The organism is Prauserella oleivorans (genome assembly GCF_042685745.1).
Taxonomy (GTDB): Bacteria; Actinomycetota; Actinomycetes; order Mycobacteriales; family Pseudonocardiaceae; genus Prauserella_A; species Prauserella_A oleivorans.
In genome coordinates, this window is the sequence record NZ_JBHUNT010000001.1 from 905798 (window position 1) to 1123382 (window position 217585).

A 217585-nucleotide genomic window follows, 5' to 3' on the forward strand; every position below is an offset into this window, starting at 1 on the left:
CGAGCGCTCCGGCACCGGCCCGGCGGACTTCACCGTCTACACCGCCGTGGGCAGCGACCTGTTCTCCTTCGGCCACCGTGACGGCAAGGCCGCCCACGCGCTGTTGCAGCACCCGCTCGGCGTCGCGCTGCTGCCGGACGGCTCGCCGGCGATCGCCGACACCTACAACGGCGCCGTGCGCCGCTACGACCCGGCCGTGGGCGAGGTGAGCACGCTCGCCAAGGACCTCGCCGAGCCGGCGGGACTCGTGGTGACCGACTCCGGGGTCCTGGTTGTCGAGACGGGCGCGCACCGGCTGTCGCCGCTGGACGCGAGCGAGACCGCCCAGGTGGACGGTGACGCGCTGGCCGTGCGCAGGCCGCCGACGCTGCTCGCGCCCGGCGCGGTGGAGTTCTCCGTGGTGTTCGTGCCGCCGCCCGGCGAGAAGCTGGACGACCGGTTCGGGCCTTCCACCCGGCTCGAGATCAGCGCGTCGCCGCCGGGGCTGCTGGCGGAGGGAACGGGCAGTGGCACCGACCTCTCCCGCACGATCCGGATCGCCGAGGGCTACACCGAGGGGGTGCTGCAGATCGTCGCGCAGGCGGCCAGCTGCGACACCGACGCCGAGCATCCGGCCTGCCGCGTCACCAGACAGGACTGGGGAGTGCCGATCCGGGTCGATGCGAGCGGAGAAGGCAGCCTTCGTCTTGTCATGGCGGGAAACCCCGCGACGTAGCATTGGACGCGTGTCTGACCCCAAAGAATCCGTGAGCCCGGACGCGAAGCTCGAAATTCAGATGTTGCACGACCGGGTGCTCGTGCGGGTGCCTGCCGAGGACGGCGAACGTCGCAGCAGTAGCGGCATCGTCATTCCGGCGACGGCGCAGGTGGCTCGCCGCCTGACCTGGGGCAACGTCCTCGGTGTCGGCAACAACGTGCGCAACGTCAAGGTCGGCAACCGGGTGCTGTTCAACCAGGAGGACCCGCTCGAGGTCGAGATCCAGGGGGACGCCTATCTGGTGATGCGGGAGCGCGACATCCACGCCATCGCTAGCGAACGTACGGAGCACGGCACAGGCTTGTACTTGTAGGCGGCGCCGACCGTGGGGAGGGGCTGGTGCACGAGGAACATGACCGGCCGCGGTGGGACGGTGATCCCGGCTCGCCCCCGGACCCCGACTGGCCCGAGGCCGGGCCCCTGTCCCACGAACCGGCGTGGCCGAACGATCCGGCCGCCCACCGCGACGATGTCCCCGCGGCGTTCTCCGCATACCCCGCCCTCCGGTACGGCGACGAGGCGGAGGGCCTCGCCGCCGACCTGCTCGAGCCGCGCGGGCCCACCGCGCCGCCTCCCGGTAGGCGGGTGCGCCGGGGCATCGGCATCGCGTTCATGGTCTTCGGCGGTTCGGCCGCGGTGTTCGTGCTGCTGTACCTGCTCGACCTGCTGATGAGCATCGGGGACGTCCCCCGCGGGGTCACGGTGGCGGGCGTGGAGGTCGGCGGCATGAGCCGGGCGGCGGCGGAGAGCACCTTGCGGCGTGAGCTGCAGCCCCGGCTCACCGATCCGCTGCCGGTGCGCGCCGGCGACGTCAGCGCGCGGCTCGACCCCACCAGCGCCGGGCTCGGTCTGGACTGGGCCGGCACGGTCGAACGGGCCGGCAGCCAGCCGCTGAACCCGCTCACGCGACTCACGTCGTTCTTCGTCACGCGCGAGGTCGGCGTCGCCGCCACGACCGACGACGAGCGGCTGCGTGCCGCGCTCGGCACCCTCGCGACCGAGCGGATCAACCACGGGGTCACCGAGGGCGGCGTGGGCTTCCGGGCGGTGGCGGGCGGCGACGGTGCGGTGCGCCCCTACGCCATCCAGCCACGCCAGGGGCAGTGGCTCACCGACTTCGACGCCGCGATGGCTGCGGTGAAGGCCGGCTGGCTGACCGAGGACGCCGTCACCGTGCCCGTGCACGTCACCCCCGCGCGGACCTCCCCCGCCGGGGTGCGAGAGGCGCTCGATCGCACGCGGCCCCTGGTCTCCGGACCGGTCACGGTGCGGGGTGCCGGCAGCACCGTCGCGCTGACACCGAAGCAGATCGGCGACGCGCTGCGCTACACGCCCATCGGGGACGGCGACCTCCGCATGGACCTCGACCGCGCGTCGCTGGAGCGGATCCTGTCGCCGCGCCTGCGCGGTACCGAGCAGCAGGCGGCCGACGCACGCATCGTCTTCGCGAGCTCCGGCCCGTCGGTCGCGCCGGCCGAACCGGGCCGGGACATCGACTGGCAACGCACGTTCGCCCCGTTCTTCCAGGTCGCCGGTCGGCAGCAGGACCGCGTGCTGCCCGTGGTCTACAACGTCCGCAGTCCCGGGGTGAGCACCCAGGAGCTGGCCTCGCTCGGCATCAAGGAGGTCGTCGGCGAGTTCACCACCGATGGGCTCGAGGGCGCCGTGGCGCAGAACGTCGAGACCATTGCCGCCGCCGTCAACGGTGCCGTCGTGCGGCCCGGCGAGACGTTCAGCCTCGATGCCCGCACCGGGTCGCGGACCGCGTCCCAGGGCTACGTCACCGCGCCACTGCACGAGGACGGCAGCGGACCGCCGGTGATCGGCGGTGGCGTCTCCCAGTTCACGAGCACGCTGTACAACGCCGCCTACCTCGCGGGTCTCGGCGACGCCGGGCACACCCACCACACCCACTACGTCGACCGCTACCCGCCCGCCCGCGACGCGGTGTCGCTGCGGGACGACGGCTCCAGCGTCGACTTGTCGTTCACCAACGACCTCGCCCGCGGTGTCGCCGTGCAGGCGTTCACGGACGGCGACTCGGTGACCGTGCGGATCTGGGGCACCAGGCAGTACCGGGTGGAGAGCTCGACGGGTCCGCGCACCGACATCGAAGCTCCGCCCGTGGACCGGCAGCTGGACGCCTCGTGCACACCGTCGCCGGGCGCGGAGGGCTTCACGGTGTCGGACACGCGGGTGCTCTACGACGTGGGCACCGGCCGCGAGGTGCGCCGGGAGACCCAGGCCGTGCGGTACGAACCGGTGGTGCGGGTGGTGTGCGGGCCACCGCCGACGAGCCCGGAGGAGCCCGAGCCGACACCGCCCGACGACCCCACCGGGACTCCGCCCGAGGAGCCGCCGCGGCCCGGACCGCCGGCGTCGCCGGATTCCCCCGGCCGGCCCGGCACCTCGGAGCCTCCGGAGACCTCTGACGAGCCGGAGACGTCGGACGCGCCGGAGAACTCGCGTACCTACTCGCAGACCCAGCCGCCACCGGAGACGTCCGAGCCTCCCGAGACGACGGAGCCCTCCTCGGAGGTCTCCGAGCCCACGGAGCCTCCGGACACGGACGACGAGTCGGCGGAGGAGCAGGACGTCACCGTCGACCAGGACGGGTAGCGACCGGGTCGTGGGCACGCAAATCGGCCGGCCGCCGAGCAGCACCGATGAACGGTGCGCCGACGGCCGGCCGATCCGAATCAGCTCGGGTGGTCGTCTACGAGGTCAGCACGCCCTGGCTGGACGCGTCGGTCCACGCGCCGACCGGGTTGGCTAGGTACGGAGCTTTCTCCGGTTCCTGCCGTACAAACCGGCGACCAGGGAGACGCCGATGGCGGCGACGACGAGCTGCGTGATGAACTCCAGCCAGTCCCAGCCGTCGGTGTCGGCGTAGCCGAGGCCACGAGCGATCGCGGTGCCGATGAACGCGGCCGCGATGCCGACCAGAATGGTCAGCCAGATCGGGATGCCCTGCTTACCGGGCGCGATGAACCTACCCAGTACACCGAGTACCAGTCCGACCAGAATCGCCGAGATGATTCCCGAGACAGCCATGGTCCTCCACTCCTGTTCCGTGTCAGCGGATGACGCATGGTGTGTACCCAACTCGCGGTATCGTAACCAGTCCACTGAGTACAAAACGGGCACTCCGGCCGCGGCAAGCGCGGCCGAAGTGCCCGTTCGTCGCAGGTCAGCGGTTGATCAGAACGCCGCCTCGTCGATCTCCATCAGGTCGTTGTCGGCGGCCTCGACGATCGCCCTGCGGGCGGTGAGCTCCGGCAGCACGGTCTTGGCGAAGAACGACGCCACGGCCACCTTGCCCTGGTAGAACGCGGTGTCCTTGCCGGCGGCGCCCGCGTCGAGCTTGCCGAGCGCGATCTCGGCCTGCTTGAGCAGCTGCCAGCCGACGAGCAGGTCGCCCGCCGACATCAGCAGCCGCACGGTGTGCTGACCGACCTTGTAGATGTTCTTGACGTCCTCCTGGGAGGAGGTCAGGTAGCCGATCATCGCGCCGAGCATGCCCTGGACGTCGTCCAGCGCCTGCTTGAGCAGCTCGCGCTCCCGCTTCAGCCTGCCGTTGCCGGCCTCCGACTCGATGAACTTGGTGATCTCCCCCGCGATGTAGGTCAGTGCCTTGCCCTTGTCGCGGACGATCTTGCGGAAGAAGAAGTCCATCGACTGGATGGCCGTGGTGCCCTCGTACAGCGAGTCGATCTTCGAGTCGCGGATGTACTGCTCGATGGGGTAGTCCTGCAGGAAGCCCGAGCCACCGAGGGTCTGCAATGACTGGATCAGCTGCTCACTCGCGCGCTCGGAGCCGACGCCCTTGACGATCGGCAGCAGCAGGTCGTTGACGCGCTCGGCGAGGTCGAGCGAGTCCTCATCGCCTTCCTGCGTCCACACCTGGTCCTGGAACGACGCGGTGTAGAGGTACACCGCGCGCAGGCCCTCGGCGTAGGCCTTCTGCAGCATCAGCGACCGGCGCACGTCGGGGTGGTGCGTGATGGTGACGCGCGGCGCCGTCTTGTCGGTCTGGCGGGTGAGGTCGGGGCCCTGCACGCGCTCCTTGGCGAACTCGAGCGCGTTGAGGTAACCGGTGGACAGCGTCGCGATGGCCTTCGTGCCCACCATCATGCGGGCGTACTCGATGACCTGGAACATCTGCGCGATGCCGTTGTGCACCTCGCCGAGCAGCCAGCCCTTGGCGGGCGTGCCGTGCTGGCCGAAGGTGAGCTCGCAGGTGGTCGAGACCTTCAGGCCCATCTTGTGCTCGACGTTGGTCACGAAGACGCCGTTGCGCTCACCGAGCTCACCGGTATTGGTGTCGAAGTGGTACTTCGGCACGAGGAACAGCGACAGGCCCTTGGTGCCGGGCTTGGCCTCGATGCCGGGGCCCTCGGGACGGGCCAGCACCAGGTGCATGATGTTCTCGGTCATGTCCTGGTCGGCCGAGGTGATGAACCGCTTGACGCCCTCCAGGTGCCAGGAGCCGTCCTCCTGCTTGACGGCCTTGGTGCGGCCCGCGCCGACGTCGGAGCCGGCGTCCGGCTCGGTGAGCACCATGGTGGCGCCCCACGCGCGTTCGATCATGATGCGAGCCCAGCGCTTCTGCTCCTCGGTGCCGTTGCGGTCGAGGATCATCGCGAAGTTCGGGCCGGCCATGTACATGAACAGGGCAGGGTTGGCGCCGAGGATCAGCTCGGCCGCGGCCCACTGCACCGTCGGGGGCAGGCCGAAGCCGCCCAGCTCGTTGGTGAGGCCGAGCCGCCACCACTCGCCGTCCCAGAGCTGCTGGTAGCTCTTCTTGAACGACTCCGGCAGCGTGGCGGAGAAGGTCTTCGGGTCGTACACCGGCGGGTTGCGGTCGGCGTCCACGAAGGACTCGGCCAGCGGTCCCACGGCGAGGTTGTTCAGCTCGGACAGCACGCCGCGGGCGGTCTCCTCGTCGGATTCCGCCAGCACGCCCTTGCCGAGACGCTCCTGGACGCCGAGGACCTCGAAGAGGTTGAACTCGAGGTCTCGCACGTTGCTCTTGTAGTGGCCCATGTCGTCGCTCCGTACGGGTTGTTCGGGTTTCCGGCTGGGACCTCCAGGTGGACTGCAACTCCTGCCCTACTCGCCGGTAACATCAGGATATTACCTGTCGGTAACCGACGGCAAGGGTGGTCCCCCGAATTGCGGCCCGCGCGAGCTCGTCCAGGCAGCCGGCTATGCCGCCTGGATCACCGTGTCTGCGGTTCCGGTCACCGTGTCTGCCGTTCCGGTAGCCGTGTCTGCCGTTCCGGTAGCCGTGTCTGCGGTTCCGGTAGCCGTGTCGGCCGTCCAGGGTGACCGGCGGCGTCTCAGACCTGCGTGTTCGGGGCCGGTACCGCGTCCCGCGCGGGTGCGCCGCCGTCCTCGGGCCGGGGAATCAGGATTCCCGCACGGAACGCCTTGGTGACCGCGTGGGTGCGATCGCGTGCCGAGAGCTTGCGCAGGATGCTCTTGACGTGCGTCCGCACCGTCTCGACGGACAGGAACAGCGTCTTGGCGATCGCCGAGTTCTCCAGCCCCTCGGCCACGAGCTGCAACACCTGGTACTCGCGCCGTGAGAGCGGCATCTGCGGCCGGTGGGCGGAGGTCAGCGCCCCACTCGATCCGGCGGGCTGCCGCTTCGGCCGGGCGGTCAGCGCCGCAAGGGACGGGTCGGTGTAGCGGCGCTCGGCGTGGGCGCGGCGGATCGCCTCGGCCAACCTGCGCGGGTCGGCCGCGCGCGGCACCATGGCGTGCGCCCCGGCGGCGGCCGCCGTGGACAGGAACTGTGCCGTCCGATGAGTCTCGCGCACCAGCACCACGATGACCAGCGCCGGATCGCCCTCGCACAGCAGCCTGACCAGGTGACAGTGCGGGTCGAACCCCGAGTCGACGATGACGATGTTCGGCCGGAGCTGCTCGCACAGCTGCAAGGACGCGTGGTGGGTGGCCGCGTGGCCGATCCACTGCAGTCCCGGAGTGCGGCTGACCAGCACGTTCAGCCCCTCCCGGAAGATCGGCACGGGGTCGAGTGCCGCAACCGTCAGAGCCCTTGTCGCCGCGGCTCCGAGACCCGGCGCCTGCCGGGCCTTGTCCATGCTGTGCGCCATTACCACTCCGTCTCCCGCACGCCACCCCAGGCGCGTTCGCTCACCGTGTCTCCACGGCCCCCCGGTGAGGTCTTCCTCGTCCCTTCCCCTGCTGGGACTCGCGAGATCCGACCCCGTGACGCTTTGGACGCCTATTCATTCAATCCATGACGGAGTGTGCACCGAATGTGGCTAGCTCGCTGACCGGACACACAGACGTGCGAACTCGATTGCGAAATCCGCGGGTGTCCAGTGGGCGTTGAGCCCGCTCGGATTGGGCAACACCCACACCGGAACCCCGCTGACCTGGTGATCTTGTTCGCCGACGACGGCCTTGGGCTTGCCGAACGCCGTCCGGTAGGCCGTGATGCCGACCACGGCGAGCCAGCGCGGGCGGTACCGGTCGAGCTTGCGGGCGAGCTCGTCGGCGCCCGCGCGTAGCTCCTCGACGGTCAGTTCGTCGGCCCGCGCTGTGGTCCTCGCCACGAGATTGGTGATGCCCAGGCCGTAGTCGAGGAGCCGGTGCTGCTCGCTCGGGTCCAGTTGCCTGGGGGTGAAGCCGCCCGCGTGCAGGGCGGCCCAGAAGCGGTTGCCCGGCCGGGCGAAGTGGTAGCCGGTCGCGCCGGAATACAGGCCCGGGTTGATGCCGCAGAACAGGACGTGCAGTCCGGGTGCGATGACGTCGTCGATCGTGCGGCCGTGTGCGGCCGCGAGCTGCGCTTTCGTAGGACGGTCCGGCATGGCCGCAGTGTGACCGTTCACGGCGCCGGGTAAGCGTGCTGCATGCCCAGTCGCGTCATCGCCGTCGTCGTGGACAGTGCGCGGCCCGCCGAGCTCGCGGCTTTCTGGCGGGACGCCCTCGGCTACCCGGCCCCGCGCCACTGGCGGGATGCCGATGGCGCCGAGTACGTCCAGCTCGACGGTTCGCCGCCCCTGCTGTTCCAGCCCGTTCCCGAGGCGAAGGCGGGCAAGAATCGCCTGCACCTCGACCTCGCCCCCGGCGAGGGCGGGGATCAGGACACCGAGGTCCGGCGGCTGGTCGGGCTCGGGGCGACAGTGCTGTCCGACGAATCCCGCCACCCGTGGGTGGTGCTGGCCGATCCCGAGGGCAACGAGTTCTGCGTGTTGCCGCCGCCGTGAAGCCGGGGGTGGCGTAACGGGCCGCTGCCTGCGTACGCTATGTGATCCGCCACACACAACGGCATCAAGGGGGATGACGTGGACCTGGCGTTGGTCATCGGCCTTGTCGTGCTGCTCCTCATGGCCGCGACCGCAACGGTCGCGTGGGAAGACCGGCGTGCGGCACGGCGGCACGCCCGGCAACGACAGGCCCGGCTGGCTGCCATGGGCGAGGTTGATCCCCTCGCGCCGGCCAGGTTGCACGCCCGGCTGCAGGAGCGCCCGCCGAACTGAGCAGCGCGAGCGCCAGCGCGGCGACGATCCAGCCGAGCAGCGCGCCCAGGGTGTTGGCCATGAGGTCGTCGACGTCGAAGATGCGGTAGGCGAACGGGGCGGTGCCGAAGTTGGCCGTGACCTGGCAGATCTCGACCAGCAGCGACAGTCCGAACCCGAGCAGCGTCGCCGCCACCACCCCGAGCTTCCACCGGGCCCGGCCGAACAGCCCGAGCGGCACGAACAACAGCACGTTCATGGCGAGCTGCTGGAACGTCTGCGTGAAGAGCGCCTCGCTCGCCGGCTGGTCGTGCTTGGTCAGCTCGATGCCGACATCGGAGACCCACTGGAACGGCACCGGCTGCACCACCTGCTCCAGCGGGGCTGTCCCCGGTCCGGGCAGCGGCAGGAACACCACCGCCAGGGCAAGGCAGGCGTACAGCGTGACCGCGGCCGTGCCGGCGAGCCGCCTCGGCAGCACCCGGCCGAAGCGCGCGTACTGACTGAGCAGCTGAGGGATCACCACGGTCCCCCAGATCACGAGAAAGCCGAGGAGACCGTAGCCGAGTGCTGTCTGCTGTGCCCACGTCATGACAACGACGCTATGGATCACGGCCGCGGCGAACCTCGGTCTAAAAGCCGCTGGTCGGTGCCCTCCTCGGCCATTCGGCCGACGGCCGTCCGGCGGTTCCCGTTTCACCAAGACCGCACGCGCCCTCCTGCGCGACACTGAGCGCATGCCGACATGGGACGACGTGGTCGCCTTCGCCGCCGAACTGCCCGAGGTCGAGGAGTCGACGTCGTATCGCACTCCCGCGCTGAAGGTCGCGGGCAAGGGCTTCGCCCGCCTCCGGACCGAAGCCGAGGGCGGGCTGATGCTGATGTGCGGGCTCGACGAGAAGGAGGCGCTGCTGGCCTCGGGTGATCCGGCCTTCTACACGACACCGCACTACGACGGCTACGGCGCGATCCTCGTCGACCTCGAGCGCGTGGACGAGGACCAACTGCGCGAGCTCATCGAGGACGCGTGGCGGATCAAGGCGCCCGCTCGACTCCGGAAGGTCCGGGGCGGCTGAGAGGCCGGTGGCGGGCGAACCACGTGATGTAGGCGCGCTGCCACGGCGCCTCGACGGCGCGGCGGTGGTAGTTGCGCCGGGTCCAGCGGAGCGCCTCGCCCGGGGACAATCCGCTCAGCGTCGCCAGGCACGCGATGGCCGTGCCCGTGCGCCCGAGACCACCGTGGCAGGCGATCTCCACTGCCTCGCCGTTCCTCGCGCGCTCATGCAGGTCGACGAGCGCGTCCGCGGCCGCGTTCCAGTCGCTCGGCAGCCAGCCGTCGACCCAACGGACCCACTCGTGCGGCCAGGTCAGCGACGCGTCGTGCCTGCGCCGGAGGACGCCGGCGCCGAGATACAGACCGAAGTCCGGCGGGGGTCCACCCGGCCACGGGCGGCGGAGCCCCCGGCCGCGCACCCACACGCCGTCGGGCAAACGGACGGCTCCCTCGAGCACGCGTGCCGTCATGCCTCGATTGTGCTGACGGTCGCGGTACCCGCCACCGGTCACGTCGGCGAAACCTGTTCGCGCTGCGCGTAACGCGTGTACGTGATGCCGCCCGCGAAAGTCCTCGCCTCGAGCAGTGTCAGATTCCGCGGGGCGGTGCCGTCGGGGAACAGCCGGCGGCCCCGGCCCTGCACGACCGGGTAGACGAACAGCCGGTACTCGTCCACCAGTCCGGCATCGATGAGCGCGTGGCAGAGCGTGATGCTGCCGGTGACCACGATGTCGAGGCCCGGGCGCACCTTGAGTGCGCGGACCTCCGCAACCGGATCGCCGGAGAGCACCGTGGTGTTCTGCCAGCCCGGGTCCGACATCGTGGTGGAGACGACGTACTTGCTCACCTGGTCGAGGTAGGCGGTGATGCCGGTGCGGTCGTCGGCCTGTCGGGGCCAGTAGCCGCGAAGGTCCTCGAACGTCCGGCGCCCGACGAGGAACGCGTCCGCCCGGCTGTCCTGCCGGCGCGTCTCGGCGAGCAGTTCCGTGTCGTCGGCTCCGGCTTGTGGCTCGAACCAGTCGTCGAGCATCTCGATGGACCCGTCCACGGTGACGTTCTGGGTGATCGCGAGCGTGCGCACGGTTGCCTCCCTCCGGAGCGACGGCGCCTGCCCTTACCGACCGCCTTCGCGGGCGGAACTCATCGCGTCCGGCGGACGACGGCCAGGGTCTTGTCGTCGTGCCGCTTGGCGCGGGGCAACGCGGCACCGTCGGGGTCTGTGTCGGCTTCCCAGCGTTGGCATCGGTCGAGCACGCCGGCCAGCGCGGCACTGTCGGCACCGGCGAGTTCGGGCCAGTCGTCGAGACCGAGGTGCCGCATGGTGCGGTACGCGCCGTCGGTGGCCAGCACCGCCCACGGGACGGCGCCGGCGTCGCGCGACCAGCCGAGTGCGTGGGCGGCCGCTGCGGGGTCGGCCTCCGCGATCCAGTAGCCGCCGTCGCGGTTGCGCAGCCGGGTCAGCTCGCGGTGCAACTCCCGCAAGAGGCGCCGGTGTTCGGTGTCGTACCCCGTTCCGGCCGCGAGTCGCTCGCGGTAGCGCAGCCACGGCTCGACGCGGAGCCGGTCCATGCGGTCGTCGGTCAGCGATTCGCCCGGCCACACCAGGAGGTTGTCCCCGAGCATGAGCACGTCGACGCGCTCGTCGAGCGCGCGCAGGATGGTGACGGTGCTGGACGGCGACTCGCCCGGGACGAGGCCGAGCTCGGCGGCGGTGGCGGCGATGCCGTCGGCAAGGGTCGCGCGGAGGTCTGCATCGGGCCGCGTGGCGAGCGTGTCGCGGAGGTGGCCGCCGAGCCGGTCGGCGTAGGTGGACGCGGGCACGTCGAGCGGGATGAACGCCGATGACCCGTCCAGCACGACGACGGCGTGCTCGGTGGTGAAGACCCGGTCGTCGCCGGCGTTGCCGGGCGGCAGGCGGGCGGTCGTGATGCGAATCCGCATGGCGGCCAATGGTGCCAGCGGCAACGACACGCCACGACGGATTCAGCCGGCGACCTCGTCGAGGAGTTCCAACAGGGCCGCCGCGATGGTGTCCGGATGCGCGCGGGTGCGAGGTGATGGAGACCGTCGAGGTCCGTGGCGGCGGCCGGGAAGCCGGCCGGCCAGGGGACGCATGGCGACGGCTCCAGGAAGGGGCTGTGCACGAGCACGAGGGTGGCCGCGCACATGGCCGGTGAGGCTACCGCGTCGTGCTTGGCGCGAGCACGACCACCGAGAGCACGAGCAGGCAGAGCAGGCCGAGCATCAGCAGCATGGCTTCGCCGGTGACCGACCACGCGGCCACACCGGCCACGGCGAGCACGGAGGCTCCGCCGATGGCTGACTTCATCTGGACACTCCAGCTGTGTCGGGGGCGATGGGGACCGCCGGGACTATCGACACGACGTGCGCCCGCGTTATCAACTCGTGACCGTTCTTGGGCTTGGTCACAGGTGATTGTTCAGTCTCTGCTGTACTGTTTCGCGCATGCTGACCTGTGAGGCGCGGGAGTCGGCGCTGGCCCGGCTCGGGCGCGCACTGGCCGACCCCACGCGATGCCGGATCCTGGTGGCGCTGTTGGACGGTGTCCGGTACCCGGGCCAACTGGCCGTCAAGCTGGGGCTGTCCCGCTCCAACGTGTCGAACCACCTGGCCTGCCTGCGTGGCTGCGGCCTGGTGGTGGCGGCCTACGAGGGCAGGCAGGTTCGGTACGAGCTCGCGGACGCCCACCTCGCCCGGGCGCTGACCGAGCTGCTCCAGGTGGTGCTCGCCGTCGACACCGCCCAGCCGTGCGTGGACGACGCGCCGGCCACCGCTGCGGAAGCGGCCCGACCATGACCGAGGAGGTGCGGACCGGGTGCGTGGACGCCTGCCGCACCGACGGCGCGCCGACGCTCACCGACACTCGGCGAGCCGTGCTGTCGCGGCGGGTTCGGCTGCTCGTCGGGGCGACGATCACCTACAACGTCATCGAGGCCGTCGTCGCCATCGCGGCCGGGACCGTGGCTTCGTCGACGGCGCTGATCGGCTTCGGCCTCGACTCGGTGATCGAGGTCGCCTCCGCCGCCGCGGTGGCGTGGCAGTTCTCCGGCACGGACCCCGAAGCGCGCGAGCGAACCGCCCTCAAGGTGATCGCGGTGTCGTTCTTCGCGCTGGCGGCCTATGTCACCGTGGAATCGGTACGCGCTCTCCTCGGCGCCGATGCGGCGGAACACTCGACGGTCGGCATCGTCCTCGCCGCCGTGTCGCTGGTGGTCATGCCGTTCCTGTCGTACGCCCAGCGCCGCACCGGCCGCGAACTCGGCTCCACCAGCGCGGTGGCCGACTCGAAACAGACGCTGCTGTGCACGTACCTCTCCGGCGTGCTGCTCGCCGGGCTGCTGCTCAACTCGCTGTTCGGCTGGGCCTGGGCGGACCCGGTCGTCGCGCTGGTGATCGCCGCCGTGGCGGTGAAGGAAGGCCGGGAAGCCTGGCGCGGCGAGCACTGCTGCTGACCGCGGCCACGACTCCGTGCGTGCCGGTCAGGCCTGGATGTCCGGACGGGACGGTGAGCCGAGAGAGGGCAGCTCGGACGAGATCAGCAGCGTGAGCTTGTCGGCGTCGCGGCTGCCGGGCTCGGGGTGGTAGATGACGAGCATCTGCCCGTTCGTTCCCGTGATCGGAAGCTTCTCCCGGAACAGGGTGAGCTCGCCCACCACGGGATGCTCGACCGACATCGTCGCTCCTTCCCGGCGGGCGACGTCCTGGCGTCCCCAAAGCTCGCGAAAGCGGGGGCTCGCGATGGAGAGGCTGCCGACGAGGTCCACGAATCGCTGGTCTTCCACGGCGACTCCGACGGAGCTGCGGAATCCGGCGACGAGGCGCGCGGTGACCTCGTCCCATGCGGGGTACAGGGCCTGTTCGGCGGGATCCAGGAACACGTCGCGCAGCCGGTTGTTACCGACAACGAGCCGGGGAGACAGGGCAGCCGCGGCCGGGTTCGCGGCGAGCACGTCGAAGTAGCGGCCTTCGACGAAGGCCGGAAAGCCGATGGCGTCGACGAGTATGCGGATCCCGGTCGGCACCGTCTCCCGGTGCGGACGCCGCCGGGGGGTGCGTGGCCCCGGCTGGGCGAGGGACAGCAGATACTCGGCACCGTCGTCGTCGAGCCGCAGCACCCTGGCGAGAGACTCGAGGACCTGCCGCGACGCGCTGCGGTCGCGTCCCTGTTCGAGCCGCAGGTAGTAGTCCGCGCTGATGCCGGCGAGCATCGCGACCTCCTCGCGCCTGAGGCCGGGTACGCGGCGGATCCCGATTTGCGGCAAGCCGACCTGCTCCGGGGTGACGAGCTCGCGGCGCGCACGCAGATAGTCGCCCAGCAGGTTGACAGATCCCGACATGCGGTCACCTTACGTCCGGACGGGATCGGGGAGGGTGGCCCTGATATCCCCAGGAACTCGGGGGCTCTGGGTGAACTGCCGCGCCCGGATCAACCTGGATCCACGACCTCACCGTGAGGAACGGGAAAGGAAAAACGGCAGACCATGGCCAGCCAGAACAAGCTCGGCGGCATCTTCGCCACCTCCCAGGGCATCGGCTTCACGCGCATGGGATACGGCGCCACGCAGCTGGCCGGGCCGCGCGTGTGGGGGCCTCCGGCCGATCGCGACGAGGCGGTCCGCGTGCTGCGGGCGGCCGTCGAGGCCGGGGTGAACCACATCGACACGGCGGACTTCTACGGGCCGCATGTCACGAACGAGATCATCCGCGAGGCGCTCGCCCCGTACGACGGCGTCGGAATCGTCACCAAGGTCGGCTCGGTGCGCGACGAGCATGGGGGCTGGCCGCACGCCCGCTCACCGCAGCAGCTGCGTGAGCAGGTCGAGTCGAACCTGAAGACCCTCGACGTCGAGGCCCTCGACGTCGTGAACCTGCGGATCGGTGGAGGGCCGGACGGGCACTCGCCCGTTCCCGGGTCGCTCGCCGAGCCCTTCGGCGCGCTCGCCGAGCTGCGCGAGCAGGGCAAGATCAAGCACCTCGGCCTGTCCGTCGTGGACGCCGACCAGGTCGCCGAGGCGCAGACGATCGCGCCGATCGTGACGGTGCAGAACTGGTACAACGTCGCCCACCGAGGCGACGAGAAGCTCATCGCGTCGCTGAACGGGCAAGGCGTCGCCTACACGGCGTTCTGGCCGCTGGGCGGCTTCAGTCCCCTTCAGTCCGGCACCCTCGACACGGTCGCCGCGCGCCTGGACACGACACCGAAGGCGGTCGCGATCGCCTGGCTGCTGCACCGCTCGCCGAACATCGTCGTCATCCCCGGCACCTCGGAGGTGGCACACCTGCGTGAAAACCTCGCCGCGGCCGAGCTTGAGCTGCCGCAGGATGCCCTCGCGGAGCTGGACGGCATCGCCGCCTAGGGTTTCTCGGGGGCCCCGCGGCTCGCCGAGGTCATCGCACGCCTCGGTGGTCCGAACTTTCCGGGACTCGTCCGGCCCCGCGCGGAGTGTCGACGGTGCCGGTTGAAAAAGCACGCGGCTCCGGCCACCCGCGACCATGCGACGATCCGGTACCTCGGAAGGGCACAGCCAGCCTCGCGGAGGCCGACGATGGGCGAGATGGTCGACGCAGACGGGCTCAGCATGTGGGCCGTGCGTCAGGGTGAGGGACCGGACGTGTTCCTGATCGCCGGACTGAGCGACCCCGCCGAGGCGTGGCAGGCGCAGCTCGACGGGCTGGCCGATCGGTACCGCGTCACGGCGTTCGACAACCGGGGCGCGGGCCGGACGGAGCTGAGCGACGAACCGCTGTCCGTGCCGATGATGGCCGACGACGCCGTGGCGCTGCTGCGGGCGCTCGGCATCTCGTCAGCCCATGTCGCGGGTTTCTCGGGAGGCAGCGTCATCGCGCAGGAACTGGCGCTGCGGCACCCGGATGCGGTTCGCAGCCTGGTGCTCATGAGCACCTTCGCCCGCCCCGACGCCTACTTCCGGTCGATGACCGGCTTCTGGCACTGGATGGTCGACCAGGCTCCGAGCGAGCGCGCGATGCTCGAGGCGTTCTTCCTGTGGGTCTACACGCCGCGCGCCCACGCCGACGGCCTGGTCGACAGGTTCGTCGAGGAAACGCTGGCCTTCCCCCATCCGCAGTCGCCGGAGGCGTTCCATCGCCAGCTCGAGGCGTTCGAGAAGCACGAAACTCTCGACCGGCTGGCCGCGATCACGGTGCCGACCCTTGTGCTTTCCGGAGAAATCGACATCGCCACGCCACCCCGGTTCGGACGTGCCGTCGCCGAGCGGATCCCGCGGGCGCGGTTCGAGATCCTCCCCGGCGAAGCCCACCAGCCGTTCCAGGAAGTCCCGGACGTGTTCAACACCCGCGTCGACGCCTTCTGGCGCGAGGTGGACGGGCGCTGAATCGGTTGCCGAGAGTCTCGGCGCTATCCGCGGTTCCCCGCCGCCGAGCCGGTGGGGCGAGGGAGCAGGCCGGCTGCCGTGGTCTCGATCATCGCCAGCGACGCGGCGGTCGCCGGGTGATCACCGTGACCACGCCGCGTCGCGGCCAGGATGCGGCGGGCGGGAGCTGGTTCGCCGTGGAGCGGCAGCCGGACGACGGGCCAGCCGTCGGGCAACCGGGCGAGCCGCGGCACCAGGATGATGCCGAAGTGGTGGGCCACCAGCGCGGTTCCGGTGTCCCATTCGTCGGCGTAGTGCTCGATGTTCGGGGTGAAGCCGGCGGCCGTACAGGCGTTGCGGACGAGGAGGTGGTAGGTGCTTCCCGGGCGGCCGACGATCCACGGCTCGTCGGCGGCATCGGCAAGGGTGACCTTGCGCAGTTCGGTGAGCCGATGTCCGGCGGGCACCACGAGGTCCAGTGGGTCGTCGAGTAGTGGTTGCTGGTCGAAGCGTTCGTCGGCCGCGGGAGGCGTGTCGGCGGTGTTGATCACCAGCGCGAGATCGGCATCGCCGGCCAGCAGGAGGTCGAAGCAGCGGGCCGGTTCGGCTTCGATCACCCGTACCCGCAGGTTCGGATAGCGGTCGCGGAGTGCCGCGGCCGCCGGCGGCAGCAGGTGCGTCGCGGCGGTGGAGAAGCCGCACAGGGTGAAGGGACCGCTGGGCTCGTCGGTCATCGAGGCGAGTTCGGCGTAGGTACGTTCCGCCTCGGCGAACAGCGCGTCGGCGTGGCGTAGCAGCGTCCGCGCAGCCGCGGTCAGCTGGACACCCCGGCCGTGCTGAGTCACCAGTTCGACGCCGAGCTCGTCGGCCAGCTGCCGTAGCTGGTACGAGACCGCCGACGGCGTGTAGTGCAGTGCCGCCGCGGCCGCCGTGACCGTGCCGTGGTGGGCCACGAGCTGGAGCATCCTGAGCCGCGGGTCGATCATTCGAACATTTTGCACGGTCAGCTCGAAAAACGTTTGATTCACCTCACAAGTCAGCACAGGCAAGCTGTGGGTGTGGTGCTCACAGAACGTTCCGGTGCGGCCGACTACCGAGGGGCATCCGCGTCGAGTACCGGCGATCAGGACCGGGCGCGCACGGGTGTGTACGTGCTGGTCGTGCTCACCGCCGGGGCCTACCTGCCGAGTCCGCTCTATCCCGTCTACCAGGGCGTCTTCGCGATCAGCGACCTGACGATGACGCTGCTCTACGCCACGTTCGCCGTGGTCAGTGCGCCTGCTCTGCTGTTGTTCGGATCCGCGTCCGACGCGGTGGGTCCACGGTCGATGCTGCGGGTCGCCGTCGCGGCCGCCGCGGTCGGGTCGGCCTGCTTCGCGCTGGCGTCCGGGCCGACGTGGCTACTGGCCGGGCGGGCCGCCCAGGGCATCGCGTTGGGCGCGGCGACCGGGGCGGCGGGCGCGCTGATCGGCGAGGGGACCCGCCCGGGCAGCCGAGTCAGCGGGGCGGTGCTGGCCGGTATCGCTTTCGTGGCGGGTACGGCGGCCGGCCCGATCACGGGTGGTGTCCTCGTGCAGTACGCGCCTGCGCCGCGGGTTCTTCCGTACGTCCTGCACCTGGCGCTGTTGTGGGTGTGCTGGCGCCGGGTGTCGGGGCTGGCCCTCGCGGGCCCACGGGGTCTGCGATGGCGGCCGACTCGTCCGAAGATCCCACGCGGCACGGGACTGCTGTTCGGTTCGGCCGCGGCGACCGGGTTTCTTGCCTGGGCGGTGGCCGGCCTGTTCCTGGCGGTGATCCCGACCTTGCTCGACCGCTCGACCCAAACCAATCCGGCGGTCACCGGCTGCATCCTGGGAGCGGTGCTGGTCTGCTCGGTGCTGACCCAGCCGTTCGTGGCAACCATCGGCGCCCGGACCGCGCAGCTCGCTGGACTCGCCGCCCTCCTGGTCAGTCTCGGGGTGCTGGCGCTCACCGCGGGTGGCTCGACGTCGGCGACCCTGGGCGCCGCCGTCGTGGCCGGCGCCGGGCACGGGCTGGCCTACGGTGGTGCCGCGGCTGCCATCGACGCGATCGCACCCCCGGGCAGGCGTGGCGGTGTCACCGGAGCGCTGTACCTGGCCTTCTATCTCGGCTCCGCGTGCCCGGCCGTCGCCGTCGGCTTGGTGACCGTGGCGTACCCGTTGGCCACGGCGACGTCCTGGGTCACCGCCGTGGCAGCCGGGCTCGTGCCGCTGGCCGGTGCGGCGGTGGCGTCCGTCTGTCCCCGCGGTGCCGAGCGACCGGGCAGGCCGTGACGGCTCAGAGGCCGGCGCGGTCGAGCAGGTCGCACAGGAAGTCGGCGCGTGGTTGCAGGTCGGGCAGTTCGAGCGGGCCCGGGCGCCAGGTGACGAGTTCGTCGCCGGCTCGCCAAACAGGCGGAGCTCAACAACGCGGTCGCTACTCGGACGGCCCGCATGGCGGACAAGCTTCACAGCAATGCGAAGTCCTTGCTGACCGCGAACCTCGACTTTAATCAGGCACAGAAACCCATTGCAAATTCCGTACTGCGCGGAGCGGCAAAGGTGGGAAGTAAGTTCCCGATTGTGGGTGGCGTGATCACTGGTATTGGCCTTGGATTGGATATCGCGGGTGGCAAAGATCCGGCGACCGCGGTCACGTCTGGTGTCGGAGGCTTTGTTGCTGGCTCGTTGGCCACTGCCGGCATCGCTGCGGCTGGTGGGCCGGTAGGCTGGGCCGTTGCAGGTGGCGCGCTGGTCTCGGCGGGAGTCGGCTTTGCGATCGAAGAATGGGGCGACGACGTTGCCGGCATGGCAGGTGACGCGGCGGACTGGGCCGGGGACCGTCCTTCTGATGCGGGTAACGCGATCGGCAAAGCCGGCAAGGCTGTCGGCGACTTTCTCGGCGACCTATTTTAGGTGTTCGTATGGATATCGCTAGCCTTCCCCCGAAGCCTGATCCTGACACGGGCGAACCTCGTCCTCCTCGTGCTCCGCTGGAGTCGGAGGGTGCCAAGCCTGGTGGTCGCCGTGAGGCCGGAAAGTCGAGGTTCTCCAGCCTCCGCCTGGTGAGGGCAGGATGCTGGAGTGGTTTTACCCCGACCGAACAGGACGCGTTGTTTCCGGCCTCATCTTGACATTGATTGGCGTGGTTTTCGCAACAGTCAAGGAGGGCGGGTTCGGCTGGGTGGGCTACTGGTGGATGTGGCTGCTTTTGCTGCCGTGGCCGTTCGTGTTCCTGCTGATGGGGCGGACTGGCCGAATGTCGGCTGGTGCGGACTGGCTGGGCATTGGCAAGGACATCTTCATCAAGACGTACGAGCTGACGACGGTCAAGGTGTTCGTCGACGGTGCTGCGCACGTGATCGATATGACCGACAAGTATGGCGGTTCGGTGCGGGTGAAAACCTTCGCGCTGCAGCAGAACCACGAGTTGTGGGACTTGGTCTATAACGGCATTCTGCATTCGGTCCATGCGGGAGGCGCGGAGACCAACAAGCGCGCGAGGGATTACCTCCTGCTCGACTTTCCGCCTCACCTGAGGTCTTGATCGAGCTCCAGCTTCGCCAACCTGTCGCGGCATTCGAAGCGTAGTGATGCGATGTCGTGCCCTTGCCGCGGCAGGTAAGGGCGGCGCAGGCGGTTGAGAAATCCGCGGATCCCGGCAGCGGGCTTCATCACGTCCAGGCGAGCCATGGCGTCGCGTCCAGGTCCACCGACCCCGCGGCGACGTTCTGCTGGAGGTGGGCCAGCGAGGTCGTGCCCGGGATGAGCAGGGTGTTGTCGGCGTGGTGCAGCAGCAGGCAAGGCCCACCTGCGCCGGGGTGGCGCCGACCTCCTGGGCGATCTGCTGGACCACGGGCTCGTGGGTGACCTTCGCCGAGCCGGGAAAGGTGCCGCCGAGCGGAAAGTAGGGGGCCCAGGCGCGTTCTCAGCTTGGGAACCAGCGTGATCGTGTTGGAAACGGCTCTGACCTGCGGGCGAGGACGTACGCGGGTGCTGCTGTTGACCGTGATTGACCGGCCTTAATGGCACGCTGATGGCACGCTCGCCGGTGCGGCTGTGGCGCTGAGCTGTGGGCGGCGATAACGAGGTATGCCACAGGAGGAACGGCCAGAAGAGCGAGCGGCGCGGATGATCGTCTCGGAAGCTTTGGGCGTCCCGGTTAGGTGTCACGATGACAACTCGCTGCCGTCGATGGTGGACGCTCTGGTCTGCTACCCAGACGGGCGCGTGGGGGGATGGAGATACTCGCTGACCACGATCGCCAGTTCAACAAGATGTGGGATGCGCTTGAGAAGGCCGGGCACTCCATAACGATCCAGGGCCTCCAACACGGTTGGAACATCGTGCTCAGCCATCGAGCGGACCTACGTCGCGTGGAGGCGGCTTTGCCGAAGCTCCTCGGAGGCTTGGAGAGGGCCGGGTATACGGATCTTCGGCGGGTGCGCTGGAGAACGGAGCTATTCGAGCTCGCAAGATCACTTGGAGTGTGGATGTCCTACGCGGCCGACCACATTCCGGCGGGAACTGTGTACCTACGCGCGGAGGGGTGGACAGGGTTCGCGGGGTCTGCTGCGCTGGGAGATTGGGCGGTCGGCGTCATGGCGAAGCACCCGAACAAACAGGCCAAGCTTCTTGCGCACCAGGGGCTTCCGAGCGGCACATCTTCATATGGGCGACAATCGGTAGCTCCTATTCGATCCAGCACCGGCTGGAAGGCCGGGAGCCGCCCGCTGACATCGACGAGCCCGCGGGGAGGCTGCCCGAAGGCATCAGCCACCTCTGGATTGCAGGCTCGATGAGCACCCGAGGCGTGGTCGGCCGATCGTGGCTGGTGGCGTACCGCTTGGAGCGTCGCATCTCGAAGGGACCTTGAGGCGAAATAGCGAGGGTGGCGTTAATTCTCCCCCGTCGCCTTCGCCCTTGCCGGTCCTTTGCGCCGTGGTGGCCAGCTCAAGGGTGAGCGCAGCTCATCGCGGAGCGACGCCGTAGGCGCCCTTGATGCGGTCGGCGCGGCGTAAGACGATCGCCGGGCGAGAAGGGGACTTGCGAGGTGAGCCGCGGTTGCCGGGTGCCTTGGCTGGTCGGGTGGCGTGCAGTCGGGTGCGCCGGGGCCGCCGGCCGGAGCGTCAGCGGGAGGCCGGGCGGGCCCGGCGGCGGCGCGCGGGCAACATCTGGGCCTCGAAGGCCGGCACCTCGACGAAGGATCTGATGGCGCGGATGGGCCATGACGACATGCGGGCCGCGCTGATCTACCAGCGGGCCACCAGCGAGGCCGACCGGCGGATTGCGGATCGGCTGTCCGAGCTTGTGGAGAAGCACCGACGGGGAGAGGACGACCCCGACGGCCCGGATGACGATGACGATGACGGCTCGGGCGCGCTGGTTCCGGCGACCTAATGGCACGCTAATGGCACGCCAGCCGAGTTGATCTTGATACGACGAAGGCCCAGGTCTGGAGTGGACGGCTCCTGACCTGGGCCTTCGTGGTGAGAGCGGATGACGGGAATCGAACCCGCGTTCTCAGCTTGGGAAGCTGATGTTCTACCATTGAACTACATCCGCACGGCACCGAAATCATACACGGTGTTGATCCCCCGTTCGCAAAGCCCCTCTCCCGCTTGACGACGCCGCGACAAAGTGACAACACTTGTTGTCTGGGCCGAGGGGCAGCCGAGGGCAGGAGCGTGCGATGGCGGACGAGCAGCGGTTGCCGGACCCCGAGTTGCTGCGCCAGGGCGGGCTTCGGCTCGCCACGCGGCTGTTCGCACCCGGTGACCTGCGGGGTACCGAGCGGCAGGTGCGTCGATTGCGCGAGTTCGCCCAGCAGGAGGATCCGCTCGCCGACGCCGTGGTCGCCATGATGCACCGGATGCCCGCGGGCACGGGTCGGGAGCTGTTCGAGCGCGCCCTGCGGCACGGCATCGACGCCGTCCCCGACGCGCCCCCCCGAGCTCCTCGACTTCTTCCGCTCCGCCGAGGCCACGCCGTACTGGGTCGACCGTGCGCGCATCGACCACGGCGCCCGCGCCATCACCCGCACCGGCCTGCTCGGGCTGTTCCCGCTCGGCGACATGTCGCTGATGGGCGGCTACCTGGCCTCCCGCGCGACGAAGCCACTGGTCGGCACCGGGGCACTCCTGCAACGCATGGCGAGCAGGCGTCTGGTCGAGACGACGAACTGGTGGATCGACGTGACCACCCCCGGTGCGCTGCGCGTCGGGGAGCACGGCTATGCCTCCGCGCTCCGCGTCCGGCTCGTGCACGCACATGTCCGGGCGGCCATGAACCGGCGCGCCGACTGGGACTACGCCGCGTGGGACCGCCCGGTCAACCAAGTGCAGACTGTCGGCACGCTGCTGCTGTTCTCGCTGGTCTACGTGCTGGGCATGCAGCTGCTGGGCGTGCGCTACACCGACGACGAACGCGCCGACATCCATCACCTCTGGCGCTACGTCGGCTGGCTCATGGGCATCAGCGGGGAGCTGCTGCCCGCGACGGAGGAGGACGCGTGGCGGCTGCTCTGGCTGCTCGCGACCACCGAGTTCATCCCCGACGACGACTCCCGCCGACTCGCGACCGCCCTGCTCGAGACGCACGCCGAGGTCGGCCAGGGCCGCGGCGCCGTGGGCAAGGTGCTGTCCCACGTGTCGGTCCGGGTGCACGGTTCGATCAGCAGGCTCGTCCTCGGCAAGACCAACGCCGATTTCCTCGGTCTGCCGAACGACCCGGTCGCGCAGGGCGTCGTGGTCGCCGCCGCGGCTGCGAACTTCGCCGCGGAAACCGTCCGTCAGTGGGTGCCGGGTGCGACGATGTTGCAGGAACGCATCGGCGAGCAGGGACGCCGGCACTACGCCGAGCGGATCGGCAAGCTGTTCCGCGTGGATCGCACCTACGCACGTCACATGCGGACCGAGAGTCAGCCCGCGGCCTGATCCGGCTAGGGTGTTCGGGTGCTACTGAGCGACCGTGACCTCCGCAAAGAGCTCGACTCGGGGCGGCTCCGGGTGGACCCGTTCACCCCGAAGATGCTGCAGCCGTCGAGCATCGACGTGCGTCTCGATCGCTTCTTCCGCGTGTTCGACAACACCAAGTACACCCACATCGACCCGCAGTTGCAGCAGGACGAGCTCACCTCGCTCGTCGAGAAGGACGGCGACGACCCGTTCGTGCTGCACCCCGGCGAGTTCGTGCTCGGCTCGACGTACGAGATCCTGACGCTGCCGGACGACCTCGCGGGCCGCCTCGAGGGCAAGTCGTCGCTCGGCAGGCTGGGCCTGCTCACGCATTCGACGGCCGGGTTCATCGACCCGGGGTTCACCGGGCACATCACGCTCGAGCTCTCCAATGTCGCGAACCTGCCCATCACCCTGTGGCCCGGAATGAAGATCGGCCAGCTGTGCCTGTTCCGGCTCACCAGCGCGGCCGAGTTCCCCTACGGCTCCAGCCAGGCCGGTTCCCGTTACCAGGGGCAGCGCGGTCCCACGCCCAGCCGCGCATACAAGAACTTCGACCGCGTCGACACTCGCCGGTGAATCCCACCCGCATTCCGGCTCACATAACGGTTCAGTAACTCACCCGTTGGTGGTAGCTTGCCCCGCTGTGTCCACCCCGAGTTCGCGCATCCGGTCCGTGCTGGTGCTGCTGAGCGTGCTCGCGGGTGTCGCGGTCGCGGCAGGCAGCCACTTCCTGTGGCTCGAGCCGAGTGGGGGCGACGGCGACACCGCCGTCACGATGCCGGACCAGGAATCCGACAGCTCCTACAACGGCTCCCTGCGACGCGCCGTCCCGGAGTCGACCACGCCGTCGTCGTCCGACGCCGCGCCGCCTCCCGCGGAGCCGACCACCGAGGTCACCGGGCCCGCTACGGGCACGAGCGCGACCACCGAGCCGGGTGCGAGCTCCTCGGTCACACGCGCGCCCTCGGCGGAGCAGCCGAGCCGCCCGCGACCGGTGACGCCGGCTGCGCCTGGCCGGGAGGGTGACCGGCCGGCCGCCGTCTCGAGGCTGCCGAACAGCACCTCGCCGGAGCGGCCCACCACGTCCCCGCGGCCGACGGACACCGGGACGCCCGCGTCGAGCAGCGAGCCGACCACGTCGGCGAGCCCCGGCACCACCACGTCGTCGCCGGAACGGACCGACTCCCCGACCAGTGAGCTGGCCCATGGGGTGAACCGCGAGCGCGCGAGCGCCGGCTGCGCACCGGTGCGCGTCGACAGCAACCTCACCTCGGCGGCGCAGGCCCACAGCGACGACATGGCCACCCACAACCGGCTCTCCCACGAGTCGTCGGACGGCACGTCGTTCGACGAGCGGGTGGAGAGCTACGGCTATCCCGATCCCGCCGCCGAGAACGTGGCGATGGGCCTGTCCTCGGCCGACGCGGTGTTGCAGAACTGGATGACGTCCGAGACGCACCGCGACAACATCCTCGACTGCGACGTCACCGCCATCGGCGTGGGCGTGAACTCCGACGGCTGGTACTGGACGCTCGACTTCGGCTACTGACCGAACGCCCCGTGCCTGCCCTCGCCGGAGGCGAACCGCTGGGCTCCGGCGAGCGCGTCGGCGGCCAGGGACACCTTGCCGTGCCGGAGTTCGTTCGCCATGGCCTCGTCCTCGCCGAGGCCCTCCTGTTCCAGCAGCGACAGCCGGTCATGGCGCAGGCACGTCTGCGGGAAGCGCGCGATCTCCGCGGCCAGTTCCTCGGCCGCCGCGCGTGCCTCACCGGCCGGGACCACGCGGTTCACCAGCCCGATCGACAGCGCCTCGGCCGCGGGCACTCCACGGCCGGTGAGCACCAGGTCCATGGCCCGCGAGGTGCCGATCAGCCTCGGCAGCCGCACGGTGCCGCCGTCGATCAACGGCACTCCCCAGCGGCGGCAGAACACCCCGAGCACCGCGTCCTCCTCGGCGACCCGCAGGTCACACCACAGCGCCAGCTCGAGCCCTCCGGCCACGGCGTAGCCGGACACGGCCGCGATCACCGGCTTGCGCAGCCGCAGCCGGGTCGGGCCCATCGGGCCGTCGCCGTCGTCGGTGACCTGGTTGCTCGTCTCGGTGCCGAGTGCCGTGAGGTCGGCTCCCGCGCAGAACGTGCCTCCCTCGCCCCACAGCACGGCCACGCTCGCCGTGTCGTCGGCGTCGAACTCCCGGAACGCGCCGGCCAGCGCGGCCGCGGTGGGCCCGTCGACGGCGTTGCGCCGATCGGGTCTGCTCAGCACCACCGTGGTGACCGCGCCGGAGCGCTCGACCCGGACCGCGGTCACGGCCACACCCGCGCGAGGACGGCCCGCGTGTCCACCTCGGTGGGCAGGGTCCCGAACGCGATGCCCCAGTCGCCGCCGAGGCGGGACGCGCAGAAAGCGTCGGCCACAGCCTGATCACCGTGCCGCACCAGCAGTGAGCCCTGCAGCACCAGCGCCAGCGACTCCACCAGGCGCCGGGACCGGAATTCGATGTCGGAGAGGTCGGCCAGTTGCTTACGCACCCGGGCGATCGCCTCGTCCAGCCGGGCGTCGGCGCCCGCCGCCAGCTCCACCTCGGCGAAGAACGCCTCCACCGAATCCGGCTGCTTGCCCATGGCCCGCAGCGTGTCGAGGGCGGCGACGTTGCCTGAGCCCTCCCAGATCGACGACAGCGGCGACTCGCGGAACAGCCTCGGCATGCCGGACTCCTCGACGTAGCCGTTGCCGCCGAGACACTCCAGCGCCTCTGCCGCGTGCGCGGGAGCCCGCTTGCACACCCAGTACTTCGTCACCGCGAGGCCGAGCCTGCGGAATGCCGCCTCCTGCTCGTCACCCGCCGCCACGCGGTCGCTCGCCCCTGCCAGCCGCAGCGCGACGGTGGTCGCCGCCTCCGACTCGACGGCCAGGTCGGCGAGCACGTTCGCCATCAGCGGGTGGTCGCGCAGCCGCGTGCCGAACGTCTCGCGGTGGTGAGCGTGGTGGGCGGCTCGCACGACGCCGTACCGCATCCCGGCGGCGCTGCCGATGACGCAGTCGAGCCGCGTGTTGTTGACCATCTCGATGATCGTGCGGACACCCCGGCCCTCCTCGCCGACCAGCCAACCGACGGCGCTGTCGTACTCGATCTCGGCCGAAGCGTTGGACCGGTTGCCGAGCTTGTCCTTGAGCCGCTGCAGGTGGATCCGGTTGCGGGTGCCGTCCGGCAGCACGCGGGGCAGCAGGAAGCACGACAACCCGGCCGGTGCCTGGGCGAGGGTGAGGAAGACGTCCGACATCGGCGCCGACGTGAACCACTTGTGCCCGGTGATGACGTAGGTGCCCTCGGTGGTGGGCCGCGCGGTGGTGGTGTTGGCGCGGACGTCGGAGCCGCCCTGCTTCTCGGTCATCGACATGCCGGCGATCAGGCCGTTCTTGGTCGCCGGAACGCGCAGGCCGTAGTCGTAGACGGGCGCGGCGAGCAGCGGCTCGTACTCGGCTGCCAGCTCCGGGGCGTGCCGGAGCGCGGGTACGGCGGAATAGGTCATGGAGATCGGGCACGTGTGCCCGGCCTCGTTCTGGCTCCACACGTAGAACTTCGCCGCCCTGGCGACGTGCGCGCCGGGCCGGTTGTCCCGCCACGGCGCGGCGTGCAGTCCTCGCGACACGGCGACGTCCATCAGGTCGTGCCAGTGCGGGTGGAACTCCACCTCGTCGATCCGGTGGCCGACCCGGTCGTGGGTGCGGAGTGTGGGCGGGTTCTCGTTGACCAGCCTGCCCCACTCCTGCACCCGCTCGGAGCCCGCGAGCAGGCCGAGCTCGTGGACCTCCGGCTCGGCCCAGGCGGCTCCTTCGCGGCGCAGTCCTTCCAGCAGCGCCGGGTCGTCGGCCACGTCGTGGTCGACGAGCGGGGGAACCTGGTTGACGACGTCATGCGTGGGTGGCATGGGTGGCTCCTAGCGCGCGGAGGGTGAACAGGCACAGTTCGGGCACGGCGTCCGTGCCGCCGGAGGTGAGTGGGCCGGTCAGGACCTCGGCGACCGCGCCGATGATCGCGCCCGCGGTGAGGTCGGCGTCCTGCGGCGGCAGGACCCCGGCGCGGACGCCCTCGGCCACCCAGCGGGCCACGACATCGCGGAACGCCTGCCGGAACACCAGCCGTTGCTCCTCGACCGGGGCGTCCACGGGCTCGGCCAGCAGGGCGTAGGCGAGCCGGGGTGCCTTGAGCGCGCGGTCGGCGAACGTCTGCACCACCGCGACCACGCGCTCGGGCACCTCGCCCGGCTGTTCCGCGGCCTGCTCGACGGCCTCGACCTCGCGCGTCACCACGAGGCCGAAGAGTTCGGCGACGAGTTCGGCCTTACCGGGGAAGTGCTTGTAGACGCTTCCGGTCGCGACTCCGGCCTTGCTCGCCACCGCGGCCATGGAGCAGCCGGCGTAGCCGCTCTCGGCGAGCAGGTCGATGGCGGCTTCGAGGATGGCGGCGCGCTGAGACTCCAGGCGAGCCCTGATCTCGGGGGTGCGCCGGTACACCATGCCAAGAAGTGAAGCACCGATTCAGTGCTTCAGGCAAGGTCGCTCAGAGCCGGTGCAGCCCCTCGAGCACGCGCTGCATGAGCGCGAAGTCGGGCCGGCCGTCGAGCGATGTCCGGGCGGCGTGCACCTGGACCAGGCCCGCGTCGGCGAGGTCGCTGAGCAGTACCCGCGCGACCCCGAGCGGCACCCACAGCAGCGCGGCGACCTCGGCGACCGAGCGCGGCTGCCGGCACAGGCTCCGCACCGCCTGGTACTCCGCGTTGGGCGCCTGGCTGTGCCACGGGCCGTCCGGGTTGGTGGAGATCAGCGTCTCGAGGGCGAGATCGTCCCTGGCCTCGGTGCGACCGCGCGTGATGACGTAGGGCCGGACCCGCAGCCGGTGCTCCTCGAGCGCGTCGTACTCCTCGTCGGGCGTGGCGAGGACGCGTTCGCGGCGTGTGCCCGGACCCGGCGGCTCGGCGGGTTGCGGCTGCGGTTCGGGAGCGGGTTCGGCGGGCGGTTCCGGCGGCTCGACCGCATCGGCCGCCTCGTCGTCGTGCCGCTGCTCCGGCTCGTCGTGCTCCTCGAACTGCTCCAGCAGCTTCGCCGACGGGAAGCGCGCGCCCGAGCGGCCGACCCGCGAGCGGTCCTTCTTCTTTCTCTTGCGGCCGCGGTCGGTGTCCTCGAGCGGCGGCTCGGGCTCGCTGTGTTCCAGCGCCTCGCGTTGCTTCGCTGAGGGAAAGCGCGCGCCGGTGCCGGCCGAGGTCCGGCGGCCTGTCGGTTCCTGTGGTTCCTCGATACCCAATTTCGCGCGCTGTTTCGCCGAGGGAAAGCGCGCACCGGCTCGGCCGACGGCCCGCTCGGCCGCCTGGTCCGCATTCTCGTCCGGGGTGCCCATACCCACGCCTGATCGCCTCGCACTGCCTGGTGCTTGTGACCTCGCGGGCGTCGGTGGCTGCGAGGTTGGACCATGCTACTCGGCATGTCCAGGCGCATTGTGGGCGCTCTACTGTGGACGAATGTTGCCGCCAGGTAAAAACCGTGCGCCGAATGGCGAACGGGAGCGGGCGCCGCGCCGGGAAATCCGGCACGACGCCCGCTGACATGCGGCTACTTGTCCTCGTCCGGCTGTGTGGTGCCGGTGCCGACCTGGTCGGTGGGGATGTCCGCGCGACCGTCGGCCTCCGCCTCGCCACCCGGCTCCGGGGCGCCGACCGGAACCGGCTTCTTCGCCTCGCCACGCTTGACGGCCGACAGCAGCAGCTGCGACACGTCGACGACCTCCACGCTCTCGGCCGCCTTGCCGTCGTTCTGCCGCGCCGTGACGCCGTCGGTGAGCATCACGCGGCAGAACGGGCAGCCGGTCGCGATCTTCGACGGCGCGGTGCCCAGCGCCTCGTCGACGCGGTCGATATTGATGCGCTTGCCGATCTTCTCCTCCATCCACATGCGCGCACCACCGGCGCCGCAGCACATGGACCGGTCGGCGTGTCGCGGCATCTCCCGCAGCTGCGCACCGGACGAGCCGACGAGCTCACGCGGAGCCTCGTACACCTTGTTGTGCCTGCCGAGGTAGCACGGGTCGTGGTAGGTGACGTCCTCGGCGATCGGCGCGACGGGCGTCAGCTTCTTCTCCCGCACGAGGCGGTTGAGCAGCTGCGTGTGGTGCACGACCTCGTAGTGGCCGCCGAGGTCCGGGTACTCGTTGGCGAGCGTGTTGAAGCAGTGCGCGCACGTCACCACGATCTTGCGCTTGGCGGGCTCCACGTCCTCGAATACCGAGTTGAGCACCTCGACGTTCTGCTGCGCGAGCATCTGGAACACGAACTCGTTGCCCGCCCGCCGGGCCGGGTCACCGGTGCAGGTCTCCTCCGGGCCGAGAACCGTGTACTTCACGCCCGCGATGTGCAGCAGCTCGGCCACCGCGCGGGTGGTCTTCTTCGCGCGATCCTCGAACGCGCCCGCGCAGCCGACCCAGAACAGGTACTCGGCGTCGCCGAGGTCCCCGTCGAACACGGGCACCTCGAAGTCGAGGTCCTCGGCCCAGGCCAGGCGGTCCTTGGCGTTCTGGCCCCACGGGTTGCCCTTGTTCTCCAGGTTCTTGAACAGCGTGTTCAGCTCGGTCGGGAAGTTCGACTCGATCATCACCTGGTAACGCCGCATGTCGACGATGTGGTCGACGTGCTCGATGTCCACCGGGCACTGCTCGACACACGCGCCGCAGGTGGTGCACGACCACAACACGTCGGGGTCGATCACGCCGCCGTCATCGCCGACCAGTGGGCGCTCGGCCTCGGCCAGCGCGAGGACGTCGATGCCCTCGTACGGGTTGTCGCCGGTGAGGCCGATCTCCTCGCCGGTCATGTCCTTCTTGCCGCCCGCGAGCAGGTACGGCGCCTTGGCGTAGGCGTGGTCGCGCAGCTGGGTGATGACGAGCTTGGGCGAAAGCGGCTTGCCGGTGTTCCACGCCGGGCACTGCGACTGGCAGCGGCCGCACTCGGTGCAGGTGGAGAAGTCGAGCCAGCCCTTCCAGCTGAAGTCCTCGATCCGGCCGGCGCCGAAGACGTCCTTCTCGGGGTCGGCCTCCTCGAAGTCGAGCGGCTTGCCCTCGCTCATCATCGGCTTGAGCTTGCCGAGCGCGACGGCGCCGTCGGCCTCGCGCTTGAAGTAGATGTTGAAGAACGCGCTGAACCGGTGCCAGGCCACACCCATGGTCAGGTTCCGGCCGACGACCATCAGCCAGATCATGCCGGACAGCAGCTTGATGAGCGCCATGACCGACACGGCGGCGGTGCTGGTCGGGAGAATCTGCGCGAGCGGCTGGGTCACGAAGCTCGACCACAGGGCCGGGTCCTCGATCCCGCTGGAGATCTTGAACGCCTTGACGCCGAGGATGCCGATGCCCTCGATGATCACCACGGCCTCGACGAAGTAGGCCTGCCCGAGGTTCGAGCCGGCGAACCGGGACTGCCGGTCGGCGCGGCGGGGGTGGTTGAGCTGCCGGATGATCGCCAGCGCGACGCCACCGACCACGGTGCCGAGGCCGAGCAGCTCGAGCAGCAGCTGCCAGGGCTCCCAATGCCCGATGATCGGCCATGCGAAGTGCGGCTGGAAGACCTCGCCGTAGGCCTCGAACAGTGCCAGCGAGCCGAGCAGGAAGCCCCACATGACGAGCCAGTGCCATGGCCCGACGTGCCGGAACTTGTTCATCCGCGTGTGCGCGGCGAACTCCGTGATGAGCGTCCGCATCCGCGGGACGAACGGTCCGTTCCGCGTCGCGTCCGGTTGCCCGAGCCGGATGATGCGTACCTGGCGGACAACGCCGGCGACGAACACACCCCAAGCGACAACGCTGACGGCAACGCCGATCACGCCGAGCGTGATCTGCAGTGCACCCATGATCGGGCCTTTCGGTTCGGTCTTCGTGGTGGGTGACGGGAGCGTATCCCTTTCTACTGAGGAGTAATCGATCGCCGACGGACAAGTCCCACCGATGTGGTGGACGCCTCGCTATTAGTGGGACGATAGTTCAGATACTGTCGGTGTCCATGGGTGCGTATCTACTCCTCGCTGGTGCGATCGTCGCAGAGGTCACGGCCACCATTTCGTTGAAGCTGTCCGAGGGTTTCAGCCGGACCGGGCCGTCGATCGTGGTCGTCGCCGGGTACGCGGCGGCGTTCGTCTGCCTCGGTCTGGCGCTGAAGACCATGCCGGTGGCCGTGGCCTACGCCATCTGGGCCGCCGTCGGCGTCGCACTCGTGGCCGTGATCGGTGCGGTGTTCTTCAAGGAGGCGATGAACCCGACCATGGTGCTGGGGCTCGCGCTGGTGATCGGCGGTGTGGTGCTGCTGGAGCTGGGGAGGTCGGTGCAGTGACGCCGCGTGGGGCGCGGCAGCGGGTGGACGGCCGCAAGGCTCGCGGCGAGAAGCGGCGTGCCGAGATCATCGAGGCGACGCTGCGGGTCATCGAACGAGACGGCGTCGCCGGGGTCACCCACCGCACGGTGGCCAAGGAGGCGGGCGTACCGACGACGTCCACGACGTATCACTTCGCGAGCCTCGACGACCTGTTGATCGCCACGCTCATCGAGTGCGCCAGGGACATGGCCACGGAGGTGTACTGGATGATCGACCGGGCCCGCTCACGGGGGAGCCGGGGCGCCGAGGAGGTCGCGAACCTGCTGGCCGAGGCGATCGGTCCGCGCCGGGGTCGCACGATGGCGGAGTACGAGCTGTACCTGCTGGCGGCCCGGCGGCCGGAGCTGCGGCCGGCCGCCCGCCGCTGGCTCGACGTGCTGACGTCGATGGTGCGCCACGACGACGAGGTGGCGTTCCGGGTGTTCCTCGCCGGCATCGACGGCCTGCTGATCCAGGGCCTCATCGACGACGAGCCGCCGACGGCCGAGGAGCTGCGGCCGGTGGTGGACTACCTGCTCAAACCGCGCTGAGGACGGGGCACGCCGCGCCGGGCCGGGGGACGCGCGGCGCGGCGTGCGGTCCGGGGAGCTAGAAGATGCCGAGCAGGCCGCTGGCGAGGCCGAGAACGGTGTTGAGCAGACCGGTGACAATTTCCATGGGGATCTCCTTGATTCGTGGAATTCTTCGCCGACGGTTTTTCCGGTGGAGTCGGTTGCGGGTCAATTCCCGTCGACGGCGTGAATCAAAGCGATCCGTTGTGTCCGTGCTGTTAACGGCGTTTGCGGCCACGTTTCCACGCCGCTCGGTGGAGGGCTGCTTTGAGCATTTCCACTGGTAGAAGCGCCAGCGCGGGGCTCGGCCATGACGTGAATCACGTTCACGTTTATTTCCCGCTAATCACTCGAAAGTGGTAGTAGGCAGGGTGGTGAGCGAGTCGTGCGGGCCGGTCACGGCCCGCACGACTCCCTTTCGGAGTGCTCAGCCCTTGTTCTCGTAAATGGCCGTCAGAACGCCCCTGGCGAGGGTGTGACCGAACATGTTGAACCCGAGGAAGGCCGGGCGGGCGTCCTCGGGGATGTCGAACGACTCCACGTCGAGCGCGTGCACCGCGAAGATGTAGCGGTGCGGGCCGTGTCCGGGCGGCGGCGCGGCGCCGATGTACTGCTTCACGCCGGCGTCGCCCGCGAGCATCTTGGCGCCCTCGGGCAGGTTCGCGCCGCCCGGGTCGCCCGCGCCCGCGGGCAGTTCGGTGACCGAGGCCGGGATGTTGAACACCGCCCAGTGCCAGAAGCCGCTGCCGGTCGGCGCGTCCGGGTCGAAGCAGGTCACCGCGAAGCTCTTGGTCTCCGCGGGGAAGCCCGACCAGGCCAGGTGCGGCGAGCGGTCCTCGCCGCCCGCGCCCATCATGCCGGACAGCTGCGGCTTGGCGAGCGTCTCGCCGTCCGAGACGTCGTTGCTGCGCAGCAGGAAGGCCGGAACCTCCGGAAGCGAGTCGTACGGGTTCTGAGCTCGGGACATGAGTTCTTTCTCCTCCTGAAAGCTCGAGCGGTGGCCCTGCAAAGGCTAGTGACAACCGGCGCGGTTCACCCGCCGCACTCTTCGGGGTGGCCCCAGGGTCGATTCGGGGGTTCACCCCGATGTCTGCGGGTGCCCGCTGCTCTAGCTTGATCGGCACAGGGACGACTACGCAGAAGGGACTCCACGATGGCGCGCACGGGGTTGGCCGTGGGTGGCGTGGCATTGATCCTCGTGGGCGCCGGGATCGCGTTCGGCTGGGTGTGGCCGTCGTCGGCCGAGGCGACCGAGACGGTCACCGAGCGGGTGACCAGGATCGAGCTGGCCACCGACTCGGGCGACGTGCGCATCCGCGTGGACCCCGACGCGCGCGCGACCACCGTGGGGCAGTCCCTGACCTACCGCTGGGGGCGGCACGACAACGCCTATGTCGTCCTCGGATCGACGCTGCGGCTGCACGGCTGCGGCGACTGGTGCTCGGTGGACTATGACGTCGTCGTACCGCCCGGCACGGCAGTGTCGGGTGCCGGCGACTCGGGCGACCTCACCCTCGAGGGCGTGGCGTCGGTGGACGTGCTCACCGGCTCCGGTGACGTCACGGTGCACGACGTGGCGGGGCCGGTGGCGGTCGGCGCCGACTCGGGCAACGTCGAGCTACACCGGTTGTCCGGCACCGTCAGGGTCGAGGGCGATTCGGGCAACATCCAGGGCGAGGAGCTGGCCGCGCCCGTCGAGGCGACCATGTCCTCCGGTGACGTCACGCTCGCGCTGACCGCCCCCCGGAGTGTCACCGCCAGTGTCGAGAGTGGAAACATCGACCTGTCCGTTCCCGAGGGCGCGTACCGCGTGGAAGGGGACACCGAGAGCGGTGAGCGCAACATCGACGTCGTCGTCGACGGGAGCTCACCGAACACATTGGACCTCAACGCCTCGAGCGGTGACATCACCGTCCGGGGCAAGTAGGCCGCCGGCCGGCGACAACGACGACGTGGGGGACGACAGGTTCATGAACACGCTGGGCCGGGGCGCGCTCACCGCGCTGGCGGTGGCCACGCTGCTCTCGACGGGTGCGACGCCGGTGGCGGCCGAGCCCGACCGTCTCCACTGGACACCGTGCGCCACCGAGAACACGGCGAAGACACTCGAATGCGCCACGGTCGCCGTGCCGCTCGACTGGTCCGATATGGATGGACCAACGATCGACATCGCGGTGAACCGCATTCCGGCCAAGGACCCCGAGCGGCGGATCGGGACGCTGTTCGTCAACCCCGGCGGCCCGGGTGGGGTGACGACCGACGTGGTGGCGGCCACCGGCTTCATCACCGCCATGCCCGAGGGCAAGGAGATCGGTGAGCGGTTCGACGTCGTCGGAATGGATCCGCGCGGGGTCGGGAAGTCGAGTCCCGTGCGCTGCGACGCCGACCTGCTTCTCGCCCCGGACATCGCCGCCTTCCCGGCCGACCGCGCGGCCTTCGACGCGCGCGTCCAGTCGAACCGGGCCGCGGGCGAGGCGTGTCTCGAGCGGACCGGGCCCCTGCTCGGTCACGTGGACACGCTCAGGGTCGTGCGCGACATGGATGCCGTGCGCGCGGCGATGGGTGAGGAGCGGATCTCCTTCTACGGCACCTCCTACGGCACCGAGATCGGCGAGCTCTACGCCGCGGAGTTCGGCGAGCACGTGCGCGCGATGGTGCTCGACGCTGCTGTCGACCACGCGCTGCCCAGCGCCGACGCGGCGGTGGACGAGGCGGCTGCCACGGAGGAGGCACTGGACCGCTTCGCCGCGTGGTGTGCGGGTGACCCGGCGTGCGCGGTACGCGGCGAGGACGTGCACGCCCTGGTGAAGCGGCTCGCGGCGCACGGCGTGCCCGCGCCGAGTCTCGGCAGGTCGCTGACCGGCGACGAGGTCACCAAGGCCGTCTACATCCACCTGAACGCGAAGGCGGCCTGGGCCGGGCTCGGCCAGGCGCTGGCCGCCGCCACCGCGCCCGAACCCGACGGCGACGCCTTCGCGCAGCGGCTCCGGTTCGTGTGGCCGGACTATCCGGCGTACCGATCCGTGGGCTGCCAGGACTTCCGGGACGACCCGCGCGGCCCCGCGGAGGTGCGGGCGCAGGCGGAACGGATGCGGCACGTGGCGCCGACGATGTGGCGGTACGCCGAGTTCTGGGACTTCGCGATCGGCTGCGCGGGCTGGCCGGTGCCCGCGCAGAACCCGCCCGGCCACCGCTACGTCGACGGTGTCGAGGCGCTCGTGATCGGCGGGACGCACGACCCGGCGACGCCGCTGCAGTGGGCGTACGGCCTGAGCCGCCGGATGCCCGGCAGCCGGGTGCTCGTCGACGACCGGGACGGGCACAGCGCGCTGCTCAACTCCTCGTGCGGCCGGCAGAAGGCCGTGGACTACCTGCTCACGGCGACCCTGCCGGCCCGGGGAACGACCTGTCCGGCCACCTGAGCAGGCCCGGCGGGAACAACGGACCGGCCTGCATCGTTGGGCTGGTAGGAAGATTGAGCCGAGCTGACTCAAGTCTGAATTGACGGGTCTCGCTCACTCGGATAGAACTTGAGTGAACCCCGCTCAAGGCGGACGCACAGCATTATTCAGGAGGGAAGACACATGGCGCGAGCGGTCGGCATCGACCTTGGAACGACCAACTCGGTCGTCTCGGTGCTCGAGGGCGGTGAGCCGACGGTCATCGCCAACTCCGAGGGTTCCCGGACCACCCCGTCCATCGTGGCCTTCGCCAAGAACGGCGAGGTGCTCACGGGGCAGCCCGCGAAGAACCAGGCTGTCACCAACGTCGACAGGACCATCCGGTCGGTCAAGCGGCACATGGGCACCGACTGGAAGAAGGAGATCGACGGCAAGCACTACACGCCGCAGGAGATCAGCGCGCGTGTGCTCATGAAGCTCAAGCGGGACGCGGAGGCCTACCTCGGTGACGAGGTGACCGACGCGGTCATCACCGTGCCCGCCTACTTCGAGGACGCCCAGCGGCAGGCCACCAAGGAGGCGGGCCAGATCGCGGGGCTCAACGTCCTGCGCATCGTCAACGAGCCCACCGCCGCGGCCCTGGCCTACGGCCTGGACAAGGGCGAGAAGGAGCAGACCATCCTGGTCTTCGACCTCGGTGGCGGCACCTTCGACGTCTCCCTGCTGGAGATCGGCGAGGGCGTGGTCGAGGTCCGCGCCACCAGCGGTGACAACCACCTCGGTGGTGACGACTGGGACCAGCGGATCGTCGACTGGCTGGTGGACAAGTTCAAGGCCAGCCACGGTATCGACCTGACCAAGGACCGGATGGCGCTGCAGCGCATCAAGGAGGCCGCGGAGAAGGCGAAGATCGAGCTGTCCAGCTCGTCCAGCGCCAACATCAACCTCCCCTACATCACGGTCGACGCGGACAAGAACCCGCTCTTCCTCGACGAGACGCTCTCGCGCGCCGAGTTCCAGCGGATCACCAACGACCTGCTGGAGCGCACGCGGCAGCCGTTCAACAACGTCGTCCGGGACGCCGGCATCTCCGTGGCCGACATCGACCACGTGGTGCTGGTCGGCGGCTCCACCCGGATGCCCGCCGTCACCGACCTGGTCAAGGAGCTGACCGGCGGCAAGGAGCCGAACAAGGGCGTGAATCCCGACGAGGTCGTCGCGGTCGGCGCGGCCCTGCAGGCCGGTGTGCTCAAGGGCGAGGTCAAGGACGTCCTGCTGCTCGACGTCACCCCGCTGTCGCTGGGTATCGAGACCAAGGGTGGCGTGTTCACCAAGCTCATCGAGCGCAACACGACCATCCCGACCAAGCGGTCCGAGATCTTCTCCACGGCCGACGACAACCAGCCGTCGGTGCAGATCCAGGTGTTCCAGGGTGAGCGCGAGATCGCGGCGCACAACAAGAAGCTCGGCATGTTCGAGCTGACCGGCATCCCGCCGGCACCGCGCGGCGTGCCGCAGATCGAGGTCACCTTCGACATCGACGCCAACGGCATCGTCCACGTCACGGCGAAGGACCTCGGCACCAACAAGGAGCAGTCGATGACCATCACCGGTGGCTCCGCGCTGCCGCAGGAGGACATCGACCGCATGGTCAAGGACGCCGAGGCGCACGCCGAGGAGGACCGCAAGCGCCGTGAGGAGGCGGAGACCCGCAACCAGGCCGAGACGCTGGTCTACCAGACCGAGAAGTTCGTCAAGGACAACGACGAGAAGCTGCCCGAGGACCTCAAGGGCAAGGTCAAGACCGCGATCGACGAGGCCAACGAGGCGCTGAAGGGCACTGACATCGCCAAGGTCAAGGAGGCCATGGAGAAGCTGAACTCGGCTTCCCAGGAGCTGGCCACCGCCCTGTACGCCAACACGGGCGCGCAGGCGGGCGGCGGTGCCGACGGCGCCGCCGGCGACACCTCCTCGTCCACCAAGGCCGACGACGACGTGGTTGATGCCGAGATCGTCGACGAGGACGACAAGAAGTGACCGAGCGCTACGACGACACCGAAGCACGGGAACAGCGGGAGCCAGTGGTCGTGAGGGATCGTCGCAAGATCGACCCGGAGACCGGCGAGCTGCGCAAGCCCGAGGCTGCCGAGAAGGAGGAGTCGAACGGCGCGCCCACCGAGGCGCCCGCCGGCTCCACCCCGGCGGAGGCCGGTGCTGCCGAGGAGGCGGCGCCGGCCGGCGCCGACCTGGAGAAGCAGCTCGAGGAGCGCACGGCCGACCTGCAGCGCGTCCAGGCGGAGTACGCCAACTACCGCAGGCGGGTCGACCGCGACCGGGAACAGGTGGCCGCGGCGGGCAAGGCGTCGCTGGTGAACGATCTGCTGCCGCTGCTCGACGACCTCGAGCGGGCCGAGCAGCACGGTGACCTCACCGGCGCGTTCAAGGCCGTGGCCGACAAGCTGGTCGGCGCGCTGGAGCGGGCGGGCCTGGAGGCGTTCGGCAAGGACGGCGAGCCGTTCGACCCGAGCGTCCACGAGGCTGTGCAGCACAGCACGTCGCCCGACGTCACCGGGCCGACCGTGTCGGCCGTGCTGCGCCGCGGCTACCGGTTCGGCGACCGGGTGCTGCGCGCGGCGCTGGTGGCGGTCACCGATCACGAACCCGCGGCCGACTCCGCGCCGCAGGAGGAGCCGATCGACCCGCCGGTCGGTGGCGAGCTGCCCGTCGACACCGATGAGCAGAAGAACTGACGACATGCCGAGAGGAGGGGACGCCCGATGAGCGCCAGGGAGTGGATCGGCAAGGACTTCTACCGTGAGTTGGGCGTCTCCTCCGACGCCAGCCAGGACGAGATCAAGAAGGCCTACCGCAAGCTCGCGAGGGAGAACCACCCGGACGCCAACCCGGGCAACACCGAGGCCGAGACGAAGTTCAAGGCGGTCTCGGAGGCGTACGGGGTGCTGTCCGACCCCGAGAAGCGCAAGGAGTACGACGACGCCCGCAGGCTCTTCGGCTCCGGAGGCCCCGGCGGCTTCGGCTTCCCCGGTGGTGGCGGCACGGGTGCCGGTGGCTTCGATCTCGGCGACATCTTCGGCCAGGCAGGCGCGAGCGGTGGCTTCGGCGGTCTCGGCGACATGCTCGGCAATCTGTTCGGCCGCCGTGGTGGCGGCGGCACCACCGCCGCGCGCGGGACGCGCGGCGCCGACGTCGAGACCGACGTCCGGATCGACTTCACCGAAGCCGTGAAGGGCGCGACGTTGCCATTGCGGCTCTCCAGCCCGGCGACGTGCGGCACGTGTGGCGGCAACGGCGCCCGGCCGGGCACCCGGCCGAGGACCTGCCCGACGTGTGCCGGCGCCGGACTGGTCAGCCGGAGCCAGGGTGCGTTCGCGTTCTCCGAGCCGTGCCCCGACTGCCGGGGTCGCGGCCGGATCATCGACGATCCGTGCCCGGAATGCGCGGGCGAGGGCATCAGCAACCGCACGCGCACGCTGACCGTCCGCATCCCGCCGGGTGTGGACGACAACCAGCGCATCCGGCTGGCCGGTCAGGGCGAGCCCGGCCGGGGTGGCGCGTCCGCGGGCGACCTGTACGTCCGCGTGCACGTCAACCCGGATCCCGTGTTCGGCCGGTCGGGCAACGACCTGACCATCACGGTGCCCGTGGAGTTCTCCGAGCTGGCGCTCGGCACCACGCTCACGGTGCCGACGCTGGATTCGAAGGTGTCGGTGAAAGTGCCCGCGGGTACTTCGAGCGGCCGGGTGCTGCGCGTACGCGGCAAGGGGATCGCCAAACGGGATGGCACCCAGGGTGATCTCCTGGTTACCCTGCAGGTGGTCGTCCCGGCCAAGGTCGACGGCAAGGCCAAGGCCGCCTTGGAGAAGTACGCCGAAGCGGTCGCGAAGCACGATCCGCGGCCCGAGATCACCGCGCTGTTGCGCGACAGGGGTGCGTGATGTTCGGTTCAGGTTCCTCGGGATTCCCTTCCGGCCTGCCGCACGGCGCCGACGAGGACACACCCGTCTTCGTCATCTCCGTCGCGGCGCAACTGTCCGGCCTGCACGCGCAGACGTTGCGCTCGTACGACCGGCTGGGGCTCGTGAGCCCCGGCCGGACGCCGGGCGGCGGCAGGCGGTACTCGCTGCGCGACATCGCCCAGCTCCGCGAGGTCCAGCGGCTCTCGCAGGAGGAAGGCGTCAATCTCGCGGGCATCAAGCGCATCATCGAGCTGGAGAACCAGGTCGAGGCGCTGCAGAACCGCATCGCCGAGCTCACCGAGGAGCTCGCCAGCGCGTACGCGGCGGCCGAGCAGGCCGCGGCGGCGGTGCACGCGTCCTACCGCAAGGACCTCGTGCCGTTCCGGCAGCAGAGCGCCCTCGTGGTGTGGCGGCCCAGCCGCCGCCGCTGACCGAGCGTCAGCGCAGGTGCTCGGCGAAGAACGCCAGCACCCGGCGCCATGCGTCCTCGCTCGCCTCGTGGTCGTAGCCGACTCCCGCGAACTTGGCCAGCCTTGTGAACGGGCCCAGCCGTAGCTCGTTGGCGAAGCTGTGCCCGGCGTCGGGGTACTCCTTGACGTCGTGCGGGACGCCGCGTGCGCTCAACTCGCGTTCGAGCTTCGCGGCGGCCCCCTTCAGCGAAGGGTCCTTCCGGCCGTAGCTGGCGACCACCGGACAGGCGCCGTCGAGCACGGACAGATCGTTGGGCAACTGGCCGTAGTAGGGAGCCGAGGCGTCGAACTCCCGGCTCGCCATCGCGAGCGCGAAGCCACCTCCCATGCAGAACCCGACGACACCGACGCGTGCCGTGCAGTCGGCCCGCTCGACGAGCGTGCGACGGGCGGCGTCGATGTCCTCGAACGCCTGGCCCTTGCCAGCCGCGAGCGCGCCGAACACCGAGCGCACGCATCGGAACATTCCGCCCCGCGAGTACAGGTCGGGCACCAGCGTGACGAATCCGGCGGTGGCGAAGCGGTCCGCGATGTTGCGGGCGTCCTGCGTCAGGCCGATGGCGTCGTGCACCACCACGACACCCGGCCACGGCCCGGCGCCCGAGATCTCGGGTACCGGCAGCGAGAGGTAGCCGTCGATGGTCCCGTCGGTGGCCTGGATCGTGGTCTGCATGCGCCCTACTCAACCGCGCGAGTCACCGGCGGTCCAGACCGTTCAGTCGAGCGCGAACGGGTCGTAGCGAATCTGGTCGAGCGACGTCCCGGCCACCAGCATGCGCGAGACGGTCGCGCGGATCATCGCGGGCGAGCCGGACACGAGCACGTCGTGGCCGGGCCACGCGCCCCGCGCGGTGACGGCGTCGGCCAGTGTTCCTTGTTCGAACCCGGACAGCCCCTCGCCGTGCTCCACGACGGGATGCACGGTGAGCCACGGATTGGTGGAGGCCAGCGCGCGTAGTTGCTCCAGGTCGTAGAGGTCGTCGCGGGTGGCGCCGCCGTAGAAGAGCGTGACGTTCGGGTTGTGCCCCCAGCCGCCGAGGTGGTCGAGGATCGCGCGTAACGGAGCCAGGCCCGTTCCGCCCGCGATCATGAGCACGTCCCGCCCGGACTGCCGGTCGACGTCCAGCCTGCCCATCGGCGCGCCGAACCGCCAGACGTCGCCGGGCTGGGTGTGGCTGACGATCGAGCGGGAGACCCAGCCGCCCTCGATCGCCCGCACGTGGAACTCCAGGGAGCCGTCCGGCCGCGGCGCGTTGGCCGGGGAGAGGTAGCGCCAGAGCCTCGGCCGCTGGGGCACCTCGACGCTCAGGTACTGCCCGGCCCGGTACGGGATGTGGTGCTCGGGCTCCACCCGGATCAGCGCGAGATCCCAGCTCAGCCGCCGGTGTTCGGCGACCGTGCCCAGCCACGACGCCGGGTACTCGTCGGCCTCGGCGGCCTCCTGCATCGACCGGGCGACGATCGTGAACGCCTCGGCCCACGCGCGTTCGACCCTCGGTGTCCACGCGTCCCGGAGTTGCCGTTTGACCGCGGCGAGCAGCGCGGTGCCGATGGCCTCGTAGTGATGCGACTGCACGCCGAACTTGCGGTGGTCGCGGCCGAGCTGGACGAGGTAGGGCGCGACGTCGTCCGGGCGGTCCACCGACTGCAGGATGTTGACGATCGCCCGCACCAGCTTGCCACGCTGGATCTCCATGTGGATGGGGAAGAAGTCCCGCGCCTCGGGGGCGAGGGTGAACAGCATGCCGTAGAAGAACTGCGAGATCTCCGGCGTGTACGGCTCGACCTCGTGCCAGGTCTCCCGGATCAGCTGCACCATGGCGGTGACGGCAGGCGGCGCCTCCCGAACAGGGGCGACCTTGGGTATGGGGTTGATCGGGTCGGCTGTCATCCGTCTGCACCAGTGTGGCTGAGGCGGAACGTCAGGTCAGTACGCACAGTGATCGAAGGGGCCTTCCGTCGCTATCCACGAGCGGGTGACGACATCGCGGGCTTCGGTCCGGTGACATCCAGCATCGGCGGCCGTTGCGATGAGCTCATGGACCATCCACCCTTCCGGCGCGTACGCACTGGCACAACCCTAGATTCATGTGCACCTGCACGGTAGTCGCATTGCCGGTGACCGTCGCGCGGTTGCTCCGGACGGGTGGTGATTTTGTCCGCTTCGGGAGTTAACTCACCCGGAAGGCAGATAGTCTGCCCGGTATCGCGCGGCGAGCGTGCCCGATGCAAATAACTCACAGTGACCAGGCGGTAGGCATGAATCCCTCGGACGAGGTCTGCGTCGATCTGCTGCGCCAGATCCGCGACGCGCACCAGCTCCAGCAGGCCTGGACGTTGCAGCACTGGCATGCCGGCCAGGGCCCCAACCCGGCCGCGGCGATGCTCCTGTCCGAGATCCAGCGCAGCGGTGAGGTGCGCCTCTCCGAGCTGGCGAAGCGCCGGATGGTGGACATCTCCGTGGTCAGCAGGCAGGTCGCGCAGCTGGCCGAGGCCGAGCTCATCGAACGCAGGCCGTCGCCGGACGACGGCCGGGCCACGCTGGTGCGGATCTCGGCGAAGGGCGAGGAGCACCTCGACCGGTGGCGCAGGCACCACATCGACTTCGTCCGCAACGCGCTGGCCGATTGGGACGAGGCCGCGCTGCGGGACCTCACCGAGCGACTGGGTGCTGTCGTGGACGACCTGCGTACGGCCGTCGCCGACACCGCCGGGAACGCGGAACGGCCCGCCACCGGACGTCGGTGACGGGCCGTTCGGCTCGGTTCGGGCGCCGCGTCAGGCGCTGACTTCCTTCTCGATCTTCTTCACCTCGCCGGAGCGGATCTTGCCCAGGAAGCCGGCCACCTCCTTCTTCACCACCGGCATGAGCAGGTACAGACCGATGATGTTGAACAGCGCCAGCGAGAACACCACGGCGTCGGCGAAGGACAGCACGCTGCCGAGGGTGAGCACGCAACCCGCGACGATCGTCAGGCAGAAGATGACCTGGTAGATCCGGTCGGAGGTCTTGCGCTTGCCGAACAGGAACTGCCACGACTTCTGGCCGTAGTAGCCCCACGTGATGGTGGTCGACAGCGCGAACAGCGCGACCGCGACCGTGAGGATGTACGGGAACCACGGCAGCACGGTCTCGAACGCTGTCGACGTCACCGTCACACCGTCCGGTTCCTCACCGCCCGCGGCCACCGTGGCCCTGGCCTCGTTCCAGAACGGGGTGTCGGCGATGACGACCGTCAGGGCCGTCATGGTGCAGATGACCACGGTGTCGATGAACGGCTCGAGCAGCGCGACGAAGCCCTCGGTGGCCGGGTTCTTGGTCCGGACCGCGGAGTGGGCGATTGGGGCGGAGCCGAGGCCGGCCTCGTTGGAGAACGCGGAGCGCTGGAAACCGACGATCAGGGCGCCGATGGCACCGCCAGCCACGCCCTCGCCGGTGAACGCGCCGGAGACGATCTCGCCGATCGCCGCGGGCACCGAGTCGATGTTGACGCCGATGACGATGAGGCAGCCGAGGACGTAGATGATCGCCATCGCGGGCACCAGGCGGCTGGTGACCGCGCCGACGGACTTGATCCCGCCGATGATGACCAGGCCGACCAGCACCGCGAGCACGATGCCGAAGATGAGCGCGGCGCCGTCGCTGCCGAGGAAGCCGTCGTCACCGCCGGTGACGTCCTTGACCTGCGCGAATGTCTGGTTGACCTGGAACATGCTGCCGCCCGCGAACGCGAAGAACAGGATGCCGATCGCGGTCAGCACGGCGAGCACCTTGCCGAGCCCGACACCGAAGGCGTTCGGGAACCGTTCGGCGAGGCCCTTGCGCAGGTAGTGCATCGGGCCGCCGGAGACCGTGCCGTCGGCGTGTTCCTCGCGGTACTTCACGCCGAGGGTGCACTCCACGAACTTGGTGCACATGGCGAGCAGGCCGGCGACGATCATCCAGAAAGTCGCGCCTGCGCCACCGATGGTGACGGCGACACCCACACCGGCGATGTTGCCGAGGCCGACGGTTCCGGACAGGGCCGACGCCAGGGCCTGGAAGTGGTTGATCTCCCCGGGCTCGTCCTTGGCGGTGTACTGGCCGCGGACCAGCTCGGTCGCCAGCTTGAACTTCCGGAACTGGATGAAGCCGAAGTACAGCGTGAAGATCGCGGCGGCGAGGACCAGCCAGGCCACGATCCAGGGGAACGTGACGCTCCCGACGGTGATCTCGGCGAACACGAAGTTCGAGAAGGCGTCCGAGATGGGTGTGAAGACCTCGTTGACCCAGTTCTCGATCGAGGCGAGGGTTCCCCCCTCGGCGGCGAGAACGTGCGTGGTGGCGTCGGGCGGCGGGTTTGTGGCCGCCACGGCGGTGCTCAGTACAGACATGGTCTGGTAGTTGACCCGAATGGTGGGCCCTTGACAAGTGGACCCCCGCTTTTGTTACGCGCTGTTACCTTGGCGAGGTCTGCTGTAGTGTTCGACTTGAGCGGAACACACTCAACTTTTCTGACGTTGTGCATAGCGACGGCCTCTGCGAGAGGCTGGTCGGCAGCGACTTCAGACCAGAGGTGAGGGATGGACTCTTTCAACCCGACCACGAAGACCCAGCAGGCGATCTCGTCGGCGGCCCAGGCCGCCACCATGGCGGGAAACCCGGAGATCTCCCCTGCTCACCTGCTCGGTGCCCTCCTGTCCCAGTCGGACGGGATCGCCGCGCCGTTGCTGACCGCGGTCGGAGCCGACCCCGAGCTCATCCACAAGGAGCTCGAACCGATCGTCTCCGGGCTGCCCTCCGCGACCGGGGCCACCGTCTCCACCCCGAACTTCGACGCCCACGCCGTCAAGTCGCTCACCCACGCGCAGAAGCTCGCCACCGAGCTCGGTGACGAGTACGTCTCCGCCGAGCACGTCATGGTGGGCCTGGCGGCCGAGGGTGGTCCGGTGAGCAGCCTGCTCACCCGGCACGGCGCGACGCCGGACGCCCTGCGCGACGCCTTCACCCAGGTGCGCGGGTCCGCGCGGGTCACCACGCCCGACCCCGAGGGCACGTACCAGGCACTGGAGAAATACGGCCTGGACCTCACCGCGGCCGCCCGCGCCGGTGAGCTCGACCCCGTGATCGGCCGGGACACCGAGATCCGCCGCGTCGTGCAGGTGCTCTCGCGGCGCACGAAGAACAACCCCGTGCTGATCGGCGAGCCCGGCGTCGGCAAGACCGCCATCGTCGAGGGCCTCGCCCAGCGCATCGTCGCAGGCGACGTGCCCGAATCGTTGCGCGGCAAGCGCGTGGTGTCGCTCGACCTCGGCTCGATGGTCGCCGGATCGAAGTACCGGGGCGAGTTCGAGGAACGGCTCAAGGCCGTGCTCAAGGAGATCAAGGAGTCCAACGGCCAGGTCGTCACGTTCATCGACGAGCTGCACACCATCGTCGGCGCGGGCGGCACCGGCGAAGGTGGTGCCATGGACGCCGGCAACATGATCAAGCCGATGCTGGCCCGGGGCGAGCTGCGCATGGTCGGCGCGACGACGCTGGACGAGTACCGCAAGCACATCGAGAAGGACGCGGCGCTGGAGCGCCGCTTCCAGCAGGTGTTCGTCGGGGAGCCGTCGGTCGAGGACGCCGTCGGCATTCTGCGCGGCCTCAAGGAGCGCTACGAGGTGCACCACGGTGTGCGCATCACCGACGCCGCGCTCGTCGCCGCCGCGACGCTGTCCGATCGCTACATCACCGCGCGCTACCTACCGGACAAGGCCATCGACCTCGTCGACGAGGCCGCGTCCCGGCTGCGCATGGAGATCGACTCCCGGCCGGTGGAGATCGACGAGGTAGAGCGCGCCGTGCGCCGCATGGAGATCGAGGAGATGGCGCTGTCCAAGGAGGACGACGCCGCCTCGAAGGAACGGCTCGACGCCCTGCGCGGCGAACTGGCCGAGAAACGCGAACAGCTGAACGCCCTGACCGCGCGCTGGCAGAACGAGAAGGGCTCCATCGAGCGGGTTCGCGAGCTGAAGGAGCAGCTGGAGCAGCTCCGCGGTGAGGCCGACCGCGCCGAGCGCGACGCCGACCTCGGCCGGGCCGCCGAGCTGCGCTACGGCCGGATTCCCGCGCTGGAGAAGGAACTCGAGGAGGCTACGCGGGCGACCGAGGAGAAGGCCGCCGACGTCATGCTCAAGGAGGAGGTCGGCGCGGACGACGTGGCCGACGTCGTGAGCGCCTGGACAGGCATCCCGGCGGGCCGCCTGCTCGAGGGCGAGACCGGCAAGCTGCTGCGCATGGAGGAGGAGCTCGGCAAGCGGGTGGTCGGCCAGGACGACGCGGTCCGCGTGGTGTCCGACGCGGTGCGCCGGGCGCGCGCGGGCGTGGCCGACCCCGACCGGCCGACCGGCTCGTTCCTCTTCCTCGGCCCCACCGGTGTCGGCAAGACGGAGCTGGCCAAGGCGCTCGCCGAGTTCCTCTTCGACGACGAGCGCGCCATGCTGCGCATCGACATGAGCGAGTACAGCGAGAAGCACAGCGTGGCCAGGCTGGTCGGCGCGCCACCCGGCTACGTCGGCTACGACCAGGGCGGGCAGCTCACCGAGTCGGTGCGCAGGCGGCCGTACACGGTCGTGCTGCTCGACGAGGTCGAAAAGGCGCACCCGGACGTGTTCGACGTCCTGCTGCAGGTGCTCGACGACGGCAGGCTCACCGACGGCCAGGGCCGCACGGTGGACTTCCGCAACACCATCCTGGTGCTCACGTCGAACCTCGGTTCGCAGGCGATCGCCGACCCCACGCTGTCGGACCAGCAGCGCAGCGACTCGGTGATGGCCGTGGTCCAGCAGCACTTCAAGCCCGAGTTCCTCAACCGGCTCGACGACATCGTCGTGTTCCACGCGCTCGGCACCGAGCAGCTCGGGGCCATCGTGGACATCCAGGTCGGCAGGCTCGCCCAGCGGCTGTCCCAGCGCAGGCTCACGCTCGACGTCTCGCCGGGTGCCCGGGACTGGCTGGCGCTCAACGGCTACGACCCGATCTACGGTGCGCGGCCGCTGCGCAGGCTCGTCCAGTCGGCGATCGGCGACCAGCTCGCGCGCAAGCTCCTGGCGGGCGAGATCCGCGACGGCGACACCGTGCGCGTCGACGTCCCGGAGTTCGAGGCAGGCGACAACCTCGTGGTGAGCCGCGCGGCGTAGTCCAATCGTGAAAACATCCCTCGGCCTGCCGCCACCTTGCGGCAGGCCGAGCGGGCTACCCTGCTCGCGTGGGTATTCCAGCGTGGATCTGGTTCGTCATCGCGGCCATCGCCGCGGTGGCCGGGCTCGCACTGCTGATGGCCGACCGGGCCAAGGAGAATTCGCGCAACCGGGAGCGCGCGCGCTGGGCCGAGCTGCGCGGCTGGCAGTACGTCGAGGAGGACCAGCGGCTGCCCCAGCAGTGGTCCGGCGGCGCCATCGGGTACTTCGGCGCGGAGTCCGCGGTCAACGTGGTCGCGGGCTCGACGTTCACCTCGGACGGCCGGCGCCCGGTGTTCGTGTTCGACATCGAGGCCGACGGGCTGATCCCGGCGGTGATCGTGGCCGTGCGCTGCAACCGCATCCACCCGGTACTGCTCGAGCTGTGGCTGGCGAGCGTGCCGTTCCAGCGGGCCGAGATGCCCGAGCTGCTGGGCCCCGTCGGCCAGCGATACGCCTTCGCCGACGACGTGAACGCCGCGCGGACCGTGATCACCCAGGACATCGTGGACGCCGCCGATGCGCTGGGCGGCGACGTCGGGGTGGCCTGGCTGGAGAACGAGTGGGTGCTGGCCAGCGTGGCCCCGAACGTCGGCCCGTCGCGCCTGGAACGGCTGCTGCGTGACCTCGGCGAGATCGCCGACATCGTCGACCCCTTCGACGAGAACTACGTGCCCGCCCAGGAGCCGCCGCCCGTCTCCGCCGAGGAACGGGCCCGTCAGCAGGGCTTCTGATCAGCAGGGCTTCCGAGCGAGGTCCAGTGTGCCCGCAAGCGGCAGCTCGGTGGTGATGCCGGCCAGTTCGGTGTCGAGCGTGCCCGTGAACCGTCCGCCGTCCTGTGTGGAGAGCTCGCGGTAGGTGGCCGGGCAACCGGTCCGCGACAGCGCCGCCCACGCCGCGACACCCTCGGCGAACGCCACCGGGTCCAGGCCGTCGTCCGGCGGGTCGACCATGCCGTCGGTTCCGTCCGTCGCCGCGAGGAACCCGCGGACGAACGACGCGTAGTCGATGGCGGGCTTCTCCATCTTCCGAGCCGTCCTCGTCTGGGTGAGGTCCGTATGCCGATGGGCCGTGCTCGACGATACTGCTGCCCGAGGTGCGCTCCGAGCACGGGCAGCCTGCCCGCAGACCTTCGCCACGGGGAGCGACGCACTAGGTTGGCGGCATGCCCACCGCATTGATCACGGGAGCCACGGCCGGTATCGGTGCCGCCTTCGCTCGCGCGCTCGCCGCCGAACACTACGACCTGGTGCTCGTCGCCCGCGACGAGCAGCGGTTGCGGGCCCGCGCCGACGAGCTCACCACCGCGCACGGCGTACGGGTGGACGTGCTGCCCGCCGACCTCGGCACGGCAGCCGGGCGGACCACCGTGGAGCAGCGGCTCGCCGCGCAGCCCGTCGACATGCTCGTGAACAACGCGGGGCTGGGCCTGGCCGGAGAGTTCTGGACGGCTTCGCCCGACGAGCTGCAGCACCAGCTGGACGTCAACGTCACCAGTGTCCTGCGGCTGACCCGGGCCGCGCTGCCGGGCATGCTGGACCGTGGCCGCGGCGACGTCGTCAACGTCTCCAGCGTGGCGGCGTTCTTCTCCGGCCGCGGGTCCACCTACACGGCGAGCAAGAGCTGGGTGACGTCGTTCTCCGACGGCCTCGCCTCGGCGCTGCGTTGTTCCGGCGTGCGGGTGCTGGCGTTGTGCCCCGGGTTCACCGAGACGGAGTTCCACGACCGCGCCGGGCTGGAGAAGGCGGGCCCGAAGGCGTTCTGGCTGGACGCCGACCGAGTCGTCCGCGAGGCCCTCGCCGACCTGCGTCGCGGCAAGGTGATCTCGGTGCCGAGCCCGCAGTACAAGGCTGTCGTCGCCATCGGCCGGTTGTTGCCGCGCGGGCTGATCCGGCTCCTCGGCGGGCGGTTCGCGGGGCGCGACCGCACCTGAGGCCGGCGCGTGTCAGACTTGCAGTCCGTGGCGACACCCTCGTTGGATCAAGCGGCGAAAATCGAACTGGCCAGGCTCGTTGCCGAGCTGTGCGTGGTGCACGGCAAGGTGACGCTCGCCTCCGGCAAGGAGGCCGACTACTACGTCGACCTGCGCCGGGCCACCCTCCACCACGCGGCTGCTCCCCTCATCGGCAAGCTCCTGCGGCAGCTCACCTCGGACTGGGACTACGTGGCCGTCGGCGGGCTGGCGCTGGGCGCCGACCCGGTGGCCGCCGCGATGCTGCACTCCGCCGCGGCCGACGGCATGGTGCTCGACGCGTTCGTGGTGCGCAAGAACGTCAAGGAACACGGCATGCAGCGCCGGATCGAGGGCATGGAGGTGGCCGGGCAGCGGGTGCTCGCCGTCGAGGACACCTCCACGACGGGCGGCAGCGTGCTGACCGCCGTCGAGGCCCTGAACGAGGCGGGCGCGACCGTGGTGGGCGTGGCGACCGTCGTGGACCGTGGTACGGGCGCCCGCGAGGCGATCGAGAAGCAGGGCCTGCCGTACCGGTACCTGCTCGATCTCGACGACCTCGGCCTGTCCTGAGCGCTCGCCGCCGAAATCGCCCGGATTTGCCCGTGTGAACCCGGGCGAACCGGGTCTCCGGGTCGATAAGCCCTGGTAACAGTCGTAGTCAACAGATCATTTTGTCGACCTGATCGGCGTCGACGGGGTACTGTTGATATTGACTTTTGGGGGGCTTTTCGACAGGGGGGTTGGTGGGTTCGGTGCTCGGACTGGAACTGCTCACCGCACTGGTCACGGTCGTGCACTTCCTCGCGCTCGCCTACATCGGCCTCGGCGGTTTTCTGGCCTGGATGTGGCCGAAATCGATCTTCGTGCACGTTTTCTTCGCGTTCTGGGGTGTCGCCGTCAACGTGCTGCCGCTGTCGTGCCCGTTGACGGTGGCCGAGGACTTCCTGCGCGAGCAGCGTGGTCTGGGCCCGTTGCCGGGTGGGTTCAACGAGTACTACATCTACGGCACGATCATCCCGGACGCGCTGCTGCCGTTCGTCGCCGTCGTGGCGCTGCTGCTCGTGGCCGTCTCGTACATCGGGGCCGCGTTGCTGTGGCGGCAGCGGCAGCACGGCCACGTCGCCGGGCAGTCGGTGGGCTTCGGCGGGCCCGGGTAGAGAATGGGCGCGTGACCCAGGACGCCGACACCGCCACCGGGCCCACCGAGTGGGGAGCCCGCCCGGAGGTCGGCGTCGGCCCGTGGCAGGGCCCGTGGCCGGACGACCCCCGCTACGACCCCGAACTGCTCGAACACGGCGACCGGCGCAACGTCGTCGACGCCTACCGGTACTGGCGGCGCGAGGCGATCGTCGCCGACATGGACAAGCGCCGGTACCCCTTCCACGTCGCGATCGAGAACTTCCAGCACGACCACAACATCGGCACCGTCGTGCGTACCGCCAACGCGTTCGCGGCGGCGGCCGTTCACATCGTCGGCAAGCGCCGCTGGAATCGGCGGGGCGCGATGGTCACCGACCGCTACCAGCACCTGTACCATCACCCGACCGTCGCCGAGCTGGCCGAGTTCGCCGAGGCACGCGGCCTGGCGATCGTCGCGGTGGACAACACACCCGGCGCGGAGCCGATCGAGACCGTCGAGCTGCCGCGCGAGTGCGTGCTGTTGTTCGGCCAGGAAGGTCCGGGCCTGTCCGCCGAGGCGCAGCAGGCGGCGTCGCGGGTGGTCTCGATCGCGCAGTTCGGCACAACGCGCTCGATCAACGCCGGGGTGGCCGCCGGCATCGTCATGCACACGTGGATCCGCCTGCACGCGGATCTCTCCGCCGCCTGGTGACGCCTCAGGCGCGAGCCACCTCGACCGGGATGCCGTTCAGCACGGCCGTGCCCGACAACGCATCGAGGGCCAGTTCGTCGGCGAGCACGTTGGAGTTCGCGCCCGCATGCCGGACCGCCACGGACGTGCGCACGCCCGGCACATCGTGTCCCCAGCCGTGCGGAATGCTCACCACACCGGGCCGCACCCGGTCGGTGACCTCCACCGGCACCTCGATGGTCCCGGTGCGGGCGGTGACCTTCGCGGTGTCGCCGTCGTGCAGCCCGAGCCGGTCGGCGTCGCCGGGATGGACCTGGATGGTGCACCGGTTGCTGCCGCGCACGAGCGGCTCGAGGTTGTGCATCCACGAGTTGTTCGAACTCAGCTGCCGCCGTCCGATGAGGACGAGGCGGCCGTCGCGATCCGGCGTCAGTTCGGCCGCGAGCCTCGGCACGTCGGCGGTGACGGCCTCGGGAGCGAGTTCGATCTTGCCGCTCGCGGTGGTCAGGACGTCCGGCAGGCGCGGGCGCATGGGCCCGAGGTCGATGCCGTGCGGTGCGGCTTCCAGGTCGGCGAGCGTCAGGTCGTGCGGGCCGGCGCGCAGCATGAGGTCCAGGAGCCGCTCAGGGCCGGTGCGCTCGCCCGCCACGGCAGGGTCGAGCCCGGCTCGGCGGGCGACATCACCCGCGACCAGGTCGTCGAGCGCGGCGATGTCGGCGTTGGGTCCCAGTCCGGTGACGATGCCGGTGAGCCGCAGCAGGGTTTCCCATTCCTGCGGCAGATCGGTGGCCAGGGCGGCGGGCGTCCAGTTGGCGACGCCGCGCACGGCGAGCTGGTAGAGCGAGACGTCGTAGTGCGGCCGCTCCAGCGGCGTCGGTCCGGGCAGGATGACGTCGGCGTGCCGCGTGGTCTCGTTGAGGTAGACGTCCAGCGACAGCATGAAGTCGAGCCGGCCGAGTGCCTGATCGAGCCGGGCGGCGTTGGGCGTGCTCAGGCACGGGTTGCCCGCGACCGTCACGAGCGCCCGCACCTGCCCGCCACCCGGCGTCTCGATCTCGTCGGCGAGCGTGGCCACCGGCACCTCGCCGAACACCTCCGGCAGCCCGCGCACACGGGTACGCCAGCGGCCTGCGCGGAACGGCCTGCGCGGCGCGCCCGCGCTGCTGTTGAGTTGTCCGGCCGCCGCGAGCGGGAACATCGCGCCGCCGGGCGCGTCGAGGTTGCCGGTGAGCACGTTCAGCACGTCGACCAGCCAGCTCGCGAGCGTGCCGAACGACTGCGTGGTGGTGCCGATGCGCCCGTACACGACGGCCCGCTCGGCGGCCGCGAGTTCCCGTGCCAGGTGCCGGATGTCGTTGGCGCCCAGTCCGGTCGCGGGCGCCACGGCGTCCGGGCTGAACGGCTCGGCCAGCGTGCGGACCGCCTCGACACCGGCGACGTGCTCGGCGAGATGGCGCAGCCGCACGAGGTCCTCGGCGAACAGGACGTGCACGAGCGCGAACAGCAGTAGCGCGTCGGTGCCGGGGCGGATGGCGTGGTGCTCGTCGGCGAACTCGGCGGTGCGGGTACGCCGCGGGTCGACGACGACGATCTTGCCGCCGCGCCGCCGGATGCCGCGCAGCCGGGCGCGGACGTCACCCGCCGTCATCAGGCTTCCGTTGGACACCAACGGGTTCGCGCCGAGAATCAGCAGGTGCTCGGTGCGGTCGAGGTCCGGCACGGGAATGGTGAACCCGCCGCCGAACAGGTAGCCGCAGGCGTAGTGCTTCGGCAACTGGTCGACGCTGCCCGCGGTGTAGAAGTTCCTGGTGCCGATCGCCTTGTAGAACGCGCGGCCGTAGAGCGCCACGGGCAGGTTGTGAGCCGACGGGTTGCCCGCGTAGACGGCGACGGCGTCAGCGCCGTGCTCGGCGATGATCCCGGGCAGGCGGGCGTCGATCTCGGCGAAGGCGTCGTCCCACGAGACCTGGGTGAACTCGCCGTCCCGCTTGACGAGTGGTGCCCGCAGCCGGTCGGGATCGTGGTGCAGGGCGCCGAGCGAGGCGCCTTTGGGGCAGACGTAGCCGTGGGACAGCACGTCGTCGGGGTCGCCGCGGACGCCGGTCACGGTGGCGCCTTCGAACGTCACCGTCAGACCACACGTCGCTTCGCACAGAGGACACGTGACATGCGCCGTTGCCATCGGTTCATGGTCCGGCAGCCGCTGCGGAATGTCGAGGTCCCGGCAAGGATGGGGCCATGACGTGGATCGAGCGCGCCGCCGAGGCCGAGCGTGCGGTCCGCACGCGGCACCTGGCTCGGCTGTGGGGTGTTCCCGGCACCGTCCTCGGCCGTAGTGGCTGGCCGCCGACACCGGCCGACCGGCTGCATCGGCGGTGGAACTACTGGTGGCAGGCGCACCTGCTCGACTGCCTCGTCGACGCGCAACTGCGCGCGCCCACCGGCGAGCGGGTGGTGACGATCGAGCGCCTGCTCCGCGCCATCCGGCTGCGCAACCACCGCTGGACCAACGACTTCTACGACGACATGGCGTGGTTGCTGCTGGCGTTGCAGCGGGTCGCCGAGGTGACCGGACTGGACGTTGGCGGGCCGGCCGCGGAGTTGTCGGCCGCGTTGCGGGACGGCTGGACCGTCGAAGCCGGTGGCGGGATCCGTTGGCATGTCCGGGATTCCTACAAGAACGCGCCCACGAACGGTCCCGCGGCGATCGCGTTCGCGCGCGGGGGCGATGCCGAGGCGGCGCGCCGGCTGTTCCGGTGGATGGAGGACCGGCTCGTCGACGACGGCACGGGACTGGTGTGGGACGGCGTCCGCGGCGACACCGGCGAGCTCGTCGACCGGGTTTTCACCTCCTGCCAGGGTGTGTTCCTCGGTGCCTGCCTCGAACTGTCCGAAGTGGAGGCCGCGGAACGCACGGTGCGGGCCGTGGCGTCGCATCTCGCACCTGGAGGCGTATTGCGGGGCGCCGGTGGTGGCGACGGCGGTCTGTTCGCCGGAATCCTGGCGAGGTACCTCGCGCTGGCGGCACGCCGGCTTCCCGCCGGGCCGATCGCGGAAGCCGCGGCACGGTTGGTGTCGGACTCGGCGAGCGCGTGCTGGGACGGTGCCGCGCGGACGCCGTCGGGCCCGCTGTTCAGTCCGGAATGGACGGAACCGGCTCCAGGCGATCCGCGAGGGCACCCCGCGCGGGACCTGTCGGTTCAGATCGGCGGCTGGCTGCTGCTCGAGGCCGTGGCGACGTTGCCCGCGTGAGGCTGGAGACGACAGCCACACGACTCCCGGTGCCGTAGCCGCGGCGGCAGCCGGACGGTTTCCGGCGCGCGGGCCGGGTCCTTGATCCGGGCCAGCAGGAGCCGGACCGCCTCCCGGCCGATGTCGGCGATGGGTTGCGCCATGGTGGTCAGCGGCGGGTCGATGAGGTCGGCCCACTCGGGGTCGTCGTACCCGGCGAGGGCGAGGTCCTCGCCGATGCGCAGGCCGCGGTGCCGGGCCTCGCTCAGCACGCCGGTCATCATCGCGTCGTTGGCGACCAGCACGGCCGTGGGCGGCTCGGGCCGGTCGAGCAGGTTCCGCAGTGCGGCGGCGGCGCCGGCTCGCCCGGAATGCCCGGAGACGACGAGATCCGGGTTCCACGGCAGGCCCGCTCGGCCCAGGCCGAGCCGGTAGCCGAGCACGCGTTCCTCGCTCGTCGCCAGCCCCGGCGTCCCGCTGATGAAGCCGATGCGCCGGTGGCCGAGGGAGGCGAGGTGCTCGGTGAGCGCCGAGGTGGACTGGATGTTCTCGGGCCCCACCTGATCGATGTCGCCGCGGGTGGCGAGGCGGTCGAGGAGCACGGTCGGCAGGTTCAGCGAGAGTAGTTCGTCGACGATCGCGCGGTCGCCGGGCACCGGCGTGAGCAGGATGCCCTCGACCCGGCGTGCTCGCAGGGCGCGTACGACCGACTGCTCGGTGTCCACGGTGTCGTGCGTGTCCGACAGCAGCACCGTGTAACCTGCTGCCGCGGCTTCGCGCTCGATGGCCTGCATCAGCACGGCGAAGTACGGATTGGCGAGCAGCGAGATGGCGACGCCGATCGTCCGCGTTCCTCCGGTGACGAGCGAGCGCGCGATGACGTCGCCGGTGTAGCCCGTCTGCTCGATGGCGGCGAGCACGGCGGCCCGGGTTTCGGGCGCGACGGCCCTGGTGCCGTTCACCACGTGCGAGACCGTGGTGATCGAGACCCCGGCAAGCTCGGCGATGTCGCGCTGGGTGGGTCGGTTCGACCTCTGCGGGGGCATTGTGGTCCTTCGCGAGTCGCAGCTGCCAACAGGAGCGGCAAGCGTTTGCGCAAACGCTTGCGCCGGAGCATAACCCGTGCCTACTTTCACCAAGATCCGTGGGTGTGCCTCGGAAACCGGGAGGATGGACTGCGTGGGCGGCGTGAAGGTGCTCCTGGCGGGCTTGTGCACTGTCGACGTCGTGCAGCGGGTGGTCGAGCTGCCCGCGCCCGGCGAGAAGGTGCAGTCGCGGTCGGTGCAGGTCGCCGCGGGCGGTCCGGCGACGAACGCCGCGGTGACGGTGGCCGCGCTCGGTGGTGAGGCGACGTTGCTGACCGTCGTCGGCGCCCACCCGCTGGCCGAGCTCGCCCGAGCCGACCTCCGGACGTGCGGTGTGCGGCTGCTGGACGCCCTCCCGGACCACCCGCTTCCACCGCCGGTGAGCGCGGTGGCCGTCCGCGAGCGCGACGGCGAACGGACCGTCGTGTCGCACAACGCAGCGGCCGCCCCCGACGTGGACGTGAACCCGGCGGCTTTCCCCGACGCCGACGCCGTCCTGGTCGACGGCCACCACCCGTCGCTCGCGCTGGCCGCGGCCCGGTGGGCACGACAGCGGGGCGTGCCGGTAGTGGTGGACGCCGGCAGCTGGAAACCCGTCTTCGCCGACCTGCTGCCGCTCGCCGACGTCGTGGGCTGCTCCGCGCAGTTCCGGGCGCCCAACGGCCTGCTGAGCGAGGTGCCGACCGTCATCACCACGGCGGGCGCGGATCCGGTTCGCTGGCGTAGCGGCGGCGACTCGGGGGAAGTGCCCGTGCCCGCCGTCACGGCAAGAGACACTTTGGGTGCGGGCGATGTCTGGCACGGCGCGCTGGCGACCCGGCTCGGCGCGCTCGGTGTGGCAGATCTCGTCGCGTTCGCGAACGACGTCGCGGCGGAACGGGTACGTCACAGCGGACCCAGAAGTTGGCTGCGCCCGGTCAGGGCGATGATGGGAGTGAGATGACCACCTTCGACGAACTGCTGGCCAGGGCCGAAGCGCTCGCGGCGAAGGACGGCCGGTCGGTGCTGGGCATCGCCGGCGCGCCCGCCTCCGGCAAGACCACGCTGGCCTGGCGGCTCGCCAAGGAGATCGGGCACCGGGCGACCGTGGTGGGCATGGACGGCTTCCACCTCGCGCAGGTCGAGCTCAACCGGCTCGGCAACGCCGACCGCAAGGGCGCCCCGGACACCTTCGACGGCTACGGCTACGTGCACCTCATCCGCAGGCTCGCCGAGGGCAGGGAAATGGTGTACGCGCCGGAGTTCCGGCGGGAGATCGAGGAGCCGATCGCCGGTGCCGTCGCCGTGCCCCCGGAGGTCCGGCTCGTCATCACCGAGGGCAACTACCTGCTGCTCGACACGGAACCGTGGGCGCAGCTGCGATCGATCATCGACGAGATCTGGTACCTCCAGCCGGACGAGCAGGAGCGGATCGAGCGGCTCGTCACCCGGCACCGGAAGTACGGCAGGTCGCTCGTGGAGGCCCAGCAGCGCGCCTGGGGCTCCGACCAGCGCAACGCCGACCTCATCGCGCCGAGCGCGGCGCGGGCGGACCTGATCGTCGAGAACATGGATCTGCCGCACTTCGCGGTGTAAGCGCCGTTGACTCCACAACCCTGTGGATAACTCAGGGTTGTCCACAGGGTTATGCACAGGCCGGGCTGACCTCGTATTCGGCAACGGCCGCCGAGACGATCATGGCGTTCTGCTGGCCCGACGGACCGGACCCGCGGAAGGCCTCCACGTCCGCCCGCGACTCCCAGCGCTCGAAGATGTCGATCCGGGTGGGATCGACCAGGTCCGCGGTGACGGCGAAGTCCAGGCAACCGGGTGCCCGGCGCGCCTGCTCGACCACGTCGACGCACGTGGCCAGGTACGACTCCCGCTGCTCCGCGGCGACAGTCAGGTGTCCGGCGACGATCAGCATGGCTTCTCCTCGGTTCGGGTGTGGTGCCGGGTGTGGCGGCGTTCGGGCCGGCTCGCGGCGGCCGGGGCCGTGTTCCACCGGCTTCCCGCCGGTACCGACCGGGCCGGGGGTCGAAATTCGTCGGCCGACACGGCGACGTGGACGGCGCACACGGCGACGTGGACGGCAGACACGGTGACGTGGGCGGCGCACACGGTGACGTGGGCGGCAGACACGGTCGCCCGGGTACAGGGCCGGTCACGGCGGCATCCCATTCCAGCCACCCCCCGCATCCGGCGCGGCCTTCCCCGGTGACAATCCACACCTGGTGGAAGGCGGCAGGCATGGCGAGGCTCGCGAGAGTGCACCATCTGGCCCTCACGGTGACCGATGTCGACCGGAGCGTGCCGTGGTACGTCCGGGTGCTCGGGTTCGAGGTGGCGGCCCGCAGCGAGGACGTCGAGTTCGGGTTGCGCCGGGTCGAGCTGCACGCGCCCGGTGACGGCTTCTCCGTGGTGCTCGTGGAGCACGCCTACGCCGAGCGCCCACCTTTCAACGAGCGGCACACCGGCTTGGACCATGTCGCCTTCGCCGTCGCCTCGTGCGCCGAGCTCGGCCGCTGGGAACGCAAGCTCGCCGACCACGGGGTCGGCTACAACGCCGTCGAGCGGCCGCCGGGGCGGACCGTCGTCGTCTTCCGCGATCCCGACGGCATCCAGCTCGAAATCCTGGCCGACACCACGGACCCCGCGTGAACCGCGTCGCCGATGCGCCCTCGCCCGAGCGACCCGGGAGCCGCCGAGCTAGACCGTGGCCGTCTCGCTGTCCTCGACCGGGCGCCGCATCTCCTGCCGGTAGCGGTAGATCCCGTACCCGGTGCCCACCACGAAGAACGCGACGCTGGCCCACACCAGTGCCGTCTTGAGCCACGGCACCGTGTCGAGCAGCCCGGCGCCGTAGTAGCCGACCAGCACGAGCGTCGGCACCCACAGTACGGCCCCCGCGGTGGTCGCCAGCATGAACCGGCGCGAGTCCATCCGAGCGGCGCCCGCGATCAGCGGTGCGAGCGTGCGCACCCACGGAATCCAGCGGGCGGCCACGATGGCCAGGAAACCCTTGCGATTCAGGAATTCGCGTGCACGGTCGAGATTCTGCTGGTTGAGCACCTTGCCGCCGCGTCGGGCGATGAACCGCGTGCCGGTGTGCCTGCCGACGTAATAGCCGACCTGATTTCCGACGACGGCGGTGATGAGCGCGACGACCGACAGGCCCCAGGCGTGCTCGTCCGCGCCGTGCTGGGCGAGCACCACTCCGGCGCCGAACAGCAGCGAGTCACCCGGCAGGAACAGGCCCACGATCAGCGCGCATTCCACGAACACGAAGCTGAGCACGATGACCCAGACCAGCAGCGGGCCCGCCGTCTGCAGCCAGTCGAGCCCGACGCTTGCGGCTTCGGCGTGCACGACATTCACGTCCGGCAGCGTACGTTGCTCCGTGCGGGTGTTCCTAACCCCGAGGGTGTCGGTCCGATTTCGAGAGGGTCTCGCTCCGCGCCGCAATCACATTTCCGGGAGACGTTCTCCCTGCACGGCCTGGATGTCGATCTCCACTTTGACGGTCGTGCCGATCGCGGCGACTCCGGCCCGGACCATTGCGTTGTAGTTGATGGCGAAGTCGTCGCGGCTCAGTTGCGTCTCCGCGTGGAAAGCCGCCCGCACGCCGCCCCACGGGTCCGGCCCGTAGCCGCCGTAGTGCAGATCGAGCTCGACCTCCCGGCGTTGCCCGTGCAGCGTCAGCTCGCCGCGCATGGTCCACCGGTCGGTGCCGCGCTGGGTGAGCCCCGTGCTCACGAAGTCGATCACCGGATAGGTCTCGACATCGAGGAAGTCGGCCGAGCGGAGGTGGTCGTCGCGCATTTTGATGCCGGTGTCGATGGCGGCCGCGTCGATCCGCGCCCGCACCGACGACCGCTCCACCGGCCGCTCGACGTGGAGCTGTCCGGAGAGCTCGGGAAAGCGTGCCTTGATGCTGGCGATTCCGAGGTGGCGGGCGGTCACCACGACCGACGAGTGCACCGGGTCGATCACCCATGGTCCGGTGGGCGGGAGCTCGACGGCACCCTCCTCCGGCGCGAGGGTGATCTCGCCGAGCGACCCGCCGCCGTCGCCACCGATCTGGGCGGTGCGCGCGACCGGCAGGTACCCGGCGGCCGTCACCACGGCGGTGTAGACCCCGGCGGGCAGCGGGCCGGTCATCACGGCGCCGCGGGCGTCCGCGGTCGCGCGGGCGGCCTGCCTGCCGCCGAGGTCGGTCACGGTCAGTACGGCGTGTTCCACCGCCCAGCCCTCGGACGTGCGGACCAGTCCGGACAGTCCCGCCATCAGCGCTCGTTCCCCGTCAGCTCGTCGATCACCTGGTCGTAGCCGAGTCGCACGTCGTGTGCGGCATCTCCGCCCGTCACGCTCACCCGGCTCGTCGCGGGCGGATACCCGCTCGCCACGACGGTGTAGTCGCCTTCGGGGAGGTCGCTCACCACGTACCGTCCGGAGTCGTCGGTGCGCGCCACCGCGACGACGTTGCCGTCGGGGTCGAGCACGGTGATCCGCGCGTCGCGCACCACCCAGCCGTCCTCGGCCCGGGCGGTGCCGGTGAGCTGCGCCGAACCGGCGAGTTCGACGTCGTGCCGCACGACGCCGCTGTCCGGCACGGTCAGGGTCACCGCGGTCGGCCGTAGCCGCTCGCCGCTCGCGACGAGCGTGTAGGTGCCGGCGTTGACGCCCCGGAAGGCGTAGCTGCCGTCGGCCTGGGTGATGCAGGCGCCGGTGACCTCGCCGCGGGAGTCGGCCAGCGTCACCGTCACGTCCGGAAGCGGGCTGCCGCTGCCGGCCGCCCGGACCAGACCGGTCACCTCGCCGGAGCCGGTCAGCGTCACGTTCACGCGCGAGGGCGAACCGTGCTCGCCGACCGTCACGCTCGACGCCTGCGGCTGGTAGCCGGTCGCCGACACGATCAGCACGTACGTGCCGGGGCCGGGCGCGCCGATGGTGTAACCGCCGTCCGAGCCGCCGGTGGCCCGCGAGACCTGCTTGCCGCGCTGGTCGATCAGCGTCAGCGCGGCGCCGCCGACCGCGGAACCGTCCTGCCGGAGGATCGTGCCGGTGATCGCGCGGCCGGAGGTCTCGAGCGGCCGCTGCACCCCGGCCGAGGCCATGATCGGTGCCGTGGCCGGCTGGAGGTCGGCGTGCCCGTTTCGGTCCGGTGCACCCGCCCCGGCGAGCACGGGCTCGCGCTCGGCGTCGAGCGCCTCGTCGGCGTCGGCCAGTGCCGCGGCGCGCGCGGCGTCCTCCTCCGGGGCGGCCGCGTCGGCGTCGTCGAGCAGGGCCTCGCCACCCTCGATCGGGGCGGCCTTGGGAGCGCTGTCGCTCAAGGGGATCTCCTTCATGAACAGCAGGACCAGGAACGCCAGCGCCGCGACGGCCGCGCCGAGGTAGAACACGGCGTTGATCGACTCGGTGAACCCGATGAAGAACGGCCGCGCCTGCTCGAGCGGCAACTGCTGGAGGAACGACGAGTCCTCCATGATGTTGCCCCCCGTGTTCATGGCGGCGGGCGGCATGCCCGCGTCGCGGAAGGCGTTCGCGATGTTGTCGGTGAGGGTGCTGAACAGGATCGACAGGAAGACCGCGACGCCCAGCGTGCCGCCGATCTGCCGGAACAGCGTCGCGGACGCGGTGGAGACGCCCATGTCGCGGCGCGGGCCCGCGTTCTGCACGGCCAGCGTCAGCGTCTGCATACAGCAACCGAGGCCGAGCCCGACCACGAGCATGTAGACCATCGGCTGCCACATCGGCGAGTTCCAGTCGACCTGCGCCCAGAGCACCATGCCGCCTGCGGTGAGCAGGGTGCCCACCACCGGGAAGATCTTGTACCGCCCGGTGCGTGAGGTGAGCTGGCCGGAAGCGACCGACGTGAGCATGCTGCCGACCATCAGCGGCAGCATGAGCAGGCCCGCCTCGGTCGGTGTGTAGCCCTGCACGATCTGCAGGTACTGCGGAATCAGCATGATGGAGCCGAACATCGCGAACCCGACGATCACCCCGCCCGCGATGGCCACGCTGAACGTCGAGTTGCGGAACAGCCGCAGCGGGATCAGTGCCTCGTCCTTCATCAGCAGCTCGACGAGGATGAACAGCACCAGCCCGACGGCCCCGACGCCGTAGCAGACCACGGCCCGCGTGGAGTCCCAGCCCCACTCGTTGCCCTGCTCGGCCACCAGCAGCAACGGCACGAGGCACAGGGCGAGCGCGAGGCCGCCCCACCAGTCGATGCGGTGGTCCTGGCGCTGATGCGGGACGTTGAGCACCTTGCCGACCACGAGCAGCGCCAGCAGGCCCAGCGGCACGTTGATCAGGAACACCCAGCGCCAGCCTTCGAGGCCGGCGAGGGTCTCGAGATCGGCGAAGAAGCCGCCGAGCACCGGGCCGAGCACGGTGGAGGTGGCGAACACGGCGAGGAAGTAGCCCTGGTACCGCGCCCGCTGCCGCGGTGGCACGAGGTCGCCGATGATCGTCAGCGCCAGCGACATCAGCCCGCCCGCGCCGAGTCCCTGGACGGCCCGGAACGCGGCGAGCTGGTACATCGACTGCGCGAACGACGCTGCCGCGGAGCCGATCACGAAGATCGAGATCGCCGCGAGGTAGAAGGGCTTGCGGCCGTAGATGTCGGAGAGCTTGCCGTAGATCGGTGTCGCGATGGTGGCGGTGATCAGGTAGGCCGTGGTGATCCACGCCTGCATGCTCAGGCCGTGCAGGTCGTCGGCGATCGTGCGGATCGCGGTGCCGACCACGGTCTGGTCCAGTGCGGCCAGGAACATGCCGGTCATCAGCCCGGTCAGGATCACCAGGATCTGCCGGTGGGTCAGGCCCGGGCCGGTGTCGTCGGTACTGCCCGCGCTGGGAGCGGACGACTTGTCCACGGCGTGTGTCATCGTTGGTCCCCCTGAGTGGTGCCGTGTGCCGAGAAGTCGGCGAGCTGCGGATCGAAGCGCTCGATGTCGGTGTTGAGGCGCTCCAGAAGGTGGTTGAGCGTGGCGCGGTCCTCCTCCGGCCACTCGGACAGCAACGTCGCCAGCCACTGTGTCCGGCGTTTGCGGTTCTCCTCGAACACCCGCAGGCCCTCCGCCGTGGGGGCGAGCAGGCACGCCCGCCCGTCCTCGGGGTCGGCGGTCCGCTCCACGAGCCCGTGCTGGACCAGCGAGCTGCTCTGCCTGCTGATCGTCGAGACGTCGGAGTGGAGCGCCTCGGCCAGCCGGCTGGTTCGTTGCGGCCCGTCGTGCACGAGGGCGAACAGGATGGCGTAGGCGGCGCGCTCGATGCCGTCCGGACCGGCCTTGGCGACCTGCGACTTCGCCCGTGTCATCACCCGGATGAACCGCACCAGCTGGGTACCGAGCTCGTCGGCCAGGGCGAGGTCGCCCGGTGTGGGAGTAGCCATGGGGCACGTCTTTCGTCGCCATTGTCGGGATTGCCGGTTGCTTGCCACGTGCAACTAGTTGTCTACAGCAAGCATGTCTTCCGTTCTACGCCGGGTGCAACCGAATGGCCGTCCGCTGTGAACGAACGCACCTCGCAATCACCCGGACGTGGAGCCGGAATCGTTCACCGCGACCGCGCGTTGTGACCGCCATGACACACGACGCCCTGCGCAAGCTCCTCGCCACGCGCCCTTTCGGCGTGCTCGCGACCATCAAACGCGACGGCAGGCCGCAGCTGTCCACGGTCAACCACCACTTCGACCCGGACACCGGCCTGATCCGGGTCTCCATCACCGACGGCCGCGCCAAGACCAGGAACCTGCGCCGCGACCCGCGCGCGAGCTACCACGTCTCCAGCGAGGACGGCTGGTCCTACGCCGTGGCCGAGGGGGTCGCCGAACTGTCCGAGGTCGCCCGGGATCCGCACGACGCCGCCGTGGAGGAGCTCATCGACCTCTACCGCGCCATCGCGGGCGAGCATCCCGACTGGGACGACTACCGCAGGGCGATGGTGGCCGACGGCCGTCTCGTCCTGCGGCTGCGCGTGGACCGGATCTACGGCCTCGCCCGATAGCGTGACCCCATGACCGACACCGGCTCCGGACTGCTCGCCACCCTGCGCGCCGAGCTCGGCCCCGAGGCCGTGCTCACCGACACCGACGTCACCGCGGCGTACGCCCGCGACCGGATGCCACTCGCGCCGTCCGGGACGCCGCTGGCTGTCGTGCTGCCGTCCGACGTGGCAGGCGTGCAGGCCGTCGTGCGGGCGTGCGCGGACGCGGGCGTGCCGGTGGTGCCGCGGGGTGCGGGCAGCGGGCTCTGCGGCGGCGCGAACGCCCTCGACGGCTGCGTGGTGCTGGTGACCACCAAGCTCGACCGCATCCTCGAGATCGATCCGGCGAACCGCCTCGCGGTGGTCGAGCCGGGCGTGGTGAACCTCCACCTGCGTGAGGCGGTCGCCAAGCACGGCCTGTTCTATCCGCCCGACCCGGCCAGCTACGACTGGTGCAGCATCGGCGGCAACCTCGCCACCAACGCGGGTGGGCTGTGCTGCGTGAAGTACGGCGTCACCACCGACTCGGTGCTCGGGCTCGAGGTCGTCCTCGCCGACGGCTCGCTGCTGAAGACCGGCCGCCGCACCGTCAAGGGCGTCGCCGGATACGACCTGACCAAGCTCTTCGTCGGCAGCGAGGGCACGCTCGGTGTCATCACGCAGGCCACGCTCGCCCTGCGCCCGCTGCCGCAGGCGCCCGGCACCCTCGTCGCGGCGTTCACCGGCACCGCGGACGCCGGTGCAGCCGTGAGCCGCATCGTCGGCGAGGGCCTGGTGCCGTCGCTGATGGAGATCATGGACGCCGCGACGGTGCGCGCCGTCGAACGCCATCTCGGCACCGACCTCGGCGTCGGCACCGGGCCGGGGGCGTTGCTGCTGTGCCAATCCGACGCGGGTGGCGAGGCGGCGCGCCACGAGCTCGCCGCTATCGGGCAGGTCTGCACCGACGCCGGGGCCGCACTGGTGCACGCCACCGCCGACCTCGCCGAGGGCAACCTGCTCATGGAGGCCAGGCGCGCGGTGCACCCCGCGATCGAGTCCATGGGCGCCCATATGACCGACGACGTGTGCGTACCGCGCACGCGGATCGCCGACCTCATCGACGGCTGCGGGCGCATCGGCGCCGAAGTCGGCCTGCAGGTGGTGGTGAACGGTCACGCGGGCGACGGCAACATGCACCCGACCGTCATCTACGACGCCGCCGCCGAGGGCGAGTTCGAACGTGCCCGGCAGGCGTTCGACGCGATCTGCGAGCTCGGTCTCGCGCTCGGCGGCACGGTCACCGGCGAGCACGGCGTCGGCAAGTTCAAACAGGACTGGCTGGAACGCGAGCTCGGTCCGGTCGGCCTGCGGGTGCACCGGCAGGTCAAGCGGGCGCTCGACCCGCACGGGGTGTTCAACCCCGGGTCGATGTTCTCCCTGGAGTGAGGGGCCGGCGCGGGTTCACAGCAGGGTGAGCAGCCCGACCAGCGAGCCGGACGCCAGGCCGAGCGCGACCGCCAGCAGCAGGATCCACGGCAGCGGAAACGGCCGGGGCTCCGGTTCCCGGCGAGGCCGCGCCGGCTCCGGCTCGTCGGCCCGACCGGCCCCCTGGGCCTCGAGCGCGGCGCGCTCCCGCTCGAGCGAGCCCTCCCCGGCGCCGGAGAGCAGCCCGTACCCGCCCGGTGTCTCGACGACGGGTGGTTCGGGATAGGAGGAGCCGGCCTGAGCAGGTGGAGCGTTGCGTGCCTGTGCCCGCAACGCCTCGGCCAGCAGGCGCTCGGGGTCGTCACTCATCGCCGCTCAGGGTAGCGGCGCGCCACGCCGAGCCGCTCGTGCAGCACCCGGCTCATCGACAGCGCGAGCAGCGCCCCGACCGCGGCCTGGACCACCGGCCGCAGGGCACCCACGCGGTGGCGGACCTCCGCGGCCTCGCCGTTGGTGGGAAGGTCGCCGGGCAGCACGTGGGTGTCGAGCAATCGCCCGAACACCGACGCGATCCGGTCGGTGTGGGTTCGCACCTCGGCCGCCGCGTCGAGCGTCGCGTCCACCGGGACGCCCGCCGCCCGCAGCTCTCGCGTGGTGTGCAGCATGCGGGGGCTGTGCACGACGACATGCTCGCCGTCGCGGGTGCACACGCCGATTCGTTCGAGCCGCTCCAGGGTCGCGCGGTCGGCCTGCTGACCGAGTTGGGCCGACAGGTCCTCTCGGGACAGCCTGCGCGGGGGCTCGTCGCTGAACGGCGCGGTCAGCGCCTCGTCGAGCCCCAGCAGATCCTCCAGGCCGCGCCCGGACTCCCATGCCGCGATGAGCTCGCGGATCTGGGCGAACGTGTAGCCGCGCTTCAGCAGGCCGAGAACCAGGCGCAACCGAGCAAGGTGCGCGTCCGTGTACAGCGCCACCCGGCCCTTGCGCAGCGGCTTCGGCAGGACGTCTCGGTCCTGGTAGACCCGGATGTTTCCGACCGTGGTGCCCGCGATGCGGGCGAGTTCGTCGACGCGGTACTCCGCCACCCAGGCGAGTCTAACGGTCGCCCTCCGTGTTCCATAGCCCGCGGCGCAATACCCGCTTCGGGCGCAGGTCGTCACCGAGAAGAACCAGGTCAGCCTGCAGGCCTCTACTCAGACGACCAGTCCGGTCGGCGATGCCGAGCAGTTCGGCCGGCCGGGACGCCGTCGCCCACACGGCGTCCTCGATGCTCATCCCGGCACCGTGCACGAAGTTGCGGAACGCGGCGTCCATGGTGAGCGTGCTGCCGGCCAGCGCGCCCGAGCCGGGCAAGGTCGCGACCCCGTCGTGGACGTCGACGGCCAGCTTGCCCAGTGTGTAGGCGCCGTCGGCGGCGCCGGTCGCCGACATCGCGTCGGTGACGAGCACCGTCCGCCCCCGGCCGGCGTGCTTGGCCGCCAGCCGCACCATCGTCGGGTGCACGTGGACGAGGTCGCAGATCAGCTCGATGGTGACCCGCTCGTCCTCGAGCAGCACCGCGATCGGACCCGGTTCCCGGTGATGCAGCGGGCGCATGCCGTTGTACAGGTGGGTGGCCACGGTCGCACCGGCGTCGACGGCTGCCCGGACCTGCTCGCCGGTGCCGTCGGTGTGCCCGATGGCGGCGACCACTCCGGACTCCACGAGGCGGTGCACGGCCTTGACGCCGCCGGGAAGTTCGGGGGCCAGCGTCATCATGCGCACGTGGCCCCGGCCCGCGTCCAGCAAGGTGTCCAGGGCGCTGCTGTCCGGATCGCGCAGCGACGCCGGGTCGTGCGCACCGCAGCGTGGTGCCGCGAGGAATGGACCCTCCAGGTGCACACCGGCCAGTTCCCCGTCCTCGACCAGTTCGGACAGCGCCGCCAGCTGGTCGGCCAGCACCGGAACCGGGTCGGTCACCAGGCTCGCCAGCATGGTCGTGGTGCCGTGACGGCGGTGGGCCGCGATGGCGCGCGCGGCCTCGGCGGGGTCGGTGGTGGAGAACGCGGCACCGCCACCGCCGTGGCAGTGCGTGTCGATGAAGCCCGGCACGACGAGTGCGCCACCGGCATCCACCCGCGGGCCGTCGGGCGGGGTGCCCGTCCCCACGTCGGCGATCACGCCGCCGGACACACGAAGCCAGCCGTCGTCGGCCACCCCGTCGGGGAAGGCCACGCGGCCACCGGTGAGCACGAATTCGTCGGAGCCGTTCACGACCACATCTTATTGGTCCAGACCAGCGAGCGGGCAAACTCAGGGACTGTGAGAGTTTTCCCGTTGTTCAGCGTCTCGAATCGTGCATGGCCCGCTGGAGAGCCTCGAGCGCGCGGCTCGCGGTGGACTTGACCGTCCCCTTCGAGATACCGGCCGCCTCGGAGATCTCGGCCTCCGACAGCCCGCCGTAGTAGCGCAGCACGAGCACCTCGCGCTGGCGGGGTGGCAGTTTGGACAACGCCTGGACCACGGCCTGGTGCTCCGTCGACAACATCGCGAGGCTCTCGGCCGACCTGGCGTTGACGGCATGGGGTGGCACGTAGTCCCGGGCGGTCTTGCGCCGCCGAAGCACACTGCGTGAGCCGTTGACCACCGCGGTCCGCAGATACCCCACGGCCGCGGCCGCGTCCCGCAGCTTGCCCCAGTTGCGGTGCAGACCGGTGAAGGCCTCCTGCACCACGTCCTCGGCGGTGGCCGGTTCGTCGACGAGCAGGATGGCCAGGCGGACCAGTCGCATGCGGTGCTGGCGGTACAGGTCCTCGAGCGTCAGCGGTCCCGGGGGCGGCGCGGTCGGCACCGGCGCGTCCAGGGTCCGCAGGTGGCCGAGCGTCTGCTCGACGCTGCTCTCGACGTCACGCGGCCGTCCCGGGGCCCTCGCTGGCCCCTGGTTGCTCGCGCCGCCGTGCCGGCGCATGGGCTCGGCGCTGCCGTGCATCAAAACCGTCCCTCGATGGCGTACTCGGTCCCCTCCAGGACTCACGCTCCAGTCACGCGTACTCAGCGTATCGGGTCGGCCGGGCATTACCCAGGATTCCCGGATGACCGTCCGGTACCGATACCGTGCGCAGTCAAGGGACACCGCTCGATCACCGGGAGGCCGCACATGGCGTGGTACGTGTTGGAGACCAGGTACGTGCCGGAGAAGTACGTCGAGGTCCGGCCGCGGCACCGCGAGTACCTCGCCACACTCGCCGAACAGGGCGTCGTGGCCATCGCGGGCCCGCTGGAGGACAACGTGGGCGGCCTCGTGATCCTGCAGGCCGAGAACCGCGACGAGCTGCAGAAGATCATCGACGCCGACCCCTACCACCAGGAAGGCGCGCTCGCCGAGCGGACCGTCCGCGAGTACACCCCGGTGCTCGGCGCGTGGCTGCCCGGGAGCGAGTGAACCCGCCCCCGGGCAGCGACGGCCGGATTCCTACTGGTCGTGCACGATGACGCCGCGGATGTTCTTGCCGTCCCGCAGGTCCTGGTAACCCTCGTTGACCTGCTCGAGGGTGTACTTCGTGGTGACGAGCTCGTCGAGCTTGATCTTGCCCGCGTCGTAGAGCCGCAGGAGCTTGACGATGTCGTACTGCGGGTTGGCCGAGCCGAACAGCGTGCCCTTGATCGTCTTCTCGAACAGCGTCAGCACACCGCCCGAGACGTGCACGGTGAGCTTCTCGGGATTCGCCAGCCCGGTGACGACCACGATGCCGCCCTTGCCGATGACGTCGAACGCGTCGCTGATGACCTGCTCGTCCACCGTGCCCACGGTGACCAGCGCCTGGTCGGCCATCTGACCCCACGTCAGCTCGCTGACTTTCTCGGCCGCCTCGGCGGCGTTCGCGAACGCGTGGGTGGCGCCGAACTTCATGGCGGTCTCGCGCTTGAACTCGACCGGGTCCACCACGACGACGTTCTTCGCGCCCGCGTGTGCCGCACCCTGGACGGCGTTGATGCCGATGCCGCCGATGCCGTAAATCACCGTGGTGTCGCCTGCCCGGACGCCGCCCGCGTAGTTCGCCGTGGCCCAGCCCGTCGGTACGCCGCAGCCGACCAGTACCGCCGTCTCCAGCGGCAGCCAGTCGTCGACCTTCACCACCGAGTGCTGCGAGACCGTGGCGCGTTCGGAGAACGTGCCGAGCATGCACATGGCTCCGATGTCGGTGCCGCCGGAGTGGAACCGGTACGTGCCGTCCGGCATGTGCCCCTCGAGGATCGTGGCACCCATGTCGCACAGGTTCTGCCTGCCCGTCGAGCAGTAGCGGCACGTGCCGCAGTTGGGGATGAAGCTGCACACCACGTGGTCGCCGGGCTGCACCTTGGTGACACCGGGGCCGACGTCCTCGATGATGCCCGCGCCCTCGTGGCCGCCGATGATCGGGAAGCGTGGCGGCAGGTCACCGTCGATGAGGTGCAGATCGGAGTGGCACAGACCGGCCGCCGTGTACTTGATGAGCACCTCGCCGGGGCCGGGGCCGTCCAGGTCGAGCTCGAGGATCTCGAACGGCTTACCCGCGTCGAACAGAACCGCTGCCTTCGTCTTCACGACTGACTCCTCTATTGCGCCGTTGCAATGTCAGGAAGGTCATTGTCGGGCGGTCTCGACCAGGGCAACTGTGCAAAAACTGCACACCCGCCTCACCGGTTCGGGGTGATGCGCAAGGCCCGCATCCGGTTGTAGAGCGTCGAGCGGCTGATGCCCAGCTGCCGGGCCGCCCGCACCTTGTTACCGCCGACGGCCGCGAGTGCCCTGGTGATGGCGTCGTACTCGGCTTGCTCCCATCCGGACAGGTGCGGCGCGGACGTGCTCACCGGGCACGCCGCGGCGAGGTCGCGGGCGGTGATGTCGCCTGCCGAGCGGCGGTCGGCGACGTCGGCGAGAACGGTCTCCAGCTCGCGCAGGTTGCCCGGCCACGGCTGCGCGGCGAGCAGTTCGAGCGCGCCCGCGGTGAGCCGCAGGGTGCTGTCCGGGTGGAGCCCGGCGAGCAGGGTCCGCGCCAGCGCCGGGATGTCCGCCCGCCGATCGCGCAGGGGCGGCAGCTCGACGCGGCGGTGCACCCGGGCCACCAGCCCGGCGTGCTCCCCTCGTAGCTCGGTCACCGGCGCGCTGGTCAGCGCGAACCAGGCCGGCGAGGCGTCGAGCAGCCGCGCGGTCCGCGCGGCGAGTACGGGCGGGAGCAGGTGGACGTCCCGCAGCACGATCAGTCCGGGATGACCGGCGGCGAGCCGTTCGAGCCGGGCGCACCACTCGGCCTCCCCGCGCACGGGAACGTCGGCGGCGTCCATCCGCGCGAGCGGCTCGGCGCCGGCCAGGATCGCCGTGGCCGCCGTGTGTCCGGTGCCCGGTTCGCCTGCGACGAGCACCCGGCGGCGGGCCGCAGCGCTGCGGCGCAACCGGTCCTCCACGTCCGGTGGGAGTACCCCGCCGAGAGCCCGCCTGCGGGCCACGCCGGGGTAGGCCGGCCGCACGGGAGCTAGTTCGAACAGCATCCCGGCGTTCACCGACACGGCCTCCATGCGCACCTCGACCTCGGTGCCGGACGCCAGCCGCAGCCTGCGCACACCCCGCCTGGTGCGGCTGAGCTCCCGCAGCAGCGGGTGGTCGGCCGGGTCCACCAGATCGACGGCCGCCCGGTTCGCCAGCACGACGTCGTCGCCGAGCGCCAGGACAGCCGACGACCGGTGCCGCGCGGCCTGGAACGCCGCGAGCAGCCGCTGCTGCGCCTGGTTCGACCCGTCGAGGAGCCTGCGTTCGATGTCGGCGACCGCCCGCAGCAGGAACGGCGCCAGCAGCGGGTTGGAGTCGTCCACGAGCCCGGTGATGTCGAGCACGCCCTCGAGCCTGCCGGTGGCCGGATGCACGATCGGATGCCCGTAGCAGGTGAAGCACTTGAGGGCGTCGAGGAAGTGTTCCTCGCCGTGCACCGCCACCCCGCGGCGCAGCTCGTACGGCGTGGCCACCGAGTTGGTGCCGCTCGTCTCCTCGGTGTACCGGCAGCCGGGGACGGCGCTCACGCTGTCGAGGACCCGTTCCAGCGACCGGTCGCCGTAGCGCCGCGCGACGATCCGGCAGTCGCGGTCGGCGAGGATCACGCACAGGCCGGTGTCGTGCAACTGCCGCTCGATCTCGTCGAGCACCGGGGTCGCCGCGCGCAACAGCCGGCTCCGGACGTCGACGTCCTCCACCTCGAGGCGGTCGGCCGGGCTGGTCGGGCTCAGGCCGCTGAGCTCGGCCCGCCGCCAGGACTGGACGATCTCCGCGCGCAGCTCCACAGCGCTCTCCTCAGCGGGGCACTCCTCGGCGAGTGATCCAGGTCATCATGACAGGGGCCGCGCGCGTGGTGAAGCCGGTGAATCCGTTCGGCGGTCAGTAGCGGCCGCCGAGCTTCGTGTGGTCCCAGCTGACGATCTTGGTGGGCGTGAAGACGAGGCCGATGCGCTTGGGGGCCTGCTTGAGGATGCCGGCCTTCAACTCGGCCGGGGCGTCGGCGGGCTCGCCGTCCACGCCGGCATAGCGCATCGCCATGGCGAGCCCGATCTGCGCGACGGCGTCGGTGTCCTCGACGAATTCGACGTCGCACTCCATCGAGACGCCGCGCAGCTTCTCGTAGGACTCGCCCGACTCGATGAGCACGGTGGCCTGCGGGTTCCGGAAGAGGTTGGCGACCTTCTGCGACTTGCGGTACGTCCAGGTCGCCACACCCCCGCCCCGCGGGATGTACCACAGCGGGGCGAGGTGTGGCCTGCCGTTCGGGTTCATCGTCGCGACGTTGATGACCTTCTGTTCGGCGAAGTAGGCGGTGATCTCGTCGGGGGTCATCCGGATCTGGTCGCGACGGGACATCGATGTCTCTCCTACTTGATCGCCGCGCGGCCCCCGTGTCCGGTGACCGCCGCCTCCCGGGCACCGCGGGCTGCGATGTCCTCGAGCGCGGCGCGGTCGGCCGCGGGCACGCGGGTCCGCGCGCCGAGTTCGATGATCGGCGGAATGAGCGCCCGGATCAACTTCATGGCGCCCACCCAGCGAGGCACGTGGATGGTGCGGGCGCGGCGTTTGATACCGGCCTGCAGCATGTCGAGTGCCAGGTCGAGCGGGTAGGTCTTGCCGACGAAACCGGGCATTCCCGAGCGGAGCTTGCCGAAGACCGGGTGCCGGTCGGCGCTCTCCACGAGGTCGGTCTTGATCCACGTCGGGTGCGCCACGCCCACCTTCACGCCGAGATGCTGCACCTCGGCCCGAAGGCTGTTGCAGAACGCCTCGACACCGGCCTTGGCGGCGCAGTAGTTGGCCATTCCCGGCGCGTGGGCGATCGCCGCGAAGGACGAGATGGCGAGCAGGTAGCCCTTGCGGTCGATCACGTGTGGCAGCGCGACGCGGAAGGTGCGCCAGACGCCGAGCAGGTCGACCTCGATCACCTTCTCGAAGGCCGTGCGGTCGACCGAGCGGACGAAGCCGGTGGTGGCGATGCCGGCGTTGGCGATGACGATGTCGATGCCGCCGAAGTGGTGGACCACGTCGTCGGTGGCCTGCTGCAGGGCGTCCCAGTTCGTGACGTCGACTTCCCACGAGCGGGCTGCCGGGCCGATGCGGTCGGCGACCTTCTGCTGTTCGGCGGCTTCGAGCCCGAGCAGCGCGACCTTCGCGCCGTCGGCGGCCAGCCGTTCGGCCAGGCCCGCGCCGATGCCCCGGGCCGCGCCGGTGATCAGGACGACCTTGTTCTTCACGCTCTTCGCGCCTACGCCGGTCAGGAACGCCATTGGTGCCTCCTCGGTGCTTGCTCGAGGGGACCGTACCGCAACCTACTCGCAGTAGGCTACTCATTGGTAGGGTGACAGTGCGGAACAGGAGCGCAGCGCACCGCGTTGCCGGGATCATGGCAGTGAATCTCGGCAAGTACGGAATCTGGCGGATCGCGCGCGAACTCGACGCCCGGCTCGCCGTGGAAATCGAAAAGCTCGGCTACGGCACCATCTGGATCGGTGGCTCGCCCCCCGGCGATCTGGCTCTCGCCGAGGAGCTCCTCGACGCGACCACGAGCATCACCGTCGCCACCGGCATCGTGAACATGTGGACCGACGACGCCGCCACGGTCGGCGCCTCTTACCGGCGGATCGCCGCCAAGCACCCCGACCGCTTCCTCCTCGGCGTCGGCATCGGCCACCCCGAGGCGGTGCAGGTGTACCAGAAGCCCTACGACAAGATCGTTTCCTATCTGGACGAACTCGACGAGGCCGGCGTACCCGCCGAGGGCCGCGCGCTCGCCGCGCTCGGCCCCAAGGTGCTGCGGCTCTCCGCTGAGCGGACTCTCGGCGCCCACCCGTACCTGACCACTCCGGAACACACGCGGGAGGCTCGCGAGATCGTCGGCACCGGCGTGCTGCTGGCACCGGAGCAGAAGGTCGTCCTCGACACCGACCCCGCCCGCGCCCGCGAGGTGGCCCGGCCGTACATCAAGCCGTACCTGGGGCTGTCCAACTACGTTCGCAACCTGCGCCGGATCGGCTGGTCCGAGGAGGACATCGCCGACGGCGGCAGCGACGAGCTGATCGACCACCTCGGGGTGCACGGCGACGCCGAGAGTGTCGTGCGGGCCGCAAGCGCACACCTCGGCGCGGGCGCCGACCACGTGTGCCTGCAGCTCCTCACGCCGCGCGGCGAGGACCCGCTGCCCGGCTACGCGGCCATGGCGGAGCACCTGAGGTAGCGCGTGCAGCGTCGCGCGCCGGGAGCCGGCCTCACGCCTGGGCCGGCTCCGGGCGCGCCGTTGCCGCGCGGCCCTGCCGTGCCTCGGGACGGCGGCCGTGCACGAGCAGGTACAGCAGCGCGCTCAGCAGCATCGCCCCGGCCAGCACCAGGTACATCGTCGCGTAGCCGGTCGCCTGCGCGAGCACGCCGAGCAGCACCGGGCCCAGGCCGATTCCGCTGTCGAGCATCAGGAAGAACGTGGAGATCGCCAGCCCGAACTGCTCCTGAGGCACCTTCGCGATGGCGATCGCCTGGCAGGCGGGGTTGAGCGTGCCGAAGCCGAACCCGCTCAGACCGCCCGCGAGCACCACCATCCAGTCAGCCGAGGCCGTGCCGAGCAGCACCAGCGCGGCCGCGAACACCGCGATCGCGCTGTAGATGACTCCGTTGTCGCCACGCTTGTCCTGCAGCGGGCCGACGACGAACCGCGTCAGGAACATCACCAGCGCGTAGGCCAGGAAGAACAGGCTGGCGCCGCGCTGCAGACCTTCCTGCGCCGTGTAGGCGTTCAGATAGGTGACGATGCCGGAGTAGATGCAGCCCACCACCAGGATGAATCCAGCGATCGGCAACACGGCCGGATGGGCCATGGAGGCCACGAATCCCCGCAGGCCGCGGCCACGGCGGCCGGCGTGCTGCTCGCGCCGCTCGGCACGAGGCGCGTCCTTCGTACTGACCAGCAGGCCCAGCAGGCAGGCGGCGACGTGCAGACCCAGGACCGACCAGAACAGGGTCTGGTAACTGCCGGCCTCCACGATCTCGAGTGCGGCGAACGGGCCGACCGCCGTCGACAGCGTGATGCTCAGCGCGTAGTAGCCGGTGCCTTCGCTCCGGCGCGAGGGCGGGATGTAGGACTGCGCCAACGTCATGGCGGCCGTGCTCGTGATGGCGAACAGGCCGCCGTGGATGGCCCGCACCACCAACAGCACAGGCAGCGACGTCGCCGGCAGATACAGGGCCGCCAGCACGACGCAGGCCGCCAGGCCCGCCCAAAGAACCCGGCGCCTGCCGACGCGGTCCACCAGCCCGCCCGTGAACAGCCGGGATGCGGTCGCGCCGACGACGAAGATGCTCGCGGTCAGGCCGCCCGTGGAGTCCGAGACGGCGAACCGCGTGACGGCGTACACGGCCATCGTCGTCGTCAGGCCGTAGAAGACCAGGGCCAGGAAGAAGTTGACGACCCAGACGAGGGCGAGATCCCGGGAGAAGATGCGGGGGCGGTGCGGGGACGGTGCGGCTGTGGCTGTCGAGCGCTCTGTCCCGACCTCTGCCGTCATGACCGCCTCTCTGTTTGCTTACCGCAACCAATTCTAGGTCCGCGGACGAGGTGTGCGGTTATGACGGTGGCCACGAGGAGAAAGGCCCCGCGAGGCGGCGCCGGGTGGCCTTCACTGCAGTCCGGCGCGGTGTCACGCTGTGCCTCGTAGGATGCGGACACAAGCGTCCCGGCGCCCACCGGCGCCGGAGTCAGGACACCGTCGAGGAGGACACGATGCCCATCGCCACACCCGAGGTCTATGCGGAGATGCTGGACCGGGCCAAGGCGAACGAGTTCGCGTACCCGGCCATCAACGTGACCTCGTCGGAAACCCTGAACGCGGCGATCCGGGGCTTCGCCGAGGCCGAGAGTGACGGGATCATCCAGTTCTCCACCGGCGGCGCCGAGTTCGCGTCCGGCCAGGCGGTCAAGGACATGGTCACCGGCGCCACGGCGCTCGCGGAGTTCGCCCACGTCGTCGCCGCGAAGTACCCGGTCAACGTCGCGCTGCACACCGACCACTGCCCCAAGGAAAAGCTCGACGGCTTCGTCAACCCGTTGATCGAGCTGTCGAAGGAGCGGGTCAAGCGCGGGCAGAACCCGCTGTTCCAGTCGCACATGTGGGACGGCTCCGCGATCGATCTCGACGAGAACCTCAAGATCGCCGCCGAGCTGCTGGATCGTGCCGCCGAGGCGAAGATCATCCTCGAGGTCGAGATCGGTGTCGTCGGCGGTGAGGAGGACGGCGTCTCGAACGAGATCAACGAGAAGCTCTACACCGCCGAGGGCGACTTCCTGAAGACCGTCGACGCGCTCGGCGCCGGGGAGAAGGGCCGCTACCTGCTCGCGGCGACGTTCGGCAACGTGCACGGCGCGTACAAGCCGGGTGCCGTCAAGCTGCGCCCGGACGTGCTCAAGCGCGGCCAGCAGGTCGCCGCGGAGAAGCTGGGCCTGCCGGAGGGCTCGAAGCCCTTCGAGCTGGTGTTCCACGGCGGCTCCGGTTCGCTGCTGGAGGAGATCCACGAGGCGGTGTCGTACGGCGTGGTGAAGATGAACGTCGACACCGACACCCAGTACGCGTTCTCGCGGCCGATCGCCGACCACTTCTTCAAGAACTACGACGGCGTGCTGAAGATCGACGGCGAGGTCGGCAACAAGAAGACCTACGACCCGCGCAGCTACCTGAAGAAGGCGGAGGGCTCGATGGCGCAGCGGGTCGTTCAGGCCGCCGAGAGCCTCAAATCGGCGGGCAAGAAGCTCTGAGCAGGTAATCCGTCGTGTGAAGCTCCCCGGTGCCAGAGTGCCACGGCGCCGCACCGGGGAGCTTCACCCGTTCAGGGCACCGGCTCGGTCCCGATCGGATGTCGGGCACAGTAGGCGCATGATGCCGAAACGACTCGTCGCCGCTGTGCTCGTGGTGGCGCTCATCCTGGGCGGCACCGGGCTGTCGCTGGCGTTCATCCTCTGACGGCCCCACGCCCTTTCGTGGTGCAGAATGGCCGCATGACGCACGGGAACCTGCTCGAACCGGACCCCACCAAGCTGCCGGAGCGGCCCGATGCCGAGGCTGCGCTCGACGCGGGCACGGATCCGAGTGAGGTCGCCGCCGAGCACCCCGACTTCAGCGAGGCATGGGCCGCGCTGGCCGAGCGTGCGCTCGGCGAGAACGAGGTCGTCCAGGCCTACGCCTACGCACGCACCGGCTACCACCGTGGGCTGGACCAGCTGCGTCGCGCGGGTTGGAAGGGGTTCGGCCCGGTGCCGTGGGAGCACCGGCCGAACCAGGGCTTCCTGCGTGCGCTCGCGGCGCTGGCCAAGGCCGCGAGCCGCATCGGCGAGACCGACGAGTACGAGCGCTGCACGAAGTTCCTCGCCGACGCCGACCCGGCCGCGGCCAAGGCCACCGGGCTCGCCTGATCGGCGGCGGACCTCAGAACCGGCCGCAGTTGGACGGCGCCTCGCCGCCGCGCACCCGCCCCTCCAGCCAGGCGAACGCGCGCGGGAACGCACCGGCGTACCCGCCGACGTGTGTGGGAATCGCGAGGGTGTCGAACTGGACCGTGGCGCCCAGCTCGCACCACGAGCGCGCCATGTCGCGGCCCTGCGGGTAGGGCACGATGTCGTCCAGTCGGCTGTGCGCCACGAGCACCGGCGCGGCCGGCGCGATGCGGCCGATGCGCTGTTCCGCGACGACCGATGCGAACGGCTCCTCGTCCAGGTACTCGGTGAGCGGGCGGCCGTCGGCGGTGAGGTCGGCGCTGCGGGTGAAGCCGTGGTGCAGGATCGCGCCCGCGGTGCATTCCCGCTCGATGCGCTCGCGCACGTCCCGGCCCTTGTCGTTGAGCAGTTCCGGAATGCCGAGCTCCGGGTAGGCGGCGTTCATGCTCGCGACCGCGAACAGCAGGAAGCCGGCGGCGTAGTGGCCGTCGAGGTTGGTGGCCACGGCGGAGAGGTCGGCGGGCGGCGCGCCGGCGTAGGCACCGGCGAGCCGCAGCTCGGGCGCGTACGTCGGGTGCAGTTCGGCCGCGGCCGCCGAGGCGCCGCCGCCCTGCGAGTAGCCGGCGGTGAACACCGGCCCGTCGGCGGGCAGTCCCGACCCGGGCAGCCGCTGGGCCGCGCGGATCGCGTCGAGCACGGCGTGTGCCTGGGCCTTCCGGTTGACGTAGGTGTGCACGCCCGGCGTCCCGAGCCCCTCGTAGTCGGTGATGGCGATGCCGTAGCCGCGGGCGAGCAGGCCGGCGAGGAAGGCGCCCTCGTACTCGACGCCCGCCGCCATCGCCTTGGAGGGAGCGCAGTCGTCGCCGAGGCCCTGCGTGCCGGCGGCGTAGCCGATGATCGGCCGCGGTCCGGGCCCGTGCCACGGGACGAGCGGGGTCAAGACGGTGCCGGTGACGGCGTTGGGTTCGCCATGGGTGTCCGTGCTGCGGTACATGACGCGTTGCACGCGCGCCGGAGCCGCGACCAGCCTGGCCGGGTCGAGGAAGAACCGGGACGGCTGGTGGCGGATGATGTCGCCCGCGTTGCCCGGGGGCAACGGCGACGGTGGATCGTAGAAGTCGCTCGCGTGCGCGGGTGCGGCGATCGTGACCGACGCCAGCCCGACGAGCGCGGCGAGGATCGCGGTGACCAGACCACGGCGTCCCGAACGCATGGTGCTCCCCAGGGTTTCCGACAACGCTGTCGGAAAAAGAGTCGAGGTGAGGAGACCGGGTGTCAAGCCTCCGGAAGCGTGGTCCCGGCCGGCCGCGCAAACTGCCTGCCGGGCAGCAGCGCGCGCTCGTGCTGGCAGCGGCGCGTGAGGTGTTCGCGGCGAACGGCCTCCCGGGCGCGACGATCGAGCAGGTGGCGCGCCGGGCCGGGGTGAGCAGGCAGGCGGTGTACGAGCAGTTCGGCGACAAGGCGGCGCTGTTCGAGCAGACCGTCTCGGACGTCGAGGAGCTCGCCTATCGCACCATCGCCGCCCGCGGCGAGCAGGACGCCGGACTCGACCTCCGCACCTGGGCCCGGCGCAACTACGCGGAGCTGTTCGCCTTCGTCGCCGAACATCCCGACGCGATGCCCGTGTTGCAGGAGGCCGAGCGGGCCGGCATCCCGGCCCTGACGCGGCTGCGATCGCGTCTCGCGGAGGTCTACACCGACGCGAGCCGGCGCCGGTGGGCCGCTCACGGCGTGGAACCCGGCCGCGCCGACACGGCATTGGTGGCGATGTACTTCGCCATGACCGAGGCGCTGGTGACCCTGTCGTGGCCGGAGGAACCGCCGGACCCAGAGGCGCTCATCGACCTGCTCACCGAGTTCACGGTCGGCGGAATCCTGCGGATCTACAACCACGCACCGGAGGTCCTCGCCCGGATCCGCTGAACCGGCCCGCCCGGTGCCGGGCGAGCCGGTGACTCCCGGGGTCTCAGCAGGTCTCGAGCATGTCCGCCAGGGCGGCCTTCTCGGCGTCGTCGACGGTCAGCTCCCACTTGTGCTTCACGCCGATCCACATCGAGGCGTACGTGCAGTGGTACTCCTCGGCAGGCGGCTGCCACTCGTCGGGCGTCTGGTCGCTCTTCTCCTGGTTCACGTCGTCGGTCACGGCGATCAGCTGCGGGGCCGACAGGTCGTTGGCGAACTGCTCGCGCTTGTCGGTGGTCCACTCATCGGCACCGCTGCGCCACGCGGCCGCGAGCGGCACGACGTGGTCGATGTCCACATCGGACGGGTCGGTCCACGTCGCCCCGTCGTACGGGCTGTACCAGCTGCCCGATGTCGGGTAGCAGTCCGTACCGGTCTCCACTCCCGTGCCGTCGCGTTCGAGCACGGCCTCCCGGGTGTTGCAGCTGTCGCCCTGGTCGCTCCAGTGCGGGAACAGGTCGCGGTCGTAGCCGTCCAGCGACCCGTCCTCGGCGACGGTCAGCTCGGCCAGCTGGGCGCGGGCGGTGGCTTCGTCGGGGATGCCGGGCGGTTCGGCGGTCGCGGTACCGGCCATCGGGACGGTCATCGCCGTGGCACAGCCCAGGGCGATCAGGCAACGACGGAGAGTGCGGGGAACGGACACTGCGGCACCTCACTCGTTGGTGATGTTGGGGACTTTCCGACTGTGACCGAGTGAGGTGACCGAATCAACACTTTCGCGTTAACGCGGAGGGAGAACCAGACGTAAGTCGTGCGTGTGCCGGTACCAGGTCCAGCGCCGGATCGGCCGCGGATACGGGACGCCGTCCGATTCCGGCACGACCTCCGCGCCACCGAGCTGGAACGCCCGGCCGGCGAAGGCCCGCCGCCGCTTGAGCACCCGGCCGTGCGTGACCGTCGCCCGCAGTCCGGCCCCGCCGTCGGGATCCGGCTGCACCACGATCGAGGCCGCCTGCCCGCGCAGGGCCTCCGTGTCGTCGCAGTAGGCGACACCACGTGGGTCCCGCACCACGCCGCGGCCGAGCAGCACACCGCCCGCGTCGTCCCGGATCAGCGGCACCGGCCGGGCGTCGCCGCTCAGCGCCAGCTCCAGCGCACGTTCCGGGGCGGTCGGTAGTCCCCACAACCCGGCGACGGCCGAACCCGCCTCCGCGGGCACGTATCCGACCGACGTCGTGTCCAGCAGGTTCTTGCGGAGCAATCGCAGCACGACCGCCGCGAGGTCGGCGTCGGTGCCGACGACCACCAGGTCGGGGGCCAGCAGCGGGTCCACGTCCCCCTTGCCGGGGCGGGCGGGCACGGCCTGCGCCCGCACCCCGTCCGGGAGCGGCGACCGCAGCTCAGCGCGCCCGCAAACCAGCACCAGTCCGCGCACGGATATCTCCTCGGGGTTAGGCTCATGCACCGGCATTTGTCAGCGCCAACAGTCCGCCAACAGTCCGCCAGCAGTCCTCTGCCGTCGAATACCAGGAGTTTCACATGCCGGCCATCGTGCTCATCGGTGCCCAATGGGGCGATGAAGGCAAGGGCAAGGCCACCGACCTGCTCGGCGACAAGGTCCAGTGGGTCGTGCGATACCAGGGCGGCAACAACGCCGGTCACACCGTCGTGCTCCCCGACGGTCAGGACTTCGCGCTGCACCTCATTCCGTCCGGCATTCTCACGCCCGGCGTCACCAACGTCATCGGCAACGGCGTCGTCATCGACCCCGGTGTGCTGCTCGACGAGCTCGAGGGCTTGGAGGCGCGGGACGTCGACACCAGCAAGCTGCTGGTGTCCGCCGACGCGCACTTGATCATGCCGTACCACGTGGCGATCGATAAGGTCACCGAGCGTTACCTCGGCGCCAAGAAAATCGGCACCACCGGCCGTGGCATCGGGCCGTGCTACCAGGACAAGGTCGCCCGCGTCGGCGTGCGTGTGCAGGACCTGCTCGACGAGAAGATCCTGCGGCAGAAGGTCGAGGCGGCGCTCGAGTACAAGAACCAGGTCCTCGTCAAGGTCTACAACCGCAAGGCGCTCGACCCCGACGAGGTCGCCGACACCGTGCTGGCCCAGGGCGAGAAGTTCGCCCACCGGATCGCCGACACTCGCCTGGAACTGAACAAGGCCCTCGAACGCGGCGAGAACGTCCTGCTGGAGGGCTCGCAGGGCACGCTGCTCGACGTCGACCACGGCACCTACCCGTACGTGACGTCGTCCAACCCGACCTCCGGCGGCGCGAGCGCGGGATCGGGCATCGGCCCCGGCCGCATCACCACCGTGCTCGGCATCCTCAAGGCCTACACCACCCGGGTCGGTTCGGGACCGTTTCCCACCGAGCTGCACGACGAGTCGGGCGAGAACCTCCGCAAGACCGGCGGCGAGTTCGGCGTCACCACGGGCCGCTCGCGGCGCACCGGCTGGTTCGACGCCGTGATCGGGCGCTACTCGGTGCGCGTCAACGGCATCACCGACTACTTCCTCACCAAGCTGGACGTGCTCTCCGGTCTGGAGAAGGTGCCGGTGTGCGTGGCCTACGAGGTGGACGGCTTCCGCACCGAGGACATGCCGATGACGCAGACCGACGTGCACCACGCCGTGCCGATCTACGAGGAACTGCCCGGCTGGTGGGAGGACATCAGCCAGTGCCGCACGTTCGAGGAGCTGCCCGCCAACGCTCGTGCCTACGTCGAGCGGATCGAGGAACTCGTCGGCGCCCGTGTGTCGGCCATCGGGGTCGGCCCCGGCCGCGAGCAGACCATCGTGCGGCACGAGTTCATCTAGCTCGTCGAGGAACCGCCGGCCAGGGGCGGCCTTCGGCAGGTGCTCAGCGTGCTGGGGTGCCGCACTCCGGGCAGCCGTGCGCGGGACGTCCGCGACCCATCGGGCGCGTCTTGACCTGGAGTGCACTCCAGGTGCGACTCTGGATGTCGTGACGTTTCACTCTCCGGGCGAGGTCGTCCGGCTGACCGGCTTCAGCCTCGACACGCTGCGCTACTACGAGAAGATCGGCCTGCTGCACGACGTGGACCGCACGCCCGGCGGCAGGCGGCGTTTCTCCGACGACGACATCAACCTGCTCCGCATGCTGCGGTGCCTGCGCGAGTCGGGCATGCCGATCGCCCAGATGCGCCGCTACGTCGAGTTGCTCCGCGCGGGCGAGGACCGGCGTGAGGAACGGCTCGCGGTCCTGCGCGAGCACGACCGGCGCGTCGAGGAACGCATCGACGAGCTGCGCGGACACCAGCGAATCATCCGGCACAAGATCGAGCATTACGTGCGGGCCGGGGAGCCGGCGCACGCATGAGAACGGGCCACCGCCCTCGGGGACGGTGGCCCGTTTACGCGGCCCGCTCAGCGGCGGGCGAGCTGCTGTGCCCTGGCGGCCTCGACGGCGATGTCCGGGTGGTCGGCGAACACGCCGTCGATCCCGGTGGCCAGGAAGGCCTCGTACTCGGCGAAGATGTCGCCCCACGCGGCGGGATCGTCCGAGGACCGGAAGTCGGCGGGCAGGAACTCGTTCTCCGCGCGGAACGTCCACGCGTGCACGGTGAGCCCGGCGGCGTGGGCGTCGTCGACGACCGTGGTCGGCTCGGTGAGGTAGCCGTTCGCGTCGCGCGGGATCACGCGGTCCTTCTGCGGCCCGAAGCCCTGCGCGTACGTGGCGATCTCCCGCAGGCCCTCGGGCGTCACCAGATCGTCGTAGGTGCGCGGGTCACCGGAGGCGACGAAGTCGTACGGCGCACCGGACGCGTCGACCAGCTGCACCAGCGGCACCCGCAGCTGCGTGCTCAGCTGCTTGAGGTTGGCCACCTCGAACGACTGCACGTACACCTTGGCGTTCGGCCGGTTCAGACCGTTGCGCTCGAGCGTGCGCACCAGCGCGGGCTCCAGCGGACGTCCCTGCTGCTGGAAGTAGGTCGGGTGCTTGGTCTCGGCGTAGATGCCGATCTCGCGGCCCAGCTCCTTCGACAGCCGCTTGGCGAGGTCGATCACCTCCTGCAGCGTCGGGATCTCGAACCGGCCGTCGTAGATGGTGTTGCTCGGGCGCAGGTCCGGGATGCGCTCGACGGCCCGCAGCGTCTTGAGCTCGGCGAGCGTGAAGTCCTCGGCGAACCAGCCCGTGACGGGCTTGCCGTCGACGAGCTTGGTGGTCTTGCGGTCGGCGAACTCGGGCCGCTCGGCGACGTCGGTGGTGCCGCCGATCTCCGGCTCGTGCCGGGCGACGAGCACGCCGTCGGCGGTGCTGACGAGGTCCGGCTCGATGTAGTCGGCACCCATGCGCGCCGCCAGCTCGTAGGCGGCCAGCGTGTGCTCCGGGCGATAGCCGGACGCGCCGCGATGGGCCACGATCACCGGGCCGTCCTCACCCCGGCTCGCCTTCACGGCGGACTCGGGCGCGGCGGTCGCCGTGCTCCCCACGCTGGTGGTGCCGAGCACGGCGAGCGTGCTCAAGGCGATCAGCGTCAGACGCTGTCGAAGTCCTGTGGTCAGTGCCGATGTCTTCATCGGGGTGTCGTCGCCTCTCTGCGCGGAATCGGGGATCGCGGAGTACGCGCCTACGGTCGCGGCCCGGCTCGACGGCGCGGCGACGTCATGGCGGCAGCCAGGAGACATGCCGGTGAACGACACGAGACCGGCGCGGCTACCCTGGGCACCTGTGCGCGTCCTGGTTATCGGCTCCGGAGCCCGTGAGCACGCCCTCGTCCTTGCCGCCTCGCACGACCCGGCGGTGACGGCGCTCGCCTGTGCGCCCGGCAACGCCGGAATCGCCGCGCAGGCCGAGCAGCTCGGGGTCGACCTCACCGACCCGTCGTCCATCGCGAACCTTGCCCAGCAGTGGAAGGCCGACCTCGTGGTCATCGGCCCCGAGGTGCCGCTCGTCGCCGGCGCGGCCGACGCCGTCCGCAAGGCCGGCATCGCGTGCTTCGGTCCGTCGGCCGAGGCCGCCCGGATCGAGGGGTCGAAGGCGTTCGCCAAGGAGCTCATGGCCGCCGCGAACGTGCCGACCGCGCGCAGCGAGGTCGTGGACAACCCCGCGCACCTGGATGCCGCACTCCGCCGCTTCGGCCCGACCTGGGTGGTCAAGGACGACGGCCTGGCCGCGGGCAAGGGTGTGGTGGTGACGCCCGACATCGAGCAGGCGCGCAAACACGGGTTGATGCTGCTCGACGGCGGCCACCCCGTGGTGCTGGAGTCCTATCTGGACGGACCGGAGGCGTCGCTGTTCTGCCTCGTCGACGGCCGGACGGTGGTGCCGTTGCTGCCCGCGCAGGACTTCAAGCGCGTCGGCGACGGCGACACCGGCCCGAACACTGGCGGCATGGGCGCCTACGCCCCGCTGCCGTGGGCACCCGCCGACCTGGTCGGCACGGTGGTGGCGCGCATCGTCCAGCCGGTGGTCGACGAACTCGCAAAGCGCGGCACGCCGTTCTCCGGGCTGCTCTACGCGGGGCTCGCACTGACCAGCGAGGGGCCGCAGGTGATCGAGTTCAACTGCCGCTTCGGCGACCCGGAGACCCAGGCCGTGCTCGCGTTGCTGCGCACGCCGATCGCGAGGTTGCTGTACGCCACGGCGACGGGCACGCTCGCCGAGCAGCCGCCGCTGGAATGGGCCGACGGCTCCGCCGTCACCGTGGTGCTCGCCGCCGACGGCTACCCCGGCAAGCCGCGCACGGGCGACGTCATCACCGGCAGCGAGGCGGAGGGCGTGCTGCACGCAGGCACGCGCAGGCGCGACGACGGTGCCGTGGTGTCCAGTGGTGGCCGGGTGCTGTCGGTGGTCGGTACCGGCGACGACCTGCGGGCGGCGCGCGAGCAGGCCTACGAGCGGGTCGGCAAGGTGCATCTGCCGGGAGCCCACCACCGCACCGATATCGCGCTGCGCGCCGTGCGTGGCGAGATCGCGCTCCCCACTTCCTGACGAAGTCGGCGCAAACCCCGGGAACCGGTCACGGGCCTGCTTCGTCAAAGTTCAGGTCACCGTCACATTCAGGTTGGTAGCCTGCGGTGGGACACCGGCCGACTACCGACCGTAGCAGGGGGTGCGCATGCCGTCCGAGACGAGCGAACCGTTGCCGTCGCCCGCCGTCCATGCGTTGGCGACCATGTGGAGCGTGCCCGAGGTCCCCTCGGCCCGGGACATCGAGATCGCGCCGGACAAGATCCTCGACGTGGCGCGCATCATCGAGGAGCAGGCGGGTGCGCTGCAGGAGAAACTCGCCAAGCATCTCGGTGCCCTGCGTATTCCGCCGCCGTCGGAGGACATCGTGTCCACGCACGCGATCTCGGCGTGGAACGAGGTCGTCGCCGGGGCGGAGGGTTCGTACGAGCGCCGGGTCCGCGAATACGTCAACGGCCTGCGCAGCCTCGCCGAGCAGCTCCGCAAGGCGAGCGACACGTACCAGGTGGCCGACGCCGACAAGGCGGAAACCTTCGGGGACCGGCGTGTCTACGAGGCCTAGCGCGGCCTGGGTGCTCGCGGGCGTCGCGGTGGCCACGCTGGGCGGCTGCACGAGTGTGGAGCCCGGTCAGGCGGCGCAGGCCACGGGTGCGGCTCCCGCGCCGTCGTCCGCGGTGCCCCGGCCCGCGGAACTCTCGCTCGACGGCGTCGACCCGTGCACGTTGTTCACCGACGCCCAGCTCGACGCGCTGCGGGTGAACAGCGAACCCCGCGGATCGGCCGGACGTGACGGCGGTCCGATGTGTTCGCTCGACGTCGACGTTCGCGCGCCGTATTACAGCTACTACGTCGAGGCCGTCGCCGATGCCGACCTGCAGGACTGGGTCGCCGGCGAGCGCCGGAACCCGAGCATGCGGACCGAGCCTGCCGAGGTGGCCGGTTTTCCCGCGCTGCTGCACTACGCGCGGACGTCGAGCCCCGGCGACTGCGAGGTGCTGGTCGGCGTCGCGACGGGGCAGACGCTGCGCACCCAGATGTACCCGACCGATCCGAGCGAGTTCAGCAGGCAGCGGATGTGCGACATGGCCGTCGACGCCGCAGCCGAGGCTGTCACGACCCTGCAGGCGATGCGGAGGTAAGGAACCGACATGGACGCATCCGGCATCTCGGTGCTCGTCGACAAGATCTCCGACCACCGGTTCGACGGCTACACCGACAACATGCTGGCCGACGAGATCGAGCGGTTCCGGTCCGGTCCGGGGATCTCGGGGATCAGCGACGCGGTCAGCGCGCTCAAGGAGGTGGCCTCCGCGCTCGCCGAGACCGAGGAGACCCTGCGCGTCGAGCTGGGCAAGCTCGGCGTCGCGTGGCAGGGCGCGGCGGGTGACCGCGCGGGCAGGGCCGTGGTGCAGCAGGCCGATTTCTCCACCGACGCCCGGGACACGGTGACCGACGCGGCCGAGCGGATCTTCGCGCAGGGCGAGGCGTTCAACCGCACGCTGCACAAGCTTCCCGACGCCCAGGCGCTGCGCGACGGCGCGCGCGGCTACGGCCTGCTCGATTCGATCTCCAGCCTGCTCGGCTTCGAGACCGACAACACCCGCAAGGTGGCCCAGGCCCGCGAGGCGCGGGCGCAGGCCCTCGAAGCGCTGAACGCCTACGCGCGTGACTCGGGCGAGAACCTGTCCGGACTGCGGGAGATCAGCGCGCCGCAGGCGGTGCGGGCGAACACCGGGCCGGTCGTGCCACGGGAGATCGACGCCGGCGGCGGACCGGGTGAGGTGACGACGGCATCCGGCGCGGTGAGGGCGCCGGTCGCTGCCCCCGCCTCCGCTCCCGGCGCGAGCGCACCGACGCCGGCCCCGATGTCGGCACCGGCCACCGGGCCGGCGCCGGTGAGCGCACCGGGGGCGAACGCACCGACTCCCGCCTACGGCACGCCGCTGCCGCAGGCACCCGCATCAGGCGCCGGCGCCGGCGCCGGCAGCGGCCCGGCCCGGCCCGTGGTCCAGCCGACGGCGCCGCAGTCGACGGCGCCGAGCAGCGTGGCGAGTGTGACCGCGGCGGCGGCCGGCTTCGTGGGCGCGGCACGGCACACCCAGCAGCAGTCGAGCGGCGGCGCGCCGGGCACGAGTGGCGTGAGCGGCGCACCTGCGACGCCGGGTGGTCCCGGGGCGCCGGGCACGACCGGTGTGCCCGGCGCCGTGGCTCCCGGGACCCCGGGGGTGCCCGGCACGAGCGAGCAGGCACCCGGCAACGCCGTCGGCAGCAAGCAGCCGGTCGCTCCCGGCAAACCCGGTGGAGCGGCGAGCGCGCCTGGTGCCGGGTCACCGGGTGCGCCTGGTGCCGGGGCGACGGGTGCGCCCGGCACGGTCGGCGGCACGGCGGGCGCTCCGCCTGCGGCCGGGCTCGTCGGCAAACCGGCCACACAGGGCGGCGCGAACACCGAACAACCGCTGGCCAAGGGCAAGTCGTTCGGCAGTGCGCCGGTGACGGGCTCGCCGCAGGGAGCGGCCGGCGGCACCGGGTTCGCGGGCTCGCCCCGTGGCGGCGGCTCGGTCAACGACATCGGTGCCGGGATGGCGGCACTCGGCGCGGGCGGCATCGCGGGCGCGCTGGCCGGCGACAACGAGCGCAAAGGCCGCGGCGTCGGCCGCAGCGCGCCGAGCGCGCCCAGGTCGCCGCACGAGCTCGCCATCGGCGACCTCCCGGAGGAGCAGGCCAAGGTGCAGCGCAACGCCGACCGGCTCAACCCGCGGTCGGAGCGCGGGCGCGGCAGTTATCTGGAGAAGGCGGCGCCGCAGGAGGGCGCCGACGACACCACCCATGTGCGCCGGTACGGCGTCGACGACCAGGACCTGTTCGCCGACCAGCGCATGGTCTCGCCCGACGTCCTCGGCGACGATCCGGACGGGCGCCGGTGACGTCCACAGGCGGCAGCGTGGTGTTGTCCACGCTGGAGTTCGACATGCTCTGGGAGGCCGAGCGCCTGCCGGAGCGACACGCGGCACTCGACGTGGCGAGCCCGGGTGTCACCCACAGCGAGCGCGCGGTGCTGGTCGAGCGGGCGTGGGAGTCGCTGGCCGCCCGCAAACTCGCCAAGGGGCGGCAGGCGACGCCCGACCTGGTGGACATGCTGAACCTGTTCGTGCGTCCGAAGGTCGGCATCGACGTCTGGGTGTGGGCGGACCGGCAGATCTCCGGGCTCGCCGTGAGCACGGGCAGCCAGGCGCTGCTCGGAGTCGTGGACGGCGACGAGGTGTGGCTGATCCCCGCGAGGGACACGGCACTGCCCGAGGCGGCGGTGTCGGTGGCCGGGGAGCTGGCGCCCGGCGCGGGCCGGTCGGTGAGCGTGCCGCACGACGTACTCGTCGCCGCGGACGCCGAGGCCGGCGGCGACACGAGGACGCTCGTCACCGCGCTGGAGGACCGTGGCGTGGAGCTGTGGCAGGCGCAGGAGCTGGCCGGAATGCTCGCGGGTGCGGTGTCGCGTGGCCAGTTCGGCGTGCAGTGCTACGGCCGCGACGGCCGGACCCGGCGGGCGCAGCGCGTGATCGCCTTCTACGACACCCGCGCGGGCCGCTACCTGTTCCAGGTAGCGCCGGGCAACGACGGCAGGCCATGGGCCACGGTCGCGCCGTCGGACAACACGCTGCTCGCCCAACGGGTGTGGGAACTCCTCGAAGAGGTGTGACGCGGCGCACGTACGCGCGAAGGAAACCGGCGCGCCGTAAAGTTGTCGCGGAACCGCCGAGGGCAGGCGATGCGTCGAACCGGCGGACAGGATCGGGTGCGTGAAGGGGGCTGCACAACCGTGCCGGTATACGACGTCGACTCGATGAACATCACGGCCGGAAAGGTCGACAAGATCGCCGAGGAATTCCTCGCCGCCAAGGAAAAGCTCACAGGCGTGCAGGGGGAAAGCCCGTTCGGTGAGGTCGAGGACCCCGAGAACCCGGACAAGGCGGCGGAGACGGTCGGCTCGTTCACCGCCGGCATGCAGAACGAGTTCGACAAGGCCGCCGGGCTGGTCGCGGCCGCGAGCACGGCACTGCGTGACGCCGTGCGTGCCATGGGCGAGGCCGACAACCAGGCCGCCGAGAACCTCACCCTTCGGGAGGCCTGATGGCCGGCGCGGGAATCCCGGCCGAATGGTCCGATGTGGAGGCCAAGGCCGCCAGGGTCGAGAAGGTCAACCCGGGTGAGATCAACGAGGTCGCGCGCCAGTTCGACGAGGCGTCGCGCAAGGCGGGCGACCACACGGCCGCGCTGAGCAACGCCGCGGCCCCGCTGCAGGACGGCGGAGTGTGGGACGGGCCTGCCGCCGACCGGTTCTTCGACTACGTCGGCCGGATCGCGAAAGCAGGCAACCAGGTCAAGGACAAGCTCGACGAGGTCGCGCGCGAACTGACCACCTTGCAGGAGACGCTGGCCAACCTGAAGCGGGAGATCCAGTCCACGAAGGACGATGCCCGCCGGGCCATCGACCAACGCAACAATCAAGCGGAATCCGACGCGCAGGCGGCCCGCACGGCCATGAGCCAGTACGAGAACGGTGGCCGGGACACGCCCCCGTCCCCGACCGCCGAGCAGATCATCCAGCAGGCGGGCCAGGACAACAGCCGCACGGCGGTCGAGGCCGCTCGCCGCATCGACGACCTGCTCCGCCAGTCCAACGAGGCGATCCGGCGCGCCCAGCAGCTGATGAAGACCGAGGTCGACGGCGGCTTCTCGAGTGTCCCGCCGCCGGGCGGCGGTCAGTCGCAGATGCAGGACACCGGGGGCATCAGCGGCGGCGGTTCCGGTGGCGGCGGCGGTTCCGGTGCCGGTGGCGGTGGGTCCTCCGGCGGCGGGGTCGCAGGCATGGGCCCGAGCGGCGGCCCGCCGTCGAGCGGTCCCCCGCCGGGCAACGTGGAGCAGTGGATCCGCGAGGCGATCAAGATCCTGCAGGCCAACGGCATTCCGGTGACCGAAGAGAACATCGACGAGATCTGGACCATCATCGAGAAGGAGTCCGGAGGCGATCCGCACGCCATCAACCTCTGGGACTCCAACGCGGCCAAGGGAACGCCGTCGAAGGGTCTGATGCAGTGCATCGACCCGACGTTCGACGCGTACAAACTGCCCGGCCACGACGACATCTACAACCCGGTGGACAACATCATCGCCGGCGTCCGGTACACCTTCGACCGCTACGGCGGTTTCGAGGGTCACCCGGGTCTGGCGTCGATGGCCGCGGGCGGTGGCTACCAGGGCTACTGACGCCTGATCGGCGGCCGCCGCCGATCATGAAAGCGCCTTCATCGCGGACTCAGCCGAGGTTCACGGTGCCCCAGCATCGTTGAACCCATGAGCGAATCGCGGTGGTCCCCGAGCGAGGCCGGACTCGAGCAGCTGTGGGCCGCCGCCGTCGAGGCGGCGGGCGGCACGGCGCGCGGCATGCGCACCACGTACCTCGACGTGCAGCGCACGGGCACCACCGTCGCCGCCGAAGTCGAGGTCGAGTGGCCGGACGGACGGCACACCACCGAGACGTTCGGCGCCGGCACGTCGAAACGCGCCCGCGCGGCGCTGCGGATGTCGGACGGCGTGCACGAGATCGGCGTCTGGCGCTTCCCGTACGACCCGGCGCTGCCCGGCCTGCCCGCGGCACACGACCCGCGGCGCATGCGCGCGCTGGTCACCCGGCTCGGGCTGGCTGCCGACGACGTGCGGCTCGCCGTGCGGACCTACCGGCCCCTGCGGCGCGCCGTCGTCGAGGTCCGGACAGCGCGGGCGAGCGTGTTCGTGAAGGTGCTGCGCCCGGACCACGTCGAGGCCCTGCACCGGCTGCACCGCGCCGCCGCCGGCAGCCGCGTGCCGGAAAGCCTCGGCTGGACCGACGACGGCCTGCTCGTGCTCGCCGGTCTGCGCGGCCGGTCGCTGCGCCGGATCCTGCTCTCCGGTGACCCGAGTGAGCTCGACCCGGCCGAGCTCGTGGAGATGCTGCGGACCCTGCCCCCGGCCTTCGCCGAGCACGCGGTTCGGCGCGGCTGGGCCGAGCGGGCCCGGCACTACGCCGACGTGGTGGCGGCTGTGGTCCCCGAAGCGGGGCCTGCCGCGCACGCGATCGCCGATGCGGCCCTGCCATCGGCCGAACCGCGGGTGCCCGTACACGGCGACTTCTACGAGACCCAGCTGCTGGTGAGCGGGAGCTCGTTCACCGGCCTGCTCGACATCGACACGGCGGGAGCGGGCGACCGCTACGACGACCCCGCCTGCCTGCTCGGCCATCTGGCCGTGCTGGCGCGGGTCCGGCCCGACCGGGCCGCCGTGATCGACCGGTTCGCGTCCCGCTGCCTGCGTGAGTTCGACCGGCACTGGGACCCCTACCTCCTGCGAACCCGGGTCGCGGCGGTGGTGCTGTCACTGGCCACCGGCGCGCACCGCGTGCAGGCCCCCGGCTGGCGCGAGGTGCTCGGGCAACGGCTCGAGCTCGCCGAGCGCTGGTGCCGCGGCGAAGAGCTCGTCGCGGCGTGACAACACACGAAACAGAAAGGATCCCCACCATGGCTTCGAAGAACAGGCGTCCGTGGTTCGTCGTCGCGACCGCCGCGGCGGGTGTCGGCGGTGTCATCGCCATCGCGGGCACGGCCTCGGCCGACGACGTGTCGCTCAACGACGGCAAGGCTGCCGCGCAGGTCCAGCAGGCCGACCACGGGCAGCAGGCCGACGCCGACTCGGCGGCCTCGGCCGACTCGCCAACCGACCGGGACGACGTGCACACCGCCAACACGCCGGACGACTCGCCAACCGACCGGGACGACGTCCACACCGCCGATTCCCCGGCCGACCGGGACGACGATCGGGACGACGTGAGCACCGTGAGCACCGCGAACACGCCGGACAGCGCCGACAGCCCGGAGTGAACCAGCGGTAAACTCCGGCCCTTCCTGGGGTAAAGGGGCACCGACATGACGAGCGTCGGAAACAACGAGGTTCTCGACTACCGGACCGCCACCCCGGTGCGGGTCCGCACGGTCTGGTGGGTACTCCTCGGCGTCTCCGTGGCGCTGAACGTCGCGAGCATGGCGGTGCCCGCGCTGATCCACCATCCCCTCACCAACAACCGCGGCGAGATCCAGATGTACCTGGACGTCTTCGTGGAGGGGAACCTGCCAACGTGGTGGAGTGTCGGCCTGCTGGTGATCGCCACGCTGTTGTTCGCCCTCACCGGGGTGGTCGCCCGTGCCGCCGGAGCGCGGGCGGAGGCGTGGGGATGGTGGTGCGGCGCGGTGCTGCTGGGCTTGTTGTCGCTGGACGACCACACCCAGCTCCACGAACGACTCGACCGCATCGGGCGGAAGCTGGTGACCTTCGACGACGGGTTCCCGTTCTACTGGCTGCTGCCCGGTGTGGTCGCGGGGGCCGTGGTGGCGGCCGGGCTGCTGTTGCTCGCCAAGCGGCTCCGCGGCCGCACCCGGTGGCTGGTCGTCGCGGGTGGCGCGCTGCTGCTGTGGTGCGCGCTCGGCATGGAGCTGGTGCAGGGCCTGCTCATCGCCGAGGGGGAGAGCGGCCCGCTCTACGTCCTCACCTACCACGCCGAGGAGCTCGGCGAGAACGTCGGCGTGCTGCTGTTGATCGCCGCCGCCGCGCTGGCGCTTTCGCTGCGGCGTACCGAACACGGGTTCACCGTCGGCTACCGCGTCGGCTGACCGTCGCGTCCACGGTGGACACGGTGGACACGGTGGACACGGCTGACGCCGGCCGTACGATGAACCCCGTGCCAGTCGCTCGCCTGAGCCCCCGGGAGGACCAGAACCGGCGGCTGCTGCGGGCCAGGGACGCGATGGACCGGGACTTCTCCCACCCGCTGGACGTGCCCGCGCTCGCCCGGATCGCCTTGATGTCGCCCAGCCACTTCACGCGGTCGTTCCGGGAGACGTTCGGCGAGACGCCGCACCGGTACCTGCAGCGGCGCCGGATCGAACGCGCGATGGCGCTGCTGCGCGCGTCCTCGATGACCGTCACCGACGTGGCGCGGCGGACGGGCTTCGAGAGCCTCGGCACCTTCAGCCGCACCTTCCGGGCCGTCGTCGGGGTCTCGCCGACCGAGTACCGAGCGGGTTCGCGACCGGTTGGTGTCCCGGTGTGTTTCGTGAAGGCATGGACCAGGCCGAGTCGTTTCGGATAAGCCTTCGCGGTGTCGCGGTGGGTAGCGTTCCCCGCATGTTCACGCGCATCAGCATCCACTCCGTCACTGTGCTCGACCAGCAGGAAGCCCTCGACTTCTACGTCGGCAAGCTGGGCTTCGAGGTGGTCTCCGACGTCGACATGGGCTTCATGCGATGGCTCACCATCGCCCTGCCGTCCGACCCGGACCGGCAGATCCTGCTGGAGGTACCGGGGCCGCCCGTGCACAGCGAGGAGGTCGCCGCGCAGGTGCGGGACCTGCTCACCAAGGGCGCACTCGGAGTCGCCGCGATCCTCAACACCGACGACTGCCAGAAGACGTATGAGACCCTCAGCGCCCGCGGCGTCGAGTTCACCGAGGTACCCACCCGGCAGCCCTACGGCATCGACTGTGCCCTGCGCGACCCGTTCGGCAACCACATCCGGATCACCCAGCCCGTGACCGGGCCCGTGGAGATCACCGACGCCGACATCGCCCGCTGGCAGGCCGGCTCCGACGCCTGACGCCCACGCTCCACGCCGCCGGACCGGGGCCCTCGCGGGCCGCCAGTACTCTGCAGGACATGGCCGAGTTCGCTTCCTTCCCCGGTCCGGCGCAGCGGGCCGACATCCCTCCGTTCCACGTCATGGAGGTGCTGTCGGCGGCGCAGGCCCGCCAGCGCAGCCACGGTGACGTGGTCTTCCTGTGCGCGGGCCAGCCCACCGCCGGCGCCCCGCAGCCCGTGCTGGCCGCGGCGGAGAAGGCCCTGCGCGACGGCGACCTCGGCTACACGGTGCAGCTCGGCATCCCGGAGTTGCGCGAGGCGATCGCCGAGCACTACCGGCGCACCTACTCGCTCGACGTCGGCGCCCAGGACGTCATCGTCACCACCGGCTCGTCCGGCGGCTTCCTGCTGTCGTTCCTGGCGGCGTTCGAAGCGGGTGACCGGGTCGCGATGGCCCGCCCCGGCTACCCGGCCTACCGCAACCTGCTCGCCGCGCTCGGCTGCGAGGTGGTGGAGTTCGCGACCGACGAGAGCACCCGCTTCCAGCCGACCACGGACCTGCTCGACGAGCTCGGGCCCATCAAGGGGCTCGTCGTGGCCAGCCCGAGCAACCCGACGGGCACCGTTCTCCCGCCCGGCGAGCTGGCCGCCATCGCGGGCTGGTGCTCCGCGCGGGGCGTGCAGCTCATCAGCGACGAGATCTACCACGGGATCTCCTACGAGGCCGAGGTCGGCTGCGCATGGCAGACGTCCACCGAGTCACTCGTGCTCGGCTCGTTCTCCAAGTACTTCGCCATGACGGGCTGGCGGCTCGGCTGGATGCTGGTGCCCCAGCGGCTGCACCGCGCCGTGGACGTACTCACCGGCAACTTCAACATCTGCCCGCCCGCGCTCGCCCAGCACGCCGCCGTCGCCGCCTTCAGCCCCGACTCCTACGCCGAGCTGGACGGCCACGTTGCGCACTACCGGTCCAACCGCGACCTGTTGCTCAAGGGGCTGCGGGAGATCGGGTTCGAGCGGGTCGCTCCGGTGGACGGCGCGTTCTACGCCTACGTCGACGTCTCCGAGCACACCGACGACAGCCTCAGCTGGTGCCAGCGGCTGCTCGCCGACACCGGCGTGGCCATCACCCCGGGCATCGATTTCGACCCCGTCGAGGGCGGCCGCTTCGTCCGGTTCTCGTTCGCGGGATCCGAACACGACGTGGCCGAGGGAGTCCGGCGGCTCGGCGCCTGGCTGTAGGCCCGCCGCCCGCGTGTCCGGGGGAACCCCGAGTTTTCCCTGAACGTTGACCCGGCGTAGAGCCATCCGGCGCCGTCCCATGCCAACCTGGAATCGACCGGACGGCTACTCGAGTGCGGAGGATGGTCATGTTCTGGAAGATCGTCGGGGCGCTGCTTCTGCTGTGGGTCGCCTTCATGGTGCTCGGTTCCGTCATCGGCTTCCTGGTGGAGGCAGTGTTCTGGGTGGCACTCATCGCCGGCGCCGCGTTCCTCGGCACCGCCGCGTACGGAGCCATCAAGGGCAACCGCGACAAGAAGCAGCTTCGCTCCTGAGCCCGGCGCGCCGCCGATGTCGATCGTCATCGGGGTGCTGTCGCTGTTGCTGACCGCGGCGTTCCTCGCCGCGGGCGGCGCGCGGATCGCCGGTGCGGAACCGCTGCGGTCCTACGCGGGGCACCTCGGCGTTCCGCCGCGGGTCAACCTGGCCATCGGCGCCGTGGAACTCGCCGCGGCGGCGGGCCTCATCGTGGGCTTCTGGTTCCGCCCGGCCGCGCTGGCCGCGTCGATCGGTCTGGTGGTGATGATGGTGGGCACCGTGCACCGGCACGTCCGGGCCGCCGACCCGCCGTCCGTCGCGGCGCCGGCGACGTCGCTGGGAGTACTGGCCGTCGCCAACGCGGTCCTGCTCGCCCTGGCGTGACCGCCTTCGAACAGCGCTCGGCCCCGTGCAGCCCGATCGGGTGCACGGGGCCGAGTGGTTTTCCGCCGACCTAGCCGAGCGTCGAGCCCGGAACCTGCCCGGCGGGCGCGGACAGCGAGGACACCGCCGAGTTCGGCTCGGACGGCATCGAGCCGGGCAACTCCGCGCCCGCCAACGTGGCGAGCAACAGGGTGGCAATCAGGCCCAGCGCGGCGGCGATGCCACCGAGCAAAGGCAGGACGACACGCTTGACGCGCGACGAGGTGCGTGCGGCATTCGCGGACTGGACAGGCATGGCTGCGACTCCGGTGTCGATCAGTGGACACGTTTCGCTTCGTTTTCGCCGGAGCCCCGCGCGGTGTTAGCGTCCGCGCGCGGATTGCGACCAACGGCCTCACGCCCAAGGTCCTAAGTCCCGCGAAACCTGTCTAGAGCACCTGTTTCGCCGTCGAGACGCCGTGCCAGACCTCCGCGCGCAGCCCCGCCGCGCGGGCGCCTTCCACGTTCACCGGCCGGTCGTCGAAGAACAGGCAGTCCTGCGGCCGGGCGCCGAGCCGTTCGCAGAGCAGCTGGAAGATCGCCGCGTCCGGCTTGGCCATCCGCACGTCGCCGGAGAACAGCAGTTGCCGGAAGTGGCGCGTCCACGGTTGCCGCTCGGCGTGCCGCGCGAACGACACCGGCGCGTTGGACAGCAGCGCCAGCCGGGCGCCCGCCTCGGCCAGTGACTCCAGCAGTGCCACCGCGTCCGGGTCGACCTCCGACCAGCCGTGCACGTCGAGGTCGGTGAGTTCCCGGGCCAGCGGCTCGTCCACGTCGACGTCCACCGTGTCGCCCACCGCCTGCCAGTAGGCCAGATCGCCCGCACCCCGGTCGTAGGCGTCGCGGTGGGCCCAGTAGGCGGGCTCGAACGCCGACGCCGACACCCCGAGCCGGTCGGCCAGCCGCGGCAACGCGGTCGTGCGCGAGCAGAGCACCTCGCCGTAGTCGAACACCACCCAGTGGTCCGTCATCGGCCCCCCTCTTTGATCCGTCGCAATGCCTCGTCCACGTCGTCGGCGGAGACGTTCCGGTGCAGCACGAAGCGCACCTTCCCCGCCATTGGCAGCGCCAGGATTCCGATGCCGCGCAGCTGCTCCAGCGCCAGCTGCACGTCGGGGACGTCGGCCAGCACGATGTTGGTCTGCGGCTCGCTGACGTCCCAGCCGAGTTCGGCCAGCCCGGTCGCCAGCGTCTTGGCGTTCGCGTGGTCGGTCGCCAGCTCGCCCACGCGGTCGAGGGCGAGCAGGCACGCCGCCGCCAGCACCCCGCCTTGCCGGACACCGCCGCCGAGCATCTGCCGCATGCGCCTCGCCTGCTCGATGAACTCCGCGCTCCCGGCGAGCACCGAGCCGACCGGGGCACCCAGGCCCTTGCTGAAACACGCCGACACCGAATCCACCCCCACGGTCAGCGCGGCAGGCGGCAGGTCGAGTGCGGCGGCGGCGTTCCACAGCCGGGCGCCGTCGAGGTGGACCTTCAGGCCCACGTCCCGGGCGGCGGCCACGAGTTGCGCGTGCTCGTCCGGAGGTGTGATCGCGCCGCCGGCGGCGTTGTGCGTGTTCTCCAGGCAGAGCAGGGTCGTGCGGAGCGTGTAGTACGGGCCTTCGCGGGTGCCCGCCGCCGTGCGGACCGTGCGCGGCGACGGTCTGCCCGGGCCGCCGTCGTGTTCCAGCGGGTCGGGCATGCCGCCGGCCAGCCACGCCGCGGAACCGAGCTCGTTGGTCAGCACGTGCGCGTTGCGGGGAGCGAGGAACCGGTCGCCGCGCCGCAGGTGCAGGGAGAGGGCGATGAGGTTCGCCATCGTCCCGCTCGGCGTCCAGAGCGCGGCCTCCATCCCCAGCGTGCTTGCCGTGCGTCGTTCGAGCTCACCGATGGTCGGGTCGGTGTCGATGACGTTGTCGCCGACCTCCGCCGCGGCCATCGCCGAACGCATCGCGCCGTCCGGGGTGGTGATCGTGTCCGAGCGGAAGTCGATCGGTCGGGAAACTGCGAAGGTCACGGTTCGATCACATCACATCGCGTACCGCTACGGGAACAAGGCCCTCCGGGAACAAGCCGGCCGAGACGTGCAACCGTGGAGCCGGGCACCGCCGTCTGTACGGGCACGACAACACAACCGACCGGAGACCAACCGCGTGGATCACCGCGACGAGCAGGAGTTCGCGGAGTACTTCGCCGCGAAGCGGGACTCCGTGCGCCGCACCGCGTACATGCTCTGCGGCGACTGGCATCGGGCGGACGACCTGGCCCAGACCACGTTCGTGTCGTTGCACCGGCGCTGGCGCAAGATCCGCGACCGCAGGGCCGTCGACGCCTACGTGCGCACGACGCTGGTGCGGGCGGCCATCGACGAGTCGCGCCGGCCGTGGCGGCGGGAACGGCAGTCCGACCAGCTCCCCGAACCCGAGGAGCTCTCCGCCCCGCTCGCCGATCGCGTGGCCACGAGGGAGGACCTGCTCGCCGGCCTGCGCCGGGTACCGCCCCGGCAGCGCGCCGTGCTGGTCCTGCGGTACTTCGAAGGACTGGACGTGAGCGGAGTCGCGGAGGTGCTGGGCTGCAGCGTGGGCAACGTGAAGAGCCAGACCGCCCGCGGTCTGGCGAACCTGCGCGACGTGCTCGGAGAGGAGGTGGAGACGCATGGATGAGCGCGACCTGAAGGAGTTGTTCCGCGCCGCGCCCGGCGATCCGCCTCCCGCCGCGTTCGACGTCGGCGACGTCACCGCCGCCTCCCGCCGCGCCACCGCGAGGCGCCGGGCCCTTGTCGCCGGAGTGGCCGCGGCCGTGGTCGTGCTGGGGGGCGGTGCCGCGGGAGTCGGGGTGCTGCTCGGCGACGACGGCGGGGGCGACTCGGTCACTGCCGCGCGGAAGGACGAATCGACGAGCGCTGGGCAACCCCGCGGCTCCGAGGGGCGTCTCCCCAACGCACAGAACTTCCCGGAGGCCGAACCGAAGCAGGGCGGCTCGGTGGACGGGGAGAGCACCCACGGGTGCGACAAGGTCGACCGGGAGCTCGCCACCGCCCTCGCTGGCGAGCTCCCGGTCGCCGCCGCCGACGCCTCACCCGGCGAGGTCTGCCCGGCGCACGCGCGCTCGGTCGCGTTCCGGATGGACGGCGCCATCGTGACGGCCGTGCTCGCGCCCCCCCGGCACCGCGCTCGAGCTGCCCCGACAGCCCGAGGGTTCCCGCATCGTCGAGCGCCGGACCGCCAGCGGCGGCACCCTCGTTCTCGTCAGGACGCCCGTCACCGGTTCGGTCACGATGGCGCACCCGGCGGATCTGGACCGGATCGCCTCGGTGCTTGCCGGCCGCTTCTGAGTGGCAAACTTGCCGGGCATGACGTCCGCGAGCACGCCGAAGGGCGAACGGCGGCGCGCCGCCCTCGTCAAAGCCGCTGCCGAGCTGCTCGTCGAGGGCGGGTTCGACGCGATCCGGCATCGTGCCGTGGCCGACCGCGCCGGGCTGCCCTTGGCCTCCACGACGTACTACTTCGACTCGCTCGACGACCTCATCGAGGCCGCGATGGAGTACTACGGCCGCTCGGAGCTGGCCCGTGGCCGCGAGCAGCTCGCCCGGCTCAGCACGCAGCAGCGTGGGGTGGACACCCTCGTCGAGCTGGTGCTCGACCAGCTGCTGGGTGCCGACCCCGGCTACGACGCGGTGCTGCTGCGGTACGAGCGGCTCGTCGGGACCGGGCGAAGGCCGTCGCTGCGTCCACTGATGCGCCGGCTCGCCGCCGAGCTGCGGGAGTTGCTCACCGAGATCTTCGCCAAGTCCGGGTTCGACATCGATGCGGGCCGCCTGGAGCAACTCATCGCCGTGGTGGACGGCGCGGTGGTCAACGCCCTGATCGAGGTGGATCCGGATCCCCGGGCCGTGGCCGCCCGGATGCTGCGGGAGGCGCTCACCCAGTCCTCCTCGGGCCCTGCGGCGCGGCTGTGACCTGGCTCGCCGGTTAGCCTGGCTCTCGTGACCGACAAGCCCAGCATCCCGAATGTGCTCGCAGGCCGGTACGCCTCGCCCGAGCTCGTCGCACTGTGGTCGCCGGAGCACAAGGTCAAGCTGGAGCGTGAGCTGTGGCTGGCCGTGCTCAAGGCGCAGAACGAACTCGGCGTCGAGGTGCCCGACGGCGTGATCGCCGACTACGAGCGGGTGCTGGACGAGGTGGACCTCGGCTCCATCGCCGCGCGGGAGCGAGTCACCCGGCACGACGTCAAGGCCCGGATCGAGGAGTTCAACGCCCTGGCCGGCCACGAGCACGTGCACAAGGGCATGACCTCGCGTGATCTCACCGAGAACGTCGAGCAGCTGCAGGTGCGCCGCTCGCTCGAGCTGCTCCGCACGCGCGTGGTGGCCGTGCTGGCACGGCTGGCGACGCTGGCCACCGAGCACGCCGGCCTGGTCATGGCGGGCCGGTCGCACAACGTCGCCGCGCAGGCCACGACACTCGGCAAGCGGTTCGCGACCGCCGCCGACGAGCTGCTGGTCGCCTTCGAGCGGCTGGACGAGCTCGTCGCGCGCTACCCGCTGCGCGGCATCAAAGGCCCGGTCGGCACCGCACAGGACATGCTCGACCTGCTGGGTGGACAGGACCGCCTGACCGAGCTGGAGTCGCGCGTGGCGGGTCATCTCGGCTTCGAGCGCGTGCTCACCAGCGTCGGCCAGGTCTACCCGCGGTCACTGGACTTCGACGTGCTCTCCACGCTGGTGCAGGTCGCCGCGGCGCCGTCGAGTCTGGCCAAGACCATTCGCCTGATGGCGGGCCACGAGCTGGTCACCGAGGGCTTCCAGCCCGGTCAGGTGGGGTCGTCGGCGATGCCGCACAAGATGAACACCCGCTCGTGCGAACGCGTCAACGGGTTGGCCGTGGTGCTGCGCGGGCATCTCTCGATGGTGGGCGAGCTCGCGGGCGACCAGTGGAACGAGGGCGACGTGTCCGATTCCGTCGTCCGCCGGGTGGCGCTGCCGGACGCGTTCTTCGCACTCGACGGCCTGCTCGAGACGTTCCTGACGGTCCTGCGCGAGTTCGGCGCGTTCCCGGCCGTCGTCGACCGGGAGCTGCGCCGCTACCTGCCGTTCCTGGCGACCACGAAGGTGCTCATGGCCTCCGTGCGCGCCGGGGTGGGCCGGGAGACCGCGCACGAGGCCATCAAGGAGAACGCTGTCGCCGTCGCGCTCGCGATGCGGGAGGGGCAGGCCGAGAACGACCTGCTGGACCGGCTCGCCGCCGACGAGCGACTGCCGCTGGACCGGCAGGCCCTGGACGGCCTGCTCGCCGACCGGCTCTCGTTCACCGGCACGGCGGCGGCCCAGGTGGAGGCCGTGGCCGCCCGCGTGGAGGAGGTCGTGAAACGGTTCCCCGAGGCCGCGGGCTACGAGCCGGCGCCGATCCTGTGATGTGGGAACCGGTGGACCGCGTCGTGGGCGTCTGTCACGATCGACGACGTGGGCAGTCGAGGTGTAGCGCTCGTTCAGCGCAGGCACGTCGATCTGCTGAGAGTCAACTCCGCGCTGTGCTGTCGCCGCTGACACCAGTCCCTGTCCCAGCCATGGGCGTGCTCGACGCGCCTGGCAACCCTTTCTTCTGAGGTCGGCATGCAAGCGCTCCTGCTGTTCGGATTGGCCGGATTCCTGGCTCAGCTGGTGTCCGGCACCCTCGGCATGGGCTATGGCATGACGTCGACGACCGTGCTCATCGCGGCGGGCACGGCTCCGGCGATCGCCTCGGCGTCGGCGCACTTCGCGCAGGTCGGAACGTCGCTCGCCTCGGGTGTGTCGCACTGGAAGTTCCGCAACATCGACTGGCGCACGGTCGGCATCCTGGCCGTGCCGGGTGCCATCGGTGCGGTGGTCGGCGCGTTCGTGCTGGTGTCGCTGTCGATGGAGGCGGCGAGCGCGTGGATCAGCGCGTTCCTGTTCGCGCTCGGGCTCTATGTGCTGATCCGGTTCGCGTTCCTCAAGCTCGGCAAGCTCATCACCGACAAGCGCCCCGGCGCGAAGTTCCTGGCACCGCTCGGGTTCGTCGCGGGCTTCATGGACGCCAGTGGTGGAGGTGGCTGGGGGCCGGTGGCCACCACGACGTTGTTGTCCAGCGGCAGGCTCGAGCCCCGGAAGGTGGTCGGGTCGGTGGGCGCGGCCGAGTTCGTGGTGACCGTGGCCGCGAGCGTGGCGTTCCTGATCGCGCTGGCGCACGAGGGCATGAACTGGCTGGTCGTGGCGGGGCTGCTGGTCGGCGGCGTGATCGCGGCGCCGATCGGTGCGTGGCTGGCGCACCGGATGCCGCCGAGGGTGCTCGGCACCGCCGCCGGCGGCATGATCATCCTGACCAACGCCTGGATGCTGCTCGGCAACCTCGGGGTCCCGACGGTGGCGATCAACGTCGTCTACGTCGGGCTCGTCGTGTTCATCCTCGCCGCACTGGTGACCTCCATCCGCTCCATGCGGGAGGAGAAGCGGATCAACGCGCTCGCCGGCGAGGACGGGGTCCGCGAGGCCGCGCGCGCCGAGCGTTCGTGAGCCAGGCTTCACTCGCGCCTTACCTCGATGCCCGCGCGAGGTAAACCGCCTCCCGCCTAATGGGGGTGTGGACGCATCACTGCTGGTCTCGTTGTCCGGGGTCGAACCCCGGACGCTGGACCGCTGCGCCGACCTGGCCGCCGAGCTCGACGCCCGAGGCGTGCCGTTGTCCATGCTGTTCACCCCCAGCGCCGGGGACGGCTCCCGCCGCGTCACCGAGTGGATGCGGGACCGCGTGTGTCGCGGTGACGCCGTCCTCCTGCACGGCTACGACCGCCGCGTCCGCGCGGAGTTCGCGTCGTTGCGGGCTCACGAGGCACGGCTCCGGCTCATCGCCGCCACGGCCGCGCTGGAACGCGAGGGACTGCACACCGACGCCTTCGCGCCGCCCCGCTGGCGCATCTCACGCGAGGGCCGGGATGCGCTGCGCCAGCACGGTTTCACGGTGTGCGCGGAGGAGTCGGCGGTGCGGGACCTGCGTCGCGACGTCGCCGTCCGCTCCCGGGTCCACGGCTTCACCGGGTGTCGCCAGGCCACGGAGACCGTCCGCTGTTTCGCGCTGGTGCTGAGCGCGGCGCGTGCCGCGCGCAGGGGCGGCTTGGTGCGGCTCGGAGTGGCCGCCTCCGACCTCGGCCGGCCGGGGCGCAGGCAGGCGTTCCTGGACGCCGTCGACGTGGCGCTCGAGCACGGCGCCTGCGGCCGCACCTACCTCACAGCTTCGCCTGCTCGCCTCGCGGCAGCACCCTGACCTCGGTGCCGTCCGGGGCGAGGTTGGTGAACAGGCCGTAGTGCATGGCGGGGTTGGCGAGCACGGCCTCGTGGATCGGCACGGCCAGCCGCGGTGCCACCGCCCGCAGGTAGTCGACGGCCTCGCCCGCCTTCAGCCACGGCGCGGCGGTGGGCAGCCCGAGCACGTCGATCTCCTGGTCGGGCACGAAGAACGAGTCGCCGGGGTGGTAGAAGGCGCCGTGGTCGATGACGAAGCCGACGTTCGGGACCACCGGGATGTCGGTGTGGATCGTGGCGTGCTGCCCGCCTACGACGTGCACCGCGCTGCCCCCGACCTCGAACGCGTCTCCGGGCTGCACGGTGCGCGAGTCGAGCCCCGCCTTCTCCACGGTCTCGCGCGAACCCGGGTCGGTGACGAGCTGCGCGCCGGGATTGGCGGCCAGCAGCGCGGGCAGTTTCTCGGTGTCGATGTGGTCGAAGTGCTGGTGCGTGATGAACACCGCGTCGAGGTCACGCAGCGACTCGAACCCGGCCGAGAAGGCGCCGGGGTCGATCAGGATGCGGGCGCGCTCCGTCTCGATCAGCACGCAGGCGTGTCCGTAGTGGGCGATGTGCATGGTTCGGAGCCTCCTAGTTGGCACATTGCCAGTAAGCTGTGAGCCGTCGTACTCTGTGGCCATGACCACTGTGCACGCTCCGGCGACGTTCGACTCACTGAACCCGGCGACGGACGCGGTCGTCGGCACGTACGCCGTGCACTCGGCGGAGCAGGTGGAGGCGGCGGTCGCGCGGGCGAAGGAGGCAGCCGACTGGTGGGCCTCGCTCGGCTTCGCCGGGCGTGCCGAGCGGCTGGGCCGGTGGCGGGCGGCCATCGCGCGCCGGATGTCCGAGCTGTGCGCCGTGGTCGGCGAGGAGACCGGCAAGCCCGCCGGAGACGCCCAGCTCGAGGTCGTCCTCGCCATCGAGCACCTCGCCTGGGCGGCCAAGAACGCCCGCAAAGTACTCGGCCCGCGGCGCCGGATGCCGGGCCTGCTGTTGTCGAACCAGGCGGCCAGCGTCGAGTACCACCCGCTCGGCGTGATCGGCGTCATCGGGCCCTGGAACTACCCGGTCTACACGCCACTGGGCTCGGTCAGCTACGCGCTCGCCGCCGGTAACGCGGTGGTGTTCAAGCCCAGCGAGTACACCCCGGGTGTCGGGAAGTGGCTGGTCGACACCTTCGCCGAGGCCGTGCCGGAGCGGCCCGTGCTGCAACTCGTCACCGGGCTGGGCGAGACTGGCGCCGCGCTGACCCGCGCGGGTGTCGACAAGATCGCTTTCACCGGCTCGGCCGCCACCGGCAAGAAGGTGATGGCCGCCGCCGCCGAGACGCTCACGCCCGTGGTCATCGAGGCCGGCGGCAAGGACCCGCTCCTGGTCGACGAGGACGCCGACCTCGACGCCGCCGCCGACGCCACCGTCTGGGGCGCGTTCTCCAACGCCGGCCAGACCTGTGCCGGTGTCGAGCGGGTGTACGTCCACCAGCGGGTCTACGACGAGTTCGTCGCCAAGGTGGTCGACAAGGCACGCCGGGTCGAGCCGGGCCGGGACTACGGCCCCATGACCATGCCGGCGCAGCTCGACGTCGTGCGCAGGCACATCGAGGACGCCCTCGCCCGGGGTGGCAAGGCGCTCCTGGGCGGCAAGGACGCCGTCGGCGCCCGGTTCGTCGAGCCGACCGTGCTCGTCGACGTGCCGGAGGACTCCGCGGCCGTGCGCGAGGAGACCTTCGGTCCGACGGTCACCATCGCCAAGGTCGCCGACATGGACGAGGCCGTCGCGAAGGCCAACGACTCCACCTACGGCCTCGGCTCGACGGTGTTCTCCAAGCAGCGCGGCATGGAGCTGGCGCGGCGGCTCCGGACGGGGCAGACGGCCATCAACGCGCCATTGTCGTTCGCGGGGATCGCGTCGCTGCCCTTCGGCGGTCTCGGCGATTCCGGTTTCGGGCGCATCCACGGCCCGGAGGGCCTGCGCGAGTTCGCCCGGCCCAAGGCCATCGCCCGCCAGCGGTTCCCGGCGCCGATCGCCCTGACGACCTTCGCACGCTCCAAGACCACCGAGGCGTTGGTCGGCAAGCTCATCGCGAAACTGCACGGCCGCGGCTGACCCGCACGCCGAGCCGGCACCTTGCGCGGCTGGTCGTGTGCTGGGAAACACGGTGTCCAGTGTCGCGGTGAGGGGGCACGTTGAACCAGCCGTTTACCGGCGGTTATCCACAGCCGCTGTACGGAGCCATGCCCGGTAGCTACCCGCCGGCAGGTCAGTTCGCCCCGCCCGGCGTCCCGATGCGCAGGCCCAGCACGGCGCCGGCCTACCTCTGCGCTGCCCTGTTCCTGCCCGCGGTCGTGCTCACCTACGTCGCGGCGATCGTCTCGACCGACGGCAGCGTCGAGAGCACGTTCGACATGCACATGCTCTCCGCCCTGGTCGCCGTGACGTTCAGCGACGACGTCACCGGCAACATCGACTTCGCGGTCTCGATGAGCTACACCTACCTCTCGGTGGTGCTGCTGTTCGTGGTGCTGCTGTGCATCCGGCTCGGCTTCGCCCGGTGGGTCGGCGCCGCGCTGGGCTTCGTGGCGGTCGTCTACTACTTCTGCGCGATGATCTACTTCCTGTCCAACGATGCGACAGAAATGATCGTGATGCCGCTCGTGCTGGTGGTGTTGTGGCTGATCCCGGCCGTCGTCGCGGTCCTGCCGCCGACGGGCAGGGCGATGCGCGGGTACCGGCCGCGTCCGCTCATGGGCATGCCGATGGGCCCCTCCGGTTACGGCTACTCGTCACGTAGCACGACAGCGGTTGCTCACCGTCACCGCTTTCCGCCGAACCGGCGAATCAGGCAGCAATGGGCAACTTCCGGGAATACGTGCGCGTCCTACTGGCGTAGGAACCGGTATCGACCGGACGGGGCCGAGGGGTGTCGGGGGCCTCTCGGCCCCTGAGCTACGCTGAATGGGCATCGACCTGCGGAAATCTGCCGAATTCTAGGAGCAGCCAGTCGTGGCCCGAGTAGTCGTCGACGTCATGCCCAAACCCGAGATCCTCGACCCCCAAGGTCAGGCTGTCGCCGGCGCCCTGCCCCGGCTCGGCTTCCACGGTGTCACCGAGGTGCGTCAGGGCAAGCACTTCGAGCTGGAAGTCGACGATTCGGTCGACGACGAGACCCTCGCCAAGATCGCCGAGGGCTTCCTGGCCAACCCGGTGATCGAGGACTGGACGATTCGGAGGATCGACGCGTGAGTCCACGCATCGGAGTCATCACCTTCCCCGGCACGCTCGACGACGTCGACGCGGCCCGGGCCGTCACCTACGCCGACGCCGAAGCGGTGTCGCTCTGGCACGCCGATGCCGATCTCAAGGGCGTCGACGCGGTCGTCGTGCCGGGCGGCTTCTCCTACGGCGACTACCTGCGCTGCGGCGCCATTGCCCGGTTCGCGCCCGTCATGACCTCGGTCGTCGAGGCGGCCCGCGGCGGCATGCCGGTGCTCGGTATCTGCAACGGCTTCCAGATCCTCTGCGAGGCCGGGCTGCTGCCGGGCGCGCTGGTGCGCAACGCCGGCCTGCACTTCGTGTGCCGTGACCAGTGGCTGCGGGTCGAGAACAACACCACCGCGTGGAGCACGCGTTACGAGCAGGGTGCCGAGGTGCTCATCCCGCTGAAGTCGGGTGAGGGCGGTTACATGGCCGACGAGGCCACCATCGAACGGCTGGAGGGCGACGGCCGCGTCGTGTTCCGCTACGTCGGCGGCAACCCGAACGGTTCCCGCAACGACATCGCCGGCATCTGCAGCGAGAACGGCCGGGTCGTGGGCCTCATGCCGCACCCCGAGCACGCCATCGACGCGCTCACCGGCCCGTCCGACGACGGCCTGGGTGTGTTCTTCTCCGCGATCGACGCGCTCAAGCCGCTCGCGGCGAGCGCCTGAGCCGTCCCCCAGTAGGCCCATAAGTAGTCTGGAAAATCGTGGCAGCACCTCACGTCGGCACCCCGGTCATCGACACCACCGCCCGCGCTGCGGAGACGCCCGATCTCCCGCAGCCGTATCTCGAACTCGGCCTCGCCGACGACGAGTACGCCCGCATCCGCGAGATCCTCGGCCGCAGGCCCACCGAGGCCGAACTGGCCATGTACTCGGTGATGTGGAGCGAGCACTGCTCGTACAAGTCGTCGAAGAAGCACCTGTCGTACTTCGGCAAGACCACCACCCCCGAGATGCGCGAGAAGATGCTCGCCGGGATCGGGGAGAACGCGGGGGTCGTCGACATCGGTGACGGCTGGGCCGTGACGTTCAAGGTCGAGAGCCACAACCATCCGTCCTACGTGGAGCCCTACCAGGGCGCCGCGACGGGCGTCGGCGGCATCGTGCGTGACATCCTCGCGATGGGTGCCCGGCCGCTGGCGGTGGCCGACCCGCTGCGTTTCGGCCCCGCCGACGCCCCCGACACCAAGCGTGTGCTGCCCGGAGTGGTGGCCGGTATCGCCGGCTACGGCAACTGCCTCGGCCTGCCCAACATCGGCGGCGAGGTGGTGTTCGACGAGAGCTACGCGGGCAATCCGCTCGTCAACGCCATGTGCGTCGGCGCCATGCGTGCCGAGGACCTGCACCTGGCGCACGCGTCGGGCGCGGGCAACAAGATCATTCTGTTCGGCGCGCGGACCGGGCTCGACGGCATCGGCGGCGTCTCCGTGCTGGCCAGCGACACCTTCTCCGGCGACGAGACGTCGGGCGGGCGCAAGAAGCTGCCGAGCGTGCAGGTGGGCGACCCGTTCACCGAGAAGGTGCTCATCGAGTGCTGCCTGGAGCTGTTCGCCAAGAAGCTCGTGGTCGGCATCCAGGACCTCGGCGGCGCTGGGCTGTCGTGTGCGACGTCCGAGCTCGCGGCCGCCGGTGACGGCGGCATGTACATCGACCTCGACCGGGTTCCGTTGCGGGCCAAGGGGATGACGCCTGCCGAGATTCTCTCCAGCGAGTCGCAGGAGCGGATGTGCGCGGTCGTCGCGCCGTCCGATGTGGACGCCTTCATGGAGGTGTGCCGCAAGTGGGACGTCATCGCGACGGAGATCGGTGAGGTCACCGACGGCGACCACCTGGTCATCACCTGGCGGGGCGAGACGGTGGTCGACGTGCCGCCGCGCACCGTCGCCCACCAGGGACCGGTGTACGACCGGCCGTACGCCCGGCCCGCCAAGCAGGACGACGTCCAGGCGAACACCCCCGACTCCCTGCCTCGTCCGTCCACTCCGGACGAATTGCGCGACACCCTGCTGCGCCTGGTCTCCTCGCCGAACCTGGCGTCGAAGGAATGGGTCACGCAGCAGTACGACCGGTACGTGCGCGGCAACACCGTGCTCGCCCAGCCCGCCGACTCCGGCATGATCCGCATCGACGAGTCGACCGGACGCGGCGTCGCCGTCTCGACCGACTGCAACAGCCGGTTCGTCTACCTCGACCCCTACGCCGGGACGCAGCTGGCGCTCGCCGAGGCGTACCGCAACGTCGCCGCGGGCGGGGCCCAGCCGCTCGCGGTCACCAACTGCCTCAACTTCGGCTCGCCGCGCGACCCCGGTGTCATGTGGCAGTTCGAGCGTGCCGTGCACGGGCTCGCCGACGGCTGCGCCGAGCTCGGCATCCCGGTGACCGGCGGCAACGTCAGCTTCTACAACCAGACCGGCGACACCGCGATCCTGCCGACGCCCGTCGTGGGCGTGCTGGGTGTCATCGACGACGTGCGGCGGCGTATCCCGACCGGGATCGGCGCCGAGGCCGGCGAGAGCCTGCTGCTGCTCGGCGAGACACACGACGAATTCGGCGGTTCGGCCTGGGCGCACGTCATCCACGGTCACCTTGGCGGGCTCCCGCCGAAGGTCGACCTCGCCAGGGAGCGGCTGCTCGCCGAGATCCTGGTGGCCGGGTCGCGCGACGGCATGATCTCGGCCGCGCACGACCTCTCCGACGGCGGGTTCGCGCAGGCGATCGTCGAGATGGCCCTCATCGGCCAGTGCGGCGCGCGCGTCATCCTCGACCCGGACGCCGACCCGTTCGTGCAGCTGTTCTCCGAGTCCGCGGGCCGCGTGCTGGTGGCCGTGCCGCGCACCGAGGAGCTGCGGTTCACCGAGATGTGCAGTGCGCGTGGCCTGCCGTGGCGCAAGACGGGCGTCGTCGACCCCGAGTCGGGGGCGCTGGAGATCCAGGACGTCGCGACGTTTGGTCTCGACGAGCTCCGCGAGGCGTGGGAAGGCACCCTGCCGGCTCTGTTCGGCTGACGCCGTCCGGCCCCGGCGGGGTGACTCATGCCGTCGGGGCGCTGCCTCCTGGCGTACCTAGTCGTCCATCAGGCTGCGCTGGAGCAGCATGGTGTCGAGCCGGCGGCCGTGCTTGCAGCCCACGCGCCGCAGTCTGCCCGCCTCGGTGAAGCCCCGCTTGCGGTGTAGGGCAGCCGACGCAGGGTCACCGCTGTCGGCGATGACCGCGATCATCTCGCGAATGCCCGCCGCCGTCGCGCGGTCGAGCAGCGCGTCGAGCAGCACCCCGCTGAGGCCGCGTCCGCGGGCCCACTGCGCGAGGTAGATCGAGTCCTCCACGGTGTGGCGGTAGGCCGGCCGCGTCTTCCACGGGGAGCAGTAGGCGTAGCCGGCGACCCGGCCTTCGTCCTCGGCGACCAGGAACGGCAGCCCCGCGCCGGTGACGGCCGCGTACCGCTCGCGCCACTCGTCGACGCCCGGAGGCTCCAGTTCGAAGGTGGCGACGCTCTCGGTGACGTAGTACGCGTAGATGTCCGCGATCTGCCTGAGATCGCGCGGCTCTGCCGGACGCACCGATTCCTCTAAAGTAGAACTGGCCACTATCATAGTGTAGGTGGACCTCGCTGCACTGGGCGAACGGATTCAGGGAATCCGGCGGGACCGCGGTATGACGCTGCAGGAACTCGCCGACGCGTCGTCGGTCAGCGTCAGCATGCTCTCGGCCGTGGAGCGTGGTGACAAGGCACCCACGGTGGTGGTGCTCGACCGGATCGCGCGCGGGCTCGGCGTGCGGCTGCCCGTCCTCGTGACCGAACCCGACGCCGACCGCGTGATCGTGCGCAGGGCCGCCGAGCAGGACGTCGTGGACGAGCCGGGCGGGTGGCGGCGCACCATCCTCACTCCCGTGGTGCCCGGGGTGAACTTCGAATGGATCCGCACGACCCTGCCGCCAGGGTGCAGGCCAGGCCGGTATCCCGCCTACGCGGCCGGCTCGCACGAATACATCTACGTCGAGTCCGGCAGCGTCGAGCTGACCGTCGACCACGAGCGCACTCTCGTGCTCGGCGCAGGCGACTCGGTGTACCTGGCCGCCGACGTCACGCTCGAGTACGCCAACACCTCCACCGAACCGTGCACCTACTACGTCGCGGCGCTCATCATGCGTCCGCGCTACCCCGGCGCACGCATCCCGGTCTGAGCCACCTACGAGAACGGCCGGGCAGCGGGACCAGCCCACTGCCCGGCCGCGTGGCCGCGAACGGCTACAGGAAGATGATGCTCACGCACCACCCGGCGCCGTCGAAGTTCTCGACGTTCACCGAGGCGTCCTGCAGCTGCCTGCCGCCGACGGTGCCTGTCATCGGCGCCTCGATGTAGTACGTACCGTCGCCGAGCGGCCCGGCCTGGACCTGCGCCTTGCCGTCGATGAGCTCGTCGACGTCCGTCTCGGCGAAGTCGGCCTCGGCCGCGCAGACCACCGACATCGCGGCGTTCTTGTCCCCGGCGTTGATGGCCTGGATGAACTGGTCCACCGCCTGCTGCGGCTGCGTGATACCCGTGCCCGAGCCGCTGCCTTCCTGGGACTCGGCCTCCGAGCTGGACTCCGACTCGGACGTCTCGGTGGCGTCGGCGTCGTCGGTGGCCGAGCTGTCGCCGCCGGTGTCGTCGAGACCACCCATGCTGCCGAGGCTCAGGCTCTGCCAGCACCAGCTCTCGCCGTTCTTGGCGAACATGCTCTCGGCCTGGATCTCCGAGCCCTGCACCTTCACCGACGCCGACGCGGTCGCCTTGGAGTCGGAGATCTGGCGGACCTCACCGGTCAGCTTGGCGTCCGAGACCTGCCCCACCATGCCGATGACCTCCTGGAGGTCCTGCTCGGCATTCGGGCACGTGAGCTTGCGCAGCCCGGCGGCGTCCTTGGCGTTGATGCCGTCGATGACCTGCTGGGCGACCGTCTTCGGGTCGCTCGCCGCGTTCTCGTCGTCGCCGACCAGGAAGCCCGGCGCCCAGAACGCGGTTACGGCGAGCGCACCCAGGGCCACGACGACGGCCACGGCGATGCCGACCCACAGCCCGGTCTTCTTCTTCGGTGGCTGTGGTCCGAACCCACCGCCCTGCGGATAGCCGTACTGCTGGTAGCCCGCCTGCTGTGCGTACGCGCCCTGCGGGTAGCCACCCTGCTGCGGATAGCCGCCCGGCTGCTGGGGATACGCGCTCTGCTGCGGGTAACCGCCCTGCCCGTAGGGATCGGGCTGTTGGCCGTACGGCTGCCCGGGCTGTGGTGGATACGTCATCGCCAAACCCTCCGTGTGCTGCGCCCCAGTGGTGCGCTCCAGCCGGTCGGACGTCGTACCGTCAGGCGCGGTTCCCCCATCGGTGTGCCGACCGCAGCGCATTGTGCCTGGTGATCGTTCCTCACGCGCGGCGAGGCCCGGTGTCCGGGGTCGCCGGAGCACCGGGCCTGGGGTCGTCCGATCAGCCTGTCAGCCGTTGGCCAGGGCCTGGAGCCGGTCGTAGGCACCGTTGAACGAGTTCTGGTCGAGTGGACTGGACGTGTACTGCCAGAACGTGTGATACCCCCAGCCGTTGGGCAGCGTGCCGACCGAGTCCGCGTACCTGGCCACCCAGAGCGGCACCGTGCTGCCGAAGCTCTGTGCCGTGCCGACGCACTGGTTCCACCAGCTGGTGGACGTGTAGATCACCGGGTAACGTCCGGTGCGGCTGTAGTAGGTGTCGTGGAAGTCGCGAATCCACGCCGCCATCGCCGACTGGCTCTTGCCGTAACAGGTCGAGCCGTACGGGTTGTACTCCATGTCGAGCGCGCCCGGCAGCGTCTTGCCGTCTCCGGACCAGCCGCCGCCGTTGTCGACGAAGAAGTTGGCCTGCGCGGCGCCGGAGGACACGTTCGGGAGCGCGAAGTGGTAGGCGCCGCGAATCATGCCGACGTTGTAGGAACCGTTGTACTGCTGGGCGAAATACGGGTTCTCATAGCTGGTGCCCTCGGTCGCCTTCACATAGGCGAACCGTTTGCCCTGCCCCCACCAGTGGTTCCAGTCGACGTTGCCCTGGTGACTGGCGACGTCGATTCCCGCGACGGTGGCCTTGGCCTGCAGGCCGTCGGAATTCAGTCCCTGCGGCCGCAGGGCCGCCGCCTTGCTCTCCGGCGTCGAGTGGTCGCCCTCGACCCTCGCGATCTGGGAACCCATGGCGTGGTCGTGCACCACGGGCTGGCCCCCGGTGCCTCCGCTCTCCGCCGGGGCGGCGCCGGCCGGGGACAGCGCGCCGAGCAGGAGCGCGCCGGCCGAGCCGACGACGACGGCGGTGGCCAACCGCCGCCACATTCTTCGTGCAGTGGACATGCGACGTATCCCTTCACGACTTCAATTGCCCTCGCTGCGGGGGGCTCACAGCAGGTAGCCGCCCGGGCGTCGATTGTTATCGCTGTACACTGCGGTTGTCACTAGGTGGCGTGAAATATCCGCTACGAGTGAGTGATTTACAACGAAAGCATTGGTCCGTAAGGCACAAGCCAACTCTGGGTAGGTCTATCCAGTGGTCAGAGCGGACAGTCGCGAGCGGTTGCCGTTGAACGAATTCTGGTCGCCCGGAAAGGTCCCCGAATCGGCGTACTGCCAGATCGTGTGCGCCGGCCATCCCGCGGGCAGTTCCCCGATCCGCTCGGCGTAGCGGGCAAGCCACAGTGGATTGGTCCGGCCGAAGGCGGAGCTGTTTCCGGTGCACTTCTCCCACCAGCTGGTGGACGTGTAGATCACCGGCGCCCGCCCGGTCCGTTCCTGGTAGGTCCGCGAGAAGTCGGCGATCCAGTCGACCATGTCCGAAGCGGACTTGCCGTAGCAGGCGTCGCCGTACGGGTTGTACTCGACGTCGAGCGCCCCGGGCAGCGTCCTGCCGTCCGCGGTCCAGCCGCCCCCGTTGTCCACGAAGAACGTCGCCTGGGCGGCGCCGCTGGAGACGTCGGGCCGCGCGAAATGGTAGGCACCACGGATCAGGCCGGCGCCGTGCGAGCCGGTGTACTGCTGGGCGAAGCTGTCGCTGACGAACCCGGTGCCCTCGGTGGCCTTGATGTAGACGAACTCGGCGCCTGCCCGGGCACTCGCCTGCCAGTCGACGTCGCCCTGCCAGCCGCTGACGTCGTGACCGGGCACGGTGTTCGCGGCGTAGGTATGCGCGGGCGGGCTGCCGTGGACGCCCTCGTGCTTGGCGATCTGCGATCCGGCGTACCGCGACTCGGCGCCCCGGTAGTCGACGGGACCCTGCGAGGCCGTCGCGACCCCGCCGTGCACGAGCGAGCTCGCCGCCACCACCATCGCACCCAGTCCGGCCAACGCGCCCCGACGCTTCACGTGCCAACCGCCCTTCGCCGACGTCCGCTTCCATCCGTCACCATGCAACGACGGAGCGTGTTCCGCGAGCGGATGTCACCCGGTCGAGTCGTCGGGCGAGTTGCGCTCCTACTGCTCCTGGGCGAGCGCGTACTGGAGGTGCTCCGCGGGTACGACGGCCGTCACGATGTCGTGCGGGTTCACGACGAGCGGGTGGCCGCCGAGCAGCTCGACGATGTCCCGGCCGAGCACAGCGCGGGCATGCGGCCACTCCGCGGGCACCAGCGACTTCTGCGTGTACGCGGGCACCATCACGCGGCCGTCGGTGTTGTGGAAGCCGATCACGGTGCGCTGGACCGGCGAGATGGCGTAGACGAACAGCGTCGAGTCGAGGATCACCGGTGGCAGATCCTCCGCGGGCCGGTGCTTGGTCTGCACCAGCTGCAGCAGGCGCTCGAGGTCGTTGGCCGGCTCCGGGTAGCCGAGCGCCTTCGGGGACGGGCGGTAGCGGTCGTTCGGGTGGAAGTCCTCGACCACCTCGCCCGCGGCGTTCACCGGGTAGGCGCCCACGACCGCCCAGGACGGGACCCGGCCGTTGGGGTCGAACGCCTCGTCGATGACGTACAGCCAGCTGTTGGGGTTGGCCCTGGCGTTGGCCCGCATTTCCCTGGTGATCTTCGGCTTCCGGTGCACCGAGTGCTCGTTGGGTACCAGCCGGTCCGCGTCATCCCGCTGCGCCATGTAGCTCCCCACGTTCGCTGCCGTGCTGCCTCTCTTCGTGTGGCCTCACCTTACTGTGGAGGCATGCCCGCATCGCGTTCGGTCGACCCCGCAGAGTTACGAGAAGCCGTCGGGAACGTAGCGGCGTGGTTGACCGGGAGCGGCGCCGAGCCGACCCGCCCGCAGCTGGCCAAGGCCGTCCGGCTGAGCCTGCGGACGCTGGCCACGGTCGCGCCGGGCCGCAGTGTCGAGGTGCGCGTGCCGCCGTTCGCCGCCGTGCAGTGTGTCGAGGGCCCCCGGCACACGCGCGGAACCCCACCGAACGTCGTCGAGACCGACCCGCGCACCTGGCTGGAACTCGCCACCGGGCGGCTGAGCTGGGCCGACGCCGTGGAGGGCGGGCGCGTGACCGCCTCCGGCATCCGCGCCGACCTCTCGCACTGGCTGCCGATCGTCCGGGCGTAGGCGGGTGTCGGGAAGTCTTCGACCTGGTTTTGAGCGGCGGTGCACGCCGACGGCGCACCGCAAGCCGCAAGCGGCTCCGCCGCTGATGAAACAGCGCGGGACGAGCGCGGCTACGGCTTGCGGCCGACGGCGCCCGCGATGCAGTGCTGGGCGTCGCTGAGCGGCGTGAGCCGGGGGCCGTCTTGCCACCAGTCGACACAGCGCACCAGGCCCGGCTCCACCAGTTCCAGGCCGTCGAACAGCTGCTCGATCTCGGCCATCGTGCGGAACGTCCCGGAGCCCATCGGGCTGTGCCGGAACTTGTGCTCCATCTTCCTGGCGATCTCGGTGTACTCGTTCTCCGGGTCGAGGAAGTGGGTCAGCGCGACGTAGGAGCCCGAGGGCAACGCGTCGATGTAGCGCTTCATGATCCGTGCCGGCTCGTCGGCGTCGCCCTCGTAGTGGTGCATCGTGCCGATCTGGAGCAGTGCGACGGGCTCGGTCAGGTCGATTTTCGCCCGGACGACCTCGTTGTCCAGCACGTCCTCGGGCTCGAAGATGTCGGCCGAGATCAGGTGCGTGTGCTCGTTCTCCTCCAGCAGCGCGCGGCCGTGCGCGATCACCACGGGGTCGTTGTCGATGTAGACGACGCGCGCCTCGGGGTTGATGCGCTGGACGACCTGGTGCGTGTTCTCGGCCGTCGGCAGCCCGGAGCCGCAGTCGAGGAACTGCGTGATGCCGGTCTGCTGGGCGATGAACCGCACGCAGCGGATCAGGAAGTCACGGTTCTCGATGGCCATGTGCGCGGCGTAGGGGGCCTCGGCCAGCACACTGTCGCGGACGGCCCGGTCGATCTCGTAGTTGTCCTTGCCGCCGAGGAAGGCGTCGTAGACACGGGCGATGCTCGCGCGGGTCGGGTCCACTCCCACGGGCACGCGCTCGGACTGCGGGATGGGGCCGGAAGACATAGGAAAACCTCGCTGCGCCAGGACATCGGGACGGCACACAGGGTAGCCGCGTGGTCCGGTGGGAGTAAACGGCGCTGCCTTGACTGCTCGCGACCTGGCTGTACTTTGGGTGACCGGGCGATTTCCTGCGGTACGATGGCTGTTCTTGGCAGTTCGGCAGCGAGAGGGATGGATCCAGGACATGGCTCCCGTTGAGGCGTCAGCAGGGGAACACGGCAGCGGTCCCACCGCCCGCCGCATGATCCTCGGCTCGCAGCTTCGCCGTCTCCGGGAGGCCGCCGGAATCACCCGCGCCGAGGCCGGCTACCACATCCGCGCCTCCGAGTCGAAGATCTCGAGGCTCGAGCTCGGCCGCGTCGGCTTCAAGGTGCGCGACGTCGAGGACCTGCTGACGCTTTACGGCGTCGGGGATCCCGAGGAGCGGGCGAGCCTGATCGAGCTGGTCCACCAGTCGGCGCAACCGGGCTGGTGGCAGAAGTTCAACGACTACATGCCCAAGTGGTTCGACGACTACGTCGGACTCGAGGAAGTCGCCGTCCGCATCCAGACCTACGAGCTGCAGTTCTTCCCCGGGTTGCTGCAGACGGAGAGGTACGCGCGGGCGATCATGACGCACGGCCTGCCCGAGCACGCGTCGGAAGTCGCGGAGGCGAGGGTCCGCCTGCGGATGCGGCGGCAGCGGCTGCTCTTCCGGCCGAACGCGCCGCGCCTGTGGGCCGTGATCGACGAGTCGGTGCTGCACCGGCCGATCGGTGGCCGCGAGGTGCACCGCGAGCAGCTCGACCACGTGCTCGAGCTCATCCAGATGCCGCACATCGTCGTGCAGGTGGTGCCCTACGAGCGCAGCGGTTACGCCGCGGAGGGCGCGTTCACCCTGCTGCGGTTCGCCGAGCCGGAGCTGCCGAACATCGGCTACGTCGAGCACATCGCGGGCGGTGTCTACCTGGACCGGCCGGACGGCATCGAGCTCATCGGCCGTTCGCTCGACCGCCTCGCCGTCGACGCCGAGACGCCGGACCGCTCGCGGCAGATGATCCTCAAGGCCCGCGCCGAAACCTGACCGATGCCGCGGTAGCCGCTCGCCCCGGCAGCCGTGTCCGCCGCCCACGTCGCCGTGTCTGCCGTCTGCGTCGCCGTGTCTGCTGTTCGCGTCACCGTGTGGGCGGACGTGGCCGGACCTCGATAGCCGCGCCGGCCCCGCCTGCCCGCGTGCCGGCGGCCCCGGAGTCGCCGGCCGACACCCGCCGTTGCCACTCGTCGACGCGGGCGGACCGTTCGCCGATCGGACTGAACCGCTCACCGACAACGACCCGGCATCCCGCAACCCCGCAGCCTCCATCAACGAGCTGACCTGCGGTTTCGCCGCGGACAGTGATTGGATGTCCGAATACCGACCTTCTTCGGTAACCGTCGAGTGAAGATCACCACCATGCGGATGCACGTGCATTCACACCTGCACTGGCACGTGTTACGGTGCCTGCACACGTGAATGCACGTGCAGATGCATCCTCCAATGGTGTAAGTCGGGAAGGTGAGGATCATGGCGGAACGGATCCGGAACGGGATCTCGTCGGAGCTGCTGACGGACGCGGCCTGGCGCAAGAGCAAGTACAGCGGGGCCATGGGCAACTGTGTCGAGGTGGCGCCGCTGCGCAGCGGCGAGATCGCGATGCGGAATTCGCGTGATCCCAAGGGTCCGGCGCTGATCTACACGCGCGCCGAGATCGAAGCCTTCCTCGCGGGTGTCAAGGACGGCGAGTTCGATGACATGCTCGCCTGAGACCACGATCGAGACCACGCTCGGCCGGCTCATCGAACGCGGTTACCGCTTCGTGCACCCGAGGGACGCCAACGGCGAGCTCGTCGCCGTCGTGGGCGTCCGCGTGCACGGCACCGTGGTGGACGTCGTCCGGCTCGACGCCGAGGACGACGTCACCGCCATGCGGATGCCGTCCGAGGAGCCGGACATCCTCCAGCCCAAGAACGTGCTCTGGCGGCGTGACGGCGACCTCGAAACCGTCATCGCCGACCTGCTCGCCCTCGGCGACGAGGACTTCACCGAGCCCGCCGAGCCGACCCAGTGGGCCGCCCGCCCCGGTCTGAGCCGGGGTTGCTGGGTTCCCAGCGGATCGGGCCGGGCCAAGTGGCTGCAGGCCACCGCATGACGAGCAACGCTGGTTGAGCGCTACATCACCGCGTCGGGCCGCCTCCGGAGACATACACTGGAGGCGGCCCGTTCTCGTCCGCAGGGGAGCCTTTCGGTGCACACCGATCAGTCGGTATCCGAGTTCGTCGACACCGACTCCGATGCAAGCAAGCCCGAAGATGCAAGCCAGCCCGAACCCGAGCCGCGGGAGGAATGCGGCGTCTTCGGCGTGTGGGCGCCTGGTGAGGACGTCGCGAAGCTGACCTACTACGGCCTCTACGCGCTGCAGCACCGAGGTCAGGAGGCCGCGGGCATCTCCGTCGCCGACGGCAACCAGATCGTCGTGTTCAAAGACCTCGGGCTGGTCAGCCAGGTCTTCGACGAACAGACCCTCTCTTCGCTGCAGGGCCACGTGGCCGTCGGGCACTGCCGCTACTCCACGACCGGAGGCGGCAGCTGGGAGAACGCGCAGCCGACCTTCCGCACCACCGCGGCCGGCACGGGCATCGCGCTCGGCCACAACGGCAACCTCGTCAACACCCACGAGTTGCACGAACGTGCCCGCGAGCTGGGCGTGGTGAGCAAGAACGGCGCCACCACCGACTCGGATCTGATCTGCGGCCTGCTCGCCGCCTCCGCCGCCGACAAGGGCATCGAGACCGCCGCCGCCGAGCTGCTGCCGACGCTGCGCGGCGCGTTCTGCCTGACCTTCTCCGACGAGACCACGCTCTACGCCGCCCGCGACCCGCACGGCGTTCGCCCGCTGGTGCTGGGCCGGCTCGAACGCGGCTGGGTCGTCGCGAGCGAGACGGCGGGCCTTGACATCGTGGGTGCGTCGTTCGTCCGGGAGGTGGAGCCGGGAGAACTCATCGCGATCGACGCCGAGGGGCTGCGGTCCACGCGGTTCGCCAACCCGGAGCCGAAGGGCTGCGTGTTCGAGTACGTCTACCTGGCCCGCCCCGACACCACGATCGCGGGCCGCAGCGTGCACGCCACCCGGGTGGAGATCGGGCGGAGGCTCGCCGAGGAGCATCCCGCCGAGGCGGACCTCGTGATCCCCGTTCCCGAGTCCGGCACCCCGGCCGCCATCGGCTACGCGCAGAAGTCCGGCATCCCGTATGGCCAGGGGCTGGTGAAGAACAGCTACGTCGGCCGGACGTTCATCCAGCCCTCGCAGACGATCCGCCAGCTGGGCATCCGGCTGAAGCTGAATCCGCTGCGCGAGGTCATCCGCGGCAAGCGGCTCGTGGTGGTGGACGACTCCATCGTGCGCGGCAACACCCAGCGCGCGCTCGTGCGGATGCTGCGCGAGTCCGGTGCGCTCGAGGTGCACGTGCGGATCGCCTCGCCGCCCGTGCGCTGGCCGTGCTTCTACGGCATCGACTTCGCCTCCCGCGCCGAGCTCGTCGCCAACGGCGCCGACCTCGACGGCGTCCGCCGCTCGATCGGTGCCGACTCGCTCGGCTACGTCTCGCTCGACGGCCTCGTGGCCGCGTCCGAACAACCCAGGTCGCGCCTGTGCGCGGCGTGCTTCGACGGCGAGTACCCCATCCCGCTTCCCGAGGACGCGCTCATCGGCAAGCACATGCTCGAGAACCTGGGCAACGGCACCTCGCAGTCTCTGCCGATCACCCCCTCCGGGTACGGTGCCGAGGATGCCGTTCGGCGTCCCTGAGCCGGTTTCGAGTCAAGGATGGAGTCCGCTTCCGTGAGCGAGCTTGCGAGCGAACCATTCAGCACAGCAGCGTCCGTCGGCGAGGAGGCGCTGTGAGTGAGTCCACGAGCGCGACGTATGCGGCCGCGGGTGTCGACATCGACGCCGGGGAACACGCCGTCGAGCTGCTCAAGCCGCATGCCGCCCGCGCCACCCGGCCCGAGGTCGTCGGTGGGGTCGGCGGATTCGCCGGACTGTTCTCGCTGAAGGCGGGTCGCTGGAAGGAGCCGCTGCTCGCGTCGTCCACCGACGGCGTGGGCACGAAGATCGCGGTGGCCAAGGCGCTGGACAAGCACGACACCGTGGGCATCGACCTGGTGGCTATGGTCGTGGACGACCTCGTGGTGACGGGCGCCGAGCCGCTGTTCCTGCAGGACTACATCGCCGTCGGCAAGGTGGTGCCGGAGCGGATCGAGGCCATCGTCGCGGGCATCGCCGAGGGATGCGTGCAGGCGGGCTGTGCGCTGCTGGGCGGTGAGACGGCCGAGCACCCCGGCTTGATGGGTGAGCACGAGTACGACATCTCCGCCACCGGCGTCGGTGTGGTCGAGGCCGCCGACGTGCTGGGGTCCGACCGGGTGCGCCCGGGTGACGTGGTGATCGGCATGGGGTCGACCGGGCTGCACTCCAACGGCTACTCGCTGGCCCGGCACGTGCTGCTCGACATCGCGCGGATGCCGCTGGACGGGCATGTCGAGGAGTTCGGCCGCACGCTCGGCGAGGAGCTGCTCGAACCGACCCGGATCTACGCCAAGGATTGCCTGGCGCTGGCCGCCGAGGCGGATGTGCGCACGTTCGCGCACGTCACCGGTGGCGGGCTGGTCGCCAACCTGGAGCGGGTGATGCCGCGGGGTCTGGTGGCGAAGCTGGAACGCGGCACGTGGACGCCCGCGCCGGTGTTCGCGCTGATCCAGCAGCGTGGCCGCGTGGAGCGCGCCGAGATGGAGCGGACGTTCAACATGGGTGTGGGCATGGTGGCCGTGGTGGCGCCCGAGGACGTCGACCGCACGCTGGCCGTGCTCACCGCACGCCATGTGCCCGCGTGGGTGCTCGGGGACGTGCGCCCCGCCGACGACCCGGACGGCCCGCGTGCCGTGTTGTCCGGTGACCACCCCCGGTTCTGACCTCCGGGTCACGCGGCGGCTGGTGATCCCGGACGCCGAGCTGTCCGAACGGTTCTCTCGCTCCTCCGGACCCGGCGGGCAGGGCGTCAACACGACGTCGTCGCGGGTGGAGCTCTCCTTCGACGTCGCGCGGTCCACTGCCGTGCCCGACGACCTGCGGCAACGCCTGCTCGCCCGGCTCGGTCACCGGCTCGCCGGCGGTGTGCTCACCATCGCCGCCGGCGAACACCGGGAGCAGCGCCGGAATCGGCAAGCCGCCCGCGAGCGACTGGTGACCGTGCTGCGCGAGGCCGCGGCTCCACCGCCGCGCAAACGGCGGCCGACGAAGCCGACCCGCGGCGCGAAGGAACGCCGGCTCGCGGCGAAGAAGCGCCGCGGCGACGTCAAACGCGGCCGGAGCGGGCGCTACGACGAGTAGGGTGCGCGCGTGACCGAACCGTGCACCCCCGACGACAGCTACCTCCGCGCCATGAACGCGGAGACCGCCGACGCCGTGCGGCAGGCCCGGCCGCTCACGTCCCCGCACGCCGGGGCGCCGGCCGACCTCCGGGAGGAGGTGGCCGCCGTGGTGGCGCGGCACCGGGCCGAGGTCGTGGCGCTCAGCCGGGACCTGCACGCCCACCCGGAGACCGCGTTCGCCGAGCACCGGTCGGCGGGGGCCGTGGCGAAGCTGCTCGAAGGGCACGGCCACCGGCCGCGCATCGGAGTCGGTGGCCTCGACACGGCACTCCTGGCCACCGCGGGCGAGCCGGGCCCGCACGTCGCCGTCCTCGCCGAGTACGACGCGCTGCCCGGCATCGGCCACGCCTGCGGGCACAACGTCATCTGCTCGGCCGCCGTCGGCGCGTTCCTGGGCATCGCCGCGGTCGCCGAGCGCGCGGGCGGCCGGGTGTCGCTGATCGGCACCCCCGCCGAGGAGGGCGGTGGGGGCAAGGAGACGCTCGCGCGCGCGGGCGTGTTCGACGACGTCGACGCCGTGGTGATGCTGCACCCGTTCAGCCACGACATCGCCATGCACCCGTTCCTCGGCCGCCGGCAGCTGGAAATGGTGTTCCACGGGGTCAGCGCACACGCGTCCGCGCAGCCGTTCATGGGCCGCAACGCGCTGGACGCCGCGGTCGCCGCCTACCAGGGCGTCGCGGCGCTGCGTCAGCACCTCCCGCCGGGCGACCGGCTGCACGGAGTGTTCACCGACGGCGGCGCGCGGCCCAATGTGGTGCCGGACCGGGCCGCAGTGTTGTTCTACCTGCGTTCCATGCGGCCGGAAACGCTGCGCGACCTGGCCGATCGTGTGGCCGCGGTCGCGCGGGGCGCCGCCGAGATGTCCGGCTGTGGTCTCGACCTGCGCTGGGATCCCCAGCCGGCGTACCTGCCGATCCGGTACAACCGGACGCTGTCGCAGCGCTGGGCGGAGAACCAGCGACCGTGCGGCCGCGCTCCGCTGCCGCCGGGTGTCGTGCCCGACTTCCTCACCGGCTCGACCGACCTGGGCAACCTGTCCTACCGCATGCCCGCGATCCACCCGATGATCGCCGTCTCGCCCGCGACCGTCTCCCTGCACACGCGGGAGTTCGCCGAAGCCGCCGGCTCGGAGCCGGGCGATCGCGCCGTGGCCGACGGTGCGCTGGGGCTGGCGCTCACCGCGGTGGACTACCTGGCCGACGCCGAGCTGCGGGCCGCCGTGCACGAGGAGTTCGAACAGCAGGGCGGGCCACTCGACGTGCCGTCGTTCTTCCAATAGCGACACGTGGGAAACGTTCACTGACTAAGGGGTCCTAACACAATGAGTGGGCTTTGAGGCGGCGCCAGCAGATGATGGCGCAGCCGAGGGTGAGGAAGGCTTCGTGGAGGTCGTCGCGGATCTCCCATCGGATGCGCAGGCGCCGGAACCAGTGCAGCAGGGCGAACGCGCCCTCGACGACCCACCGGTACACGCCGAGGCCAGAGCCGTGTTCCTCGCCGCGGCGGGCGATGACTGGCGTGATTCCCTCGGCACGGACGAGTTTGCGGTACTTGTCGTGGTCGTAGGCGCGGTCGGCGTAGATCCGTCGTGGTCGTCGGCGGGGCCGTCCACGACGGCCCCGCACCGGCGGGATCGCCTGGATCAACGGCATCAGCTGGGTGACGTCGTGCCGGTTCCCACCGGTCAGAGTGGCTGCCAAGGGGATGCCGGTACCGTCGGTGATCACGTGGTGCTTGGACCCAGTGCGGGCTCGGTCTACCGGGCTGGGACCGGTTTTCGGCCCCCTTTTAACGCCCTTACATGCGATCCATCGACCGCCGCCCGTGACCAATCCAGCCGGTTCGCCGCGTGCAACTCCGCCAGCAGTACCTCGTGCAGCCGCTGCCATACCCCGGCCTCGGTCCAGTCCCGCAGCCGGCGCCAGCACGTCATGCCCGACCCATAGCCCAGCTCCTGCGGCAGGAACTCCCACGGAATCGCGGTATAGAGCACGAACATGATCCCGCACAACGCCTTGCGGTCGTCCAACCGCTTACGCCCCGGATGTCGAAACCGACGCTCCACCTGCGGCAACAACGGCTCGATCCGTTCCCACAGACCGTCGTCGACCTCCCACGGACGCCGCTGCCCCACCCAGCCCACCTCTCACCGAAGACCAACAAGACACGGCATCAAACCACACCCAAGGTCATTATGTTAGGACCCCTAAGGTGCCTTCCACCCCAACCGGCGACGGAAGGTGAGTGATGTCCGAGACGGTGGCGTCCCAGGACAGGCCGACCCGGCTCGACCGAGTGCTCAACTGGATCGAACGCGTCGGCAACAAACTGCCGGAACCGTTCATCCTCTTCGCCCTGCTGACCCTGCTCGTCGGGATCGTGTCGACGATCATGGCGGCGGCGGGTGTCACGGTCAGCATCCCCGGCGAGGAGGAGCCGACCGCCGTCCGCGGCGCGTTCACCGGCGAGGGCGTCGAGTTCCTGTTCACCGGCCTGGCGGCGAACTTCATCGAGTTCCCGCCGTTGCAGACCGTCGTGACGATCATGCTGGGCGTCGGCATGGCCGAACGGACGGGCCTGCTGGCGGCGTTGATCCGGCTGGCGTTCCGGCGCGCGCCACGCTGGCTGCTGCCGTACGCGCTGGGCTTCATCGGCGTCTCGGGCAGCATCATGGCCGACTCGGCGTTCATCATCATCCCGCCGCTGGCGGCCATGGTGTTCAAGGCCGCGGGCAGGCATCCGGTAGCCGGCCTGATCGGCGGGTTCGCCGCGGCGGGCGCGGGCTACTCGACGTCGGTGTTCGTCACCAGCCTCGACGCGCTGTTCGCCGGCATCAGCAACTCGGTGGCGCAGACGTTGCCGGAACACGGCACCACGGTGACGCCGGTGTCGAACTACTACTTCAACGTCGTCGCCGCCGTCGCGCTGAGCCTGCTGGCCGGGTTCATCATCGCCAAGGTGGTCGAGCCGGCGCTGCAGCGGGGTGGCTTCCCGCGTGCCGAGGTCGAGACCACCGATGGCGACCAGCTCCGCGCCGACGTGACGCCGGGCGAACGCCGCGCGCTCGTGATCGCCGCCGGGTCGCTGGTCGTGCTCGTCGCCGCCGTGCTGACACTCGTGCTCGTGCCCGGTTCGCCGCTGCGCAACGAGGCGGGCGGGTTCCTCCCCGAGTCGCCGCTGCTGGACTCGGTGACCACGCTGGTGTTCCTCGCGTTCTTCGTGCCCGGGCTGGCCTACGGCATCTCGGTGGGCGCGATCCGCCGGTCCGCCGACGTGCCGAGGCTCATGGGCAAGGCGCTCATGGATCTGTCCGGTTTCATCGTGCTGGCGTTCGTGCTCGGTCAGTTCATCGCGTTGTTCTCGTGGACCAACATCGGCGCCTGGCTCGCGGTGACCGGTGCGAACTTCCTGCAGAGCATCGGGCTCACCGGGTTCGCGGCATTCCTCGGGTTCGTCGTGCTGGCCTCGCTGCTGAACCTGTTCATCATCTCGGGATCGAGCCTGTGGACGTTGATGGCCGCGGTGTTCGTGCCGATGTTCGTGTTGCTCGGGTTCGAGCCCGGGTTCAGCCAGGCGGCGTTCCGCGTGGGCGACTCGGCGACGCAGGTGATGACCCCGCTGAACCCGTACATGATCGTGCTCCTCACCTTCGTCCGGCGCTACCAGCCGAGCGCCGGGCTGGGCACGGTGATGGCGAAGATGGTGCCGTTCGTCATTCCATTTTGGATCACCTGGGCCGTGATCCTGTCGGTGTTCTACTTCGCCGACATCCCTCTCGGGCCGGGGATGGACATTCGGGTGGACAGGTAGCGCGCGGACTCCGCGCCGTCACGCACCGGTGGTGTTCTGTCGCGTGTGGACGTCTGCGCGATCCGGCAGGCCTCGTGGGCGCGGGCCAGCCGCGCCGCCTGGTTCCGGTACCGGCGGAATTCGGCGACGTCGTGGCGGCCGGTGCGTGGTGACGGCCGGGTGACCAGGGCCGCCCCGGCCGCGGCACCGAGGGTGTTCACCAGCACGTCGTCGGTGGAGCAGATCCGGCCCATGCCGACGACGTGCTGCAGCACCTCGATTCCGCTCGACCCGCACAGCGCGGCCACCGTCACCCGCGGCTGCTCCCGCCACCACGCCCAGCGTAGCGGCAGCAGCACGCCGAGCGGCAGCAGCATGACGACGTTGGCGGCGACCTGCCAGAACGCGTCCTCGTCCCGCGTGGCCGCCAGCAGGTCGGTGCCCGGGACGAGGTGGACGGCACCGGGCCCGGGGAACGGCAGGAAGACGAGGGCCAGCACCCATCCCGCCAGCAGCGCAATGGCCACGTCGAGGGCGGCGGTCGCGGCGGCCGGCCGTGCGGGACCACGCCGGCTTCGGCGGGCGGACAGCACCCACCAGGTCGCCGCGGCCGGCGCCAGCGTCAGCATCGCGAGGGGAAGGAGCGAGCCGAAATGATCCAGCAAGAAATCCACGCGGTGACCCCCTTGCTGTTCGCGTGTCCATTTCAGGTTGGCAAACGTGACGCGCGAAAGCACAGAGATCGTTAGGGTGATTTATTCCTTCTTGCCTGGTCAGGAGCGCCAGTGGTATTGGCGCTCAGGCCGCCCGCTGCCGCCGTAGCGAAGCTTTACCTCGGCTTTTCCTGAGTTAACGAAATATTCTAAATACCGGCGGGCGCTGGGCCTGGACAATTCGGTGACACTCGCACATTCCCGTGCCGATAGGCCGTCGGGGTGGTTTTCGAGCGCCTTGCGGACGAGTTCCGCCGTCTGCTCCGTGAGGCCTTTCGGCAGGACGGCCGACGACCGCGTCCGTGCGCCGAAGACGTCGTCGACGTCCTGCTGTGCCGCCGTCGCCCTGGTGGAGAGCCGCGCGAGCTTCTCGCGCAGCGAGCCGACGTGCTCCAGTTGCTCGCGCAGGGCGGCGTAGGAGAACGGCTTGATGAGGTAGTGCAGCGCGCCGCCCCGCATGGCGCCACGGATGGTGTCGACATCCCGGGCGGCGGTGATGACGATGACTTCGGTGTCCAGTGTGGATGGATCGGCCCGTAGCTCGCGGAGCACGGCCAGGCCGTCCAGATCCGGCAGGTAGATGTCGAGCAGCACCAGGTCGGGGCCGAGCTGCCGGACCAGCCGCACCGCGTCGGCGCCGGTGTGCGCGGTACCGACCACGGTGAACCCCGGCGTCCGCTCGACGTAGCCACTGTGGACCTTCGCGACCATGAAGTCGTCGTCCACCACCAGCACCCGGATCATCGGGCCGCCTCCACGGGTGCGGGCGTCAGGGGTAACACGGCGGTGAACACGGCGCCGCCCGCGTTGTGCACCGTCACCGAACCGCCACGTCGCCGACACGTCTGCCGGGTCAGCGCCAGCCCCAGTCCGCGCGTGCCGCCGTGCTCGGCGGCCTTCGTGGTGAACCCGTGGGTGAATACTTCCGTCGCGATTTCCGGCGCCACCCCCGGGCCGGAGTCACGCACCACCACCGACACCGCGTGCGAGTCCTGCCGGATCGCCACCTCCACCCAGTCGTCACCGCCGGAGCCGCGCAACGCGTCGAGGGCGTTGTCCACCAGGTTGCCGACCACGGTCACCAGGTCGGCGGACAGCTGCTCGTCCACGGCGGCGAGGGCGCTGTCGTCGGTGAGCCGCATGCCGGCGCCCTGCTCGGCGGCGAGGCTCGACTTCGCGATGAGCAGCGCCGCGACCGCGGTGTCGGCGATCCGGGCGCTCACCTGCTCGTGCCACTCGTCGTGTGCTCGGCTGACCAGGTCGACATAGTTCCTGGCCTCGTCGTACTCACCCAGCTCGATGAGCCCGGCGATCGTGTGCAGCCGGTTGGTGAACTCGTGGGCCTGGGCGCGCAGCGTGTCCGTGGTGCGGGACGTGGCCGCCAGCTCCTCGCGCAACGTCACCAGCTCCGTCCGGTCGCGCAGCGTGGCCACCGCGCCCAGCGTCCTGCCGTCCCGCTCGATCGGCAGCCGGTTCATCACCAGCACCCGCCCCGCCCGCAGCACGATGGCCTCGGTGCCGCTCGCCCGGCCGGTCAGCACGTCGCGCAGACGCTCGCCGAGGTCCAGCTCGTCCACCTTGGCGCCGACGCACGACCGAGGCAGGGCCAGCAGCTCGCGGGCCTGGTCGTTCACCAGCGTGATCCGGTGCTGCTGATCGAGCGCGACGACCCCCTCCTTGATGCCATGCAGCAACGCCTCCCGGTGTTCGGCCAGCCCGGTGATCTCCCGCGGCTCGAGCCCCAGCGTCTGCCGTTTCACCCGCCACGCGAGTAACAGCGCGCCCGCGACACCCAGCACCGTGGCGATGCCGATGAGCACGAGGGCGTTGCTCGGCCGGTTGGCGATGCCCTCGAAGAACCCGGGCGTCGCCGTGCCCGCCGCGACCATGCCGACCATCCGGCCGTCGTCGCCGATCACGGGCACGTGGGCCACCAGCGAGTCGCCGATTTCGCCGACCCAGGCCCGCCCGTCGGCGACGGTGCTCTCGCCGAGCGGCAACCTCGCGCGCAGCTGGTCCGGGTCCTGGGCGGCGAGCACGCGGCCCGAGGGGTCGGCGATGGTGACGAAGTCGGCGCCGGAGAGGCTGCGCGCGCTCTCGGCGAAGATCGGCAACGGGTCCCGGTTCACCGGGTCGGCCAGGCTGACGCGCACGCCGGGCGTGGCCGCCACGTTCTCGGCCACCGCGAGCAGCTTGCGACCCTCGTTGTCGGCGAACGTGCTGTTGGACTGGATCACCGAGACCACCACGACACAGCCGAGCAGGAGGAACACGATGGCGAGCAGCCAGCCGAGCAGCTGTCTCGCCAGTGATCCCTTCGCGCCCACAACCTCACTATGACACCTCGGCCGATCGCCACCGCGTGACCACAAAGACCACAAGTACCGATAAGCCCGTAACCGAGACTTCACGCCCTCGTCACGGCAGGATCTCGCCAGTCACAGTGAGGTGAGAATGAGAAATCCGAAGACATGGCTGGCCGTGCTCGCCGCGGCGCTGCTGGTGTTGCTGGTACCTCCGCTGGTCGGCTCGAGCGGTGACGAGGCTGGCACGCAGATCCGCGGCCTACGCGTGATGGTGCCCAACACCCCGGGCGGCGGCTACGACATCACCGCGCGCACCGCGGTGAAGGCGATCGAGGACAACGGCCTCAACGGCACCACCGAGGTGTTCAACCTGCCCGGCGCGGGCGGCACCGTGGGCCTGGGCAGGCTGGTCGGCGAGCGCGGCAACGGCAAGCTGGTGATGTCCATGGGGCTCGGCGTCGTCGGCTCCGTGTACACGAACTCCTCACCGGCGACGTTGCAGGACACCACGCCGATCGCGCGGCTGACCGAGGAGCCCGACATCATCGTGGTCGGCAAGGACTCGCCCTACCGCGACATCCATCAGCTGCTGGCCGCGTGGAAGGCCGATCCGGCGTCCGTGCCGGTCGGCGGTGGGTCGTCGCCCGGTGGCCCCGACCACCTGGCGCCCATGCTGACGGCGAAGGCCATCGGCCTGGCGCCCAAGGACGTGCGGTACGTCTCGTTCGACGGCGGCGGCGAGCTGATGGCGTCGGTGCTGGGCGGCAAGGTCGCGTTCGGCGTCACCGGCATCGGGGAGACCCGCGACCAGATCGAGGCCGGTGAGCTGCGTGCGCTCGCGGTGACCGGGCCGAAGCGGGCCGAGGGCATCGACGCGCCCACGCTGCGGGAGTCCGGTGTGGACGTCAACTTCACCAACTGGCGCGGCATCGTCGCGCCGCCGGGGCTCTCGGACACCGACCGGGACAAGCTGATCCGGATGTTCACCGACCTGCACGGCACCCGGCAGTGGAAGCAGGCCTTGCGGACCAACGGCTGGGACGACGCGTTCGCCACCGGGGACGAGTTCGGCGGGTTCCTGAAGGCGGAGAACGACCGCGTCGTCGGCGTGCTGAGGGAACTGGGGCTGGCATGACACGTGGGATGACGACTCGCGACATCGCAGGGCCCGCCAGGGCACGAGGAGCGGAGCGTGGAGGAATCACGCCATGACCACGCGAGAAGCCGAAACCCCCACGTCCACTGTGGAACCGCATCCGGGGAAGCGGACGAGCTGGTGGCGGGAGCACTCCGAGCTCGGCATGTCGGCGTTCCTGGCCCTGTTGGGTGTACTGGTCCTCACCGACGCGCTGACGCTGCCCACCGACTTCACCACGCGAGGTCCGCTCGGGCCGAAGGCGGTGCCGGTGCTGGTCGGCTCGTTGCTGCTGCTCGTGGCCGTGCTGCTGGCACGCGACGTGCTGCGTGGCGGCCGTGGCGAGGCCGAGGGCGGCGAGGACATCGACCTGTCCGGACAGGCCGACTGGCGCACCGTGTCGCTGCTGTCCGGAGCGTTCCTGGCCAACGCCGCGCTGATCGACCTGATCGGCTTCCCGGCGTCGTCGGCACTGATGTTCTGGGGCGCGGCGTACGCGCTGGGCAGCCGCAACTACGCACGCGACCCGCTGATCGCGGCCGTGCTGTCGACGGTCACGTGGGTGCTGTTCAACGAGCTGCTCGGCGTGCCGCTGCCCGGCGGGCCGCTGATGGAGGTGCTGTAGATGGACTCGTTCGCCAACCTCCTCGACGGCTTCGCCACCGCGCTCACGCCGACGAACCTGCTGGTGGCGGCGATCGGCGTGGTGCTCGGTACCGCGATCGGCGTGCTGCCGGGCATCGGCCCGGCGATGGCCGTGGCGCTGTTGCTGCCGGTGACCTACGGACTCGACCCGACGGCCGCGCTCATCATGTTCGCCGGCATCTACTACGGCGGCATGTTCGGCGGCTCCACGACGTCGATCCTGTTGAACACGCCCGGTGAGACGACGGCGGTGGTCGCCGCGATCGAGGGCAACCCGATGGCCAAACGCGGCCGTGGCCCGCAGGCGCTGGCGGCCGCGGCGATCGGGCACTTCGCCGGCGGCATCATCGGCACGATCCTGCTGGTGCTGCTGGCGCCGCTGGTGGCGTCGCTGGCCGTGGACATCGGCGCACCCGACTACTTCGCCGTCATGGTCCTGGCCTTCATTGCCGTGACGTCGGTGCTGGGCAAGTCCCGTATCCGGGGCTACGCGTCGCTGCTCATCGGCCTGACCATCGGGCTCGTCGGGCTCGACCAGATGACCGGCCAGGCGCGGCTGACGTTCGGCTCGCTGCACTTGGCGGAGGGCGTCGACATCGTGATCGTCGCGGTCGGCCTGTTCGCGGTCGGCGAGTCGCTGTGGGTGGCCGCGCACCTGCGGCACACACCGGACAAGGCGATCCCCGTCGGCAGGCCGTGGCTCGGCAAGGCCGACCTGGCCCGCACCTGGAAGCCGTGGCTGCGCGGTCCGTTCATCGGGTTCCCGTTCGGCGCGATCCCGGCGGGCGGCGCGGAGATCCCGACGTTCCTCTCCTACGTCACCGAGAAGCGGCTCTCGCGGCACAAGGACGAGTGGGGCAAGGGCGCGATCGAGGGCGTCGCCGGGCCGGAGTCGACGGCGAGTTCGTCGGCCGCGGGCACCCTCGTGACGATGCTGACGCTCGGCCTGCCGACGACGGCGGTCGCGGCGGTGATGCTCGCGGCGTTCCAGCAGTACGGCATCCAGCCGGGGCCGCTGCTGTTCGAACGCGAGTCGGCACTGGTGTGGGGTCTGATCGCGAGCCTGTTCATCGGCCTGGTGTTGCTGCTGGTCATCAACCTGCCGATGGCACCGGTGTGGGCGAAGCTGCTGCGCATTCCGCGGCCGTACCTGTACGCGGGCATCCTGTTCTTCGCGGGCGTCGGTGCGTACGCGGTCGGCGGTCAAGTGCTGGACCTGCTGATCCTGTTCGCGATCGGGGTGCTCGGGTTCGCGATGCGCCGGTTCGGGATGCCGGTGCTGCCCGCGATCATCGGTGTGATCCTCGGCCCGGCGGCCGAGCAGCAGATGCGCCGGGCGCTGCAGATCAGCGACGGCGACCTCACCGGCCTGGTGAACTCGCCTATGGCGGTGACGGTCTACGTCGTCGTCGCGCTGATCCTGGCGTGGCCGCTGGTGCGCAAGCTGGTCAAGCGCCGTGCGGAGCCCCGCGTTCCGGTCTGACGGTGAAGGGCCACCTCGCTTCGGCGGGGTGGCCCTTCCCCGCGTCACGACGCGACCCGCAGGCACTCGGCGAGCACCCGCTGGATGTGGACACCCCGGTGCACGTCGCAGTCGTGCTCCCGGGTGCCGCTGGCGATCATGGCGGCGAAGTCGTCGAGCAACGCCGTGTACGACTCGCCCGCCGAACCCGGCTTGCGGCCGAGCGTCCGGATCCCCTGCTCGCCGTACACCGTGAACTCCACCGCCGTGGGCCGGATCGGCAGCCGCACCGACAAGCTCGCCGTGCTCGTCGCCTCGCCGGTGTGCTCGAACATGAGGTGCCACAGGTCGGCGCCGGTCCGGTGCGCGGCCAGCACGCCGGTGATCTCGCCGAGCGCGGCGTCGAGCAGATCCACCACGTGCGGACCGACATCGGCAAGGACGCCCTCGGCATGCCGCCACGGCGAGCCGCCGTACTGCCGGCCGAGCAGCGCCCCGGACAGCCAGCGCGCGCTGCCGCCCGACCAGCCGCCGACGTCTCCGATTCCGGCGAGCCACTCCCGGGTCTGGTAGGCGTAGCGCAGTGTCAGCATCATGACGGCGACGACGCCGGACTCGTCCACGGCGTCGGCGATCCGCTCGGCGGCGGCCACGGTCCCGGCGAGCGGCTTCTCCAGGATCAGGTGCTTGCCCGCCTTCGCGGCCTGCACGGCGTAGTCGGCCTGCACGGTCGGTGGAACGGCGAACGCGACGGCATCGACGTGGTCGAGCAGCTCCTCGAACGACGGAAACGCCTGGGCACCGTGCTCGTCGGCCACCGCCGTGGCGATCTCCGGTCTGCGCGTCCACACGCCGGCGAGCGTCGTGCCGGGATGGTCGGTGAGCCCCGGGGCGTGCACGGTCCGCGCCCACGGGCCTGCGCCGACAAGGCCGACGCGCAACTGCATGTCCACGCCTGGCAGCCTAGGTGCCGGGAGCGCCGGGCTCACTCGTAGCTGTAGAAGCCCTTGCCCGTCTTCTTGCCGAGCAGGCCCGCGTCGACCATCCGCAGCAGCAGCGGCGGGGCGGCGTAGGTGGGCTCCTTGAACTCCTCGTACATGGAATCGGCGATGGCCTTGATGGTGTCGAGGCCGATCATGTCGGATAGGCGCAGCGGACCCATCGGGTGCGCCGTGCCCTTCTCCATGCCCTGGTCGATGTCCTCGGCGGAGGCGAAGCCTGCCTCGTACATCCGGATCGCCGACAGCAGGTACGGCACCAGCAGGGCGTTGACGATGAAGCCCGCACGGTCCTGCGACCGGATCACGGTCTTGCCCAGCGCACCGGACACGTGGGCGTCCGCGCGCCGGACGGTCTCCTCGCCGGTCCGCAGCGACGGCACCAGCTCGACCAGCGGCAGCACGGGCACCGGGTTGAAGAAATGGATACCGACCACCTGCTGGGGGCGTTCGGTGGCCATGCCCAGCTTCATGATCGGGATGGAGGAGGTGTTGGACGCGAGGATGGCGTCCGGACTCTCCACGACCTTGTCCAGGGACCGGAACACCTCGACCTTGGCCTGCTCCTGTTCGAGGATGGCCTCCACGACGAGGTCCCGGTCGGCGAACGCGCCGATGTCGGTGGTGAACGTGAGCCTGCCGAGTGCGGCGTCGGCATCGGCCTCGGAGAGCTTGCCGTTGCGTACCCCGCGCTGCAGGGACTTCTCGATGCGCGCCTTGCCCGACTCCAGCGCCGGCTCGCTGACCTCGGTGACCACCACGTCCAGTCCCGCTCGCGCGTGGACCTCCGCGATCCCTGATCCCATCAGGCCCGCACCGACAACACCGATCCGCTGGATTTCAGGCACGCTCGCTCCTCACGTCCGCCCGCGGGCCGCGTACCGCACCGGCGCGGCACACGGAGTGAAATCAGGTGAGCACGCGGAACGCGAGGGCGGTCACCGGAAGACCGGTGCCCACCCTCGCGTCACGCCTGCTTCATCGACGGTAGTCGTCGTACCCGTCGTCATACGGGTCTTCGTACCGCTCCTCGTCCTCGTGATTCTGGTCCGAGGAGTTGCCCGACAGCTCACGCTGCAGAGCATCGAAGTCCGTGGTGGGAACGCTGTACTTGAGCTCCCGGGCCACTTTCGTCTGCTTGGCCTTAGCTCGGCCGCGCCCCATGGCTCGACCCCCTTGCACAGGGGCGGGGCGGCCGGGGGAAATCGGCGGCCCCGCGTCGTCTCGACAACTATTTCCTCAACACACCGTACCGTGTCACCGGGGTCCGATGCGACGTGGCGCGGTGTGCGAACGGTGACAGTATGGCCTGCCCCGCCCGAACGGACCAGCCGCTGCTTGCGGGAGGCGGCGGACGTGCCAGGATTCCTGAGTGCTCCGTCCCTTCGTTGCCTATCTGCGGGTCTATGAACCGCTGTCGGCGTTCGGGGATACCCCTGACGGACAGCTGGTCAAGGCGGTGGAGGCAGCTCAGCTGACGCGGGCCACCGCGGGCGAGCGCGAACTGTTCCTGTGGTTGAAGTCACAAGCATCGACGCCGCCGCGGTTGCTGCCCGCCGAGACGGCCGGCGGTACCGCCGTGCCGAGTTCCCGCGCCGACGTGCTCGTGCTGGACCCGGACGAGGTGCCGACCGCGGGCAGCGCCGAGGTGGGTCCCGGACCGCTCGTCTGCCCGCTGGAGCTGCGGCCGCGGTCGGCGGCCGCGCTGGTCGGCTTCCTTGGCGAGGCGCACCCGGCGCTGCGGGCGGCGGTGCTCGACGCCGTCGGTGTCTCCGCGGAGACGGTGCGGGCGCGGGCCAATGCCGCGCTGCGCGACCTGTACGGCACGTCCATGCACGTCCTGTCCACCACCTGGACCGTGCCGCTGCCGTGGTTCTCCCTCATCGACCCGGGCGAACGCAAGCTCGTGCTGGGCACCGGCCAGGACGATCCCGAGCGGGAGCTGTCCTGGCGCACGGCGATGACCGACGCGCTGCGCCGAGTGGCCGAGGCCGAGGAGCTGTCGCGGAACGCCCTCGGCGACGAAGCCGGGCCCACCGAGATCCTGAACGAGACGAGCCGGTGGCTCGCCAACTTCCACCCGGCCTCGGCCGTCGAGCTCGACTACGGCGGGCTCGTCCAGCTCATCGACGACCCTACGCTGGAATCGGACACCTCGGCCGAAGAGGTGCACGGGATTCTGGAGGCCCTGCGCAGCGGAGCCGTGGAGGACATCGCCGAGCTGTTCCAGACGCTGCGTGACTACTGGGGCGAGCTGGCCGCGCGCGAACGTTTCAACTGACCGCCAACGCCGCCGCGCACTCCTCGGTCACGCGCAGCTCGCCCACCTCGCGGCCGCCACCGCGCACCAGGCCCGCGCCCCGGCCGAACCCGTCCACCACCGAGGCGGCGGCGGGGTTGGCCGGCCAGGCTCCGAGCGCGCGGAGTGCGGCGGCCAGCACCGGTCCCCGCGCCCGGGCCGCCCCGTCGGCGATCTTGAACGCCACCGCCGTGCCGTCGGGCAACGCGAACGCGTGGACGCCTTCGGCTCCGCCCTTGATGAGCAGTCCGGGCACGGCGAGCATCAGCAGGGTGTCGTCGCGTCCGGTCCCGGCGACCAGCCACGGCCGCGCCCGCATGGCGTCGGCGACCCTCCGGGCGGGGTCGGCGGAGTCCCGGGCCGTGACGATCCGTCCGAACGCGCGCGCCAGCCCCGTCAGCGAGAACGCGAACAACGGGGCGCCGCAGCCGTCCACACCCGTCGCCGCGATCGGCTCGCCCGTCAGCTCCACCACCGCCGCGGCGATCGCCTGCTGCAACTCGTGCTTGGGATCGGTGTAGTGCCCGGTGGCCCAGCCCGCGTTCACGCACGTGGTGAGCATCCCGGCGTGCTTGCCGGAGCAGTTCATCGCCACCCGGCGCGGTCCGGCCCCGTGGCGGATCGCCTCGACGCGACTCGGCTCGTGCAGCGGGTGGTCGGGCGGGCAGTGCAGGTCCGTCTCGGTGAGGCCGGCGCGGGCGAGCATCGCCAGCACACGGTCCACGTGGCCCGGCTCGCCGTTGTGCGACGCGCACACCAGCGCGAGGTCCTCGTCGTCCACCTCCAGTCCGGCCCGCAACATCCCGACGGCCTGCAGCGGCTTGTTCGCCGAACGCGGGTAGCCGGGCAGGTCCGGGTCGCCGAGCGTGGTCCGGACCGAGCCGTCCGGCCGGGTGACCACGAGGCTGCCGTGGTGCACGCTCTCGACGAACCCCGAGCGCACGACCTCGACCAGCGGCGCGGTGTGCTCCCGGCTCACGTGTCCTCGTCCCGCGCCCGCTCGGTGGCCAGCAGTTCGTCCACCGAGGCCGTGCCCTGCGCGTACCGGCGGGCGATCTCGGCGTTGAACGCGTCGACCACGGCCTGCACCTCACGGCGGCGCTGCGACACCGACGCCTCCTGCTCCCGGAACGTCTCCAGAGTCTCGGCGAGCCGCTCGTCGCTCAGCGCCGAGACGTCGGACAGGTTCGCGTCGCCGACGAGCGCCTCGGCCCGCCTGCGGTACTCGCCCGCCCGTGTCGGCTCCAGCGACTGATGCCTGCCGGAGCCGGTCGCGGGGCCGAGGGCGTTGTCGGCGAGGATCGTCGCGAGCTGGTCGACGACGCTGCCCGCTCCCTCGGAGGTACGGCGTTGCTGTTCGGCCTTGACGATGTCGATGCGCGCGTGCAACAGCCTGCGCAGGTAGGACAGGTCCGTCTCCTCCTGCGCGGCTTCGTCCCGCCGCTCGCGCAGCGTCGTCAGCGGCAGGCCGTCCAGGTCACGGGCATAGTCGGCGGCGAGAACACGGTCGATACGACGTCGCCCGCCGGGCCGGACTTCGATCACGGGGGTCATCCTGCTCTACGTCGGTCAAGCACGCCAGGGGATTCGATCATCTCACCCCCGAAGCCGCTGTACCGCCTCGCGGCCCGGCGCCACACCTTCCGCGGGCACGGAATCCGGGTCGATGGCGGCCTGCACGGCCTCGTCCCCGCTGCCCGCCGTCAACTCCGCGTCGGTGGGCGTCGACCGCTTGACGAGCGCCAGCGCGATGGGACCGAGTTCGTGGTGCTGGGCGACCGTGCCGACACGGCCGACGGTGCGCTCGCCGAGCCGCACCGGGTCGCCCGTCTCCGGGTACACCTCGGGCGAGCCGTCGAGGTGCAGCAACACCATGTGCCGGGGTGGCCTGCCGACGTTGAACACCTTGGCGACGGTCTCCTGACCCCGGTAGCACCCCTTCGCCACGTGGGCCGCCGAGCCGATCCAGCCGACCTCGTGCGGGATCGCCCGGTCGTCGGTGTCGACGCCGACGCGCGGCCGCAGCGACTCCACCCGCAGCGCGTCGAACGCCCAGGAGCCGGCCGGGCGTGCCCCGGCGTCGGTGAGCCGCTTCCAGACGTCGGGCAGATCCGCGCGCGGCACGAGCAGGTCCACGGCGTGTCTGCCCGGCCAGGGCATCCGGCGCGCGAGCCCGCCGCCCGGCAGCGCGGTGACCGCGTAGGGCTCGGTGCCGAGCTCGATGCCCAGCACCCCGTCAAGGACCGTGCCCAGCTCCGGTCCGAGCACGGTCAGCACGGCGAGGTCGTCGGTCGCGTCGCGGATGTCCACCTTGGACCAGAACTTCATCGCCTCGAGGTAGCCGAGGAGGGTTTGCTTGCCGCCCTTCGGCATCGCGCTGGTGGCCTGCGCCCCGGGGTCGGTGTCCAGGTGGACGACGCCGCCGGTGTAGCCGAGCACCATGTGCGCGTCGATGTGGCCGTTCGGGTCGAGCACGAGCGCCTCGGTTCCCGTGTTCTCCGGCAGCTCCGAGACGTGCTGGGAGAGCACGAGGTGTAGCCACGACAGCCGTTCCTCGCCCGCGACGGTGATCACCTGGCGGTGCGAGCGGTCCACCACCGCGACCCCGCGGACGGCGGTGCGTTGCTCGGCGAACGGGTCGCCCCAATGCCAGGGCACGCCGCTTTCGGGATGACCGTCGGGGGCACCGACGGCACCGGGCGCGGACAGCAGCGGTGACTGGTAGGCCATGCCATCGATCGTAGGTGAGTACGGTGGGCGCATGCGCGTGCTCGCTTTCCTCGACGGCACCCTCGCCGATCCCGACCAGGCCCACATCCGCGTCGACGACCTCGGGCTGCTCCGCGGCGACGGCATCTTCGAGACCGTCCTCGTCACGAACGGGGTCCCTCGGGAGCTCGGTCCGCACCTCGACCGGCTGGCCCGCTCGGCCGCCATGCTCGACCTGCCCGCACCCGACCGCGAGGCGTGGGAGCGCACGGTCCAGCTCGTGATCGACAACTGGCCGCGCGGGGAGGAGATGGCGCTCAAGCTCGTCTACACGCGGGGGATCGAGGGCCACCCGGCCGCGACGCCCACCAGCTTCGCGCTCGGCATGGAGATCGACGACAAGATCAAGGCCGCCCGGCGCGACGGTGTCGCCGTCGTGACGCTCGACCGCGGCTTCGACGCCGACCTCGCCCAGCGCGCGCCCTGGCTGCTGCTGGGGGCGAAGTCGCTCTCCTACGCCGTCAACATGGCGGCGCTGCGCGAGGCTGCCCGGCGCGGCGCCTCCGACGTCATCTTCACCACCCCCGACGGGACGGTGCTGGAGGGTCCGACGTCGAACGTCGTCGTCGCCCGCGGGCGCACTCTGTACACGCCGCCGCCGTCGCTGGGGATCCTGCCCGGCACCACGCAGGGCGACGTCTTCCGGGCGGCCGAGCGGGCCGGCTGGGACACCGAGGTGACCACACTCAAGGTCGACGAACTCGGCACGGGCGACGCGCTGATGCTGGCGTCGTCGGTGCGCAAGCTGACCCGCGTGCACACCCTCGACGGGGAGCGGCTGCCCGACTCGACGAAGGTGCACGCCGAGCTCGCGGAGATCTACGAGTCGCAGTACGAGTGAGGCCGGCCGGTCAGCCGACGACCCGGTGCAGCAACGCCGACGCGTGCGGGGTCATCGGCTGGCCGACCATCGCGCGTTCCTCGACGTAACCGAGGTCGCCGTTCGCGACGATCCCGTAGAGCCGCTGCGCCGCGGTGACCTCCTTGGCCGTGGCCGAGCGCACCACCGCGTCGGTCCCCAGCTGCCAGGACGACTGGTTGCGCGGCTTGCCGTAGAAGAGTTCGAGAATGCCGGAGGAGTGTGTGAGCAGCAGCTCGATGGTGTCGTCCTCCTGGGGCCGCCACCAGCCGGTCTCCCGGGCGGCGGGCCGGATCACGTTGCCGTCCTTGTCGAGCAGCCACGCCCTGGCCTCGTGGTAGAGGAACGGGCGGCCGTCGTGCGAGATCGTCAACTGCTGGGCGAACCGGACGGGTTCGTCCATCGTCGGGTAGTTGATCTCGCCCTCGCCGCGCCACACGCCCACGAGCGGCAGGAGCGCCAGGCATGCGTCATTGAGGTTCGGGCCCTCGCGCAGGTTCGCCGTATCGCCGGGGATCGGCAGATCCTCCAGCTGCGGGATGTTGCGCTTGGCCGTCGTCTCCGCGCGCTCCGCCGCGGCCCGGATGGCTTCGTCGCCGCTTGCCGACATCGGACTCAGCGCTGGTCGGAGTACAGCCGGTAGACGACGTAGCCGCCGAACCAGGTCACAGCGACGATGGCCAGCACGAGCAGCGTCGTAAACAGAATCTCCACGGGCCGAAGGATAACCCTCCGCCTGGTGCGCCGCCGAGGCGCAGGTACCCGCCCGTGAGCACGGTCACCAGGACCTGGCCCGGCGGACACGACACGGCCCCCGAGAGCCGGAACCCTCGGGGGCCGATGTGCGGAGAACGCGTCAGCCGACGGCGATGGTGACCTGGTGGACACCGGGGCCGCCGGCCTCGACGGAGGCCTGGCCGTTGCCGGTGCGGTGCAGGGCACGCACGGTCCAGGAGCCCGGCGCCGCGTAGAACCGGAAGTCACCCTCCGGCGACGCCTGCACCTCGCCGCAGAACTCGCCGTCGGAGTTGAGCAGCCGCACGTAGGCACCGCCGATCGGACCGTCGTTGCCGGTCACCTTGCCGGCGACCACGGTCTGGCCGCCCGTGTCCTCGTCGGCCGCGACCGCCGTCTGCACGGGAGCGCCGCATCCGTCCGTCATCAGTTGCCTCCCGTCTCGACCGGAACGCCGACCAGCGAGCCGTACTCGGTCCACGAGCCGTCGTAGTTCTTCACGTCCTGCAGCCCGATGAGCTCGTGCAGCGCGAACCACGTGTGGCTCGACCGCTCACCGATGCGGCAGTAGGCGATGGTGGGCTTGGAGGTGTCCAGGCCCGCTTCCTTGTACAGCTGCTCGAGCTCCTCGGCGGACTTGAACGTGCCGTCCTCGTTGGCCGCCTTGGACCAGGGGACGTTCACGGCGCTGGGGATGTGGCCGGCGCGCTGCGCGGTCTCCTGCGGCAGGTGCGCAGGGGCGAGCAGCTTGCCGGAGTACTCGTCGGGCGAGCGGACATCCACGAGGTTCTTGGTGTTGATGGCCTCGACTACCTCGTCGCGGAACGCGCGCAGCGAGAGGTCCTGCTCCTTGGCCTGGTAGCTGGTGCGCTCACGCTGCGGGACCTCGGTGGTGAGCTCGCGGCCGTCGAGCTCCCACTTCTTGCGGCCGCCGTCGAGCAGCTTGACCTTGTCGTGGCCGTAGAGCTTGAAGTACCAGTAGGCGTACGCGGCGAACCAGTTGTTGTTGCCGCCGTAGAGGATCACCAGGTCGTCGTTGGAGACGCCCTTCTCCGAGAGCAGCTTCTCGAAGCCTGCCTTGTCGACGAAGTCCCGGCGGACCGGGTCCTGCAGCTCGTTCTTCCAGTCGATCTTGACGGCGCCGCGGATGTGGCCGCCGTCGTAGGCCGTCGTGTCCTCGTCGACCTCGACGAACACGACACCCGGCGTGTCCAGGTTCTCCTCTGCCCACTGGGTAGTGACCAGGACGTCTTCACGGCTCATTGACCGGCACTCACTTTCTTCTTCAACTGGTGACAGGGATACGTACTCTTGCGATCAGGCTTGCTCGGCCCGCGGCGAGAGGCGCTTGAACAGCAGGTACATCTCGCAGCCGAGGCAGAAGTTGAACGCGGCGTTGAGGAACGCGGCGAACAGCGCGAATGCCGTGGCGACGATGCCGAGCGTGGTCACACCACTGGCATACCCGACCGTGCCGACGAGCGCGAACACGAACCCGACCGCCTGGGCGAACCGCAGCGGAGCCGCGTCCTCCCGCTCGTCGGTGGGCCCGAGCCTCGGCGCCAGGAGCACCCGGTACAGCACCGAGTAGGGCGCGGGCTTCAGGCCGATGAACGCGCCGATGCCGAACACCACCGTCTGTGCCGCGAGCAGCGGCCACCAGCCGGTGAGCAGGACTACGGCGAGGACGACCGTCGTCACGGCCGCGGCGAAGCGCGGTCCGCGTGGATCGACTGCGGGTCCTGCGGGCATGTCACCTCCTGGCGTCGTGGCTACGTCGGGCCGGAACTTGCGGAGCCGACGAACACAGGCTGCTGCGCACGCGGCACAGATCGACCGCGCGCCGCTGCGTCAGGAGGTGGTTGGGCAGCCTGTCCACGGTGATCAGCCTACCTAGGCTCCCTGATCGCGGGAACCGCGTTCAGTCTGTGGGACGAGGTGCGGTTCGAGCGCCGCGAGCAGCTCGGCGCTCTTCGGGACGCCGCCGACCCGCAGCAGCTCCCGCCCCTGCGGCGCGTAGGCGATGGTCGTCGGGGTGCGCAGCACGCCGAGGTCGTGGGCGACGTGTGGCCGGTCGGTGACGTCGAGGTCGACGTGCCGCAGGCCCTCGGTGCGCTCGGCGAGGTGCGAGAGCAGTGCCCGCGTCTGCCGGCACGGCGCGCAGAACGTGGTGGAGATCTGGACCAGTGTCACGGCGTCGCCGTCCAGAACCTCGGCGACGGCCGCGGGCAGAGTGTCCGCCGTTCCGGTAGCCGTGTCTGCCGTTCGCGTAGCCGTGTCTGCCGTTCCGGTAGCCGTGTCTGCCGTTCCGGTCAGGCGTATGCGGCCGTCGCGGCGGCGCATCGCCACCCCGACGACCAGCCCGGCCACCAGCGTGACCAGCAGCACGACCAGACCTGTCACCACACGTCCCCTACTGAGCGGAGTCGGCACCGGCGAAGGTGACGTTCTTCGCCTCGCCCTTCAGTGTGATCGAGCCGGGCGCCACCGTGACCGCCGTGGGGGTGACCGTGAAGGGCAGGTCGCCCGCGTTGATGTCCGCCTCGAAGTTCGGCAACAGCTGTTGCTGCACAGCCTGGGGAACGACCGTCGTCTCCTGGTCATTCCCGAACTGCAGCCGGTGCGGGGTGATCTTGATGGTCGTGCCGTCCAGCTGGATCATCGCGAAGGCGAAGATCTCCACCTCCTCGCCCGCGATCTGCACCTTGCCCGACAGCCGGACTCCCGCGGTGCTGTCGTCGGACTCACCGGACTCGCCGGACTCACCCGACTCGCCGGAATCCCCGGAGTCGCCGGACCCTCCCGAGTCGCCCGAGCCGCCGGAGCCGTCGGAGTCACCGGAGCCGCCGGTGTCGTTGCCCGAGCCCTCGCCGTTGCGGACGTAGGACTCCGACGACGGCTCGATCTGCAGGTCCTTGATGTTGTGCAGCGGCTTGACCTGGTTGATGTCGCTCGCCTTCAGCGTGACCTGGCCTTCGAGGTCGCCGATGTTGATGTTCTCGACGTTGCCCGCCGTGAGGTCGGACAGCGGTGCCGTGACGTCGCGCAGCTCGGCGCGGACGGCGACGTCCGACAGGATGTCCTGCACCTGCACACCTTGGGCGGACACGCTGATGTGGTCGTACTCGCCCGAGATGGCCTGGGTGGCGAACGGGAAGCCATGGATCGTGACCGCCGGATCGTCGCGCAGCCCCAGTTGCTCGCGCGCCTTCTGGGAAACGGTGTGCTCGGCGAACGCCGCCGCCGCGAAGTCCGCACCGACGAGGAGGCCGGCCAGCACGATCAACACCGTGATGAGCCTGCGGGCCCGGCGTCCGGAGCGCCGTCGAGGTGACCGGGCTTGCTGGGTCACAGCATTGCTCACAATCCGCTTCCGATCTGTTACGTCATGGTTCCGGCGGGTGCACAACTGTGTGCGAAAGGGTGTGATGCCCGTTTCACGACAGCAGACATGTCACACCACCGCGGGTTATTCTCACTGACGACCTGCCCGAGTCCGACTCGAGGCGATCGAAAACACGTGAGGCGGTGGCGATGAGCCTGGACTTGCTGGTACTCACTCCGGAATCCGATGCCACCTCGGTACTACCCGCTCTCGACCTGCTCCCGCACACCGTACGCGTGCGGGCGCCCGAGGTCACCGCGCTGCTCGACGCCGGCCACCGTGACGTCATTCTGCTCGACGCACGCACGGACCTGGCGTCGGCCAAGAGCCTGAGCCGGTTGCTGAAGGGCGCCGGCGACGAGGACGCGACGACCCCGGTCATCGCGGTCGTCGGCGAAGGCGGCCTCGTGGCGGTCAGCGCGGAATGGCGCACCGACGACATCCTGCTCCCCACGGCTGGCCCGGCCGAGGTGGACGCCCGGCTGCGGCTGGCGACCACCAAGGACGGCGCCACCACCCAGGTGGACGCCGAGCTGCGGGTGGGCGACCTCGTGATCGACGAGGCGACCTACACGGCGCGGCTGAAGCGGCGCACGCTCGAGCTCACCTACAAGGAGTTCGAGCTGCTCAAGTACCTCGCGCAGCACGCGGGCCGGGTGTTCACCCGCGCCCAGCTGCTGCAGGAGGTCTGGGGCTACGACTTCTTCGGTGGCACCCGGACCGTCGACGTGCACGTGCGGCGGCTGCGCGCGAAGCTCGGCCCCGAGCACGAGCAGATGATCGGCACCGTGCGCAACGTCGGCTACAAGTTCGAGCGCCCGGCGAAGAGCACCGGACCGGTCAAGGGCGGCACCCCGGCCGTGCCCGAGTCCGTGGAGGTCACGGAGTACTCCAACCGCTGACCCCGGCCGGGCGATTAGCCTGAACCCATGCTGGAACTGGCGTGGGTGGACGACCTCGACGACGCGCGCACCCGAGCGGTGCGCGCGTTGTTGTCTGCGGCGAGGAAGACCGACGGCCGGCCCGAGATCGAACCGGGAGGCGAACTGCCCGGCGAGTTCCGCGGCGGGCGCTACCTGCTGGGCGCGGTCGCCGGCGAGCTCGTCGGCGTGGTCCACCTCGACCCGGGCGGTGACGCCTTCGGCAGGCAGGTCGCCGAACTGATCGTGCATCCGGACCACCGGCGCCGGGGGTACGGTGCCCGCCTCGTCGAGGCGCTGCTCGCGGAGGTGCCCGCCAACCTGCGGGTATGGGCGCACGGCGACCACCCGGCGGCCGCCCGGCTGGCCGAGCGGTTCGGGCTCGCGAGGGCCAGGGAACTGCTGGTGATGCGGGTCGACTCCGAGGGCGCAGACTGGCCGGAGCCCACCCCACCAAGGGGCGTCTCGCTGCGGACGTTCGTTCCGGGCAAGGACGAGCAGGCCGTCATCGACGTCAACAGGCGTGCCTTCGACTGGCACCCCGAGCAGGGCACGTTCACCGTCGAGCAGCTCACCGAGGCCGAATCGCAGAGCTGGTTCGACGCCGACGGCTTCTTCCTCGCCGAGAACGCCGAGGGCCGGGTCGTCGGCTTCCACTGGACCAAGGTCCACCCGCCCAACCCGGAGCGGTTCGGCGGTGAGCCGGTGGGCGAGGTGTACGTGGTCGGCGTGGACCCGGCCGCCCAGGGCGGCGGCCTCGGCCGGGCCCTGACCCTGGCCGGCCTGCGCTACCTGCGCGAGCGTGGCCTGCGCCAGGTGATCCTCTACGTCGAGGGCGACAACGCGCCCGCCGTCGCCGTCTACCGCAGGCTCGGTTTCGAGCGGCACGAGGTCGACGTGCAGTACGCCACCGGTGACGCCGCGGCGTGATAGCGTCGCGCCGCCAGTCGTACTCACGCACGTCGTGAGTCAGGAAATCCGGTGCGAATCCGGAACTGACGCGCAGCGGTGAGGGGGACGGGCGGGACAGCACGCCACTGGACTCGGTCTGGGAAGGCGTCCCGTCCGGACGATCCCGAGTCCGAAGACCTGCTGGCACCGGTCTTGTGCCGGAAGTCGCTGTCCGCTTCGGGCTCCGCGTTTGGGCCCGCCGACGCAGAGGAACGTCCGTGCCGCTGCACCGCACCACGTCCTTGATCGCCGCCCTTCTCGCCGTGCTGCTCCCGCTCGCCGGGTGCGGAGCCGCCGCCGGCCCCACGGCTCGGCAGGCGGCGCCGGGCTACCCCCGCACGGTCGCCAACTGCGGCTTGCCCACCCGCGTCGAGGCGCCGCCGCGGCGCGTCGTGTCGCTGAACCAGGGCAGCACCGAGATCCTGCTCGCGCTCGGCCTCGGCGACCGGCTCGCGGGCACGGCCACCTGGACCGATCCGGTCCGCCCCGACCTCGCCGAGGCCAACGCGCGCGTGCCGAGGCTGGCCGACAACATGCCGTCGTTTGAGGCCGTGCTCGAAGCCGAGCCCGACTTCGTCACGGCGTCCTTCGCCTCGACGCTCGGGGTGGGCGGCGTCGCCACGCGCGAGCGGTTCGCCGAGTTCGGGGTGCCGAGCTACCTCTCCCCGGCCGACTGCGTGAAGGACAACAGCGGAGGAGGCGACGGCCGCCGCGGTACGCCGCTGACGATGGAGACGATCTACCGCGAGATCCGTGAGCTGGCGAGGCTGTTCGGCGTGGAGGAACGCGGCGAGCGGCTGGTCTCCGACCTGCGCGGGCGGCTCCACCGGGCCACGGCCGGGCTCGACGCGTCCGGGGTGACGCTGCTGTACTGGTTCGCCAACTCCGACTCGCCGTATCTGGCGGGGTGCTGCGGCGCGCCCGGCATCATGACGGAGGCCGTCGGTGCGAGGAACGTCTTCGACGACACGCACGACGAGTGGCCGCAGATCAGCTGGGAGACCGTCGCCGAGCGGGATCCCGACGTGCTGGTGATCGGTGACCTTACCCGCAGGTCGCAGACCGCCGAATCGGCGGCCGCCAAGATCGAGTTCCTCGAGTCGCACCCGGTGACGCGCGACCTGGACGCCGTCCGGCACAAACGCTACGTCCTGCTGAGCGGGCAGGCGATGAACCCGACGATCCGCACGGTCGATGGCGTGGAGGAGCTGGCGAGCAAGCTGCGCGAGTTCGGGCTCGCCAGGTGAGCGTCCGGCAGGCCTCGCGCGTCGCGTCGCCGGTCCTGCTGCTCGGCGGAGCCGCGGTGCTGGTGGCGTCGGTCGCCGTGGCCATCACGATCGGTCCCGCGGACATCCGGGTCGGTGACGTGTGGTCCGCCGTGGCCGCGCGGCTCGGGGTGGGCGAGTCGGCCCTGTCGGTGCTCCGGGACGGCATCGTGTGGAACCTGCGGTTGCCCAGGACGTTGCTCGCGGCGGTGTGTGGTGCCGGGCTGGCCGTGTGCGGCGCGATCATGCAGTCGCTGCTGCGCAACCCGCTGGCCGACCCGTTCGTGCTCGGGGTGTCCTCCGGCGCCTCGACGGGGGCCGTGCTCGTGGTGGTGCTCGGAGCCGGTGGCGGCGTGCTGTCGCTGTCGGCCGGGGCCTTCCTCGGCGCCGTCGGGTCGTTCGCGCTGGTCCTCGCACTGAGCCACACCCTCGGAGGCACCACCGACCGGGTCGTGCTCTCCGGGGTGGCCGTGATGCAGCTGTTCTCGGCGCTGACGTCGTTCATCGTGCTCACGTCGGCCGATGCCGAGACCACGCGCGGCGTGCTGTTCTGGCTGCTGGGCTCGCTGAGCAACGCGGGCTGGCCGGAGATGGTCACGTGCGCGTCGGTGCTGGTGGCGACGCTGCTGGTGTGTGGTGGGTACGCCCGCTCGCTGGACGCGTTCGCGTTCGGGGAGGACGCCGCCGCGACGCTCGGAGTGCCGGTCGCGCGGACGCGGCTGGTGCTGCTGTGCGTGACCGCGCTGCTCACCGCGGTGCTGGTCAGCTCGGTGGGGGCGGTCGGATTCGTCGGGCTGGTCCTGCCGCACGCCGCCCGTGCCCTGGTCGGGCCGAACCACGCGACGCTACTGCCGGTAAGCGCGCTGGCGGGTGCGGTGCTGCTCGTCTGGGTCGACACCGTGGCGCGGACGGTGCTGGAGCCGCAGGAGGTGCCGGTCGGCGTGGTGACCGCGCTGATCGGCGTGCCCGCGTTCGTGCTGATCCTCTACCGCTCGCGAGGCGCGCGATGAGCGGTCTCATGGCGCACCGGGTCACCCGCACCCTCGGTGGTCGGCTGGTGCTCGACGGCGTGACCATCGCCCCGGAGCCCGGCGCCACCGTCGGCGTGCTCGGGCCGAACGGCTCCGGGAAGTCGACGTTGCTGCGGGTGCTCGCCGGAGTGCTCGCGCCGACGTCCGGGGTGGTGACGCTCGACGGCGAACCGCTGGACGACGTCGGCCGTCGCACGCTCGCCCGCCGGGTGGCGGTGGTCGAGCAGCAGGCCGACACGCAGGTGCCGCTCACCGTGCTCGACGTGGTGCGGCTGGGCCGGATCCCGCATCGCCGGGCCTGGTCGCCGGCGTCGGCGGAGGACGAGGCGGCCGTGTGGGCGGCGCTCGAGCACACCGGGCTGGCCGGCAAGGCGCACCGGCGGTGGCAGACGCTCTCCGGTGGTGAACGGCAACGCGCCCAGATCGCCAGGGCGCTCGCGCAGCGGCCGCGCGAGCTGCTGCTGGACGAGCCGACCAACCACCTCGACATCCAGCATCAGTTCGAGCTGCTGGACCTGCTCGCGGGCCTGCCGGTGACGACCGTGGTGGCGTTGCACGACCTGAATCTGGCGGCGATGTACTGCGACCGGATCGTGGTGCTCGACACGGGCAGCGTGGTGGCCGCCGGACCGCCGGGTGAGGTGCTCACCGAGGAGCTCATCGCCCGCGTGTACGGCGTGGCTGCGGAGGTGACCCGGCAGCCGGAGGGATATCCGCACGTCCGGTTCGTGCGAGGACCGGTCCGGCCGGAGCGGCGACGCTGCCGACCCCGCCGGAGGGCGACGTCCTGAACGTCCTGAACGTCCTGAAGACGTCCCGAATCAGCCGAAGCGGCCGGAGATGTAGTCCTCCGTGGCCTTCTTGCTCGGGGTGGAGAAGATCTTGGTGGTCTCGTCGATCTCCACGAGCTCACCGGGCTTGCCCACGCCCTGCAGGTTGAAGAAGCCGGTCACGTCGCTGACGCGGGCCGCCTGCTGCATGTTGTGCGTGACGATGACGATCGTGTAGTTGGCCTTGAGCTCCAGCATCAGGTCCTCGATGGCCTGCGTGGAGATCGGGTCGAGCGCCGAGCACGGCTCGTCCATCAGCAGCACGTCGGGCTGGACGGCGATGGCCCGCGCGATGCACAGCCGCTGCTGCTGACCGCCGGAGAGGCCGGAGCCGGGCTTGGCGAGCCGGTCCTTGACCTCCTCCCAGAGGTTGGCCGCCCGCAGCGACCCCTCCACCAGGTCGTCCATCTCGGACTTCTTCATCCGCCGGTTGTTCAGCTTCAGCCCGGCGGCGACGTTGTCGTAGATCGACATCGTCGGGAACGGGTTGGGCCGCTGGAACACCATGCCGATCTGCCGCCGCACGTTCACCGGGTCGACGCCCGGGCCGTACAGGTCGTCGTCGTCCATGACGATCGAGCCTTCCACCCGCGCGCCCGGCACGAGCTCGTGCATCCGGTTGAGCGTGCGCAGGAACGTCGACTTGCCGCACCCCGAGGGTCCGATCAGCGCGGTGACCGACCGTGGCTGGATGGTCATCGACACGCCCTGCACGGCGAGGAACTTGTCGTAGTAGATGTCGAGATCCTTGACCTCGATGCGCTTTGCCACAGTGCCTTCCTAGTCTTCCTGGCCGGCGGGCCGCTCAGCCGCGGGCCTTGGGTGCGAACAGTCGGGAGATCAGCCGGGCGATGAGGTTGAGCACCATCACGATGATGATGAGCACCAACGCCGCCGCCCAGGCCCGATCCAGGGAGGGACCTGGCGGGAATCCGGGGCTCACGTACTCGTAGTACGAGAATACCGACAGCGTCGCCATGCGACCGTCGAACGGATCGAAGTTGTCGCTGGACGTGATACCCACCGTGATCAGCAGCGGGGCCGTCTCACCGATGACCCGGGCGATCGCCAGCGTGACACCCGTGGCGATGCCGGCGAGCGCGGTGGGCAGCACGACCTTGACGATCGTCCGCCACTTCGGCACGGCCAGCGCGTAGGACGCCTCCCGCAGCTCGTTCGGCACGAGCTTGAGCATTTCCTCTGTCGAGCGCACCACCACGGGGATCATCAGCACACTCAGCGCGATCGCGCCCATGATGCCCATGCGCACGCCCGGGCCGAAGATCATCGCGAACAACGCGTACGCGAACAGACCGGCCACGATCGACGGGATACCGGTCATCACGTCGACGAAGAACGTGATCGCCTTGGCCAGCTTGCCGCGCCCGTACTCGACCAGATAGATCGCGGTCAGCATGCCGACGGGCACCGAGATCAGCGTGGCCAGGCCGGTGATGATCAGAGTGCCCATGATGGCGTGGTAGGCGCCGCCGCCCTCGCCGACGATGCCGCGCATCGAGTAGGTGAAGAACTCGGCGTCGAAGCGGGCGAGACCCTTCGACAGCACCGTGACGATCACCGAGATCAGCGGCAGCAGGGCCAGCAGGAACGCACACGTCACCAGGGCCGTGACGAACCGGTCGGTGGCCTTGCGCGGCCCCTCGACCGCGCGCGACCACGCGTAGATCACCGCCGTGTAGACCACGGCCGCCAGCACGGCCGCCGCCACGACGTTGAAGCCGCCGAGCAGCCATGCCGCCACCGCCGCCGCCACCACGACCAGCAGGGTCAGCGGAGCGGCCCGCCTCGGCAGCTGCCCCGCCGTCAGCGGGACACCGCCCAGCGGGGTGTAGAGGTCCGGGTCCTGCTTCTGGGATGTCGTAGGCGTCGGCATCAGTTGGCTCCGGAGAATTCTTTGCGCCGGTTGATCACCGCGCGGGCCGACATGTTCACGATCAGCGTGATGGCGAACAGCACCAGGCCGGAGGCGATGAGCGTGTTCACGGCGATGCCGGTGGACTCGGGGAACTGCAGGGCGATGTTCGCCGCGATCGTGGACGGGTTACCGCTGCCGATCAGGTTGAACGTGACCCCGCCGGACACCGACAGCACGATGGCCACGGCCATCGTCTCGCCGAGCGCGCGGCCGAGGCCGAGCATCGACGCGCCGATGATGCTGGACCGGCCGAACGGCAACGCGGCCGTCCGGATCATCTCCCAGCGGGTGGCGCCCAGCGCGAGCGCCGCCTCCTCGTGCAGGCGCGGCGTCTGCATGAACGCCTCCCGCACGACGGCCGTGATGATCGGCAGGATCATCACGGCGAGCACGATGATGGCGACGAGCATCGTCCGGCCGGTCGCCGACGGCGGGCCCGCGAAGAACGGGATGAACCCGAGGTTCTCCGACAGCCAGGTCGTCGGATCCACGGTGAGCGGCGCCAGCTGCGTGAAGCCCCAGAGGCCGAAGATGATGCTCGGCACCGCGGCGAGCAGGTCGATGAGGTAGCCGAGCACCTTCGCGATGCTGCGGGGCGCGTAGTAGGTCACGAACAGCGCGATGGCCACCGCCAGCGGTGCCGCGATGACCAGGGCGAAGAGCGCCGAAAGCAGGGTTCCGAAGAGCAACGGCCAGATGTAGAGCACGAGGCCCTTGCCGCCGGGGATCTGCTCAGCGGGAGCGGTGAGCGACGGCCAGGCCTCCGCGAGCAGGAAGGCGGCCACACCCGCGAGTACGACGAGGATGAGCACACCCGAGCCGGTGGAGATGCCCGAGAAGATGCGGTCACCCGGTCGCAGCGGCACTTTGTTCGCGGGCGGCCTCTCGGTCGTGGAAGCCACGGTCTATCCCTTCTGTCCTTGCGATTGTGCGCGCAGGTGACGCCGTGCGCTCGCGGTCCGCCACGGATCCCGCGAGGTCATCCGAACGTTCCTCTCACACGCGTGTGTCCGGGTGGCCACCCTGTGGGGCGGCCACCCGGACTGTAGAAACCGATGCAGCAGCGGACTCAGCCGGCCGAGGAAGCCGAGATGGCGTCGACGGCGGGCTTGATCTGCTGACGCAGCTTGTCAGAGATCGGAGCGGAGCCCGCGGCGTCCGCGGAGGCCTTCTGCCCCTCGGCGCTGATGATGTAGTTGAAGTACTCCTTCACCAGGTTCGCCTTGTTCTGGTCCTGGTACTGGGCGCACGCGATGCCGTACGAGACCAGGACGATCGGGTAGGTGCCCTCGGCGGTGGTGTCCCGGGCCAGGTCGTAGGCGAAGCTGTACTGGCCGCGGCCCTCCTTGCGCTTCGACACGTCCAGCACCGCGGCGGCCGCCTGCGGCGAGTACTCGACGAACTTGTCGCCGACACCCACCTTGACCGTGCTCAGCTCGCCGGCCTGGCTGGCGTCGGCGTAACCGATGGTGCCATTGCCGTTGGACACCGCCTGCACGACACCCGAGGTGCCCTGCGCGGCCTCGCCGCCCTGCACCGGCCAGTTGCCGCTGACCTCGTGCGGCCAGTCCTGCGGCGCCGTGGCCTTGAGGTACTCGACGAAGTTCTCCGTGGTGCCCGACTCGTCGGACCGGTTGACCGGGGTGATCTGGGTGTCCGGCAGCTGCACGCCCGGGTTGTCGGCGGCGATCGCCGGGTCGTTCCACTTGGTGATCTGCTGGTTGAAGATCTTGGCGATCGTGGCCGGCTTGAGGTTGAGCTCGTTGACGCCGTCCAGCTTGAAGATCACGGCGATCGGGGAGACATAGGTGGGCACCTCGACGACCTCGCCGCAGCGCTTCTTGGCCGCGGCCAGCTCCTCGTCGTCCAGGTAGGCGTCGGTGCCACCGAAGTCGGAGCCACCGTTGATGAACTGCTCACGCCCGCCGCCGGAGCCGATCGGGTCGTAGTTGACGGTCACGTCCGGGTTCTGGCCGATGAACCCGGCCTGCCACGCCTGCTGCGCCGCTTCCTGCGAGCTCGCGCCCGCGCCGGAGATGGTCCCGGAAAGACCGGAGCCGCCACCGGACTGGTTGTTGCCACCCTCCTCGTTGGCCGAGCCGCAGGCCACCAAACCGAAGGTGAGCGCGGCTGCCGCTGGGAGGGCGATAACGCGGCCCAGGGGGGTACGCTTCACAGTTGACCTCTTCCGAATGTCCGCGGACGGCAACCGCCGCCGCTCGGGGATGCTCACGGTGACGGACGGTATGGGCGGCACATGACACCGCTGCACAGCACAAGTGAACGGCGCGTGAACGCGGCGTGGCGCTCGCGTGACATAACAGCGACATCACTTGTCAGTGACCGTCTGTTGTCATATTGGGTGAGCCAGGTCATACGGAACGTGTACATCCGGTGATCCGACCGGGTTAGCCGGCCCAGGTCAGATGTCGCTGCTGCTGTGATTTGGCATACGCCCCGTGATGACGAACATGACCCGGCGCGCAACGGAGACCGCGTGGTCGGCATATCGCTCGTAGAAGCGGCCCAGGAGCGTGATGTCCACCGCGGCCGAAACGCCGTGCGCCCAGTCCTTGCTCATGATCACGGAGAACAGGTTGCGGTGGATGTCGTCCACCTCGTCGTCGTCGGCCTCGAGGCTCTTGGCCGCCTCGATGTCACGGGACCGGACGACCTCCTCGAGCTTGTGGGCCAGCCGGACGTCGACCTCGCCCATCCGCGCGAACGCCGGCCGGACCTCCTCGGGAAGCACGGCGTTCGGGTGCCTGCGCCGCGCGGCCTTCGCGACGTGCAGCGCGAGGTCGCCCATGCGCTCGATGCTCTCCGCGGCGTGCAGCGCGGCGACGACGATCCGCAGGTCGGTGGCCACCGGCGCCTGCAACGCGAGCAGGGCGTAGGCCTTCTCCTCGCATGCGGCGCGGGCGTCGTCCACCTTGACGTCGTCGCTGATGACCTGTTCGGCCAGCTTGAGGTCCTTCTCCAGCAGCGATCGGGTGGCCAGCTCCATGGCCTCACCGACCAGTGCCGCCATGTCGGCCAGCTGGTCTCTCAGGTTGTCGAGTTCAACGTTGTAAGCCTCCCGCATGCCGCAGACTTTACGGCCCGCCCGGCTCGTGTGCCGAATTCCGATCTGAACCACCGGTGAACGAGGGCTGACGTCTTGCTACGCCGGTGTGGCTTCGCGGGTGCCGTCGGCCGCGCGCTCCTCGGTGTCGCCCTTGGTACCCGGGGACGCGGGCTCCTCACCGGGCAGCGGCTTGTTCTCGATGAGCGCGTGGAACAGCTCCGCGGTGTCGTCCTCGAGCAGCACCTCGTTGCCGCGCTCGTTGGCCTCGCCGACCGTCGGCACGGTGAGGAAGGTGACCCGGCCGGCGTCGAAACCGCGCATCGACTGCGCCAGCGTCAGCATCTGGTCGACGCCGATGTTCTGGCCGAACGTCGAGGCGGCGAAGGCGTTGACGAACGAGGTGAGCTTGCCGACGTCGAGCAGCACGTTGCTCGACAACGTCGCCCGCAGCAGGGACGACATGAACTCCTGCTGTCGCTGCATGCGGCCGTAGTCGGAAAACGTCGGGTCACCGTAGACCTTGCGGGCGCGTACGAAGTTCAGCGCCTGGTCGCCGCGCAGCTTGACGTCGCCGGTCTCCGCGACGATGAGCCCGAGCTCCTGGTCGCGCATCGGCTCGTCGATGTGCACCGTGACCCCACCGACCGCGTCGACCATCCCCTTGAAGCCCTGGAAGTCGATGCCGACGAAGTGGTTGATCTTCATGCCGGTGATCTGCTGGATCACCTTGGTCACGCACTGCGGCCCGCCCACGGTGAACGCCGTGTTGAGCTTCACCGTGTCGGCACCTTCGATGACCTCTCCGTACTCGCCGGTCTCCGGGTTCCACCGCTGGCAGTCCGGTCGCGAGATCTCCAGGTCGCGCGGGAACGACACGATGACGGCGCGCTTCCGGTCCTTGGGGATGTGGGCGACCATCACCGTGTCCGAGCGGGCACCGGGAATGCCGCTCGTGTCACCGACGTGGTCCTCGGCCTCTGCGCCCTCCCGGGTGTCGGAGCCGACGATCAGGAAGTTCTCGTCGCCGAGCTGACCCGCGACGTTGTTGATGTCGGTCGAGTTCTCGTCGAGCGCGGCGATCTCGTTGAACTTCGAGTTGAACCACGTCTTCGCGCCCCAGGCGATGCCGGTGGCGAGGAAGACCAGCACGGCCAGCGCCACGGCGGTGATCCGCGTGGCGAGCAGCAGGCGGTGGTTCTTGCGTTCCTTCTTCTCCTGCAGGCGGGTCTGCGGAGCGGGCTTGTCCGACTCGTCCTGCTCGGGCTTCTCGTCCTTGGCGTCGCTGATCGCCGATCCACGCGCGCCGACGACGGACGTGGCCGCCGTGACGACCCGGTGCAGCTTCGTGCGCGTCTGCTCGAGCCGGGCGACCAGCTTCTCGCGGCGTTCGCGGCGCTCCCGCTCCTCGGCCTCGAGCTCGTCGTGGGCCGCCGAGAACCGGGCGAGCGTGTTGTCGATCTTGCGCTTGTACTTGGTCGTCTCGTCGACCGGCTCCAGCTGGTCGGTCATGGTCAGCCGGTCTTCCGGCGACGGCGGGACCGGCCTGCGCGGGCGCGGCGGCGCCACGGGACGCTTCGGCGGCGGCGGTGGTGGTGTGTTGCCGGACCGATCGGTGCCCTCGAGCACCGCGGCCAGGTTGGACGTCGGTGCCGCGGGCTTGGGCTCGGGCCGGGCACGCTCGCGCGGAGCCGCGTCGGGCTGGGGCGGTTCGGGTCGGGGCGGTACCGGGGGCGGGGGAGGCGGCTGCCTGCGCAGTCGGGGTGCGGGCGGTCCCGGTGGGGCCGGTCGGGGGTACGGCCCGGAGTTCATCGGTTCCCGCCGCCGGAGCGCCGGGGGCGGTGGCTCCGGACGGGCGGGCCGGGACGGCGGGACCGGCGGCGCCGGAGGAGGTTCCTCTCGGCGTCGGGCCTGCCTGCGTGGTGCGGCCGCGCCGGGCGGGGGTGGCTGGTGGTCCCTGGGCGGTTCGGCGGGGGCGGCCGGTCTCGGGGGGGGCCGGCCGCGGGCCCGTCTCGAACTGGGGGCGTTTGCCGGTGTGCTTGGCGACGACCTCGGAGACGCTGATGCCCCCGTTGGTGTCCAGCGAGCGACGGCGCTTGCGGGCGGCCGCCTGCCGGTTGCGCTGGGCGAGTGCCCGCCACTCCTCGGCCTGGGATGTGGGACCGGGAGTGTTGTGCTCGTCGGACACGCACACCCCCTTCACCTCAGGCCGCTCAGGTCATTGGCCGGTTGCCAACGCTCGCTCACTTGATCGTCTTGTGGACAGCGAGCGTTATCGTACGGATATCCGCCGTTCGTGACGACACCAAGCCGTGACTTTTTTACACAGAGTTGCCTTTACGGCAGCTCAGTGCACTTCCGAAGGAACGGAAAGCGACGCGGTCACGAACATGGTCGAGCCGCGTGGGCACTGAGAGTGCGAAGCAGCCGCACGCGCCCGTTCTCCCGGAACGCGACGAGGTTGCGGCCGGCGCGCTTGGCCTCGTAGAGCAGGGTGTCGGCCTCGCGCAGCTGGGCGTACGGATCGCCGCCGTCGGGCGGGGTCGGGGCGACCCCGACGCTGATGGTCACCGACAGGCCCGGACGGACCTCCGACCAGTCGTAGTCCGCCACCTGGCTCCGGACGCGCTCCGCGAGCGCCACGGCGCTGTGCGCGGCCGAACGGGGAAGGACCAGCGCGAACTCCTCGCCGCCGTAGCGGGCGCAGAACGCACCGTGCGGCAGGTGGCGCCGAAGCAGCGCCACGACGCGCTGCAGCACGCGATCGCCGACCTCGTGGCCGAAGGTGTCGTTGGTGTCCTTGAAGTGGTCGAGATCGATCAGTGCCACGGCGGGCGAGCGCAGTTCGGCGAGCGTGCGGTCGAGGTAGCGCCGGTTGTACGCGGCGGTCAGCGCGTCGGTGAGGCTCTCGTGCCGGGCGCGGGCGGTCTCCCGGCGCAGCTGCTCGACCTCGCGGCGGTACTGCTCGGGGATGTGCGGCCGGGCGGGTAGTTCGGCCTGGGCGTGGTCGAGTGCTGAGCGCAGGTGCTCGTACGCGCGGCGCCAGTCCCCCTGCGCCGCGAAGACGTTCGCGATCGACTCGTGGGCGGCGATCAGTGCGCCCGGGTCGTGGGCCGCCGACTGTGGGTGCGCCCGGTTCCGTGTCACCACGTTCCCCTCCGTCGCAGAGCCCCCGATGCATGTGTTGTCGTCTGGTAGGAGGCGTCCCTTGAGCGCTGGAGACGGGCGCAACGTGAATATCGCTCAACCGGACTAGAGAAAGGACGTCACAGGCGGAAAATCCGCGTGAACGTCTCCAGCAGGGCCGCCTCGCCTTTGACGGCGACGGCTCCGCTGTCGAGCGCCTCGGCCGCGGTCATCTCGCCGGCGAGCAGTGACCGGATGGCCGGACCGGTCTCGATCACCAGGTCGGCATCGGCGAGCTCGCCCGGGTTCGCGTCGAGCGTGCCGTGGTGGACCCGCGCGCCGACGACGACGTCGCCGAGCCGGATCTCGTAGCCGACCGCGACGTCGCGGGCTTCGTCGGCGTGGAAGGTGGCGCGCAGGGCCATGACGAAGGCGTCCGACGTGAGGATGTCGTCCGGTCCCGGCTCACCGAGACTCCGCGCACCCCAGCGGCCGAACGCGAGCACGATGTCCTCGAGATCCCTGCCGTAGTCGGTGAGCTCGTAGACGACCGACCCGTCGGGCCGTGGCCGCACGCGCCGCTCGACGACTCCGCCGGCCTCGAGCTCCTTGAGGCGGGCGGACAGGACGTTCGTCGGGATACGGGGCAGTCCGCGTTTGAGATCGGTGAACCGCTTGGGGGAGACCAGCAGATCGCGCACGATCAGCAGCGCCCAGCGCTCCCCGACGAGATCGACAGCGCGCGCGAGCCCGCAGAACTGCCCGTACTGTCGCTTGCTCATGCTATGAATTCTACGGCGTCGTGTTGTTGGCGCAGCGTGCTTGTTTTTGTCAACCGCGAACCTGTCGTGAGGGCGCCATGACCGAACCCACGGCCACCGAGAAGCACCGCACCGAGCTCACCGCGTACTGCTACCGGATGCTCGGTTCCGGGTTCGAGGCCGAGGACGCCGTACAGGAGACACTGCTGCGGGCGTGGCGCCACCGGGACCGCTTCGACCCGGAGAAGGCGGCACTGCGCACGTGGCTGTACTCCATCGCCACGAACGTCTGTCTCGACATGCTGCGCAGCCCACAGCGGCGGGCTCGCGCCATGGACCTCGCCCCGCCTTCCCGGCCCGGCGACCCGCTGGGCGCCCCGCTGCCCGAGCACATGTGGGTGCAGCCGGTGCCGGACAGCCGCGTGCTGCCCGGCACCGGTGATCCGGCCGAGCTCGCCGCGCAGCGGGAGACGATCCGGCTCGCGTTCGTCGCGGCGTTGCAGCACCTGCCGCCCCGCCAGCGCGCGGTGCTGATCCTGCGCGACGTGCTGCGCTTCAGCGCCGCCGAGGCCGCCACGCTGCTCGACACCGGCGTCGCCTCGGTCAACAGCGCGCTGCAGCGGGCACGCGCGACCATGACCGCCGTCCCGCGCCACGACACGTACGACCCGCTCGACCAGGACCAGCGCCGGTTCCTCACCCGCTACGTCGAGGCCTTCGAGAAGCACGACGTGGACACGCTGGTGGCCGTGCTGCGCGAGGACGTGGTCATGTCGATGCCGCCGTTCGGCTGGTGGCTGTCCGGTCGTGCCGACGTCGGGGCCGTGATCAGCGCTCCCGGCCAGCCGTGCGAGAACGACCGCGCACTGCTGACGGCCGCCAACGGCTGCCCCGCGCTGGCGCAGTACCGCGACGGCAACGGGTTCGCGCTGGCCGTGCTGGAGCTGGCAGGCGGGCGCATCGCCGAGACGACGACCTTCCTCGACGCGCCCCGGTTGTTTCCGTTGTTCGGGCTGCCGATGAGTTTCCCCGGCGGCGTCCGTACCACCTCCGGAACAGCCGAACACTGAAGGAGGACCTCATGGCCGGCTACGTCGATCTCGACGGGGTGCGGACCTGGTACGACGAGCGCGGTTCCGGGGAACCGCTCGTGTTGCTGCACGGCGGGCTCAGCGACTCCCGCATCTTCACCGGCAACCTCGACACTCTGGCCGAGCGGTTCCACGTCTACCTGCCGGAACGCCGCGGCCACGGGCACACGCCCGACGTCGAGGGGCCGATCACCATCGAGCTCATGACGCGCGACACCATCGCGTTCCTGGACAAGGTGGTCGGTGGACCGGCGCGACTCGCCGGGTACAGCAACGGGGCGTCCATCGCGCTCGAGGTGGCGCTGCAGCGCCCGGACCTCGTGGAGCGGCTGGTGCTCGTCAGCGGGGTGTTCGCGGCCGAGGGGATGCTGGTGAAACCGGAACCCGGCGCACCGGTGCCCGAGGAGATGGCGAAGCTCTACGCCGAGGTCTCCCCCGACGGGCCCGAGCACTTCCCGGTGGTGGTGGCCAAGATCGCCGAGGTGGTCGGCAAGGAGCCCGCCCACGACGTCGCCGACCTCGCGCGCGTGGGCTGCCGGACGCTGGTCATGACAGGCGACGACGACATCGTGTCGCTGGAGCACACCGTCGAGCTGTACCGGGGCATCCCGGACGCCGAGCTGGCCATCGTGCCGCGCGCCACCCACCTGCTGCTCATGGAGAAGCCGGAGCTGTGCACGCGGATCGTGGGCGAGTTCCTCGCCGGCGAACCGGCACCGACGTTCATGCCGATGCGGCGGGTCTAGCCGCCCGAGTGCATGTCCTCGGTCTCGGGGGCGAGGTCGTCGTCGGGGTCGTCGAGCCAGCCGTGCGGCAGCGTGACCTTGCCCGGCGAGCCCTGACGGCCCCGCGGTCCGAGCGCGTCCGCGGGGAAGGGGGCGTCGTGGTCGAGCTGGGTGATGAGGTCGTCCAGCTCGGCCAGCGACGACACCATGGCGAACCTGCGGCGCAGCTGCGACCCGACCGGGAAGCCCATGAAGTACCAGGCCATGTGCTTGCGGATGTCGCGCATGGCCTTGTCGTGGCCGTCGTGCTCGACGAGCAGTTCGGCGTGCCTGCGCAGCACCTTCGCCACCTCGCCGAGGTTCGGGCCCTGCGGCACCGGCCTGCCCTGGAACGCGGCCTCCAGCTCCCCGAACAGCCACGGCCTGCCGAGGCAGCCGCGGCCGACGACCACGCCGTCGCAGCCGGTCTCGGCCACCATGCGCAGCGCGTCGTCGGCGGTGAAGATGTCGCCGTTGCCGAGCACCGGAATGCTCGTGACGGCCTCCTTGAGCCGCGCGATGCGCGACCAGTCCGCCTTGCCGGAGTAGCGCTGTGCCGCGGTCCGCGCGTGCAGGGAGACAGCGGCCGCGCCCTCGGCCTCGGCGATCCGGCCCGCGTCGAGGTAGGTGTGGTGCTCGTCGTCGATGCCGACCCGGAACTTCACGGTCACCGGCACCCCGGCGGGCTCGGCGGCCTCCACGGAGGCGCGCACGATGCTGGCGAACAGCTTGCGCTTGTACGGCAACGCCGCCCCGCCGCCCTTGCGGGTCACCTTGGCGACCGGGCAGCCGTAGTTCTGGTCGATGTGGTCGGCCAGGCCCTCGCCGACGATGATCTTCACGGCCTCGCGCATGGTGGCCGGGTCGACGCCGTAGAGCTGCATCGACCGCGGGTACTCCCCCTCGTCGAACGACATCATGTGCATCGTCCCGGGGTGGCGCTCGACCACGGCGCGGGCGGTGATCATCTCGCAGACATAGAGCCCGGCACCGTACTCACGGCACAGCCTGCGGAACGCGACGTTGGTGATGCCCGCCATCGGAGCGAGCACGACGGGAGGATCGACCTCGTACGGGCCGATCTTCAGCGCGGGCTTCGACAGGGTGGCGGTCATGCCTCCCATTGTCCCTGATGGTTTCGAGAGGTTCGGTGGGGCGGGTTTGCGGTGGTTGGACGCCGCCGTCCACGGGCCGTCCGGCTCGCCGGGGCCTGCGTCGGGAGCCGTGGCTCCCAACCGCGCCGGTCTCCTCACTCGCGTGCCGGTCACGTCGACGGCGCGTCCGGTTCCCGTGCCGGGAGTTCGGCGTCGATGGCCTTGATGGCTTCGCCGATCTCGATGAGCCGAACCCCGGACGGCATCGAATACGAGTCCGTCGTCGAGGCCTCCTGCGGGACATATGGTCGGTGATCCGCGTCGTCGGCGGCGATGATGTCGGCGAGCCGCCGGCGTCGTGCCGGCTCACAGAGTGACCGCCTCGGCGAGGGCGTTGTGGCACGTGGCGGGCATGTGGAGCATCCGAAGTGCTGGTCGCCGCCGCGCACTGGCCGGTCCCGTTCACCGCCGTCAACGGCATCAGCAGCCGTGTGCTGACGCTCACCCTGCGCAAGCTCCGACGCGACGGCCCGCTCGTGCGCGCCGTCCACCCGACCCCTCCCGTGGAGTAACGCTCACCGACATGGCACGCGACCTGCACGAGGCGCGCTGCCTACGACGCGCGGAGCCCGCGTCGCTGTCGTACTGGCTCAGAAGTCGACGTTCACGCAGGCGAGCCGGGCGCCCGCGTCACCGGCCTCGCCGGGCTCGGTCGACGTGTGGTGCTCGTGGAGCACCACCGAAGCCGGCCGCCGATCGCCGTATGCCCAGTCCACGTGCGAGATCGCGAGCCCGGTGCCGTGCGCGGTGGTGGTGAAGTCGAGCCAGACCTCGTTCTCGGGGTTGGCATAGGCCGGGTCCGTCGACGGGCTCTGGGGGTCCTGGACGTGCTGGAAGTGCGGGCCCGCGTCCTGGCCCGTCGCGCCGCACGGCTCGGTGTGCACGTGGGCGCCGTAGTGCCGCTGGGGCAGCAGGCCGCCGACCGCGAGCTTCGTCGTGGTGCCCGCCCCCGGCGCGGAGAACGAGAACACGGTGGCACGGGCACCCATAGGGACCAGGTCGGTGTCGTACGTCGAGGCGGTCCGGCCTTCGCTGTACTCGCCGAACACGCCGTGTGCGAACGCGAACGGGCCGGTCCTCGCGGGAGTCGCGGGCGTGGCGCTGGCCGGGCCGGCTCCCGTGAGCACGGCCGCCGCCGCGGCGGTGAGCGTGGCGAACAGGGCGGGGATGGTGCGCGGTGTCATGGTGAGTGCCTAACCGGATAGAGGGAAACCCGGCAAGCGATGTGACACGGGCGAGTGATCTCACGGTGTGGCACCGTGCGGACCGTGACCGCCGGCCGCTCGTAACCTGAACTGGTGACAACAACAGGCGAGGTGGGTCGGGAAGGCACGAAGGATCGGACGTGGCTCGTCGCGGTCGCGGCGGCGTTGTGGGGCACCGACGGACTTCTCCGGTTACCGCTGGCCGAGGACTTGCCCGCCGGGACGGTCGTGTTCTGGGAGCATCTCCTCGTCGTCGTGGTGTTGTTGCCGCTGCTGCCCTCGGCGTTCCGCGCGCTCGCGCGGTGCGGGCCGCGGGAGTGGCTGGCCGTACTCGTGATCGGCGGCGGGGCGTCGGCGCTCGCGACGGCGTTGTTCACAGCGGCGTTCCAGGTCGGTGACCCGATCACGCCGCTGGTGTTGCAGAAGCTCCAGCCGTTGTTCGCGGTGCTGGCCGCGTGGGCGTTGCTGGGCGAGCGGATGCGGCGCGGTTACGTCCTGTTCGCCGTTCCCGCGTTGGCCGGCACCTGGCTGCTGGCGTTCCGCGATCCGCTCGACATCGAGGTCAGTGCGCTGCGGGCCGCGCTGCTCGCGCTGGGCGCGGCGGCGCTGTGGGCGGCGGGCACGGTGCTCGGCCGGCTGGTCTCGACCTCGCTCGCTTCCCGCGACGTGACCACGCTGCGGTTCGCTGTGGGCTTGCCCATGTCGGCGATTATCGTCGCCGTCCAGGGGAACACCTTTGCGGTGAGTTGGGACAACGCGCTCGGACTCGGGCTGCTCGCCCTCGTGCCGGGTCTGCTCGCGCTGAGCCTCTATTACGTGGGGCTGCGGGCGACGCCGGCCGCGAGGGCGACACTGGCCGAACTCGCCTTCCCCGCCACGGCCGCCGTCATCGGCGTGTCCTTTTTGGATTCCACACTCTCGGCGACTCAGTGGCTCGGGTTGTTCGTCGTCATCGCGGCGGTGACCGCGCTCGGCTGGCACGAGCGGACCCGCCCGACGCCGGTCGTGGTCCCGCCCGAGCCGGCGGGCGCGTCGGGTGCTTCCGGGACGTCGAGGGCGGAGTCATGAGCCAGGCCAAGCAGGACAACGACAACTCCTCACGTGCCGAGGACAGGCGCCACCACGACGGCGTGGAGGAGCCGAGACACCAGCAGCTCGCGCGGAACGTCAACGAGTTGCTCGGCGAACTCCGCGTGGCGCAGGCTGGGGTGCAGATCTTGTTCGGCTTCCTGCTCGCCGTCGCGTTCACCGCGCAGTTCCGCGACGCCAGCGGTTTCGAGAAGGCCCTGCACCTGGTGACGGTGCTGTTCACGACCTCGGCGACGGCGCTGCTCACGGCGCCCGCCGCGTGGCACCGGGTGCTGTTCCGCGCGGGCAGGCGGAGGGAGATCCTGCGCGTCGGCAACCGCATGGTGATCGCCGGGCTGGCGTGCCTGTCGGTCGCCGTGACGCTCACCGTCGCGCTGATCACCAAGGTCATCTACGGTCCGGTGGCCATGGGGATCGTGTTCGTCCTGGTCGGCGTGATGTTCACGGTGTTGTGGTTCGTGATCCCCCGGCGGTTGTGACCGCGTCGGCGCGGTACCGGCGCAACAACCACGTGCGGGCCAGCTGCGTGCCCACGAGTGTCACCAGGAGCACTGCCAGCACCAGCGGCTGGCGCAGCTCGTCCTGCTCGACCGGCAGCGCGACGGCCGAGCCCGACGAACGGAGCGCGTTGCGCAGCGCCGGATTCCGCGCGTCCTGGCCGAGCAGGCCGAACTGCGGCACGCCGCCCGCGTTGTACTGGAAGGCGATGCCGTCCGGGGGCAGGCCGAGCTCGGGAACCCCGATCGCCGCTGCGTCGCCGCCCGGACCGTTCGGGTCGACGTAGCCCGGCGGGATCCCGGCGTCCGGCGACGGTGGCGACGACGGAGCGGGGGCACCGGGCTGCGGAACGCCGGGGGCGGCCGGATCGGGGAGGCCCGGTGCCGGCACACCGGGCTGAGGCGGCGGCATGCCCGGCGCCGGCTGTGCGCCCGGCGGGCCCGGTTGCGGGCTGTCGTCGCGGACGAGCACGGAACACGTCAGCGCCAGCACCTCCCGCACGGTCGGCCCGAGGGCATCGATGACCGGAGCGAGCACGGGGAGTTGGCCGAGCTCGTCGAGCACGGCATCGGCGACGGCTGTGCCCGCCACCACGGTCTGTCCCACCGGCACCGTTCCGATCGTGATGTCGGGCAACCCTGCCCACGCCTGCTCGAACGGCCGGAGCAGCACTCCGAGCGGGTCCAGCTGGGCGAGCAGCTGCGTCACCGGCTCGAGGACGGCCTCCGGGCTCAGCACCACCGGCGTGCCCGGCCGGCCTTGCACCGCGGCGCCGCAGGACTCGGCGCGCACGGGCCCGCCCGCGGCCTCGGCCGACGCGGCTCCGCCGGCCGACGACGTGCCCGCCAGCAGTGCCGCCAGCACACCGACTACCGCGTAGCGCCGCAAACGCATGGCAACTCCTGTCAGTCCGAACCGGGGCGAATCACCGACGAGCACGACACGGCCGCGAACTCACCGGGCGCGGTCGCCTGGTGCACGACGACGCCGTCGACCTTGATGGCGCACGAGACCGAGTCCGACTCGCCCGTGTTGGAGGCCATGACCTGGACCACGCCGAGGCCGGGACCGACCTCGAGCGTGAACTCCTTGCTCCACGGCAGTTCCTGGCCCGAGACCACCTCCGTGGCCGCGACGCCGTCGGTGACGAACCGGATCTCCGGCGACCTTCCCTTGCCGGTGACCTCGTAGACCACTTGGTGGCTGCTCGTGGGCAGCTGGACCTCGTCCCAGCTCTGCACACTGTCCGGGACGCTGACCCACTGGACGATCATCGCGGCGGCCGCCGCGACCACCGCGGAACCGAGCAGCCACGGCATCCACCAGGTGCGCCTCACCCAGGCGCCGCCGGAGCGGCCCGGCGGCTCCGAGCCGGGCGGCGGGGTCTTCGGCCTGGGACGGGGGCTGGGTGGCTGCTTCACCTTCTCGGCTGGCGACATCTCTGCAGTCTCGCTTTCTTGGTGTCTTCTCAGGTGCCGAAGGCGCGGTTGTGGAACTCTGGGGAAAGGCGGCGAAAGCCGGACAACGGCGAAGTTCGAACAACGGCATAACCCGAACAGCGACATAGTGGCATGGCGGCGGTTGTTCTGACCAGAAGGCCCCGTTCGGCGGCGAGCGGCAATTGTCTTGCTGTTTCACCTCTCGGAAACACGGCGCTCGCCCGACGGTGAACACGCGATACGCCCCGTTTCCGGTGGTTTGCTCTGGTTCTCGCGAGAATGTTCCGCAGGCTGTCCGTCCGGCAAATAGGTTACAGTTCCGATGTCCTGTTCTCCCAGGTCGATGTGCCTGAAGGCGGAAAAGCGGTGGCACCGTTCAGTCCGCGCGTATCCGGAATCTCCCGGCTCAAATTGCGAGAATCACTCTCGTCCCGAAGTTCTCGGAGCTCCTCGTCACCCGCACTTAACATTCGAGCGACGCGGGAGACACACATCCTCGCCGTAATTGGTGCACCGTTTCGCCGGTGAAGCGGTACCAACGGTGGAGTCAACTAGCCCGAACGGCCGAGGAGTGCGCACCGCCGGACGGTCGCACGCCCGTAGTCGAGCTCGGAGGTTCAGTGCGTTTCCCTTGCGGCCGGGCGCCGCCATTTCGTTCTGCCGTTTTTCAGACGGATTTTCACCCGACCGCCCTATTGAGAAGGGAAACCAATGCGTTCACCGCATTTGCGGCGCATGTGGGCGTCCGGAAGGCATCGGCATCGCCGGTCCGGGCCCGCACGTGCGCTGACCGCGATGACCGTGCTCGCGTTGGCCGGTATGGGCGTCGTGTTCGCTGGGCCGACGGCTTCAGCGGCGACGCACACCGTGCAGCAACGGAACTTCCAATTCGTTCCGGGCACTTTGGACATCGCAGCCGGCGACACCGTCACCTGGACCAACGACGAGACCGACGGATCGGTCCACAGCGTCGTGCAGTCCGGCGGAAGTGAAATCAACTCGCCGGACATTCCGGCGGGCGGCAGGTTCTCGCACACCTTCAACAGCGAAGGTACCTACAACCTCACCTGCCGGTTCCACCCCGACATGTTCATGACCGTGAACGTCGGTGGCGGGGGAGGCAACCCCCCGCCACCGACGACTACCCAACCGACGACGACACCGCCGCCGACCACCACCGCGCCGCCGTCCAGCACGACGACTCCGCCGTCCAGCACGACGTCGGAATCGCCGTCGGAGACACCCACCGAGACGTCCACGTCCGCTCCCACCGGTACGCAGACCAGTGAGCCGTCGTCGACACCCGGGCCGGGCGGTCTGCCGATCGGTGTCGGGCCGGTGCCCGTCAGCTTCGATCTTACCGACGATCAGGGCTCCTGGTTCGACACGAATCTCAACCTCTTCGGCACCAAGTCGCTCGCGGTGGCCGAGCTGCCGCGGGTGAACCTGGGCAAGATCCTCGACCAGGTCGGTTCGCTCGACCTCGGCAACCTGCCGTTGCTGGGCTCCGGTCTGCTCGGCGGGTCGGGGGCGGGCAACCTGCTCAACGCCGATCTGCCGGGGCTCGACGGGCTGCTGCCCGGCGGCGCGGGCGAACTCGGCAAGCTGGGCGTCGACCCCTCCCAGCTGCTCAACGCGAACGCTCTGCGCAGTGCGATCAACCAGGTCCTGCCCGCGGGCGACCCGCGTGCCGAGGAGGCCAACAACCTGATCGACCGGCTCCTCGAGCAGATCGGCTCGCTGCCGGCGAACGTGCCGATCTCGCTGGAGGATCTGCCGGCCGGTGTCGACCTGCAGGGACTGCTGCAGAACCTGACGCAGTGGGCCACCAACGACATCAGCCTGCCGGTGACGGTCAACTTCAACGTGGGGCAGCCCTCGGCGGAGTCGGCTCACACCGCGACCGGGTTGATCTGGCCGGAGGGTGCCAAGGGCTTCCCGTTCGACCAGGGTGGCGCCTGGGTCGGCACGCAGAGTGTTCAGCTGACCGAGCCGGGTCTGTACGCGTTCGCGTGCAAGATCCACCCGTACATGCTCGGCGCGATCGTCGTGGACGACCCACTCACGCCCGGCCTCGACTTCGGCAAGAAGTTGCGGGTCAACAGCCGGAACCTGAGCGTCCCGTCGAACTCCGACATCGTGATGCAGCTGGTGCAGAAGTTCTTCAACATCACGTCGCCGAACAACTGGCAGCGCTACAGCGCGACCGAAGAGGTCATGTGGAACCCGAGCTACCCGCCGGCGCCGATCCTCACCTACGACGAGGAAGGCAAGCCGGAGCTCATTCCGCTGCTAGACCTGTATCTGAAGGACAAGTTCGGCACTCCGAAGATGCTCGAGCCCGCCAACAAGAAACCGGCTGTCCCCGGCGTCGGCGAGGTCTGGATCGACGCACAGATGGAGAAGACGAAGAACAAGACCAAGTCCGGTACGGCGACGCGGGTCAACGTCGAGACCTGGGAGGTCGAGCGCAAGGTCGCTCTCCCGGAGGTCAACATGAACAACCCGCACAACATGTGGACGGACAAGGACGAGAAGTACATCTATCAGACCGAGTGGTTCGACGACGAGATCGACGTCTTCGAACGGGAGACCGGGAAGTTCGTCCGGCAGCTCCAGGTCGGTCCTGATCCGTCACACGTGATGACGCGCACCGACACCGATCAGTTGCACATCGCGCTGAACGGTGGTGGTGCGGTCATGGAAGTGGCGCCGGGAGCGACGAAGATCGACCGTCGGCTCGCGGTGCAGCAACCGGGCGAGAAGATCGCGCATCCGCACGCCCACTGGATGACCGGTGACGCCAAGAAGATGGTGACGCCGAACGTCAACACGTACAACGCGACGGTTGTCGACATCCCGAGTGGCGGCATCAAGCACGAGCAGACCGGCGAACTGCCGATCGCGACGGGGATGACGCCCGACGGCAAGAAGGCCTACCAGGCCGACTTCCTCGGCGCCACCGTCTCGTGCATCTCGCTGGAGGAGGATGCGTGTCTGGACAACGGATCACCGACGCACTACAAAGCGATCGACCTCTGGGAGCACTACGACCCGGTGGCCGGTCCCAAGGGTGACTTCGGCGGCCTGCCGATCCAGCTGCCGGTGGCTCCGGACAACTCGGCGTTGCTCGTGGCGAACACCTTGACGTCCAACATCACGGTGATCGACCCGAAGACCGACGAGGTCGTCAAGTACCTGCCGTGTGATGCCGGCTGCCACGGCATCAACTTCGGTGCCAAGAAGGGCGGTGGCTACTACGCCTACGTGTCGAGCAAGTTCTCGAACGCGGTGTCCGTTGTGGACGCCGACCCGAATGGTGACGGCAACCCGTCCGACGCCGCGGTGGTCGGCCGCTTCCTGCTGGAGGCGACCGAGAACACCGAGACCGACGACGAGATCGTCGACTACCACGGCATGGGTGGCCAGGGCGTACTGCCGATTCCGCTCGTCTACGAGGGATGGGTACAGAACGTGCCTGACAACGCGACCAACGCCCAGTTGACGTGTCGTCAGCGGAACCCGGTCCACTACGCGACCGAGTGCTCATAGCCACGTTTCCGACGCGGTCGCGTCCGGTCCGAAGCGGCGTTGCTCCGGCCCGGGCGCGACCGCCCCTTCCCGGTACAAGGAAAGGAGAAGAATGAGCTCTCGAGATCGGTCGCGAACCTCATTGCTCAGCGTCTTCGGCGACCGCGGCGGCAAGGCCGTGCGGTACATGGTGGTGGGCGCGGCCATCGGACTCGGCATCACCGGGGTGAACGTGGTCGTGCCCGCCTCGGACTCCCCCGGCGCGGGGGCCCCGGTCGCCGTCCATCAGGCGGGGCAGGCCGACGTGGCTGGTCAGGCCGCGCCGGCGCAGCAATCGGCCGGCCTGCTGGGTACTGGCAAGGCGCAGCAAAAGCAGGACATGGTGGACCTGGGCGACGGGACGAAACTCGCCGCGTGGGAGATGAAGGACGGCGTCAAGGAGTTCGTCCTCACCGCCGCGCCCATGCAGTGGCAGGCCGAGCCGGGCGGGCGGGTCTTCGACGCGTTGTCGATCAACGGGCAGATCCCGGCGCCGACGATCCGTGTGAACGAGGGCGACAAACTCCGGTTCGTCGTCAAGAACGAGATGCCGCAGCCCACGGCCATCCACTGGCACGGCATGGATCTGCCGAACAGTCAGGACGGCGTGCCGCACCTGACCCAGCATCCGATCGCCCCGGGCGAGACGTTCACCTACGAGTGGACGGCGATCAGCACCGGGACGCACTGGTACCACTCGCACATGCACGGCGACCAGGAGGGCCGCGGGCTCTACGGTTCGCTGGAGGTGGTGCCGCGGCTCGGTGAGATCCAGTCCGACCGCGACTACCGCATCATCATGGGTGACGGACCGCTCGGCTTCGTGTTCAACGGGAAGAGCTTTCCGGGCACCGCGCAGCTGCGCGGCGCCGTCGGCGAGCGGATCCGGCTCCGGCTGATCGGCGCGGGCCCGGAGATGGTCCACTCCATCCACGTGCACAGCGGCTTCTTCGAGGTCGTCGCGCAGGACGGGCATCGCAAGGCGATCCCGGAGCGCATGGACACGATCACGGTCAGCGTCGGCCAGACCTACGACGTCATCTGGGTCCCCACCCGGCCGGGCAAGTGGATGATCCACTGCCACGTGTTCTCACACTCCGAGACCCCGAACGGCATGCAGGGCATGGTCTCGATCGCCAACATCGAGCCGGCCACGGCCCGCCTGCCGTCGATCCCGGGCATCACGAGCACCGGGTGACCAGCCGGGGTGCCGGCCGGTTCCCGGCCCGTCCGGCCGGCACCCCACTCCCGCGCCCCACCACGACGAGAAGGAGAACCATGTCCGCGAAGACGTCCCGCACCGGGCGCCGTGCCGCACTGGTCGCCGGACTCGGCATCGCCGGCGCGCTGCTGGCCCAGCCCGTCGCCTCGGCCCACGTGTCGATCTCGGCCGACGACCCGGTCGCCGGCGAGCACACCATGGCCACCTTCCGCGTTCCGAACGAACGTGACGACGCCTCGACCGTGCGGGTCGAGGTGACCTTCCCCGAGGACCACCCGCTCGCGTCCGTCAGCCCCCAGGCGGTGCCCGGCTGGACGATCACCGTGAACAAGCAACCCCTGGATGCCCCGGTCGAGTCCGGGCACGGCACGACCGTGTCGGAGGCGGTCACCTCCATCGTCTGGGACGGCGGCGAGATCCCGCCGAACCAGTTCCAGGCGTTCCCGGTGCGGCTCGGGCCGCTTCCCGAGGGGGAGCCGACACTGGTGTTCAAGTCGCTGCAGACCTATTCGGACGGTGAGGTCGTGCGCTGGATCGACACCGAGTCGCCCGGCGGCGGCGAGCCCGAGCATCCGGCACCGACACTGACCGTGGAACAGTCATCGGCCGCGGCCTCCGAGTCCGCTGTGGACGGACCAGACACCGCCGCCCGGGTGCTGGGCGGCGCCGGATTGACGGCGGGACTGGCAGCGCTGGCCGTGTCGGTGGCCCGGAGGAAGAAGCCGCAGGCGCCGGTTCCCGTCGTCGAGGCGGAGCGCAAGGAGACGGCGCGACTGTAGGGAGCGGGCGACCATGATGGAAGCGAAGCCGGTGGCCTGCGGCCCGCCCGGAGCCTGGGCCCGGCCGGTGAGCGTGCTGATGCTGCTCGTGCTGGCCCTGCTCGCGGTTCCCGCGAAGGCGTCGGCACACGCGACGCTGATCGACACGACGCCGGGCAACTGGCAGGTGGTCGACACCACACCCGGGCAGGTGTCGATGAGGTTCAACGAGTCCGTCGACAGTGGACTCGCCGACGTGCGCGTGATCGGTCCGGACCGCGGTGAGGTCGCGGGAGTCTCCCAGCCGCGGCATCCGCAGGCCCGCCAGGACGTGCTCGCCGTGACGCTGCCCGGCTCGCTGCCCGAGGGCACCTACACGGTCGCCTACCGCGTGGTGTCGGCGGATTCGCACCCGGCGCAGGGCGCGTTCGCCTTCAGCATCGGCACGGTGACCGGTGGACTCGCCGCGGGCGCCGAAGCGGAAAGCGCTGGCGCGAACGGTGCCGGCTCGGTGAGCTACGGCATCGCCCGCTGGCTGGCCTTCGCGGGCCTGGCGCTGCTGATCGGCACGGCGTTCTTCGCGGCCGTCTGCTGGCCGGGCGGAAGCGCGCGCGTCGGTGTCACGCGACTGCTGGTGGCCGGCTGGGTGACGCTGGTGGTGGCGACGGTCGCGTCGTTCGTCACCTACGCCTGGTACACGGGCGGATCGCTCGGCTCCACGCTGACGAGCCGGATGGGTCTGGCACTCGGCGCGCGGCTCGTGCTGCTCGCCGCGATCGGGATCGGGTTGCGGTACGCCTTCCGGCGCGGCCCGGCCGTGGAGTACCCGCGGGGCCGGGCGCGGGCCGGCGCTGCCGTGCTCGGCACCGGCGCGGTGCTGGCGGCGACCTGGAGTCTCGCCAACCACAGTGTCGCGGGTGCGCAGGTGGCGCTCGCGGTGCCGGTGGACACGGTGCACCTGCTCGCGATGGCCGTGTGGCTGGGCGGGCTGCCGGTGCTGATGGCCGTGTTGCTGCGCTCCGGCGACGTGCTCGGCATGCGGCTGGCGATCCCCCGGTTCTCGCGGGCGGCGCTGGTGTCCGTGGGTGTGCTGCTGGTGACCGGCACCTACCAGGCATGGCGCCAGGTCGGTTCGCTCTCGGCGTTGTTCGACACCACCTACGGCGGGCTGCTTGCCGGGAAGGTCGCGGTCGTCGGCGTGCTGGTCGGCCTCGGTGTGCTGGCCCGGAACTGGGTGCGCAGGCACTACGCCATCGAACCGGTGACCATCATCGAGAAGCGGCGCGCCCGGCGCGGACCGGACCGCCGGGAGATCAGCCGGTTCCGGTGCCTCGTCGCCGTCGAGGCCGGGCTGGCCGCGGTGGTCTTGGGCGTCACGGCATCACTGGTGAGTGTCGAGCCCGCCAGAGCGGAGCTGGCCCGCGAGGCGCAGGCGGCCAAGCTGCCGGAACGCACCGGCCCGGTCAACGTCGTGCTGCCCTTCGACGCCGGCGGCAAGGCGGGCAAGGGGCAACTGGCGGCGACGCTCACCCCGGGCGCGCTCGGCCGCAACGAGGTACACCTGTCCGCACTCGACGGCACGGGTATGCCCAGAGATGTCGCGGAGATGAAGGCCGAGTTGGTGCTGCCCGACGGCACCGTGGGCCCGATCCCGGTACAGCTGCGGTTTTTCGGCCGGGGCCACTACATCGGCCCGGAGGTCGTCGTGCCGATGCCGGGGCAATGGGAGCTCGTCGTGACCGTCCGGACCTCCGAGGTGGATCAAGATCTCCTGCGCATCCCGGTGGGTGTGCGCTGATCGTCAACAACCGTTTACGTCCGGCCTCTTGCACAGAAATGGACAGAGCGTATGAATCCCCCCTTGAACATGATTGACGACGACGCGCGCGCCCTGCCCGCCGAAGCGCTCGAGCGGTTGCGGCGCCGTGCGGTTGCGGCTGTCGAGTCGGGCATCCCGCAGTTGCACGTCGCCCGCATGTTCGGTGTGTCGCGCAAGACCGTCGGCACGTGGGTGCGGGCCTACCGCGACCACGGCGAGCAGGCGCTGCGCCCGCGGCGCCGGGGCCGCAAGCCGGGCGAGCAGCTCGCCCTCTCGCCCAGCCAGCAGGCGTGGACCGTCAAGACCGTGGTGGGCAGCCCGCCGGACGAGGTCGGCCTGCCGTATCAGCTGTGGAGCCGCCGCGCGCTCGCCGACCTCGTCAGCCGTGAGTTCGGCATCACGCTCAGCACGGCCACGGTCGGCCAGTACCTCTCCCGCTGGGGGCTCGTCACCGACGTCAACCTGCTCGCCCGGATGCGGGAGTCGAGCGTGCCGACGGCGCCGCGAAGCCCCGCGCAGGACGCCGGCCGGATCCGCAGCGACGTGGTGTGGACGGGCTGGACGTGCCCGCGCTCGCCGGTGGAGGCGGACCGGCTCAACACGCTCCTGGCCGTGACCAGCCGTGGCGTGCTGTTGTTCCTGGTGAGCCCGCGGCCCTTCGGCACCGAGCAGCTCGGCGACTTCCGCGAGCGCCTGCGCATGCAGCTCTCCCGCGATGTGCGGCTGGTGATCTGCTCCTGGCCGCTCGAACAGTTCGAGCTGCTCAGCCGCTGGCTCGACGACCGCCCGGACGTGGTGGTGCGCGTTGGCAGGCAGTGAGCGATACGCGGACGAGGACATCACCGACGCGGCACTGCGCGCGGCCGCTGGCGAGCGGGACGCCGCCGAGCGATTCGTCGCCGCCACCCAGGCCCAGCTGTTCCGGCTGCTGAGCCACCTCGCCGATCGGCGGGTCGCGGCGGACCTGGTGCAGGAGACGTATCTGCGGGCCTTCGCGGCACTGCCCGGATACGCGGGCCGATCGCCCGCCCGCATGTGGCTGCTCGCCATCGCGCGCCGCGTCGCCGCCGACCACCTGCGCACCCGCGCGCGACGGCCGGCGACGGTCGGCGCGGACGACGTGCTCGACGGCGGCGTGGCCGCACCGGACCACGGCCGGCTCGTGGTGCTGCACCGGCTGGTGTCCGAATTGGACTCCGAGCGGCGGGAGGCGTTCGTGCTCACCCAGGTACTGGGCCTTTCCTACGCGGAGGCCGCCGAGGTGTGCGACTGCGCGGTGGGCACCATTCGCTCGCGCGTGTTCCGCGCCCGCCGGGACCTCGTGGACGCCCTGCGCACGCCGCTGACCAGCGGCCGGGCCGGCCGGATGTGACGCCTCAGGCCGCCGGCTCCGGCTGGTCGAGCCACCATGCGGCGGTGTCGGGTGGCAGTGTCACCTGGTTCTCGTCGCGGTCGAGGGCGGAGTGCCACCGGCTCGCCACCAGCAGCCGGCCGGGGCGGCGAATCCGCACGGGCGCCGGATCGAAGTTGACGGTGCAGACGAACCCGGGTGCGCGGCAGAAGGCGAGCACCTCGGGTTCGGTGTCGAGCCACTCCAGGCCGGTGTCGGGCAGCCGGTGACGCAGCCGCAGCGCCGTGCGGTAGAGGTTCAACGTCGATCCCGGATCGGCGAGCTCCGCCTCCACCGTCAGCTCCGCCCACTCGCGCGGCTGCGGCAACCACGCAGGCCCGCCGAACCCGAACGGTGGCTCGGCGCCCGACCACGGGATCGGCACCCGGCAGCCGTCACGGCCACGTTCGGTGTGCCCGGACCGTTCCCAGATCGGGTCGGCGAGCACGTCGTCCGGCAGATCGGTGACCTCGGGCAGGCCGAGCTCCTCGCCCTGGTAGAGGTATGCCGAGCCGGGCAGCGCCAGTGTCAGCAACGCGGCCGCCCGCGCCCGGTGCACGCCGGTCTCGCCCCCGCCGAAGCGGGTCACGTGCCGCTGGATGTCGTGATTGGACAGAACCCACGTGTTCGCGGCACCCACGTCCGCGACCGCCGCGAGCGAGTCCTCGATCGCCGACCGGAACTCCGTCGCCGACCAGTGCGCGCCCGCGTAGTGGAAGTTGAACGCCTGGTGCAGCTCGTCCGAGCGCACGTAGCGGGCCAGCCGGTCGGCGTTGCGCACCCACGCCTCGGCCACGCCCATCCGCTCGCCGGGGTAGGAGTCCAGCAGCTTGCGCCACTCGCGGTAGATCTCGTGCACGCCGTCCTGATCGAAGTACGGCAGCTCCCGCTGGGTGATGAAGGCGGCCTGATCGGTGAAGCCGGCGTCCGGCAACCCGTCGGCCTTTACCAGCCCGTGCGCCACGTCCACGCGGATGCCGTCCACGCCACGGTCCAGCCAGAACCGCAGGATGCTCGCGAACTCTGCCCGCACTTCCTCGTTGTGCCAGTTCAGGTCGGGCTGTCCCGGGTCGAACAGGTGGAGATACCACTGGCCGTCCGGCACGCGCGTCCACGCAGGTCCACCGAACAGCGACTCCCAATCGTTGGGCGGGCCGCCGTCCCGGCCGTCCCGGAACAGGTAGCGTTCGCGCGCGGGCGAGCCGGGCTCCGCGGCGAGTGCTTCCCGAAACCACGGGTGCTGGTCCGACGTGTGGTTGGGCACCAGGTCGATCAGCACGCGCAGGCCCATGCGGTGGGCCGTCCGGATGAACGCCTCCGCGTCGGCGAGCGTGCCGAACAACGGATCCACCGACCGGTAATCGGCGACGTCGTAGCCGCCGTCGGCCATCGGCGAGCGGTAGAACGGCGTGAGCCAGACGGCGTCCACCCCGAGATCGGCGAGGTAGCCGAGGCGTTCGCGCGCCCCGGGCAGATCGCCCACGCCGTCGCCGTCGGAATCGGCGAAGCTACGCACGTAGATCTCGTAGATCGCCGCCTTGCGCCACCACGGATCGCCCATACCGCCGGATTACCCGCGTGCCCGACCGGCCAAGCGCTGGCGCCGCACAGGGCAGGCGGTCGTTCGAACCACCGAAGCGGTCAGTCGAGCGGGAGCTCCTCGTCGGTGAGGTAGGGGTGCAGCCCGGGCGCGTCCGTGACGTCGGGGTTCGGCCGGAACCACGAGTTGACGTCCACGTCCTCGCTCGCCTCGTCGTCCTCGTAGAGCGCCTCGTGGTCGCCGTCGGCGAAGGCGTGGTCGTCGAAGATCGCGAGGATCTCGGCGGCGCGGTCCTCGCTCATCACCTCGGCGAGGTCGAGCTCGAGCTCCGCCCGCGACTTGACGATGTGCAGGGCGAGCGCCTCGGCGACGCACAGTGGCTGTGTCCAGTCCGGCTGGGTCAGCCGGTGGCCGAGGATGGCGGTGGTCACAAGGAACTGCTTCGCGAACAGCGCGGTGTAGTGGTGGGCGAACTGCTGCGGCAGCTCGTCGAGCACCCAGAGAGCGTCCGCCTCGTCGGCCGTGGCGTCCTCGTCCTCGAGCAGCTGGATGTCGCTGAACAGCTCGTCGGTGACCATCTCGACCCCGTGCACGAGCGCCCCGGCGACGTAGCGCGCCTCCTCCTCGGTGACGTCGCCGCCGTCGGTGTGCCCGAACGCGGCGAGGTCGAAGGCCCGCAGGTACTCGGCAGCGTCGAGCAGCCGCTGCCTGCGCTCGACGAGCTCGATTTGCGCCTCCGGGCCCGGCTCCTCCAGCCCGTCCGGTTCGGCCTCGGCCGCCAGCGCGCTCTCGAGCTGGTCGTCGGTGGCCGTGACGGCGCAATGCTTGACTTGCCAGCCCTCGAGCAGCTCCGTTTCGTCGAGCAGCTGTTCGAGTACCGACCGGGTGGCGTCCTCGGCGAACACGAGGGCGGGCGCGTCGAGCAACCAGCTCACGTTCGCGCCACCGAGGTGGGCGTGCACGGAGTGTTCGACAGGGGTGATCTCCACGCCGTCGGGCCCCTCGATCGCCGCGAGGCGGCTCAGCCTGCTGTCGAGCAGCGCGACGACCCCGACCTGCTGGAGCGCGTCCAGGTCGGGGCTGTTCGCCGGCGTGGTGAGCTCGGCCGACAGTTGGTACTCCACGTTGCGAAGTGTGGCACGCCCGAGACGGTGTCAGCTCGCCAGCCCGAGTTTGGCCAGCTCGGCGCGGGAGGCGACGCCGAGCTTGGGATACGCCTTGTAGAGGTGGTAGCCGACGGTCCTCGGGCTGAGGTAGAGCTTGGCGCCGATGTCGCGGTTGCTGAGGCCGTCGGCCGCGAGCCGGACGATGCGCAGCTCCTGCGGGGTCAGCCTGGCCGTGAGCCCGGTGCCGCTCCCGGTGGTCCGGCTCTCTCCGGTCGCGCGCAGCTCCGTGCGCGCCCGGTCGGCCCACGGCGTGGCCCCGAGCCGCTCGAAGATCGCCAGGGCCGAGCGCAGGTACGCCCGCGCGCGGCTGCGGTGCCGTTCGCGGCGCAGCCACTCGCCGTACAGCAGCTCGGTGCGCGCCCGCTCGAACGGCCTGTCCCGGACCCCGAGGTGCAGCTCGACGGCCTTGGCGAACAGCTCCGGCTCCCCGAGCAACGCACGGCAGCGTGTCGCGACGGCCTGCGCCCACACCTGGCCGGTGTCGTTTGCCCAGGTCACGTACTCCGCAAGCGCTTGCGTGCCGCGGTCCGGCTCGCCGGCCCGCACGGCGGCCTCGACGAGGGTCGGCACGGCCTCCAGGGCCTCCAGGCGGTCCGGAGCGGGCGTCAGCGCGGTCAGCCGGTCGAGCGCCGCGTCGTGCCGGCCCAGGCCCAGCTCGAGCACACTGAGAGCCAGTGCGGCCTGCGGCGGGTCCGCCGCGGCCGCGTGCTCGACGGCCTTCGGCTCGTCGCCTTCGAGCGCTGCCAGCATCGCCAGCACGCCCGCAAGCCGTGCCGCGCTGCGCCGCTGGCCAATCTCGCGGGCGAGGTCGAGCCCTTCCGTGGCGGTCGCGCGCGCGTCCGTGTGGTGGCCGAGTCGCAGCTCGGCGCTGGCCAGCAGGGCGAGCGCCTCCGGCAGCACCCCGGTCGCCGCGTGCTGGCGGGCGTCCCGCACCGCGCCCAGGGCCAGTTCGTGTGCGGCCGCGTCGTCGCCGAGCAGCATCGGCCACGCGGCGACCGTGGTCCGGGCGCGTAGCTCCAGCGGCTGGTCGGGGCAGGTCGGTGGCAGCCCGGCAGCCCGGTCGAGCAGGCGGCGCAGCGCGGGTACCGCGTTGGCCACTCGGCCCTCCGCGACGGTGGCCACATCGCGGACGCCCTCGGCTCCCGGCAGCCGGAGCGACTCGGCCAGGGCCGCGGAGCGCGCCGCGGCCGCCGGGTCGCCTGCCTGCCGCGCCGAGTCCGCGGCCCAGAACAGCAGCGTGCCCGCGAGGTCCGGCGCGCGATCGGCCACCGACTCCGCCGTGCCCGCCAGCATGTGGTGCGCGTCGAGCCCTCGGTCCTCGTCGTCGGTGAGGGCGGCGCGGACCATGGCCGACCACCCGGCGCCGAGCGGGTCCGTCAGCAGGGGCGCCGCGCGCGCGGCGAGTTCGCACGCGCGTTCCGGCTGGCCGGCGTCAGCGGCCGCCCGCGCCGCCGCGGTGAGCCGCCTGCCGCGGTCGTGCCGGTCCGGGCTCAGCTCAGCCGCCCGCTCGTAGGCGGCGGCGACCGCGGCGAGGCCTCCGCGCGCCCGTGCGTGTTCAGCACTGCTCTCCAGCGCGGCGGCCACCGCCTCGTCCGGCGCCGTCGCGGCCGCGGCGAGATGCCACGCGCGGCGGTCGGCGTTGGTGTCGTCGGCGGTGTCGAGCACGGCCGCCAGCGCGCGATGGGCGTCGAGTCGCTGGGCGAGCGTCGCGGCGTGGTAGGCCGTCGTCCGGATCAACGGGTGCCGGAAGCCGAGGCAGTTGTCGGTGAACATCAGCAGCTGGGCGTCCTCGGCCAGGCGCAGGTCGTCGAGCGAGGCGCCGAGCCGTTCGGCGGCGGCCAGCACGGTGCCGGTGTCGCACGTTCCGTCCGCCGCGGCGACGAGCAGCACCGTGCGCGCGGAGTCCGGCAGCGCGGCGATCCGGTCGGCGAACGCGCGCCGGATGCGGCTGTGCGGGGCCGTGCCGCACGGCGTCCGCGGATTCCTGCCCATGCGCTCGGTGGCCGTGAGTTCGAGCAGGGCGAGTGGGTTGCCACACGACTCGGCCAGGATCCGGGCGCGGGTGTGGCGCGGCAGGTCGCTCGCGTAGTTCTCGAGCAGCTCGGTGGAGGCGTCGTCGTCCAGGCCGGCGAGCGTGAGCTCCGGCAGGCCCGGCGTCGGCCACGGTGGTGCGTGCAGATCGCGGACGGCGAAGAGCATCGCGATGCGCTCGGAGCCCAGGCGGCGCGCGGCGAACAGCAACGCGGCCGCCGAGGCGTCGTCGAGCCAATGCGCGTCGTCGATCACGCACAGCACCGGCTGTTCGCGGGCCAGCGTGCTCAGCAGTTCCAGGAGCGCGACACCGATGGCGAAGCGGCCGCCCGCGCGCCCGGGCTCGAGCCCGAGCGCGCGTCGCAACGTCCGCGCGTGCTCGTCCGGCAGCCGATCGACCTCGCCGAGCACGGGCCGCAGCAGCAGGTGCAGCCCGGAGAACGCGAGTCCGGCTTCGGCCTCGATGCCGGTCCCGCGCAGGGTGAGCAGGTCGGCGCCCGCGTTCACGGCGTGGTCGAGCAACGTCGACTTCCCGATGCCCGCCTCACCGCGGACGACGAGCACCCGGCCACGCCCGGTCCGCGCCTCGGCGAGCAACCGCTCCAGCCGCCCGAGCTCCTGAGCGCGGCCGAGCAACCGCGATTCGCCTTGTCCAGTCATGACCCCAAGGTTGGAACCTCTACCTTGGTGGAGGTCAAGCCTAGGGCGTGTCCTGTAAATGATCTAGCTGCGGATGGGGTTTGATCTTGTCCGTGGTTGGTCGGGGTGAGTTGACGGATCGGGCCTGGGCGCGGATTGAGCCGCTGCTGCCGGCGGTGTCGGGGCCGGGGCGGCGGTGGCGGGATCACCGGCAGGTGATCAATGCGATTCTGTGGAAGCTTCGGACCGGCGCGCCCTGGCGTGATCTGCCCGAACGGTATGGGCCGTGGAAGACCGCCCATGAGCGGCTGCGGTTGTGGACCAAGGACGGTACCTGGCAGCGGATTCTGGACGAGGTGATCGTCAAAGACGACGCTGTCGGGGACGTGGAGTGGGTGATCAGTGTCGATTCCTCGGTGGTCCGGGCTCACCAGCATGCTGCGGGAGCCCGGAAAAAGGGGGCTGCACGCCCGCCATCGAGGCGATCGCGGTCGACGGCGAAGGACTCGGACGTTCCCGCGGCGGATTGAGCACCAAGATCCACCTCGTGGTCGAGGGACGCGGGCTGCCCATGCGGGTTGTGCTCACCCCGGGGCAGGCTGGTGACAATCCACAATTGGTGCCGCTGCTGGACGGGATCCGTGTCGCTCGCACCGGGCCTGGCCGCCCACGCCGCCGTCCCGAGGTGGTGATCGCGGACAAGGCCTATTCGCACCCCTCGACCCGCCACGCCCTGCGACAACGCCGGATCCGGTTCGTCAGCCCCGAACGCGACGACCAAATCGCCCGCCGCGCCGCGCACGGCTCACGGGGCGGACGCCCGCCCGCCTTCGACGCCGAGTTGTACAAGCAGCGCAACGTCGTCGAACGCTGCTTCAACCGGCTCAAACAGTTCCGCGACCTAGCCACCCGCTACGCCAAACGCGCCGCCTACTACCAGGCAGAACTCACCATCGCCGCCATCATCCTCTGGCTACGATGAATTGCAGGACACGACCTAGGCGGCGTACGGGTGCGTCGCGCGGGCCTCCTTCAGCGCCGTACCCCACCACAGGAGCTGTTCGAGCATGCCCTTCGCGGCCCTCGCGCATGACTCCGGATCACGCGGATTTCCGTTCTCGTCGAAGCGTTCCCAGAAGTTGTGGAAGCTCACCGTGTCGCGCACCGTGGTCGCGTGTAGCTCCGCGAACACCTGCCGCAGGTGCTCGACGGCGCGCAGGCCGCAGCTCATGCCGCCGTAGGACACGAAACCGACCGGCTTGGCGCGCCACTGCTGCGCGTAGTAGTCGATGGCGATCTTCAGCGATGCCGGATAGCTGTGGTTGTACTCCGGCGTCACGATCACGAACGCATCCGCCTCCGCGAGGCGCTCGCCGAGCCGGTCGGCGTCGGGCGAGCCGTCCAGCGAGTTGGGCAGATGCATCCCGGCGAGGTCGACCACCTCGACGTCGAAACCGTGGTGTTTGCGTGCCTCGGCGGCGAACCACGTGGCGGGCACGGGACCGAACCTGTCCTTGCGGGTACTGCCGATGATGACGGCGAGTTTGAGTGTGTTCGACATGCCGACGACGCTAGGGAGAGCGAGGTGTGCCCGGCATCTGTCAGGTGACTGGCTGTCAACGGTAAGTATCACTCGGGTAGTGGTTCCGTAGGCGATGTCCGGTTTCCTACGGTGAAAGCGGAACTGAAGCACTCGGTCGAACGAGGACGGTGATCTGTCATGAGTGGATGCGGTTGCTGCGGTTCCTGCACCGGCCCCAGCTGTGGCTGCTGCGGGAAGTGCTGACTCTTCCCTGACGCCGCCGCGGGCCACGGCTCGCGGCGGCCGGTTCTTCCGGGGCGCCGTATCGTTCCCGGTCATGACGGTGGCTCGCTCGGTGCTGTTGTTCGTGCTCGCCGCGCTCACGTTGATCGGGGGTGCGTGGCTGGTCTGGCAAGGGGTGCGCGAGCATCGCGGCCTGCTGTGGGTGGCGGCAGGCGTGATCTCGCTGGGCAGCTACGGCTTCGTCGCGACTTTCCAGCCGGAGGCGCACTTCGGCCGGATCCTGGCTGCCTACGGCGGGGTGTTCGTCGCCGGATCGCTGGCATGGGGCGTGATCGTGGACAGGTTCCAGCCCGACCGGTGGGACTACTTCGGTGCGGCGCTGTGTCTGGCCGGTGTCGCGATCATCATGTACGCGCCCCGATCTGTCTGATGAGGACGGTCAGGCTGTGCGTGGTCGGCTTGCGCCGGTCGGTCATTCGCTGACCGATTCCGGCCGGCCGACGGAGTGCGGTGACGCCGTTGTCTGATCCCCGGTCAGTGCCTACGGGCGGGTGGCTCGGGGGCTCGCGTCACTCTTCCGGTTCATCCTGGCTCGTTCCGGCTGGAAGTGGTGGCCCGTCGCCGTACTCCCGATGACGTGCGACGGGCTCCGGGTCTGTGGTCGCCAGATCGTGCCGCCCTGCTCCCATACGGCGGTGGTGGGAACCCCCGCATATGTGAGACTTCGCGCATGGGAGAGATCACCGTGGAGGTCGACAGGGCCAGCGTCGGCATGGCTGACGACACGCACCCTCATACGGAAACCTGGCATTTCTCCACCGATAGCTTTGTCGGCGAGATCTTGCTGCATGCTCTCGAGAGCTACGAGCTGCCGAGCAACTACTCCTGGCTGATGGCCGCGCGGCTCGCGCCCGAGGCTGAGTGGCAGGATGTCGCGCTGTTCTCCTGGGATGACTGGTCCACCCGTCAACAACTGAGGCTCTATGTCCTGTTGTACGGGTGGGACAGAACGCTTCGCGAATGGGCGGGCGAGGACAGCACGATCGAAATTTTCTTCAACACTGTCCGCCAGGACACGCCGGAGAACATGCGCAAGTGGTTCGCCTACAGGCGGGGTGGCCCGTCGCCGTTCGAGCGGCGGTGATCGGTACGGTGGCATCCGTCACGGCCCGCTCTCGGGCGGCTTGCGGTCCTGCTCCACCGCTCGGTAAACCACTCCCACGTCCGGCCAGCTGCCGTCGGCAGCTCGGTCCGTGACGCACCTTCGGCGTCGGCGCGGGCCACCGACCGCGACGAGCTGCGCCCGGCGCTGGTCGAGTTCCCGCTTCGGCCTGCGCTTGTCCGGCCGGAGTCGCTGCTTGGCTGGCTGGTACGCCGTGTTGGCGTCGCGCTCGCTGAGCCGGGCGATGTCGTCGAGTTGGCGTCGGTCTGCTTGCCGGGTCATTCGGGTCCCTGCTCGCCGCGACGGTAGTTCCGCGTGGAACGCCTCGCTGCTCATGGCCATCCGGCGGTCGTCGGCGTGCCCGTCCCGATCCGGGCCGCCGCGTAGCTCTCGCCGTCTCGCGTATCTACCGAACGTCCGCGTACTGGCGCCGGCTGTTCACCTGGGGAGGTCCGGTCGCGGCAGCAGCGGCTTGCTGGTGGGCGATGCAGGCTTAGTCGTCCGGTGTCGTGTCGGCGCTGCTGTCCCTCGACCAGTGCCCGGGGTCGCGGTGGCCGGAGACGGCGCTCGGCTGGTCGACGTGTACGCGGGCCTGCGCGACTACCTGCCGACCGGCAGGCCGACATCCGCGTGCGCCGGGGTGTCCCCTGCCGATGTGCGGAACTGGATCAGGACCCACCAGCACGCGCTCGGCACGTGCTGGTTCACGTGCCGAGACCTGCCCGCCGCATGACCCGAATCGTTCTGCTGACGCGGGGCTGCCCACCGGGCTTTGGCGGCCACGCCGTTGGTGATGGGGGTCAGCGCCGTCATCGGGACCACGGTGATCCGCATCGACCTATCGCCGGTGCGGCCCAACCGATTGCCGCTGTGCGCCATCGTCTGCGTAACGGGGGTCCTGATACTCACCAGACCTCGGCTGTGGGAGTGGGAACGCGCGGCGCGCGGTACTCGCGCGAGGGTGGTCGCTGCTGTCGCTATCGTGGTCACCCTGCTGCCCACTACCTCCGTGCTCGTCGTCGTGCCCGAGCTGCCCGATGGCACGCTGTGGGTGTGGGTGCCGGCGAACGCCGTGGCCATGGCCGCCGTCGTGCAACCGGCGACCCACGGTGACCGGAGCGCTGGGAGCGGGAGTGCTGATCGTGGTCGTCTGGCTCAGCGCCTGGGGCCTGCACAACCTCACGCCCGAGCTGGGTCCGTATCTGCCGACCTCCGCTGGCCGGCCGCTGCCGTGCTGGAGATCGTCGCCGCCGCGGTGCACGTCCGGACCGGTAGCACGACGGCGTACCGGCGGAGGGCCGAGTAGGGCGGTACGGGGTAGCCGTCCGGCTGGGTCCCCTGGCAGGCTCACCGCACACCTGAGCCCGGGCGAGAGGCCGGGGCGTATCCGGCTAGACTCCCCGGTGCGGGCCGTTAGCTCAATTGGCAGAGCAGGAGACTTTTAATCTTCGGGTTCTGGGTTCGAGTCCCAGGCGGCCCACCAAAACCCCAGGTCAGAGGGTTGAACGGGCGTCGCCGTCAAGATCGGCCCACAGGTTACCCACAGCAAACTACGTGGACTTCTTATCGAGGATGCTTTCGAGGACCTCGGCAGCGTCCCAGCTCACGACCTTCCGACCGAGGTACACGTCCTGGGTCATCGACGGCTTCGCATGGCCCAACTGATCCGCGATCTTGCGAGCACTGAGCCCGGCATCGTCCAGCACGGTCGCCGCCGTCTTGCGGAAGACGTGGGACGTCACCCATTCGAACCCCTCGGTGCCACGTGCCTCCCGGAGCGCCCGCAGAGTGTTGGACGGGTCGCGGAGGTTCCCGTCCTGGTTCGCGAAGACCGGGCTAGCAGGCGGCCGCCCAGCCTCCTTGGCCGCGTCGTGCCGCGTCTGGAGCATGTCCACGGTCCACGATGGCAGCGGCAGAACACGCTCACCCGCAGCGGTCTTCGTCGGCTTGCGTTTGAGCCCCTGACCCTTGACCCGTACGACGGTGTACTTGATGTCCACGAACGAGTTGGCCAGGTCTACGTCCTCCCAGTACAGCGCAAGCGCCTCACCAATCCGAACACCGGTCGCCATCAGGAACCGCGACAGATCAGGCAAGTCCCATCGAACGGCCTTCTCGTCTGCTTCCAGCTGGGCGAGCCACTGCTGACGTTCCTCGAACGTCAACGCACGCGGACCGCTCGCCTTCCCGTTGCCGAGCATTGCCTGCCCCCAATGGTTGCTACAAGCACTACGACAACGCCGCCAGACGGTCAGAGTTCTGCAGGATCGACGCTGATTGAACCGGAAGAGGCAGGTGGTATGGGCGGGGTGTGGCGCGCCACCGTGGCACCTGCGCGGTGGGCCGTCGCCGAGGACGACCCGTGCGGGACATACCGACACGGGATCGTCGTGCTTCTCGGCTCGACGGCACTGCTGTTGGCCGTGATGAGTAGCAGGCTCGCCTCCTGTTCACGTGGTCTCCATCAGTAGGTGATCTCCCAGCCGGCCGGTCCGCCGTAGTAGCTGTGGCCGTGGTTATCGAAGATCAGCGTTCCGCCCTGCGGTTGGCTCACGCCGGTTTGCAGGGTGACTTCGTAGGTCTGGTTCTGTCCGAAGCTCCATGGGTCACTGCCTACATCGGCCAGGCAGTAGATCAGGTACCCGCCGCCGGGTGGTTCGCGGCTGACGCCGTCGTGCGAGAGCTCCTTGAAGCTGGCGCCGGCGAACAGCTCTGTGAGCCAGTCCTCCGTTTCGGGATCGTTGCCGGTCTCCACAAGGAAGTCGAGCGCCAGGATGTTGTCCGGGTTCTCGCCACCCAAGGCTATCTCGGGGTCGCAGGCCGGGTTGGGCCGGAGGCCGGTGAGCGTAAAGGTGGCGTCGCCGGCCGGGCCGAGCGCGGAGGGGAGGGTGAACGGCTCGCCCACGGAGAGGGGAACGTGGCCGCGCTTGTTGGTGTCCCATGGCTCGATGATTTCTTCTGGCCCGCTGGCGGGTGGTGGTGCTTGTGGTGCCGCTGCGGGCTGCGGCTGCTGCTGGCGCCCGCCGGTGGTGTCGGTGTCGCTGCACGCGACCGCGCCGAGGCCCGCAACGGAGGCGAGCGCCAACGCGGCCATGATCTTTCGCATGGCTAGCTCCAGGTTCGGAAGTGATCGGTGCAATTTTTCTCGGGTGAGAAACCAAATGTCACGCGCAATTTAGGGCATCGTCAATGCATGAAGTGCTACGAATTTGTGGACCCTTAACTCGCTTCCGTGTGCGGGGGCTTGCCGGGCAGGTCGGTTCGACCTCGAGGTCGAGGACGACACGCACTCGGGGTGGATTGGGTGTTCGGTGAGCTTGCCGATGTTCGCCCACACGCAGATGTGTCCACGCTGATCGTCCGACCGAGCGGGCCGCGCGGCGTCGACCCGCTAGGGATTCGCTCGTAGCAGGGCGAACGAGGTCGTCCGGCGGCTGGCTCTGATCATCGCGGACCTTGGCTGCCGCGACCGGCCGCGCAGCCACTCGTCGTGGAGTGATCACCACCTATAACACAGGGGTACGCAAGTTCCGGGAAAGCCGGCCCGCCGAGCGGCTGTCCCACGCCGAGGCCCACGGCTGCTGCTCAAGCGAGTTTCGACATCAACGACAGCGGTGAAACTCGTTGAAACTAACCGTGTGTGATCTCGTCAGTGTCCCAGTCTGTAATTCGGTTGGGGATGGGCAGATCGTGCTTGCCGACTGACCGGACGAGCGTCAACGCGCGCCGGGCCTCTGCTCGAGACCCCACGAGGGCGGGGAACGAGAACAACCACGCTCCCGTTGGGACCGCCAGCGGACTCAGCTGCCATACCGCCACTGTGTCAGCGCCTGCCTCGTCGGCTCCCACTGCTACGAGGGAGCTCCCCGGAGCCCATGCCTCGGCATCGACCCCCGCAAGTATGGTCTCCAACTCCAACGACGATTCCGTCGCCGCATCTACCACGATGGCCCCTGTCCAGTCCTGAGCATGATCGCTCCGTACTCACAGATGTCGTCGAAAGTCCAGATGTCGTCGAAAGTCGTCCACCGTTACGACACCCGCTGTAACGCATCGATAACCGACGCATCACGGACAGCCTGTTCCTGTAGGTCGCACTCGACGTAGCGGCACCAGCGGCGGATCCACTTGGTGGCGCGGGCGCTTCACCAGCTGGTACGGCTGTTGGTGCCGACTGGACTAGTCCATTCGAGGGAAACATCAGCGTTGTGAAGCGATCCGTGGCGGTCGTTTTGTCAGCGATTGGCTTGCATCCATCTGCGGATACTTGTCGGCTCAAGATCAACGTGCGCTTTCTGGTTGCCGATTCACCACGTATAACCCCGTTACGCGGAGCCCGAGTTCATCGATGGACCCCGCGATTGCAGCGAACAAGATCGCCGCAAACCATCTTTGGGGAACTTCATGACATCCGTCCTCCTGGCTGAGTCAGGTGACCATCACGATCGGACGGCGGTGACAGCCGACTCCGTGGCAGTGGTCGGCCTCGGATATGTCGGACTGCCCACGGCTCTGGCCCTCGCCGAGTCTGGCCGCCCGGTCATCGGATTCGAGATCTCGGAAGCGCGGCTTGCCGACATCAAGGCCGGCCGCGCTGACCTCCTTCCGGCCGATCACGAGCGCTTGTCACGACATCTCGGCGGTCAGCTGGAGATCACCAGCGAGCAGTCTCAGTTGGCCGCGGTGGCCTCGATCATTGTGTGTGTGCCGACGCCGGTGGACGAGCACCTCGTGCCGGACCTCAGCGCCCTGCAGGGCGCCTGCACCATGGTCGCCGAGACCGCGGTGCAGGGACAGACAATCGTTCTCACGTCCACCACGTATGTCGGTTCCACTCGCGAATTGCTGGTAGGTGCCTTGGAGGCGCGGGAGCTGTTCGTCGGCCGGGACGTCTTCGTGGCGTTCAGCCCCGAGCGCATTGACCCCGGCGACGCCAGCCACACCCCCGAGCGCACACCTCGTGTGGTGGGTGGTGTGACTGAGGAGTGCACCCGTCGTGCGGTGGACTTGCTGGCCGACTGGACGCCGGTCGTGCACGTGGTGTCTTCACCGGAGGCGGCGGAGGCCACGAAATTGCTCGAGAACACCTTTCGGGCAGTCAACATCGCGTTCGCCAACGAGTTCGCGTCGGCGGTGCGTGCGCTGAACCTCGACCCGATGGAGGTCATCGCGGCCGCGTCCACGAAGCCGTATGGATTCATGCCCTTCTACCCCGGCCCAGGCGTGGGTGGGCACTGCATTCCGTGCGACCCGCACTACCTGCTCTGGGACCTGCGGCGGCGACGAGTCGGTTCGCCTGTGATCGAAGCTGCGATGACATCGATCGCGCACCGCCCGCTGCATGTCGTCCGGAGGGCTCAGGAGGTGCTGGCTGAGCACAGCACCCCGCTTGTTGGTGCGAAGATTCTTCTGGTCGGCGTGACCTACAAGCCGGGCGTGGCCGACGTGCGGGAATCACCGGCCCTGGAGATCATCGCCGAACTCGTTCGGCGCGGGGCCGACGTGCACTACACCGACCCGCACGTGGACCAGATCCACATCGGTGAACGCACCTTGACGGCAGAGGCACCGCAGGGTCCGTGGGACCTGGTCATCGTGCACACCGCGCATCCCGGTCTGGATCTGGGCTGGCTGGCCGATGAGCCGGTGGTCCTGGACACCACCTACCGCCTTCCACTCCCGCACCGCCAGGTGCTCTGACCTCCGAAGGAGAATCCCATGTACGAAAACCGCACCCTTGCCGCCACAGGCCTCGGGTTCACCGTCCTCGGCTTCAACCTGACTTTGGGCTGGATCGTCGCGGGCGCCTTCGTGATCATCGTGCTGGGCGTCGTGCTGCTCCGCCTGAGCACTCGTCACCGCCGCTATCAGACACCCGGCCAGTGAGCATGAACCGTAAAGTCCTCGCGGGGGCAGTCGGCGGCATTGGCGTCGCCGTCTGGGCGGTGACCTACCACCTGATCATGAACCAGCCGCACGACAAAATCATGGTCGGGATCTATCTGTTCAACGCCGCGCTTGTCAGCTTCTACGTGTGGGCAGTGGCATTCAGCCGCAACTACAACAAGTTGCCGGTAGCGCGGGGACGCGTCGTGGCGATCGTCCCCGCGTACAACGAAGAGCCAGAACTTCTGCGCAACGCGATCACAGCGCTGCTCAACCAGACCGTCCTACCGGACGAGATCCACGTCATGGACGACGGATCGACCCCTACCGTCGAGCCGATGATCGAACATGAACGTGTCTATTGGCACCGACAGCCCAACCAGGGCAAGCGGCACGCCCAAGCCAACGTGTTGCGCACCTTGGACCGCCGCGACTGGGACTACATCTTCACCGTCGACTCGGACTCGGTTCCTGAACCCGATGCACTGGAGTATCTGCTGCGTGCGATGAGCCGGCCGAAGGTGCAAGCCGCGACGGGACTCATCCTTACCCGCAACTGGCGTCAGAACTTCCTCACACGGGTCAGCGACATGAACATTGGCACGTCGTGCCTGATGATACGCACCTCGCGCTCGGCGTTGGGGGCGGTGGAGACGACATCGGGAGCTCTTGCCCTGTATCGCGCGGAAGTCATCTTCGACAATCTCCCCGACTACCTCGTCTCCGGCACGAACGGTGATGACCGTCGACTGACGATGTACGCGTCACTGCGTGGAGACGTGGTCGTCGTCAACGAGGCCATGGTGCACAGCGCGATGCCGGAGACCGTGAAGGGCCTCTTCCGGCAGCGGCTTCGGTGGGGCAAGTCAGCGTGGCAAGCCTTCCCATTCACGGTGACCAACCTGGCGATCCACAAGATCTTGTTCCCCGTGCTGGCCGTTGCGCAGTGGGTGATGCTGCCGATCATGATGGGGTGGATGGCGCTCGCCGTGATCGGCGAGCGGCTACACGCCGATGCGACCCTGCTGGCCTTCTGCGCCTACGTCCTCATCCGCTACACGGAGACGGGCATGTATGTCTTACTCCGACCCGGGATGCATTGGTTCACCAAGCTGTGGACATGGATCCTGCTCACTCCCGCCGAACTGGTCGTCAAGCTCGCGATCATCTACCCCGCCAAGTACTACGCCATCCTCAAACTGCGCGACCGGGGATGGCATACGCGCAGCGGTTCAGTGACAACTCAGCTTGCGCACGCCGAGAAAGAGCCCACGCGGGCTCTGCCTCCTGCCGACCCGGCGGGTCTACCGACGCGCGTAGTGGCGGCTGCCGAGCACGTCACCGAGCAAACTCGCATTCTTCCTGCGGTGGGGCAGTTGCCGAAGCACGCACGAGTCTAACGGCGCTCCGAGTGTGCACCACCTGCGCCGGCACCTTACGTTCGGTGCCGTCGGCAGTGCCAGTAGACGCGGGACGCCGCCGTGTCTGCCGTCCACGTCGGCGCGCTCTCCTGCCTCTGGTGCCTGCTCCGGTTGTGCGCTCGCGCGGCCTTTTCTACGATGACGGTGGATCTTGACGCGGTTCTGCCAGTAGCCGCCTTTGTACTCGCGGGTGAGCGCGTTGGCCTGTCGTCGCGCCGCCCTCGCTGCGAACGGAGGCTTGGCATGACCGCCGCCCTGACCGGCCTGTCGGCCGCTTGTCGTCGTCGTATCGAGAAGTTCCCCGCGGCGACCCGGGGACCACATGAACGATGAACCGGATCCCGCGCTCGCGTTCGACCTCGCCTTCGAGACGGCCGCCGCACGTGGCCTGCGCCGCTACGTGTGGCTGGTCGCCCAGGAACTCGGCCTGCGCGGCAGTCCGTATTACCTGCAGTTGGACACCCCGTTGAGCGCTTATGTGGCACTGGATCGCCGCATCCGCGAGCTGCCCACCAGCGACCTGGCGCTGACCTGGGACGAGCGGGAGGGCTGGACCCTGGCGGTGGAGTCCGTCTGCGGGGATGACCTGCTGCCGCTCGCCTACCTCCGCGCGGACCTGCTGCCGGCGCCGCACGTCGTCGCCGCATTCGCGCGCCGGCCCCTCGCCGGCCCAGAGGAACTCTTGCCACGGCCGCGCGGTGGCACGTCCGGCATCCTCGACCGGCTCGCCGCCTACGCCCTGCCTCCGGTCGACGGGGAACCCGGCCGTTGACCACTCGCATCGCCACTCGCGTTCCCCGGCAGGAGGGTTGATCGCCGATGACCCATGTGCCCGGTGCCGGCGTCGGTCACTGTCACCTCCCGCAGGCGCGGACGTGGAGCGACCCGGCTCTGCACATCGCCGCCCGTGAGGTGAAGCCCGGAGTGGTGTTGCTCGCCGCGCACGGGGAGCTCGACCTGCAGACCTCGCGGCTGCTCACACAGGCGCTGCTGGCACACGCGAGCGTCCAGGTCATCCTCGATCTGGCCGGCATCACCTTCTGTGATGTCGCCGGCGCGCGTGTGCTCGAAGCGGTCGGCGTTCGTCAGGGTTACCTCGCCGTTGTGGTGAGCACGGCGGTGCGGCTGGTGCTGGACGCCACCGGCATCGCCCCGTCGGTGCGCCAGTACGCATGGCTCGCGCACGCCCTCGCCGAAACCTGAGTCGAAGCCGCCCAGTTTTGGGAACATCGGCACGCTCAACCGCGTTGGTCAGAACGCCAGGCGCGAAACCTGGGCCTTGCGTGACAGCAGAGTGTTGCGGAGGTGATGATGGTGGCACTGCCTGCAGTTCGGTCGTCAAGCGCGATGGACCGCTGGGACCCGTTCCGTGAGTTCGAGGACCTCTACAGCCGGATGAATCGCTTGCTGGAGTCCGTCGCGGGGCGGTTCGACCCCGAGTGGCGCGCGTGGTCGCCGATGGCCGATGTGTCCGAGACCGACGATGCCTACCTGGTGGAGATCGAGGTTCCCGGCATCAAACGGGAGGACATCGCGGTCGACCTGGTCGGCCGCGAGCTGACCGTTACGGGTGAGCGCAAGGAGACGGAGCGCCAAGGCTGGTTCCGCCACCGCACGCGCAGGACGGGTCAGTTCCGCTACAGCGTGACGCTGCCGCACGACGTCGACGCCGACCGGATCGACGCGAGCCTCGTCGACGGTGTGCTGACCGTGCGCGCACCGAAGAGCGACACCGCCAAACCGCGGCGGATCACCGTTTCCGGAGGCTGAGTTCGGGCGGGCGCGGCTTGCCGGGCCGCGCCCGCCTGTCCGGTTCACACCCGCCGTGTCGGCGGCGGCTGTGCGGAAGCCATGATCGTTGTGGCGACTCGTGGGAGAACCCGTGAACGCTGCCGAGCTGACCCTTGCCCAGGAACTCGCCGAGGTATCTCGGTTGGTGGAGGACGACGATGTGGCCAGTGCGCTGCAGCGGTTCCTGGAGCGGATCACCCGCACGGTGCCCGGTTGTGATCGCGCGGCCGTCGCGGTGCGAGAGCGCCGCGTCGAGTTCGTCGCCGCGCACGGACCCCGGGCCGGCGAGGTGACCGGGCTGCCGTCGCAGGACGGACCGATCGCCGAGGCGCTGCAGTTCCGGGAGCCGCGCTACCTGGCCGACACCCGCACTGATGCACGGTGGCCCGGGCTCGGTCGCCGCCTGGCCGAGGCGGGCTGCCGCAGTTGCCTGGTGCTGCCGCTGCCACGGCAGCGCACGCCGGCCGCCGCCCTGGTGCTGTATGCGCGGCAACCGCAGTGCTTCGGAGACACGGCACAGGACGTCGCGCTGCTGCTGGCCCTGCATGCGGGCGTGGTGTTCGACAACGCGCAGCTGTTCCACGACAGTCGGCGGCTCATCGACCAGCTCAACGCCGCGTTGCGCACCCGGCAGCTCATCGGGCAGGCGCAGGGGTTGCTGATGCGTCAGCTGAACTGCGACCAGGAGCGTGGGTTCGCCTTGCTCAAGGGCGCTTCGCAGAACACCAACACCAAACTGCGCGATGTGGCCTCGGCGCTGGTCGCCGCACACGACAACGGGGAACTGCCCGCGATGATCACCAAGTTCGGTGTCGACGATGCGGCGCCGTGACTCAGGAACTGCGCTGCCGTCTCCCGTGCGGGTGAGGAACGCCGCCTGCTCCGTCCACTCCAGACGCGTTCCGGGACCCGCGCCTCGCGGCTCCGCTGTCGCCGGTCATCCCCTATGGACAGAAGCCCGGCTCGTTCTGGCGTCACCTCGATGTAGCACGACCGGTACTCGAGCTCGTCGGCAGTAACATCCGCGGTCCTTACGGGTGCTGCGCTCCCCCGCGCGGTCGACGTTCACGACGCCGTGGCGCTTGGCAGCAACTCCGGGCAACCTTCGGAGATGTACCGGCGGTCGTACTCGAAATGCCAGTACTCGTTGTCGTACCGGCGGCACCAGCCAGCCGTGCGGCCGTGCGTCTGCACCCACTGCGCCGAGGCGTAGGGCTGCACGTCCACGGCGATTCCCTTGACGTGCATGGACTTCTCGGGTGGCAGTACGTACCGGGAGGCCAGTTCAGCCGTGCCGAACCGCCGGACGGCGTCGTCGAACTCCTGCTGTTGCTGTCGCGCGCTGCGTTTGCCGTCGTTGAGGCACAGGTGAATGCCTTGCCGCGCCGCGGCGGTTCGCAGGCGGTTCCACGCGGCGAGCACGTCGGCACGAAGGCCCCGCGGCGGCTCGTCGACATAGCGATCATCCGGTGCGCAGGCCGGTCCGGTGTCCGCGCCCACCACCTCGTCGAGCAGGACCGCCGGCTGCCCCGCGACCTGCTCGTAGGCCAAGGCCCACCTCCCGGCCGCGCCCAGTGTGGCCACGCCCGTCACCGCGAGCGCCACGGCCCCCATCGCGACGAACGCCCAGCGCCTCGAAGCGGACGCGCGCACGGCGTCATTCACCGGGCGCCAGCGTGGCAGCGAGGATGCGGGCGGTGTCGGCGATCAGCACGTCGTCCCACGCCGCGTCCTGCACGTGCTTGGTGGTCAGCACGCTCAGCACGATCGGGGTCCCGGTGCCGGTCCACGCGATGCCGACGTCGTTCGCCGTGCCGTAGGACCCGGAACCGGTCTTGTCTCCGAGCTCCCAGTGCTGTGGCAGACCGGCGCCGAACCGTTGAGCGCTCGTGGTGTTGGCCTTGAGCCACCCGGTCAGCCGGTCGCGGTCGCCGGGGCGGAGCGGGTGGCCGAGCACCAGGCGCGCGTAGTCGCGTCCGATCGCGCCCGGTGTGGTGGTGTCGCGCGGGTCGTCGGGGATTGCGGTGTTCAGCTCGGTCTCGTACCGGTCCAGTCGCGTCCACTGGTCGCCGATCGAACGGCAGAACGCCGTGACGCCGCCCGGGCCGCCGATCCGCCGCAGCAGCAGGTTCCCCGCGGTGTTGTCGCTGTAGCAGATCGCCGCGGCGCACAGGTCCCCGACGCGCATACCCGTGCCGACGTGGTCCTCGGTGATCGGAGAACCGTCCACCAGGTCGGCTCCGGTGTAGCGGACCAGCTGGTCGAGGTAGGCGGCGTCGCGGTCGCGCAGGATGGCCGCGGCCGCGAGCGGCTTGAACGTCGAGCACATCGGGAATCGTTCCCACGCGCGGTAGGCCACCGTGGCCCCGGTATCGGTGTTGAGGGCGTAGACCCCGAGCCGCGCGTCGTGCGCGCGTTCCAGCGCGCGCAACCGCTGGTGGACCGGCCGCAGCGCTGCCGACGCGGGCCGCTCGGTGAGGGAACCGGCGGTCAGCAGGGCACCCGCGGACACGGCAACACCGGCACGCAGGAGGGAACGACGGGACAGGGGACGGGGCATCAACGACTCCAGGGTGGTCTCGAGAGGTTCGGACCAAGCAAAGCAGCGCCACGACACTCATGTCCAAGAGCTATCCGTGAAGCACCCATACCCTTTTGATATGCATGGGGGATGGACCTGGTCGCACATCTCGAGGCGTACGTCGCCGTGGCCGAGGAGGGCAGCTTCTCCAAGGCCGCCGACGCGCTCTACCTCGCACAGCCGGTGCTCAGCCGGCGGATCAAGGTCCTCGAACAGCATCTCGGCGGCGAGCTCTTCGACCGGTCCCGGCGGCAGATCACCAGCACGGACCTTGGCGTCCAGCTGCTGCCGTACGCCAAGGACGTGCTGAGTCGCATCGACCACCTCCGGCAGGTGGCCAGGACAGCGCTGGCCTCGGCCGCGCACACAGTGGGCGTGCCGCCGGACTCCGATCCCGCCGCGCTGGCGCGCGTCATCCGCGCCGGAACGCAGCGCGGCGTGACGATCAGCGTGCGGGAGCTGCCCGCCGACGACCGGGCGAGCGGCCTGGCGGACGGCTCGCTGGCGTTCGCGTTGCTGCGGGTGGCGCCGGAAACCGCGTCCTACCGGGTGCCGCTCGGTCTCGCGACGGCACGTCCGTGGGGGCGCCGGTCCGTGCATCTGGACAGCCTGCGGCCCCGGCGCGGTGCGGGCGACGACCCGCCGCCGATCCTGATCACCGCCGAGGACGACGTCGGGTTCGCGGCGGAGCGGTTCGACAAGGCGGCCGCGCGAGCGGGCTTGGCGGCGGGCCGCGTGCGTCGTGGCGAGGCGACCGCCACCGCGGTGGCCGAGACCCTCGCGGGGCGCGCCGGGCTGCTGTGCACCAAGCCGTTCGCGCTCCGCCACGGCCTCGCGTGGGCACCGCTGGCCGACTCGGCATTGCACCGGGGGTACGAGCCGGCAACGGCACCTCGCGCGGCCGCCGCGCTCGACTGGCTGGCACCGCTGGTCGCCGACGCGATCGGCGCTGCCGGCACGAGTCGTGGCCCGGCCGTGGCGGACGGACCCGACCCGCGGGCCCGATTGGCGACGCGCGGATGACGCCCGACCGTCCGGCCTACGTGGCGGCCACCGCCGACCAACTCGCCGTCGCCGAGTCGATCGCCGAGCAGTGGCAGCGCGTGGGCGCCGTCGGGCACTTCCTCGCCCGCAACATCGACACCGGCGAGGAGCTCGGCTTCGACATCGACACACCCGTGCCGTTGGCGTCGGTCGTGAAGGTTCCGCTGGCGCTGGTCACACTGGACCGGGTCGCCGCGGGCGAGCTCGACGCGGCCATGCCGGTGACCATCGACCCGGACGGCAAGAGCATCGGCCCGACCGGAGTGTCCGCCTTCCGGTATCCCGCGACGCTGGCCGTCGGCGACCTGCTCTACCAGATGCTGACCGTCAGCGACAACGCCGGCGCCGACGCCTTGCTCGACCTTGTGGGCGGCGCTGACGCGGTCGACGAGCAACTGCGTGCCTGGGGCTGCCCGGGAATCCGCGTGCGACACCGTCTGCAGCGGATGTACGAGTGCGCTGCCGGGGTCGCCGGCGACGACTTCGGCCTCGCGCTGGAACTGGCCATCCGGGACGACGCGGCCGGGCAGCACTCCATCGAGACCCTGGATCCCGCCTACGCGAACGCCGCCAGCGCGGCGGCTCTCGTCGAGTTGCTCGAGCGAGTGTGGCTCGACCGGATCTCCAGGCCCGAGGCCACCGCCGAGCTGCGGCGGCTGATGGCCCTCCAGGTCTTCACCCAGCGGCTGTCGAGCGATCTGCGCTCGGACACGGTGCGCGTGAGCGGCAAGACCGGCACGTTCCTGTACCTGCGGCACGAGATCGGCGTGGTGATACCGGAAACCGGCGACCGCGTGGCGATCGCGGCGCTGACCCGCTCCCATCGCCGGGCCAACATCGCCCACGACATCGACCTGGCGATCGGTGCCGCCGCGCGCTCCGCGTTCGAGAGCCTGCGCCGTTAGCGATACCAGGCCCGCACGCCGATCAGGCCCGTGCTGCCGACGTCGATGTGCAGGCCGTCCTCGTAGCCCCCCGTGAGCTCCACCGGCTGCCACGGCCTGCCCTCCACCGGCGCGACCGACAGCGTGTCCCCGACCGCCGGTGTGCCGGCGCTGGTGTTGGTGTTGCGCCACATCAGGTTGGTCCGGGCGACCTCGCCCGCCCGCAAGGTCAGTGCTCGTGGTGGAGCGTCGAAGCCGTCGACCGTCGCGATCCCCGCGGAGCCGTGCTCGACGCGCACGTCCATCGGCTTGCCTGCCTCGTCGAGGAGGCGCAGCTGGGGGTAGCCCTCGAGCTGGTACGGCCGGTCACCGCAGTTGGTCAGCGTGAGGCCCAGCACTCGCAGACCCATCGCCGCCTCGTCGATGCCGACCGTGACCCGGACCCCGGTCTCCGGGCACGCCTCGGCCGGCGGTGTCGGCACCGGAGTCCGGACCGGGTCGATCGGTTCCGGTGCGGAGGTGCACGCCCCGGCGATCAGCAGTGTCAGCAGCCCGTACCCCCAGCGACGTTTCACCGGGCCATTGTCTCCCTGCGCACGCGGGTCCTAGCCGGCGGAGGCGACCTTGCGGACTTCCACGAGGTTGTCGGAGTAGACCCCGGCGTTGCCGAGTGTGCAGTGCCGGTCGGCGGTGATCGAGTTGACCGTCGACCCGCTCGCTTTGTTCTGCCAGTGTCCCACGTTGGCCATGACGACTCCGGGGATGAGGCCGTCGTCCAGCACAGCGGGTCCTTCGAACCCGCCACGGTCGTTGAACACCCGCACCACGTCGCCCGCGGCGACGTCCCGTTCGGCGGCGTCGGCCGGATGCAGGAACACCCGTTGCTCGCCCTGCACCGACTTCTTGTCCTCGGCGTTGCCGTACTGGCTGTTGAGGAACGCGTGCGGCTTGGGTGAGACGATGCTCAGCGGGTACTTCTTCGCCAGCTCCGGGCTCGAGTCGGGCGACTCGAACGGCGGAACGTAGTCCGGCAGCGGGTCGACGGGGTCGCCGGGCTGCATCCCGTCGTACATCGAGCGCCACACGGGGACGACGAAGTTGCCGTTCTCCGCCAGTGAGGACTTGAATTCGCACTTGCCCGACGGCGTCGGGAAATTGCCCTCCGCGTGCGGCGCGCGGGTGTCCGGGCTGCCGACGTTCAGCCGTGCCCAGCCGGTCTCCTTCAGCTGCTCGAAGGTGATGCCCTGCAGCGCCGGGGCGTCCCAGTCGTGGAAGTCGAGGAGCATCTGCTCGTCGGTGCGGTCCCAGTAGTCGTCGTCGAAGCCCATCGTCTTCGCCAGCCGTCGGAACAGCTCGACGTTCGGGACGCACTCGCCGGGCGGCTCGATGGCGGGCTGGTTCAGCGAGATGTAGAGGTGGCCCCAGGTGACCATGATGTCGAGCTGCTCCGCCTGCATCGTGGCGGGCAGCACGAGGTCGGCGAATCTGGCGGTGTCGGTGATGAAGTGCTCGCTGACCACGGTGAACAGGTCCTCGCGCCGCAGGCCCGCCATGATCTTCGCCTGAGCCGGGGCCTGGGACACCGGGTTCGAGTTGTAGACGAACAGCGACATGATCGGCGGATCGAGGTCCAGCTCACCGGTCAGCGCCATGCCGAGGTCGAGCTCGTTGACCACCCGCGTTCCTTCGGGAATCCACTCGGGCATGCAGATCTTGTCGAACCTGGTGGGGAACTCCCAGATCGGCATCTCCATCGTGCCGCCGCCGACATGCCGCCACGCGCCGACCAACGCGGGAAGGCAGGTGATGGCGCGGATGGCCTGGCCGCCGCCTCGGCTGCGTTCCAGCGCGACACCCTGCCGGATGGCGGCGGGCTGGGTAGTCGCGTACTCGCGGGCGAGGGTCCGGATGTCCTCGGCCGGGATGCCGGTGATCTCCTCGACGCGCTCGGGCGGGTACTTCGCGGCGCGTTCGGCGAGTTCGTCGAAACCGACCGTGTACCGCTCGACGTAGTCGGTGTCGGTGAGTCCCTGGGCGATGATCTCGTGGATCAGTCCCATGGCCAGTGCGCCGTCCGTGCCCGGCCGGATGGGGATGTGCCAGTCGGCCTGGCGGGCCGTGCGGGTCCGCACCGGGTCGATCACGACGATCTTGGCGCCGTTCTCCTTGCGCGCCTGGAGCAGGAACGGCCAGCCGTGCAGGTTCGTACTGGTCATGTTCATGCCCCACACGATGATGTACTTCGAGTGGGCCATCGATTCGATGTCGAGTCCGCCGGTGCCGCCGACGGTCATGTGCCACGCCGTCGAGGAACCCGACTCGCAGTAGGTCTTCTCCGCGACCGACGCCCCGAGGCGGTTGAAGAAGGCGTCGCCGGAGGTCAGCCCGTTCAGCACGCCCTGATGTCCGAGGTAGGCGTGCGGCATGATCGCCTGGCTGCCGTACTGCTCGATGATCGACGTCCAGCGCTGCTTGATCTCCGCCAGCGCCTCGTCCCAGGTGATGCGCTCGAATTCCCCGGCGCCTTTCGCGCCGACCCGCCGCATCGGGTAGAGCAGGCGGTCGGACTGGTAATGGTGCTCGGGAAAGTTCTTGAGCTTCACGCACAGGCCACCCTTGGTCATCGGATGGTCCGGGTCGCCCTTGACATCGACGAGCTTGCCGTCCTTGACGTGGTAGAGCATCGCGCACGTATCCGGACAGTCGTGCGGACACGCGCCACGGACGATCTTCAGTTCGGTGCCGGCGCTACCGGCCTCGGTCGTGAGCGTCATCAGGTGGACTCCTCCGAGAGGCGCGGACATTCGTTGCCCATCGGCCGGAGAGCCGAATGAGCACTCTCAGGAAGCTCCTGTGCGATTACGTGGCCATTGCTCCGGGATGAAGGAATGTAACCTCACGGATTGTCACGCGACGCTGCGTCGTTCGGGTTATCGGCGGTGAATGGGGGTAAAAGGAAACAGGGTGAAGCGCGGGTATTTCGCGTGGGTAAAGCGGCGAGAATTGCTGGGTCAGCGCGACCGCAGCCCACGCAGCAGCCGGACCGGCAGGCTCCACCGAGCCGGGCGGGCGACCTCACCGGTCAGGTTCTCCTCGGCCCGGTCCAGCAGGTCCTCCAGCAGCGCGTCGTGCAGCGGGCGGTACAGCAGCGGCCACGTCAGCCGCGCCTTTCCGTGGACGCGCATGGCGATCAGGTGCCGGAGCACCGAGCCGTCGCCGTCCGGCAGCGCGGTGAACTCGTGGAAGCCGTCGAACCCGCCGGGTGGGTCGAACGAGGACAGCGTTTCCACGGCGGCATCGGCCGGCCGGCGACGGCGCACGGCAGCGGGGATCCGCGGCAGCAGCCGCATCGACCCCGCGTACGGCGCGAGCTCTGCCCGCGAGCGCGGGAATGCCGCTGGGCAGGCGCGGGGCTACGCCCCGGCAGCGCAGCACGTAGTCGCGCACCAGGTTCTCTCGTCCTGCTGCCCGAGGTGCCCGAGGCGCAGCTGCGCTCGGCCGCGCTCGACGCCGCGTGCGCCGCCTTGGGCCTGCCCCCGGAACAGGCGTAGCGGAAAGCGATTTCCCACCACCGCGTCCTGTGTGGACTCGGTTGGCGTTGAAAGACCTCTCAGGACGGCGTTTCTAGTCTGACCGCCGCCGTTGCGCGCACTGGTGTGCAACGCCCGGACACAGGTCGTCTCCGGGACGCGCTACGTCGACGGTTACGAGGCAGAGCGGTGCTGATCCGGCGGAGGAAGGGCGTCGGCGGTACACCACGTCGAAGCTGTGCAACGTGCTCACCGCGTACGAGATGGACCAGGTGTTCGGAGGCGGCGGGCGGATCAGTGCCAACGCGTTCGACCCCGCCTTCATGCCGGGTACCGGACTGGCGCGGAACTACAAGCCCGTGTTCCGGTTCGCGTGGAAGTACTTGATGTCGGCACTGACGCTGTTGCCACGCAACTTCCACACGACGCGCACGTCCGCCCGGGGCGCTGGCCTACCTCGTCGCGGATCCGGAACTCGACGGCGTCAGCGACAAGTACTTCCAGGGCCGCCGGCAGATCCGGTCGTCGGCGGAGTCGTACGACTGGGGCAAGGCCGCCGGGCTCTGGCGCAGCAGCGCGGAACTGGTCGGGACGGCCGAACTCGTCGACGGCCGGTGACCGGAATGGCGGACACGGCGACGGGAATGGCCGACACGGTGACCGGAGCGGCAGACACGGCTACCGGAATGGCGGACACGGCGACGGGAACGGCAGACACGGCGACGGGAACGGCGGACACGGCTACCTGGGCGGCGGACACGGCGACCGGAGCGGCGGACACGGCTACCGGTCAGGGAGGGCGTCCAGCTTGCGTTCCAGCAGCGCCCGCTCACGCTCGTTGCCGCACAGCTTCGCGGCGCGTTCGAGTTCCGTGCGTGCCTCGCCGGGACGGCCCATACGGGTGAGCAGTTCCCCGCGCACGCTCGGCAGCAGGTGCGAGCCGGCCAGTGACCCGGCGGCCACCAGGTCGTCCACGATCGGCAGTGCCGCCGCCGGGCCGTGGGCCATCGAGACGGCCACGGCCCGGTTGAGGTCGACCACGGGCGACGGCGCGAGCCGGCCGAGCGCCTCGTAGAGCAGCACGATGCGTTCCCAGTTCGTCGCCTCGACCGACGGGGCCACGGCGTGGCACTCGGCGATCGCCGCCTGCAGGCCGTAGGCGCCCAGGCCGCGCCCGAGCTGCGTCGCCCGCTCCAGCGCGGCCCGGCCCCGGCGGATGGCCGCGCGGTCCCAGCGGCGACGGTCCTGGTGCTCCAGCAGCACCGGCTCGCCGTCCGGCCCGGTCCGAGCCGGAAACCGCGCCGCGGTCAGCTCGAGCAGAGCCAGCAGGCCGTGGACCTCGGGTGCGTTGGGCACCAGCCGGGTCAGCACGCGCGCGAGGCGCTGTGCCTCACCGGCGAGGTCACGCCGGATCAGATCGTCACCCGAGCTGGCCGTGGAGCCTTCCGTGAAGATCAGGTAGACGACGTTGAGCACCGATCCGAGCCGTTCGGCACGCTGCTCGGGCGGTGGCACCTCGAAGGGCACCCGCGTTGCTCCCAGCGTCTTTTTCGCCCGGGTGATGCGCGCCTGCACGGTGGCGGTCGGCACGAGGAACGCCTTGGCGATCTCGTCGCTCGTCAGACCGCCGACCACGCGCAGCGTCAACGCGATCCGCGCCTCCCGCGACAACACCGGGTGGCACGAGATGAACATCAACGCGAGCACGTCGTCGTCGATCTGGTCGGGGTCCCACAGCACGTCGTCGCCATCCCGGGCCGGGTCGGCCGGCGCGCTGCCGGTGACCACGCCGCCCTCGCCCAGGTCGTGAGCCAAGGCCGCGTACTTCTCGTCGAGCGCGGAGCGTCTGCGGAACGTGTCGATCGCGCGCCGTCTGCCGACGGTGAGCAGCCACCCGGCGGGGTTGCGCGGCACGCCCTCACGCGGCCAGTTCACAAGTGCCTCGGCCAGCGCCTCCTGGGCGAGGTCCTCGGCCAGCGCGAAATCGCCGGTGTAGCGCGCGAGCGCACCGACGATCCGCGCCGACTCGATCCGCCAGACGGCGGCGACCGACTCGCGGCCGCCGCCGCCCGCCGTTCCGGCTACAGCTGGCCGGTCGCCTCGCGCCACGCGCGCTCCTTCTGAATCCACTCGTTGTCCTGCGGGAACTCGTCGATGGTGGTGACGCGGCGGATCTCGGTCTTGAAGCCGGGGCCCGCGGCGGGCAGCCGCTTGGCCCACTCGACGGCCTCCTCCTTGGAGGCGACGTTGAGGATGTAGAAGCCGCCGAAGAGCTCCTTGGTCTCGCCGTACGGGCCGTCGCTGACCACCGGCGGGTCGGCCGAGTAGTCCACGACCACGCCCTCCTCCGCGTCGTCGAGCCCCTCGGCCGCGAGCAGCACGCCTGCCCGGATCAGCTCGTCGTTGAACCGGCCGACGGTCTCGATCATCTTGTCGTGGTCTACCTCGCCCATGGCGGCGTAGGCCTCGTCGGTCGCGCGCATGATCAGCATGTACTTCACGGTCGTTCTCCCAGGTTTCCGGCTCCCCTCGGAGCCTCTCACCCCAAGGTCGAACGGGGAACGCCGCCGATCGACACGCGCGCGAAGTTTTTTTTGGACGGCTTTCCGGCCGGAACGACGAAGGCCCGGCCACCTCTGGGCGGCCGGGCCTTGGTCATCACACCCTGCGGTGCTTACTTCGCTTCGTAGTACGCCTTCTCGATGCGCTCACCGATGTTGGCGTCGACGTTGCGCCAGTACTCGAACGCGCGGGAGAGCACCGGCTCCACCACGCCGTCGGCGAGGTGACCGGCGACCGTCTGCACCAGACGCTCCCGCTGGGCGTCGTCGAACACCTCGCGGACCAGCGTGCCCGCCTGGGAGAAGTCGTCGTCCTCCGGGTGCAGGCTGTACGCGCTGCGCACCATCTCGCCGTCGGCCTCCCAGCCGTCCTCGACCGGGCCGGTCTCGTCGGCGTACGGGCGGCCGTAGGAGTTGGGCGCGTAGACCGGTGCCGTGCCGCTGTGCTCGAAGGTCATGTGCCCGTCGAAGGTGTAGGAGTTCACCGGCACCTTCGGCTTGTTCACCGGCAGCTGCAGGTAGTTCGTGCCGATGCGGGCGCGCTGGGCGTCGGCGTAGGCGAAGACCCGGCCGAGCAGCATCTTGTCGGGCGAGACACCGATGCCGGGCACGAGGTTCGACGGCGCGAACGCCGCCTGCTCGATCTCGGCGAAGAAGTTCTCCGGGTTCCGGTTCAGCGTCATGGTCCCGACCTTGATGAGCGGGTAGTCCTTGTGGGACCACACCTTGGTCAGGTCGAACGGGTTGACCCGGTAGGTCTTCGCCTCGGCGTAGGGCATCACCTGGACATACAGCGTCCAGCTCGGGTACTCGCCGCGCGCGATGGCCTCGGCGAGGTCACGCCGGTGGTACTCGGCGTCCTTGCCGGCGAGCCGCTCGGCCTCCTCGCCCGACATCGACTCCACGCCCTGGTTGCTCAGGAAGTGGTACTTCACCCAGAACTTCTCGCCCTCGGCGTTGATCCACATGTAGGTGTGGGAGCCGTAGCCGTTCATGTGCCGCCACGTCTTGGGCAGGCCGCGGTCGCCCATGAGGTAGGTGACCTGGTGGGCCGACTCGGGGTTGAGGGTCCAGAAGTCCCACTGCATGTTGTGGTCGCGCAGACCCGTGCCGGGCATGCGCTTCTGCGAGCGGATGAAGTGCGGGAACTTCATCGGGTCACGCAGGAAGAACACCGGCGTGTTGTTGCCGACGATGTCGTAGTTGCCCTCGGTGGTGTAGAACTTCAGCGCGAATCCGCGGACGTCGCGCCAGGTGTCGGGCGAGCCCTGCTCCCCGGCGACGGTGGAGAAGCGGGCGAGCATCTCGGTGGTGGCGCCCTTCTGGAACAGGGCGGCCTTGGTGTAGCGGGAGACGTCCTCGGTGGTCTCGAACACGCCGAACGCGCCCGCGCCCTTGGCGTGCGGGTTGCGCTCCGGGACGCGCTCGCGGTTGAAGTGCGCGAGGGTCTCGACGAGCCGGACGTCGTGCAGCAGCAACGGTCCGTTGCTGCCGATGCTCAGCGAGTTGCGGTCGCTGACGGCCGGGGCGCCGCTGTCCAGCGTCGAGGCCGTGTGGTCGCTTGCTCCCTGGGTGTGGGTCAAGGCGATCTCCTTCTAGGTTCCGGGTGTGGATTGGCAACGGGGGCAGTAGCCCCAGTAGAGGACCTCCGCCGTCTCGACGCGGAAGCCGTGGTCGTCGCTCGGTTGCAGGCACGGTGCGGCGCCGATGGCGCAGGAGACATCGACGACGGCACCGCAACCGCGGCAGACGAGGTGGTGGTGGTTGTCGCCCGCGGCGACCTCGTACCGCGCGGGCGATCCCGCGGGCTCGAGCCGTCGGACGATCCCCGCGTCCGTGAACGCGTGGAGGATGTCGTACACCGCCTGGGTCGACACATTCCCGAGCCGGTCGCTCACCCCGGCCCGAATCGACTCCGCATCGGAGTGGGGCGTTGCCTCCACCTCGGCGAGCACGGCCAGGCGGGGGCGGGTGACCCGCAGCTTCGCCTGCCGGAGCATCTCGAGGTGGGTGGTTGACACGTCTACGACGGTACGCCTTTTCTGGATTGATTCCAGAAAACTGCCGAGTGAGTCGCGCCACTCGGCGCTGACCAGTGGTTTTGCTTCCGGATGGTCAGAGCGGCCCGAACATCGTGTGCGGGTCCGCGTCGGGGTCGAGCTCCGCGGGGACGTCCGGCAGCTCGCGCTCCTCGTACCGGAAGTGCGACTCCATGATCGGCGCGATGCCGTCCACGTGGGACATCAACTCGGACGCAGGCACCGACCGGTCGAGCGCCTGCTCCAGCTGCCCCAGCAGCAGGGCGACCAGCTGGTGGTCCTCCGCGAGCTTCGCGATCGTGTGCCGCAGGGCCGGATAGCGCACGGACAGCTCCATGCTTGACGCGGTCCGCCACCGGCACGCGACGCTGCGCTCGCCCTATCCCGCTGCCCGGAGCGCCGGGAGCACCTCCTTGCTCAGCAGCTCGACCGACCGCAGCGCGTGCTCCACGGGCATCCCGGCCCAGTGCGTGCGCAGGATCAGGTGGTCGGCACCCAGCTCGTCGCGCCACGGCAGCAGGGCACGGACGCAGTCTTCCGGAGAGCCCACCACGAACCGTTGCCGTGCGAGGTCCTCATACGGCATGTCGAACGACTCGCGGTCCGGCATCACGCGGTCCTGGCCCCAGCGGGCGTACGTGCGGTACTTGCCCACGAGGTAGGGGCCGGCCAGCTCGATGGCGGTCGCGCGATCCTTCGCGCAGAAGATCTCTCGCATCGCGGGTTGCTCCGCGGGCGCCGGCCGGCCGTGTGCTGCCGCCTCGGCCCGGAACAGCTCCGTCTGCCTGCGCACCGTGTCAATCGTCGCGTGCGGGTTGATCATCCACGTACCGGTCAGCCGCGCGGCGCGGCGTACCGCACCGTCGCTGTTGGCCGCCATCCAGAGGGCCGGCCCGGGCCGCTGCACGGGCAGCACGCCCAGCCGCGCGCCGTCGAGCCGGCACCACGGCAGGTCGGCGTCCACGGCCTCGCCCGCCCACAGCCGCGTCACGATGTCGAGATTCGCCTCGAACCGCCGCACCTTCTCCTCGGGTGGCACGCCGAACGCCGCGTACTCGACCTCCCGGTAGCCGAGGCCGACCCCGAAGATCAGCCGCCCGCCGGTGACGACATCGAGCGCGGCGTAGTTCTCCGCCACGTCGACCGGGTTCTGCAGAGCGAGCAGCAGAATGCCCACGCCGACGCGAAGATCACCCGCCTCGGCCGCCAGCCGCGCCAGGTACGGCAACGGCTGGATGTGCGTGACACCCTCGCTCAGGTAGTGCTGCCCCGCGAACACCGAGTCCCAGCCACCGTCGCGGGCCGCTCGCAAAAGGCTCAGCTGCTCGGCCAGCGCCTGCCGCTGGTCGGTGCCGGGCTCCTGCTGGTTGGTCAGGAAGATGCCGAACCGCACGATCTCACCTCGCCGCTCTGGCCAGCGTGGCCCTCGCCCTGTTGACGATGGGCGGATCGACCAGCTTGCCGTCCAGCAACACCACGGACTCCCCTCGCCGAGCCGCGTCGTCGAACGCGGCGAGTACCGCGTTCGCGTGTTCGGTCTCCGCCTCGGTGGGGGTGAACACGCGGTGCACCCCGGCGAGCTGGGCGGGGTGCACGCACGCCTTGCCCCCGAAGCCGAGCGAGCGGGCCAGCCGCGCCTCGGCCTCCAGCGCCGCGTCGTCGTGCACGTCGAGGTGGACGACGTCGAACGGCGGCCGGATGCCGGCGGCGACCGAAGCGAACACCAGCGTGGAGCGGGCGTGCAGCAGCTCCTGACCGTCGGCCCTGACCTCGAGGTTCGCCTCGGCCGCCAGGTCGGCACCGCCGAGCATCAGTGCGGCCACCCGGGGGTGTGCCGCCGTCTCGTAGGCATCCCGCACCCCGGCGGCAGTCTCGACGAGCGCGATCACCGGGAGGCCCTCGTCGCCGAGCGCGGTGAGCGCCGAGGGCGTCGCCTTCGGCACCATGAGCCCGTCGGGTGCGATCTCGGCCAGCGCGGCGAGGTCGGCCTCGGCCCACTCGGTGCCCGGCGCGTTGATCCGCACGAAACGCAGCGCCCGGCCCCGCTGGCGCGCGAACACCTTGGCGATGGTGTCCCTCGCCGCCTCTTTCTCGGCGGGAGGCACCGCGTCCTCGAGGTCGGCGACCACGAGATCGGCGGCCGAGTCCAGTGCCTTGGCAAGCTTGAGCTCGTCCTTGCCGGGCGCGAACAGCAGCGAGCGCACGGCCTCCAGCGGAAGTGTCATCCCCGCACCGCCGAGAGGAAACCGAGCCCGGACTGCTGTCCGAGCGTGGTCACCGCGTCCTCGAGTCCGCGCACGTCGTCCGCCCGCAGGGCGAGCCCGGCGTTGGCGCGGTACTTGCCGCGGACGTCGTCCTCGGTCAGCGGGTTCTCCGTGCTGCCCCGCTGGTACCGGAGTTCGGCCTCGAACGTCCGGCCGTCGGCGGTCTCGACCCGCACCCCGCCGCCGAACGCGTCGGGCCGCGGCGAGTACTCGCGGGTCTCGTAGCCCACCCGCGGGGTCAGCGCGAGCACCGCCTCGTCGGTGATCGCGTCGGCGGTGAAGCTGGCGACCTCGACACTGCCGCGCACGAGCAGGCTCGCGAGGCAGTAGGGCAGGCTGAACTTCGCGTCGTAGGGCGTGCGCGGCCGCACCTTGTCCGCGGCCGGTTCGAGCACCAGGTCCACGCCGGTCTTGTCGGTGTAGGCGACGATGCGCGCCACCTCATCCGGCCGGATCGGGTTCTCCCGGAGCACCTTGGCGAGCGCGTCCACGGGCGCGTGCGTGTAGTGGCAGGCCGGGTAGGGCTTGTAGGCGATCTGCGGTGTGTTCCACTCGGAACCGAGGCCGGCGAGCCCGGGCGCCAGGTCCACCTCCACGCCCGCGAGGTAGGTGGCGTAGAAGCCGCGCCTGCCTTCGAAGACGGTCGCCGGTCCGGTGGCGCCGTGCGCGGCGAGCCGGGCCGCGGTGATGCCGGCCTGCGCGGCCCATCCCGGGTGCAGTCGCTTCGTGTCGGCTCCGTCGGCGAGGAACTCGAGCAGTCCCGACGCCATGCTGCCCGCGATGCCGAGCGCGTGCGCCGTGGCGGCCGCGTCCAGTCCGCGCGCGCGGGCCGCGGCGGCCGTCGCGCCGAATACCCCGCATACCCCGCTCGGGTGCAGGCCCCTGGCGTGGAAGACACCGCCCGCCGCGGCCCCGACGCGCGTGGAGACCTCGTTGCCCGCGACCACCGCGGCGAGCACGGTCGCGCCGTCGGCACCCGCCGCCTCACCGGCCGCGAGCGCGGCAGGCGTCACCGCGGCGCTCACGTGCACCACGGACTCGGCATGGGTGTCGTCGAAGTCGAGGGCGTGGCAGAGCACGCCGTTGACGAACGCCGCCTCGGCGGCGGGCAGCCCGTGTACCACCCCGATCCCCGTGGCAGGCCCGGTGCCCGCGCCCTCCTCCGCGCCGGAGACCACATAGGACGCCTCGGCCAGTGCCGAGGCGGCCAGTCCGCAGCCCAGGGTGTCGAGCACGTGCAGGCAGGCGGTCTCCGTGACCTCCTGTGGCAGCTTTTCCGCCCGCAGCCCCGAGGCGAACTCGGCGAATCGCTGTGCGGCCGTCTGTGTCGTCGTTGTCATGTCAGTCCTTTCCCACGCCCAGGAACGTCCGGCGTACTTCGTCGTCGGCCAGCAACTCCGAGCCGGCTCCGGTGTAGGTGACGCGACCGCGCTCGATCACGTAACCCCGGTCGCTGAGCTCGAGGCCCGACCGCGCGTTCTGCTCGATCATCAGGAAGGTCAGCCCGGCCGCGTCCCGCAGTGAACGCAGCTGCTCGAACACCTCACGTACCAGCAGCGGAGACAGGCCGACCGACGGTTCGTCCATCAGCACCAGCCGGGGTTGCAGCATGAGTGAACGGCCGATCTCCAGCGCACGCCGTTCGCCTCCGGAGAGCGTTCCGGCCTGTTGTGTCCGGCGGGCGGCGAGCTTGGGGAACAGGTCGAATACCTCGTCGATCCGGCGGCGGATCTTCGCGCGGTCGCGTTCGAGGTACATCCCCAGCTCGATGTTCTCGTACACCGTCATGGCCGGGAAGATCGCGGGCAGCTGCGGCACCAGCGCGATACCCGCCGTCAACAGCTGTTGTGGACCGTAGGCGGTGATGTCCTCGCCGTCGAACAGCACCGTGCCCTCGCGGACGTCGATCAGTCCGTAGAGCGCCTTGAAGATCGTCGACTTGCCCGATCCGTTCGGCCCGACCACACACACGATCTCGCCCTCGCCGACCGTGAGGTCCACGCCGTGCAGAATGTCCACGCCGCGGTAGCCCGCACGCAGGCCCCGCACGTCCAGCAACGGCGGCCGCGTCTGGTCGCCGTGGGCCGGGGCCGCCTCAGGCTCCGAGATAGGCATCGATGACCTCCTGGTTGGACTTGACCTCGTCGGGCGCTCCCTCGGCCAGCACGCGTCCCTGCTGGAGCACGACGATGCGGTCGGCCATGCCGAACACGAACCCGACGTTGTGCTCGACGATCACGAACGAGACGTTCTCCTCGCGGTGCAGCAGCCGCAGGTGCTCCGACAGCTCCGCGATCAGCGCCGGGTTCACGCCCGAGGTCGCCTCGTCGAGCATCACGACCTTCGGCCCCGGCATCATCGCCATCACCAGCTCGAGCAGCCGCTGCTGCCCACCGGAGAGGCTGCCCGCCTTCTCCTCCGCCAGCCCGCACAGGCCCACCAGGTCGAGCAGCATGGCCGCCCGGTCCCGGGCCGAGCGTTCCGGCGCCCGCAGCAGCCCGAACGGCGGCAGGCCGGTCCAGTCCCTGGCGAGAAGCACGTTCTCCGTGACGGTCAGCTCGCCGAACACCCGGGCGTCCTGGAAGGTCCGGGTGATCCCCATTCTGGCTACTGTGGACGGACGGCGCCGGGTGATGTCCTTACCGGACAGCCGGATCCGCCCGGCGTCCACGCGCTGTCCAGCCGAAAGGCAGCTCAGCAGCGTCGACTTGCCGGAGCCGTTGGGCCCGATGAGCCCGACGATCTCGCCTTCGTCGACGTGGAAGTCGACGCCGTCGAGTGCGACGAGCCCACCGAACCGGCAGGTGACGCCTTCGGCCGTGAGTAGCGCTCCCATCAGCGGTCCTCCTTCGCTGCCCGCCGGGCACGTGCGAGATGGGCACGGTCGGCGAGCGTGCCGACGATTCCCTTGCGCAGCGTCAGCACCACCACGATCAGGGCGGCGCCGAAGAACAGCAGGAACTCCTCGCCTTCGGTGCCCCACAACGTCTCGCGCAGCAGGACGAACACCGTCGCACCCAGTGCGGGGCCCCACACGGTGCCGAGCCCGCCGAGCGTGACCATGAGCGCGAGGTTGATGAGCAGGATGTCGCGGAACATGATCGCCGGGTCGATGAACGCCGTCTGGTAGGCCCACAGGCTCCCGATGAGCGCCGTGATGGCTCCGGAGACGCAGAACGCCGTCAGCTTCACCATCGTCGTGTTGATGCCGCGCGCCTCGGCCCCGATCTCGCTCTCCCGGATGGCGAGCATGCTCGCTCCCAGCTGCGACCGGCGCAGCCAGATCGTGCCAAGCACTACGGCCACGGCGATGCCGAGGAAGACGTAGTAGAACAGCGCCCGGTCGATCACGGACTCGAAGATGATGCCGCCCGAGCCGCCCGTGAAATCCCGGAACACCAGCGCGAGCTCACGCATCGCCATGAACGCGCCGAGCATCGCGATGGAGAAGTACACCCCGCGCAGGCGAAGCAGCGGGTAGCCGATCACCAAGGCGAACACCAGGCCGGCCACCGGCGCCAGCGGCACGGTGTACCAGAACGGCATGTCCACATGCGTCACGAGCAGGCCGGCCGTGTAGCCGCCGATGCCGAAGAACACGCCGTGTCCGAAGTCGACGTAGCCGGTGAAGCCGGAGATGATGTTCCAGCTCGATGTCAGGCCGATCCACATGAACACGGTGCTCAGCAGCAACAGCGCCGAGTTGTTCAGTCCGAACGCGGGCGTCACGAGCAGCGCCGCGAGCCCCGCGACGAAGAGCCCGGCCCGAAGCCGGGGATCGGCGAGGCGGGATGCGGGCAGCTCGCGCACCGGCGCGGCGGACAGGCGATCCGCAGCCTTCTGCCGTGGTGGGGTGCCGACCGTTGGGGTTCCGCTAGACACCGGCGGTCACCTGCTTTCCTCCACTGATTCCGTTGGGACGCACCACGAGCGCGACGACCACGAGGATGAACGCGGCGGCGATGCCGAGACCGGTTCCGACCGAGGGGACGTACGAGGCGAGGAACGTTTCGATGAGGCCGACCACCATCGCGGCCAGCACCGTGCCGGTCATCCGCCCGACGCCGCCGAGCACGACGATCGCGAACGCCTTCATCGTCAGCAGCGGGCCCAGGAACGGGTAGAAGCCCTGTGCGGACCCGAGCAGGGTTCCGCCGGCGAACACGAGTGCGAGACCGATGCCGAACGCGATCGCGTACACCGCGCCGATGTCGATGCCGACCACCCTGGCCGCGGCCTTGTTCTGCGACGCCGCCTGGATCGACCGGCCGACCCTGGTGCGGTTGAGCAACGCCCACGTGAGCACGAGGATCACCACCGCGCCGAGGAGCATCAACGCCCTCGGCGTCGGAATGGTGAGGCCGAACATGCTCACCACGTCGTCCGAGTAGCCGGTGGTGGTAACCCTCGGCGTGCTGCTGAACAGGTACAGCAGTACGCCCTGCGCGACGGCGCCGATGCCGAACGTCAGCAACAGCGACATCAGCGGCGGCTGCTCGACCACGCGGATCACCAGCGTTCGGCACAGTAGCCAGCCGAAGCCGAAACCGATGACCATGATCACCGGCAGTGCGAGCAAGGGGTCGATCCCGAGATAGTGGTGTGCCGACCACGCGAGGTAGGCGCCGATCAGCACGCATTCGCCGTGGGCGAGGTTGAGGACTCCCATCACGCCGAAGACGAGCGAGAGTCCTTGCGCGACGAGAGCATAGAACCCGCCGAGCACGATGCCGTCGAGCACGACCTGACTCAACTGGCCCATACGCACAACTCCTTTGTCAGTACGGGCGCGACGATGGCGCCGATGGGCTGGGTGCCCGTCATCGGGCGGCGGGAGCTACCGCTGCGACCACGGCTTCATGGGGACGATCTCCGCCGAGGCGTTCTCCTTGGGGGCGACCACGACCTGCTCGCCCTTGCCGTTCAGCTGGATGGTGAGCATGGGCCGGTCGACGTTCGCGCCCTTGAGTCCGCTCGGATGCTCCGGTCCCGCGTAGTCGATGTGGCCGTAGAAGGTGTCGACATCGAGTTCCAGGAGCGCCTTGCGCACGGCTTCGACGTCCACACTGCCCGCCTTCTCGATGGCGAGTTGCAGCGACAGTGCGACGGCGCTGCCGCTGGGCGGCATGTAGGAGGGTTCCTCGCCGTAGCGCTCGACGTACCGGCGCCGGTAGTCGGCGGCGGTACCGAAGTACTTGTCGGAGAACTGGGCCGAACCGTGCCACTGCGTCGGAGCCATGATTCCCTCCGTGGTGGCGGCGCCGAGCTGTTCGACGAAGCTCTGCTCCGTGGGTGCCTGCACCATCAGCAGGTACTTCGGTGTCCAGTTCATGCTGCGAATGGTCTGCACGGTGAGCACGCCCATCAGCGTGTGCCCCGCCTCGACGAGGACCTCCGGGTTCGCCCGGCGGAGCTGGGTCATCGCGCCGCGGATGTCGTTGGCGTCGGTGGGTACCCGCTGTGTGCCGACGACCCGGATGCCGAGCTCGCGGGCCAGCTTTTCCGTGGCCTCCTGGACGTCGACCATCGGAGCCTCGTCGGTGTGCAGGATGCCGATCGTCTTCACTCCGCGCTTGGCCAGCTCGCGCAGCGCCGATTCGGTGTAGCGGCTGGTGTTGGTGAGCGGGCTGAACACGTAGTCCGAGCCCTGACTGAACACGGTGTCGGCGGCGGCACCGCCGGCGAACAGGATGCGCTTGTTGGGCTCGGTCACCGCCGACGCGGCGAGGGTGAGGCCGGAAGAGTACGAGCCGAAGATGAAGTCGACACCGTCCTCGCTGATCAGCCGCTGGGTGAGTCGCACGGCCTGTTCCGGGTCGGACTGGTCGTCGTAGTAGATGATCTCGACCTTGCGCTTGCGGTTGCCGACCTTGATGCCGCCGAGCTCGTTGTTCACCATGTCGGCCCACATCTGGTAGCCGCGTTTGATCGCCCGGCCCTCGATGGAGTACTTGCCCGTGTCCGACACCGCCGCGCCAATGCGGATCGGCCCGTTCGGGTCCTCGGCGGCCCGCGGCTGCGCGCAGCCTGCCGCGAGCACGGCCAGTCCCGTCAGGAAGGCGAGGACGGCGCGGCTGCGCTTACCCCACATGGGCCTTCCCCTTGAGCAGCGCCTTGGCGATCACGGTCCGCAGCACATCGTTGGTGCCCTCTCCGATCGCCATGAGGGGTGCGTCCCGGTACAGTCGTTCCACCTCGAACTCAGCGGAGTAGCCGTAGCCGCCGTGGATGCGCATGGCGTCGAGCGCACACTGCAGCGCGGTTTCCGAGCTGAACACCTTGGCCATGCCCGATTCGGCGTCCATTCGCACGCCCGCGTCCATCTGCGAGGCGGCCCAGTACGTCATGAGCCTGGCCGCCTGCAGCTGGGTGGCGATCTCGGCGAGCTTGATCTGCACGGCCTGGAAGTCGCCGATCGGCTGCCCGAAGGCCTCCCGCTCCCTGGCGTAGCGCAGCGCCTCCTCGTAGGCGCGCTGGGCGATTCCCACCGAGCGGGCTGCGATGTTCACCCGGCCGGTCTCCAAAGAGGACAGTGCCTGCCGCAGCCCCTGGCCCTCGACCCCGCCGAGCAACGCGGAGGCAGGAACCCGCACGTTGTCGAGCCGCAGCTCGCACGACTCGGTGCCCTTGTAGCCGAGCTTCGGGATGTCCTTCTCCACCGTGAAGCCCTCGGACGTGGTGTCCACGAGCAGGATGCTCATGCCCCGGTGGGCCGGGCTCGCGGTCGGATCGGTCTTCACCAGCACCGGCAGCGGGTTGGCGTAGCGGGCATTGGTGATCCACATCTTCGAACCGTTGACGACGTAGTGATCGCCCTCCTTGCGAGCCGTGGTCCGGATTCCCTGCAGGTCGGTGCCCGCGTTCGGCTCCGTGAGCGCGATGCCGGTCCGCAGCTCGCCGGTGGCGAGCCTGGGCAGGTACTGTCGCTTCTGCTCCTCGGTGCCGTGCCGGGCGATCATGAAGCAGGACACCGAGTGGCTGCCGAGAATACCGGCGATGCCCATCCAACCGCGCGAGATCTCCTCGAAGGTGAGCACGAACGACACGGTGTCGGCGCCGAGCCCGCCGTACTCCTGGGGAACCGCGAGCCCGAACAGGCCCAGTTCCCGCATCGTGGCGACGATCTCGGTCGGGTAGCGTCCGGACTGCTCCCAGTCGCGCGCGACCGGGATGATCTCCTTGTCCACGAAATCCCGGAGTGTTTCGCGGAACAGGCGTTGTTCGTCGTTGAACGAGAAATCCATGGTCACTCCTGGTGGGGTGGGTTCAGCCGGTACCGAAGGCGCCGGCGGCGCGGATGCCCGCGATCTGCTCGGCCGAGTAGCCGAGCAGATCGCGCAGCAGCGACTCGGTATGTTCACCGCGCTGTGGCGCTCGACGCGGGGTGGCGCGCGCCTGGCCGACCCGGACCGGGGAGGCGACCTGGCGCACCGTTCCGAACACGGGGTGCTCGGTGGAGATCACCATCTCGCGGGCCAGAGCATGCTCGTCGGCCAGTGCCTGCGGAATGCTGTTGATGGGCGCGCACGGGATCGACGCCGCACGCATCTTCCTCAGCCATTCCTCGACCGTGCCGTTCGCCAGTTCGGCGTCGAGGATCTTCTCGAGCTCGGCGTGGTGTTCGGCGCGGTCGGCGAACGTGCGGAACCGCGGGTCGTCGATGAGGTCGGTCCTGCCCAGGATCTCGGCGAGGCGTCGCCAGAACTTCTCCTTGGCACAGCCGATCACCAGCCAGCCGTCGCTGGCGGGGAAGTTCTGGAACGGAACCAGCGACGGGTGCGCGGAGCGAGGCGTTCGGCGCGGCTCGTGGCCGGCGCTCAGATGCCACGTGGCGAGGTAGGTCAGCATGCTGATCGCCGTGTCGTAGAGGCTCACGTCGCAGTCCATGCCGACTCCGTCGCGCCGGGCCGCGTGGACGCCGGAGACGAGTGCGATGGCGGCGACGAGCCCGCCACTGTAGTCCACAAGGGACAATCCGGTCTTCTGCGGCGGGCCACCGGGTTCACCGGTGACCGACATCCAGCCGGCGAGGCCCTGCAGGATGTAGTCGTAGCCGGGCTCCTTGACGCGGGGGCCGGTCATGCCGAAGCCCGACAGCGAACAGCACACGATGGCCGGGTTCAGGTGCTTGAGGTCGTCGTAGGTGATGCGCAGCTTCGCGGGGACGTCGCCGCGCAGGTTCGAGTAGACGGCGTCAGCCTCGCGCACGAGGTCCTCGAACACGGCACGCCCTTCCGGCGTCGTCATGTCCAGGGAGATGCTGGACTTGTTGCGGTTGAAGGATTCGAAGAACAGCGAGTCCTCACCCTGCGCGTAGGGTGGCACCGTCCTGCCCACGTCGCCGCCTGCCGTCGGGTCCTCGATCTTGATGATCTCCGCGCCCAGCTCGGCCAGATGCAGCGAGCCGAACGGTCCCGCGCCGTACTGCTCGAGTGAGATGATTCTGATGTCCTGCAACGGAAGCATGCACGCCTCAGTTCACGGTCAGCGGCTCGGCGGCCTCGGGGAACGGGTCCTTGCCGGTGAGCGCTCCTTGCTTGTGGACGTAGAACGTGCGGACGAAGCTGCACACGACGGCGCCGTCCTGGTTGAGGGTGCGCGTCCGGATGGTGACGATCCCCGCCTTCGGGCGGCTCGATGACTCCCGTTTGGACAGCACGATCGACTCCGACCACAGGGTGTCCCCGGCGAACACGGGGTGGCTGAACTTCACGTCGTCGAGACCGAGGTTCGCGAAGGCGTTCTGGGTGACGTCGATGACGCTCTGCCCGATCGCGATGGCCAGCGTGAGGGTCGATACGACCAGGGGCTTGCCGAACTCCGAATCGGCGGCGTACTGCGTGTTGAAGTGCGCCTGATTCGTGTTCATGCTCAGCAGCGTGAACCAGGTGTTGTCGGTCTCGGTGACCGTGCGGCCCAGGGGGTGGCGGTAGATGTCGCCCACCTCGAAGTCCTCGTAGAACCGACCCTGCCAGCCCGGCCGTACTTGGGGCGTCGTTGCACTCATGGGCGTGGACGCTAAACGTCAGACGTATTGGCGTCAAGGTCGAGTCCGGTCGTTGATCGGTTGGCACGCAAGAAGTTCGTCCGTACGGCCGATTCGTACGTTTGATCGTCGCGGTGTCCTTCGCGAAACATCAGGTATGACGGCTAGACTGGCCGCGTGAGCAAGGTGAGTAAGCAGTCGGGAACGCGCGGGCTCGGCGTGACCCCGGTGCGGTCGGCGTACCAGCAGATCGCCGATCAGCTGCGGGGGCTGATCGTCAGCGGCGAGCTGGCGCCGGGCGACCGGCTGCCGTCGGAGCCGGAACTGGGCCAGGCCTTCGGGGTCGGCCGCAGCACGGTCCGCGAGGCGCTGCGCTCGCTGAGCTCACAGAACCTCGTCTACACGAGCCGAGGTGTCAACGGCGGCACCTTCGTCGCCGACGTGGATCCGCAGCACATCAGCGCCTACCTCGAGACCAGTCTCGGCCTGCTCACCGCGGGCAGCCTCACCGTCGACGAGCTGCTGGCCGTGCGCGAGATCCTGGAGGTGCCCGCGGCGCGGCTCGCGGCCACCGAACGCACCGAGGAGGAACTGGCCGCGTTGCGTAAGGCCGTCGAGCAGGAGAACGTCGAGGCCGGGCCGCAGCACGAGCACCCGCAGGAGTTCCACATCCTGCTGCTCACGTGCACGCACAACGGCCTGCTCGAGGTGGTGACGCAGCCGATCTTCTCGGTGCTGAAGAACCGCTTCCTACGCGGCAACGCACCCGCGTCGTTCTGGCAGCAGGTGTGCTCCGACCACGGCGACATCGTCGAGGCGATCCAGCGCGGCGACGCCGACACCGCCGGCGAGCTCATGCAGGGGCACCTGCACCGGCTGCGCGAGACCTACCTCGAGATCGACCGGCGCTGAGGGCCGGGCGGCTCGGGTCGGCGGGCGCCTCGGCACCGTCGCCCGCCGGGCAGGTGGCGGCGAGCTGCGTCGCCGCCACCCGTCGGCATCACAGCTGACCGGTCGCTTCCCGCCACGCGCGTTCCTTCTTGATCCACTCGTTGTCCTGCGGAAACTCGTCGATGGAGGGCACCCGGCGAATCTCGCACTTGCTGCCCGGGCCGGCCAGCGGCGCCCGCTTGGCCCAGGCGACGGCCTCCTCCTGGGAGGGCACATCGAGGATCCAGAACCCGGCGAAGAGCTCCTTGGTCTCGCCGTAGGGGCCGTCGGTCACCACCGGCGGCTCGGACGAGTAGTCCACGACGACACCCTTCTCGGCGTCGTCGAGCCCCTCGGCGGCGATGAGCACGCCCGCCCGGATCAGCTCGTCGTTGAACCGGCCCATCGAATCCATGATCTCGCCGAAATCGACGTCCTGGTACGCCTGGTACGTCTCGTCGGTCGCACGCATGATCAGCATGTACTTCACGGCTGTCATCTCCTCGGGTGTCCGGGCCCCTCTCCGACCCTCTCACCCGTAGGTCGAACGGGGAACCTCCCGAATCGACAGGCCGATGAACGGATAAAGAACGGGCCCCCGGCAGGAGCCCGTTCTTCAGTTCCGCAGATTATCCGGGTCGGGCGGGCGCCCCGCCCCACCGGGGCCGCCCGGCTCAGCCTCGCCGGTACTCCTCCCAGGTCACCTTCTCCACCTGCGGACCGTCGTCCTTGCCGTGGTCGGCCAGCCCGTTGCGGCCGAGGAAGTAGTCGCCGGCCTGGGCCTGCGCCTGCGGGGACATGTCGGTGTCGCTGATCGCGATGGCGTGGATGTGCGCCGCCCAGTCACCCTGGTCCGGCGTGCGGTGCCAGGCCGCGAACCCGACCTGCCGCAGCGCTTTCACGGCCGTCTCCGGGTCGATCCCGCGCACCGAGATGTCGACGGCCCCGCCGCCGTCGTGTGTGCCACCGGACGCGCCGACACCCCCCCGGGTTGTATGAGCCCTGCGTCACGGTGAAGTCCATCCCGGCCCGCTTCTCCCCGGCCTCGACCATCTCCTTGGTGCGCATGTTGACGGTCTCACCGTCCATGGTCGTCTTCGTGCCGACGTCGATGATCGCGGTCAGCTCGTAGCGGCCGGTGCCGAGCTCGGCCAGCGATCCCTTGCCGGGCAGGCCGCTGGCGGCCAATCCCTCGTAACCGAGGGAACGCTGGTACTCGGCGTAGGCGTCCACCGTCGTGGTGCCGAAGTGACCGTCGACGTACTTGTCGGCGAGCAGGTCCTTGCTCGCGAGGGCCTGCTCGACCAGTTCGACGCTCGGACCGGAGCCGGGCGTGACGGACTGGTCCGGCTTGTACGGGTCCCACATCGCGGCCTTGACGACCGCCTCCATGTCGACCGTCGGCTCGGCGGCTTCACCCGCGGCCGCCGTGCCGGTGAGCGCTGCGCCGGAGACGGCGGTCAGCAGCGCGGCGATGGCGAGTTTTCGCATGAGTCGTCCTTCCCCGCGATCGGATCAGCCGCAGTGCTCGAACGGGCTGGTGTACTTCTCCGACCCGACCGAGCCGCCCCACTGCACGCAGGTGCCCCTGGCCTCCTTCTTGACCGGGCCGGCGTAGTAGCTGTAGTCGCCGGAGTCCGTGGCCCGCTGACCGCCCTCGACGGTCAGGAATGCCGACGTCGCGGTCTTCTTGCCGAGGTCGGTGTGCTTCATCGTCGCGACGCAGTTCGTGCCGTTGCCGGCGTTGTAGAGCAGGTACACCGCGCCCTGCTTGCCGAGCCCGTGCTGGTTGATGACGGAGTAGCCCGCGCCGCACACCTGCTCTGGCGAATACGGGTTCGAGCCCCCGCCGCCGCAGTTGTTCTTGCTGGTGAACGACGGGTGACCGTAGTAGGGCACGGCGACGCCGTTGAGCTTCACCTTCTGTGCGGAGCCGTTCAGGCGCTGCTCGTAGTGCAGATGGGGGCCGGTGACACCCCCAGTGGCACCGGCCAGCCCGATCTGCGTGCCCAGCCGCACCTGCTGTCCCTGGCTGACACTCTGCGCGGACAGGTGCGCATACCGGGTGGTCCAGCCACCGCCGTGGTCGATCTCGATCCACTTGCCGTAGCTGGTGCCGCCCTCGTCCGCGACGCGGGACACGGTTCCCGCGGCGGAGGCGACCACCGGGTCGCCGGTGATGCCGCTCTTCTGGAAGTCGACCGAGTTCGCCGGGTTGTGCCCGGAGAAGGTCGCCGCCGTGGCGGTGTAGCCGCACTTGAACGGCATCTGGAAGTTGGGTGCCGCGGCCGCCTCCGTCGCGCCCAGGTTCAGCATCGTCGCGAGTGCCGTGGCCGCGACCGCCCCGATCGCGGCCGAGATTCTGCCGAGTTTCATGGTCTGCTCCAAACGTGGTGTGCGAGTCCGGATCGGTGGGTCAGTTCGTGCGCTGGTACTCCTCCCAGGTGCGGATCGGCTCGACCTTCGGGCCGTCGTCGGGAGCGTGGTTCGCCAGACCGTTCTTGCCGAGGTAGTAGTCGCCGGTCTGCTCCTGGGCCGGTGAGGAGAGGTCGGGGTCGCTGATCGCCACGGCGTGGATGTGGTGTGGCCAGTCGCCCTGGCCGGGCGTGCGGTCCCACGCCGCGAAGCCGACCTCCCGCAGTACGCGGACGACGTCGGTCCGCGCGGCCGTGTCCATGCCCGTGACGGAGATGTCGACAGCCCCGCCGCCGTCGTGGGTGCCCGCGGACGTCGGGTCGCCGCCGGGGTTGTAGGAGCCCTGGTCGAGCACCAGTTCGCGGCCGAGGATCCGTTCCGCCTCGGTCAGCATCGCCTTGGTCCTGGTGTTGACCTGCTTGCCGCCGTGCTCGGTCCGTTCGCCCGGACGGACGACGTGCGTGACGTCGAACCGGCCGGTGCCGAGGCTCCGCAACGACTGCGCGCCGGGCAGCCCGCTCGCGCCGATTCCGGAGAAGCCGAGCGAGCGCTGGTAGGCCGCATAGGCCGCCACGGTCCGGGTGCCGAAATGCCCGTCCACGAACCCTGCGGGCAGCAACCCTTCCGCCTGCAGCGCGCGCTCGACCGCCGTGACACTGGGCGCGGCCCCCGGCGTCGACGACTGGTCCGCGCGGCGTGGATCGATCTGCGCCGCGACGAGCACGGCTTGCATGTCGACACCGGTGGCCTGCGAGGCGGTGGCTGGTGAGTCTGTGGCGCGGGCGTTCGCGGCTGACGTGGTGGCCGGCGCGGTGTTTGTGGCCGGCGCGGTGGCGAGCAATGCGAGCGCGGCGATGGCGAGTCCGGAGCGTATCGGGGTCATCGGGTCGCTTCTCCCAACTGGATGACGAGGCCGTCTACACAGTGGCTGAGGAGGCGGGCGTCCGATACGTGTTTGACGAAGATTCGGCCAATGTTTGACAGCGTCTGACACCGTTGACGTGCGACGACGACGCTGTTTCCGCTGTTCCGGGGCCGTTCGCACCATCCTTCGTGTTAGTCTTTGGCGCGCTACGCTGCGTGACGGAACGCTGTGTCAACCGTGACGGTTCGGTGGCTGCGGTCGCCGAGACAGGTGCGCCGAGGAGGAGATGCGTGCCCGTGTCCAGGCCGATGGCGGGAGAGCGACCGGCGGCACTCGAAGAGTTCATGTCCGCGCTGCGGCAGTTGCGAGAGCAAGCGGGCAACCCGTCCTTCCGCCGGATGGCGACCACGTCCGGGGCCGTCTCCCACGCGACGCTCCACCTCACCGTGACCGGACGTCGGCTGCAGCCGTGGGAAACCGTCCGTGAGTTCGTCCGCGCGTGCGGCGGGGATGAGCAGGAGTGGCACACCCGCTGGAAGGCGACCCACGCCGCGCTGACCGACGAGAGTTCGCGGGCGGCTCGGGGCGGGGCGGGCGCGCCGGTGGAACGGGCTGAGCAGGGCGCGGACGGGAGCCACGGCGCCGGCGAAGTCCCGGGTGACCGTGACGGTCTGCCCGACCGGTCCGGCGAGCGCCGACTGCCCGGCCACGCCCTGCAGGACCTGCGGCAGGGCCAGGCCGGGGCCGATCGGCCGACCGGTCAGCCCGGGGTGGGTGGGCGCGTGGGCCAGGCCGGCGAGTCACCGAAGCCGGCGGCGGAACCGGCGCGCAAGCGGCCGCCGGTGTCCAGGCATCGGTGGCTGCTCGTGCTGCTGGTCCTCGTCGTGGCGGCCGCCGCCGCGACGGTCACCGCCCTCGTCGATCGGGACGACCCTCCGCACGTGCCGAAACCGGTGCGCGCCGTCCACCCCGGTGACGCCAGCGACTTCATCGCCGACGTCACCATCCCTGACGGCACCGTGGTGCCGCCCGACAGCCAGTTCGTGAAGGTCTGGGAACTGAAGAACAGCGGTTCCGTCCACTGGCGGGACCGGTACCTGCAACGAATCGACCTGCCGATTCGCCGCGACGACTGCC

227 protein-coding genes, 2 tRNA genes, 2 pseudogenes and 1 riboswitch (2 of these 232 cut by a window edge) are annotated in these 217585 nt (G+C 70.3%); of the genes and pseudogenes, 117 read left to right on the plus strand and 114 right to left on the minus strand.

From position 1 onward, the window contains the following. From ACFSZT_RS04450 to ACFSZT_RS04460, 3 genes are all read left to right on the plus strand, one after another. Positions 1 to 715: the end of an NHL domain-containing thioredoxin family protein gene (locus ACFSZT_RS04450; protein WP_377395889.1), read on the plus strand. Its footprint begins 1133 nt before the window's first position; only the last 715 of its 1848 coding nucleotides appear in the window; its start codon lies off the left edge, out of view; it ends in the stop codon at positions 713 to 715. Positions 716 to 776: 61 nt separating this feature from the next. Continuing rightward, positions 777 to 1070, plus strand: coding sequence for a GroES family chaperonin (locus ACFSZT_RS04455; protein ID WP_377396338.1), 294 nt, complete (start codon positions 777 to 779; stop codon positions 1068 to 1070). Between the two features lie 26 nt (positions 1071 to 1096). Continuing rightward, on the plus strand, positions 1097 to 3376 hold the full coding sequence (locus tag ACFSZT_RS04460; RefSeq protein ID WP_377395893.1) for a VanW family protein: 2280 nt from the start codon (positions 1097 to 1099) through the stop codon (positions 3374 to 3376). 153 nt (positions 3377 to 3529) lie between these two features. On the opposite strand, the gene ACFSZT_RS04465 is transcribed toward ACFSZT_RS04460, so the two are convergent. From ACFSZT_RS04465 to mug, 4 genes are all read right to left on the minus strand, one after another. After that, the gene (locus ACFSZT_RS04465; RefSeq protein WP_377395896.1) at positions 3530 to 3811 is read right to left on the minus strand and encodes a GlsB/YeaQ/YmgE family stress response membrane protein; all 282 of its coding nucleotides are present in this window, start codon (positions 3809 to 3811) and stop codon (positions 3530 to 3532) included. 147 nt (positions 3812 to 3958) lie between these two features. Then, the gene (locus tag ACFSZT_RS04470) at positions 3959 to 5803 is read right to left on the minus strand and encodes an acyl-CoA dehydrogenase (protein ID WP_377395899.1); all 1845 of its coding nucleotides are present in this window, start codon (positions 5801 to 5803) and stop codon (positions 3959 to 3961) included. A 296-nt stretch (positions 5804 to 6099) separates the two neighbouring features. After that, positions 6100 to 6879, minus strand: coding sequence for a LuxR C-terminal-related transcriptional regulator (locus ACFSZT_RS04475; RefSeq protein ID WP_377395902.1), 780 nt, complete (start codon positions 6877 to 6879; stop codon positions 6100 to 6102). 171 nt (positions 6880 to 7050) lie between these two features. Then, the gene (gene mug, locus ACFSZT_RS04480) at positions 7051 to 7599 is read right to left on the minus strand and encodes a G/U mismatch-specific DNA glycosylase (protein WP_377395905.1); all 549 of its coding nucleotides are present in this window, start codon (positions 7597 to 7599) and stop codon (positions 7051 to 7053) included. A 42-nt stretch (positions 7600 to 7641) separates the two neighbouring features. Here mug and ACFSZT_RS04485 point away from each other — a divergent pair, with 42 nt between their 5' ends. After that, complete coding sequence (locus ACFSZT_RS04485; RefSeq protein ID WP_377395908.1) at positions 7642 to 7998, plus strand: VOC family protein; 357 nt, start codon at positions 7642 to 7644, stop codon at positions 7996 to 7998. A gap of 118 nt (positions 7999 to 8116) precedes the next feature. Here ACFSZT_RS04485 and ACFSZT_RS04490 read toward each other — a convergent pair whose 3' ends face one another. Further along, positions 8117 to 8842: a VanZ family protein gene (locus ACFSZT_RS04490; protein ID WP_377395911.1), complete on the minus strand. Its 726-nt coding sequence runs from the start codon at positions 8840 to 8842 to the stop codon at positions 8117 to 8119. Between the two features lie 145 nt (positions 8843 to 8987). Here ACFSZT_RS04490 and ACFSZT_RS04495 point away from each other — a divergent pair, with 145 nt between their 5' ends. After that, positions 8988 to 9326 carry an MmcQ/YjbR family DNA-binding protein gene (locus ACFSZT_RS04495; protein WP_377395914.1) on the plus strand — a complete coding sequence of 113 codons (339 nt, stop codon included), beginning with the start codon at positions 8988 to 8990 and terminating at the stop codon, positions 9324 to 9326. Here ACFSZT_RS04495 and ACFSZT_RS04500 read toward each other — a convergent pair. The 4 genes from ACFSZT_RS04500 to ACFSZT_RS04515 all read right to left on the minus strand — a co-directional run bounded on the left by ACFSZT_RS04500 (position 9286) and on the right by ACFSZT_RS04515 (position 11633). Continuing rightward, positions 9286 to 9774, minus strand: coding sequence for a protein-tyrosine phosphatase family protein (locus ACFSZT_RS04500; protein ID WP_377395917.1), 489 nt, complete (start codon positions 9772 to 9774; stop codon positions 9286 to 9288). The two genes, ACFSZT_RS04495 and ACFSZT_RS04500, sit on opposite strands and share 41 nt — an antisense overlap. Positions 9775 to 9812: 38 nt before the next feature. Further along, positions 9813 to 10385: a dihydrofolate reductase family protein gene (locus ACFSZT_RS04505; protein WP_377395920.1), complete on the minus strand. Its 573-nt coding sequence runs from the start codon at positions 10383 to 10385 to the stop codon at positions 9813 to 9815. 59 nt (positions 10386 to 10444) lie between these two features. Then, positions 10445 to 11245 carry a hypothetical protein gene (locus ACFSZT_RS04510; protein WP_377395923.1) on the minus strand — a complete coding sequence of 267 codons (801 nt, stop codon included), beginning with the start codon at positions 11243 to 11245 and terminating at the stop codon, positions 10445 to 10447. Positions 11246 to 11483: 238 nt separating this feature from the next. Beyond that, a complete protein-coding gene (locus tag ACFSZT_RS04515; RefSeq protein ID WP_377395926.1) occupies positions 11484 to 11633 on the minus strand; it encodes a hypothetical protein in 150 nt (49 codons plus the stop codon). 137 nt (positions 11634 to 11770) lie between these two features. Here ACFSZT_RS04515 and cmtR point away from each other — a divergent pair, with 137 nt between their 5' ends. Beyond that, positions 11771 to 12121, plus strand: coding sequence for a Cd(II)/Pb(II)-sensing metalloregulatory transcriptional regulator CmtR (gene cmtR / locus ACFSZT_RS04520; protein WP_377395929.1), 351 nt, complete (start codon positions 11771 to 11773; stop codon positions 12119 to 12121). Next, the gene (locus ACFSZT_RS04525) at positions 12118 to 12777 is read left to right on the plus strand and encodes a cation transporter (protein WP_377395932.1); all 660 of its coding nucleotides are present in this window, start codon (positions 12118 to 12120) and stop codon (positions 12775 to 12777) included. Before cmtR ends, ACFSZT_RS04525 begins: the two co-directional genes overlap by 4 nt. A 27-nt stretch (positions 12778 to 12804) precedes the next feature. On the opposite strand, the gene ACFSZT_RS04530 is transcribed toward ACFSZT_RS04525, so the two are convergent. Further along, positions 12805 to 13662: a helix-turn-helix transcriptional regulator gene (locus tag ACFSZT_RS04530; RefSeq protein WP_377395935.1), complete on the minus strand. Its 858-nt coding sequence runs from the start codon at positions 13660 to 13662 to the stop codon at positions 12805 to 12807. Positions 13663 to 13806: 144 nt separating this feature from the next. Here ACFSZT_RS04530 and ACFSZT_RS04535 point away from each other — a divergent pair, with 144 nt between their 5' ends. Together ACFSZT_RS04535 and ACFSZT_RS04540 are read left to right on the plus strand one after the other, a co-directional pair. After that, positions 13807 to 14682, plus strand: a complete 876-nt coding sequence (locus ACFSZT_RS04535) for an oxidoreductase (RefSeq protein ID WP_377395938.1) — start codon at positions 13807 to 13809, stop codon at positions 14680 to 14682. Positions 14683 to 14880: 198 nt separating this feature from the next. Then, positions 14881 to 15678, plus strand: a complete 798-nt coding sequence (locus tag ACFSZT_RS04540) for an alpha/beta fold hydrolase (protein ID WP_377395941.1) — start codon at positions 14881 to 14883, stop codon at positions 15676 to 15678. Positions 15679 to 15701: 23 nt separating this feature from the next. Here the strand turns inward: ACFSZT_RS04540 and ACFSZT_RS04545 are convergent, their stop codons facing one another. Continuing rightward, a complete protein-coding gene (locus ACFSZT_RS04545) occupies positions 15702 to 16643 on the minus strand; it encodes a LysR family transcriptional regulator (RefSeq protein WP_377395945.1) in 942 nt (313 codons plus the stop codon). A 72-nt stretch (positions 16644 to 16715) separates the two neighbouring features. On the opposite strand from ACFSZT_RS04545, the gene ACFSZT_RS04550 reads away from it, so the two are divergent. From ACFSZT_RS04550 to ACFSZT_RS04565, 4 genes are all read left to right on the plus strand, one after another. After that, positions 16716 to 17951: an MFS transporter gene (locus ACFSZT_RS04550; RefSeq protein WP_377395948.1), complete on the plus strand. Its 1236-nt coding sequence runs from the start codon at positions 16716 to 16718 to the stop codon at positions 17949 to 17951. 159 nt (positions 17952 to 18110) lie between these two features. Further along, the gene (locus tag ACFSZT_RS04555) at positions 18111 to 18572 is read left to right on the plus strand and encodes a hypothetical protein (protein WP_377395951.1); all 462 of its coding nucleotides are present in this window, start codon (positions 18111 to 18113) and stop codon (positions 18570 to 18572) included. Positions 18573 to 18732: 160 nt separating this feature from the next. Next, complete coding sequence (locus tag ACFSZT_RS04560; protein WP_377395954.1) at positions 18733 to 19203, plus strand: hypothetical protein; 471 nt, start codon at positions 18733 to 18735, stop codon at positions 19201 to 19203. A 1541-nt stretch (positions 19204 to 20744) separates the two neighbouring features. Beyond that, positions 20745 to 21056, plus strand: a complete 312-nt coding sequence (locus ACFSZT_RS04565) for a hypothetical protein (protein ID WP_377478165.1) — start codon at positions 20745 to 20747, stop codon at positions 21054 to 21056. Positions 21057 to 21150: 94 nt separating this feature from the next. On the opposite strand, the gene ACFSZT_RS04570 is transcribed toward ACFSZT_RS04565, so the two are convergent. Next, positions 21151 to 21221: transfer RNA gene (locus ACFSZT_RS04570), tRNA-Gly, on the minus strand. A 127-nt stretch (positions 21222 to 21348) separates the two neighbouring features. Between ACFSZT_RS04570 and ACFSZT_RS04575 the strand changes: the two are divergent. Together ACFSZT_RS04575 and dcd are read left to right on the plus strand one after the other, a co-directional pair. Next, positions 21349 to 22591: pseudogene (locus tag ACFSZT_RS04575) on the plus strand (oxygenase MpaB family protein). An 18-nt stretch (positions 22592 to 22609) separates the two neighbouring features. Then, entirely contained in the window at positions 22610 to 23191 is a 582-nt protein-coding gene (gene dcd / locus ACFSZT_RS04580) for a dCTP deaminase (protein ID WP_377395964.1), read from the plus strand. Positions 23192 to 23416: 225 nt separating this feature from the next. Here the strand turns inward: dcd and ACFSZT_RS04585 are convergent, their stop codons facing one another. Beyond that, positions 23417 to 23914 (minus strand): hypothetical protein, encoded by a 498-nt coding sequence (locus ACFSZT_RS04585; RefSeq protein WP_377396366.1) that lies wholly within the window; start codon positions 23912 to 23914, stop codon positions 23417 to 23419. Between ACFSZT_RS04585 and ACFSZT_RS04590 the strand changes: the two genes are divergently transcribed. Further along, on the plus strand, positions 23862 to 24164 hold the full coding sequence (locus tag ACFSZT_RS04590) for a CAP domain-containing protein (RefSeq protein ID WP_377395967.1): 303 nt from the start codon (positions 23862 to 23864) through the stop codon (positions 24162 to 24164). The two genes, ACFSZT_RS04585 and ACFSZT_RS04590, sit on opposite strands and share 53 nt — an antisense overlap. On the opposite strand, the gene ACFSZT_RS04595 is transcribed toward ACFSZT_RS04590, so the two are convergent. The 5 genes from ACFSZT_RS04595 to ACFSZT_RS04615 form a co-directional block, all read right to left on the minus strand. Then, positions 24158 to 24931: a crotonase/enoyl-CoA hydratase family protein gene (locus ACFSZT_RS04595; protein ID WP_377395970.1), complete on the minus strand. Its 774-nt coding sequence runs from the start codon at positions 24929 to 24931 to the stop codon at positions 24158 to 24160. The genes ACFSZT_RS04590 and ACFSZT_RS04595 overlap by 7 nt on opposite strands. After that, positions 24922 to 26547, minus strand: coding sequence for an acyl-CoA dehydrogenase family protein (locus ACFSZT_RS04600; RefSeq protein ID WP_377395973.1), 1626 nt, complete (start codon positions 26545 to 26547; stop codon positions 24922 to 24924). Before ACFSZT_RS04600 ends, ACFSZT_RS04595 begins: the two co-directional genes overlap by 10 nt. Beyond that, a complete protein-coding gene (locus ACFSZT_RS04605; RefSeq protein WP_377395976.1) occupies positions 26531 to 27136 on the minus strand; it encodes a TetR/AcrR family transcriptional regulator in 606 nt (201 codons plus the stop codon). The genes ACFSZT_RS04600 and ACFSZT_RS04605 overlap by 17 nt, the downstream gene beginning before the upstream one ends. Positions 27137 to 27179: 43 nt before the next feature. Further along, complete coding sequence (locus ACFSZT_RS04610) at positions 27180 to 28013, minus strand: DUF742 domain-containing protein (protein ID WP_377395979.1); 834 nt, start codon at positions 28011 to 28013, stop codon at positions 27180 to 27182. 212 nt (positions 28014 to 28225) lie between these two features. Further along, complete coding sequence (locus tag ACFSZT_RS04615) at positions 28226 to 30514, minus strand: (Fe-S)-binding protein (protein ID WP_377395982.1); 2289 nt, start codon at positions 30512 to 30514, stop codon at positions 28226 to 28228. Positions 30515 to 30663: 149 nt separating this feature from the next. Here ACFSZT_RS04615 and ACFSZT_RS04620 point away from each other — a divergent pair, with 149 nt between their 5' ends. Both ACFSZT_RS04620 and ACFSZT_RS04625 read left to right on the plus strand, forming a co-directional pair. Continuing rightward, a complete protein-coding gene (locus ACFSZT_RS04620; RefSeq protein WP_377395985.1) occupies positions 30664 to 30990 on the plus strand; it encodes a DMT family transporter in 327 nt (108 codons plus the stop codon). Continuing rightward, the gene (locus ACFSZT_RS04625; RefSeq protein ID WP_377395987.1) at positions 30987 to 31562 is read left to right on the plus strand and encodes a TetR/AcrR family transcriptional regulator; all 576 of its coding nucleotides are present in this window, start codon (positions 30987 to 30989) and stop codon (positions 31560 to 31562) included. The genes ACFSZT_RS04620 and ACFSZT_RS04625 overlap by 4 nt, the downstream gene beginning before the upstream one ends. A 448-nt stretch (positions 31563 to 32010) precedes the next feature. On the opposite strand, the gene ACFSZT_RS04630 is transcribed toward ACFSZT_RS04625, so the two are convergent. Next, positions 32011 to 32550 (minus strand): YbhB/YbcL family Raf kinase inhibitor-like protein, encoded by a 540-nt coding sequence (locus ACFSZT_RS04630; RefSeq protein WP_377395990.1) that lies wholly within the window; start codon positions 32548 to 32550, stop codon positions 32011 to 32013. A 186-nt stretch (positions 32551 to 32736) separates the two neighbouring features. Here ACFSZT_RS04630 and ACFSZT_RS04635 point away from each other — a divergent pair, with 186 nt between their 5' ends. The 6 genes from ACFSZT_RS04635 (at position 32737) to ACFSZT_RS04660 (ending at position 39392) form a co-directional block, all read left to right on the plus strand. Beyond that, positions 32737 to 33510 carry a DUF4097 family beta strand repeat-containing protein gene (locus tag ACFSZT_RS04635; RefSeq protein ID WP_377395993.1) on the plus strand — a complete coding sequence of 258 codons (774 nt, stop codon included), beginning with the start codon at positions 32737 to 32739 and terminating at the stop codon, positions 33508 to 33510. Positions 33511 to 33535: 25 nt separating this feature from the next. Further along, on the plus strand, positions 33536 to 35005 hold the full coding sequence (locus ACFSZT_RS04640; RefSeq protein WP_377395996.1) for an alpha/beta hydrolase: 1470 nt from the start codon (positions 33536 to 33538) through the stop codon (positions 35003 to 35005). A gap of 162 nt (positions 35006 to 35167) precedes the next feature. Then, a complete protein-coding gene (gene dnaK, locus ACFSZT_RS04645; RefSeq protein ID WP_377395999.1) occupies positions 35168 to 37021 on the plus strand; it encodes a molecular chaperone DnaK in 1854 nt (617 codons plus the stop codon). Beyond that, a complete protein-coding gene (gene grpE / locus ACFSZT_RS04650; protein WP_377396002.1) occupies positions 37018 to 37734 on the plus strand; it encodes a nucleotide exchange factor GrpE in 717 nt (238 codons plus the stop codon). The genes dnaK and grpE overlap by 4 nt, the downstream gene beginning before the upstream one ends. 27 nt (positions 37735 to 37761) lie before the next feature. Next, positions 37762 to 38940 (plus strand): molecular chaperone DnaJ, encoded by a 1179-nt coding sequence (dnaJ, locus tag ACFSZT_RS04655; protein WP_377396004.1) that lies wholly within the window; start codon positions 37762 to 37764, stop codon positions 38938 to 38940. Beyond that, a complete protein-coding gene (locus ACFSZT_RS04660; protein WP_377396007.1) occupies positions 38940 to 39392 on the plus strand; it encodes a heat shock protein transcriptional repressor HspR in 453 nt (150 codons plus the stop codon). The genes dnaJ and ACFSZT_RS04660 overlap by 1 nt, the downstream gene beginning before the upstream one ends. 7 nt (positions 39393 to 39399) lie before the next feature. Here the strand turns inward: ACFSZT_RS04660 and ACFSZT_RS04665 are convergent, their stop codons facing one another. Further along, positions 39400 to 40104, minus strand: a complete 705-nt coding sequence (locus tag ACFSZT_RS04665; RefSeq protein ID WP_377396010.1) for a dienelactone hydrolase family protein — start codon at positions 40102 to 40104, stop codon at positions 39400 to 39402. A 42-nt stretch (positions 40105 to 40146) separates the two neighbouring features. Then, complete coding sequence (locus ACFSZT_RS04670; protein ID WP_377396013.1) at positions 40147 to 41322, minus strand: FAD-binding oxidoreductase; 1176 nt, start codon at positions 41320 to 41322, stop codon at positions 40147 to 40149. Between the two features lie 368 nt (positions 41323 to 41690). On the opposite strand from ACFSZT_RS04670, the gene ACFSZT_RS04675 reads away from it, so the two are divergent. After that, on the plus strand, positions 41691 to 42179 hold the full coding sequence (locus ACFSZT_RS04675; RefSeq protein WP_377396016.1) for a MarR family winged helix-turn-helix transcriptional regulator: 489 nt from the start codon (positions 41691 to 41693) through the stop codon (positions 42177 to 42179). Positions 42180 to 42209: 30 nt separating this feature from the next. Here the strand turns inward: ACFSZT_RS04675 and ACFSZT_RS04680 are convergent, their stop codons facing one another. Further along, on the minus strand, positions 42210 to 43805 hold the full coding sequence (locus tag ACFSZT_RS04680) for an alanine/glycine:cation symporter family protein (protein ID WP_377396019.1): 1596 nt from the start codon (positions 43803 to 43805) through the stop codon (positions 42210 to 42212). A 189-nt stretch (positions 43806 to 43994) separates the two neighbouring features. Here ACFSZT_RS04680 and clpB point away from each other — a divergent pair, with 189 nt between their 5' ends. Together clpB and ACFSZT_RS04690 are read left to right on the plus strand one after the other, a co-directional pair. Beyond that, positions 43995 to 46595, plus strand: coding sequence for an ATP-dependent chaperone ClpB (clpB, locus tag ACFSZT_RS04685; protein WP_377396022.1), 2601 nt, complete (start codon positions 43995 to 43997; stop codon positions 46593 to 46595). A gap of 68 nt (positions 46596 to 46663) precedes the next feature. Then, entirely contained in the window at positions 46664 to 47368 is a 705-nt protein-coding gene (locus tag ACFSZT_RS04690) for a hypothetical protein (RefSeq protein ID WP_377396026.1), read from the plus strand. Here ACFSZT_RS04690 and ACFSZT_RS04695 read toward each other — a convergent pair whose 3' ends face one another. Continuing rightward, the gene (locus ACFSZT_RS04695; protein WP_377396029.1) at positions 47369 to 47659 is read right to left on the minus strand and encodes a hypothetical protein; all 291 of its coding nucleotides are present in this window, start codon (positions 47657 to 47659) and stop codon (positions 47369 to 47371) included. A gap of 140 nt (positions 47660 to 47799) precedes the next feature. Between ACFSZT_RS04695 and ACFSZT_RS04700 the strand changes: the two genes are divergently transcribed. From ACFSZT_RS04700 to ACFSZT_RS04715, 4 genes are all read left to right on the plus strand, one after another. Beyond that, positions 47800 to 48567 (plus strand): SDR family NAD(P)-dependent oxidoreductase, encoded by a 768-nt coding sequence (locus ACFSZT_RS04700; protein ID WP_377396032.1) that lies wholly within the window; start codon positions 47800 to 47802, stop codon positions 48565 to 48567. Between the two features lie 27 nt (positions 48568 to 48594). After that, complete coding sequence (gene pyrE / locus ACFSZT_RS04705; RefSeq protein ID WP_377396035.1) at positions 48595 to 49158, plus strand: orotate phosphoribosyltransferase; 564 nt, start codon at positions 48595 to 48597, stop codon at positions 49156 to 49158. Between the two features lie 182 nt (positions 49159 to 49340). Next, positions 49341 to 49745 carry a DUF2784 domain-containing protein gene (locus tag ACFSZT_RS04710; RefSeq protein WP_377396038.1) on the plus strand — a complete coding sequence of 135 codons (405 nt, stop codon included), beginning with the start codon at positions 49341 to 49343 and terminating at the stop codon, positions 49743 to 49745. An 11-nt stretch (positions 49746 to 49756) separates the two neighbouring features. Next, the gene (locus ACFSZT_RS04715; RefSeq protein ID WP_377396041.1) at positions 49757 to 50419 is read left to right on the plus strand and encodes a TrmH family RNA methyltransferase; all 663 of its coding nucleotides are present in this window, start codon (positions 49757 to 49759) and stop codon (positions 50417 to 50419) included. Between the two features lie 4 nt (positions 50420 to 50423). Here ACFSZT_RS04715 and ACFSZT_RS04720 read toward each other — a convergent pair whose 3' ends face one another. Continuing rightward, positions 50424 to 52580 carry a molybdopterin-dependent oxidoreductase gene (locus tag ACFSZT_RS04720; RefSeq protein ID WP_377396044.1) on the minus strand — a complete coding sequence of 719 codons (2157 nt, stop codon included), beginning with the start codon at positions 52578 to 52580 and terminating at the stop codon, positions 50424 to 50426. Between the two features lie 56 nt (positions 52581 to 52636). Here ACFSZT_RS04720 and ACFSZT_RS04725 point away from each other — a divergent pair, with 56 nt between their 5' ends. Continuing rightward, positions 52637 to 53650 (plus strand): glycoside hydrolase family 76 protein, encoded by a 1014-nt coding sequence (locus tag ACFSZT_RS04725; protein WP_377396046.1) that lies wholly within the window; start codon positions 52637 to 52639, stop codon positions 53648 to 53650. Here ACFSZT_RS04725 and ACFSZT_RS04730 read toward each other — a convergent pair. Then, on the minus strand, positions 53599 to 54675 hold the full coding sequence (locus tag ACFSZT_RS04730) for a LacI family DNA-binding transcriptional regulator (protein WP_377396049.1): 1077 nt from the start codon (positions 54673 to 54675) through the stop codon (positions 53599 to 53601). The genes ACFSZT_RS04725 and ACFSZT_RS04730 overlap by 52 nt on opposite strands. A gap of 142 nt (positions 54676 to 54817) precedes the next feature. Between ACFSZT_RS04730 and ACFSZT_RS04735 the strand changes: the two genes are divergently transcribed. Together ACFSZT_RS04735 and ACFSZT_RS04740 are read left to right on the plus strand one after the other, a co-directional pair. Then, positions 54818 to 55657 (plus strand): PfkB family carbohydrate kinase, encoded by an 840-nt coding sequence (locus ACFSZT_RS04735; RefSeq protein WP_377396341.1) that lies wholly within the window; start codon positions 54818 to 54820, stop codon positions 55655 to 55657. Continuing rightward, entirely contained in the window at positions 55654 to 56289 is a 636-nt protein-coding gene (locus ACFSZT_RS04740) for a nucleoside/nucleotide kinase family protein (protein WP_377396051.1), read from the plus strand. The genes ACFSZT_RS04735 and ACFSZT_RS04740 overlap by 4 nt, the downstream gene beginning before the upstream one ends. A gap of 49 nt (positions 56290 to 56338) precedes the next feature. Here the strand turns inward: ACFSZT_RS04740 and ACFSZT_RS04745 are convergent, their stop codons facing one another. Next, positions 56339 to 56620, minus strand: coding sequence for a putative quinol monooxygenase (locus tag ACFSZT_RS04745; protein WP_377396054.1), 282 nt, complete (start codon positions 56618 to 56620; stop codon positions 56339 to 56341). A gap of 323 nt (positions 56621 to 56943) precedes the next feature. On the opposite strand from ACFSZT_RS04745, the gene ACFSZT_RS04750 reads away from it, so the two are divergent. After that, a complete protein-coding gene (locus ACFSZT_RS04750; RefSeq protein WP_377396057.1) occupies positions 56944 to 57354 on the plus strand; it encodes a VOC family protein in 411 nt (136 codons plus the stop codon). 48 nt (positions 57355 to 57402) lie between these two features. Here the strand turns inward: ACFSZT_RS04750 and ACFSZT_RS04755 are convergent, their stop codons facing one another. The 4 genes from ACFSZT_RS04755 to ACFSZT_RS04770 all read right to left on the minus strand — a co-directional run bounded on the left by ACFSZT_RS04755 (position 57403) and on the right by ACFSZT_RS04770 (position 62092). Continuing rightward, complete coding sequence (locus ACFSZT_RS04755; RefSeq protein ID WP_377396060.1) at positions 57403 to 58071, minus strand: DedA family protein; 669 nt, start codon at positions 58069 to 58071, stop codon at positions 57403 to 57405. Positions 58072 to 58158: 87 nt separating this feature from the next. Continuing rightward, positions 58159 to 58980: a YceI family protein gene (locus ACFSZT_RS04760; protein WP_377396063.1), complete on the minus strand. Its 822-nt coding sequence runs from the start codon at positions 58978 to 58980 to the stop codon at positions 58159 to 58161. After that, positions 58980 to 61586: an MFS transporter gene (locus tag ACFSZT_RS04765; protein ID WP_377396066.1), complete on the minus strand. Its 2607-nt coding sequence runs from the start codon at positions 61584 to 61586 to the stop codon at positions 58980 to 58982. The genes ACFSZT_RS04760 and ACFSZT_RS04765 overlap by 1 nt, the downstream gene beginning before the upstream one ends. After that, positions 61583 to 62092 carry a MarR family winged helix-turn-helix transcriptional regulator gene (locus ACFSZT_RS04770; protein WP_377396069.1) on the minus strand — a complete coding sequence of 170 codons (510 nt, stop codon included), beginning with the start codon at positions 62090 to 62092 and terminating at the stop codon, positions 61583 to 61585. Before ACFSZT_RS04770 ends, ACFSZT_RS04765 begins: the two co-directional genes overlap by 4 nt. A gap of 191 nt (positions 62093 to 62283) precedes the next feature. Between ACFSZT_RS04770 and ACFSZT_RS04775 the strand changes: the two genes are divergently transcribed. Continuing rightward, positions 62284 to 62706, plus strand: coding sequence for a PPOX class F420-dependent oxidoreductase (locus ACFSZT_RS04775; protein ID WP_377396072.1), 423 nt, complete (start codon positions 62284 to 62286; stop codon positions 62704 to 62706). 9 nt (positions 62707 to 62715) lie between these two features. Next, positions 62716 to 64113, plus strand: a complete 1398-nt coding sequence (locus ACFSZT_RS04780; RefSeq protein WP_377396075.1) for an FAD-binding oxidoreductase — start codon at positions 62716 to 62718, stop codon at positions 64111 to 64113. Between the two features lie 15 nt (positions 64114 to 64128). On the opposite strand, the gene ACFSZT_RS04785 is transcribed toward ACFSZT_RS04780, so the two are convergent. The 4 genes from ACFSZT_RS04785 to ACFSZT_RS04800 all read right to left on the minus strand — a co-directional run bounded on the left by ACFSZT_RS04785 (position 64129) and on the right by ACFSZT_RS04800 (position 67060). After that, complete coding sequence (locus tag ACFSZT_RS04785) at positions 64129 to 64461, minus strand: hypothetical protein (RefSeq protein WP_377396078.1); 333 nt, start codon at positions 64459 to 64461, stop codon at positions 64129 to 64131. Further along, entirely contained in the window at positions 64458 to 65177 is a 720-nt protein-coding gene (locus ACFSZT_RS04790) for a MerR family transcriptional regulator (protein WP_377396081.1), read from the minus strand. Before ACFSZT_RS04790 ends, ACFSZT_RS04785 begins: the two co-directional genes overlap by 4 nt. Positions 65178 to 65187: 10 nt before the next feature. After that, entirely contained in the window at positions 65188 to 66324 is a 1137-nt protein-coding gene (gene nagA / locus ACFSZT_RS04795) for an N-acetylglucosamine-6-phosphate deacetylase (RefSeq protein ID WP_377396344.1), read from the minus strand. 88 nt (positions 66325 to 66412) lie between these two features. Then, positions 66413 to 67060 carry an RNA polymerase sigma factor gene (locus ACFSZT_RS04800; protein ID WP_377396084.1) on the minus strand — a complete coding sequence of 216 codons (648 nt, stop codon included), beginning with the start codon at positions 67058 to 67060 and terminating at the stop codon, positions 66413 to 66415. A 168-nt stretch (positions 67061 to 67228) separates the two neighbouring features. On the opposite strand from ACFSZT_RS04800, the gene ACFSZT_RS04805 reads away from it, so the two are divergent. Beyond that, the gene (locus ACFSZT_RS04805; protein WP_377396087.1) at positions 67229 to 67513 is read left to right on the plus strand and encodes a YciI family protein; all 285 of its coding nucleotides are present in this window, start codon (positions 67229 to 67231) and stop codon (positions 67511 to 67513) included. A gap of 30 nt (positions 67514 to 67543) precedes the next feature. Here the strand turns inward: ACFSZT_RS04805 and ACFSZT_RS04810 are convergent, their stop codons facing one another. The 4 genes from ACFSZT_RS04810 to ACFSZT_RS04825 all read right to left on the minus strand — a co-directional run bounded on the left by ACFSZT_RS04810 (position 67544) and on the right by ACFSZT_RS04825 (position 71868). After that, positions 67544 to 68656, minus strand: coding sequence for an NDMA-dependent alcohol dehydrogenase (locus tag ACFSZT_RS04810; protein ID WP_377396090.1), 1113 nt, complete (start codon positions 68654 to 68656; stop codon positions 67544 to 67546). Positions 68657 to 68748: 92 nt separating this feature from the next. Then, entirely contained in the window at positions 68749 to 70383 is a 1635-nt protein-coding gene (locus ACFSZT_RS04815) for a sigma-54-dependent Fis family transcriptional regulator (protein ID WP_377396093.1), read from the minus strand. Between the two features lie 94 nt (positions 70384 to 70477). Continuing rightward, positions 70478 to 70954: a pyridoxamine 5'-phosphate oxidase family protein gene (locus ACFSZT_RS04820; protein ID WP_377396096.1), complete on the minus strand. Its 477-nt coding sequence runs from the start codon at positions 70952 to 70954 to the stop codon at positions 70478 to 70480. Positions 70955 to 70965: 11 nt separating this feature from the next. Continuing rightward, entirely contained in the window at positions 70966 to 71868 is a 903-nt protein-coding gene (locus ACFSZT_RS04825) for an SDR family oxidoreductase (protein ID WP_377396099.1), read from the minus strand. Positions 71869 to 71984: 116 nt separating this feature from the next. Here ACFSZT_RS04825 and ACFSZT_RS04830 point away from each other — a divergent pair, with 116 nt between their 5' ends. Next, on the plus strand, positions 71985 to 72815 hold the full coding sequence (locus ACFSZT_RS04830) for an LLM class F420-dependent oxidoreductase (protein ID WP_377396102.1): 831 nt from the start codon (positions 71985 to 71987) through the stop codon (positions 72813 to 72815). Positions 72816 to 72846: 31 nt separating this feature from the next. Here ACFSZT_RS04830 and ACFSZT_RS04835 read toward each other — a convergent pair whose 3' ends face one another. Beyond that, a complete protein-coding gene (locus tag ACFSZT_RS04835; RefSeq protein ID WP_377396105.1) occupies positions 72847 to 74133 on the minus strand; it encodes an MFS transporter in 1287 nt (428 codons plus the stop codon). A 215-nt stretch (positions 74134 to 74348) separates the two neighbouring features. Between ACFSZT_RS04835 and fbaA the strand changes: the two genes are divergently transcribed. After that, complete coding sequence (gene fbaA, locus ACFSZT_RS04840) at positions 74349 to 75377, plus strand: class II fructose-bisphosphate aldolase (protein ID WP_377396108.1); 1029 nt, start codon at positions 74349 to 74351, stop codon at positions 75375 to 75377. Positions 75378 to 75617: 240 nt separating this feature from the next. Continuing rightward, a complete protein-coding gene (locus ACFSZT_RS04845; RefSeq protein WP_377396112.1) occupies positions 75618 to 76031 on the plus strand; it encodes a DUF3151 domain-containing protein in 414 nt (137 codons plus the stop codon). Between the two features lie 13 nt (positions 76032 to 76044). Here ACFSZT_RS04845 and ACFSZT_RS04850 read toward each other — a convergent pair whose 3' ends face one another. Further along, the gene (locus ACFSZT_RS04850) at positions 76045 to 77265 is read right to left on the minus strand and encodes a lipase family protein (RefSeq protein WP_377396115.1); all 1221 of its coding nucleotides are present in this window, start codon (positions 77263 to 77265) and stop codon (positions 76045 to 76047) included. A gap of 128 nt (positions 77266 to 77393) precedes the next feature. Between ACFSZT_RS04850 and ACFSZT_RS04855 the strand changes: the two genes are divergently transcribed. Beyond that, positions 77394 to 77975 (plus strand): TetR/AcrR family transcriptional regulator, encoded by a 582-nt coding sequence (locus tag ACFSZT_RS04855; protein ID WP_377396347.1) that lies wholly within the window; start codon positions 77394 to 77396, stop codon positions 77973 to 77975. A gap of 43 nt (positions 77976 to 78018) precedes the next feature. On the opposite strand, the gene ACFSZT_RS04860 is transcribed toward ACFSZT_RS04855, so the two are convergent. After that, positions 78019 to 78600, minus strand: coding sequence for an HNH endonuclease family protein (locus ACFSZT_RS04860; RefSeq protein ID WP_377396351.1), 582 nt, complete (start codon positions 78598 to 78600; stop codon positions 78019 to 78021). Positions 78601 to 78735: 135 nt separating this feature from the next. Next, positions 78736 to 79389: a hypothetical protein gene (locus ACFSZT_RS04865; protein ID WP_377396118.1), complete on the minus strand. Its 654-nt coding sequence runs from the start codon at positions 79387 to 79389 to the stop codon at positions 78736 to 78738. 104 nt (positions 79390 to 79493) lie between these two features. Between ACFSZT_RS04865 and ACFSZT_RS04870 the strand changes: the two genes are divergently transcribed. After that, entirely contained in the window at positions 79494 to 80780 is a 1287-nt protein-coding gene (locus ACFSZT_RS04870; protein ID WP_377396121.1) for an adenylosuccinate synthase, read from the plus strand. A 148-nt stretch (positions 80781 to 80928) separates the two neighbouring features. Beyond that, positions 80929 to 81303 (plus strand): MerR family transcriptional regulator, encoded by a 375-nt coding sequence (locus ACFSZT_RS04875; protein ID WP_377396124.1) that lies wholly within the window; start codon positions 80929 to 80931, stop codon positions 81301 to 81303. Between the two features lie 47 nt (positions 81304 to 81350). On the opposite strand, the gene ACFSZT_RS04880 is transcribed toward ACFSZT_RS04875, so the two are convergent. Continuing rightward, a complete protein-coding gene (locus tag ACFSZT_RS04880) occupies positions 81351 to 82505 on the minus strand; it encodes a glycerophosphodiester phosphodiesterase (RefSeq protein WP_377396127.1) in 1155 nt (384 codons plus the stop codon). A 151-nt stretch (positions 82506 to 82656) separates the two neighbouring features. On the opposite strand from ACFSZT_RS04880, the gene purD reads away from it, so the two are divergent. The 15 genes from purD (at position 82657) to ACFSZT_RS04955 (ending at position 94478) form a co-directional block, all read left to right on the plus strand. Next, on the plus strand, positions 82657 to 83919 hold the full coding sequence (purD, locus tag ACFSZT_RS04885) for a phosphoribosylamine--glycine ligase (protein ID WP_377396129.1): 1263 nt from the start codon (positions 82657 to 82659) through the stop codon (positions 83917 to 83919). Positions 83920 to 84046: 127 nt separating this feature from the next. Then, complete coding sequence (locus ACFSZT_RS04890; protein WP_377396132.1) at positions 84047 to 84460, plus strand: hypothetical protein; 414 nt, start codon at positions 84047 to 84049, stop codon at positions 84458 to 84460. Further along, positions 84444 to 85037 (plus strand): DUF3558 domain-containing protein, encoded by a 594-nt coding sequence (locus tag ACFSZT_RS04895; protein WP_377396135.1) that lies wholly within the window; start codon positions 84444 to 84446, stop codon positions 85035 to 85037. Before ACFSZT_RS04890 ends, ACFSZT_RS04895 begins: the two co-directional genes overlap by 17 nt. A 9-nt stretch (positions 85038 to 85046) precedes the next feature. After that, positions 85047 to 86822, plus strand: a complete 1776-nt coding sequence (locus tag ACFSZT_RS04900) for a PPE domain-containing protein (protein WP_377478168.1) — start codon at positions 85047 to 85049, stop codon at positions 86820 to 86822. Then, positions 86819 to 87592: an ESX secretion-associated protein EspG gene (locus ACFSZT_RS04905; RefSeq protein WP_377396141.1), complete on the plus strand. Its 774-nt coding sequence runs from the start codon at positions 86819 to 86821 to the stop codon at positions 87590 to 87592. The genes ACFSZT_RS04900 and ACFSZT_RS04905 overlap by 4 nt, the downstream gene beginning before the upstream one ends. A 120-nt stretch (positions 87593 to 87712) precedes the next feature. Continuing rightward, positions 87713 to 88024 (plus strand): hypothetical protein, encoded by a 312-nt coding sequence (locus ACFSZT_RS04910; RefSeq protein WP_377396144.1) that lies wholly within the window; start codon positions 87713 to 87715, stop codon positions 88022 to 88024. Beyond that, positions 88024 to 89160 carry a transglycosylase SLT domain-containing protein gene (locus tag ACFSZT_RS04915; RefSeq protein ID WP_377396147.1) on the plus strand — a complete coding sequence of 379 codons (1137 nt, stop codon included), beginning with the start codon at positions 88024 to 88026 and terminating at the stop codon, positions 89158 to 89160. Before ACFSZT_RS04910 ends, ACFSZT_RS04915 begins: the two co-directional genes overlap by 1 nt. Before the next feature lie 87 nt (positions 89161 to 89247). Next, positions 89248 to 90417 (plus strand): phosphotransferase, encoded by a 1170-nt coding sequence (locus ACFSZT_RS04920; RefSeq protein ID WP_377396150.1) that lies wholly within the window; start codon positions 89248 to 89250, stop codon positions 90415 to 90417. Between the two features lie 29 nt (positions 90418 to 90446). After that, complete coding sequence (locus ACFSZT_RS04925) at positions 90447 to 90806, plus strand: hypothetical protein (RefSeq protein WP_377396153.1); 360 nt, start codon at positions 90447 to 90449, stop codon at positions 90804 to 90806. A gap of 45 nt (positions 90807 to 90851) precedes the next feature. Next, positions 90852 to 91592 (plus strand): hypothetical protein, encoded by a 741-nt coding sequence (locus tag ACFSZT_RS04930; RefSeq protein ID WP_377396157.1) that lies wholly within the window; start codon positions 90852 to 90854, stop codon positions 91590 to 91592. Positions 91593 to 91726: 134 nt separating this feature from the next. Then, on the plus strand, positions 91727 to 92071 hold the full coding sequence (locus ACFSZT_RS04935) for a helix-turn-helix domain-containing protein (RefSeq protein ID WP_377396354.1): 345 nt from the start codon (positions 91727 to 91729) through the stop codon (positions 92069 to 92071). Positions 92072 to 92106: 35 nt separating this feature from the next. Then, positions 92107 to 92574 (plus strand): VOC family protein, encoded by a 468-nt coding sequence (locus tag ACFSZT_RS04940; protein ID WP_377396160.1) that lies wholly within the window; start codon positions 92107 to 92109, stop codon positions 92572 to 92574. Between the two features lie 59 nt (positions 92575 to 92633). After that, on the plus strand, positions 92634 to 93797 hold the full coding sequence (locus tag ACFSZT_RS04945) for a pyridoxal phosphate-dependent aminotransferase (RefSeq protein ID WP_377396163.1): 1164 nt from the start codon (positions 92634 to 92636) through the stop codon (positions 93795 to 93797). 128 nt (positions 93798 to 93925) lie between these two features. Next, positions 93926 to 94111, plus strand: coding sequence for a hypothetical protein (locus ACFSZT_RS04950; protein WP_377396166.1), 186 nt, complete (start codon positions 93926 to 93928; stop codon positions 94109 to 94111). Between the two features lie 16 nt (positions 94112 to 94127). Then, the gene (locus ACFSZT_RS04955; protein ID WP_377396169.1) at positions 94128 to 94478 is read left to right on the plus strand and encodes a DoxX family protein; all 351 of its coding nucleotides are present in this window, start codon (positions 94128 to 94130) and stop codon (positions 94476 to 94478) included. Between the two features lie 70 nt (positions 94479 to 94548). On the opposite strand, the gene ACFSZT_RS04960 is transcribed toward ACFSZT_RS04955, so the two are convergent. From ACFSZT_RS04960 to ACFSZT_RS04970, 3 genes are all read right to left on the minus strand, one after another. Then, positions 94549 to 94773, minus strand: coding sequence for a hypothetical protein (locus ACFSZT_RS04960; RefSeq protein ID WP_377396172.1), 225 nt, complete (start codon positions 94771 to 94773; stop codon positions 94549 to 94551). A 133-nt stretch (positions 94774 to 94906) separates the two neighbouring features. Beyond that, positions 94907 to 95488 carry an HAD family hydrolase gene (locus tag ACFSZT_RS04965; protein WP_377396175.1) on the minus strand — a complete coding sequence of 194 codons (582 nt, stop codon included), beginning with the start codon at positions 95486 to 95488 and terminating at the stop codon, positions 94907 to 94909. Continuing rightward, positions 95485 to 96516, minus strand: a complete 1032-nt coding sequence (locus ACFSZT_RS04970; protein WP_377396178.1) for a threonine aldolase family protein — start codon at positions 96514 to 96516, stop codon at positions 95485 to 95487. The genes ACFSZT_RS04965 and ACFSZT_RS04970 overlap by 4 nt, the downstream gene beginning before the upstream one ends. Positions 96517 to 96652: 136 nt before the next feature. On the opposite strand from ACFSZT_RS04970, the gene ACFSZT_RS04975 reads away from it, so the two are divergent. The 6 genes from ACFSZT_RS04975 to ACFSZT_RS05000 all read left to right on the plus strand — a co-directional run bounded on the left by ACFSZT_RS04975 (position 96653) and on the right by ACFSZT_RS05000 (position 101779). After that, the gene (locus ACFSZT_RS04975) at positions 96653 to 97162 is read left to right on the plus strand and encodes a SigE family RNA polymerase sigma factor (protein WP_377396181.1); all 510 of its coding nucleotides are present in this window, start codon (positions 96653 to 96655) and stop codon (positions 97160 to 97162) included. A gap of 689 nt (positions 97163 to 97851) precedes the next feature. Further along, the gene (locus tag ACFSZT_RS04980; protein WP_377396187.1) at positions 97852 to 98457 is read left to right on the plus strand and encodes a TetR/AcrR family transcriptional regulator; all 606 of its coding nucleotides are present in this window, start codon (positions 97852 to 97854) and stop codon (positions 98455 to 98457) included. Between the two features lie 27 nt (positions 98458 to 98484). Further along, the gene (gene purB / locus ACFSZT_RS04985) at positions 98485 to 99912 is read left to right on the plus strand and encodes an adenylosuccinate lyase (protein ID WP_377396190.1); all 1428 of its coding nucleotides are present in this window, start codon (positions 98485 to 98487) and stop codon (positions 99910 to 99912) included. A gap of 48 nt (positions 99913 to 99960) precedes the next feature. Continuing rightward, positions 99961 to 100044: a putative leader peptide gene (locus ACFSZT_RS04990; RefSeq protein WP_377396357.1), complete on the plus strand. Its 84-nt coding sequence runs from the start codon at positions 99961 to 99963 to the stop codon at positions 100042 to 100044. A 66-nt stretch (positions 100045 to 100110) separates the two neighbouring features. Further along, a complete protein-coding gene (locus ACFSZT_RS04995) occupies positions 100111 to 101031 on the plus strand; it encodes a sulfite exporter TauE/SafE family protein (RefSeq protein ID WP_377396193.1) in 921 nt (306 codons plus the stop codon). Between the two features lie 67 nt (positions 101032 to 101098). Next, the gene (locus ACFSZT_RS05000) at positions 101099 to 101779 is read left to right on the plus strand and encodes a DUF2334 domain-containing protein (RefSeq protein WP_377396196.1); all 681 of its coding nucleotides are present in this window, start codon (positions 101099 to 101101) and stop codon (positions 101777 to 101779) included. Here the strand turns inward: ACFSZT_RS05000 and ACFSZT_RS05005 are convergent. Then, positions 101742 to 102377, minus strand: a complete 636-nt coding sequence (locus ACFSZT_RS05005; RefSeq protein WP_377396199.1) for an MBL fold metallo-hydrolase — start codon at positions 102375 to 102377, stop codon at positions 101742 to 101744. The two genes, ACFSZT_RS05000 and ACFSZT_RS05005, sit on opposite strands and share 38 nt — an antisense overlap. Positions 102378 to 102438: 61 nt before the next feature. Here ACFSZT_RS05005 and ACFSZT_RS05010 point away from each other — a divergent pair, with 61 nt between their 5' ends. From ACFSZT_RS05010 to purL, 5 genes are all read left to right on the plus strand, one after another. Next, positions 102439 to 103908, plus strand: coding sequence for an aldehyde dehydrogenase family protein (locus ACFSZT_RS05010; RefSeq protein WP_377396202.1), 1470 nt, complete (start codon positions 102439 to 102441; stop codon positions 103906 to 103908). Positions 103909 to 104036: 128 nt separating this feature from the next. Next, positions 104037 to 104747, plus strand: coding sequence for a hypothetical protein (locus tag ACFSZT_RS05015; protein WP_377396205.1), 711 nt, complete (start codon positions 104037 to 104039; stop codon positions 104745 to 104747). A gap of 58 nt (positions 104748 to 104805) precedes the next feature. Beyond that, on the plus strand, positions 104806 to 105045 hold the full coding sequence (purS, locus tag ACFSZT_RS05020; RefSeq protein WP_377396208.1) for a phosphoribosylformylglycinamidine synthase subunit PurS: 240 nt from the start codon (positions 104806 to 104808) through the stop codon (positions 105043 to 105045). Further along, a complete protein-coding gene (gene purQ / locus ACFSZT_RS05025) occupies positions 105042 to 105731 on the plus strand; it encodes a phosphoribosylformylglycinamidine synthase subunit PurQ (protein ID WP_377396211.1) in 690 nt (229 codons plus the stop codon). Before purS ends, purQ begins: the two co-directional genes overlap by 4 nt. 38 nt (positions 105732 to 105769) lie before the next feature. After that, on the plus strand, positions 105770 to 108070 hold the full coding sequence (gene purL, locus ACFSZT_RS05030; RefSeq protein WP_377396214.1) for a phosphoribosylformylglycinamidine synthase subunit PurL: 2301 nt from the start codon (positions 105770 to 105772) through the stop codon (positions 108068 to 108070). Between the two features lie 57 nt (positions 108071 to 108127). Here the strand turns inward: purL and ACFSZT_RS05035 are convergent, their stop codons facing one another. Continuing rightward, complete coding sequence (locus ACFSZT_RS05035) at positions 108128 to 108649, minus strand: GNAT family N-acetyltransferase (protein WP_377478170.1); 522 nt, start codon at positions 108647 to 108649, stop codon at positions 108128 to 108130. 13 nt (positions 108650 to 108662) lie between these two features. Here ACFSZT_RS05035 and ACFSZT_RS05040 point away from each other — a divergent pair, with 13 nt between their 5' ends. Continuing rightward, a complete protein-coding gene (locus ACFSZT_RS05040; protein ID WP_377396220.1) occupies positions 108663 to 109247 on the plus strand; it encodes a helix-turn-helix domain-containing protein in 585 nt (194 codons plus the stop codon). Positions 109248 to 109311: 64 nt separating this feature from the next. Here ACFSZT_RS05040 and ACFSZT_RS05045 read toward each other — a convergent pair whose 3' ends face one another. The 4 genes from ACFSZT_RS05045 to ACFSZT_RS05060 all read right to left on the minus strand — a co-directional run bounded on the left by ACFSZT_RS05045 (position 109312) and on the right by ACFSZT_RS05060 (position 113133). Continuing rightward, positions 109312 to 110343 carry a hypothetical protein gene (locus tag ACFSZT_RS05045; RefSeq protein ID WP_377396223.1) on the minus strand — a complete coding sequence of 344 codons (1032 nt, stop codon included), beginning with the start codon at positions 110341 to 110343 and terminating at the stop codon, positions 109312 to 109314. 189 nt (positions 110344 to 110532) lie between these two features. Continuing rightward, the gene (locus ACFSZT_RS05050) at positions 110533 to 111408 is read right to left on the minus strand and encodes a lysozyme (RefSeq protein WP_377396226.1); all 876 of its coding nucleotides are present in this window, start codon (positions 111406 to 111408) and stop codon (positions 110533 to 110535) included. A 186-nt stretch (positions 111409 to 111594) separates the two neighbouring features. Then, positions 111595 to 112413 carry a lysozyme gene (locus ACFSZT_RS05055; RefSeq protein WP_377396229.1) on the minus strand — a complete coding sequence of 273 codons (819 nt, stop codon included), beginning with the start codon at positions 112411 to 112413 and terminating at the stop codon, positions 111595 to 111597. A 108-nt stretch (positions 112414 to 112521) separates the two neighbouring features. Continuing rightward, positions 112522 to 113133, minus strand: a complete 612-nt coding sequence (locus tag ACFSZT_RS05060) for a type VII secretion system-associated protein (protein ID WP_377396232.1) — start codon at positions 113131 to 113133, stop codon at positions 112522 to 112524. A gap of 63 nt (positions 113134 to 113196) precedes the next feature. Between ACFSZT_RS05060 and ACFSZT_RS05065 the strand changes: the two genes are divergently transcribed. After that, entirely contained in the window at positions 113197 to 113577 is a 381-nt protein-coding gene (locus ACFSZT_RS05065; RefSeq protein WP_377396235.1) for a sterol carrier family protein, read from the plus strand. A gap of 110 nt (positions 113578 to 113687) precedes the next feature. On the opposite strand, the gene ACFSZT_RS05070 is transcribed toward ACFSZT_RS05065, so the two are convergent. Continuing rightward, positions 113688 to 114485 (minus strand): SAM-dependent methyltransferase, encoded by a 798-nt coding sequence (locus tag ACFSZT_RS05070; protein WP_377396360.1) that lies wholly within the window; start codon positions 114483 to 114485, stop codon positions 113688 to 113690. 220 nt (positions 114486 to 114705) lie between these two features. Here ACFSZT_RS05070 and ACFSZT_RS05075 point away from each other — a divergent pair, with 220 nt between their 5' ends. The 7 genes from ACFSZT_RS05075 to ACFSZT_RS05105 all read left to right on the plus strand — a co-directional run bounded on the left by ACFSZT_RS05075 (position 114706) and on the right by ACFSZT_RS05105 (position 121249). Beyond that, the gene (locus ACFSZT_RS05075) at positions 114706 to 115584 is read left to right on the plus strand and encodes a helix-turn-helix domain-containing protein (RefSeq protein ID WP_377396239.1); all 879 of its coding nucleotides are present in this window, start codon (positions 114706 to 114708) and stop codon (positions 115582 to 115584) included. Positions 115585 to 116064: 480 nt separating this feature from the next. Beyond that, the gene (locus ACFSZT_RS05080; RefSeq protein WP_377396242.1) at positions 116065 to 116304 is read left to right on the plus strand and encodes a DUF397 domain-containing protein; all 240 of its coding nucleotides are present in this window, start codon (positions 116065 to 116067) and stop codon (positions 116302 to 116304) included. Next, positions 116288 to 116689: a hypothetical protein gene (locus ACFSZT_RS05085; protein ID WP_377396245.1), complete on the plus strand. Its 402-nt coding sequence runs from the start codon at positions 116288 to 116290 to the stop codon at positions 116687 to 116689. Before ACFSZT_RS05080 ends, ACFSZT_RS05085 begins: the two co-directional genes overlap by 17 nt. Positions 116690 to 116785: 96 nt before the next feature. Next, positions 116786 to 118345: an amidophosphoribosyltransferase gene (gene purF / locus ACFSZT_RS05090; protein ID WP_377396248.1), complete on the plus strand. Its 1560-nt coding sequence runs from the start codon at positions 116786 to 116788 to the stop codon at positions 118343 to 118345. Between the two features lie 92 nt (positions 118346 to 118437). Beyond that, a complete protein-coding gene (gene purM / locus ACFSZT_RS05095) occupies positions 118438 to 119508 on the plus strand; it encodes a phosphoribosylformylglycinamidine cyclo-ligase (protein ID WP_377396251.1) in 1071 nt (356 codons plus the stop codon). Next, on the plus strand, positions 119489 to 119926 hold the full coding sequence (arfB, locus tag ACFSZT_RS05100; protein ID WP_377396254.1) for an alternative ribosome rescue aminoacyl-tRNA hydrolase ArfB: 438 nt from the start codon (positions 119489 to 119491) through the stop codon (positions 119924 to 119926). The genes purM and arfB overlap by 20 nt, the downstream gene beginning before the upstream one ends. A gap of 51 nt (positions 119927 to 119977) precedes the next feature. Beyond that, positions 119978 to 121249 carry a M20 family metallopeptidase gene (locus ACFSZT_RS05105; protein ID WP_377396363.1) on the plus strand — a complete coding sequence of 424 codons (1272 nt, stop codon included), beginning with the start codon at positions 119978 to 119980 and terminating at the stop codon, positions 121247 to 121249. Positions 121250 to 121283: 34 nt separating this feature from the next. On the opposite strand, the gene ACFSZT_RS05110 is transcribed toward ACFSZT_RS05105, so the two are convergent. Then, positions 121284 to 122104 (minus strand): IS5 family transposase gene (locus tag ACFSZT_RS05110; RefSeq protein ID WP_377478172.1). Its coding sequence is split into 2 segments (ribosomal slippage): positions 121284 to 121750 and positions 121750 to 122104, totalling 822 coding nucleotides; the frame shifts between segments, so codons are not numbered across the junction. 113 nt (positions 122105 to 122217) lie between these two features. On the opposite strand from ACFSZT_RS05110, the gene ACFSZT_RS05115 reads away from it, so the two are divergent. Beyond that, positions 122218 to 123780, plus strand: coding sequence for an AbgT family transporter (locus tag ACFSZT_RS05115; RefSeq protein WP_377393871.1), 1563 nt, complete (start codon positions 122218 to 122220; stop codon positions 123778 to 123780). On the opposite strand, the gene ACFSZT_RS05120 is transcribed toward ACFSZT_RS05115, so the two are convergent. From ACFSZT_RS05120 to ACFSZT_RS05130, 3 genes are all read right to left on the minus strand, one after another. Continuing rightward, entirely contained in the window at positions 123726 to 124433 is a 708-nt protein-coding gene (locus tag ACFSZT_RS05120; protein WP_377393873.1) for a VanZ family protein, read from the minus strand. The two genes, ACFSZT_RS05115 and ACFSZT_RS05120, sit on opposite strands and share 55 nt — an antisense overlap. A gap of 99 nt (positions 124434 to 124532) precedes the next feature. Then, positions 124533 to 125216, minus strand: coding sequence for a response regulator (locus ACFSZT_RS05125; protein WP_377393875.1), 684 nt, complete (start codon positions 125214 to 125216; stop codon positions 124533 to 124535). Further along, positions 125213 to 126799 (minus strand): sensor histidine kinase, encoded by a 1587-nt coding sequence (locus ACFSZT_RS05130; RefSeq protein WP_377393877.1) that lies wholly within the window; start codon positions 126797 to 126799, stop codon positions 125213 to 125215. The genes ACFSZT_RS05125 and ACFSZT_RS05130 overlap by 4 nt, the downstream gene beginning before the upstream one ends. A 127-nt stretch (positions 126800 to 126926) precedes the next feature. Here ACFSZT_RS05130 and ACFSZT_RS05135 point away from each other — a divergent pair, with 127 nt between their 5' ends. The 3 genes from ACFSZT_RS05135 to ACFSZT_RS05145 all read left to right on the plus strand — a co-directional run bounded on the left by ACFSZT_RS05135 (position 126927) and on the right by ACFSZT_RS05145 (position 130041). Continuing rightward, a complete protein-coding gene (locus ACFSZT_RS05135; RefSeq protein WP_377393879.1) occupies positions 126927 to 127913 on the plus strand; it encodes a Bug family tripartite tricarboxylate transporter substrate binding protein in 987 nt (328 codons plus the stop codon). Positions 127914 to 128079: 166 nt separating this feature from the next. Beyond that, on the plus strand, positions 128080 to 128538 hold the full coding sequence (locus ACFSZT_RS05140; RefSeq protein WP_377393962.1) for a tripartite tricarboxylate transporter TctB family protein: 459 nt from the start codon (positions 128080 to 128082) through the stop codon (positions 128536 to 128538). Next, entirely contained in the window at positions 128539 to 130041 is a 1503-nt protein-coding gene (locus ACFSZT_RS05145; protein ID WP_377393881.1) for a tripartite tricarboxylate transporter permease, read from the plus strand. A 44-nt stretch (positions 130042 to 130085) separates the two neighbouring features. Here ACFSZT_RS05145 and ACFSZT_RS05150 read toward each other — a convergent pair whose 3' ends face one another. The 3 genes from ACFSZT_RS05150 to ACFSZT_RS05160 all read right to left on the minus strand — a co-directional run bounded on the left by ACFSZT_RS05150 (position 130086) and on the right by ACFSZT_RS05160 (position 132182). After that, the gene (locus ACFSZT_RS05150) at positions 130086 to 130967 is read right to left on the minus strand and encodes a Gfo/Idh/MocA family protein (protein ID WP_377393964.1); all 882 of its coding nucleotides are present in this window, start codon (positions 130965 to 130967) and stop codon (positions 130086 to 130088) included. Between the two features lie 38 nt (positions 130968 to 131005). After that, entirely contained in the window at positions 131006 to 131866 is an 861-nt protein-coding gene (locus ACFSZT_RS05155) for a 3-hydroxybutyryl-CoA dehydrogenase (RefSeq protein WP_377393883.1), read from the minus strand. A 130-nt stretch (positions 131867 to 131996) separates the two neighbouring features. Continuing rightward, the gene (locus ACFSZT_RS05160; RefSeq protein ID WP_377393885.1) at positions 131997 to 132182 is read right to left on the minus strand and encodes a DUF3073 domain-containing protein; all 186 of its coding nucleotides are present in this window, start codon (positions 132180 to 132182) and stop codon (positions 131997 to 131999) included. 208 nt (positions 132183 to 132390) lie between these two features. Here ACFSZT_RS05160 and ACFSZT_RS05165 point away from each other — a divergent pair, with 208 nt between their 5' ends. Beyond that, the gene (locus tag ACFSZT_RS05165; protein WP_377393887.1) at positions 132391 to 133299 is read left to right on the plus strand and encodes a hypothetical protein; all 909 of its coding nucleotides are present in this window, start codon (positions 132391 to 132393) and stop codon (positions 133297 to 133299) included. Here ACFSZT_RS05165 and ACFSZT_RS05170 read toward each other — a convergent pair. Genes ACFSZT_RS05170 through ygfZ form a run of 3 tightly spaced genes read right to left on the minus strand, consistent with a single transcriptional unit; the run spans position 133292 to position 136047 of the window. Then, on the minus strand, positions 133292 to 134296 hold the full coding sequence (locus ACFSZT_RS05170; protein ID WP_377393889.1) for an asparaginase: 1005 nt from the start codon (positions 134294 to 134296) through the stop codon (positions 133292 to 133294). The two genes, ACFSZT_RS05165 and ACFSZT_RS05170, sit on opposite strands and share 8 nt — an antisense overlap. After that, complete coding sequence (locus ACFSZT_RS05175; protein ID WP_377393891.1) at positions 134293 to 134862, minus strand: RsiG family protein; 570 nt, start codon at positions 134860 to 134862, stop codon at positions 134293 to 134295. The genes ACFSZT_RS05170 and ACFSZT_RS05175 overlap by 4 nt, the downstream gene beginning before the upstream one ends. Positions 134863 to 134913: 51 nt before the next feature. Continuing rightward, positions 134914 to 136047 carry a CAF17-like 4Fe-4S cluster assembly/insertion protein YgfZ gene (gene ygfZ, locus ACFSZT_RS05180; protein ID WP_377393893.1) on the minus strand — a complete coding sequence of 378 codons (1134 nt, stop codon included), beginning with the start codon at positions 136045 to 136047 and terminating at the stop codon, positions 134914 to 134916. Positions 136048 to 136078: 31 nt separating this feature from the next. Between ygfZ and ACFSZT_RS05185 the strand changes: the two genes are divergently transcribed. Further along, complete coding sequence (locus ACFSZT_RS05185) at positions 136079 to 136927, plus strand: aminodeoxychorismate lyase (protein WP_377393895.1); 849 nt, start codon at positions 136079 to 136081, stop codon at positions 136925 to 136927. Positions 136928 to 136937: 10 nt separating this feature from the next. Here ACFSZT_RS05185 and ACFSZT_RS05190 read toward each other — a convergent pair whose 3' ends face one another. From ACFSZT_RS05190 to ACFSZT_RS05215, 6 genes are all read right to left on the minus strand, one after another. Continuing rightward, complete coding sequence (locus ACFSZT_RS05190; RefSeq protein WP_377393897.1) at positions 136938 to 137555, minus strand: FABP family protein; 618 nt, start codon at positions 137553 to 137555, stop codon at positions 136938 to 136940. 246 nt (positions 137556 to 137801) lie between these two features. Next, a complete protein-coding gene (locus tag ACFSZT_RS05195; protein WP_377393899.1) occupies positions 137802 to 138107 on the minus strand; it encodes a DUF1416 domain-containing protein in 306 nt (101 codons plus the stop codon). Then, a complete protein-coding gene (locus ACFSZT_RS05200) occupies positions 138107 to 138943 on the minus strand; it encodes a sulfurtransferase (protein ID WP_377393901.1) in 837 nt (278 codons plus the stop codon). The genes ACFSZT_RS05195 and ACFSZT_RS05200 overlap by 1 nt, the downstream gene beginning before the upstream one ends. 54 nt (positions 138944 to 138997) lie before the next feature. Next, the gene (locus ACFSZT_RS05205) at positions 138998 to 139432 is read right to left on the minus strand and encodes a DUF4395 domain-containing protein (RefSeq protein WP_377393903.1); all 435 of its coding nucleotides are present in this window, start codon (positions 139430 to 139432) and stop codon (positions 138998 to 139000) included. A 141-nt stretch (positions 139433 to 139573) separates the two neighbouring features. Then, on the minus strand, positions 139574 to 140083 hold the full coding sequence (locus ACFSZT_RS05210; RefSeq protein WP_377393905.1) for a TlpA family protein disulfide reductase: 510 nt from the start codon (positions 140081 to 140083) through the stop codon (positions 139574 to 139576). Positions 140084 to 140093: 10 nt separating this feature from the next. Then, complete coding sequence (locus tag ACFSZT_RS05215; RefSeq protein WP_377393907.1) at positions 140094 to 141032, minus strand: LmeA family phospholipid-binding protein; 939 nt, start codon at positions 141030 to 141032, stop codon at positions 140094 to 140096. A gap of 182 nt (positions 141033 to 141214) precedes the next feature. Between ACFSZT_RS05215 and ACFSZT_RS05220 the strand changes: the two genes are divergently transcribed. The 5 genes from ACFSZT_RS05220 to ACFSZT_RS05240 all read left to right on the plus strand — a co-directional run bounded on the left by ACFSZT_RS05220 (position 141215) and on the right by ACFSZT_RS05240 (position 146023). Continuing rightward, positions 141215 to 141967 (plus strand): response regulator transcription factor, encoded by a 753-nt coding sequence (locus tag ACFSZT_RS05220; RefSeq protein ID WP_377393909.1) that lies wholly within the window; start codon positions 141215 to 141217, stop codon positions 141965 to 141967. A 27-nt stretch (positions 141968 to 141994) separates the two neighbouring features. Further along, positions 141995 to 142915 carry a mycothiol synthase gene (gene mshD / locus ACFSZT_RS05225; protein ID WP_377393911.1) on the plus strand — a complete coding sequence of 307 codons (921 nt, stop codon included), beginning with the start codon at positions 141995 to 141997 and terminating at the stop codon, positions 142913 to 142915. Beyond that, a riboswitch (cobalamin riboswitch) is annotated at positions 142913 to 143096 on the plus strand. It overlaps the preceding gene by 3 nt. Before the next feature lie 58 nt (positions 143097 to 143154). Beyond that, the gene (locus tag ACFSZT_RS05230) at positions 143155 to 144183 is read left to right on the plus strand and encodes an ABC transporter substrate-binding protein (protein WP_377393913.1); all 1029 of its coding nucleotides are present in this window, start codon (positions 143155 to 143157) and stop codon (positions 144181 to 144183) included. Then, positions 144180 to 145211: a FecCD family ABC transporter permease gene (locus tag ACFSZT_RS05235; protein ID WP_377393915.1), complete on the plus strand. Its 1032-nt coding sequence runs from the start codon at positions 144180 to 144182 to the stop codon at positions 145209 to 145211. Before ACFSZT_RS05230 ends, ACFSZT_RS05235 begins: the two co-directional genes overlap by 4 nt. After that, positions 145208 to 146023, plus strand: a complete 816-nt coding sequence (locus ACFSZT_RS05240; protein ID WP_377393917.1) for an ABC transporter ATP-binding protein — start codon at positions 145208 to 145210, stop codon at positions 146021 to 146023. Before ACFSZT_RS05235 ends, ACFSZT_RS05240 begins: the two co-directional genes overlap by 4 nt. A gap of 30 nt (positions 146024 to 146053) precedes the next feature. Here the strand turns inward: ACFSZT_RS05240 and pstB are convergent, their stop codons facing one another. The 8 genes from pstB to ACFSZT_RS05280 form a co-directional block, all read right to left on the minus strand. Next, a complete protein-coding gene (gene pstB / locus ACFSZT_RS05245) occupies positions 146054 to 146833 on the minus strand; it encodes a phosphate ABC transporter ATP-binding protein PstB (RefSeq protein WP_377393919.1) in 780 nt (259 codons plus the stop codon). 34 nt (positions 146834 to 146867) lie between these two features. Next, complete coding sequence (gene pstA / locus ACFSZT_RS05250) at positions 146868 to 147956, minus strand: phosphate ABC transporter permease PstA (RefSeq protein ID WP_377393921.1); 1089 nt, start codon at positions 147954 to 147956, stop codon at positions 146868 to 146870. Further along, on the minus strand, positions 147956 to 148900 hold the full coding sequence (pstC, locus tag ACFSZT_RS05255; RefSeq protein WP_377393923.1) for a phosphate ABC transporter permease subunit PstC: 945 nt from the start codon (positions 148898 to 148900) through the stop codon (positions 147956 to 147958). The genes pstA and pstC overlap by 1 nt, the downstream gene beginning before the upstream one ends. Before the next feature lie 167 nt (positions 148901 to 149067). Further along, complete coding sequence (gene pstS, locus ACFSZT_RS05260) at positions 149068 to 150174, minus strand: phosphate ABC transporter substrate-binding protein PstS (RefSeq protein WP_377393925.1); 1107 nt, start codon at positions 150172 to 150174, stop codon at positions 149068 to 149070. A gap of 246 nt (positions 150175 to 150420) precedes the next feature. Further along, positions 150421 to 151083, minus strand: coding sequence for a phosphate signaling complex protein PhoU (phoU, locus tag ACFSZT_RS05265; protein ID WP_377393927.1), 663 nt, complete (start codon positions 151081 to 151083; stop codon positions 150421 to 150423). Between the two features lie 78 nt (positions 151084 to 151161). Further along, positions 151162 to 152574 carry an LCP family protein gene (locus ACFSZT_RS05270; RefSeq protein WP_377393966.1) on the minus strand — a complete coding sequence of 471 codons (1413 nt, stop codon included), beginning with the start codon at positions 152572 to 152574 and terminating at the stop codon, positions 151162 to 151164. An 870-nt stretch (positions 152575 to 153444) separates the two neighbouring features. Then, a complete protein-coding gene (locus ACFSZT_RS05275) occupies positions 153445 to 154212 on the minus strand; it encodes a GGDEF domain-containing protein (RefSeq protein WP_377393929.1) in 768 nt (255 codons plus the stop codon). Between the two features lie 116 nt (positions 154213 to 154328). Then, the gene (locus tag ACFSZT_RS05280) at positions 154329 to 154970 is read right to left on the minus strand and encodes a winged helix-turn-helix transcriptional regulator (protein WP_377393931.1); all 642 of its coding nucleotides are present in this window, start codon (positions 154968 to 154970) and stop codon (positions 154329 to 154331) included. Positions 154971 to 155047: 77 nt separating this feature from the next. Here ACFSZT_RS05280 and ACFSZT_RS05285 point away from each other — a divergent pair, with 77 nt between their 5' ends. Next, a complete protein-coding gene (locus tag ACFSZT_RS05285) occupies positions 155048 to 156019 on the plus strand; it encodes a sigma-70 family RNA polymerase sigma factor (RefSeq protein WP_377393933.1) in 972 nt (323 codons plus the stop codon). An 11-nt stretch (positions 156020 to 156030) separates the two neighbouring features. Beyond that, a complete protein-coding gene (locus tag ACFSZT_RS05290) occupies positions 156031 to 156786 on the plus strand; it encodes an alpha/beta fold hydrolase (protein WP_377393935.1) in 756 nt (251 codons plus the stop codon). On the opposite strand, the gene dusB is transcribed toward ACFSZT_RS05290, so the two are convergent. Beyond that, positions 156783 to 157928 (minus strand): tRNA dihydrouridine synthase DusB, encoded by a 1146-nt coding sequence (gene dusB, locus ACFSZT_RS05295; RefSeq protein ID WP_377393937.1) that lies wholly within the window; start codon positions 157926 to 157928, stop codon positions 156783 to 156785. The two genes, ACFSZT_RS05290 and dusB, sit on opposite strands and share 4 nt — an antisense overlap. Positions 157929 to 158326: 398 nt before the next feature. Between dusB and ACFSZT_RS05300 the strand changes: the two genes are divergently transcribed. Continuing rightward, positions 158327 to 158470, plus strand: a complete 144-nt coding sequence (locus ACFSZT_RS05300; RefSeq protein ID WP_377393939.1) for a hypothetical protein — start codon at positions 158327 to 158329, stop codon at positions 158468 to 158470. Positions 158471 to 158548: 78 nt separating this feature from the next. Here ACFSZT_RS05300 and ACFSZT_RS05305 read toward each other — a convergent pair whose 3' ends face one another. Beyond that, positions 158549 to 159142: a superoxide dismutase gene (locus ACFSZT_RS05305; protein ID WP_377393941.1), complete on the minus strand. Its 594-nt coding sequence runs from the start codon at positions 159140 to 159142 to the stop codon at positions 158549 to 158551. A 114-nt stretch (positions 159143 to 159256) separates the two neighbouring features. Here ACFSZT_RS05305 and ACFSZT_RS05310 point away from each other — a divergent pair, with 114 nt between their 5' ends. Together ACFSZT_RS05310 and ACFSZT_RS05315 are read left to right on the plus strand one after the other, a co-directional pair. Continuing rightward, the gene (locus ACFSZT_RS05310; RefSeq protein ID WP_377393943.1) at positions 159257 to 160231 is read left to right on the plus strand and encodes a DMT family transporter; all 975 of its coding nucleotides are present in this window, start codon (positions 159257 to 159259) and stop codon (positions 160229 to 160231) included. Further along, positions 160228 to 160731: a DUF6328 family protein gene (locus ACFSZT_RS05315; RefSeq protein ID WP_377393945.1), complete on the plus strand. Its 504-nt coding sequence runs from the start codon at positions 160228 to 160230 to the stop codon at positions 160729 to 160731. The genes ACFSZT_RS05310 and ACFSZT_RS05315 overlap by 4 nt, the downstream gene beginning before the upstream one ends. On the opposite strand, the gene ACFSZT_RS05320 is transcribed toward ACFSZT_RS05315, so the two are convergent. Beyond that, complete coding sequence (locus ACFSZT_RS05320) at positions 160694 to 161644, minus strand: hypothetical protein (RefSeq protein ID WP_377393947.1); 951 nt, start codon at positions 161642 to 161644, stop codon at positions 160694 to 160696. The genes ACFSZT_RS05315 and ACFSZT_RS05320 overlap by 38 nt on opposite strands. A gap of 11 nt (positions 161645 to 161655) precedes the next feature. Continuing rightward, positions 161656 to 162189, minus strand: a complete 534-nt coding sequence (locus ACFSZT_RS05325; protein WP_377393949.1) for an MmpS family transport accessory protein — start codon at positions 162187 to 162189, stop codon at positions 161656 to 161658. 795 nt (positions 162190 to 162984) lie between these two features. Here ACFSZT_RS05325 and ACFSZT_RS05330 point away from each other — a divergent pair. The 6 genes from ACFSZT_RS05330 to ACFSZT_RS05355 all read left to right on the plus strand — a co-directional run bounded on the left by ACFSZT_RS05330 (position 162985) and on the right by ACFSZT_RS05355 (position 170930). Beyond that, on the plus strand, positions 162985 to 165741 hold the full coding sequence (locus ACFSZT_RS05330; RefSeq protein WP_377393951.1) for a plastocyanin/azurin family copper-binding protein: 2757 nt from the start codon (positions 162985 to 162987) through the stop codon (positions 165739 to 165741). Positions 165742 to 165832: 91 nt separating this feature from the next. Then, a complete protein-coding gene (locus ACFSZT_RS05335; RefSeq protein ID WP_377393953.1) occupies positions 165833 to 166957 on the plus strand; it encodes a multicopper oxidase family protein in 1125 nt (374 codons plus the stop codon). Between the two features lie 80 nt (positions 166958 to 167037). Beyond that, entirely contained in the window at positions 167038 to 167760 is a 723-nt protein-coding gene (locus ACFSZT_RS05340; RefSeq protein ID WP_377393954.1) for a YcnI family copper-binding membrane protein, read from the plus strand. 13 nt (positions 167761 to 167773) lie between these two features. Beyond that, positions 167774 to 169537, plus strand: coding sequence for a copper resistance CopC/CopD family protein (locus tag ACFSZT_RS05345; protein WP_377393955.1), 1764 nt, complete (start codon positions 167774 to 167776; stop codon positions 169535 to 169537). A 69-nt stretch (positions 169538 to 169606) separates the two neighbouring features. Further along, positions 169607 to 170377 (plus strand): helix-turn-helix domain-containing protein, encoded by a 771-nt coding sequence (locus tag ACFSZT_RS05350; RefSeq protein ID WP_377393968.1) that lies wholly within the window; start codon positions 169607 to 169609, stop codon positions 170375 to 170377. Continuing rightward, entirely contained in the window at positions 170364 to 170930 is a 567-nt protein-coding gene (locus tag ACFSZT_RS05355; protein ID WP_377393956.1) for a sigma-70 family RNA polymerase sigma factor, read from the plus strand. Before ACFSZT_RS05350 ends, ACFSZT_RS05355 begins: the two co-directional genes overlap by 14 nt. A 4-nt stretch (positions 170931 to 170934) precedes the next feature. Here ACFSZT_RS05355 and ACFSZT_RS05360 read toward each other — a convergent pair whose 3' ends face one another. From ACFSZT_RS05360 to ACFSZT_RS05370, 3 genes are all read right to left on the minus strand, one after another. Then, on the minus strand, positions 170935 to 172509 hold the full coding sequence (locus ACFSZT_RS05360) for a glycoside hydrolase family 13 protein (protein ID WP_377393957.1): 1575 nt from the start codon (positions 172507 to 172509) through the stop codon (positions 170935 to 170937). An 80-nt stretch (positions 172510 to 172589) separates the two neighbouring features. After that, the gene (locus tag ACFSZT_RS05365) at positions 172590 to 173612 is read right to left on the minus strand and encodes a hypothetical protein (protein WP_377393958.1); all 1023 of its coding nucleotides are present in this window, start codon (positions 173610 to 173612) and stop codon (positions 172590 to 172592) included. Positions 173613 to 173642: 30 nt separating this feature from the next. Next, complete coding sequence (locus tag ACFSZT_RS05370; RefSeq protein WP_377393960.1) at positions 173643 to 176345, minus strand: helix-turn-helix transcriptional regulator; 2703 nt, start codon at positions 176343 to 176345, stop codon at positions 173643 to 173645. Between the two features lie 92 nt (positions 176346 to 176437). On the opposite strand from ACFSZT_RS05370, the gene ACFSZT_RS05375 reads away from it, so the two are divergent. Then, positions 176438 to 177306 (plus strand): IS5 family transposase gene (locus ACFSZT_RS05375; RefSeq protein WP_377478175.1). Its coding sequence is split into 2 segments (ribosomal slippage): positions 176438 to 176803 and positions 176806 to 177306, totalling 867 coding nucleotides; the frame shifts between segments, so codons are not numbered across the junction. A 15-nt stretch (positions 177307 to 177321) separates the two neighbouring features. On the opposite strand, the gene ACFSZT_RS05380 is transcribed toward ACFSZT_RS05375, so the two are convergent. Next, the gene (locus tag ACFSZT_RS05380; protein WP_377390030.1) at positions 177322 to 177885 is read right to left on the minus strand and encodes an NADPH-dependent FMN reductase; all 564 of its coding nucleotides are present in this window, start codon (positions 177883 to 177885) and stop codon (positions 177322 to 177324) included. Positions 177886 to 178183: 298 nt separating this feature from the next. Between ACFSZT_RS05380 and ACFSZT_RS05385 the strand changes: the two genes are divergently transcribed. After that, positions 178184 to 178519 carry a YnfA family protein gene (locus ACFSZT_RS05385; RefSeq protein WP_377390032.1) on the plus strand — a complete coding sequence of 112 codons (336 nt, stop codon included), beginning with the start codon at positions 178184 to 178186 and terminating at the stop codon, positions 178517 to 178519. Between the two features lie 300 nt (positions 178520 to 178819). Beyond that, positions 178820 to 179233: a hypothetical protein gene (locus ACFSZT_RS05390; protein ID WP_377390034.1), complete on the plus strand. Its 414-nt coding sequence runs from the start codon at positions 178820 to 178822 to the stop codon at positions 179231 to 179233. A gap of 18 nt (positions 179234 to 179251) precedes the next feature. On the opposite strand, the gene ACFSZT_RS05395 is transcribed toward ACFSZT_RS05390, so the two are convergent. Beyond that, positions 179252 to 179533, minus strand: a complete 282-nt coding sequence (locus ACFSZT_RS05395; RefSeq protein ID WP_377390036.1) for a hypothetical protein — start codon at positions 179531 to 179533, stop codon at positions 179252 to 179254. A 253-nt stretch (positions 179534 to 179786) separates the two neighbouring features. Here ACFSZT_RS05395 and ACFSZT_RS05400 point away from each other — a divergent pair, with 253 nt between their 5' ends. Both ACFSZT_RS05400 and ACFSZT_RS05405 read left to right on the plus strand, forming a co-directional pair. After that, on the plus strand, positions 179787 to 179984 hold the full coding sequence (locus tag ACFSZT_RS05400) for a hypothetical protein (RefSeq protein ID WP_377390038.1): 198 nt from the start codon (positions 179787 to 179789) through the stop codon (positions 179982 to 179984). A gap of 674 nt (positions 179985 to 180658) precedes the next feature. Then, positions 180659 to 180734: transfer RNA gene (locus ACFSZT_RS05405), tRNA-Lys, on the plus strand. A gap of 67 nt (positions 180735 to 180801) precedes the next feature. Here ACFSZT_RS05405 and ACFSZT_RS05410 read toward each other — a convergent pair. From ACFSZT_RS05410 to ACFSZT_RS05420, 3 genes are all read right to left on the minus strand, one after another. Then, a complete protein-coding gene (locus ACFSZT_RS05410; protein WP_377390040.1) occupies positions 180802 to 181452 on the minus strand; it encodes a site-specific integrase in 651 nt (216 codons plus the stop codon). Between the two features lie 263 nt (positions 181453 to 181715). Further along, on the minus strand, positions 181716 to 182357 hold the full coding sequence (locus tag ACFSZT_RS05415) for a hypothetical protein (protein WP_377390041.1): 642 nt from the start codon (positions 182355 to 182357) through the stop codon (positions 181716 to 181718). A 524-nt stretch (positions 182358 to 182881) separates the two neighbouring features. After that, positions 182882 to 183196: a DUF6218 family protein gene (locus ACFSZT_RS05420; RefSeq protein ID WP_377390043.1), complete on the minus strand. Its 315-nt coding sequence runs from the start codon at positions 183194 to 183196 to the stop codon at positions 182882 to 182884. 525 nt (positions 183197 to 183721) lie between these two features. Here ACFSZT_RS05420 and ACFSZT_RS05425 point away from each other — a divergent pair. The 7 genes from ACFSZT_RS05425 (at position 183722) to ACFSZT_RS05455 (ending at position 189181) form a co-directional block, all read left to right on the plus strand. Continuing rightward, positions 183722 to 184951, plus strand: coding sequence for a nucleotide sugar dehydrogenase (locus ACFSZT_RS05425; protein ID WP_377390045.1), 1230 nt, complete (start codon positions 183722 to 183724; stop codon positions 184949 to 184951). A gap of 18 nt (positions 184952 to 184969) precedes the next feature. Further along, the gene (locus tag ACFSZT_RS05430) at positions 184970 to 185137 is read left to right on the plus strand and encodes a hypothetical protein (RefSeq protein WP_377390047.1); all 168 of its coding nucleotides are present in this window, start codon (positions 184970 to 184972) and stop codon (positions 185135 to 185137) included. Positions 185138 to 185139: 2 nt separating this feature from the next. Continuing rightward, a complete protein-coding gene (locus ACFSZT_RS05435; protein WP_377390168.1) occupies positions 185140 to 186537 on the plus strand; it encodes a glycosyltransferase family 2 protein in 1398 nt (465 codons plus the stop codon). 343 nt (positions 186538 to 186880) lie between these two features. Beyond that, complete coding sequence (locus ACFSZT_RS05440; RefSeq protein WP_377390049.1) at positions 186881 to 187330, plus strand: DUF6292 family protein; 450 nt, start codon at positions 186881 to 186883, stop codon at positions 187328 to 187330. A 47-nt stretch (positions 187331 to 187377) separates the two neighbouring features. After that, positions 187378 to 187761 carry an STAS domain-containing protein gene (locus ACFSZT_RS05445; RefSeq protein ID WP_377390051.1) on the plus strand — a complete coding sequence of 128 codons (384 nt, stop codon included), beginning with the start codon at positions 187378 to 187380 and terminating at the stop codon, positions 187759 to 187761. Positions 187762 to 187905: 144 nt separating this feature from the next. Next, positions 187906 to 188328: an Hsp20/alpha crystallin family protein gene (locus tag ACFSZT_RS05450; protein ID WP_377390053.1), complete on the plus strand. Its 423-nt coding sequence runs from the start codon at positions 187906 to 187908 to the stop codon at positions 188326 to 188328. Positions 188329 to 188440: 112 nt separating this feature from the next. Next, entirely contained in the window at positions 188441 to 189181 is a 741-nt protein-coding gene (locus ACFSZT_RS05455; protein ID WP_377390055.1) for an ANTAR domain-containing protein, read from the plus strand. Between the two features lie 233 nt (positions 189182 to 189414). On the opposite strand, the gene ACFSZT_RS05460 is transcribed toward ACFSZT_RS05455, so the two are convergent. Together ACFSZT_RS05460 and bla are read right to left on the minus strand one after the other, a co-directional pair. Continuing rightward, complete coding sequence (locus ACFSZT_RS05460) at positions 189415 to 190014, minus strand: D-alanyl-D-alanine carboxypeptidase family protein (RefSeq protein WP_377390057.1); 600 nt, start codon at positions 190012 to 190014, stop codon at positions 189415 to 189417. Next, positions 190007 to 190909, minus strand: a complete 903-nt coding sequence (bla, locus tag ACFSZT_RS05465; protein WP_377390059.1) for a class A beta-lactamase — start codon at positions 190907 to 190909, stop codon at positions 190007 to 190009. Before bla ends, ACFSZT_RS05460 begins: the two co-directional genes overlap by 8 nt. Before the next feature lie 111 nt (positions 190910 to 191020). On the opposite strand from bla, the gene ACFSZT_RS05470 reads away from it, so the two are divergent. Both ACFSZT_RS05470 and ACFSZT_RS05475 read left to right on the plus strand, forming a co-directional pair. Next, the gene (locus ACFSZT_RS05470; RefSeq protein ID WP_377390061.1) at positions 191021 to 191953 is read left to right on the plus strand and encodes a LysR family transcriptional regulator; all 933 of its coding nucleotides are present in this window, start codon (positions 191021 to 191023) and stop codon (positions 191951 to 191953) included. Further along, a complete protein-coding gene (locus ACFSZT_RS05475) occupies positions 191950 to 192879 on the plus strand; it encodes a serine hydrolase (RefSeq protein ID WP_377390063.1) in 930 nt (309 codons plus the stop codon). Before ACFSZT_RS05470 ends, ACFSZT_RS05475 begins: the two co-directional genes overlap by 4 nt. Here ACFSZT_RS05475 and ACFSZT_RS05480 read toward each other — a convergent pair. The 19 genes from ACFSZT_RS05480 to ACFSZT_RS05570 all read right to left on the minus strand — a co-directional run bounded on the left by ACFSZT_RS05480 (position 192876) and on the right by ACFSZT_RS05570 (position 212259). After that, positions 192876 to 193433, minus strand: coding sequence for a DUF4232 domain-containing protein (locus ACFSZT_RS05480; protein ID WP_377390065.1), 558 nt, complete (start codon positions 193431 to 193433; stop codon positions 192876 to 192878). The genes ACFSZT_RS05475 and ACFSZT_RS05480 overlap by 4 nt on opposite strands. 30 nt (positions 193434 to 193463) lie before the next feature. Next, a complete protein-coding gene (locus tag ACFSZT_RS05485; protein WP_377390067.1) occupies positions 193464 to 195632 on the minus strand; it encodes a molybdopterin-containing oxidoreductase family protein in 2169 nt (722 codons plus the stop codon). A gap of 237 nt (positions 195633 to 195869) precedes the next feature. Continuing rightward, positions 195870 to 196208, minus strand: a complete 339-nt coding sequence (locus ACFSZT_RS05490; protein ID WP_377390069.1) for a hypothetical protein — start codon at positions 196206 to 196208, stop codon at positions 195870 to 195872. Between the two features lie 963 nt (positions 196209 to 197171). Then, positions 197172 to 198497 carry an RNA polymerase sigma factor gene (locus tag ACFSZT_RS05495; protein ID WP_377390071.1) on the minus strand — a complete coding sequence of 442 codons (1326 nt, stop codon included), beginning with the start codon at positions 198495 to 198497 and terminating at the stop codon, positions 197172 to 197174. Next, the gene (locus ACFSZT_RS05500; RefSeq protein ID WP_377390073.1) at positions 198470 to 198889 is read right to left on the minus strand and encodes a YciI family protein; all 420 of its coding nucleotides are present in this window, start codon (positions 198887 to 198889) and stop codon (positions 198470 to 198472) included. Before ACFSZT_RS05500 ends, ACFSZT_RS05495 begins: the two co-directional genes overlap by 28 nt. Before the next feature lie 173 nt (positions 198890 to 199062). Further along, positions 199063 to 200532: a catalase gene (locus tag ACFSZT_RS05505; RefSeq protein WP_377390075.1), complete on the minus strand. Its 1470-nt coding sequence runs from the start codon at positions 200530 to 200532 to the stop codon at positions 199063 to 199065. Positions 200533 to 200544: 12 nt separating this feature from the next. Next, positions 200545 to 200949 (minus strand): Fur family transcriptional regulator, encoded by a 405-nt coding sequence (locus tag ACFSZT_RS05510; RefSeq protein WP_377390170.1) that lies wholly within the window; start codon positions 200947 to 200949, stop codon positions 200545 to 200547. A gap of 115 nt (positions 200950 to 201064) precedes the next feature. Then, the gene (locus ACFSZT_RS05515; protein ID WP_377390077.1) at positions 201065 to 201325 is read right to left on the minus strand and encodes a hypothetical protein; all 261 of its coding nucleotides are present in this window, start codon (positions 201323 to 201325) and stop codon (positions 201065 to 201067) included. Between the two features lie 42 nt (positions 201326 to 201367). Next, positions 201368 to 202381 carry an LLM class flavin-dependent oxidoreductase gene (locus ACFSZT_RS05520; protein ID WP_377390079.1) on the minus strand — a complete coding sequence of 338 codons (1014 nt, stop codon included), beginning with the start codon at positions 202379 to 202381 and terminating at the stop codon, positions 201368 to 201370. A 4-nt stretch (positions 202382 to 202385) separates the two neighbouring features. Further along, positions 202386 to 203213, minus strand: coding sequence for an HpcH/HpaI aldolase/citrate lyase family protein (locus ACFSZT_RS05525; RefSeq protein WP_377390081.1), 828 nt, complete (start codon positions 203211 to 203213; stop codon positions 202386 to 202388). Beyond that, entirely contained in the window at positions 203210 to 204592 is a 1383-nt protein-coding gene (locus ACFSZT_RS05530; protein WP_377390083.1) for an MmgE/PrpD family protein, read from the minus strand. The genes ACFSZT_RS05525 and ACFSZT_RS05530 overlap by 4 nt, the downstream gene beginning before the upstream one ends. Before the next feature lies 1 nt (position 204593). Continuing rightward, a complete protein-coding gene (locus tag ACFSZT_RS05535) occupies positions 204594 to 205367 on the minus strand; it encodes an ABC transporter ATP-binding protein (RefSeq protein WP_377390085.1) in 774 nt (257 codons plus the stop codon). Beyond that, entirely contained in the window at positions 205348 to 206088 is a 741-nt protein-coding gene (locus tag ACFSZT_RS05540; protein ID WP_377390087.1) for an ABC transporter ATP-binding protein, read from the minus strand. The genes ACFSZT_RS05535 and ACFSZT_RS05540 overlap by 20 nt, the downstream gene beginning before the upstream one ends. After that, positions 206088 to 207134, minus strand: coding sequence for a branched-chain amino acid ABC transporter permease (locus ACFSZT_RS05545; RefSeq protein WP_377390089.1), 1047 nt, complete (start codon positions 207132 to 207134; stop codon positions 206088 to 206090). The genes ACFSZT_RS05540 and ACFSZT_RS05545 overlap by 1 nt, the downstream gene beginning before the upstream one ends. Continuing rightward, a complete protein-coding gene (locus ACFSZT_RS05550; RefSeq protein WP_377390091.1) occupies positions 207127 to 208014 on the minus strand; it encodes a branched-chain amino acid ABC transporter permease in 888 nt (295 codons plus the stop codon). The genes ACFSZT_RS05545 and ACFSZT_RS05550 overlap by 8 nt, the downstream gene beginning before the upstream one ends. Before the next feature lie 75 nt (positions 208015 to 208089). Continuing rightward, positions 208090 to 209343 (minus strand): amino acid ABC transporter substrate-binding protein, encoded by a 1254-nt coding sequence (locus tag ACFSZT_RS05555; RefSeq protein WP_377390093.1) that lies wholly within the window; start codon positions 209341 to 209343, stop codon positions 208090 to 208092. Beyond that, the gene (locus ACFSZT_RS05560; RefSeq protein WP_377390095.1) at positions 209333 to 210496 is read right to left on the minus strand and encodes an acyl-CoA dehydrogenase family protein; all 1164 of its coding nucleotides are present in this window, start codon (positions 210494 to 210496) and stop codon (positions 209333 to 209335) included. The genes ACFSZT_RS05555 and ACFSZT_RS05560 overlap by 11 nt, the downstream gene beginning before the upstream one ends. Before the next feature lie 22 nt (positions 210497 to 210518). Then, on the minus strand, positions 210519 to 211718 hold the full coding sequence (locus ACFSZT_RS05565; RefSeq protein ID WP_377390097.1) for a CaiB/BaiF CoA transferase family protein: 1200 nt from the start codon (positions 211716 to 211718) through the stop codon (positions 210519 to 210521). 7 nt (positions 211719 to 211725) lie between these two features. Beyond that, positions 211726 to 212259: a MaoC family dehydratase gene (locus ACFSZT_RS05570; protein WP_377390099.1), complete on the minus strand. Its 534-nt coding sequence runs from the start codon at positions 212257 to 212259 to the stop codon at positions 211726 to 211728. 156 nt (positions 212260 to 212415) lie between these two features. Here ACFSZT_RS05570 and ACFSZT_RS05575 point away from each other — a divergent pair, with 156 nt between their 5' ends. After that, complete coding sequence (locus tag ACFSZT_RS05575; protein ID WP_377390101.1) at positions 212416 to 213150, plus strand: FadR/GntR family transcriptional regulator; 735 nt, start codon at positions 212416 to 212418, stop codon at positions 213148 to 213150. A gap of 88 nt (positions 213151 to 213238) precedes the next feature. Here ACFSZT_RS05575 and ACFSZT_RS05580 read toward each other — a convergent pair whose 3' ends face one another. From ACFSZT_RS05580 to ACFSZT_RS05595, 4 genes and pseudogenes are all read right to left on the minus strand, one after another. Next, a complete protein-coding gene (locus ACFSZT_RS05580) occupies positions 213239 to 213658 on the minus strand; it encodes a YciI family protein (RefSeq protein ID WP_377390103.1) in 420 nt (139 codons plus the stop codon). 184 nt (positions 213659 to 213842) lie between these two features. Further along, positions 213843 to 214659: pseudogene (locus tag ACFSZT_RS05585) on the minus strand (peptidoglycan-binding domain-containing protein). Positions 214660 to 214683: 24 nt separating this feature from the next. Next, positions 214684 to 215544, minus strand: coding sequence for a M23 family metallopeptidase (locus ACFSZT_RS05590; protein WP_377390107.1), 861 nt, complete (start codon positions 215542 to 215544; stop codon positions 214684 to 214686). Between the two features lie 40 nt (positions 215545 to 215584). After that, a complete protein-coding gene (locus tag ACFSZT_RS05595) occupies positions 215585 to 216466 on the minus strand; it encodes a peptidoglycan-binding domain-containing protein (protein ID WP_377390109.1) in 882 nt (293 codons plus the stop codon). A 272-nt stretch (positions 216467 to 216738) separates the two neighbouring features. Between ACFSZT_RS05595 and ACFSZT_RS05600 the strand changes: the two genes are divergently transcribed. After that, positions 216739 to 217585, plus strand: the 5' portion of a protein-coding gene (locus ACFSZT_RS05600) for an NBR1-Ig-like domain-containing protein (protein WP_377390111.1). Its footprint extends 188 nt past the window's final position; the window shows 847 of its 1035 coding nt (coding positions 1–847); it begins with the start codon at positions 216739 to 216741; its stop codon lies off the right edge, out of view.

What these genes read in the sequence shown, in the direction of transcription:
- ACFSZT_RS04455 (WP_377396338.1), top strand. Translation starts at nt 777, where the DNA reads ATGTTGCACGACCGGGTGCTCGTGCGGGTGCCTGCCGAGGACGGCGAA.
- ACFSZT_RS04465 (WP_377395896.1), bottom strand. Translation starts at nt 3,811, where the DNA reads ATGGCTGTCTCGGGAATCATCTCGGCGATTCTGGTCGGACTGGTACTC.
- ACFSZT_RS04470 (WP_377395899.1), bottom strand. Translation starts at nt 5,803, where the DNA reads ATGGGCCACTACAAGAGCAACGTGCGAGACCTCGAGTTCAACCTCTTC.
- ACFSZT_RS04475 (WP_377395902.1), bottom strand. Translation starts at nt 6,879, where the DNA reads ATGGCGCACAGCATGGACAAGGCCCGGCAGGCGCCGGGTCTCGGAGCC.
- mug (WP_377395905.1), bottom strand. Translation starts at nt 7,599, where the DNA reads ATGCCGGACCGTCCTACGAAAGCGCAGCTCGCGGCCGCACACGGCCGC.
- ACFSZT_RS04485 (WP_377395908.1), top strand. Translation starts at nt 7,642, where the DNA reads ATGCCCAGTCGCGTCATCGCCGTCGTCGTGGACAGTGCGCGGCCCGCC.
- ACFSZT_RS04490 (WP_377395911.1), bottom strand. Translation starts at nt 8,842, where the DNA reads ATGACGTGGGCACAGCAGACAGCACTCGGCTACGGTCTCCTCGGCTTT.
- ACFSZT_RS04495 (WP_377395914.1), top strand. Translation starts at nt 8,988, where the DNA reads ATGCCGACATGGGACGACGTGGTCGCCTTCGCCGCCGAACTGCCCGAG.
- ACFSZT_RS04500 (WP_377395917.1), bottom strand. Translation starts at nt 9,774, where the DNA reads ATGACGGCACGCGTGCTCGAGGGAGCCGTCCGTTTGCCCGACGGCGTG.
- ACFSZT_RS04510 (WP_377395923.1), bottom strand. Translation starts at nt 11,245, where the DNA reads ATGCGGATTCGCATCACGACCGCCCGCCTGCCGCCCGGCAACGCCGGC.
- ACFSZT_RS04515 (WP_377395926.1), bottom strand. Translation starts at nt 11,633, where the DNA reads ATGAAGTCAGCCATCGGCGGAGCCTCCGTGCTCGCCGTGGCCGGTGTG.
- cmtR (WP_377395929.1), top strand. Translation starts at nt 11,771, where the DNA reads ATGCTGACCTGTGAGGCGCGGGAGTCGGCGCTGGCCCGGCTCGGGCGC.
- ACFSZT_RS04525 (WP_377395932.1), top strand. Translation starts at nt 12,118, where the DNA reads ATGACCGAGGAGGTGCGGACCGGGTGCGTGGACGCCTGCCGCACCGAC.
- ACFSZT_RS04530 (WP_377395935.1), bottom strand. Translation starts at nt 13,662, where the DNA reads ATGTCGGGATCTGTCAACCTGCTGGGCGACTATCTGCGTGCGCGCCGC.
- ACFSZT_RS04535 (WP_377395938.1), top strand. Translation starts at nt 13,807, where the DNA reads ATGGCCAGCCAGAACAAGCTCGGCGGCATCTTCGCCACCTCCCAGGGC.
- ACFSZT_RS04540 (WP_377395941.1), top strand. Translation starts at nt 14,881, where the DNA reads ATGGTCGACGCAGACGGGCTCAGCATGTGGGCCGTGCGTCAGGGTGAG.
- ACFSZT_RS04545 (WP_377395945.1), bottom strand. Translation starts at nt 16,643, where the DNA reads ATGATCGACCCGCGGCTCAGGATGCTCCAGCTCGTGGCCCACCACGGC.
- ACFSZT_RS04555 (WP_377395951.1), top strand. Translation starts at nt 18,111, where the DNA reads ATGGCGGACAAGCTTCACAGCAATGCGAAGTCCTTGCTGACCGCGAAC.
- ACFSZT_RS04560 (WP_377395954.1), top strand. Translation starts at nt 18,733, where the DNA reads ATGCTGGAGTGGTTTTACCCCGACCGAACAGGACGCGTTGTTTCCGGC.
- ACFSZT_RS04585 (WP_377396366.1), bottom strand. Translation starts at nt 23,914, where the DNA reads ATGTCGTCGCTGTGGGCCTGCGCCGCCGAGGTGAGGTTGCTGTCGACG.
- ACFSZT_RS04600 (WP_377395973.1), bottom strand. Translation starts at nt 26,547, where the DNA reads ATGCCACCCACGCATGACGTCGTCAACCAGGTTCCCCCGCTCGTCGAC.
- ACFSZT_RS04605 (WP_377395976.1), bottom strand. Translation starts at nt 27,136, where the DNA reads ATGGTGTACCGGCGCACCCCCGAGATCAGGGCTCGCCTGGAGTCTCAG.
- ACFSZT_RS04610 (WP_377395979.1), bottom strand. Translation starts at nt 28,013, where the DNA reads ATGGGCACCCCGGACGAGAATGCGGACCAGGCGGCCGAGCGGGCCGTC.
- ACFSZT_RS04615 (WP_377395982.1), bottom strand. Translation starts at nt 30,514, where the DNA reads ATGGGTGCACTGCAGATCACGCTCGGCGTGATCGGCGTTGCCGTCAGC.
- ACFSZT_RS04620 (WP_377395985.1), top strand. Translation starts at nt 30,664, where the DNA reads ATGGGTGCGTATCTACTCCTCGCTGGTGCGATCGTCGCAGAGGTCACG.
- ACFSZT_RS04630 (WP_377395990.1), bottom strand. Translation starts at nt 32,550, where the DNA reads ATGTCCCGAGCTCAGAACCCGTACGACTCGCTTCCGGAGGTTCCGGCC.
- ACFSZT_RS04635 (WP_377395993.1), top strand. Translation starts at nt 32,737, where the DNA reads ATGGCGCGCACGGGGTTGGCCGTGGGTGGCGTGGCATTGATCCTCGTG.
- dnaK (WP_377395999.1), top strand. Translation starts at nt 35,168, where the DNA reads ATGGCGCGAGCGGTCGGCATCGACCTTGGAACGACCAACTCGGTCGTC.
- dnaJ (WP_377396004.1), top strand. Translation starts at nt 37,762, where the DNA reads ATGAGCGCCAGGGAGTGGATCGGCAAGGACTTCTACCGTGAGTTGGGC.
- ACFSZT_RS04660 (WP_377396007.1), top strand. Translation starts at nt 38,940, where the DNA reads ATGTTCGGTTCAGGTTCCTCGGGATTCCCTTCCGGCCTGCCGCACGGC.
- ACFSZT_RS04665 (WP_377396010.1), bottom strand. Translation starts at nt 40,104, where the DNA reads ATGCAGACCACGATCCAGGCCACCGACGGGACCATCGACGGCTACCTC.
- ACFSZT_RS04670 (WP_377396013.1), bottom strand. Translation starts at nt 41,322, where the DNA reads ATGACAGCCGACCCGATCAACCCCATACCCAAGGTCGCCCCTGTTCGG.
- ACFSZT_RS04675 (WP_377396016.1), top strand. Translation starts at nt 41,691, where the DNA reads ATGAATCCCTCGGACGAGGTCTGCGTCGATCTGCTGCGCCAGATCCGC.
- ACFSZT_RS04680 (WP_377396019.1), bottom strand. Translation starts at nt 43,805, where the DNA reads ATGTCTGTACTGAGCACCGCCGTGGCGGCCACAAACCCGCCGCCCGAC.
- clpB (WP_377396022.1), top strand. Translation starts at nt 43,995, where the DNA reads ATGGACTCTTTCAACCCGACCACGAAGACCCAGCAGGCGATCTCGTCG.
- ACFSZT_RS04695 (WP_377396029.1), bottom strand. Translation starts at nt 47,659, where the DNA reads ATGGAGAAGCCCGCCATCGACTACGCGTCGTTCGTCCGCGGGTTCCTC.
- ACFSZT_RS04700 (WP_377396032.1), top strand. Translation starts at nt 47,800, where the DNA reads ATGCCCACCGCATTGATCACGGGAGCCACGGCCGGTATCGGTGCCGCC.
- ACFSZT_RS04720 (WP_377396044.1), bottom strand. Translation starts at nt 52,580, where the DNA reads ATGGCAACGGCGCATGTCACGTGTCCTCTGTGCGAAGCGACGTGTGGT.
- ACFSZT_RS04725 (WP_377396046.1), top strand. Translation starts at nt 52,637, where the DNA reads ATGACGTGGATCGAGCGCGCCGCCGAGGCCGAGCGTGCGGTCCGCACG.
- ACFSZT_RS04730 (WP_377396049.1), bottom strand. Translation starts at nt 54,675, where the DNA reads ATGCCCCCGCAGAGGTCGAACCGACCCACCCAGCGCGACATCGCCGAG.
- ACFSZT_RS04740 (WP_377396051.1), top strand. Translation starts at nt 55,654, where the DNA reads ATGACCACCTTCGACGAACTGCTGGCCAGGGCCGAAGCGCTCGCGGCG.
- ACFSZT_RS04745 (WP_377396054.1), bottom strand. Translation starts at nt 56,620, where the DNA reads ATGCTGATCGTCGCCGGACACCTGACTGTCGCCGCGGAGCAGCGGGAG.
- ACFSZT_RS04750 (WP_377396057.1), top strand. Translation starts at nt 56,944, where the DNA reads ATGGCGAGGCTCGCGAGAGTGCACCATCTGGCCCTCACGGTGACCGAT.
- ACFSZT_RS04760 (WP_377396063.1), bottom strand. Translation starts at nt 58,980, where the DNA reads ATGGCGGGACTGTCCGGACTGGTCCGCACGTCCGAGGGCTGGGCGGTG.
- ACFSZT_RS04765 (WP_377396066.1), bottom strand. Translation starts at nt 61,586, where the DNA reads ATGACACACGCCGTGGACAAGTCGTCCGCTCCCAGCGCGGGCAGTACC.
- ACFSZT_RS04770 (WP_377396069.1), bottom strand. Translation starts at nt 62,092, where the DNA reads ATGGCTACTCCCACACCGGGCGACCTCGCCCTGGCCGACGAGCTCGGT.
- ACFSZT_RS04775 (WP_377396072.1), top strand. Translation starts at nt 62,284, where the DNA reads ATGACACACGACGCCCTGCGCAAGCTCCTCGCCACGCGCCCTTTCGGC.
- ACFSZT_RS04780 (WP_377396075.1), top strand. Translation starts at nt 62,716, where the DNA reads ATGACCGACACCGGCTCCGGACTGCTCGCCACCCTGCGCGCCGAGCTC.
- ACFSZT_RS04785 (WP_377396078.1), bottom strand. Translation starts at nt 64,461, where the DNA reads ATGAGTGACGACCCCGAGCGCCTGCTGGCCGAGGCGTTGCGGGCACAG.
- ACFSZT_RS04800 (WP_377396084.1), bottom strand. Translation starts at nt 67,060, where the DNA reads ATGCACGGCAGCGCCGAGCCCATGCGCCGGCACGGCGGCGCGAGCAAC.
- ACFSZT_RS04805 (WP_377396087.1), top strand. Translation starts at nt 67,229, where the DNA reads ATGGCGTGGTACGTGTTGGAGACCAGGTACGTGCCGGAGAAGTACGTC.
- ACFSZT_RS04820 (WP_377396096.1), bottom strand. Translation starts at nt 70,954, where the DNA reads ATGTCCCGTCGCGACCAGATCCGGATGACCCCCGACGAGATCACCGCC.
- ACFSZT_RS04825 (WP_377396099.1), bottom strand. Translation starts at nt 71,868, where the DNA reads ATGGCGTTCCTGACCGGCGTAGGCGCGAAGAGCGTGAAGAACAAGGTC.
- ACFSZT_RS04830 (WP_377396102.1), top strand. Translation starts at nt 71,985, where the DNA reads ATGGCAGTGAATCTCGGCAAGTACGGAATCTGGCGGATCGCGCGCGAA.
- ACFSZT_RS04835 (WP_377396105.1), bottom strand. Translation starts at nt 74,133, where the DNA reads ATGACGGCAGAGGTCGGGACAGAGCGCTCGACAGCCACAGCCGCACCG.
- fbaA (WP_377396108.1), top strand. Translation starts at nt 74,349, where the DNA reads ATGCCCATCGCCACACCCGAGGTCTATGCGGAGATGCTGGACCGGGCC.
- ACFSZT_RS04845 (WP_377396112.1), top strand. Translation starts at nt 75,618, where the DNA reads ATGACGCACGGGAACCTGCTCGAACCGGACCCCACCAAGCTGCCGGAG.
- ACFSZT_RS04850 (WP_377396115.1), bottom strand. Translation starts at nt 77,265, where the DNA reads ATGCGTTCGGGACGCCGTGGTCTGGTCACCGCGATCCTCGCCGCGCTC.
- ACFSZT_RS04860 (WP_377396351.1), bottom strand. Translation starts at nt 78,600, where the DNA reads ATGACCGTCCCGATGGCCGGTACCGCGACCGCCGAACCGCCCGGCATC.
- ACFSZT_RS04870 (WP_377396121.1), top strand. Translation starts at nt 79,494, where the DNA reads ATGCCGGCCATCGTGCTCATCGGTGCCCAATGGGGCGATGAAGGCAAG.
- ACFSZT_RS04880 (WP_377396127.1), bottom strand. Translation starts at nt 82,505, where the DNA reads ATGAAGACATCGGCACTGACCACAGGACTTCGACAGCGTCTGACGCTG.
- ACFSZT_RS04890 (WP_377396132.1), top strand. Translation starts at nt 84,047, where the DNA reads ATGCCGTCCGAGACGAGCGAACCGTTGCCGTCGCCCGCCGTCCATGCG.
- ACFSZT_RS04900 (WP_377478168.1), top strand. Translation starts at nt 85,047, where the DNA reads ATGGACGCATCCGGCATCTCGGTGCTCGTCGACAAGATCTCCGACCAC.
- ACFSZT_RS04915 (WP_377396147.1), top strand. Translation starts at nt 88,024, where the DNA reads ATGGCCGGCGCGGGAATCCCGGCCGAATGGTCCGATGTGGAGGCCAAG.
- ACFSZT_RS04920 (WP_377396150.1), top strand. Translation starts at nt 89,248, where the DNA reads ATGAGCGAATCGCGGTGGTCCCCGAGCGAGGCCGGACTCGAGCAGCTG.
- ACFSZT_RS04925 (WP_377396153.1), top strand. Translation starts at nt 90,447, where the DNA reads ATGGCTTCGAAGAACAGGCGTCCGTGGTTCGTCGTCGCGACCGCCGCG.
- ACFSZT_RS04930 (WP_377396157.1), top strand. Translation starts at nt 90,852, where the DNA reads ATGACGAGCGTCGGAAACAACGAGGTTCTCGACTACCGGACCGCCACC.
- ACFSZT_RS04935 (WP_377396354.1), top strand. Translation starts at nt 91,727, where the DNA reads ATGGACCGGGACTTCTCCCACCCGCTGGACGTGCCCGCGCTCGCCCGG.
- ACFSZT_RS04940 (WP_377396160.1), top strand. Translation starts at nt 92,107, where the DNA reads ATGTTCACGCGCATCAGCATCCACTCCGTCACTGTGCTCGACCAGCAG.
- ACFSZT_RS04945 (WP_377396163.1), top strand. Translation starts at nt 92,634, where the DNA reads ATGGCCGAGTTCGCTTCCTTCCCCGGTCCGGCGCAGCGGGCCGACATC.
- ACFSZT_RS04950 (WP_377396166.1), top strand. Translation starts at nt 93,926, where the DNA reads ATGTTCTGGAAGATCGTCGGGGCGCTGCTTCTGCTGTGGGTCGCCTTC.
- ACFSZT_RS04955 (WP_377396169.1), top strand. Translation starts at nt 94,128, where the DNA reads ATGTCGATCGTCATCGGGGTGCTGTCGCTGTTGCTGACCGCGGCGTTC.
- ACFSZT_RS04960 (WP_377396172.1), bottom strand. Translation starts at nt 94,773, where the DNA reads ATGCCTGTCCAGTCCGCGAATGCCGCACGCACCTCGTCGCGCGTCAAG.
- ACFSZT_RS04965 (WP_377396175.1), bottom strand. Translation starts at nt 95,488, where the DNA reads ATGACGGACCACTGGGTGGTGTTCGACTACGGCGAGGTGCTCTGCTCG.
- ACFSZT_RS04980 (WP_377396187.1), top strand. Translation starts at nt 97,852, where the DNA reads ATGACGTCCGCGAGCACGCCGAAGGGCGAACGGCGGCGCGCCGCCCTC.
- ACFSZT_RS04995 (WP_377396193.1), top strand. Translation starts at nt 100,111, where the DNA reads ATGCAAGCGCTCCTGCTGTTCGGATTGGCCGGATTCCTGGCTCAGCTG.
- ACFSZT_RS05005 (WP_377396199.1), bottom strand. Translation starts at nt 102,377, where the DNA reads ATGCACATCGCCCACTACGGACACGCCTGCGTGCTGATCGAGACGGAG.
- ACFSZT_RS05010 (WP_377396202.1), top strand. Translation starts at nt 102,439, where the DNA reads ATGACCACTGTGCACGCTCCGGCGACGTTCGACTCACTGAACCCGGCG.
- ACFSZT_RS05015 (WP_377396205.1), top strand. Translation starts at nt 104,037, where the DNA reads ATGCCCGGTAGCTACCCGCCGGCAGGTCAGTTCGCCCCGCCCGGCGTC.
- ACFSZT_RS05045 (WP_377396223.1), bottom strand. Translation starts at nt 110,343, where the DNA reads ATGACGTATCCACCACAGCCCGGGCAGCCGTACGGCCAACAGCCCGAT.
- ACFSZT_RS05050 (WP_377396226.1), bottom strand. Translation starts at nt 111,408, where the DNA reads ATGTCCACTGCACGAAGAATGTGGCGGCGGTTGGCCACCGCCGTCGTC.
- ACFSZT_RS05060 (WP_377396232.1), bottom strand. Translation starts at nt 113,133, where the DNA reads ATGGCGCAGCGGGATGACGCGGACCGGCTGGTACCCAACGAGCACTCG.
- ACFSZT_RS05065 (WP_377396235.1), top strand. Translation starts at nt 113,197, where the DNA reads ATGCCCGCATCGCGTTCGGTCGACCCCGCAGAGTTACGAGAAGCCGTC.
- ACFSZT_RS05075 (WP_377396239.1), top strand. Translation starts at nt 114,706, where the DNA reads ATGGCTCCCGTTGAGGCGTCAGCAGGGGAACACGGCAGCGGTCCCACC.
- ACFSZT_RS05080 (WP_377396242.1), top strand. Translation starts at nt 116,065, where the DNA reads ATGGCGGAACGGATCCGGAACGGGATCTCGTCGGAGCTGCTGACGGAC.
- ACFSZT_RS05085 (WP_377396245.1), top strand. Translation starts at nt 116,288, where the DNA reads ATGACATGCTCGCCTGAGACCACGATCGAGACCACGCTCGGCCGGCTC.
- ACFSZT_RS05105 (WP_377396363.1), top strand. Translation starts at nt 119,978, where the DNA reads ATGAACGCGGAGACCGCCGACGCCGTGCGGCAGGCCCGGCCGCTCACG.
- ACFSZT_RS05115 (WP_377393871.1), top strand. Translation starts at nt 122,218, where the DNA reads ATGTCCGAGACGGTGGCGTCCCAGGACAGGCCGACCCGGCTCGACCGA.
- ACFSZT_RS05125 (WP_377393875.1), bottom strand. Translation starts at nt 125,216, where the DNA reads ATGATCCGGGTGCTGGTGGTGGACGACGACTTCATGGTCGCGAAGGTC.
- ACFSZT_RS05135 (WP_377393879.1), top strand. Translation starts at nt 126,927, where the DNA reads ATGAGAAATCCGAAGACATGGCTGGCCGTGCTCGCCGCGGCGCTGCTG.
- ACFSZT_RS05140 (WP_377393962.1), top strand. Translation starts at nt 128,080, where the DNA reads ATGTCGGCGTTCCTGGCCCTGTTGGGTGTACTGGTCCTCACCGACGCG.
- ACFSZT_RS05145 (WP_377393881.1), top strand. Translation starts at nt 128,539, where the DNA reads ATGGACTCGTTCGCCAACCTCCTCGACGGCTTCGCCACCGCGCTCACG.
- ACFSZT_RS05150 (WP_377393964.1), bottom strand. Translation starts at nt 130,967, where the DNA reads ATGCAGTTGCGCGTCGGCCTTGTCGGCGCAGGCCCGTGGGCGCGGACC.
- ACFSZT_RS05160 (WP_377393885.1), bottom strand. Translation starts at nt 132,182, where the DNA reads ATGGGGCGCGGCCGAGCTAAGGCCAAGCAGACGAAAGTGGCCCGGGAG.
- ygfZ (WP_377393893.1), bottom strand. Translation starts at nt 136,047, where the DNA reads ATGGCCTACCAGTCACCGCTGCTGTCCGCGCCCGGTGCCGTCGGTGCC.
- ACFSZT_RS05185 (WP_377393895.1), top strand. Translation starts at nt 136,079, where the DNA reads ATGCGCGTGCTCGCTTTCCTCGACGGCACCCTCGCCGATCCCGACCAG.
- ACFSZT_RS05190 (WP_377393897.1), bottom strand. Translation starts at nt 137,555, where the DNA reads ATGTCGGCAAGCGGCGACGAAGCCATCCGGGCCGCGGCGGAGCGCGCG.
- ACFSZT_RS05195 (WP_377393899.1), bottom strand. Translation starts at nt 138,107, where the DNA reads ATGACGGACGGATGCGGCGCTCCCGTGCAGACGGCGGTCGCGGCCGAC.
- ACFSZT_RS05200 (WP_377393901.1), bottom strand. Translation starts at nt 138,943, where the DNA reads ATGAGCCGTGAAGACGTCCTGGTCACTACCCAGTGGGCAGAGGAGAAC.
- ACFSZT_RS05205 (WP_377393903.1), bottom strand. Translation starts at nt 139,432, where the DNA reads ATGCCCGCAGGACCCGCAGTCGATCCACGCGGACCGCGCTTCGCCGCG.
- ACFSZT_RS05220 (WP_377393909.1), top strand. Translation starts at nt 141,215, where the DNA reads ATGAGCCTGGACTTGCTGGTACTCACTCCGGAATCCGATGCCACCTCG.
- mshD (WP_377393911.1), top strand. Translation starts at nt 141,995, where the DNA reads ATGCTGGAACTGGCGTGGGTGGACGACCTCGACGACGCGCGCACCCGA.
- ACFSZT_RS05240 (WP_377393917.1), top strand. Translation starts at nt 145,208, where the DNA reads ATGAGCGGTCTCATGGCGCACCGGGTCACCCGCACCCTCGGTGGTCGG.
- pstA (WP_377393921.1), bottom strand. Translation starts at nt 147,956, where the DNA reads ATGCCGACGCCTACGACATCCCAGAAGCAGGACCCGGACCTCTACACC.
- phoU (WP_377393927.1), bottom strand. Translation starts at nt 151,083, where the DNA reads ATGCGGGAGGCTTACAACGTTGAACTCGACAACCTGAGAGACCAGCTG.
- ACFSZT_RS05270 (WP_377393966.1), bottom strand. Translation starts at nt 152,574, where the DNA reads ATGACCGACCAGCTGGAGCCGGTCGACGAGACGACCAAGTACAAGCGC.
- ACFSZT_RS05280 (WP_377393931.1), bottom strand. Translation starts at nt 154,970, where the DNA reads ATGAGCAAGCGACAGTACGGGCAGTTCTGCGGGCTCGCGCGCGCTGTC.
- ACFSZT_RS05285 (WP_377393933.1), top strand. Translation starts at nt 155,048, where the DNA reads ATGACCGAACCCACGGCCACCGAGAAGCACCGCACCGAGCTCACCGCG.
- ACFSZT_RS05290 (WP_377393935.1), top strand. Translation starts at nt 156,031, where the DNA reads ATGGCCGGCTACGTCGATCTCGACGGGGTGCGGACCTGGTACGACGAG.
- dusB (WP_377393937.1), bottom strand. Translation starts at nt 157,928, where the DNA reads ATGGGAGGCATGACCGCCACCCTGTCGAAGCCCGCGCTGAAGATCGGC.
- ACFSZT_RS05305 (WP_377393941.1), bottom strand. Translation starts at nt 159,142, where the DNA reads ATGACACCGCGCACCATCCCCGCCCTGTTCGCCACGCTCACCGCCGCG.
- ACFSZT_RS05315 (WP_377393945.1), top strand. Translation starts at nt 160,228, where the DNA reads ATGAGCCAGGCCAAGCAGGACAACGACAACTCCTCACGTGCCGAGGAC.
- ACFSZT_RS05320 (WP_377393947.1), bottom strand. Translation starts at nt 161,644, where the DNA reads ATGCGTTTGCGGCGCTACGCGGTAGTCGGTGTGCTGGCGGCACTGCTG.
- ACFSZT_RS05325 (WP_377393949.1), bottom strand. Translation starts at nt 162,189, where the DNA reads ATGTCGCCAGCCGAGAAGGTGAAGCAGCCACCCAGCCCCCGTCCCAGG.
- ACFSZT_RS05330 (WP_377393951.1), top strand. Translation starts at nt 162,985, where the DNA reads ATGACCGTGCTCGCGTTGGCCGGTATGGGCGTCGTGTTCGCTGGGCCG.
- ACFSZT_RS05335 (WP_377393953.1), top strand. Translation starts at nt 165,833, where the DNA reads ATGAGCTCTCGAGATCGGTCGCGAACCTCATTGCTCAGCGTCTTCGGC.
- ACFSZT_RS05340 (WP_377393954.1), top strand. Translation starts at nt 167,038, where the DNA reads ATGTCCGCGAAGACGTCCCGCACCGGGCGCCGTGCCGCACTGGTCGCC.
- ACFSZT_RS05345 (WP_377393955.1), top strand. Translation starts at nt 167,774, where the DNA reads ATGATGGAAGCGAAGCCGGTGGCCTGCGGCCCGCCCGGAGCCTGGGCC.
- ACFSZT_RS05350 (WP_377393968.1), top strand. Translation starts at nt 169,607, where the DNA reads ATGATTGACGACGACGCGCGCGCCCTGCCCGCCGAAGCGCTCGAGCGG.
- ACFSZT_RS05360 (WP_377393957.1), bottom strand. Translation starts at nt 172,509, where the DNA reads ATGGGCGATCCGTGGTGGCGCAAGGCGGCGATCTACGAGATCTACGTG.
- ACFSZT_RS05370 (WP_377393960.1), bottom strand. Translation starts at nt 176,345, where the DNA reads ATGACTGGACAAGGCGAATCGCGGTTGCTCGGCCGCGCTCAGGAGCTC.
- ACFSZT_RS05380 (WP_377390030.1), bottom strand. Translation starts at nt 177,885, where the DNA reads ATGTCGAACACACTCAAACTCGCCGTCATCATCGGCAGTACCCGCAAG.
- ACFSZT_RS05385 (WP_377390032.1), top strand. Translation starts at nt 178,184, where the DNA reads ATGACGGTGGCTCGCTCGGTGCTGTTGTTCGTGCTCGCCGCGCTCACG.
- ACFSZT_RS05390 (WP_377390034.1), top strand. Translation starts at nt 178,820, where the DNA reads ATGGGAGAGATCACCGTGGAGGTCGACAGGGCCAGCGTCGGCATGGCT.
- ACFSZT_RS05395 (WP_377390036.1), bottom strand. Translation starts at nt 179,533, where the DNA reads ATGACCCGGCAAGCAGACCGACGCCAACTCGACGACATCGCCCGGCTC.
- ACFSZT_RS05410 (WP_377390040.1), bottom strand. Translation starts at nt 181,452, where the DNA reads ATGCTCGGCAACGGGAAGGCGAGCGGTCCGCGTGCGTTGACGTTCGAG.
- ACFSZT_RS05415 (WP_377390041.1), bottom strand. Translation starts at nt 182,357, where the DNA reads ATGCGAAAGATCATGGCCGCGTTGGCGCTCGCCTCCGTTGCGGGCCTC.
- ACFSZT_RS05430 (WP_377390047.1), top strand. Translation starts at nt 184,970, where the DNA reads ATGTACGAAAACCGCACCCTTGCCGCCACAGGCCTCGGGTTCACCGTC.
- ACFSZT_RS05435 (WP_377390168.1), top strand. Translation starts at nt 185,140, where the DNA reads ATGAACCGTAAAGTCCTCGCGGGGGCAGTCGGCGGCATTGGCGTCGCC.
- ACFSZT_RS05440 (WP_377390049.1), top strand. Translation starts at nt 186,881, where the DNA reads ATGAACGATGAACCGGATCCCGCGCTCGCGTTCGACCTCGCCTTCGAG.
- ACFSZT_RS05445 (WP_377390051.1), top strand. Translation starts at nt 187,378, where the DNA reads ATGACCCATGTGCCCGGTGCCGGCGTCGGTCACTGTCACCTCCCGCAG.
- ACFSZT_RS05450 (WP_377390053.1), top strand. Translation starts at nt 187,906, where the DNA reads ATGGACCGCTGGGACCCGTTCCGTGAGTTCGAGGACCTCTACAGCCGG.
- bla (WP_377390059.1), bottom strand. Translation starts at nt 190,909, where the DNA reads ATGCCCCGTCCCCTGTCCCGTCGTTCCCTCCTGCGTGCCGGTGTTGCC.
- ACFSZT_RS05470 (WP_377390061.1), top strand. Translation starts at nt 191,021, where the DNA reads ATGGACCTGGTCGCACATCTCGAGGCGTACGTCGCCGTGGCCGAGGAG.
- ACFSZT_RS05475 (WP_377390063.1), top strand. Translation starts at nt 191,950, where the DNA reads ATGACGCCCGACCGTCCGGCCTACGTGGCGGCCACCGCCGACCAACTC.
- ACFSZT_RS05485 (WP_377390067.1), bottom strand. Translation starts at nt 195,632, where the DNA reads ATGACGCTCACGACCGAGGCCGGTAGCGCCGGCACCGAACTGAAGATC.
- ACFSZT_RS05490 (WP_377390069.1), bottom strand. Translation starts at nt 196,208, where the DNA reads ATGCGGCTGCTGCCGCGGATCCCCGCTGCCGTGCGCCGTCGCCGGCCG.
- ACFSZT_RS05510 (WP_377390170.1), bottom strand. Translation starts at nt 200,949, where the DNA reads ATGCTCCGGCAGGCGAAGCTGCGGGTCACCCGCCCCCGCCTGGCCGTG.
- ACFSZT_RS05515 (WP_377390077.1), bottom strand. Translation starts at nt 201,325, where the DNA reads ATGGAGCTGTCCGTGCGCTATCCGGCCCTGCGGCACACGATCGCGAAG.
- ACFSZT_RS05525 (WP_377390081.1), bottom strand. Translation starts at nt 203,213, where the DNA reads ATGACACTTCCGCTGGAGGCCGTGCGCTCGCTGCTGTTCGCGCCCGGC.
- ACFSZT_RS05530 (WP_377390083.1), bottom strand. Translation starts at nt 204,592, where the DNA reads ATGACAACGACGACACAGACGGCCGCACAGCGATTCGCCGAGTTCGCC.
- ACFSZT_RS05535 (WP_377390085.1), bottom strand. Translation starts at nt 205,367, where the DNA reads ATGCCTATCTCGGAGCCTGAGGCGGCCCCGGCCCACGGCGACCAGACG.
- ACFSZT_RS05540 (WP_377390087.1), bottom strand. Translation starts at nt 206,088, where the DNA reads ATGGGAGCGCTACTCACGGCCGAAGGCGTCACCTGCCGGTTCGGTGGG.
- ACFSZT_RS05550 (WP_377390091.1), bottom strand. Translation starts at nt 208,014, where the DNA reads ATGGGCCAGTTGAGTCAGGTCGTGCTCGACGGCATCGTGCTCGGCGGG.
- ACFSZT_RS05555 (WP_377390093.1), bottom strand. Translation starts at nt 209,343, where the DNA reads ATGTGGGGTAAGCGCAGCCGCGCCGTCCTCGCCTTCCTGACGGGACTG.
- ACFSZT_RS05560 (WP_377390095.1), bottom strand. Translation starts at nt 210,496, where the DNA reads ATGGATTTCTCGTTCAACGACGAACAACGCCTGTTCCGCGAAACACTC.
- ACFSZT_RS05565 (WP_377390097.1), bottom strand. Translation starts at nt 211,718, where the DNA reads ATGCTTCCGTTGCAGGACATCAGAATCATCTCACTCGAGCAGTACGGC.
- ACFSZT_RS05570 (WP_377390099.1), bottom strand. Translation starts at nt 212,259, where the DNA reads ATGAGTGCAACGACGCCCCAAGTACGGCCGGGCTGGCAGGGTCGGTTC.
- ACFSZT_RS05590 (WP_377390107.1), bottom strand. Translation starts at nt 215,544, where the DNA reads ATGAAACTCGGCAGAATCTCGGCCGCGATCGGGGCGGTCGCGGCCACG.
- ACFSZT_RS05595 (WP_377390109.1), bottom strand. Translation starts at nt 216,466, where the DNA reads ATGACCCCGATACGCTCCGGACTCGCCATCGCCGCGCTCGCATTGCTC.